The following is a 225,614-nucleotide window of genomic DNA, read 5'->3' as shown; positions in this document are numbered from 1 at the left end:
ATGTGCCGCAAGCTGCTCGCCAATACGGTGATCGAAAACTATCGGGTCGAACGGGCATGAAGACCGCCGTCATCGTCTTTCCGGGGTCGAACTGCGACCGCGACATCGCGGTGGCGCTGGAATCGGTCACCGGCACCGCGCCGACCATGGTGTGGCACCGCGACACCGACCTGCCGGACGATATCGGGCTGGTCGCGGTGCCGGGCGGCTTCTCCTATGGCGACTATCTGCGCTCGGGCGCGATCGCGGCACGCTCGCCGGTGATGCGCGCGGTGGTCGATGCGGCGGGCAAGGGTCTGCCGGTCCTCGGCATCTGCAACGGCTTCCAGATCCTGACCGAAGCGGGTTTGCTGCCGGGCGCGCTGATGCGCAATCGCGGCCTGTCCTTCGTCTGTCGCGACGTCGCGCTGCGCGTGGGCGAGACCAAATCGGCCTTCACCAGCGGCTATCGCCCCGGCGACACGATCCGCGTGCCGGTGGCGCATCATGACGGCAACTATGTCGCCGACGATGCGACGCTAGACCGGATCGAGGGCGAGGGTCAGGTGGCGTTCCGCTATGCCGAGCCGGTCAACGGATCGGCGCGCGACATTGCCGGACTGGTCAATGCCGGGGGCAATGTGCTGGGCATGATGCCGCACCCCGAACGGCGCATCGAAGCCGCGCATGGCGGCCGCGACGGTCGCGCGCTGTTCGAAGGGTTGCTGGCGCGAGTCGGCGCCTGAACTACCGCGACCGGCGCTCGCCCGCAAAGGGGGAGAAGTCGGTCGCGGCATCGAACACGTCGACGCCTTCGCGCCGCTTCAGCCAGCCGACCACGGCATAGGTGACCGGCGTCAGCACGACTTCCCAGCCGACCTTCATCGCCCAGTTGGTCACCATGACGGTCAATACCTGCTGCGTCGGCCAGACACCCGCAAACGCCAGCGGATAGAAGATCACGCTGTCGACCGCCTGCCCCACCACCGTCGATCCGACCGTACGGGTCCATAGCGCGCGGCCGCCCGTCCAGATCTTCATCCGGGCAAGGACATAGGCGTTGACGAACTCGCCGGCCCAGAAGGCGGCGATCGAGGCGAAGACGATGCGCGGCACCTGTCCGAACACGGTTTCATAGGCACCCTGCCCGACCCAGCCGGGCGCCGGCGGCATGGCGACGACCGTGGCCGCCATGAACGCCATGAACAGCAGCGCGGCGAACCCGACCCAGATGCACCGTCGCGCACGGGCATAGCCATAGACTTCGGTCAGCACGTCGCCGATCACATAGGACACCGGAAAGAACAGGATGCCCGCGCCGAACACGAACGGCGTGCCGGCGATATCGATCGCCGCGACCTTCCCCGCGCCGATGATGTTCGACAGCAACAGGATGGCGACGAACGCCGCCATGACGATATCGAAATGGCGAAACCCCTGCGCCGGAAGCGTATCGGCGTCGATTCGGGACAAGGGGGGATCGAACGGTTCGTGCATGGCGGCGTTATGATAGCGGTTCCGCTCCGTCGCAATCCACGCTAACGAAGCGCCGGGCACCCGTAGCTCAGCTGGATAGAGCAAGGAGCTTCTACCTCCTTGGTCGGGGGTTCGAATCCCTCCGGGTGCGCCATACAGCCGCAGTATCGACTTCAGGATAACGACATGGGCATTCTCGCCTCGATCGTTCTGGTCAAGCGACTGGCCGACGATGGCGGCGCCCGGGTGAACCATCTTACCGAATGGCGCACAGTGCGGATTGCGCGTCGTCAGGATCGTATGTCGAGATCGACATGCACCCGAATAGCGTCGTGGCGCCAATATTCGTGATCGTATTCGACGACCCGCCCATCGGCATCGAGGCTGGTCCGAACCACGAGCAGGCCGGGGGTTCCGGGCTTGGCGTAAAGCATATCGGCGATCGAGGTGGTCAGCGCGCAGGGGCGCATGTCGACCCGGTTGCGTACCACCGTCAGACCATATTCGGCGCCGAGAATGCGGGTGAGCGAATTGGCGAGATCATGCCGCTCCAGCCCCGGAGCAAGGGCGGGATTGACGACGATCCGTTCGATCAGCACGGCACGATCGTCGATCGAGCGTCGACGGGTGACATGATGCAGCGGCGTACCCGGAGCGACACGGAAAATGTCCGCCACCCCGGAAGAGGCCGCCATGCTGTCGATCGACAGCACCTCGGTCGACGGGACGCGTTGCTGTTCGATGACATAGGCCATGAAGCCGGTCCAGCGGGTCGGATCATAGGTAATCGCCGGTGGCGAAACATACCAGCCGCTGCGGTCGCGGCGATAGATCAGCCCCTCGGCCTCCAACTGGAACAGCGCCTCGCGGATCGTCCCGCGCGCGGTGCCGGTGTCGGTCTGCAACTGGCGTTCCGACGGCAGGCGTGCGCCGGCCGGTAGCTTTCCCATCGCGATCGCGTTTGCGATCTGGTCGCGTAGCGTCAGATAATGCGGACGACCGTCCTCCACCCCGCGCGCGCCCAGCAATGTCAGTCCCGATGGCATCGACGATGTGCGACCTCTGCGAACGATCGCTGCTGCTAGACCGCATGGCAGCGATGCTCAACCCTCCGCCCCGAACGGGCGACCGGGAACATCCGGCGGATGCTTCCGGTCGCCCCGCGGCAGGATCAAAAGACCATGCTGGTCCGCAGCAGGAAGGTGCGGCCCGGCTCCATATAGTCCTTCTGATAACTCGGATTGTCGCCCTTGGTCGTATAAAAGCGCCAGTCATTCAACAGATTCGCCACATCGAAATCGACCGCGAACCGCGACGACAGCGTGACGCGCGAGTGGAAGTCGACGCTGCGATTGTGCTGGACCCATTTGTCGACGGCGTTGTCGCGAAGATCCTCGATATACTTACCGCGATAATTGTACGACAGCTTCATCTGCAAGGCGCGGTTCTGATAGGTGATCGCCGCATTGTAGAGCAGATGCGGCGTGTTCACGAACCGCATCTTGCGGCCTTCGCGATACGCCTGCCCGCTATCGGCGGCGCTATGCTGCACCGTGACATTGCCCTCCAGCCCGAAGCCGTCGAACGGCGGGGCTAAGCCACGCAACTGCTTGATGACGTTCAGTTCGATGCCGTGAATCTCGGCCGTCTTGCCGTTCTGCGGCTGTGTGACCTCGATCGTGCCCTGTTGGGTATCGGCGTTGATCTGGTTGCCGTTGGTGAAGATGAAATAGTCGATATGTTTGTAGAAGGTCGCGACCGACACCATGCTGGCCGCGTCGGGATACCATTCCGCCGACAGGTCTAGATTGGTCGAGCGGGCGGGCTTCAGGTCCGGGTTGCCGCGGCTGATCGATAGGATCTCTCGCGTCGCCGGGTCGCGCGCGATCGATTGGCCTGACGACAAGTTGCTGTATTCAGGGGGCGAATAGCCGGTCCATATGGCGCCACGGACAACATGCCGCTCATCGGGGCGCCAATTGGCGGTCAGGCTGGGCAACAGCAGCGTATAGCCGCGCGACGTGCTGTCGAAGCCGCTGGCCGCGCTATCGTCGGACCAGAAGCGGTTGTAAGTGTCGCGATGCTCGACCCGCGCGCCGGTGACGACGCCGAGATCGCCGAGCTTCAGCTTGGCCAGCGCATAGCCAGCATAGACGGCCTCGCGCCCCTTCTTGTCGTCGCGCAGCAACGCATCGCCGGTCGCCCGGTTACCAGGTTGGGCGGCGATCGCGGCGGTGATGGCGGACAGGACCGCACCACGGCCCATCACCGGGCCATAATAATATTCGCCGTGCAGGATGCTGGGCACGACCTTCTGGATCAGGCCCGACGCGGCCAGCGACTTGCCGTCCAGCGGCGTATCGGAAAAATCGCCTTCCCATATCGGCGTCGAGTCATAGTTGCGCGCGGAGCGGATCCACTTGGCACCGACCTGAACATGGTCGATCAGCCCGCCGACGTCGTAGCGCGCATCGACCTTCGCGGCCCAGCGGTCGTCGCTTTGCTTCCAGCGGCTCAAGCTGGCGCCGTCGAGGGGGAGCAGCGAGGGATCGCGTTCGACATTGACCGCATAGGCCGGCATTCCCGGATGCGGAAAGCGGGGATCGTGCGACACCCAATCGAGGCCGGTGGCATTGAGTGGATAGGTGCAGGCGTCGCAATTATAGCCGACGCTATACGATCCGGGCTGCACCTGATCACCGAAGCTGTAGCTGAGATCATAGGTGAGCGTCAGCCGGTCGAAGGCGCTGTTGCCGCCGATCTGGACGGTTGCCAGTTGCTGACGAACGTCCTGCGTTTCGAAGGTGCGGGCGAACTGGAAGATCTTCGGGTCCCACACGCCCGACCGGCCGTTCAGCGACCAGTACTGCTTCGACTTGCGGTCGGCGTCGGTGATCCGCCCGTCGCCATCGGCATCGACGATCTGCGCCGTCGTATAGCCGTAGATGTTGCCCAATTTCGCATCGCGCCCGATGATCATGTCCTCCGGCTGGCGCAGGCTGGTGTCTTCCTGGTCCACCTGCGTCAGCCGCGGGCTGGTGCGGTTACGATAGTCCGTGTAATCGTTCGTCCCGACCTTGTCGGCGCGCGCATATTGTCCGCGCAGATACAATTGCGTCGCCGTTCCATGATAGTCGAACGACAGGTTTCCGCCCCAGCGCGTCTGCCTGAAGCGCCGGTAGTCGAGATCGATCCCCGGCAGGTGGATATTGTCCTGCGAAATCGTCTCCGTCGCATTCTTGCGCCAGATATACGGCTCCCATTCGCCGTCATTCTCCGTTTCCTGGCTGTTGCCGTGCGAGACGCCGTAATTGGCCGACAGGAATATGCCGAACCGATCGTCGGCAAACCGGCGGCCGATGTCGAACTGCCCTTGGTACAGTCCGGCCTTCTCCCCCGCGCTGCGCGCATTGCTGTTGAACCCGCCGCTCAGCCACGCACGCATCACCTTGCCGTCCGTGAAGTCGAAGGCGGTCGGCGTGCGGAAGTTGATCGTCCCGCCGATCGCATCGCCATCCTGATCGGGGGTCAGCGTCTTGGTCACGCGAATTTCCGCCAAGCCATAGGGCGGCAACAGGTTCAGCGAGACGTCGCGGCTGCCCGGATCGGTCTGCGCCACCCGCACGCCGTTGATGAAGGTAGCGTTATACGTACCCGACAGACCCCGGATCGTGACATACTGCCCCTCGCCCGTCTCCTGGTTGACGATCACGCTGACGCCGGGGACGCGTGCCAGCGCGTCGGCGACGGTAGCGTCGGGAATCTTGCCCAGATCGTCGGCGCTGATGACCTCGACCACCGACACTGCGGCCTTCTTGGCCTCCAAAGCCTTTTGTGCGCTGAGCCGCTGACCGTTGACGACGATATCGCGGTCGGTGTCCCCGGCGTCCTGGGCCCGTGCGACGACCGGCGCCAGCATCGCCAGCATCGAGCCTCCCAGCACCGCGACCCGCATACGCTTCAGACCTGTGAACTGCTGCATGAACTCCCCCTTCGCCCGATGAGCGGCGATCCCGATGGCTGTCGCTGAGACGAGCGGGCGGCGGCGCACGATCGTTCGCCGGACGATGAATCCGTGGCGAGGACGTAGGGAGCGACCATACCCGCGACAGAAACCGCAGCGACACGCTTCCGTCGCATCTGGTATAGTCCAGTAGTTGTGACGTCGCCGTTACAGCGGAAACGCGACTCCCGGTGTATTCACGTAACGACTTCGGTCGTCGCTGTTTTTTCCTTCGCGATCATCGCCGCGATCAGCGGACGATAGGATTCGAGCGCGGCGACCGGGCAGCCGGTCCGCTTGCCCCAATCGTCGAAGCGGCGAAGCTCGATCGCCGCCGCGAAGAACGGATCGGCACGGAATTGTGCAACTTCCGCATCCGTCATCGCGCCGCCCTGCACCTTCACGCTGAGCAACGATGCGTCGCTCAACGTCGCGCGATACTCGGCGTCGACCGCGCAAAGATAGCGCTTGGCGGCGACATGCAGGCGAATCGGCTCGGTCACTGCTGGAGGAAAATAGCCCGCCAGCGCTGCGGCGCCGACATCTTCGTGACGCGCATCGCGTCCGTGACGCTCACCGTCATTCCCGGCCGGTTGAAGCATCCGGCCGATATCGTGGAGCAAGGCCGCAACGACCAACGTGTCGGGACAGTCATGATCCCGTGCGAGTTGCGCGCATTGCAGCGCGTGGTCGAGCTGCGAGACGTTCTCGCCATAGCCTTCGGCGCCATGTCGCTCAAAAACGGCGAAGATTTCCGCCACCATCCCGTCCGGCCCAGTCATCCGTCGTCGTCCTTATCGCTTCTTAGGCCCGGAGCGCGCGCAATAGCCGCCCCGCGCTGGCTGTCGTCAAAGCGTAAGATAACTGGACTATACCAATATTCCTAGAGCCGAATTACGGAGCTTCGGGGTGATGGGCGGAACCGATCGACGCGATCTTCTCAAAATGGCCGGTGGCCTGGGGGTTACCGCGCTCTGGCCGGGGTTGATCGCACGGGCGTCTGCGATCCCGGCGGCGCGGCGTGTCGGCACGATCGACGACGTGCAGCACATCGTCGTGCACATGCAGGAGAACAGGGCCTTCGATCACTATCTGGGCATGCTGAACGGCGTGCGCGGGTTCGGCGATCCGCGTCCGCTGCGCCTTTCGGGTGGGTCGAGCGTCTTCGCGCAACCATCGGCCGAACATCCCGACGGCCATGTCCTGCCCTATCACGGCGATTCGCGCACCACGCGTTCGTTCGCGGTCGACGGTGCCGATCAGTCACATATCGAAAATATGCAGATCTTCGACCGCGGGCGATTCGGTCGCTGGGGACATAGTGGCGAGTTGCGCAACCGGATGCTGCATTATGGGCCAGGCGACCTCCCCTTCTATTACGCGCTCGCCGACGCCTTCACGGTCTGCGACGCCTATCACTGTTCGACGATGACGCAGACCTATCCGAACCGGCTGCACCTGTTCAGCGGGTGCAACGGCGGCGGGGCGGTGGGTGGCGACCCGCAGATGCAGAATTTTGGCGAGGACGAAACGCCCAGCGCCGACATGGCGACCGACAAGCCGCTAAGCGCCGACGCCTATCGCTGGACCAGCTATGCCGAGCGGTTGCAGGCGGCGGGGATCGATTGGAAAGTCTATCAGGAATACGACAATTTCGGCGACAACCTGCTTTCGGTCTTCCCCGCATTCCGCCCGTGCGATCGCGGCTCCGAGCTGTACCGGCGCGGCCGCGCCTGGGTCAGCGAGCATGAAAGCGGGCCCGATCGCACGCGCTCGGACGGGGATCAGTTGGTCGCGGCGTTCCGGCGCGACGTAGCGGCGGGAACGCTGCCGCAGATTTCGTGGATCGTGTCCGCCGCCGACCTGTCCGAACATCCCACCGCCGAGCCGGCGCGCGGCGAACAGCTGACCGCACGCCTGATCGAAGCGCTGGTCGATCATCCCGAGACGTTCGCGAAGACCGTCTTCATCCTCACCTATGACGAGGCCGGCGGGCTGTTCGATCACATGCCCCCGCCGGTCCCGCCGGTCGGGCGCTATCGCGGCCACTCTACCGTCTCCACGGCGGGCGAGGCGAAGGATTATCGCGGCACCGATCTGGCGGGGGGCGAGGCGCATCCGATCGGACTGGGCATCCGCGTACCGACGATCATCGTATCGCCATGGACCAGCGGCGGCCATGTCTGTTCGCAACTGTTCGATCACACGTCGATCCTGCGCTTCATGGAGCGGCGGTTCGGCGTCATCGAACCGAACATCAGCGCATGGCGCCGATCGGTGTGCGGCGACCTGACCAGTGCGTTCGACTTCGCTGCGCCGGCCGGCCCGCCGGCCCGTCCATTGCCGCCAACCGGCGACGTGCCGGCGCGGATCGCGCGTTCGTTGGCCGGCACCGCCAACGCCATACCCGCGCGACAGATCGCCGCGACGCCCTTGCCGGGCCAGCGCAGCCATTGCCCGCTGCCCTATGCCGTCGATCTGAAAGCCGCCATCACGCCGCAGGGGGAGGTGCGGCTGGAATTCGTCAACACCGGCACCGTCGGCGCGACCTTCACCGTCCACGACAACCACGATCGCGAGGAGCCATGGCATTTCACCATCGGCGCGGGCGCCCGCCACGCGACCACGGGGTTCGGCACCGCCGCGACCGGCTATGACCTGACGGTTCGGGGGCCGAACGGCTTCTGGCGGCGAATCGCGGCGGAGGCTGGCGCGCGCACCCCGCCAATGGTCGACATCGCGCCGCATCGTGATGGCCTCGCGTTGAACATCCGCAATCCCGACGCCGCACCGATCACAATGCAACTCGCGATGGACCCGCGCTATCCGGTTACTGGTGCACGAAAACGCACGATCGCCGTGCCGCCTGGCGCCGAACGGCGCGTCTTATGGCCGTTGATCGCCAGCGACCAATGGTATGATCTGACCCTGACGCGCGCCGACGATCCTGGTTACCTGTATCGTTTCGCGGGCAAGGTCGAGACGGACCGCAAAGGGCGTACCGATCCCGGCATCGGCGCGATGCAGGTGACGGCGTGATTCGGCGCGCGTCGTTTGCGGCGCTGGCGTTGCTGACCGCCAGTGCAACGTCGCCCGAGTCCAGACGCTATCTCGATGCGGGTCAATTCCCCGACGGCATGGCGATCCTGCCGCCCCCGCCTGCACCGGACAGCCCAGCCGGGCGGCTCGATCGACAGATTTTTCGCGACACCCGGCGGCTGGCTGGTTCGCCGCGCTGGCGGATCGCAGTCGAGGACGTGACCAACGAACCGCTGGATCGTTACGCATGCGCAATGGGCTTGCGGCTCGACGTACGGACCGTGCCTGTCACCGCTCACCTGCTCGACCGCGCGAGCGCCGCACCGGTCGTCGATCCGGTCAAGCGCGCCTATCGCGTGCGCCGACCGTATCTCGACGCTCCGGCCGCGCCGATCTGTGAAGCGAAGACCGCGCATCTGGCGGGCAACGGGGACTATCCATCCGGTCACACGGCGGCGGGTTGGCTCGAGGCGCTGATCCTTGCCGAACTCATGCCCGACCGTGCCGGAGCGATCCTGGCGCGGGGTCGCGGCTATGGCGAAAGCCGTGCGGTGTGCGGATCGCATTCGCTGAGCGCGGTCCAGGCAGGCTATCTCGCCGGGGCGAGCGCCTATGCAGCGCTCCATTCCAGTCCCGCGTTCCGCCGCGACATCGTTCGCGCGCGTGCCGAGCTCGCCCGCGTCCGTCGACGGGCCAACCCGCCCGACCCCGAAATATGCGCGGCGCAGGCAGCCACGCTGGCGGAGCGTCCGTGGTGAGCCGTGCCAGCGACGATCGTCAAAACTCCGGCCTCTCCCTACTGCTGGGCGGACTGGCGGCGTTCGCGGTCTATTTCGCGATGTACGCCTTTCGCAAACCCTTTGCGGCGGCAACCTATGTCGATGTCGCGGGCTGGCATGGCGCAATCGACTACAAGACCGCGCTACTAATCGCGCAGGTCGTCGGCTACGCCCTGTCCAAGCTGATCGGCGTACGCGTGATCGCGGAGGCGGGCCGCGACGCGCGGGCGCGACTGATCCTCATGCTGATCGCCGCATCGTGGATCGCGCTCGTACTGTTCGCGGTGATCCCGGCACCGTGGAACGTGGTATGCATGTTTCTCAACGGGTTGCCGTTGGGTCTGATCTGGGGGCTGGTGTTCAGCTATGTCGAGGGACGGCGCGCCTCCGAACTGCTCGGCGCGATGCTGTGCGCCAGTTTCATTCTGTCGTCGGGCGTGGTCAAATCGGTCGCGACCTTGCTGATCGAAGCGGGCGTGTCGGAATGGTGGATGCCTGCGGCGACCGGATTGGCCATCACTCCGCTGCTGATCGTCGCGCTGTGGCAGTTGGAGCGACTACCGCCGCCCGATGCGCGTGACCGCGCCGAACGGGTTGAGCGCGTACCGATGTCAGCGGCGGAGCGCGCGGCCTTCTGGCGAGCGCATGGCAGGACGCTGGCGATGCTGGTGCTCGCCTATACGCTGCTGACCGCGATGCGGGACGTGCGCGACAATTTCTCCGCCGAGATCTGGACATCGCTGGGGTATGGCGGGCAGGCGACGTTGTTTACGCTGAGCGAACTGCCGGTCGCGGTCGTGACGCTTGGGGTGCTGGCGGCGTTGATGCTGGTGCGCGACAATCGCCGCGCGCTGCTGCTGATGCATGGGCTGATCGCAGCCGGCGCGGCGATCCTCGGCGCGGCGACGCTTGCTTTCCAGGCCGGGATGTTGTCGCCTTTGGCATGGATGAGCCTGACGGGTGCGGGGCTGTATCTCGCATATACCCCGTTCAATGCGATGCTCTTCGACCGGATGATCGCGGCAATCGGGACGGCGGCCAACGCCGGTTTTCTGATCTATGTCGCCGATTCTTCCGGTTATGCGGGCAGCGTCGCGCTGCTGCTCGCACGCAGTGTCGCCGCGCCGCATGTCGAATGGCTGCGCTTCTTCGAACGCTGCAGTTACGCGACCGCCCTTGTGGTGCTGGTGCTGACCGGATTGTCGGCGCTGCGTTTCCTGTCCGCTCCGCTCAAAGGACGTCGCCATGCAACGATATGACGTGGCCATCGTCGGAGCGGGTATCGTCGGGCTGGCCCATGCGCTGGCCGCTGCACGACATGGGCAGCGGATCATCGTCATCGATCGCGATGCCGCCGCCAATGGTGCGTCGATCCGCAATTTCGGCTTCGTCACGGTCAACAGGTCAGGCGGCTGGCGACGTCTGGCAACTGGCGCGACGCAGCGCTACGGTCTGGGCGGACGTCGCCGCGGCAGCCGCAATACCGATCGAGCAACGCGGGCTGCTGCTGACCGCGCGCCGGCCGGAGGCGGAGGCGGTTCTCGATGCCTTCCTCGCCACCGACATGGGCAGCGATTGCGTTCGCCTGTCGGCCCGCGATCTCGCACGCGACTGGCCGATGGTCGCCCAAATGCGCGCCGCCTTGTGGAGCCCGCACGATCTGCGGGTCGAATCGCGCGCGGCGATCCCCCGCCTTGCCGCCTGGCTGGCGGAGGCGCATGGCGTAACCTTTGCCTATGGAACCGCCGTCCATTCGGTGTCGAACGGGCGGCTGGACACCACGGCAGGTCCGATCGCGGCCGACCGCATTGTCCTGTGTCCGGGTGACGACTGGGCGACCCTGTTCCCCGACATCTACGCCGCGGCCGGCATCACGCGCTGCACGTTGCAGATGCTGCGGCTGGCACCGCCCGGCTGGCGGATCGCCGCGCCGGTCATGGGCGATCTCAGCATGGTCCGCTATGCCGGCTATGCCGCCCTGCCCGAAGCGGTGGCGCTACGCGCCCGGCTCGAGGAGGAGGCGGCGGAGATGCTGGCCGATGGCGTGCATCTCATCGTCGTGCAAGGCGCGGACGGTTCGCTGGTTGTCGGCGACAGTCATCATTATGCCGCGACGCCACCGCCTTTTGCGCCCGCCGCCGTCGAGGCCCGCATCCTTGCCGCTTACGCCGAGTGCCTGGGGGCACCGCCGGCAGTGATCGAGCGCTGGACCGGAACCTATGCGTCGGGCGCCGACCATCACCTGATCGCCGCCCCGATGCCCGACGTGCGGCTGGTGGTCGTGACCGGCGGCACCGGCGCCTCGACGGCCTTCGCACTTGCCGAACGCGTGATCAATCAATGGACGAAATTGGCATGATGCAACTCAAAGCCGTGGTGTTCGACTGGGCGGGCACGATGATCGATTTCGGCAGCCGCGCGCCAGTGGTCGCGCTGTGCCGCGCCTTCGCCGCCGCCGGGGTGCCGATCGACGAAGCCGAGGCGCGCGCAGACATGGGCCGTGCGAAGCGCGATCATATCGCGGCGCTGCTGCGCCAGCCACGCATCGCGCATGCATGGGCAGTCCGACACCGCACCGCACCAAGCGACGCGGATGGCGACCGGGTGTTCGCCGCGATCGATCCGATGATGCGCGACGCCGCGCGCGACTGCGCCGATCTGATTCCCGGCGCGGCGGAGGTGGCGGCGCGGCTCCAGGCGGCGGGTGTCGGGGTCGGCTCCTGCACTGGCTATACGCGAACGATGATGGCCGACATCCTGCCTTTGGCCGCCGCTCAGGGCTATCGCCCCGACCGCGTCGTGTGCGCCGGCGAAACGGCGGAGGGGCGCCCTTCCCCGCTGATGCTCTGGAAGAACCTGGTCGAACTAGGTGCTTGGCCCGTCGAAGCCTGTATCAAGGTCGACGATGCCGCGGTCGGCATCGCCGAGGGGCGCGCGGCCGGTGTCTGGACGGTCGGTGTCGCCGCCAGCGGCAACGGCGTCGGACTGTCCCTGCCTGAACTGGCAGCGCTTCCGCCCACCGAACGCACCGAACGGATTGCGACCGCTGCCGAAATCTTGCGCGGCGCAGGCGCCCATGTCGTCATCGATACGGTCGCCGACCTGCCGGATGCCGTGCGCCAGCTGTCATTGCGCACCACGGCATTTGACTGAGCAGGCCGATCCGTCGCATTGACCGGCGGATAGCCGGAACCCGGTCCTCGACGTCGCCGATCGCGGCTGGATCGATGGCTCATCTACGGTGACCGGCCGGCTTAGTGGTAATTACCGTAACACTGCCACCGGGGCCGGGAATGCTATTGGAAGAACGCCGCCCGGGTCGGGAGCATGGCGGCACCGATCGCTGCCGCGTCGCTTCCAATGGTCGAAGGAACCAGGCACGGCACGGGTCGATGATGCCCCCGCCGCGCCGGGTTGGTGAAGCGGATCCGTGCGATCATACGATCGGCAAGGGCTGGCGGCAGACGACCGCCCAGCGCGATGATCTCGGGGTCGAGCACATCGGATATGGCGGACACGACGAGGTTCAAGGAAGGCACGCACCGATCGAGCCAGGCGTCCACCGCCGGCGCATGGATATCGAGTTCGCGCAGCATCGTCCGCAACCCGTCAAACGCCATGCCGTGATCGGCAAGATGCCGGCGTAAATTCTCCAGATTGGGCTGATACCATCCCTCCGGCAGGATCGACGCGAATTCGCCCGCATTGCCGTTCGTCCCGCGCAACGGCGCGCCTCTCGCCACGAGGCCGCCGCCAAACCCCGCCGCGAAATAGAGATAGGCGAAATTGGGGCAGTTTCGTCCGACCCCCAGAATCGCTTCGCCTACCGCCGCGACGTTCCCGTCATTGTCCACCCATACCGGACCGCGCAATGCTGCGGCGAGCAGCGTGTCGAGTGGACGCAGCGCCCAGCAATCGAGCGACGCGGGCGGATTGAGCCGCGCGCCGTCACCGAGGAAATAGCCCGTGACGCCGACCCCGATGCCCAGGCGGCGCGCCGGATCTAGTCCGGCCTCTGCGACCGCAGCCGCGATCATACCGTCGATCTGCTGCACGCCTGCATCGAAATCGTCATGGTCGAGTGGCGCCGAGGCACGCGCACGGACGCTTCCGGCAAAATCGACCAGTACGAGCGTGACCGCGTCCGTCATCACGGAGACGCCGACCGAAAAGGCTGCGTCGGGGTTCAGGCGCAGCGGCGCGCCAGGTTTGCCGCGGCCCATGATTTCGGGCGCACCCTCCACCACCAGTTCCCGCTCCAGCAGCGGCTCGATCAGCCGGCCCACCGAATGTGGGGCGAGGGTAGTGACCCGGGCGAGTTCCGCCCGCGAGGCCATTCCGCGTCGCGACAGCAACGACAGGACAACCCGCTCGTTGGCGGTCGCCGTCCGCTGGCCGTCCGCGCGCAGGAAGTGGGACGGGAAGGCACCCGCATAGCGATCGATCATCCGCGTGTTGCGCCGCGCGCGGACCCGCTTGTCAAGCTCGTCGGCACAAGCAGCAGCGCCGCCAGGATGCACAAGGCCGCCGCCACACCGGACAGGCCCATCAGTCCGATCGGTGTGAAGCTGGTCCCTTCGCCCAGCGCCGTCGTCACCACCAGTCCGGCTGCACCCAATGCCAACTTGCCGGCCATCGTGAAGCGGGCATAGTCGCTCGCCCCCCCGGCCAGTCGCGACAACAGCGCCCACCCGATCAGATTGGTCGCCCCCATCGCCGCCCCCAGCAGGACGGGCAGCGTCACGCCGCCGATCACCACCAGCAGCGGCCCGGCCAGCGCCGCGCCCGCATAGATTCCGGCGAGCAGGCGCAGTCCCCGTCGCGCGTCCGGCATCGCAAGCGGCAGCAGCGCCGCCACCGTCCGACCAGCAGTGAGCAGGATCAGGATCGCTCCGCTATCAAGGCTGTCCGGCGCCGCCGGCAGGTGCATCGCGCCCTTGCCCAATGCGGCCAGTGCGACCATTCCAGCGATACTGCCTATGAGGAACCGCCATGGCAGGCCGGGCGACGCGTTACCGCCCGCCTTCGTCTGCACCCTCGGCATCCGCATCAACAGCGGCAGCAACGCCGCGCCACCCGTCAGCGCGGCGAGCGCGAGCCCGTTCAGCAGCCACGGGATGTTCGCGCGATCGCCCAGCGCATGCAGCCCGATCCCCACGATCGCCGCCGCCGCGCCTGTTCCCAGCGTCCGTCCGCGGGACAGCCGGGTTGCCGCGGGCAGATCGGCGGCGAGCCGCGACATGATCGCGTTGTGGGGCACGTCATAGGCGGCATAGCCGAGCCGGAACGCCAACGTCGCCAACAGCAGCGCGCTCCACCCGAACGGCGCCGCCATGATCGTCAGCGGAAAGGCGACCGCAGCCACCAGCAGCCCCGCCGCGGCAAGGCGCGGGGTGCCGCACGGCCGCCGGTCCAGCCACAGCCCGACGATCGGGTCCGCCATGGCGCTGGCCGCCAACCCGATCAGGAACAGCCACCCTGCCCCCGCCGGATCGACACCGTAGACGGTGACGAGCGCATAGATCGTCACCAGATCGCTCGCGGTCCACAACAGGCTCTTGGCGACATGCGCAGCGTAATAGGCACCGTGCGCCATCGCAGGACTCATCGAACCCAGCGCACCTTGTAGAGATGAATATCGTTCAGCGCGATGCGGCGCCGATCCCGGCCATCGGCGGCCATCACGGTGAAGCCCCCTGCCCACCAGTTCTGCTCGGCCTGCACCCACGCGACGCGATCTTGCGTCGCGCTCACCGCCTTGACCCGCTGTGCTGGATTGAGCGGGCGATAGGGTAAGAAGCTGCCATCATCCGGATCGAACCGCCATGCGCCGTCGTCGGTGGTCACGTAATAGCGATCATCATCGCCCGGCGACAGGTCATGTCCGTCGCGCCGCCCCGGAAGCATCCAGCGCGCGGTCTCGACCAGTCGTGCGGCACGACCACTGCCGGTCAGGCGAAACGCCTGGACGAGATCGTGCGACAGAGCGAACAAGCGACGTCGTTTCGCATCCCACACGGCGCCGTGGCCCGAGGGCAACGGAATTTCCTGTACGACCGTCTCGCTATGTCTGCGGTCGTACAACTGCAAACGATCGCCATCCGGGGCGAGCGACAGCGCGATGGCGATCCGGCCGCCGGGCAGCATCGCCGCCGAATGCGCCATGGGTACGCGCGCCCTGAACAACACCCGCCCGCTCGTACGATCGATCAGGACCGCTCCACCCGTTGACGCAGTGACGAGAATCGAACGACCGTCATTCGCCGGCTTGCATTCGTCGATGTGGGACATCAGCCGCGTCCGGTATTCCGGCGGCAGGTCTCGCGCATCGCGCGCGGTCCAACGCCAGACCTCCTCGGCGTCGTCGGCCGTGATTCGCAACTCCCGCACCTGATCGTCGCCACATGCATAGGCAGTGGGGGCCGGCAGGCCTGCCAAATAGATCATCATCGGTATCAGCATCTTACCCTGCTCCGTCTGTCATGCAGTGCCGCCGTTCCGCGACCGTCACGCATATGTCACCTATAGTTATTAAATGACGCTCGAGTTTCAGAGGCAAGGGGGTTTCATGATGCGACACTTCAATAGGGCGTGGCAGGCAGCGCTGCTGGCGGGTACGGTATTGCCGGTATCGGCACTGGCGCAGCAGGCGGCACCGGATACGTCCGGCGCGGACATCGTCGTCACCGGCTATGCGCGCCAGAACACGCAGGCGATTACCGCAAAGCGCGACAGCGACAATATCGGCGAGTTCCTCGCTAGCGACGAGATCGGCCAGCAGCCCGACTACAACATCTCCGACAGCTTCCGTCGCCTTCCCGGCGTCACCACCGTGTTCGACGAGGACGAGGGCCGTTACGTCGGCATTCGGGGCATGAACCCGAACTTCACCGTCGGGACGCTCGACGGGGCGGTGCTCGCGACGGCCGAGCGACAGAACCGTCAGCTGAACATGGAGGCGATCCCGACCACCGCCGTTGCGCGGCTGGAGGTCATCAAATCGCGTACCCCCGATATCGAGGGCAATGCGATCGGCGGCATCGTCAACCTGCGCAGCCGTTCCGCGTTCGATCGCGGCATCCGCACGTTCGTCGGCAATGCGTTCATCGGCATGTCGGACAGCCGCGCGGTACCAGGCAAGGGTTTCCATCGCCCGACCGACGACGGCATCAACTATCGGGCCGATGCGACGCTCGCGACCCGGTTCGGGGTCGGCGACACATGGGGTCTGGTGCTGACTGGCGCCTATAGCCGCAAGCGGCGCGATCAGGAGCGATTGAACCCCACGGGTTATACCCAGGTGAACGGCGTCACCGTCGCCAGCGGGATCATATCGGCCGGATATCCCAACACCGTGGATCGCTATGGCGGGACGGCGAAGCTGGAATGGCGACCCCATCCGCGCATACAGGCGGAGGTGTCGGGCACCTATTTCCAGCAGTCCGACAACGAACTGCGTCACCAGCAGCAACTGACGCGCGGCGCGATCGACACGGCACGCACTTCCGATGGCACGGCGCGGGTGAACACCGCCGGCGGGTTTCTGCGCTTCAACGACTTCCCGCTCGAAAAGCCGCTCTATCTGGCACAGGGCAAGCTGAAGTGGATCGGCGAGGACGGTCACCATGCCGCCCTGCGCGGCAGTTGGTCGCGCGCGATCTTCCTCGAAGCCTCCAACCAGCTTCAGTTCAACCTGCCGACCAGTACCGCCAACGCCTATAACCAGACGATGGCCGGCGGCGTGCCGATCGCGGTTCTCGACAATCCGGCGACCTTCACCAATCCGGCCAGCTACAACTTCGCCTCCTATACCCCCTATCGCGATCGTTCGCTCGATCTGGTGCGAGAGGGCCAATTCGACTGGGGCTATCGCGATACCGCGTCGGATCGCGGCCTCGGCATCGGCGCGGGACTGAAATACCGGGCGGCTACCCGCGACTTCGACACGCGGCAGGCGGTGTGGAACGCGGCCAGCGGTACGAAGCTGACCGCCGCCGACGTCGTACTGCCGGACCGCTGGACGCCCCTCTATACCGGCGGGCAGAGCCGATCGCAGCCACTGCTCGATTTTACCGCTTTCCAGCGTTATTTCGCGCAGAACCCGGCCGGATTCACACTGAACGCCGCGCAGACCGCGCTGAACGAACGGCGCTCCGACTATATCGTCGATGAAAAGGTGATGGCCGGTTATATCCTGCTTCGCCACACCGGCGATCGCCACAGCCTGATTACCGGCGTCCGCTATGAGGATACCGAGACGACGATCGACGGCTATCGGGTCGCTGGCAGCACGCTGACCCCGCTGACGCGCGGCGCAAGCTATGGGAATTGGCTGCCATCGGCGACGTTCAACTATCGGTTGTCCGATCCGCTCAAGCTGCGTCTCGGCTATTACAAGGCGATCGGGCGTCCCAGTCCCAGCGATCTCGGCACTAACGAGACTCTCAACCAGACGACCCTGGTGCTGACGCGCGGCAATCCCGACCTGCGGCCGCGCGTCGCGCAGAATTTCGACGCGAGCCTCGAATATTACATGCCGGCCAATGGCGGCCTGGTGTCCCTGGCGACCTTCTACAAGGATATCCGCGACGACATCTATTCCCGAGCCGCCGGGACGATGGTCATCGACGGCACCACCTACCAGGTCACGCAGCCGCAGAACTTGGCCGGTTCGCGGGTCTTCGGCGTGGAGGGTGCGCTGGTCGTCAACAAGCTGCGTTTTCTGCCTGGTCCGCTGGCCGATGTCGGCGTGTCGGTCAACGGCACCTACCTGAATGGTCAGTCGCGCTTCCCCGGCGGGGGCAGCTTCGACCGGCTGACCCAGCAGCCCGAGTTCCAGTATAATATGGCGGTCTTCTATCAGCGCGACTGGCTGCAAGCGCGCGCGAGCTTCGCCCATGTTGGTCAGCAATATACCTCGATCAACGCGACCGCATCGAACAACAGCCGCTACGATCGGCCGTTCGATCAGCTCGACCTGCAGACGCGAATGACCTTCGGCCCGGTCCAGATCATCGGCGAAGTCCGGAACGCGACCAACGCGCATCGCGAGAATTTCGACGGGTTCGGCACGCGCGACCAGAATTTCTTCGGTCGCCAGTTCTGGCTTGGCGCGGCGGTGAAGCTGTGAGCCCGCCGCTCGCCCTGATCGCGCTGGCGGCGGCATGGCAGACCCCTGCCACGCCGCCGGTCGACACCCCGCTGTTCGACGGCGTCGCATATCGTCAGGAACGCCGCGTCGACGCCACCGACGAACCGATGGTCGTCCATATCGTCACCCTCGATCTGGCGCGCCCCGGCGTCAGGTTGGGGGTGACGCCACCCGATCGATCGCGCGGGATGGAGTATGTCGCCCACACCGTTCGCGACGCGCTGATTGCCAATCGGGCACAACTTGCCGTCAACGCCAGCTATTTCCTGCCTTTCTATGGTGGATCGCCCAAGAGCGACGACTATTATCCGCACGCAGGCGAGCCGGTGTCCGTATCGGGTGCGGCAATGGGCGGCGGCCGCGTCGCCTCGCCGGTCGAAATCGACCAGGACCTTCGTGTATCGGCCATCCTGTGCATTGGCCGCCACCCGCAGATCCGCGCCGGGCAGCGCTGCCCGGTCGGGACGCGGGATGCCATCGCCGCCGGTCCGCACCTGTTGCAGGGTGGTCGAACCGTGCCGCTCCACCGCGCGCTTCTTGCCGAGGGTGGCAAGGGTCCGCGAACCGCGTTCGGGCTTTCGGCCGATCGGCGGCGGGCGTGGATCATCGTCGTGGACGGGCGGCAACGGGGCTATAGCATGGGCGCGGACAATGCCGCGCTGGTCGCACTGTTCCGCGAACTGGGCGCCAGCGACGCGATGAGCTTCGACGGCGGCGGCTCGTCGACGCTCGCCGCGGCTGCGGGCAAGGGAGCGGTAGTGCTCAACCGGCCCATCCATACCGGCGTCCCGGGACGCGAGCGGCCGGTCGCGAACGAATTGCTGGTGTTCGCGGTACCGCGATCCCGACGCGATTAGCGGGAGGCGCAGCGGGGCGGTACCGCTGCCGTCATACTTCCTTTGGCACCCGAATTTCCCGAAGATACGGGTGCCTATCTCTGTCACCTCGAGTGTGCCACCGCCGTCGATCAGGCATAGGCGTAGACGCCGCCCGCTTTCAGCGCAGCCTGATAGGCGGGGCGGGCGTGGATGCGGTCCAGCCAGGCGATGATGTGGGGGCGGGTCGCGTCGAGGCCGGCGCGACTGCGCGCGGCTTCGAGGGGGAAGCTCATCATGATGTCGGCGGCGGTCAGCGCTTCGCCCGCGAACCATGGGTTCGCGGCGAGGTGCGATTCGACATAGTCGAGATGGACGTCGATCATCGGCTGGATCTTCTTCTGCGCCGCCTTGCCCAGCAACGGCACGCGACCGAGCACCAGCTTTACCAGCAGGGGCGGCATCAACGAGCCTTCGGCATAATGGAGGAAGTGGCGGTAATGGAGCGCGGCGCGGCGGTGCGGTGGCACTCCCAGCCGGCCATCGGCCTTTTCGACCAGATATTCGACGATCGCACCGGTTTCGGCGACGACCAGCGGACCGCCGGTCGCGGCGGCGGTGTCGTCCTCGATCACCGGGGATTTACCCAGGGGATGAACGCGGCGCAGTTCGGGGGGCGCCAACATCGTCGCCTTGTTCCGTTCGTAGCGCTTCACCTCATAGGGAAGCCGCAGTTCCTCGAGCAGCCAGAGGACGCGTTGCGAGCGGGAATTTTCGAGGTGGTGCACGACGATCATCGGAACATCCCTGTATGCGGTCAGCGGCTTGGCCGAACCAATGCGGCAGGCCGAACGAGGTTGCACAAGGACGTTACGCGATCGGTGGAAGTTGACGAAGGTTACACGGAACGGACATTCGGCGGGGCCGGATCGGCATCGAAAAACCGTTTTCGATCAACCGGTAAGGGGTAAGCAAACAAGGATCGGGCGGCACCATGGCCGCCCGATAGTGTCACCGATTACAGATCGTCGTCGCCATCGTCGGCGTCGGGGCCGGTCATCATCTCCTCCGCGACCTTTTCGGTGCGCTGGCGGATCGATGCTTCGAGCTTGTCGCGCAGTTCGGGATGTTCGGTCAGGAAGGTCTTGGCATTCTCCCGCCCCTGCCCGATCCGCACGCTGTCATAGCTGAACCACGCGCCCGATTTCTCGACCAGCCCGGCCTTGACACCGAGGTCGAGGATCTCGCCGATCTTCGAAATGCCCTGCCCGTACATGATGTCGAATTCGACCTGCTTGAACGGCGGGGCGACCTTGTTCTTCACCACCTTCACGCGGGTGGCGTTGCCGATAATCTCGTCGCGGTCCTTGATCTGGCCGGTGCGGCGAATGTCGAGACGGACCGAGGCGTAGAATTTCAGCGCGTTGCCCCCGGTCGTCGTTTCCGGGTTGCCGTACATCACGCCGATCTTCATGCGCAGCTGGTTGATGAAGATCACCATGCAACGCGAACGGCTGATCGAGCCGGTCAGCTTGCGCAGCGATTGCGACATCAGACGCGCCTGCAGCCCGACATGGCTGTCGCCCATCTCGCCCTCGATCTCCGCGCGCGGCACGAGGGCAGCGACCGAGTCCACCACCAGCACGTCGATCGCGTTCGAGCGGACCAGCGTGTCGGTGATCTCCAGCGCCTGTTCACCGGTGTCGGGCTGCGACACGATCAGTTCGTCGATGTTGACGCCCAGCTTCTTCGCATAGACCGGATCGAGCGCGTGTTCGGCGTCGACGAACGCGGCGGTGCCGCCATTCTTCTGCGCCTCGGCGATCACGTGCAGCGCGAGCGTGGTCTTGCCCGAGCTTTCCGGCCCGTACACTTCGATCACGCGCCCGCGCGGCAGGCCGCCGACGCCAAGCGCGATGTCGAGGCCGAGCGACCCGGTCGAGATCGCCTCGACCTGCATCGCTTCCTTCTGGCCCAGCTTCATCGCCGAACCCTTGCCGAACGCACGGTCGATCTGCGCCAGCGCAGCGTCGAGCGCCTTTTGCCGTTCGCCCGCCGCCTTGTCGTTTGCCGCCGCCATCTTGCTATCGACCGCCTTCAGATTTGCCGCCATGTCCAGCCTTTCGCGTAGAGCAACCGCGTCGAGGGTTCAACGCGCCTTGTTGGATTTGCATGTATTCGTTTTGTTCCCATTCCGCAAGTGGTGCGTGCGCCGCTCCGGCAAGATCATGCGCTCCCGGTAGCGCGTTCCACCTAACGTTAACCGGGCGCGGATAGGCGTGACGACGAAGCGAGGCAGCGAAAGGACCCAGGCGTGTTCAGTGTCACCGTCGATCTGGAACATGGGGTGTTCGAGACCGCGATGACCGGTCTGTGGACGATCGATACGATGGAGGATTTCGGCCGGGCGGTCGAGCATGCGATCCACCAAATCCGCGCGACGGGCCGCGCGCCGCTCAGCCTGTGCAACTATAGCGGCGCGATGGTCCAGACGCAGGAAGTCATGGCCGCCTTTGCCGCGATGATGGAGAACCCGGCCGTCCGGTCGAAGCGGGTGGCGGTCTATACCGACGGCGCGCTGACCAGACTGCAGGCGAAGCGCGCCACCGACGAACATGAAGAGTTCCGGTTCTTCACCGACCGGGCCGAGGCGCTGAAATGGTTGCTGACGGCCGACCGGACGACGATGCAGGACTGACCACTGCCGATCGCAGTCCGAGCGGATCTTCCGCACGGCCACCGCGATCGGCTGGCCGGCATCGGCCGGACCGCGTGAGGCGAGGCGATCGTCGGGCATACCCCGCACCAGCGCTCGAACCGAACAAATACAAACACTTCGTCAACCATTCACTTGTATCCAAAACCGATGGAACAGAAGGTCGCTCCTATTCTCCGCCCTTCCCTGCCCGTCCTCGCGACCGGCATCGCCTATTATCTTGCCGCTGCGGTCGCGTTGTTCCTGACGCGGGGCGGCATCGGCATCGCGACGCTGTGGCCCGCGAGCGGTATCCTGTTCGCGGCACTGCTGATCGCGCCGCGGCGACAGGCCGGCTGGCACGTCGCCGCCGCCGCCCTGGCCAGCATCGCCGCCAATCTGGGTGCCGGAAACGGGTGGTGGATCGCCACCGCCTTCACCGTGGCGAACATGGCCGAATCCGTCCTTGCGGTGTGGTTGCTGCACAAGCGCGCGCGGTGTCGCATTTCGTTCACCGACCTGACCGGGCTGACCTGTTTCTGCATGGCCGCGACCATCGCCACCGCAGGCAGCGCGACGATCGCCGCGATCCTGACCCCCCATCCGACGATGCAGACATGGGTCGCATGGTTCACGACCGACCTGCTGGGCATGCTGGTCGTCACGCCGCTGCTGCTGATCGTAGCGGACGCGCTGCGCCGTCCCAAGAACGGCAACCTGCCGGACAAAAGCGTCATGCTGCGGGTGTTCGCAGCGGTGCTGGCCATCACCACCATCGCATTTGCCCAGCAAAGCTATCCGTTGCTGTTCCTGCCGATGCTGGCGGTGCTGTTCGCGGCATTCCGGCTGGGTCCGATCGGCGCGGCGGGCGGCGTGCTGATCGTCGCGGTCGTCAGTTCGATCGCGCTGGGTGTCGATTCGGACCTGCCCGGGCTGAACCGGGCCGGTGTGCTCCCGCGCGGCATCTTCGTACAATTCTACCTCGTGTCGCTGTTCGCCGCGTCGCTGCCGGTCGCCGCGCTGCTGGCGGCGCGCCGGTCGCTGATGGACCGGCTGGCGGAGAAGATGCGGCTGCTGCAACTGGCGGAAAGTGCCGCGAATGTCGGTCATTGGCGGCTCGATACCGGGACCGGGACGATCAGCTGGTCGGCACAGGTATTCCGCATCCACGGCATCGACGGCGATGTCCCGCCCGCGCTGGATGCGGCGATCGACGCCTATCATCCCGAGGATCGCGCGCTGGTGTCCGAACGGATCGGCGCGGCGATCGAACGACGGCACGGCTTCGTCTTCACCGCGCGCATCGTGCGGCCCGATGGCGAAATCCGACACGTGCTGTCCCGCGGCGAGATCGACGTCCGCGACGATGACGATCCGCCGGCGCTGTTCGGGATCATCCAGGACATCACCGCGCAGGTCGCGCACGAAACCGCGCTGCAGGCGGCGCGCATCCGGGCCGAGGAAGCGGCCGCCCACGCCACGATCATGGCCGAGACCGACCAGCTGACCGGCATCGCCAACCGGCGGCGCACCTCGCTGGCGCTCGACGAAGCGGTTCGGGAATCGCTGCGCCATGGCCGACCGGTATCGGTGGCGATGTTCGACATCGACCATTTCAAGCGGATCAACGACCAGTTCGGCCATCATGGCGGCGACGAAGTGCTGAAGCGTGTCGCGGCCAATGCCGCCGGCCAGTTGCGGGCGACCGATACGCTGGGCCGGTTCGGGGGCGAGGAGTTCGTCATCGTCCTGCCCGATGCGGGTGCCGATGCGGCAGTAGGCGCGGCAGAACGGGTGCGGTGCGCGATCGAGGCCGGCGGACGGGATCCCCGGGTGACGATCAGCATCGGTGTCGCGCAACTGATGCCCGGCGAAAGTGCCGAGAGGCTGCTGCGCCGGGCGGACGCCGCGCTGTATGTCGCCAAGCGCGCAGGGCGCAACGCATTGCGGCTGGCGGCGTAGCGGCGGGTCCGGCCGGTGCCAGGAGTCTGACCCGGGAAAGCCGGATCGGGCGGCACCGGCCCAGTGGATCAGACGCTACGCCGCGTGGCCGATCTGGCCGTTGTCGGCATCGAGATCGCGCAGGTCGCGGCCGCGCGTCTCGCGTCCGAACCACGCGACCAGCGCCAGCGACAGCGCGGTGGGGACCATGACCAGCATCGACGACGATCCCATCGACAGCGCCACGCCGCCGATGGTCAGCCCCTGCGCGATCAGCCCGCCCGCCTTGGTACAGGCGGCGACCCAGCCGGTCGCGCGCCCGCGTACCCGCATCGGAAAGCTTTCGGCGGCATAGGGCAGGACGATGGCGATGATGCCGTTGGTACCGACGATCAGCAGCGCGACCGGCAGCACCGGGCTGCCGCTGCCCGCCAGTTCGAGCTGCAACACCAGCAACAGGCCGGCAAGGGTCAGCGCGATCATGACGGCGAGCGACCATTTGGTGCTCCACCGGCTGTAGAGAAAGGCGGCGAGGAACACGGTGGGAAAGGCGATCAGCGCGCTTTCGGCCAGCAGGCGGCTCGACACGCCGACCGAATAGCCCTTTGCCACCAGATCGGCGGGCAGCCACAGCAACAGGCCGAAATTGATAAGGCCCCAGGACAGCGCGCAGATGCTGAGCGCGGCGAGCTTGCCATAGAGTTTGATGCCGGTCAGTGCGGTCGCGCGTGGGCCGGTGATGCGGACGGGCGCGCGGCTGGCCTTCGCACCGAAGCGGCGCATCACCGCCTCCGCCTCCTGCACCCGACCGCGTGCCAGCAGGAATTTTGCCGATTCGGGGATCAGCGCGCCGAGCAGCACCAAGGTCAGCCCGGTCGGCAGGTTGGCGAGCCACAGAATGCGCCAGCCGAAGATCGGTTGCAGGACCGCCGAAATGCCGCTGGCCGCGAAATAGCCGCCGACCGCGCCCAGCCCGCCGACCAGCACGAGGCTCCAGCCCCGATGGCGGTTGGGCATCATCTCGGCAAGCAGCGCATAGGTGACCGGCAGCATGCCTCCGGCGGCGGCGCCCATCATGAAGCACATCGCGATGTTCCAGGCGAGGCTGGGCATCGCGCCGCAGATCGAGGTGCCGACGAACATCACCGCCGACAACAGGATCGACGCCTTTCGCCCATAGACATCGGCGATCCAGCCCCACAGCACCGATCCGGTCACGGTGCCGGCCAGCGCGAAGAACGGCACCAGCGACACGGTGCGTTTGGGCACGCCATATTCGGAAATCATGCCGGGCACGGTGAAGCCCAGCGAGGCGGGCTTCATCACGTCGATGATGAGCGCCACGACGAGTACCGCCATCAGCCCCCAATGGGCGAGGCCGAGTTCGGCATCCTCGGGTGCCGCGACGACGATGTCGGCGGCGGCGGCGCGCTGTGCGGCAAGGTCGCGCGGGAGCAGGCCATAGGCGGCGACCAGCGTGCCGAGCACGATCAGCCCCATCCCGCCCAGCATCATGCCGTCCATCGGCATGCCCGCCAGATGATAGCCCATCGAGCGCGCCATCGCGAACATCGGCAGATGCGCGACGACGCCGATCGTCACCGCGATACAGCCGAGCACGAACGCCCAGACGGCCTGCCGGTCGGATAATGTCGACTTGATCGAACCCATGCGCCTCTCCCGCGGCGGGGTTAGCGGGTGCCGGCGGCGCGGTGAAGCGGTTATGTCCACCGGGCGGTGCGAAAATCCGCGCGCATCAGCCCAGTTCGTTCAGCACCTTTTCGACCGCGTCCATCGTGAACGGCTTCGACAGGACGGGGCGATCGCGATGGTCGGGTTCGATCATGTCGCCGGATCCGCCGGTCGCGAGCACGAAGGGGATGCCCGCCGCCGCCAGCTTGTCGGCAACCGGCCAGCTTTTCTCGCCGGCGCGCAAATGGACGTCGAGAATGGCCGCATCGATGCCGCCCTGATCGACGGCAGCCATCGCCGACGCGACGCTGTCGGCGGTGCCGGTCACGGTTCGCCCCAGCAGGTCGAGGAAGTCCTCGAGCATCATGGCGATCAGGGGTTCGTCCTCAACAACGAGGATACGCGCGGGCGAAGTCATACCCGGCGGTCCTTAGCGGTCAAAGCGGGAACACCGCAACAGGATTCGGCGGCGGCTCAGGTCTTTGCCAGCGCGTCGCGCGCCGCCGTGGCCAGTTGCTGAACCGAGAACGGCTTGGGCAGGAACGAAACCTGATCCAGATCAATCGACCGGCGCAGTTGCTCTTCCGCATATCCGGACATGAACAGAATCGGCAAGGTCGGATAGACCTTGCGTACGTGGCCGACCATCGTCGGGCCGTCCATGGTCGGCATGACCACGTCCGAGATCAACAGGTCGATATGCGGCTGGTCGGCGAGAAGCTCCAATGCCGCCTCGCCATTCTCGGCGGTCATCACCGTATAGCCCTGCCGCGTGAGCGCGCGTTCGGCGATGGCGCGGACCATATCCTCGTCCTCGACCAGCAGGATCGTGCCCGATCCCCATGTCGGCGCGGTCGGTTCGGTCTTCAGCCTGGGATTGGTGCCGATGCGCGGCGGTTCGGCGGCGGCGGCATGGACCGGCAGGTGGATGACGAAGGTCGCGCCGCGCCCGGCGCGCGATTCGGCAAAGATATAGCCGCCCGACTGCTTGATGATGCCATAGACGGTCGACAGGCCGAGGCCGGTCCCCTTCCCCACTTCCTTGGTGGTGAAGAAGGGTTCGAAGATCTTGGGCAGGATTTCGGGCGGGATGCCGGTGCCGGTGTCGGAGACCTTGAGCGTCACATAATCGCCGACCGGCAGCACGTCGTCGTCCATCGCGCGCACTTCCTGCGCGCTGGTCGCCAGCGTTTCGATGGTCAGGACGTTGCGATTGCCACCCTGCGACAGCATCGCATCGCGGGCATTGACCGCGAGGTTGACGACGACCTGTTCGAGCTGCCCCGGATCGGCGCGGACCGACCCCAGCCCGCGCCCGTGGTTGACGACCAGCTGCACGGTTTCGCCGAGCAGGCGCTTCAGAAGGTTCGAGACCTCGGAAATGACGTCGGGCAGTTGCAACACCTGCGGGCGCAGCGTCTGCTGGCGCGAGAAGGCGAGGAGCTGGCGGGTCAGGCTGGCCGCGCGGTTCGAATTGGCGCGGATCTGCTGAATGTCGTCATAATCGCTGTCGCCGGGCGAATGGCGCATCAGCATCAGGTCGCAATGGCCGATGATCGCGGTCAGGATGTTGTTGAAGTCATGCGCGACGCCGCCGGCGAGCTGGCCGACCGCCTGCATCTTGGTCGCCTGCGCCACCTGCCGCTTGAGCTTGCCCTCCTCGCCCGTATCGCGCAGCGACAGGACGACGGCCGCTTCGCCCAGCCCGCGCGCACCGGCGATCGTCAGCGCGATCGGTTCGTCGGAACGATCGGCCAGCCGTACCGCCATGTCGGCATTGTGCTGCGCGCCCCCGGCGAAGCGGCGAACGGCATCGGCCAGTGCCGCCTTGTCCTCTCGCACCACCAGATCGCCCGGATAAAGCGGCGGCGCGACCGGATTGACGCCGGTCGCGCGGATGAAGGCGTCGTTCATGTGCAGGAAGCGCCCGTCGCGATCGACCAGCGCCATGCCGACCGGCAGCAGCGACACCAGCGCCCGCACCTGTCCCGCCGACCCCGGCGCGGCGATCGGCATGAGTCCGACCGGCGCCTCTTCCTCGTCGAGCAGACCGACCAGCATCGGCCCGGCGGGATCGTCGGTGATCGGAACCTGCACGATCCGCAAGGGATCGCCGCCCAGCCCCTCGCGCTCGAAACGGACCCGGCCGCGATGGTCGGTGACAAGGAAACGGGCGAAGTCGCGCCCCTCGATCGCCGCGTCCTCATTGCCGACGGCGCGGGCGCGGAACACGCGGTTGGCGGCGCGAATCCGACCATCGGGGGTCAGCAGCGCGAGCATCACCCCCGCCGCGCCCAGCCGGTCGCCCGCGGTGCCGGCGATCATGGTGCGCATCGACACCGCCTCGGCAATGACCTGCCCGCCCTCGAACTGCCAGACGAGCATATTGTCGCCGGCGCGGTAGAGGGTCACGTTGAGCGGGGCGTCGCCCTGCCGCACCGTCGCCTTCGCCTCGCCATCGCGCCACGCCGATCGCGCGGCGCCGGCGAGCGTATTGGCATCGACCCCGTCGCCGAGCACGCCGGGCGGGGTCGGATAGCCGCCGAACATCGTCGCGAACCGGTCGTTGGCGCTGACCAGCCGTCCGGCGCGGTCGGTCACCGCCAGCGCATGCGGACAGGTGGCGGCGATCGTCTGCACCAGTGACCAGTCGATGCCGGGTTCGACCGGTGCGCGGGTATCGGTCCAGTGCAGCACCGCCTGCGCCACGCCCGCCAGCACCACCGCCGCCGCCGCGAAGCCCGCCGCAACGGGGACGCTGCCGATCATCCACAGGATGATGGCACCCGCGACGACCCCAGCGGCGAGCGCGGTAATCAACGGCAGTACCGGCGACGGGCCGGCGGAAAATTTCGGCAGCATGGATAGGCTGTTGGGGTGACGGCCTGCGTCCGTCAAGCGTTGTGGGGCCCGGCCAGCGGGGAACGGGCGGGTTGGAGCCTGAGCGACGCGAGCCTTTGGCTCGCGCGCTCGCATAAGCGAGCGCCTCCCCTCACCCAGCTTCGACCAGGCCTTCGCTTACGCGAAGACCGAGTCTGCGCATCCCTCTCCCCTGACGGAGAGAGGGAGAGCGGGGTTACCAGATGCGGACGCGCTGTTCGGGCGGAAGGAACAGATATTCGCCGGTCGCGGGCGTATAGCCCTTGTACCACGGGTCGAGGTTGCGGACGACCCAGGCACGCTGTTCGGAGGGGCTGTGCGGGTCGGTCAGCAGACGCTGGCGCAGATTCGCCTCACGGTAGCTGCGCCGCCACACCTGCGCCCAGCCGAGGTAGAAACGCTGTTCGGGGGTGAAGCCGTCGATCGCCTTCTGCTCGCCCGGATAGGCATGGGTATAGGCGTCCCACGCCGCGGTCAGTCCGGCGAGGTCGGCGATATTCTCGCCCAGCGTCAATTCGCCCTTCACGTGTAGCCCGGGCAGCGGCTCATAGGCGTCATATTGCTTGACCAGCGCGGCGGTGCGTTCCTCGAAGCGCTTGACGTCCTCGGCGGTCCACCAGTCGGTGAGACTGCCGTTGACGTCGTATTTGCGGCCCTGATCGTCGAAATGGTGGCTGATCTCGTGCCCGATCACCGCGCCGATCGCGCCGTAATTGACCGCCGGATCGGCGTTGGGATCGAAGAAGGGCGGCTGCAGGATCGCGGCGGGGAACACGATCTCGTTCATGACCGGGTTCGCATAGGCGTTCACGGTCATCGGGGTCATGAACCATTCCCATTTCTGGATCGGCTTGCCGAGATGCTGGACATTGTAGCGCTGCTGCCACTGGTTCGCGCGCAGCATGTTGCCGAACGCGTCGCCCGGCTTGATCGTCAGGTCGCGCATGTCGCGCCACTGGTCGGGATAGCCGATCTTCGGCGTGAAGGCGGCAAGCTTCGCACGCGCCTTCGCCTTGGTCTCGGGTGCCATCCAGTCGAGATTGTCGATGCGGCGGCCCATCGCCTCGGTCACGTTGCGGACCAGTTCGTCCGCCGCCGCCTTTGTCGCGGGTGGGAAATATTTGGCGACATAGGCCTGGCTGACGTCATCGGCGACCGCGTCCGAGGTGAAGTCGACCGCGCGCTTCCAGCGTTCCTCCTGCTGCGGCGTGCCCGACAGGACGGTGCCGTAGAAGGCGAAGTTTTCCTGATCGAACGCCTGCGGCAGTACGCTCGAGAAATTGTCGAGCGAGCGCACCAGCATCTGGTCCTTCAGCACCGAAAGCGGTGCCGCGCCGATCACTTTCGCCATGCCGGTGAAGGCGGTCGGCTGTGCTACGATCACGTCGGTGGTGTCGGCGCCGAGACCCCGGAAATAGGTCGCGAAATCGAAGCCAGGTGCGCGGCGCCGGAGGTCGGCGACGGTCATCTTGTTATAGGTCTTGTTGGCGTCGCGGCTTTCGATCCGCGTCCAGTGCGCCTTGGCGATCCGCGTCTCGAACGCGACGATCGCGGCGGCGCGGGCGGCGGCGTTGGGTTCACCCGCCAGCGTCAGCATCTTGGCGAGATGCGCCTGATACGCCTTGCGCTGTTCGACCAGCTTGGCATCGGTCGAGAGATAATAATCGCGGTCGGGCATGCCGAGCCCGGCCTGCGCGGTCTGCAGCGCATAGACGGTCGGCTGCTTGTCGTCCGGGCCGACATAGGCGCCGAACGGCGCGCCGACGCCGGCCTGCGACGCCTTTGCGGCGAGCGCTGCGTAGCCGGCCTTCGACTTCAGCGCCTTGATCTCGTTCAGCCATGGCTGGATCGGGGCCAGCCCCTTCGCCTCGATCGCCGCCTGATCGAGATAGGTGGCATAGGCGGTGCCGATCTTCGAATTGGGATCGTTCTTCGCCGCGTCGAGCAATTCGCGGGTGCGCGTCTTCGACAGGTCGTCGAGCGCGGTGAACATGCCGTAATTCGACTTGTCGGCCGGGATCGGCGTGATCTTTTCCCAGTTGCCGTTCGCGTATTTGTAGAAATTGTCGCCGGGCTTCACCGCGCGGTCCATGCCCGCGACGTCGAAGCCGAAATCGCCGATCTCGGGCTTGGGTGCGGGTGCAGCTTCGGCGACCGCAGGCGCTTCCGGCGGCGGAAGGACGGCGACGGGCGGAGTGGTAGCGCAGGCCGACAGGGCGGAAGCCGCAAGCAGGGTGGTCAGGACGAAACTACGCCGCATCGAATAAGCCTCTTCGTATCGGGTGATACAGTCATGCTGCACCCGGCCTTATCGATCGTCAATATCTCGTGTGGCTCGTCCTGCTGGCAAAAGCAGCTTTGCCCCCTCCCCGTTCGGTTCGAGCAGCTTCGAGCCTGTCGAGAAGCGTCGGTCGAGAACGCCCCGCTTGGGGCACCCCCTTCTCGACTACGGTTCTCGACAGGCTCGAACCTGTGCTCGAAGCGAACGGGTTAGTTTTGGGAAGGAGAGGGTTTCAGGACCGCGCCCCATGCCCGCGCCGCTTCCACTTGGCGGCGATCCACCACCGCCAGCCGAGCGCCGCGATCGCATAGCCCAGCACTGCGCCGACCACCGAACATACCAGCATGCCGAGCGCGGTCGCAGGTCCTACTTCCGCCACCAGCCAGTCGAGCCAACCCGGCGGCGCGGCAACCGCCTTGCCGATCGGATCGCCCGGCACCACCCGGTCGAGATGGAGCAGCGACGCACCGACCTTGTAATACAGGATGAACAGCAACGGCGTGGTGATCGGATTGGTGAAGAAGGTGGTCAGCGCGGCGGCGGGAACGTTGGCACGCAACGGCAGCGCGAGGACCGCCGACGCCGGAATCTGCCCCAGCGGGATCAGGATGCCGGTGAACATGCCCAGCGCCACGCCGCGCGGGACCGAACGACGGGTAAAGCGCCAGAGTTCGGGAGCCAGCACGCGGTGCGCGACCGGGCGCAGGAACCGGATCGATTCGATCGATTCGCGCGTCGGCAGGTTCGCACGGACCCAGCGCAGCGCACGGCCGCCCAGCCCCCGGTCTTCGCCCGCCGGTTCAACCACGGTCGCGGAGCAACCTTCCCTGTTCACGCTTCCAGTCCCGCTCCTTGATATGTTCGCGCTTGTCGTGGTTCTTGCGCCCCTTGGCGAGCGCCAGTTCGACCTTCGCCCGCCCCTTGCCGTTGAAATACACCGATAGCGCGATCAGCGTCATGCCGTCGCGCGCCACCGCCCCGTGCATCTTGTTTATCTCACGTTCGTGAAGCAGCAGTTTACGCGGACGGCGCGGTTCGTGGTTGAAACGGTTGCCATGGCTGAATTCGGGGACGTTCGAGTTGATCAGCCACACCTGTCCGTCGCGGACATCGGCATAGCTTTCGGTGATCGACCCCTCGCCGAAGCGCAGCGACTTCACCTCGGTCCCGGTCAGCGCGATGCCGGCCTCGTAGACGGTGTCGATCTCGTAATCGAAACGCGCGCGGCGGTTTTCGGCGACGGTCTTCTTCTTGTCGAACAGCTGGGGACGCGGACGGCTCATGGCGCGGACATAGGGGGTCAGGGGGCGGAGGGGAAGCGCACGAAAAAATCCTCCCCATTCATGGGGAGGGGGACCATGCGCAGCATGGTGGAGGGGGACGGCCACATACGGAACGGTTGCGTTGCGTGGACACCCCCCTCCACCACCGCTTCGCGGCGGTCCCCCTCCCCGCGCAGCGGGGAGGATCTTCAGGCGTCCAGTGCTTCCCTCACCTTCCTTGCCAGTTCGTCGACGTCGAACGGCTTGGGCAGCAGCCGGGTGCCCGGATCGAGCACGCCGTTATGCACCACCGCGTTGCGGGTATAGCCGGTCGTGTACAGCACGCGCAGGTCGGGCCGCATCGCCAGCGCGCGGTCGGCGAGTTCGCGGCCGGTCATGCCGGGCATCACCACGTCGGTGAACAGCAACGTCACCTGCAGTCCGTCTTCGAGCAGGCCGATCGCCTCCGGCCCGTCGGAAGCGTGGAAGACGTTGTAGCCGAGATCGCGCAGCACCTCGACCGAGAAGCTGCGGACGCGCGGCTCATCCTCGACCACGAGGATCGATTCATGCAGGCCGCCCCCGCGGACCGGTGCCAGCGTGGCGCGCGCCGTGGGCGTCGGCGCCTCGCCATAGAAGCGCGGCAGATAGAGGCGGACGGTCGTGCCGACATCGGGTTCGCTATAGATGCGGACATGGCCGCGCGACTGGCGGACGAAACCGAAGACCTGGCTCAGGCCCAGTCCGGTGCCGCGCCCGACCGGCTTGGTGGTGAAGAACGGGTCGAACGCCTTGGCCAGCACGTCGGGGGCCATGCCGGTGCCGGTGTCGCTGACCGCGATCAACACATATTGCCCGGCAGCCATATCGGCCTCCTGCGCATAATCGTCGCCGACATGCGCGTTGGCGGTCTCGATCGTCAGTCGTCCGCCGTCGGGCATCGCGTCGCGGGCGTTGACCGCGAGGTTGACCAGCGCATTCTCCAGCTGGCCGCGATCCGCCTCCGCCCGCCACAGCCCGGCACCGAGCACCGTTTCGACCGCGATGCGCTCGCCCAAAGTCCGGGTCAGCAGGTCGGTCAGGTCGGTAATCAGCCGGTTGCCCTCGATCGGTTCGGGCGACAGCGGCGATTGACGCGAAAAGGCGAGCAGCCGCTGGGTCAGGGCGGCGGCGCGGGTCGCCCCTTCCTTCGCCGCCTCGACATAGCGAGCGACATCGTTGCGGCCGGAGGCAAGGCGGCGATCGATCATGTCGAGCCCGCCGATCACCACCGCCAGCATGTTGTTGAAATCATGCGCGATGCCGCCGGTCAGCTGGCCGACCGCCTCCATCTTCTGCAACTGGCGCACCTGCGTCTCGGCGGCGGCGCGGGCAGAGGCCGCATCGTGCAGTTCGGTCGCGACCCGTTCGAGCTGCGCGCCCTGTCGCCCGACCTTCGCCTCCAGCCGCAGCAGGGCATCGGCACGCTGGATGGTGACCCAGCTGATCTCGGCGATCTCCTGCACCAGCGCGACCTCGCTCGGCAGCCAGTGGCGCGGTTCGCCATGGCCGACGATCAGCAGCCCTTCGAGGCGCCCGTCGCGGCGCAGCGGCACGGCGAAGCCGGACCGGGCGCTGTAGCTGGCGACGGTCTCGGCTTCGAACCGGTCGTCCTGCGCAAAGGCATCGGACACGACCGTCCGTCCGGCGCGCAGCAGTGCGGTGTTGCTTGGCCCCATCCGGTCGATCGAATGATCGCCGGTCAGCGGCGGCAGTGCACCGTCGTTCCAGCCGGCGATGTAGCGGACCCGGTTCTCGCCCACCCGCGCGAAACAGATGCGATGGACGTCGAGCCGCTCGCCCAGCGCACGCGCGGTGAAGCGCATGATCGCATCGGGATCGGTCGCCGCCCGCTGGCGCGCGCTGAGCGACAGGACGAATTCGCGCTCGTTTTTTGCCGCCAGCGCCGCCAGTTCGGCCTGTTTGCGGTCGTCGATATCGTAGCTGACACCGGGGAAATGGGTGGGACGGCCGTCGTCGTCGAAACTACACCGGCCCTGCGCCGATACCCAGCGGCTGGTACCGTCGGCGCGCAGCAGGCGATATTCCGAAATGAAGGTGCCGTCGCCCGACGAATCCATCGCCACCGCGATCTGTCGCTGTGTGTTCGGAAGGTCGTCGGGATGGATGCCTTTGAAAAACGTGCCGATCGGCGCACCCGCAGCCGCCACCGCCGGCTCGACGCCGTAGAGAAGCGCAAAACGGGAATCGGCACGAATGATATCGGCCTGCACGTCCCAGTCCCATGCACCGATATTGCGACCGGCCGACAATGCCTGTTGCAACCGTTCGTCAGCGGCGGCGCGTTCCCGCTCGGCGACGACGCGCGCGGTGGTCTCTCCGGTGACGCAGAGCAGCCCGGCGACCCGGCCTTCGTCATCGAAGGCGGGGGAATAGGTGAAGGTCCACCAGCTTTCCTCCGGCTCGCCGGTGCGGGCAAGATCTAGTTTCATGTCGGTGGCGGTGACGCTGCCCCCGGCCATGGTCCGGTCCACCAGCGGGATCAGTTCGTCCCAGATATTGGCCCAGACGATGTCGAACCGCTCGCCCAGCGCCCCGTCGAGGCGGACGCCGAGGATCGGGCGATAGGCATCGTTGAAGAAGCACCGCATGTCCGGGCCCCAGGCAAGGAACATGGGCGTCGGACAGGACAGCATCATCGCCAGCAACGAACGCAGCGATACCGGCCAGGATTCGATCGGGCCGAGCGACGTGGCCGACCAGTCATGGCCGGCGATTTCGCGACCGGTAACCGTTTGAAGCGACAAATGTCCGTTAGGCATATGCGGCACGTGTTAAGGGTGCCGCCCCGTAATCACAATAACGTGCATCGGTCCGTCGCCTTCGTTCAACCCAATAGTCCGGCATGCGCCAGCGCGGCATCGACCGCCGCCCGCGACGCTTCGGACGCGGGCGTCATCGGCAGGCGCAGGTCGGTCGGGAAGCCGGGACGGACACGGCCAAGGGCATATTTGACCGGCCCCGGGGAAGCATCGCTGAACAGTGCGGCATGGAGCGGATAGAGACGGTCCTGGATCGTCAGCGCCCGGCCATAATCGCCCGCAGCGCACGCATCCTGAAACTCGGCACACATTGCGGGCGCGACATTGGCGGTGACCGAAATCGCCCCGACCCCGCCCATCGCCATGAAGGCGAGCGTCATGTCGTCGTTACCAGAGAGCTGCGCGAATCCAGTGCCGCAGCGCTGGCGATGTTCGGACACGCGCGGCATCTGTCCGGTCGCGTCCTTGATGCCGACGACCATGTCGGGAAACGCCTTGACGATGCGTTCGACGGTTTCGACCGCAATGTCGGTGATGGTGCGGCCGGGCACGTTGTACAGGACGATCGGCAGACCGCCGTCCCGCGCTAGGACCTCGAAATGGCGGAACACCCCCTCCTGATTGGGGCGGTTGTAATAGGGCGGGACCAGCAGCGCGGCGGCGGCACCCGCCGCCTTGGCCGCATGGATGTGGTGCAGCGCGACCGCCGTATCGTTCGAACCGCAGCCGGCAATGACCGGCACCCGGCCCTGCGCCTGATCGACGCAGACGCGCACGACATGGTCATGCTCCTCGATCGTCATCGTCGCGGCTTCGCCGGTCGTACCGCACGGCACCAGCGCGCTCGACCCGCTTTCGACCTGCCAATCGATAAGCGCGCGGAACGAGGCTTCGTCGAACCTGCCGTCGGCAAACGGCGTGACGAGGGCCGGGATCGATCCGGAAAACATGGTGGTTGCGCTCCGTGGACAGGGATTCGAGCCGAAAAGGTGGCGACAGATAGGGCGCGCTTCCATATCATGTCCAGTATGCTGACCACCGTGTTCAAGAGCGCGTTCCTGCTCACCGGCGTCGCGAGCGCCGCCATGGCCACCGGGCTGTTGCAAACCGCTCCGCAGGCCCCTGCCCCCGTCACCCCGCGACCGATCGTGCAACCGGTCGCGCCCGCCGCACAGCCGATGGTGCAGCCGGTGCCCGCGCCCGTCCCCTACGACCCGATCCAGCCGGTGCTGTCCGAATGGAAACGGTTGCAGCAATCGGACAATTATCCCTTTGCCGACTATGCCCGCTTCCTGCTGGCGCATCCCGGCTTTCCCGGTGAGACCAGCCGTCGCGCCGCCGCCGAAACCGTGGTGGCCGATGGCGGGCAGGATGCGGCGACGGTGCTGCGCTTCTTCACCCGTTTCCCGCCGCGCACCGCCGCCGGGCAGTTGCGCTATGCCGAGGCGCTGGCGGCCAGCGGACGGCTGCCCGAAGCACAGGCGGCGGCGCGGGCGGCGTGGCGGCGCGGCGTGCTGCGTCCGGCCGATGAAGCGACGTTGCTCGGCCGCTTTGCCAGCGCCTTGGCGCCGGCCGATCATGACGCACGCATGGACAAAATGCTGTGGCAGGGAGCGACGACCGCCGGGCTGCGCCAGATCGGCTATGTCTCGGCAGCGATGCGTCCGACCTTCGATGCGCGCATGGCGTTCCGCACCAATGCCGCCGATGCCAGCGTGCGCGGCGAGCAGCCGGGCGTCGATCGCGCCGATCCGGGCTATATCGCCGACCGGGCAAGCTGGTTGCGGGCATCGGGCCAGTCGGGGGCGGCGCGCGCCTATCTGGCCCAGCCGCGCCGGTTGTCGCGCAGCCCGGGCGATATCGAGGAATGGCTCGAAGTCCTGTTGACCAATGCCCGTGCGGCGCAGGCCGACAGCCAGTATGACCTCGCCTATCGCATTGCCTCGCAGATCGACGATGCGTTCCCGGCGGGCACGGTCATCGCCGATGCCGGCTATGGCGAGCGCGACGATTATACCAGCCTCGCATGGCTGGCGGGCACGGTCGCGTTGCAGCAGCTCAACCGACCGAGCGACGCGACCGGCATGTTCGCGCGCTATGCCAGCGGGTCGCGCACGCCGACGGTGCGGACCAAGGGCTATTACTGGGCCGGCCGCGCGGCGGAGGCGGCGGGGGATCGGCCGACCGCCGATCGCTGGTATGCACAGGCGGCCGATCTGGGTGACCTGTTCTATGGCCAGTTGGCCAGCGAGCGCATCGGTCGTCCGTTGCGCGCGCCGCCCGCCACCGCCGTTGCGACCGCCGTGCCGGCCGATCTGCGCACCGCCTATATGAATGGCGAAATGGCGCGGGCCACGCGCTATCTGGGCCGCACCGGCCAATATGCCGACCAGAGCCTGTTCATCCGCAAGATCGCCGAGGATGCGCGCAGCGACACCGACCATGCGCTGGCGGTCGAACTGGCCAAGGCGATCGACCGCCCGGACCTGGCGGTGATGGTCGGGCGCAGCGCGCTGCTGAACGGGCATAGCGACTATACGCTGGCAGGCTATCCGTCGGTGCCGGTCGGCGGACCGCAACAGGACCAGTTCACGCTGATCCACGCTATCGCCCGGCAGGAGAGCCAGTTCGACCGCACCGCCGTCAGCCGCGCAGGCGCGCGCGGGTTGATGCAGTTGATGCCGGGGACCGCGCGCGAGACCGCGACCAAGCTGGGCCTGACCTACAGCCCGACCGCACTCAACGATCCCGCGTTCAACATGGCGCTCGGGTCGAGCTACATCCAGCGGATGCTCGATTATTATGGTGGCAGCTATCCGCTGGCGGTCGCGGCCTATAATGCGGGGCCGGGCAATGTGAACAAGTTCATCCGCGCCAATGGCGACCCCCGCACCCCGGGCGTCGACATGGTCGAATGGATCGAGAAGATTCCGCTGTCCGAAACGCGCGGCTATGTGCAGCGCGTGCTGGAAAATGCCGTCGTCTATGACCTGATTCACGCCGACAAGGCCCGGTCGCGCGGGCCGAACAATCTGAGCTGGTATCTGGGGAAGAACCGACCGGGATGACCGAACCGCGTCCGAACTATATCACGCCGGCGGGCTATGCTGTGTTGAAGGCCGAATATGACCAGCTGCTGGGCGAGGAGCGTCCGAAGCTGGTCGACGTCATCGCCTGGGCCGCGGGCAATGGCGACCGGTCGGAAAATGGCGACTATATCTATGGCCGCAAACGCCTTCGCGAGATCGACCGGCGGCTGGGTTTCCTCGCCAAGCGGATGAAGGCGGCGCGGGTCGTCGATCCGGCGAGCCAGACCGAACGCGGCCGGGCCTGGTTCGGCGCGACCGTGACGATCGCCGACGAGGACGACAACCACCGCGTGCTGGAACTGGTCGGCGACGACGAGGCCGATGCGGGCAAGGGACGGATCGGATGGAACTCACCGATGGCACGTGCCTTGCGCGGCAGTGCGGTGGGCGACGTGCGCACGGTCGCGCTGCCGGCGGGGGCGAAGGAATATGAGGTGATGGCGATCGCCTATCCGTGATCGGCCGCCCCGCCACGGCGGTAATTCTATCTAAACCACCTCGTCATCCCCGACTTGATCGAAACCTTTGCGAACGTCCGCTTCACCATATCCCCGCGAAGGCCCGAATACGGGGCCACACTCGCAGACCTTCGTTCTGCTTGGCTCTGGCCCCGCGCCTTCGCGGGGATACGGAAGGGTCCAGGGATAGGCGGAACACTTTTGCCGAGCTCCCGACTTAAATCCGGGATGACGTCCGGTAGGGCTGGGGTTCCGCAACAAAATCGGTACGCTGGCGAACCCAAGCGCAGCCCCGCCCGTTCGCTTCGAAGGAACGTGCCACGGAGAACCGATGCCCCATTACACGCCGCTGATAGGAACCATCGTCACCGCATTGGTCGCGGCATTCGTCATGGGGGCGGCGGCGCAGAAGCTGCGCGTGTCGCCGATCGCGGGCTATCTGCTGGCGGGCGTGTTGATCGGGCCGTTCACGCCGGGCTTCGTCGCCAATTCGGGCATCGCGACCGAACTGGCGGAAATCGGCGTCATCCTGCTGATGTTCGGGGTGGGGCTGCATTTCTCGTTGAAGGACCTGTTGTCGGTATGGCGCATCGCCGTGCCGGGCGCGGTGGTGCAGATCGCGGTCGCGACGACGATGGGCTGGGGACTGAGCCAGTTTCTCGGCTGGTCGCTGATGGCCGGGATCGTGTTCGGCCTTGCCCTGTCAGTGGCAAGCACGGTGGTGCTGCTGCGGGCGCTGGAGGCGCGTGCGCTGGTGCAGACCGAACGCGGGCGGATCGCGGTCGGGTGGCTGATCGTCGAAGATCTGGCGATGGTGCTGGCGCTGGTTCTGCTGCCGGTCGTCGCCGCTGCGATCGATCCGGCCAAGGCGGCGGCGCCCGGCGCCATCGTGACCGCGATCCTGACGACGTTGCTGAAGGTAACCGGCTTCGTCACGCTGATGCTGGTCGTCGGACGGCGGGTCATTCCGTGGGCGCTGCACTGGGTGGTGCATACCGGATCGCGCGAGCTGTTCCGGCTGGCGGTGCTGGCGATCGCGCTGGGCGTGGCGTTCGGTGCGGCGCTGGCGTTCGACGTCTCCTTCGCACTGGGCGCCTTCTTCGCGGGCATGATCCTTGGCGAAACACCGCTCAGCCGGCGGGCGGCGCAGGAGACGCTACCGTTGCGCGATGCATTCGCGGTGCTGTTCTTCGTGTCGGTCGGCATGTTGTTCGATCCGAAGGTGGTGATGGAACAGCCCGGACCGCTGCTCGCCACCATCGCGATCATCGTAGTCGGCAAATCAGCTGCGGCGTGGGTGATCGTCCGCGCCTTCGGCCACCCCAACTGCACCGCCGCGACCATCGCCGCCAGCCTCGCGCAGATCGGCGAATTCTCGTTCATTCTCGCCGGGATCGGCACCAATCTGGGTATCCTGCCCGATGCGGGGCGCGACCTGATCCTTGCGGGCGCGATCCTCTCGATCATGGTCAATCCGTTCCTGTTCGGCGCTGTTGCGGGACGCGGCGACGAACCGTCGGTCAACGAGGTGCGCGAGAGCGAGCGCGAGAAGGCGCGCGAGGATCATGTCGTGCTGGTCGGCGCGGGCCGGGTCGGCCGGTTGATCGCGGAAGGGCTGCGCGACGCCGGTCGCGCCTTCGTCGTCATCGAGGACCAGGCCGACACCGCGCGCGCCGCCGAAGCCCATGGGTGGAGCGTGGTGCTGGGCAATGCGCTTGACCCCAATGTGCTGCGCGACGCCGGCGTCGCAGAGGCGACCAAGCTGCTGATCGCGATCCCCGGCGGGTTCGAAGCGGGCGCGATCGTCCAGCATGCGCGCGGAATGAACGCCGGCCTCTACATCTTGTCGCGCGCCCATTCCGCCGAGGAGGTCGGCTATCTCGAGCGGCACGGCGTCGACCAGGTCGTGCTGGGCGAGGAGGAGCTGGCCCGCACCATGCTGCGCCGGGCGGAAGCGGAACGCGAGCGCACCGCCTGACGCAACGGATCGTTTCGATCATTGCGCTTGGGTAACGGACCATTCGCTGCGACATGGCGGCAGTTCCGTCATGGAGAAGCCCGTCATGCCCTTGCCCGCCTCCCTCGCCCCGCGCCTGCTCGCCGCGATGCGGATCGTGTTCGGCCTCGTCTTTCTCAGCCACGGTGTGTCGAAGCTGTTCGGCCTGCCCCCCTTTCCGATGCCGATGAACGATATGCTGTATGCGGCGGCCGGGCTGGAGCTGGTCGGCGGCGCGCTGCTGATCGTCGGGCTGTTCGTCCGGCCGGTGGCGTTCGTGCTGTCCGGGATGATGGCGGTCGCCTATTTCATGGCGCATGCGCCGCAAGGCCCCTTCCCGATCGCCAATGGCGGCGAGGCGGCGGTGCTGTACTGTTTCGCCTTCCTGTACATGGCGGCGGCCGGTGGGGGCACGTGGAGCATCGACGCCGCCCGGGACCGCGGCTGACGGTTTCGGTCGCGCCCGTCCGTCGAGTGCGATAGACGGGCGGCATGGCCACCCATCATGCTCCCACCGGCAACGTCGCGTTGCTGATCGACGCCGACAATGCCGGCGCCGCCTATCTCGATTCGGTGCTGACGGTGCTGGCCGAGTTCGGCACCGTCAACGTCCGGCGCGCCTATGGCAATTGGGAGAAGCCGGGCCTCAAAAGCTGGAAGGCGCTGTTGATGCGCCACGGGATCGAGCCGTTCCAGCAGTTCGACATCACCAAGGGTAAGAACGCGACCGACATGCGCATGACCATCGACGCGATGGACCTGCTGCTGCGCGGGCGGATCACCGGATTCGGGATCATGTCGTCGGACAGCGACTTCATGCCGCTGGCGCAGCGCATCCGGCAGGAAGGCGTACCGGTCTATGGGTTCGGCACCGACCGCACGCCCGAGGGGTTTCGGGAAAGCTGCACGCGGTTCATAGACGTCGCCTCGCTGGATGTCGAGGATGTGGCGAACATGCCGCTGCCGCCCGCGATCGGCGGCGTCGCGGCACCGGTTGCCGCGCCCGCGGCCAAACCTGCCCCTGCCCCCGCTCGCAGGCAGCAGAAGATCGATGCGGCGCTGGTGAAGCTGCTGTCCGATGCCTATGACGCGTCGAAGGTCGACAAGCGGGGGTTTGCGAGTTTGTCGGAGGTCGGCCAGCGCGCGGCGAACCGGTCGAGCTTCGACACGCGCAACTATGGGTTCAAGCGGCTGTCGGACCTGATCGAGAAGGTGAAGGCGTTCGAGGTCGAGCGGCGCGATACCGGGGTGTTCGTAAAGCTGGTTTGAGGCCGCTCCCTCGCAATATCCGTTCGGTTCGAGCAGGTTCGAGCGAACGGAGGGGTAAGGCAAACGATCGGGGCGGGGGAAGCGCCTAAACCCCTTCCGGCAACGGCATCGAAAACACCACCCGCGTCCCCGGCGCAGCATCTTCGAACGCCAGCGTGCCTCCCAATTGCCGCGTCAGGCTGTTGACCATCCGCATCCCCAGACTCGTCGGTCGCGACACCATTGGGTCGAGGTCGGCGGGCAGTCCGACGCCCTGGTCGACCACCGTCATCGTCAGCGCGCCATCGTCGCACCGCGTTTCGATCCGCACCGGCCCGCCGCCCTCGCCATAGGCATATTTGACCGCATTGGTGACCAGTTCGGTCAGCAACAGCCCCATGGGGATCGCGGTATCGCCGCTGACCGTCAACGGAGCGATATCGCAGTCGATCGCATGGTCGGGTGCCTGTTCGCGCAACTGGTCGACGATGCCGCATAGCAGCCGGTCGAGCGCGACCACGCCGACGCGTTCACCCTGCCACAACTGGTCATGCGCCTGCCCGATCGCCACGATCCGCGCCTGCGCATCGCCCAGCATCCGCTGCACGCGCGGATCGTCGTCCTCGCGCATCTGCAGGTTGAGCATCGCCGACACCATGGCGAGGCTGTTCTTGACCCGGTGCGACGCCTCGCGCGTCAGCAATTCCTGATGCTCGATCGCGGCGCGCAGATTGGCCTCGGCCTCGAGCCGCTCGATCGCGACGCCGATCAGGTTGGCGAAGCCCTGCATGAAGGCGAGGTCGTCTTCCTCGAACCGCCCGTCCGAGCGGCTGTCGACCTCCAGCACGCCGAAGCGCTTGCCGTTCGCCTCGACCAGCACGTTGATCGCGCGCTTGACGCCGTGATCGGCCATGAAGCCGGGGGTGCGAAAGCGCTTCTCGTCGCGCAGATGGTTGGAGATCACCGCCTCACCGGTCTGGAAGGCGAAGCCGGCCGGCGATCCGAGATCGTCGCCCATCTCCGCACCACCGACGACGCCCTCGTTCCAGCCGATGCCGGCGCGGACGATCAGCCCGCCCCGCGCCGCATCGTGATGCAGGAACTTGGCCAGCCGGGTGCGCATCCCGCGCGCAGCCAGCTCGACCGCCGCCCGCACGATCTCGTCGATATCGCGGCTGCGCAGCGCGATCCCGCCGAACTCGGCCAGGATGCGCTGCTGGTCGAGGCGATAGCGGATCGCGTCGGCGGGATCGTCCGACCCCGCCCCATTTTCCTCGACCACCGGCATCGGATTAGCGGGTCAGCTTCTTGTACGCGAGGCGCGTCGGACGATCGGCCGCATCCCCCATGCGACGACGCTTGTCGGCCTCATAGGCTTCGAAGTTACCCTCGAACCACTCCACATGGCTGTCGCCTTCGAACGCGAGGATGTGGGTGCAGAGGCGATCGAGGAAGAAGCGATCGTGGCTGATGACCACGGCGCAACCCGCGAAGGATTCCAGCGCCTCTTCGAGCGCGCGCAGCGTTTCGACGTCGAGGTCGTTGGTCGGTTCGTCGAGCAGCAGGACGTTGCCGCCCTCCTTCAGCATCTTGGCGATATGGACGCGGTTGCGCTCACCACCCGAGAGCTGGCCGACCTTCTTCTGCTGGTCCTGCCCCTTAAAGTTGAACGCGCCGACATAGGCGCGCGTGCCGAGTTCCTGCTTGCCGAAGCGGAACACGTCGAGGCCGTCCGACACCTCTTCCCAGACATTCTTGTTGGGGTCGAGGTCGTCGCGCGACTGGTCGACATAGCCGAGCTTCACCGTTTGCCCGACCTCGATCTTGCCGCCATCGGGCTGTTCCTGGCCGGTGATGAGCTTGAACAGCGTCGACTTGCCCGCGCCGTTCGGGCCGATCACGCCGACGATACCGCCGGGCGGCAGGTTGAAGTCGAGATTTTCGAACAGCAGCTTGTCGCCATAGGCCTTGGTCAAACCCTCCGCCTCGATCACCTTGCCGCCGAGGCGTTCGGGAATCTGGATGAGGATCTGCGCCTTGCCGACTGCGCGGTTCTCCTGCCGTTCGACCAGTTCGTCGAACGCACGGATACGCGCCTTGGACTTGGTCTGGCGTGCCTTGGGCGTCTGCCGCATCCAGGCCAGTTCGTCCTGAATCGCCTTGGCCCGACCGGCCTCTTCGCGCTCTTCCTGTTCGAGGCGCTTGGCTTTCTTTTCGAGATAGCCCGAATAGTTGGATTCGTAGGTGTAGTAGCGGCCGCGATCGAGCTCGAGCACCCAGTTCACGACATTGTCGAGGAAATACCGGTCGTGGGTCACGAGGATGACGTTGCCGGTATATTCCTTGAGGTAGTTTTCCAGCCACGCGACGCTTTCGGCGTCGAGGTGGTTGGTCGGTTCGTCGAGCAGCAGAATTTGCGGCTTTTCGAGCAGCAGCTTGCACAGCGCCACGCGGCGCTTCTCACCGCCCGACAGGTTCTCGACCGATGCGTCGCCCGGCGGACAGCGCAGCGCTTCCATCGCGATTTCGAGCTGGTTGTCGAGGCTCCAGCCATCGACCGCGTCGATCTTCGCCTGAAGCTCGCCCATTTCCTCCATCAGCGCGTCGAAATCGGTGTCGTCCTGCGGATCGCCCATCTCGGCCGAAATGGCGTTGAAGCGATCGACGAGGTCCGCGACCGGACGCACGCCGTCCTTGACGTTCTCCATGACCGTCTTGGTCGGATCGAGCTTCGGCTCCTGCGGCAGATAGCCGACCTTGATCCCTTCGGCGGCCCAGGCTTCACCGGTGAATTCGGTGTCGATGCCGGCCATGACCTTCATCAGCGTCGATTTGCCCGCGCCGTTCGGACCGATGATCGCGATCTTCGCATCGGGCAGGAATTGCAGATGGATGTTGTTCAGCACCGGCTTGTTCGCGCCGGGGAAGGTCTTGGTCAGACCCTTCATCACATAGCTGTACTGTACGGCCATTGCCGAAGGCTCCGTTTCGAATGTCTGGATGGGGAATAATCGTCTGCCGCGATGTAGCGATGGGCCAGGGACTTGGCAACGCGCGGCCAAAAGCTCCTCCCCGGAACGGGGAGGGGGACCAGCGCAGCTGGTGGAGGGGATCGCCCCGCAACGCAGCCGTTCCGTGTGCGGCCCTCCCCCTCCACCAGCTTCGCTGGTTCCCTTCCTCGCAGGCGGCAAGGATTTGCGTTCTTTGAAGCTGTCCGTATGGAATGGTGCAGAACCAACCTAGGGGAACTTCATGCGCCGCCTGCTCCTCGCTGCCCTTGCAATGCCCCTCCCCGCTTTTGCCCAGACGATGGACGTTGCGACGCTGCGCGATGCCGCGCTGACCGATACCGTCGCGTGGGACATTACCGAGGGCCTCACCACCGAGATCGGCCCGCGCCTCGCCGGTACGCCCGACGAAGCGCGCGCCCGCGACTGGGCGGTGGCACGGCTGAAGGCACTGGGGTTCAGCAACGTCCACATCGAACCGTATCAGATGCCGGTCTGGGTCCGGGACGAGGAACGGGCCGCGATCGTCAGCCCCTTCCCGCAGCCGCTGGCGATCACCGCGCTCGGCAATTCGAGCGCGACGCCCGCCAAGGGGCTCGAAGCCGAGATCGCCTTCTTCCCGACGCTCGACGATCTGAAGGCTGCACCGGCCGGCAGCCTGAAGGGCAAGATCGCGTTCGTCAGCCATGCCATGGCCGCGACGCAGGATGGGTCGAGCTATGGCGCGTTCGGCGCGGTCCGTCGGGCGGGTCCGGCGATCGCCGCGCAAAAGGGCGCGGCGGCGATCGTCATCCGTTCGCTCGGCACCGATCATCACCGCAACCCGCACGCCGGCAGCACCGTCTTTCCGGCAGGCACTGCGGCCATTCCGGCGGGAGCGCTGTCAGTGCCCGATGCCGAACAGCTCGAACGCGTATTGAAGCGCGGACGGCCGGTCCGCCTGCGCCTGACACTGACGCCGCGCCAGATCGGGATGCGTGAGTCCGGCAATGTCGTCGCCGAAGTCCCGGGCAGCGATCCCGCCGCGGGGATCGTGCTGATCGGCGGGCATCTCGACAGCTGGGACCTCGGCACCGGCGCGTTCGACGATGCCGCCGGCCTCGGCATCACCACCGCCGCCGCCAAACGGATCATGGCAGCCGGTCGCCCGCGCCGCACGATCCGCGTCGTGTGGTTCGGTGCGGAGGAAGTCGGCGGCGTCGGCGGCGCGGCCTATGCGAAGGCGCATGCCGGAGACCGTCATGCCCTCGCCGCCGAGAGCGATTTCGGCGCGGACCGGGTGTGGCGGTTCGACGTCGCCCTGCCCCCCGAATCGGCCGCGATCGGCGACCGGCTCGCCACGGCGCTGACCCCGCTCGGCATCACGCGCGGCACCGCCGTCGCCGGGGACGGGACCGATATCGGACCGACGCTGGCGCAAAATGTCGCCGCCATCGACCTTGCCCAATCGGGCCTGCGCTATTTCGATCTGCACCACACGCCCGACGATACGCTTGACAAGATCGACCCTGTGCAATTGCAGCAAAACGTAGCGGCATGGACGACGATGCTGGCCGTCGTGGCAAACGCCCCGGAGCCGATCGGACCGTTTCGTCGCAAGTAGGAAACGGCCCACCATTGGTCGCAAAGCCGCATTCTTGCCACAATTGACGATTGACGGCGGCGCGGAAGGCGCTATTGCGGCAACTTCGCGACGGCGGTGACGCCGGCCTTTCGCGAAATGGATTTCTCTGGGAGTTACCCTTATGAAGAAGATCATGCTCGTCGCCGCCGCAGCCGGCCTCCTCTCGGTCGCCGCTTGCAAGAACACCCCGACCGACAACGCCGCTGACGCAGCGTCGGACAACCTCGAAATGCTGGCCGACAACCTCGAAGCGCAGGCTGAGAACACCTCGAACGAAGCCGTCGCTGCCGATCTGATGAACGCTTCGGAAAACGCCGAAGACGCGTCGGACGCGATCGAGAACTCGGCCGAGCACAACGGCATGTAATTCCCTTTCCCGTGTGCCCCAGGCCACGGGAAACCGGATTTCGGAAAGGGCGCCCCGGCAACGGCGGCGCCCTTTTTCGTGCAAAAAACCGATCGTTACGCCCCCGATCCCACGGTGGCGCGATTGGGGCATGATTGCGGCCGGGACATTGCGTAGCGTGAACGCGCCCACTCCGCTGCCTACTCCATATGAAGGACAGCAGGCGTCCGGCAACTGCCCTATGATATTCCGTCGTGCAGCGGGAGGCGATGGATGTTCGGGAAGGAACCTACGGACAATGCCACGTCGCCGTCGCAGCGCTGCTACTCTCCGTCCCGTCCGCCGCGCAACTCGCCCCCGGCGTGACGATGCCGCCCGAACTCGGTGCCGCCTATGGCCGACTCGGCGAGGCGATGGTGCAGGACCTGCTCGGCTATCGCGATTTTCGCAAACGCATCACGCCGATCGACCGCAACCCCGAGCTGATCTTGGTCATGGACTATGCTGGTCCCGACCAAGGACCGGGCGCGGGCGGACAGGTAACGCGGCCCTTCACGGATATCTGGCCCCGGCGCAGCGATGCGTGAAGCCGAACGCCCGGCAGGCAACGAACGCCGACGCGTAGCAGCACTGGATCGGAGGCGTCCTTCAAAGGAGGGAATCATGCCATATTGTCATGCCCATCGCTGGTTGTTGCTCCTGTTCCCGCTGATCGTCGTCGCCTTCTGGCCCGGCTATTTCGGTCGGCTGCGCGAGGCGCCGTTCGCGCTGCATGCGCATGGCATCACCGCGACCGCGTGGCTGGCGCTGTTGACGGTCCAGACCTGGTCGATCGCCACCCGCCGGACCGCGTGGCATCGGCGGTGCGGCCTTGCCACCTTCGTCCTCCTGCCACTGTTCGCGGCGGCGGGGCCGCTCGCGCTGCACAGCATGGCATCGCTGTGGCGGAGCGGCGCCGACCCGTTTCATGCCACCTATGGCGCACGGCTGGCGAGCGCCGACATGATCGCCGGAGCCTCGGTGATCGCCATGGTCGCCTATGCCCTTGCCCGACGCCGTGAGGTAGTGGCGCATGGGTCGGCCATGCTGGCAACGGCGCTGCTGGTGCTGCCGCCGATCCTTGGCCGGCTACTGCCTGCGATCCCCGGCTTTCCGATCAGCGGCTCGGCAGGATTTGGCGGCTTTCGCCTGTCGTTCCACCTTGCCAACCTGTTGACGTTGTTGATCGCCACCCTGCTCGCGACGCGCACCCCAGGGCGCGGCATCGGTTTCACCCTTGCCGCCGTCGCTACTGCCGCACAGATGATCGCGTTCGAGACGATCGGCGGCACCGCGACATGGGAACGCTGCGTGACGCTGTTCACCGACCTTGCGCCTGCGACGCTCTCGGTCGTTGCCGCCATTGCCAGTGGAGCATTGCTGTACCTGGCGTGGCGGGTCCCGGCGCGCAGGGCTCCCCCAGCCCCTGCCCCGGCGGGCGCACTGTAGCGACCAGCCCGCGAGCGTCGCGTCCGGCACCAGCCCCGTTTCCCCACATCTTGCATGACCGCATTCGGCAAAGACGGTGGCCGACCGATTGGGCCGCCTCGTTTATCTCAGCGCGGGCTGCATCGTGGCGGCGAGGGATCGCTCGATGATCTCGGCTGGACGGAGCGGCCCGAAGACAGGGCCCACGCCGATGCCGAGAGCAAGCCGCATCTGGTTGCGCTGGCGTTCGCGATCGCCGAGCGCTGGCGCTAGGTGCGGAGCAACGCCGTAGAGCCGGTCGGGCGCGGCCACGGACGCACTGCCGTCGAGCCTCGCCGCGCGTACGGGCGTGCGTCTTACATCGGCGGTTCTGCACAACTTGACCGGGGCGCGTGTGACACCGACCTACACCGCATGAGCGATCCGCGCGCCACGACACTGGACCTGCTCGCGCGCCGCGCGGCTGGCGCGACAGTCTGCCCAAGCGAAGTGGCACGCGCGCTGTCACCGCAGGATTGGCGCGCCGTGATGCCCTTTGTCCATGCAGCGGTCGACGGACTGGTGCGCGACGGATCGGCGCGCCTGACCTGGAAGGGGAAGCCTTTGGCGACGCGGTCGGGACCGTACAGGATCGGCCGTCCCGGCGACGATTAAGGCCAACCCCTCCCAGGCTCCACCACTATGCGCTATCGCGCGGCGACGGTGCGAAGGTAGGCGCCGACCTAACGTCGATAACCTGTTTCCGGCGGCCGGTTGATAGCGACTGGACCAGCCTCATGGTCAATCGCAGCCATACTCCCGACGCTCTTTGGTAATTTACATCATGCCTCGCACCCTGTGGCCACTGGCACTGCCGCTCTGAGGCCAGCTAGTTGTAGCGCTGCTTCTGCTCGTCGTATCGCAATATCGCTTCTGTTCCCCCGCCCGATCGTGATCCTGTCCAACTGGGCGTTCGGCGGGTTGGTGTCGGTTCTTCGAATCACGCTCGATTGAGGGTTGCTGTCGACAGCCGTCGTTCGGTGACAAACGTGGGGGCCGCCGGATGCATCGCGATCGCGATCGCCAACGTGGTGCGGGTTCCGCCAGTCGAGCATGTCGAGATGGAAATCGCCGCCGCAGTTCGAGGGCTATCGAATGGTTCAACTTCCTGTCCAGCTTCCAAGCCGCCATTTCGCGCGGCTTGGGCTTGCTGCATTCTGGCCGGCATCGGGTTGGCTACGGCCAAGTTCGGGAAAGATCGTGGAATGATGGTCTTTGACTGGCGCTCCGATTCCCGGCGGTCGCTTGGTCCCGTAGCTTCGCAACTGACTTCGCGGTGATCCGCAGTTCGCGACCCAGTTCCGCGCGGCCCTCCTCACGCCAAGAAAGAAGTTCGTCATCAAGTCGTGAAATGACAAACCTCAACAACAAGCTGCCCTAAGCGAATCTGTATTCGTCGGGCATTAGCGCTCCTCCAACTCAATCCCGAATCACCACTGCGCGGAATTGATCCAGCGAGAGGTTCAATCGCTTGCGAGCGACATAAAGTGCATAGCCGGCGACTTCCTCAACGGACGGCCGTTGCACCGCTCCGTTCAGATCGACCACCAGGACATCCGGCGCGTTGGTACCAATGGTCAGGTCGAGCGTACCGTCAGCTACGGGCAAGGTGGCCCGGACGGTATTGGAGGGATTATCGAGCGTGACTGGAATGCTCGAGCTATCCAACGCAGTTTGCAGCGTGACAAGATTGCCGCGGTCCGTCGCTGCGAAAGTACCTTCGAAGGCAACCTCACTGGCAGCTTTTGCCGTATAGATGCTCAGATTGTTACGGATCGGTTCGATTGCGGCATCCGAAGTGAGCAAACTGGTCCGGCCGGTATCGATGATCGTTCTACGGGACAAAGTCAGCACGTCACTACCAGCGGAGATTGTCGCAGCCCTATCCATTGCCGTCACCAATGGTGCCGAGCTTGTATTGAAATTGGCACTTACGGTTGCCTTGGCATTACCTGCATCGATAGCGTCTTTGGCAGTTTCATTGCCGGAAATCAGAGCAGCTGTAATGGGGGCCGAGGTTTCCACCGGGCTGACCGTTGCCGAAGTTATCAGACTGGCCGCAGTAAGCCGATAGTTGCCGGAATCTTCGCCTCGCAAGGTAATCCCGGTGACAAGTACCGGCTTGGCGATACCCGGAGTGGCCGTCTCGAATGCTGCATCGGCGGTAGCCCTTATCCGATCGCCAGGCACAATGCCTTGGATTACCGGATCGCGCAGGATTGCTACCGTTGTTCCGTCATAGACCTTGTCGAGAGCGGTAATGGAAACGCTCAACGTCCGGGCCAGGATCGCGGCGGTGGTGGTGCCGCTGGTGGCGGCGAGCTGGTAGTTGCCGGCATCGTTGCCGGTCAGCGTCAGTCCGGTCAAGGTGACGGTCTTGCCCGCCCCCGCATCGCGCGTGTCGAAGCTGCTGCCGCCGACGCCCACGCCCAGCGTGTCGCCGGCGATGACGCCACTGGTGAGCGTAGCGCTGCCGGTCGCGGCGATGGTGCCGTCATAGACCTTGTCGGTCGCCGACAGGCTGGCGGCAACGACCTTCCGACTGATCGCGGCGGTGGTGGTGCCGCTGGTGGCGGCAAGCTGGTAGTTGCCCGCATCGTTGCCGGTCAGCGTCAGCCCGGTGAGGGTGACCGTCTTGCCCGCCCCCGCATCGCGCGTGTCGAAGCTGCTGCTACCGACCCCTACGCCGAGCGTGTCGCCAGCGATGACGCCGCTGGTAAGCGCAGCGCTGCCGGTAGCGGCGGTGGTGCCGTCATAGACCTTGTCGATCGCCGACAGGCTGGCGGCGACGACCTTCCGGCTGATCGCAGCGGTGGTGGTGCCGCTGGTGGCGGCGAGCTGGTAGTTGCCTGCATCGTTGCCGGTCAGCGTCAGTCCGGTAAGGGTGACGGTCTTGCCCGTCCCCGCGTCGCGCGTGTCGAAGCTGCTGCCGCCGACGCCCACGCCCAGCGTGTCGCCGGCGATGACGCCGCTGGTGAGCGTAGCGCTGCCGGTCGCGGCGGTGGTGCCGTCATAGACCTTGTCGGTAGCCGACAGGCTGGCGGCAACGACCTTCCGGGCGATCGCGGCGGTGGTGGTGCCGCTGGTGGCGGCGAGCTGATAGTTGCCCGCATCGTTGCCGGTCAGCGTCAGCCCGGTGAGAGTGACGGTCTTGCCCGCCCCCGCATCGCGCGTGTCGAAGCTGCTGCCGCCGACGCCGACGCCGAGCGTGTCGCCGGCGATGACGCCGCTGGTGAGCGTAGCGCTGCCGGTCGCGGCGGTGGTGCCGTCATAGACCTTGTCGGTCGCCGACAGGCTGGCGGCGACGACCTTCCGGCTGATCGCGGCGGTGGTGGTGCCGCTGGTGGCGGCGAGCTGATAGTTGCCTGCATCGTTGCCGGTCAGCGTCAGCCCGGTGAGGGTGACGGTCTTGCCCGCCCCCGCATCGCGCGTGTCGAAGCTGCTGCCGCCGACCCCCACTCCGAGCGTGTCACCGGCGACGACGCCACTGGCGAGCGCAGCGCTGCCGGTGGCAGCGGTGGTGCCGTCATAGACCTTGTCGGTGGCCGACAAGCTGGCGGCAACGACCTTCCGGGTGATCGCGGCGGTGGTGGTGCCGGTGGTGGCGGCAAGCTGATAGTTACCCGCATCGTTGCCGGTCAGGGTCAGCCCGCTAAGGGTGACAGTCTTGCCCGCTCCCGCATCGCGCGTATCGAAGCTGCTGCCACCGACACCTACGCCGAGCGTGTCGCCGGCAATGACGCCACTGGTGAGCGTAGCGCTGCCGGTGGCAGCGGTGGTGCCGTCATAGACCTTGTCGGTCGCCGACAGGCTGGCGGCGACGACCTTCCGGCTGATCGCAGCGGTGGTGGTGCCGCTGGTGGCGGCGAGCTGGTAGTTGCCTGCATCGTTGCCGGTCAGGGTCAGCCCGGTGAGGGTGACGGTCTTGCCCGTCCCCGCGTCGCGCGTGTCGAAGCTGCTGCCGCCGACGCCCACGCCCAGCGTGTCGCCGGCGATGACGCCGGTGGTGAGCGTAGCGCTGCCGGTCGCGGCGGTGGTGCCGTCATAGACCTTGTCGGTGGCCGACAAGCTGGCGGCAACGACCTTCCGGGTGATCGCGGCGGTGGTGGTGCCGGTGGTGGCGGCGAGCTGATAGTTGCCCGCATCGTTGCCGGTCAGGGTCAGCCCGGTAAGGGTGACGGTCTTGCCCGCCCCCGCGTCGCGCGTGTCGAAGCTGCTGCCGCCGACGCCTACGCTTAGCGTGTCGCCGGCAATGACGCCGCTGGTGAGCGTAGCGCTGCCGGTCGCGGCGGTGGTGCCGTCATAGACCTTGTCGGTGGCCGACAAGCTGGCGGCAACGACCTTCCGGCTGATCGCGGCGGTGGTGGTGCCGGTGGTGGCGGCAAGCTGATAGTTACCCGCATCGTTGCCGGTCAGGGTCAGCCCGCTAAGGGTGACAGTCTTGCCCGCTCCCGCATCGCGCGTATCGAAGCTGCTGCCACCGACACCTACGCCGAGCGTGTCGCCGGCAATGACGCCACTGGTGAGCGCGGCGCTGCCGGTGGCAGCGGTGGTGCCGTCATAGACCTTGTCGGTCGCCGACAGGCTGGCGGCGACGACCTTCCGGCTGATCGCAGCGGTGGTGGTGCCGCTGGTGGCGGCGAGCTGGTAGTTGCCTGCATCGTTGCCGGTCAGGGTCAGCCCGGTGAGGGTGACGGTCTTGCCCGCCCCCGCATCGCGCGTGTCGAAGCTGCTGCTACCGACCCCTACGCCGAGCGTGTCGCCGGCGATGACGCCGGTGGTGAGCGTAACGCTGCCGGTGGCGGCGGTGGTGCCGTCATAGACCTTGTCGGTCGCCGACAGGCTGGCGGCCACGACCTTCCGGCTGATCGCGGCGGTGGTGGTGCCGCTGGTGGCGGCAAGCTGATAGTTGCCTGCATCGTTGCCGGTCAGGGTCAGCCCGGTAAGGGTGACGGTCTTGCCCGCCCCCGCGTCGCGCGTGTCGAAGCTGCTGCCGCCGACGCCTACGCTTAGCGTGTCGCCGGCAATGACGCCGCTGGTGAGCGTAGCGCTGCCGGTCGCGGCGGTGGTGCCGTCATAGACCTTGTCGGTGGCCGACAAGCTGGCGGCAACGACCTTCCGGCTGATCGCGGCGGTGGTGGTGCCGGTGGTGGCGGCAAGCTGATAGTTACCCGCATCGTTGCCGGTCAGGGTCAGCCCGCTAAGGGTGACAGTCTTGCCCGCTCCCGCATCGCGCGTATCGAAGCTGCTGCCACCGACACCTACGCCGAGCGTGTCGCCGGCAATGACGCCACTGGTGAGCGCGGCGCTGCCGGTGGCAGCGGTGGTGCCGTCATAGACCTTGTCGGTCGCCGACAGGCTGGCGGCGACGACCTTCCGGCTGATCGCAGCGGTGGTGGTGCCGCTGGTGGCGGCGAGCTGGTAGTTGCCCGCATCGTTGCCGGTCAGGGTCAGCCCGGTGAGGGTGACGGTCTTACCCGCCCCCGCATCGCGCGTATCGAAGCTGCTGCCGCCGACCCCTACGCCGAGCGTGTCGCCAGCGATGACGCCGCTGGTGAGCGTGGCGCTGCCGGTCGCGGCGGTGGTGCCATCATAGACCTTGTCGGTCGCCGACAGACTGGCAGCGACGACCTTCCGGGTGATCGTTCCGATCGCGGCAGAGGCAGTAGACGTGACACCATAGCCATAGACGGTAACGGCACCATCGATCGCGGTGCCGCCGGTCAGGCCGGTAGCGGTGACGGTCTTTGCCGTGCCGACGTTGCGGGTGTCATAGGTGGCGTTCGCAAAGCCGGTCAGGAATCCGCTGATATCGTCGCCGTCGATCGCGCCCGATACCGCGAAGTTGCTGGCGAGCGTCAGGCTGGCGGCGGTGGTACCGTCATAAACCTTGCCCGTGCTTCCGACCAGCGCGACCTGAACCACCGGTGCGGTGGAATAGAGATGGCCGTTGCCGGTCGCCTGGGCGACGGTGGTGGTGCCATAGGTCGCGTCATATTGCTTGAACGCGACCGCGAGACCGCTGCGTAGGTCGTCGGCGGGGTTGGTCGAATAGGTCAGCCAGCGCCCGGCGGCATTGGGTGCGACCAGCGCGCCGGTGCCGGAATGATTGACGAAGTTGCGTGCGGCCGTCGCGATCACCGCATCGCCGCTGCCCAACGCCCGGATCGATCCCCCGGCATTGATCGTCACGTCGGTCGATCCTGCACGCGCCAGGATCGTGCCGGTGGCGCTGGTGTTCTGCAACAGGCCGTCTATCTGCATCGCGCCGTTCAGCAGGGTCAGTCGCCCGCTTGCGCCAAAGGCAAAGCCCGCGTTGCTGACGATAGTCGTGCCGGTGCCGTCGACCCGGCCGATCGTCAGATTCTTGATCCCCGCCAGCTTGGTGAAGCTGTTGGCGGGGACGATGCCGTCCAGACCATCGAGGTTGATGTCGGTCGCAGCGACCCATGGTTCGAGCACGATGCTGGCGGTCGAGACATTGGCCAGCGTCGCATTGGCGAAGCTGATGTTGTTGGCGCGCAGCGTCAGCGCATCGGTGCCGGTGTCAAAATTGACCGTGCTGCTGAAGTTGATATCGCCATCGGTGTGGATCGTCGCCCCGCCCAACAACGTCAGCGGCGTGGTGAAGTTGACGTCGTTCGACAGTTCGAGCAGACCGCCGAGCCGCTTTACCCCGGTCGACTGGCCGAGGTTGACGCGGCTCAGCCCGGCGGCGACATTGGCCGCGTTGACCTCGTCGCCGAAGATCAGCCGGCCCGATCCCAGCTGGACATGTCCACCGATCGTCGCGACGTTCTCCGCGCTGCCGGCGTTGCCGAAATAGACGTACAGATTGCCTCCGTTGGTCGTAATGTCCTTGGAGAGGTTGATCGAGCCGCCACCGCCAATGTCTGAATCGCCGGAGATCCTGACATATCCGCCCTCCGTCGTGATGTTGCCCGACACCAGAATGCCGTCGGCCCCCAAGAGGGTGATGCTGCCCGCCCCCGGGGTGACGCTGCCGACGGTGCCGACATTGTGGTTTGGCAGCGCGGTCATCACCGGGTTGCTGCCGACATCGCCGACGTCGCCGGCGATCAGGTTGAACGTGCCGGTACCGGGGGTGATGACGGTAGAGGCCGAATCCGGGCGGTCGCCGATCGTGCCATATCCGTTCCCCGAACCGCCGCCGTTCATGTAGATGCTGCCGGTGCCCGACACCTTCAGCGTGTTGCTCGCATTGGTGAAGACGATCGAGGCACGCCGGTTGTTGGCGGTGCCGCTCAGCGTGTTCAGCGCCTCCGCCCGGAAGCTGACGTCGCGCTGCATGACGATGTCACCGTCACCGCCATTGTCGTTCAGGTCCATGAAGGTGATATAGCGCGTCGCCTGCAACAGCACGTTGGCACTCTGCGCTTCCAAGGTGGTCGCATAAATGGTGACGTCGCCGGTACCCGAGGTCCAGTTGCCCGACGTGCCGCTGCCCCCCATGATCGTGATGTTGGTCGGGTCGAGCAGCAGGTTGCCGGTCAGCCCCATCGGCGCCAGCGCGTCGGCGATGCCGGCGTAGCGCAGGTCGATCTTGCCCGACACCTCCAGTTCGCCGCCGTTGCCGCCCAAGCGGCCGCCGCGCGCCGCGATCCGCCCTGCGAAGCCGGTGGTGCCGTTGGACCAGGCGGTGACGAAGCCGCCATTGCCACGGTCGATCGCGTCCGCGCGCAGCGTGCTGGCCGCATCGACCATCAGCGTGGTCGCGTTGGCCACCGTCGCGTCCTGACCATAGCGGCCGCCACCGACGTTGATCGTGCCGCCGCCGGCCGCGCCGCTGGCATCAATCGTCGCGCCGGTCAGCACGATGTTGCCGCCGGTTATGGTGGCCAGCCCGCCCTGTCCGGTGGTCGAGCTGACGTCGATCGCGCCCGCGACGTTGGTGGTGCCAGCCGCCGTATCGCCGTCGAGCAGTACGCGCCCGCCACGGGACACCAGGCTACTGGCACGGATCGTCCCGGTGGTATTGACGCTGCTGGCGGTCAGCGCGTCGGCCCCGCGCGCGGTCAGCACGACCATGCCGCCATCGGCAGTGATCGCGCCGCTATTGGCCACCTGCGCATCCAGCGCGCCGCGATCGACGCGATAGGTGATGAGACCGTCGCCGGTGAAGTCGAGCGCGACCGCGCTGCCCGCCGCCATGACCGTGCTGCCGCCCGGCGTGTCGATGGTGCCACTATTGGCGACGGCGGGGCCGATCAGGGCGACGACCCCGCCGGCACCGGTCGTCAGCCGTCCATGATTGACGATCGCACCCGTTCCGTTGCCGGAAAAGCTGTTGCGACCGCCCATGAAATCGTCGTCGGAGAGGCCCAGCGACGATAGCACCAGTCCAGCGGTATTCACGACCGCGTCGCGACCGATGACGACCCCGTTGGGGTTCAACAACCAGACCTGCCCGTTGGCGATCAGCGACCCGTCGATCCGGCTCGCTCCACCGGTCAGCACCCGGTTCAGCGCGACACTGCTCGCGTTGGGCTGGTTGAACGTCACGCGCTCCCCCGCACCGATATCGAAGCCCTGCCAAGCCACGACCATGCGGTCGCTGGTCTGGTTCACCTCGACCGAGCGCGCGCCGGTGGTGATCGAGCCGCTGCCCGCGGTGATGGTGCCACCGTTCGGCAATGTCTGTGCGCCTACCGGTTGACCGATGCCGAACATCAGTGTCGCCAGCGTCATGCCCCCCGCCAAACGCTGGGACAGCGAGAGGGCGGCACGACTGACTCCGGCGAAGCGGCGGCGTTGGGTGAAGCTGCGGTCGCGCATGGAACTATCCGGATATGGGAGGGGCATCAGAAGCGGACGACGGTTTGGAGCCAGCCCCGCCAGTCCGGGATCGGTTCGATGCCGCTGGCGGTGACGTCGGGCCTACCGATGCGGCGGGCGATGGCGGTACGGATCGCCCAGTTGGGGCCGCGCAGGTCGAGGCCGAAACCGGTGGCATGGAAGGCGGTGGTGTTCGATCCCGTCCGCCACGGCCGCGCGTTGGTCCAGATGCGTCCCCCGTCGAGAAACGCCAACCCCTGAAGCTGGACGTTACCCCATTCGATCGCCCGACGCAGTTCGAGCGTCGTCAGGACGCCCTCGTCGCCGATTCCCTGTCCGACGCCATAGGCGCGAACGCCGCCCGGACCACCCAGCAGGAAACGCGCGGAACTGTCGAGGTTCCTGCCCGCCGCCTGGCCACTGACCCCGGCAAGGAACGTCCAGCGGCGATTGCCATCCAGCGTCTGTAGCCGGGACACCCGGCCGGACAGTTTGGCATAATTCCCGGCGGTCCGTGCGGTAAGCTGGTCGATGAGGCGCTGTTGCGCGTCGCGGTCCAGGTCGACCCTTCCGAACGTCAGCGTCAGCGCGGCCTCGTTCAGGCCGCCACCACCGATCGCGTCGATGCGGTTGCCCGACAGGGCGACGGACAGGTTGTCCAGACGCCGGTTGCTGATGATCGTGCCCAGCGCGCGATCTTCCAACGCAAGACGTTCATAGCCGAGCGCCAGTGACAGATTGCTGCCGCGAGAGCGCAGCAGCGGAGCGTTGATCCCGATGTTGTTCGAACGGGCCGATCCGTCGAGCGCCAGGACGCGCAGCGCGGGCTGACGCACGTCATATTCGAGATAGCTGGCCGCGACCTGCAGGCGGATGGGCGAGGTGCCGATCGGTACCGCATAGCCCGCGTTCAGCAGCGTGCTGCCCGAGGCTAGGCTGACGCCCATCACGACTTGATCCCCCACGCCCAGCGGATCGACCAGGCGCAACCCCGCGCCCGCACGGATCATGCCGGTGCTGGCATTGCCGTAATTGTCCGTCGTCAGATCGCTGGAAAGCAGCGCATCCTGCTTGGCATGTACGATCAGCCGCGTCGTACCCGGCCGGCTGCCTGGTGCCAGCGTCGATCGCACCGCCATGCCCGGCAAGTCGTTGACGATCAGCAGGCCGCGTTCGAGATCGGCGGCCCTGAGCGGCCGTCCCGATCGCACGGCGGAGGCGATCGGACCGGTAATCCGGTTGCGCCGCAGCCGGGTATGCCCTTCGACCGTAATGGCATCCGGCCCGTCGTCGAGCCGCCCGGCCAGGATCGCGATCTCGATATTCCCGGCGGTTACGTCCTGCCGGGGAAGATATGCACTGGCCACGGCATAGCCCCGCCCGCGCAGATAACGGGTGATGTTGTCGGCCAGCTTTTGAAACCCGGCATGGTCGAGCGTGCGCCCGATGACGGGCTCCACCAGCAGCGCAAGCTTTTCGGCCGACGCCAGATCGCGGTCGCCACCGAAGCGGATGGCGCGTACTGTGACCTGCACGCCCGTGCCCTCGGCCGCCGAGTCCGGCATCGGGAGATCCAACACCTCTTCGCCCCGTGGCGTTGTGCTGCCGGGGGCCATGTCGCCACGGCGTTGCTGGTTCAGCAGCGACCCGGCATCGGGTGCACGCTGGGCGTAGGCGTTCGTCGCCATCAACAGTGGCAACATCGCGGATACTGCGCCCGTCAGGCGACAACTACTGATCAAGACCGAGAACCCCTGCTCTTCCCGGCCATTCCCGTAGTTTTTGCTTGGTAAAAAACTTGTTACCTGTGATCGGTCTAAACTATTCTACCCAGCCGTATCAGTTTGAATCACATGTTTTAATTATATTTCTATTGCGATTGCCCAGTTGCGGGCTGCTTGGCTAATAATGTTACGCAACAGATATCATGACCGGAGCATCATATGGAACGCGCACGATTATTTGTCAGTGTGCAGTTCGTTTGAAGCCGGTCGTACCTAGCAGCACCCGACATGACGGCCGCCTGCGGCCAGCCGGTCGCTGCTGGAGCCACGGTGTCGTTGCGCATGTGGAAAGCACCAACCCGTCACTCCAGCAGTTGCTCACGCGCGATAGCCGCCTTGCCGTTCGAGCATCCAGCCGGGATATTCCGCCGGCAGCTTCGTTACCGCATCGAGCGCGGCGAGGTCGTCCGCGTCGAGCGACACCTGCGTCGCCGCGATGTTGTCGGCGAGCTGCTCCACCCGCTTGGCCCCGACGATCACGCTCGTCACCACCGGCTGGTGGAGCAGCCAGGCAAGCGCCACCTGCGCGACGGTGCAGCCTTTCGTTTCGGCAATACGCCGCATCTCGGGGATCACCACCGAACCGCGTGTCCGGTCGACCGGCGGAAAGTCGAACGTCGCGCGCCGACCGTCCGCCGCCTGCCCCTCGCCGTCATACTTGCCCGACAGATAGCCCCCGGCAAGCGGGCTCCACACCATCAGCCCGATCTTCTCGGACCGAAGCATCGGCACGATCTCGCGCTCCAGATCGCGGCCGACCAGCGTGTAATAGGCCTGCAGCGACAGGATCGGCGCCAGCCGACGCGCCTCGATGATACCGACGGCCTTCACCACCTGCCACGCTGCCCAATTGGACAGGCCTAGGTAGCGGACATGGCCGTGACGGACGAGCGTATCGAGTGCCTCCAGCGTCTCCTCGATCGGGGTCGCGGGATCGAAGCCATGGATCTGGTAGAGGTCGATATGGTCGAGCCCGAGCCGCTGGAGGCTCTGCTTGCATTGGCTGATGATGTGCGAACGCGAAGCGCCGCGCGCATTGGGTCCGTCACCCATCGGACCCAGCACCTTGGTCGCTACCACGACATCGTCGCGAGCGACGCCGAGATTCCTGAGCGACTGGCCCAGAATGCGTTCGCTTTCGCCGCCGGCATAGACGTTGGCGGTGTCGATGAAGTTGATGCCGGCGTCGAGCGCTGTCTTCACCAGCGCGTCGGCCTCCTCCTGGCGGAGCTGGCCGATCTGGCCCCACATGCCGTCGCTACCGCCGAAGGTCATGGTGCCGAGGCACAATTCGGATACGAACAGGCCGCTGTGGCCGAGCTGGCGCATACGCATGGGTCGTTCTCCTGCTGGGACTGGATGCGGGGGAGATAGGCGGCAGACGCGCGTCCCGGCGACGCCGATCCGATCAATATTTTGCCCGATCTTATCAACACGACCCGCTGGCCCGTGCATCGGCGCGGATCACCCGCTAGCTTGCAACCGATGACGACGCTGATCGACCTTGCGCCGCTGATCGAGCGCCACTGGTTCGCGCATGGCCGCGAGACGCCGATCGACGGCCTGCTGCTGACCCGCGCGGAGACGCCGAGCGGCATCATCCGCTCGGTCTACCGCCCGTCCTTCTGCCTCGTCGTGCAGGGCGCGAAGACGACGATGCTGGGCGAGACACCCTATCGCTACGCCGCTGGCCAGTGCCTGCTCGCCTCGCTCGACCTGCCGGTCACGGCGCGGATCACGCAGGCGAACGCGCAGTTGCCCTATCTCGCGCTGTCGCTGGCGATCGATCCGGTAATGGTTACCGAACTGCTCACCGACCAAGCCGGGGCGCTGGCCGATACACCTGTTTTCGCCGCACTTTCGACTGCCGAGCATGATCCGGCGCTGTGCGATCCTCTCAAGCGGCTGCTTGACCTGCTCGATTCCCCACGCGATGCGCAGGTGCTTGCGCCGCTGGTCCGGCGCGAGATCGTGTGGCGATTGCTGGGCGGCGCGCTGGGACCGGCACTGCGCCAGATCGGGCTCGCCGACACCCATGCCGCGCGCATCGGCCGCGCCACGGCGCACATCCGCGATCATTATGCGGAGAGCTTGCGCGTCGCCGACCTGGCGGCGCTGGCAGGCATGAGCGTCCCCGGTTTCCACCGCCACTTCAAGGCGGTCACGACGATGACGCCCGTTCAGTTCCAGAAGCAGGTACGCCTTCAGGAAGCCCGCCGCCGCTTGATCGCCGCCGAGGAGGTCTCCCGTGTCGGCTTCGCGATCGGCTATGAAAGCCTGTCACAGTTCAGCCGCGACTATCGACGCCTATTCGGCGCGCCGCCGGGCCGGGATGCCGCCGCGATCCGGGCGCGGCTCGTGCCAGAACCGGCATTACCCTAATACTTGACTCCGTCAAGTAATCGGGTCCAGCATGCCGGTCATGGAAGATGCAGACGTCACCGCGGTTCGCCGCTTCAACCGCTTCTATACACAGACGGTCGGCGCGCTGGATGCGCGCTTCCTCGACACCGATGCGAGCCTGCCCGAAGCGCGGTTGCTGTTCGAGATCGCCACGCGCGAGCCTGTTACCGCCAGCATGTTGCAGGACGTGCTGGGCATGGACGCGGGGTATCTCAGCCGCATGATCGCACGGTTCCAGGCGCGCGGCTGGGTCGTGCGCGTGGTGCGGGCGGATGATGCGCGCGCCCGCGACCTGCGACTGACCGGGGCGGGACGCGACGCCTTCGCGATCATCGACGGGCGCCAGCGCGCTGCGGTGCGCGATCTTCTGGACGAGGTACCGGGCACGAGCCGGCGCGACCTCGTCGAGGCGCTGACCCGCGCCCGCCTGTTGCTCGATCCGGCGTCGGGCGGGCCGTTCCATATCCGCCCGTTCCGCACGGGTGAGCCTGCGCTGATTGCCGCCCGGCAATCGGTCCTTTACGCCGAAAGCCATGGCTGGGGCCGCGAGCTCGAGGTGATCGAGAGCGAGGTGACCGCAGCCTTCCTGCGCGACTTCGATCCCGCCCGCGAGCAATGCTGGGTCGCGGAGATCGACGGGGTGATGGCCGGCGCGGTGTTCTTGACCGACGAGGGGGACGGCCTCGCGCGCCTGCGCCTGCTCCATGTCGAACCGTTCGCGCGGCGGCGCGGGATCGGCGAGGCGCTGGTCGCGCAATGCGTCGGCTTCGCACGCGAGAAGGGCTACACGGCGCTGACGTTGTGGACGCAAAGCGTGTTGGAGTCCGCCCGTCGCATCTATGCCGCGCAGGGCTTCCGCTGTGTCGAGACGGCGATGCACGACCGGTTCGGCGTACCGCTTCGGGGAGAGACGTGGCGGCTGGAGCTGGCGGCATGAACGGTGCGCTGACGATCCGCCCGGCGGTGGAGGACGATCTGGATGCGCTGCGCGCCCTGATGACCCTGGCGATCGAGCGCGGCCAGGCGGCAGTGCTGACACCCGCCCAGATCGTCGCGAGCCGGGCCGTAATGGGGCTGGATACGCAAATCGTGCGTGACGGCACCTACTTCATCGTCGAGGAAGGCGGTGTGGCGGTCGGCTGCGGCGGATGGAGCCGACGCGCGACGCTCTATGGCGGCGATCATAGCACCGGGCTGCGCGATCCCGCACTGCTCGACCCGGCCCGCGACGCCGCCCGTATCCGCGCGATGTACACCCACCCCGATCATATCCGGCGCGGCATCGGCCGCATGGTGCTCGACCAATGCGAGCGGGCGGCGGCGGACGCGGGTTTCACGGCCGGCGAACTGATGAGCACGGCCAGCGGCGAACGGCTCTACGCCGCGTGCGGCTATCGCCCGCTCGAACGCGCCGACGCGGACGTGAATGGCATCATCGTGCCGCTGATCCGAATGCGGAAGGTCCTTCATCCGGCCGGGAGCGGCGGGTGACCCGCCGGCCTGCGCTTCGCTGCGGCGTGGCCGCCCGATAGCTTTCAAACCGGGCCGGCATTGGCGCCGAGGTCGAATGTACCGATGTTCCTCGCGGAAGCGAGGTTGGCCGCGTCGGTCGCGGCATCCATCACCCGCTTCTGCAAGGGCGTCACGATCGCGAAACTGGCGCTGGCCCGGATCACGATCCCGGCGGCAGCGCGCATGTGTCGCCGATGCCGACCAGCTTTCAGGCTTAGGACGGACCGCCGACCACGGACAGGGCATGGTCGACGAACCGATCCTTCTCTCCGACCGGCGCGACATAATGCAGCGCCTCGCGCGCGAGGCCGGGCGAGCCGCCCCGCGCGATCATCCAGGCGGCGAGGTACGGTGCCGCAAGGCAGCCGCCTGCGGTGGCAACGTTGCCATGCGCGGCGAAGGGGGCGTCGATGACGATGACGCCGGCCTCAACGACCCACGGCTTGGTGGTGAGATCGGTGCAGGCCGGCAGGTCGCCGATCAGCCCCAGCTTGGCCAGCAGCAGCGTGCCCGAACATTGCGCAGCGATCAGCTGTCGCGCCGGATCGAGGCGCAGGCAGGCCAGCATCGCAGGGTCGGCGGCGATCTCGCGGGTGCGATGGCCGCTGCCAATCAGGACCGCGTCCGCCTCCTCGACGAATGCGAGCGGCCGTTGGCGGTGGACGATGACGCCGTTCAGCGACGTCACCGTCTCGGTCGGCGCGGTGATGTGCGCGGTCCAGCCATGCGAGCGCAACCGGTTGAGGATCGCGGCGGCGACGAAGGAGTCGAGCTCGTTGAAGCCGTCGAAGGTGAGGACCGCGACCTGCATCAGCTTTGCACCGAACCGCTGAACAGGGTCCGTGTCGCACCGGCGACCCATACCTGTCCGGCGTCGTCCTGCGAGACGTGGATGCGCCCGGTGCGGCCCAGCCGGATGCCCTGCGCGGCGACGTAGCTGCCGCTCGCGCGGCCGCTGGCGAACAGCCACTGGCCGACCGACGCGTTGAGGCTGCCGGTGACAGGATCCTCGATCAGTCCGCCATGCGCGTCGCTGAAGATTGCGCGAAGCTCGAACGCGACCTCGCCGCCGGGGGCGTGCGGGCCGACGATGCCGATGTCGATGTGTTCGTGATGATGCCGCGCCGGATCGACCGCCAGCACCGCTTCGGCCGATTCCAGCAGGACCGCGATCCAGCCCGGCCCATTGTCGGCCCAGGCGGCATCGACGATTGCCGTCCGATCGATGCGCAGCAGCGTCGCGACCTGCGCGATTTCCGCCTCGGTCGGCGCGCCGCCACGGAGCAACGGTGGTGCGGCGAAGGCGAGCCGGTCGTCGTCGCGCCGGATCGTCACCAGCCCGACGCCGCATTCCTGCACGATCACGCCGTCCTGCTTGGGCTGCCCGCCCGCTTCCAGCCACGCATGCGCGCTGCCCAGGGTCGGGTGGCCGGCAAAGGGCAGTTCATGGGCCATGGTGAAAATCCGGACCCGATAGTCCGCCGCCGGGTCGGTCGGCGGCAACAGGAAGGTCGTCTCCGAGAAGTTCAGCCAGCCCGCGATCGCCTGCATCTCCTGCGACGACAGACCTTCGGCGTCGGCGATGACCGCCAGCGGATTGCCGGTCAGCGGATCGGTGCCGAACACGTCGACAAGGCGGAAAGGGCGGGTCACGGTCTCGGTTCTCCTACGAGTGATGCCGCGTGCTACCCTGCGGAGGCTGGTGCGAACAGGCACGGACCGATACAATCGCGCCGAACTGTATTGGTGGAAACAGCATTACGATGGGCATGGAGGCTGACGAGACCCGCACCGGCATGGTGGTGCGCACGATCCGCGACCGCATCGAAGCGCGGGCGTTAACGCCCGGCGCGCGGCTTCCGTCGATCCGCGCGATGGCGGAAGCGAGCAACGTCGCGCGCTCGACGGTGGTCGACGCCTATGACCGGCTCGCCGCCGAGGGAGTGATCCGGTCGCGTCCCGGGTCGGGCTTTTATGTCGCCGCGCCGCTCGCGCCACTGGCGCTGGACCGGCTCGGCGCCACCCAGGAGCGCGAGGTCGATCCGTTGTGGATGCTGCGACAGTCGCTGGGCGAGCAACGGCATGACCTGATGCCGGGATGCGGCTGGCTGCCCGACGACTGGCTGGCGAGCGACGCGCTGCGCAAGGCGATGCGCGCCGCCGCGCGGGCCGGCGGCGACGGGGCGCTGGCCGGCTATGCCTCGCCACGCGGCTCGCTCCCGCTCCGCGTGCTCTTGGCGCGGCGGATGGCGGATCAGGGGATCGAGGCCGGTCCCGACCAGATCCTGCTGACCGACAGCGGCACCCACGCGCTCGATCTCGTCTGTCGCTTGCTGCTGCAACCGGGCGACACCGTCCTGGTCGACGATCCCTGCTATTTCAACTTCCTGGCGCTGCTGCGGGCGCACCGGGCCAAAGTGATCGGCCTGCCGATGACGCCGACGGGCCCCGATGTCGCCGTTTTCGCCGAGGCAGCCGCGGCGCATCGCCCGCGTTTCTATCTTACCAACTCCGGCATCCATAACCCGACCGGCACTTCGCTTGGCACACCGACTGCGCACCGCCTGCTCAAGATCGCCGAAGCGCACGACATGGCGGTCGTCGAGGACGACATCTTCGCCGACTTCGAGCATACGGCAGCGCCGCGACTGGCGGCGTTCGACGGGCTCGACCGGACGATCCGGATCGGCAGCTTCTCCAAGTCGCTGTCGGCGGCGGTCCGCTGCGGCCACATTGCCGCGCGACCCGACTGGATCGAGGCGCTCGCCGACCTGCGCATCGCCACCTCGATGGCGGGCAGCCCGCTGGCGGCGAACCTGCTCCATGCGGTGCTGACCGACGGCAGCTATCGCCGCCATGTCGAGGGCGTGCGCACCCGGCTCGCGCGGGCCACGGCGCGGGTGAGCAAGCGGCTGCGCGCGGTCGGCATCGAACCGTGGATCGAGCCGGCGGCGGGCATCTTCCTCTGGGCACGGTTGCCGGACGGTGTCGATGCCGTCGACCTCGCCCGTCGCGCCATCGGTGACGGCATCGTGCTGGCGCCCGGCCCGGTGTTCAGCACCAGCGGCGGATGGCGTGACCATATGCGGTTCAACGTCGCGATGAGCGACGACGATTGCCTGTCCGCTTTCCTGGAATGCGCGCAGCGATAGCTGCCGATACGCAGTTTCAGCTTCGGCAATCCCCGGCCTTGGCCCCCAATGGGTACAGGGAGGGGTACAACCGTTCCGATCGCCGGGTTGGCGGCTTGGGATCAATGACTTGGCGTAGGATGGTCGGGGAGACAGGATTCGAACCTGCGACATCCTGCTCCCAAAGCAGGCGCGCTACCAGACTGCGCCACTCCCCGACGGAGGGTTGCGCCTAGGCCGGTATCGGCCGCGACGCAAGCATTTGGTGGGCCCGGCAGGACTCGAACCCGCAACCTAGCCGTTATGAGCGGCCAGCTCTAACCATTGAGCTACAGGCCCCACCTGCGGCGCGAGCGATAGCGTTGCCGGCCACGCCTGCGCAAGGGCGTTGATGCCCCCTGCCCGCTTATGCCGAATCGCGTTCGACCAGCACCGGCGGCATCATGACCGACGGCGCATCCTCGCCGGCGATGCGGCGAAACAATGCGGAGACCATTTCGTCGGCACCGCGCGCGATGTCCTGCCGCACGGTCGTGATGCGCGGCACCGCACTGACCGCAAGCGGGAGATCGTCATAGCCGACCACCGGCATGTCGTCGGGCACACGGATGCCGCGATCCGCCAGCACCCGCAGCGTCGTCAGCGCGATCACGTCGGAGGCGGCGGCGATGCCGTCGATCTCGCCGCCGACACGGTCGAGATGCGCGGTCACTTCCTGCACCATGATGTCGGAGGCGAGATGCGTGTCGAGCTGGATTGGCGGATGCTCGATCCCCGCCGTCGCCATGGCAGCGGCGACCCCTTCGTAACGCTGGCGGATTTCCGGGGCGCGCAGTTCGCCGAGGAACGCGATGCGCCGCGCGCCGCGCGCGATCAGCCGCTCTCCCGCCAGACGCCCGCCGGCGATATTGTCGGTGCCGACCGCGCAATGCACCTGCCCCGGCAGGTCGCTGCTGCCCCAGGCGACGAGCGGGCGATAGCGGCGCGCCACGCGCTCGATCGTATCGACCTGATCGGATTGGCCAATCAGCAGCACGCCGTCCATCATCCCCGAATCGACGATCCGCTCCAGCCAGTCGGTCGCATCGGGAATGATGCGCGACAGCATCAGGTCATAACCGTCCTCGGTCAGCCGGTCGGCGAGGAAGCCGAGCATCGTCATGAAGAACGGATCGGACAGATGCTGCCGCCGTTCATGGCCCAACGGCACGACCACGCCGATCACCCCGGTGCGCTGCGTCCTGAGCCGGCTCGCCATCTGGTTGGGGCGGAAGCTGTGTTCGGCGGCCAAAGCCTGGATGCGGTCGCGGGTTTCGGCGTTCACCAAGGACTTGCCTGCCAGCGCGCGAGACACCGTCCCCGGCGACACCCCCGCCAGCCGCGCCAGATCGGCGATGGTCCGCACCCGGGACTTTTGTACATCCTGCTCCATGACGCTGCTTGTACGAACAAAATCTCACCGTCCGCCAGTAAAAATATCGACGCATATTGGAACGTTGCAAACGTTTGCCAAAGACGATAGCGGGTCGTGGTTGCCAGCGTGCTTGCGACGTCACGCCATGGTGCGGCACAACGCCGGCCATTCGACGAGAGAGGATCGAAATGCATTCCGACAGGATCGTTGCCGGCGTGGAACTGGGTGGCACCAAATCGATTGCGGTGCTCGGGCGCGGGCGGGAGATCATCGACCGGTTCCGCGTGCCGACGACCACGCCCGACGAAACGCTGGGTGCAGTCGCGGCAAAGTTGGCCGAATGGCGCCACGACCATCGTCCCGCCGCGATCGGCATTGCCAGTTTCGGCCCGATCTCGGTCGCCGACGGCACGATGCTGCCGACCCCCAAGCCGCATTGGGCCGGGGCCGAGATCGTCGCGCCGCTGGCGCAAGGGTTCGACAAGGTCGCATTCCACACCGACGTGACCGGCGCGGCACTGGGCGAAGGGGCATTCGGCGCGGCGGTCGGCTTGTCCGACTTCCTGTACGTCACCGTCGGCACCGGGGTGGGCATGGGGATCATCGCCGGCGGTCGGCCGGTCACGGGCATGATGCATCCCGAGGCCGGGCATATCCGCCTGCGCCGTCGCGCCGACGATGGCTTCGCCGGCGCCTGTCCCTTTCACGGCGACTGTCTGGAAGGACTGGTCAGCGGGCCGGCGATCGCGGCGCGGACCGGCGGGCCGGCGCATCTGCTGTCGGCCCAGGATCCGGCATGGCGCGATGTCGCCGATGCGCTGGGCGAAGCGTTCGCAATGCTGTTCCTTACCCTCTCCCCGGCCCGTATCATCGTCGGCGGCGGGGTCGGGCTGGGCCAGCCGCAAGTGCTGCCGATGGTGCGCGAACGGGTGGTCGCGGCGCTGGGCGGCTATCTGGGCTATGTCGATGCCGGATCGATCGCGGAGCGGATCGTGCCGGCGGCGCTGGGCGAGGAAGCCGGTCCGCTGGGTACGCTCGTCATGGCGCAAGACATGCTGGCGTAACGCGTCGCGCTGATCCAAAGTCGGCGCGATGAACGACCATAGCGAAGAACCGTCCGGCGCCTCGCGCGGCACGCAGACGCTGATGCGTGGCCTCGACCTGGTCGAGGCGTTGCGCAACGAACCATTGCGCGTCGCCGAACTGGCGCGGGTATTGGGCCTCAGCCGGACGACGACGCACCGGCTGGCCGCGGCGCTGGTCGAACGCGGCTATGTCGCGCAGGCCGAGCGTGGGTTGCTGACGCTGGGGCCGACGCTGCTGCAGCTGGGCTTTACCGCGCATCGCCGTATCGATCTGGTCCGCGTCGCACGGGCGCGGATGGAGGCGCTGTCGGCCGATACCGGGCTGTGCGTGTTCCTCGGGCGGCGCGATGGCGACCATTCGCTCCATCTCGACCGGGCGGCGGGCCGGCAGCGGCTGGAAGTATCCACCCGCCCCGGCGACCGGCGCCCGGTGGCGCAGACCGGGCTCGGCAAGGCATTGCTGTTCGACGAGCGGAACGACGGCCTGGCGCGGCTATACCGGGCGACGGGTGCCACCGACGCGAATGCCGTCGCCGATTGGGTAGACGCGATGCGCGCCAACATTGCGCGCGGGCATGTGATCCATGACAGCGTGGGCAATGACGGCATCCGGTCGATCGCCGCCCCGATCCGCGACGTGTCCGACGCGATCGTCGCCGCGATCGGCATCGCCACCGCCGCACAATATCTGACGCCGGACAAGGTCGCCGCGATCGGACCGAAGGTGGCGGAGACCGCGCGCGCGATCAGCCGCGACCTGGGTTATGCCGATCCCGACCCTTCGGTGCCGGTCGCGTCATTCTCCTTGGCGCCATCGCTGCCATGATAGTCCTTCAGACTCTGCCCGCCGTCGAAGCGTCCTTCGTCGCTGGCGTCATGCGGGTTGGGATAGGCACCGCCCCCTGACTCGCCGCCGCCGGGCGCCGTGTTGACGCCGTCCGGCTTGGCGGTGTCGGTGCTGTTGCCGACTGCCTGATTGGGTTCAGTATCGCTGGTCATGGGTTCGTTCTCCTTCACAGTGAAGGCGTTAACGCGCCGGCCGGCGATCCGGGTGCGTCCCCCCAAAGCCCTCTCCCCTTCAGGGGAGAGGGTTGGGAGAGGGGCAGTCGCGGGCGCTATTGCTTGTGAAGCCCCCTCTCCCCGGCCCTCTCCCCTGAAGGAGAGAGGGAGGTTGGTTACGCCAGGACGAAGCTGCCGTTCACGCCATCCGCCTCGGCCGACGGCGCGACCCAGATACGGAAGCTGCCCGGTTCGACCACCGGCCGGTTCTGCACCCCGATGAAGCGAAGGTCGTTGGCGCGTAGCGTAAACTCGACGACCTTCGATTCCCCCGGTGCCAGCGCAACGCGCTGAAACGCCTTCAATTCCCGCACCGGGCGGGTGATGCTGGCGGCCATGTCGTGGATATAGAGCTGCACGACCTCGGTCGCCGCCCGCGTCCCGCTGTTGGTGACCCGTGCCCGCACCTTCAGCGCGCCATCGCTGTTCAGCCGCCCGTCTCCCAGATCGAGGTCGCTATACGCGATCCGGCCATAGGTCAGCCCGTGCCCGAACGGGAAACGCGCCGCATTCGGCCCCTCGCGATAGCGCGCCTTATAGTCGGCCAGCGGCCCCGGCGGGTTGGGACGCCCGGTCGTCTTGTGGGCGTAATAATAGGGCTCCTGCCCCGTCGCATAGGGGAAGCTGACCGGAAGCCGCGCCGATGGCGACACTTCGCCGAACAGGATGTCGGCAGTCGCAGGCCCACTTTCCGACCCGAGAAACCAGGTGACGAGGATCGCCCGCGCATCGAGCACCGGCTTGTCGAGGACCATCGCCCGGCCATTGCGTAGCAGGATGACGGTCGGCTTGCCCGTCGCCAGCACCGCCTCCGCCAGATCGAGCTGCGCCTTGGGAATGCCGATATCGACGCGCGACTGCGCCTCGCCCGACATGCGTTGCGATTCACCGATCGCCAGCAGCACGATATCCGCCTGCGACGCAGCGATAACCGCCGCCTCGATCCCGCCGGGAATCGGATCGGTGATGCCCGATCCGTCGACCGCGCTGACCAGCTTCGGATCAGTGACGGCGGCACGAACACCAGTCAGCAGGTCCACCGCCTCTGCATCCGAGCCATAGACGTTCCACGTCCCAATCAACTCACGCTGCCCCTGTACGAACGGCCCGATCAGCGCGATGCGCTTGCCCGATTTGGGCAACGGCAACAGGTCGCCGTCGTTCTTCAGCATGACGATCGACCGCGCCCCGGCCTCGCGCGCCAGCTTTAGATGCTGGGGCGTCCGCACCCGCTGCTTTTCGCGACGCGGGTCGATGCGGCGGAACGGATTGTCGAACAGGCCAAGCTGCGCCTTCAGCGCCAGCACGCGCCGCACCGCCTGGTCGAGCCGTTCCATCGGCACTTCGCCCTTGGCGACCAGATCGGGGAGATGCTTGATATAGAAACCCGACTGCATCGACATGTCGACACCGGCAAGGAAGGCGAGCTTCGTCGCTTCGCGCGCATCGGCGGCAAAGCCATGCGCGATCAGTTCCTCGTCGCCGGTATAGTCCGACACGACCAGCCCGCCGAACCCCCATTCCTTGCGCAGGATCGTGTCGAGCAGCCATGGATTGGCGGTCGCCGGCACCCCCGACAATTCGTTGAACGCGGCCATCGTCGTCGGCGCGCCGGCGGCGAAGGCGGCCTGGAACGGCGGGAAATAGGTTTCGCGCAGCGTCCGTTCGGACACGTCGACGGTATTGTAGTCGAGACCCGCCTCCCCCGCGCCATAAGCCGCGAAATGCTTGGCGCAGGCCGCGACGGCATCGTCGGCGGTCAGGCCGCGCCGGCCCTGGAACCCGCGCACCCGCGCATCGGCCATCGTCTTGCCGAGCAGCAGGTCTTCGCCTGCCCCTTCGATCCCCCGCCCCCAGCGCTGGTCGCGGGCGATGTCGACCATCGGCGCGAAGGTCCAATCGATGCCCGCCGCCGACGCCTCGACCGCCGCCGCTCGCGCCGTCCGCTCGGCCAGATCTGCGTCGAACGTCCCCGCCTCCGCCAGCGGCATTGGAAATACGGTGCGGAAGCCGTGGATGATGTCGGCGGCGAACAGCAACGGTATCTTCAGACGCTGTTCGCGCATCGCCACGGTTTGCATCCGCCGCGCCATTTCGGCGCCGTTGCCGTTGAACACGCCGGTCAGCCGGCCGGCACGGACCTCCGCCAGCTGTTCATCGAATGTCGCCGTCGCGCTGATCGGATTGAGCGCATTCGCCGCCCCGCCCGCCCAAGCGGCCGCCATCAGCGTCAACTGTCCCGCCTTCTCCTCGACGGTCATCTGACCGATCAGCGACTCGACCGATGCCGGCAGCCTGTCGCCCGCCTGCGCCAGCAGCGCCCGCGCCGGCGACGCGTTCCACGCGGCGATCGCGCCGGCGCCCATCATCATCGCCCGTCGCGAAATGCGAATGTCTTCCATGCGATCCCCTCTGTCTCGTTTGCGCAACGAAATGGATGCGCTTGTGTTTCGAATCTGTGGTTGAAGCGCGTTTTAAGATCATGTAACCGGTTACATCAAGAGCGATCGGTGAGAAGCCGACGGATTCGCTGCGATGGGCGCGGCGACGCAGGGAGTGGAATGGTCAACGGCATGGCGAACGCCACCATCCGCGATGTGGCTCGCGCGGCGGACGTATCCGTCGCGTCGGTGTCGCGCGTGCTGAACGGCCACGACAATGTCCGTCCCGAACTGCGCGAACGGGTGCATGCCGCTGCCACCAAGCTCGGCTATGTGCCGCATGCCGGCGCTCGCTCGCTCAGCCTGGCGCGATCGAACGCGATCGGCGTCGTCCTGCCCGAACTGCACGGCGAATTCTTCTCCGAACTGCTGCGCGGCATGGACCGCGAGGCTTCGGCGCGCGGGCTGCAACTACTGCTGTCGAACATGCATGCCGATCCCGCTCGTGGGGTCGAGGCGCTGCGCACGATGCGCGGACGGGTCGACGGCATGGTGGTGATGGCGCCGCATATCGATCCCGATCAGTTGTTCGCGCATCTGCCGACCGGGGTGCCCGTCGTGCTGGTCAACTGCGCGCCGCATCACCAGCCGCGTCCCGAACTGCGCCTCGACAATATCGCGGGCGCACGGGCGATGGTCGATCATCTGGTTTCGACCGGTCGCCGCCGCATCCTGCATCTCGCGGGCCCGGTCGGCAATATCGATGCGGAGGAACGGATGGACGGCTATCGCGCCGGCATCGCCGCCGCCGGCCTCGAACCGCTGATCGAACGCGGAACCTTTCTCGAAGAGTCAGGCGTTTCCGTGGCGGAGAAAATGGTTCGGGAGGGGATCGACGTCGATGCGGTATTCGCCGCCAACGACATGATGGCGATCGGCGTCCTGATGGGCTTGCGCCGTGCCGGGGTGGCGGTGCCCGACCGGGTGGCGGTCGCCGGCTTCGACGACATCCCGCTCGCCCGGCTGATCTCGCCGACGCTCACCACACTACGCATCGACATCGCCGAACTCGGCGAACGCGCCATCGCGCGCCTGACCGACCAGATCGGCGGGGCCGACGACCGCAGCATCGAACTTCGCGCGCCGACCCTGATCGTGCGCGAAACCACTTCACCAAGGGAAGACCCGGAATACCGGGGAACAAGGGGAATAAACGCATGAGGAAGACCATGATCCGCGCGGCACTCGCCGCAGCGACCACGCTGGCGACGGGGGCGGTCGTCGTTCCGGTTGCCGCCTATGCCCAGGTCGGACAGGCGTCGCTGCGCGGTACGATCACGTCGCCAGCCGATAACCGCGTCACGCAGGTGACGGCGGTAGAAGTCGCAACCGGTATTCGCCGAGTCGCAACCGTAGGGGCGGATGGCACGTACAACTTCGCGTCGTTGCGTGCCGGGACCTACCGGCTTGAGATCCAGTTGACCAACGGCACGCGTAATTCCGACGAATTCACGCTTGCGGTCGGGCAGAATGCCGGGCTCGACATCGATCTGACGACTGCCGCAGCGGCTCCAGCAGGGGAGACGACCGAAACCGATCCGGGTAGTGTCGCATCGAACGACGACGAAATCGTCGTCACCGGCAGCCGTATCCGCACCTTGTCGGGCGGCCAGGTCGGAATCAACATTACGCAGCGGTTGATCGAGCAGCTTCCGCAGAACAATCGCAACTTCCTGGCCTTTGCCGATCTGGCGCCAGGGGTGCGGTTCGTTGAGGAAGGCGCCAACGGCCAGGCCCGCCTGCAGGGCGGTGCGCAGCGTTCGAACTCGGTCAACGTGTTCATCGACGGCGTCAGTCAGAAGGACTACGTCCTTAAGAACGGCGTGACCGGTCAGGATTCCTCGCCGGGTAACCCCTTCCCGCAGCTCGCCATTGGCGAATATCAGGTGCTGTCGTCGAACTATAAGGCAGAGTTCGACCAGGTCAGCTCGGTCGCGATCGTCGCCGGCACCAAGTCGGGCACGAACGAGTTCCATGGCGAAGGGTTCGTCGACTACACCAACCAGGACCTGCGCGACCGCCGTCCGACCGAGCTGTTCCCGACCCGCGTGGCGAAGGTCGACACCAAGGACATGCAGTATGGCGTCGCGCTGGGCGGTCCGATCGTCAAGGACATCGCCCATTTCTTCATCAGCTATGAAGGCAAGCGGCAGGAACGCCCGGTCGACGTGCTGCCGGGCAATGGCGTCGACATCAGCGTCATCCCGGCCGAGCTACGCTCGCGCTTCGGCAACTTTACCAACACGTTCAATGAAGACCTGATCTTCGGCAAGATCGACATCTCGCCGACCGCCGAAGACCTCTTCGAATTCTCGGGCAAGTATCGCAAGGAAAGCGGCGACGACCTGGGCAGCGGGATCAGCGCGTTTTCGACCCGCACCAACAACTCGGTCAAGGACATTCGCGGCCTTGCCCGGTGGCAGCACACCGCCGATAACTGGATCAACGATTTCCGCGTGTCATACGAAGACGTCGTGTGGTCGCCGCGCCCGGTCGAACAGGAGATCAACCAGTTCTTCCAACGCACCGAGATCACCGGCACCGGCTCGCGGCGCATCGACCTGCTGCGCATCGGCGGCGGCACCAATTTCCAGGAAAAGGGCCAGAAGGGCTGGACCGTCCAGAACGACTTCACCTACACCGGCCTCGAAGGGCATACCTTCAAGACGGGTGTGAAGGCGAAGTGGGTCAATCTCAACACGCTCGAACAGAACAACATCAACGGTTCCTATACCTATGATGTGAACCTCAATAGCCAGACCGGCTTCCAGACCGACGTCCCGTACCGCCTTGTCTTCGGCGCGCCCAGCGGCTTCGGCAGCTCAACCATTGAATCGAAGAACTTCCAGTTTGGTATTTATGCGCAGGACGATTGGGATGTTACCGACCGCCTGACGCTGAACCTGGGCGTGCGCTGGGATTACGAACGGACCCCGGCATTCCTCGACTTCGTGACGCCGCAGTCGAACCTGACCGCGATCTCCGCGGCGCAGTATCCGAACTTGCAGAACGCCGACTACAACATCAACGACTATATCTCGACCGGCAACAACCGGAAGGCGTTCATGGGCGCCATCCAGCCGCGCGTCGGCTTCACCTATCGCGTCGACCAGGATGGCCGCTTCACCGTCTTCGGTGGCTTCGGTCGCTCGTATGACCGCAACCAGTTCGACTTCTTGCAGCAGGAATTGTCGGTTGGTGCCTTCCAGCAGCGGACCTTCCTGTTCCAGGGCGCGGACCAGCTGAACCCGTGCACGCCGTCAGCGACCTGCATTCCGTGGAATCCGATCTACCTGACCGCAGAAGGCCGTGCGCAGCTAGCGCAGAGCAGCACGGGCGGCGGACGCGAACTGCGGTTCATCAAGAACGATCTGAAGATGCCCTATTCGGATCAGTTCTCACTGGGCTTCCGGTCGCGGTTCAATCCGATCGAACTTGAAGTTGGCTATCAGCACATTTCGAGCCGCGATGGCTTCGTGTATCTGCTGGGTAATCGTCGCCCCGACGGGTCGTTCTTCGCGCCGGCCCCGACCGCACAGAACCCGACACCGCAGTCGCCGTTCGGCTTCACCCCGCCGGGCTTCGGATCGATCATCATCGGCGACAACGGCCTCAAGACCGACGCGGATTCGGCCTATGTAAAACTGACCAAGCCTTATTCGCCGACGTCGCCATGGAGCCTCGACGCAACCTATACCTTCACCGAAGCGTCGGAAAACCGGCAGTTCGGCGAGACCTTCAGCCTCGATTTCCCGTCGATCGACGATTATCCGACGCTGCGATCGGCGGGCGTGCCGCGCCACCGCTTCGTCATGGCGGGTAGCGTCGACACGCCGATCGGGCTGACGCTGTCGAGCAAGTTCTCGATCGAGTCACCGATGTTCATGGTAACGTCGTTCGACAGCTCGAACCCGTACCAGCGCAACGTCGTAGGCCGGTTCCGCGATAGCCTGGGCGATCAATGGGGCCGTCGTCAGCTCGACGTCGCGGCGACGAAGTATATTCCGATCCGGTTCGTCAACGATACCGCTCGGATCCGCTTCCGCGTCGACATCATCAACCTGATGAACGATCGCAACTATATCGACTTCAACAACAGCGCACTCGACAACAGCCGGACCGACGGATCGCAATCGGTCTATGGCGAGCGTTCGTCGTTCAGCATCGGCGGCAACCAGCCGCGCACGATCAAGCTGTCGGCAGGCTTCAACTTCTAACCCTTCCCTACCCTGCCGGGACTGGCACCTGCCTGTCCCGGCATTTTTGTATCCAGAAAAAGGGGCTTGCCCGTGATCGATCGCCGCCATTTCCTTGCCGCCAGCACCGCGGCGCTCGTCGCCGGATGCACCGCACGGACCGGGGTCGTATCCGGCGCCTCGCCCGATCTGGTTTCGGATATTCAGGAGCGCACGTTTCGCTTCTTCTGGGAGACCACCGATGCCGCGACCGGACTTGCACCCGATCGCTGGCCGACGCCCAGTTTCGCCTCGATCGCCGCGATCGGCTTCGCGCTGACCGCCTACGGCGTGGGCGAGAAACATGGCTGGATCACCCGCGAACAACATCGCGAACGCACGCTGACCACGCTCGAATTCCTTGCCAGGGCGCCGCAGGGCGACGGCGAGACCGGCTTCAGCGGCTATAAGGGCTTCTTCTACCACTTCCTCGGCGTGACGAAGGGCTTGCGCTTCGCCAAATGCGAATTGTCGACGATCGACACTGCGCTGCTGCTGGGCGGCGTGTTGTTCGCGCAAAGCTGGTTCGATCGCGCCGACCCGCAGGAAGCACGGATCCGCGATCTTGCCGAGCAACTCTATCGCGCGGTCGAATGGGACTGGATCGTGCCGCGCCCACCCTTCGTATCGATGGGGTGGCATCCCGAAAGCGGCTTCATCCGGTCCGACTGGAACATCTATAACGAGGGGATGATCCTGTACGTGCTGGCGCTGGCCAGCCCGACGCATCCGCTGCCGCCCGCGACATGGGGCGCGCTCACGCAACAGTTCGAGAAGAGCTGGGGCAACGCTTATGGCGAGCCGCACCTGCAGTTCGCGCCGATGTTCGGCCACCAGTACAGCCATGTCTGGATCGATTTCCGCGGCATCCGCGATCCCTATATCGCGTCCAAGGGTATCGATTATTTCGAGAACAGCCGCCGCGCGACCTATGCCCAGCGCGCCTATGCCAATGAAAATCCGGGTGGCAAGGTCGGCTATGGCGACGATTGCTGGGGCCTGACCGCGTGCGACGGTCCCGGCGATTTCCAGGTGACGATCGACGGTCGCCAGCGCGAATTCTTCAGCTATTCCGCACGCGGCCCCGGCGAGCGCGACGACGGCACGCTGGCGCCGACCGCGGCGCTCGGATCGATCGCCTTTGCGCCCGAAATCGTCACGCCGATGGTGGCCAGGATGCACGCGCGCTACGGTGCCGGCATTTACGACAAATATGGGTTCCTCGATTCGTTCAATCCGACGCTGACCCGCACCGACGAACCGCTCAAGCACGGCAAGCTGGTTCGCGGCGTCGGCTGGGTCGATGGCGACTATCTCGGCATTGATCAGGGGCCGATCGTGTTGATGATCGAGAATCAGCGCAGCGGACTGATCTGGGAGGTGATGCGGCGCAATCCGCATATCCGTCGCGGGCTGGAACGTGCCGGCTTTACCGGCGGCTGGATCGGCTGAACGTCGCCGCCCCCCACAGCGAGGTTTGATCGGGGCGACGGCCGGCGCGCGCCGGACCGATCGACATCGTGGTGGAACGCAAGCGCGGGCATCTCGTTTCGCTACCGTGCCGTATACAACGGCGCGGGTCGAAGGGGGATTATGCGCGGCGTCAAAGCCAGTTGCGGCGTGGCCGCGCTGCTCGTGCTGGGGGGCTGTAACCGGCATCAGTCGGCGCTGACCGTTTTCGGGGAAGAGGCGGCGACCGTCCGTCATCTGACCATCGTCATGCTGGTCGGCGCGATCGTCATCGCCGCCGGCGTCGCCGCGCTGATGGTTACCGCCGTCCGCGCGCCCGAGGGGCGATTGACACTGTCCAGCGGCATGCGCCTGATCGGCTGGGTCGGCGGTGTGCTACCGGTGGTCGTCCTGCTCGGCCTGCTGCTCTACAGCCTGCCCGCGATGCGGCCGCTGCCGGTCACGCAAGGCGATTTGCGCATCGCTGTCGAGGGCGAGCAATTCTGGTGGCGCGTCCGGTATCAACCGCCCGGGGCCAGGCCCGTCGTCACCGCCAATGAAATCCGCGTCCCCGTTGGGCGCACAGTACAGTTCGACCTGACCGCCGGCGATGTGATCCACAGCTTCTGGATCCCCGGACTGGCCGGCAAGATGGACATGATCCCCGGGCGGACCAACCGCCTCATCGTTCGCGCGACCAGGCCCGGCACGTTCCGCGGTGTCTGTACCGAGTTCTGCGGACTCAGCCACGCACTGATGGCGTTCGATGTGGTCGCGATGGAGCCGGCCGCGTTCGACGCTTGGCTGGCGAACGTGCGCCGCCCCGCCGCCCCGGCCGCCGCTACGGCTGCGGGCGCGCGCGCCTTCGCCGCCAATGGCTGCGCCGGTTGCCACGCCATTGCCGGTACCGAAGCCGCCGGACAGATTGGTCCCGACCTGACCCATATCGGCAGCCGCGCTTCGCTTGGTGCGGGCACCCAGCCGATGACCCGCGCCGCGCTGGTCCGCTTCATCACGGATGCGCCGGCGGTCAAACCCGGCGCGCGCATGCCCGCCTATCCGCAAATGTCGCGCGAAGATGCGCAGGCGATCGCCGCCTATCTGGAAAGCATGAAATGAGCCTGCACGCGCAAGACGATCCCGCGCTCCGCGCCGCGCAGGAGGAACGGCTGCGCGCCGTATGGCAGGCGCCGCAGGGGATTTTCCTGCGCTGGACGGACTGCAACAACAACCGGGTCGGGGCGTGGTACACGCTGACCGCTTTCGCCTTCATGCTGTTCGCGGGTGTGCTTGCGCTCATCATGCGGACGCAGTTGGCGACGCCGGAAAACGATCTGGTATCGGCGAATACCTTCAACCAGCTGTTCACGCTGCACGGCTCGATGATGATGTTCCTGTTCGCCGTGCCGATGTTCGAGGCGGTGTCGATTATCCTGTTGCCGCAGCTGCTGGGCGCGCGCGACCTGCCCTTCCCGCGCCTCTCCGCCTTCGGTTACTGGTCGTTCCTGCTGGGTGGGGTGTTCGTCGGCGGGTCGATCTTCTTCAATGCTGCGCCCGATGGCGGCTGGTTCATGTATCCGCCGCTCACCACCCGCACCGACCTGTCAGGGCTGGGCGCCGATATCTGGATGCTCGGCCTGTCGTTTATCGAGGTGTCGTCGGTGGCGGCGGCGGTCGAGCTGATCGTCGGCGTGCTGAAATGCCGGCCGCCAGGGATGCGGCTGAACCTGATGCCGCTCTATGCGTGGTATATCCTCGTCGTCGCGGTGATGATCCTGTTCGCCTTCCCGCCGCTGATCGCGGGGGACGTGCTGTTCGAAATGGAGCGGTTGCTCAACTGGCCGTTCTTCGATGCGGCGCGCGGCGGCGATCCGCTGCTGTGGCAGCACCTCTTCTGGATCTTCGGCCACCCGGAGGTCTATATCGTCTTCCTGCCATCGATCGCGCTGTTCGCGATGATGATCCCGACCTTCGCCCAGCGGCACCTGCTCGGCTATCCATGGATCGTGCTGGCGGCGGTCGGCACTGCCTTCCTGTCGTTCGGCCTGTGGGTCCACCACATGTTCGCGACCGGCCTGCCCAAGATCAGCCTCGCCTTCTTCTCCGCCGCATCCGAAGCGGTCGCGATCCCGACCGGCATCCAGATTTTCGCCTTCATCGCGACGCTGTGGGCGGGCAAGGTCAAATGGTCGACGCCCCTGCTCTACGCGACCGGCAGCCTCGCCATCTTCGTCATCGGCGGGCTGACCGGCGTAATGGTGGCGATCGCACCATTCGACTGGCAGGCGCACGATACCTATTTCGTCGTGGCGCATCTCCATTACGTGCTGATCGGCGGCACGCTGTTGCCGCTGTTCGGCGGACTCTATTATTACTGGCCGCTGATCACCGGCAAGAAACTGTCCGACCGGCTGGGGCGCACCGCCTTCTGGACGTTGTTCGTCGGGGCGAACCTGACCTTCTTCCCAATGCATTTCAGCGGCCTGTACGGTATGCCGCGCCGGGTCTTCACCTATCCCAGCGAACTGGGCATCGATTATCTCAACCTCGCCTCGACGATCGGCGCCTATTTGTTCGCGACCGGCACCGCGATCATCTGTTTCGATCTCGCCCGCTCGCCGTGGCGGCAAAAGGCACCGCGCAATCCGTGGAACGCCGGCACCCTCGAATGGCTGGCGCATCCCGATGACGAGGATTGGGGCATACGTTCGGTCCCGCTGATCGAAAGCCGCTATCCGATCTGGGACCAGAAGGATTTCGTGAAAAAGGTCGACGAAGGCCGCTTCTTCCTGCCCGACGCCGAAGAGGGTCGGCGCGAGACGATCGTGACCACCGTGCTCGACGCGCGTCCGCTCTATGTCGTGCGGTTGGGCACGCCCAGTTGGGTGCCGATGCTGACCGCGATCGCGCTGGGCAGCGTGTTCATCCTGACCACCTATCATCTTTACTGGTGGTCGCTGGCCGGCGCGGTCGCGACCTTGGGGTTCGTCCTCTACTGGCTGTGGACCGGGACCGCCGAGATCCCGGAAAAGGATTGCAAGCCGATCGGGCATGGCATCGAACTGCCGCTCTACGTCTCCGGCTCGGCCGCGCCCGGATGGTGGGCGATGTTCATCACGATGATGGCCGACGCGACCGCCTTTTCGGGTTTGGTGTTCGGCTATTATTTCTTCTGGACGGTGCATCCCGAATTCCCGCCTTCGGGTCCGGGCATGGACGGCCCCGGCAGCTTCTGGCCGATGGTTGCATTGGCACTGGCGGCATTGAGCTGGGGTACGACCGTGGCAGCGCGCGAAACCAACCGGCGCGGCATCGTCGGCACCGCGCGACTGTTGCTGGTCGTTGGCATCTCCGCCAGCCTGGCGGGCATCTGGGCGGGGTTGCAGGGACCTCTGACCACCGGGCTCGATCCCGAACTGCACAGCTATCCCGCGATCGTATGGGTGCTGGTGATCTGGACCACCGCCCATGCCGGGGTCGGCGCGATCATGCAGGGCTATACGCTGGCGCGCAGCATCGCCGGGCGGATGACGCCCCGATATGACGCCGATCTGCGGAACATCACCGTCTATCAGCATTTCATGGCACTGACCGCCATCGTCACCTATGCGACGATCGGCCTGTTCCCGGGGGTCGCATGAAACGCGGGCTGCATGGCATGGTCACCCGGCTGAAGGTGACGCTCTGGACACTGATCGTCCCGCCGACCGTCTGGGCGGCGCACTTCCTGTTCTCCTATCTGTGGGCGGCGATCCATTGCGCGAAGGTCGGCGGCTTCCCCCGGTTGCCGATCCTCTACGCCGTCGGCACCATCGTCGCGCTGCTGCTGATCGCCGGTGCCGGGATCATCGCTCACCTCCAGTCGCGCGTCCCCGGCGACACCCCGCCGCACGAGGAAGGCACCGACAGCGACCGCATGCGCTTCCTCGCCTTCTCGACCGTGCTGCTCGCCGCGCTCAGCTTCGTCGGTGTCCTCTTCACCGCAGCGCCCGTGCTGTTCCTGACGGATTGCCGATGAAACGCGTCAGCCTGATCGCAGGGCTAATGCTGTTGCCGGTCGGTTGGGTAGCGGCGGCACAGGCGGGCATGGTCGGGCATATGGCCGGACACATGATCGCGGTCGCGGTCGCAGCACCCCTGATCGCTTTCGGCCTCGCCGGCAGTGGCTATGACCCGGCGCAGCGCTGGCCGCATATCGTCACCCCGCTCGCCATGTCGCTGGTCGAACTGGCCACCGTCTGGGGGTGGCATCTGCCCGCGCTGCGCCTGCTCGCCGACAGCAACATGGCGGCGATGATCGTCGAACAGGCGATGTTCCTCGCCGCCGGCTTGCTGCTCTGGGCGGCGGTGCTCGGTGCCGGTCCCGATCGGCGCGCGGCGGGTGTCGGTGCGTTGCTGCTGACCTCGATGCACATGACGCTGCTCGGCGCGCTGATCGGCCTTGCCCCCCGCCCGCTCTATCCGGCGATGATGCATGGGCATTATGACGCGCTTGCCGACCAGCAACTGGGCGGGGTCGTGATGCTGCTGGTCGGTGCCGCCAGCTATTTCCTCGGCGGCCTCGCGCTGCTCGCCAACTTATTGCGCCAACCGGAGCCGCAGCCATGACCATCCGCCTGACGTGGAAGCGCGTCATCGTCACGCTGCTCGGCATCTTCGCGCTCGGCATGGCCTATGCGTGGTCCGGATTGTTCAACGTCGCCGCGTCGTCGGGCCATTGGGCGATCACCGACTGGTTCCTGCACTGGGTCATGCGCAATTCGGTGCAGACCCGTGCCGCCTTTTCGACACCCAAGGAGGCGAAGGACGATAGCGGGCTGGTGAGCGCGGCCGGTTACTATGCATCGTCCTGCGCCTCGTGCCACGGCGCGCCCGGCGTGCGTCCGCTGCCGCTGATGCAGAAGGCGACGCCCCCCGCCCCCGACCTGTCCAAGAATGCGAAGCAATGGACCGACCGGCAGCTCTTCTGGATCCTCGAACATGGCGTGAAGTTCAGCGGCATGCCTGCCTGGGCCGCCAAGGACCGCCCGGACGAGGTCAAGCGCATGGTCGCCTTCGTCCGCCTGCTGCCGAACATGACGCCGCAGCAATATCGCGTCCTTGCCGGCAGCAACGCGCAAGGGTTCGGCGCCGCCAATGGCCGGTTCGACAGTTGCGCCGGATGCCACGGCAGCGACGGCCTGGGTCGCGGTCAAAAGGATATCCCGATCCTCGCCGGACAGGACCCCGCCTATCTCGCCGCCGCGCTCGAAGCCTATGCGACCGGCAAGCGCCAGAGCGCGGTCATGTCGAACGTCGCCGCGCAGTTGACGCCGGAGGAACGCGTGGCGCTCGCCCGCCGCTTCGCCGCCATGCCCGGCATTGCGCCCGGACGCGGCGGCAACAGCGACGCCGCCGCCCGCCAGATCGTCGAGCGCGGCCTGCCCGACAAGCAGCTTCCCGCCTGTCGCAGCTGCCATGACGCCGCCGGTACCAAGCGCTTCCCGGTGATCGACGGCCAGCGCGCGGTCTACATCGCCGAACGGCTGCGGCACTGGCGCGGCGAAAAGGAGGTGGTCGACGCGCGCAAGGATAAGGCGACGATGCCCGTCATCGCCCGCCGTATCCCCGAAGACATGATCGAACCGGTCGCACGCTATCTCGCCGGACAATGAGCGGCGGGGGCCATTGCCAGCATCGTGCAGGGCGATAGGGTGCGGCCAATGGCGCCCCTGTTCGAACTGGACCCGCAAACGCTGCTGCGCGCCTATGCCAGCGGCATCTTTCCGATGGCCGACGATCGCGACGCGCCCGGCATCTACTGGGTCGAACCGAAGCTGCGCGGGATATTGCCGCTCGACAGTTTCCATCTATCGCGCTCGCTGCGCAAGCTGATCGCGTCCGACCGCTACCGCGTCACCGCCGACCATGCGTTCGAGGATATCATCCGCCTGTGCGCCGAAAGCGCATCCGACCGGCCGGAAACATGGATCAACGGCACGATCGAACAGTCCTTCATCCGGCTGCACGAAATGGGGCTGGCCCATTCGGTCGAGGTCTGGGACGGTCAGCGGCTAGCCGGCGGGCTGTACGGCCTTGCGCTCGGTCAGGCATTTTTCGGCGAATCGATGGTCAGCCGCGCGCCCAGCGCATCGAAGGTCGCATTGGCATGGCTGGTCGCACGGCTGCGCGTCGGCGGCTTCAAACTGCTCGATTGCCAGTTCCTGACCGACCATCTGGCGACGATGGGCGCGGTCGAGGTGTCGCGCAAAACCTATTCGGTGCTGTTGGCCGGTGCGCTCGGGTTCGATTCGGCAGGCACCTCGGGGCTGGCCACCGCCGCGTTCGACGCGCTCGACCGGCGCGGTGCCGTGCCCGACGAAGCCGCGGCGGCACCCGCCGATACCGTGTCCGGCCCCCTGTCGGGGAAGGACATCGTGCAGCTCTTGGGCCAGACGTCGTAGATCGGGTGGAGCACGACGTTCAATGCCGGACGCTCCTTGAACAGCCAACCCGAAAAGGGCCGCCGCCATTTCGCATCCGCGCCCAGTACATCGACCTGCACGAACGCGCCGGTATATTGCTCCTGTTCCCACGGCGCGGTGCGTTCGCAGGCGCGCAGACGGACGATCACGTCACCGACGCGCGTCGCCTGTCCTGGCTTGAGGGTCAGGTCGCGGGTTTCGCCGTTACGCTTGTTGAGCAGGCCGACGACCGCGACCCGCTCGGCCATCGGCGTCGCCCCGGCCAGCAGGTTGCTGTCCAGCCCGGTATCGACGCTGACCACTTCCGGCGCACCCGGATTGGGACGGACCATATCGGGTACCGCGATCTCCGCCGAGGCGGGCCGCGTCGTCTCCGCCGGCCGATGCCAGCGTTGCCAGCCGAACCAGCCCGCGACCGTCAGGATCAGGACGATCGCCAGCCCGACCAGCCAGCGGCGTGGATTCACGCGTCGGGGCTCCACGCCTCATAATCGCCGGTTGCCCGGACGCGCGCGCCACCCTTGTCGAGAACGCCCGGCGGGCGATAGGCGAGCGCGGTGCCGGTCTGGTTCTCGACCGGCGGCTGCTGCCATTGGCGCACCGGCGGCAGCGATTCGTCGGGCGTGCCCTCGATCTGATGGTGCAGCCAGCTGAACCATTCGGGCGGCACGCGGCTCGCATCGTTCGATCCCGAATAGATCACCCAGCGGCGCGGATTGCCCGCGGTGTCTCGACCGCCCTGGTAATAGACGTTGCCGAGATGGTCGGTCCCGACCTGCGTCTTGCCGCGCAAGCCGAGCCAGGTGCCGAAGGTGGCACCATTCCACCAGGTGAAGACGTTCGCGAGGATTCCCATGCGCGCTCGCTTAGCGCCTGCCCACGCCCGCGACAATGGGGCGGATCATTTCCACGTCACCTTGTCGCCCGCGGCAATGCCCAGTTCGCCTGCCCGCCCACCGGCAATCTCCAGCACCGCCGCGATCGGTTCGCCCGATTCGACCTTCGCCTGCGAAAACGGCACGGCATTCTCGCCGATGGTCGCGATCGTGCCGTCGGCGCGGATGAAGATGATGTCGAGCGCGTTCGGCGTATTCTCCATCCAGAAGCTGGCCGACCGGGGCGGCCCACCGTCAGGGGGATAGGGCGCGAACAGCATTCCCGCATCGGGCGCCAGTCGCGCACGGTACATCAAGCCCTGCTGCTGCTGCGCCTCGCTCGCGGCGACTTCCGACTTGAAGATATGCGCCTTGCCATCGGCGGTGGTGATGGTGACCGGCTTGATCGTCATGCCATGTTCCGACACCGTTTCCTTGGCCGCGGTTTCACCCTTGCAGCCACCGATCGCCGCCAGCAGGGCAACCGCCGCCAGCCCCGAAAATCGCAAACCTGTCACGCCGTTACTCGCCCGTTTCGACCGCAATGGCCATCGGCCCCTTCTGCCCCTCGACGATGCGGGCGACAAGCCGCTGGTCGGGTTCGACTTCCTCGATGCCGCCGCGGCGCAGCGTCTCCATATGGACGAACACGTCGCCCGGCTTACCATCGCGGACCAGAAAGCCATAGCCCTTCAGTCGGTTGAACCATTTGACCGACACCGGTTCGAACGGCCCCGCCTGTTCGGCCAACGCCATCCGGTCGGGCCGTTCGACCGCGCGACGGACCGGTTCGATCGCCAGCGACAGGTCGATCTCGAGAATTTCGACCGCCTGCATTCCGCGGCTGCGTCGGGCGGCATTACACAGGACGATCGCCCCTTCGGGCAGGGTGCGGCGACCATGCGGTTCCAGCACCGAAAAATGGATCAGCACGTCGCCCAGGCTGCTGTCGTCGGCCACCGCGAACCCGAAACCGCGCGTGACGTCGAACCATTTGACGACGCCGCGAACCGACGTGACCACATCGTCGCGCATATGGGAAACCGCCGCAGCCGCCGCTGGCGGAACCGCGCAATCATCGGCAATCGTTCGCGCTTCCAGACGCATCGTTGCTTACCCCCTGACCCCCTTTGTAACACGATGTTTCATGAACGCGACGGTTTCTTTGTAATTTACCAATCGCGCGCCGACTCGTCCGTTTCCCCTGGTGCCATCGCAGCGATTCGACGCGCCAGCGTCGGGGCATGGCCGGCGCGGACCATCGCCGCGACCTGCTTTTCGCGGCGGTCGCGCTCGACCGGTTCGGCCGCGAAGGGGCCGATCCGCTTGCGCCGGGCAAAGGCCATCGCCGACGCCTCCGCCCCCTCGTCCAGCGTATCGACCACCGCATCGCTATCGTCCATCGCCACGCCCGCATGCCGTAGCGCGTCGCGCACCCGCCGCGCGCCCAGCCCCCGCCGCGTCATCGCTGCCGCCCGCGCTTCGGCAAAGGCACGGTCGTCGATATAGCGCAGTTCGGCCATGCGGTCGGCCAGCGTCGCGATATCGACCGCGCCGTCCGCCCCGCGCTCGCGCAGCTTGCGGGTCAGATAGGCGACCAGCTTCGCCCGGGTCGTGGCATAGCGTTCAACATAGCGTAAGGCGGCCCGCTCCAGAGCGGGCTGGTCGAGAGGCGGTAGGGGACGGCGCGGGTCACGGGACATGCGCCATGTTTGTGCCACACTGCGTCGCGATTTTGAAATCAACTGTGCCGGGCGGTACTTTGCCGCTATGGCGACACGCTTCGAACGCCGCGAACGCGTGCGAACGGTGCCGAGAGTTGGACAAGAATGACGACGAATCTTGAAGGAAGTGTTGCAATCGCGCTGGAAGCGACCCCGACGGTCGATGCTTTGCCGCGCCGGTTCGCGGACTTCGCGACGCTGGGCGAGGCGATGGATTACGCCGCGCAGGGCACGCGCGGACTGAATTTCCATGACGCGCGCGGCACGCTGAAGCGCGCCTACCCGTTTCGCGAAATGCGCGAGGATGCGCTGCAACAGGCGTATCGCCTGATCGCGAAGGGGGTGCGCCCCAACGACCGCATCGCGTTGATCGCCGAAACCGGTGCCGAGTTCGCCGCCTTGTTCTTCGGCGTCGTCTATGCCGGTGCATGGCCGGTGCCGCTGCCGCTGCCCACGTCGTTCGGCGGGCGCGAAGCCTATGTCGAACAGCTTCGCGTCCAGCTCGACAGCTGCGATCCAAAAACGCTGTTCTACCCGGCCGAACTCGAAGCGATGGCGGGCGAAGCCGCGCGAATCGCCGGGGTCGAAGGGATTGATTGGGAAAGCTTCTCTGCCACCGACGCGCCGGTCGTCGACCTGCCGCAGGCGTCGACTGACGATATCTGCTATCTGCAATATTCCAGCGGATCGACGCGTTTCCCGCACGGGACGGAGATCACGCACGCAGCGCTGCTGAACAATCTGGCGGCGCATAGCCATGGCATGCAATTGGTTGCCGAGGACCGCTGCATCTCGTGGCTGCCCTGGTATCACGACATGGGGCTGGTCGGCTGTTTCCTGTCGGTCGTCGCCAATCAGGTGTCGACCGACTATCTGAAGACCGAGGATTTCGCGCGGCGTCCGCTCGCATGGCTCGACCTCATCACTCGGAATCAGGGTAATTCGATCAGCTATTCGCCGACCTTCGGCTACGACATCTGCGCGCGGCGGATGTCGAGCCAGACCAAGGCGGCGGACCGGTTCGACCTGTCGCGCTGGCGGCTGGCGGGCAATGGCGCGGACATGATCCGGCCCGACGTGATGCAGTCGTTCGTCGACGCCTTTGCCGATGCCGGGTTCAAGGCGTCGGCCTTTCTGCCCTCCTACGGCCTTGCCGAAGCGACGCTGGCGGTGGCGATCATGCCGCCGGGCGAAGGGATCATCGTCGAACTGGTCGAGGAAACCGAGCTTTCCGGCCATGCCGGCCGCGCCGACCGGCCGCAGCGCTACCGCGCGATCGTCAATTGCGGCAAGCCCGTCCGCGACATGGCGATCGAGATCCGCGAAGAGGACGGCACGCCGCTTCCCGAGCGCGCGATCGGCAAGGTGTGGTGCAAGGGACCGTCGCTGATGAGCGGCTATTTCCGCGATCCCGAAGCGACCGCCGCCTGCATGGTCGATGGCTGGCTCGACACGGGCGACATGGGCTATCTGTCTGACGGATATGTCTATATCGTCGGCCGGGCGAAGGACATGATCATCGTCAACGGCAAGAATCACTGGCCGCAGGACATCGAATGGGCGGTTGAACAACTTCCCGGATTCAAGGCCGGCGACATTGCCGCCTTCGCCATCACCACGCCGGGCGGCGAGGAAACGCCCGCCGTCCTGGTCCAATGCCGTGCATCGGACGAGGGCGAGCGCCAGCGACTGCGCGAGGAAATTCGCGAGCGCGTACGGTCGGTTACCGGCATGAACTGCGTCATCGAACTGGTTCCGCCGCGCACCCTGCCCCGCACGTCGTCGGGCAAGCTCAGCCGTGCCAAGGCGCGCAAGCTGTATCTGGAAGGCGAGATCAAGCCCTACGCCATCGCCGCCTGATCGTTCGGGGCGGCATTTTTCGCTTTCCTACAAGCGGCCGCTCCCCTAACCACAAATCGGCCTTGCCCTTCCGGTTCGTCCGGGATAGAGGCCGCGTCCGCACACGAGTGTAGCTCAGCTGGTAGAGCATCGGTCTCCAAAACCGAGGGCCGGGGGTTCGAATCCCTCCACTCGTGCCAGCGCACCGCCGCCGAAAGGGCATACGGCGCGCTGTCGACAGCAAGATCATCGAGACCTTCCGGATGCTGCCTCGCCTCCGCGAGCGCGCCGCGATCGAAAGACGATCACGCAACGCATCCCCGCCCCTGCCCCTTGTCCGCTAACGCATTGACGCATAACGACGGCGGGTCCGATCGACGACGGGCCGAACAGGGACGGGTGCGGGATATGACGACGGACACGTTGGACGAGCGGATCCAGCTATGCGAAATGCTCCGCCGGGTCGCAGCCGAGGACCGGGATGCGCTGGGCGAACTGTACCGCATGACGTCGGCGCGGCTGTTCGGCATCTGCCTGCGCATCTGCGGCGACCGCAGTTCGGCCGAAGACGTGTTGCAGGAAGTGTACACGATCATCTGGAAACGGGCGGGCGCGTTTCAGGTCGGCTCGATCTATCCGATCGCGTGGCTGGCGACGATCGCGCGCAACCGGTCGATCGACTGGGTCCGGGCCAGCGGCCGACGGGCGACGCGTCCGATCGAAGAGGCGGTCGACGTCGCCGACGATCGGCCCGATCAACGCGTCGCGGCGGAACGCGCCGAAACCGTGCAGCGGCTATATGACTGTCTGGACGAGTTGAGCGCGCCGCAGCGTGACGCGATCCGTACCGCGTTCGTCCATGGCATGACCTATGCCGAAATCGCCGACGCCCGCGACGTTCCGATCGGGACGATGAAGAGTTGGGTGCGACGCGGGTTGTTGCAATTGCGTGGATGTGTCGGCGATGTCTGAACTTGATCCCGATATGATGGCGGCCGAATTCGCGCTCGGGCTGCTGGAGGGTAGCGAACTGGCGACCGCATTGCGCCGATCGCTGTCTGACCCGCAATTCGCCCGTGAGGTCGAAGGGTGGCGGCTACGTTTCGCGGCGATGTTCGCCGAATATCGCGCGGAGCCGGCACCCGCGTTCCGCATCGACCGGATCCTTCCCGTGGCTACGCCACCGCGGTCGCGGTTCCGCTGGGCGTTCATACCCCTGGCCGGGGCGATCGCGGCATCGGTGGCGCTGCTCCTCGCCCGGCCCGACGCGCCGGTCGCGCCGTTGCCGGCGCCCGCGCCGCAGCAGACGATGCTGGCCGTCCTCGTGCCGACCGAGCGGAACGGAACCCCCTTCGCCGCGTCGATCGATCTTGCCGATCGCGAGGTTCGCGTCGTCGCCGCCGGCCTGGCGCGCGAGGGCAAGGACGCGCAGCTATGGATCATCCGCGACGGCGTGCCGCATTCGATCGGCCTGCTCGACCGCACCGGCGCCACGCGGCTGGTGCTGCCGGCCGCCGAGCGCAGCTTGCCGACGGCGGACGGAGTGCTGGCGGTTTCGATCGAGCCGCTGGGCGGTTCGCCGACCTCGACGCCGACCGGCCCCGTCGTGGCGAGCGGACCGCTGTCGCGGACCTAGCGCTCGCCGACGTCGAATATCGTCAGACGGCCTTGGCCAGCGGTTCGGGCTTCTTTTCGTCGGGCAGCGTTTTCGCCAGATGTTCATGCACCATCCGCGCATTGAACGGTTTGGAGATGAAGGTCGCCCGCGACGGCATGTCGCCTTCCTCCGGCAGGACATGCCCCGACGCGATCACGATTTCGATATGCGGCCATTGGTCGTCGACATGCCGTGCCAGGCTGAAGCCATTGGTCGATCCCGGCATGTCGACGTCCGAGAACAGCAGCACGATGCTTTCCCAATGTTCGGCCAGCACGCCCTTCGCCTCGTCGCCGTCCATCGCTTCGTGGACGCGGAACCCGGCATCTTCGAGGATGATCGTCGTATCCATCAGGATGAGGGGATCATCGTCGACGACGAGCGCGAAGGGGACGGTCGATAGAGCCATGTCGCTTCAACCGTTCAGACAGCGACATGTTGCGGCAAAAGCGACGGAGCGGACGATTGCCCGGCATCGACCGACCGTAAGCCGATCGCGACGGTCGAAACGGCGGGTCGTACGGTTTATGCGGTTGCGCGGCCGTTACGTTCCATGCTTTAAGCCCGGCGCGATCAGCGGGCTGGTCCACGAGATCGCTCGCTGCGACCGACCGCACCCCGCGCCGACCCCGAATGGATGCCGACGATGTTTCGTGCGCTGTACGACTGGACGCTTCGCCTTGCCAACCATCGGCACGCGGTCCGCAGCCTTGCCGTCGTCAGCTTCTGCGAAAGCTCGTTCTTTCCGATCCCGCCCGATGTGGTGCTGGTCCCGGTCATCCTGCAGCATCGCAGCCGCGCCTATCAGATCGCGGCGATCTGTACGATCGCGTCGGTGCTGGGTGGTATGGTCGGCTATGCGATCGGCTATTTCCTGTGGGACACGGTCGGCGCGTGGGTCATCAACCTGTACGGGTTGCAGGACAAGGCCGCGAAGTTCCAGGCCGGGTTCGCGCAATATGGCGCGGCGATCATCCTGCTGAAAGGATTGACGCCGATCCCGTTCAAGCTGGTGACGATCGCGTCGGGGCTGGCCAAGTTCAACTTCGCGATGTTCGTGCTGACCGCGACAATCACCCGCGCCTTCCGCTTTTTCCTGATCGCCTTCCTGCTCAAGAAATACGGACAGCCGGTGCAGGCGTTCATCGAGAAGCGGCTGACGCTGATCGGGACGTTGCTGGTCGTCGCGCTGGTCGGCGGGTTCGCGGCGGTCAGTCTGCTCTGATCCGGTTTGCTCTGAACCGGACCAAAGTATGCAGACATCATAACCCTTATACGATAACGGCCCGCCGTCCGACGCGACAACCGCGCGGACCGAAGGGGGATTATCGATGAAGTTTCAGGCAGCGGCCGTGTTGGCCGCAACCATGGCATTCGCCCAGCCCGCCGCCGCGCAGGTCGCGCCGACTGCGCAGACGGTGCCGGTCCCACCGCAGCCCTATCCCGAAATGCGCGAGCGCCTGCCGCGCAATCCGCTGCAGGGCCTGAGGATCGAGGCGATGGTCGGCTATGACCGGCTCGAAGGCAATTACTTCGAAGACAACACCAAATATTATGACGGCTATGACGGCATCGGCTATGGCGGCGAGATCGGCTACGACTTCGCCGTCAGCCGCAAGGTGCTGCTCGGCGCCTATGCCGGGATCGGCACGTCCACCCAGAAGCAGTGCGACCCGATTCTCGGTGGCGACCAACTGTGCCAGAAGGCCGGCACCGCGCAATATGCGGGCGTCCGCGTCGGCTTCCCGATGGGCGTTCGGTCGCAGCTCTATCTGCGCGGCGGCTATTCGAACGCCAAGCTGAAGCTGGATTATGATGCGCCGGGCACCGAGTTCGATTTCGCGACCAACGAGAATTACAACGGCTATCATATCGGTGCCGGCGCCGAATTCAGCGTGGGCGGCGGCGCCTATCTGAAGGGCGATGTTGCCGCCACCCAGTATATGACCAAGGAGACGCTGTATGACGGCGTCAATTTCATGCGCGTCCAGGCGCGGGTCGGGATCGGCGTCCGCTTCTGATCGGCCACGGGGCGGCGGTGGTGCCGCCCCGTTCTCCCCTGCGCTTGCTTCCTTCGCGCTAGATCGCTAGATACCATGCCCAATCCGACAGCGTGGATGGGCAGCGCCGGTTTCCAGAAGGAACCGGACGGGGCCTTGTGTCCCGCGGTCGGTCAAACCGTTAACGAAGGTCAGGCACGTGGCGAAGGTTACCCCAGTCGAATTCATGCGGCAGGTCCGGGCCGAAACCGCGAAGGTGACGTGGCCGACGCGGCGCGAGACGGTGATGACCGCGGTGATGGTCGTCATCATGACGACGCTGCTCGCGCTGTTCTTCCTCGGCGTGGATTCGGCGTTCGACGCGATCGTCAAGGCGCTGCTGAAGCTCGCCCAGTAACCGGCCCGTCCCCTACCCCCTTCGAATAGTCCAAAGGATACGCATGTCGCGCTGGTACATCATTCACGCCTATTCGGGGTTCGAGGGCAAGGTCCGCGATTCGATCCTCTCCGAAGCGACGCGCCTCGGCCTCGACCATGCGGTCGAAGCGATCGAGGTCCCGACCGAGAATGTGACCGAAGTCCGTCGCGGCAAGAAGGTGCAGTCCGAGCGCAAGTTCATGCCGGGCTATGTGCTGGCGAAGCTGGACCTGAGCGACCAGGTCTATCACCTCGTCAAGAACACGCCGAAGGTCACCGGCTTCCTGGGATCGTCGGGCAAGCCGCAGGCGATCAGCGAGGCGGAAGCCACGCGGATGCTCAACAGCAAGGAAGAGGCTGCCGCCTCGCCCACCAAGCAGAAGATCAAGGTCGATTTCGAGATCGGCGATTCGGTCAAGGTGCTGGACGGCCCGTTCGCGAGCTTCAACGGCGTGGTCGAGGAACTGGACTTCGACAAGTCGAAGGTGAAGGTTTCGGTGTCGATCTTCGGACGCGCGACCCCGGTGGAACTGGATTTCGAGCAGGTGGAACGAAGCAAGTAAGGCAAAGCCGAAACTTGCTGTCCGCACGCAGTTAGCGCCAGCTAACTGCGAGACGGCGGACACCGGCCGGCGGGTGCAACCCGACCGACGTAAGCGGCGTAGGGCGAAGGCCCTGCGCCGTTTTTGTTTCAACGCTGCCGATGATTAGCAAGCGCGAAAAATGCACAAATGCTGGCAAATGAGAAGAAAAAGGAAATTTGCGTGCAAGCCCACTTGACCGATGGCGCGCGTTGAACGATGAAAGTGCGTCGCCCGTTCGGGGTTGACGCTGAGGTGAAGCGATGACCGATCACATCGACGAAGTGACGAAATACATCGCCACCTTGGAACGGTGGCGAAATCAATCGAGCGAAAAAGGCGAAATTCTGGCCGTCCAGAATTATACACGCCGGATCGACGCGTTGACCGCCACTGTGGCGGAGTTGCGGGAGCTGCGGCGCATTACCAGGCCACTGCCGGCCTCATACGGCGACGTAAGCGACCTACCTGACGAACTGCTACGCGAGCTATCAGGCGTAAAGGTCGACGATCTTGAACAGCAACTATTCTCAATAGTTGTTTCAGGCGACCAAGTCGACCTTGATGCAATTCTTATCGAAATGTATCGACGCTTTTCCGTCGTTCAAACGCGACGGTTCCTACAGAATAAGCTCTACCGAATGAGCCAGAAGGAAATAATTTTTCCTGTTCCGGGACGAAAGGGAGTTTATTCGTCGAAGCCAATCGACGCAGCATCCAGTGGCGATGATAATGTCATCGCCAGCCAGCTGCTACTCGGCAACGCCAAAGCTTCTAGCTCAAATTATGCCGACGACGACATACCATTTTAGAAATACGACGGTCAACATAAGTTGACCGTCGTACCTTTTCCCGACTGCTTGAAGGCGCTTTGCCGGCTCTACTTCAAGCAGTCTTTCCGCCAGAAAGGAGGAGCGCCATGTGGAAAATGGCCCGGAGATTAACGGTTAGCTAACGCCGGGGGCGTGCGAGTTTCTCGCACGCCCGCTGGCTCCGAATACACAGAACAGTGGAAAAGTCAAAGACGGAGCTTACTATGTCAAAATCGTCTCCGCCTCGTCAGACGTCTCCTAAGGTGTCGACGATTGCGTCCGGAATTTTGTCCGGTGCGATTAAGCCCACCCCCGCTCAGATGCGCAGCGTAGCGGCGTCGGCGTTGGGCCAGGATCAGACGCCCGGCCAGCGGCGCAAGTAAGGTGGATTTGCGAGGGGCTGCGTAGAAATAACCAATCTTCGCGGCCCCTCTTCTAAAGCCCCCTCACCCCTTCCGCAACGCAATCTCCAACGCCACCTCCCAACCCCCCGGCTCCCACTGGCTGCGGCGCCCACCCCGCCGCCACTCCAACTGCGCATATTCCACCATCCGCATCTCCTCCTCGGCCAGCAGCAATCCGGCGCGATAGTCCTTCGCCTTGCGCTCGAGATACGCCGCGTTGCTCTCGCCGCGCTTCGGGGCGAGGTCGGGTTCGGCGAGGCCCTTCGCCCGCTTGTCGTTCCACGCGATCATCTGCATCGCCTGATGCACGGTCATCGCCGGGATCGGCGGGAGATCGTTGTGCTGCCAATGGTCGTGGACGTTCGCTTCGGGCAGCGAGCTTTCGAGCAGCGCCAATTCGAGGCGCTCGGACCCCACCGCCAACGCGACGCGCATTTCGCGGGCGAAGCCGGGGTTGTTGCGCGCACGGGCGTAGAAGCTGGAGTGCGCGAAGCCGGCGGCCGCGGCGGAGAGGCGGACATTGGCGGTGGCGCTCAAGGCGGCGAGGAAGCGTTGTTCGGCGTCGCGGTCGATGGTGCGGGTTTTCGAGACGCGCAGTTGCAGGCGGCCTTTCGAGCGGACGACGCGCGCCGGGCCTTCCGTCTGCTCGGGCTTGGCAAGGCGGGCGGCGGCGAGGGTCAGGGCCGCCTCCCAGCGCTGGGCGAAGTCGGGGTCGGCGTTGCGCCGCTTGGTGAGCATCGAACGGTTGAGGCCGGTCACGCGCGCGGCGTCGCGGGCGTTGCCGCTGCGTTCGAGTTCGGTCAGGAACGCGGCGTTCTGCAACGCCTGTTTGCGGGTACAGGGGCGTGGGGCGGAGGCTGGCATGCCCCCATCGGATCAGGCGAAATCCTACATTGCAAGGGGGGCCGCTTTGCGCTAAGCGCGCCGCTTCCCAAACGACAGTTTTGGAAACCATGGCGGGAGGCCGGTCCGACAGGATCGCGCCGCACGTACCGCTAAACTTGAAAGAGAGTGAACCATGGCCAAGAAGATTACCGGCTATATCAAGCTGCAGGTGCCGGCGGGCGAAGCCAAGCCGTCGCCGCCGATCGGCCCGGCGCTGGGTCAGCGCGGCGTGAACATCATGGAATTCTGCAAGGCGTTCAACGCGCAGACCGGCGATGCTCCGAAGGGCACGCCGCTGCCGACGATCATCACCGTCTATGCCGACCGTTCGTTCAGCTTCGAGACCAAGACGCCGCCGGCGACCTATCTCATCAAGCAGGCGATCAACCTGAAGTCGGGTTCGAAGGAACCGGGCAAGGTGAAGGCCGGCAGCATCAAGCGGTCGCAGCTGAGCGAGATCGCGACGATGAAGATGAAGGATCTGAACGCCAACGACATCGACGCGGCGACGAAGATCATCGAAGGTTCGGCCCGCGCGATGGGCCTCGAAGTGGTGGAGGGCTAAGACTGTGGCCAAGCTGACCAAGAAGGCGAAGACCCTCGCCGCTGCCGTTGACGCGCAGAAGCTGTACGGCGTCGACGAAGCCATTGCGCTCGCCAAGACCCATGCGACCGCCAAGTTCGACGAGACGATCGAAGTCGCGCTGAACCTCGGCGTCGATCCGCGTCACGCCGACCAGATGGTCCGTGGCGTCGTCACCCTGCCCAAGGGCACCGGCAAGACCGTGCGCGTCGGCGTGTTCGCCCGCGGCGCGAAGGCCGAGGAAGCCACCGCGGCGGGTGCCGATGTCGTCGGTGCCGAAGACCTGATGGACGCGATCCAGGGCGGCAAGATCGACTTCGATCGCTGCATCGCGACCCCGGACATGATGGGTCTGGTCGGTCGTCTCGGCAAGATCCTGGGTCCGAAGGGCCTGATGCCGAACCCGAAGCTCGGCACCGTCACGATGAACGTCGCGGCTGCGGTCGAAGCGGCCAAGGGCGGCCAGGTCGAATATCGCGTCGAAAAGGCCGGCATCATTCATTCGGGCATCGGCAAGGCGTCGTTCGCCGCCGAAGACCTGCGCGCGAACTTCGACGCGCTGGTCGATGCGGTGGTGAAGGCCAAGCCGTCGGGCGCCAAGGGCAAGTATGTCCGCAAGGTTGCGGTCAGCTCGTCGATGGGCCCGGGCATCAAGGTCGACACGGCCGAGGTCGCAGGCGCCTGATCCGCACCGTTTTAGCGTTCGCTAAAACGGAGACGGATGGCGCCGGCCGGCGGGGCAAGGCCCCGACCGACGACGCGGGATTTAATCCCGCGTCGGCCGACAAGCAGAACAAGGGGTCGGAGGCTTCGTGCTTCCGGCCCTTTTTTCTTTGCCCCTCTCCCCAGCCCTCTCCCCTGAAGGGGAGAGGGAGTTAGATATTGCCCTGTTCTTCCTCCGGAACGTCATCGTCCGGCCCGTAATAAAGCGCCGCGCATTCGTCGCGCAGGCAGCCGCCCTCGATCACGATATCGTCGCGATACGCGTCTGCGATGAAGCTCAGCGTATCGATATGCCGGTCCTCGAAATACATCCGGTGCACATCCTCGCGACCAGCACCATAGACGACGCGGGCGACCTTCGACCAGATCGAGGCCATGGTGCACATCCCGCAGGGTTGCAGCGTCGAGTACAGCGTCGCACCGCGCAACTCCATGTCGCCCTCGCTCTCGCAGGCGCGGCGGATCGCCATCATCTCGGCATGGGCGGTGGCGTCGGGCAGTTGCTCGGTCTGGTTGGGTTCGGCCGACAACACCCGCCCATCACGGACGATGATCGATCCGAGCGGCGAGCAGGACGGGTCGTCGCCCTTGGTCCGGGCGATCGCGATCGCCTGCCGCATCCAGTGTTCGTCTTGGGGGGTGAGCATCGGCAATTCCCTTCGCGCGGCGTAACGCGCGGGGGACGCGAAAGATTCAGATGGCGGCGGCGAGGATGTCGTCGCTCGATGCCGATTGCACGTGCAGCTTCGCCAGCAGGTCGAGCACCGCATCCCACCAGCGCCAGAAGGCGGCGAGATCGGCCGCGTCGCGGACATAGGGCGTGTGGCCGGGCACGAGGCTGGGCGAATGATAGGCGAAGTTGAGGACGCGCACCCCCTCTCCCACCGCCACCCGCACCGCTTCCAGCGCGTCGGCGAGCGGCATGTCCTCGGGCGTCAGCGCGACACGGTGGAGCAGGCCGAGCCGGGCGAGCACGCCGCGCCCGCGCGGGACGCGGCCCGCCCCCTCGTACAATCGCTGCCGCCCACGCCGCAGCCGCCCGGTGAAGACGGTGGTCAGCGGCAGTTCGACGATCCGCCCACCGGGGCCGGTACGGAAGGCGTCGTTGCCGATCGCGCGATAGTCGGGCCCGCCCTGCGCACGATAATCGTAGCGGGCGCGCATCGAGCTATCGAGCGCATAGCCACGTGCCGCCAGCAACCCCAGCGTCGCTGGTCCAAGGCCATAGCGACCGGCACGATAGACGGTCGGGCGGGCGCCGGTGATCCGGGTCAGCGCATCGGTCAACCGGTCGAGCTTGGCCGCCTCCAGCGCAGGCGGCAGATTGCCGGCGAAGCTGCTATGGGCGGTCAGCGCTTCGTCGAACGGCGGGTTGACCCAGGGGTGCAGCTGCGCGCCGATCGTCGCATGGCCTTGGTCGACGACGCCGCGCAACGCATCGATCGCGGCCGGATCGGTCGCGACCGGATAGTCGACCAGATAGCAGCTCTGAACGCCGCGTCCGGCGAAGCGGCGATGCGCGGCGGGCAAGGCGGCGACGGCGCTCACGCCCCAGCCATCGTGGCGGAACGGTGCGCGCCAGTCGAATTCCTCCTCGGTATCGACGAAGACGGTGAAGCGCGTCCCGAACCCCTCGCGCCACGTCACCGGACGGCCTTCGGCGGGCCGGAACGGGACCATCAGCGCCGCTGCGCCCGCCCGATTTCCACGACATTGGCGGCGGGCAGCCGCAGCGTCAGCGTCGCCGTGCCGAACACCAGCGTACCGTCGAGCTCGCGGGCGAGGTTGCGCGCGAGGCGCAGCGCGAAGCCGGTGCCGAGCAGCGACATATCCTCTTCGCCATCATCGACGTCGAACACGCTGTCGCCGGGCCATGCGTCGAGCGCTTGCGGCCGGTCGAGCACGATCGCGACATAGCCGTCGCCTTCAAGGCCGACGCGGACATGGATCGATTCGTCACGGCCGCCCGCCGAGACCAGGGTCGCGAGCAGGCGGGCAAGCAGGCGCTCGACCGCACGCCGATCGCCGGCGACGGCGATGTCGGTCGGCTCGACCTCCAGCAACGTCCCGCGCAATTCGCACAGCGCGACAAGATCGGCGGCGATCACGTCGAACAACGGCCCGAGCGCCACCCGGTCGTCGCGCAGGTCGAGCGCATCGCCGTCGATCCGTGCGGCAAGGTCGAGATCGTCGATTACCGCGACCAGATCGCGCGAATGGTTGAGGATCGCCCCGGCGCGGTCGCGATAGACCGGCAGCACCGGACCCAGCAATTCCTGCTGGATCATCTCGGCAAAGCCGGCGATCGCACCGGCGGGCGTGCGCAGTTCGTGCACGAGCTGCCGCAGCTGGGCGACGCCGGCGTCGCGATTGGGTTCGGCGCGTTCGCCGTGATAAGGGCGCCGGGCGGTCCCGCGATAGCCGATGAAGCGGCCGGTGGCATGGTCGAACGCCGGCACGCCCGATACGAACCATTCGCCGGTCGCGTCGCTGTCACCGCCGATGGTGAGGCGCGCGTCGCGGAACGGCGCCCGCTTGCGCAGCGCCCCGGCGGCGATCGCATCGAAGCGGGCATGGCCCGGCGTCGCGCAGAAATCGAGCGACAGGCCGATCAACGGTGCGCGGCTGACCCCGTCGACCCAGCGGATCTGGCCGGTGGCGTCGGCCTCGAAGCGGAAACTGTCCTGCGGCGCGACCGGCGGCGGCGGCGGCGGAGCGCCATCCTGCGCACGCTCGAACGCCTCGATCCGGGCCATCACGTCGGCGATGCGGAACGGACCGGCGGGATCGGGTTCGCCAGCGGATTCGGGAAGCGTTGCTTCGGAAACGGGCTGTTCGACGACGGACGGCTCCGCGACCGGCTGCGGCGCCATGGCGACGGGCGCGACCTGCTCGACCGGGCGGTCGTCGCCCAGCACGAGGTCGACCGAGCCGAAGCTGTCGAGCGCACGATGGACGGCAGGGTCGAGGTCGCGGCGATTACGAACCACGCCGCGCGCCGGCGGCGACAGGCGCGGCAACAGCGCCTGCCACTGATCGACCGACAGGTGCGCGCCGCGCAGCACCGGCAGCGCCGCTTCGATCACATCGGTCGCGAGCAGATCGACCAGTTCCACCGGGGGGCGGGCATATTCGAGGTCGCGGGCAGTGGCGATGCGGACCGTACGCGGCACATGATCGCGCAGATCGTGCAGCAGGGCGATGGCGCGCGGATCGGGCGATACCCGGCCGCGACCGATCAGGTCGATCAGCTGCCGCCACGCCGACGCGCGCGCGCCCTCACCCGACAAATCGGCAGCGAGAACCGTTTCGAGAGTGTCGTCGAAATGCACCAGCCACCCGTGAAAGCGCCCCGCGGAGCCGCGGCGCTAAGGAACCCTTAACGCGGTGACGCGCATTCTGAAACCGCTCAATTTCGGTACGTCGCAATGTGGGACAATTACGCTTCCGCGCAATTTTGTGATGCTGTAGGCAGGGCTTTCATTCGAACAGAACCACGGACCGTAACTTATGGCTTTCGATCGTATCGACCGGCAGATCCTGTCGCTGCTGCAGGAGGACGGGCGGATGACGAACGTCGAACTGGCCGAACGCGTCGGGCTGACCGCGCCGCCGTGCCTGCGCCGCGTGCGTGCGCTGGAGGAAGCGGGCGCGATCAAGGGCTATCATGCCGCACTCGATCCGCGGCTGCTGGGGTTCACCATCACCGTGTTCGCGCTGGTCAGCCTGAAGAGCCAGGCCGGCAGCGATCTGGCGGCGTTCGAGGCACATGTCGCGACGATTCCCGAGGTCCGCGAATGCCATATGCTCAACGGTGAGATCGACTTCATCCTGAAGATCGTCGCGGCCGATCTGGAAAGTTTCCAGTCGATGCTGACGACGCAGTTGATCACCGCGCCGAACGTCGCAAGCGTGAAGACGTCGCCGACGGTGCGGACGTCGAAGGCATTGCCGGGGATACCGGTGGTTACCGAATAGGCTTCGGGTTGCCGGGGCGATTTCCCGGTGGCGCTGCGGTAGCCCTGCTTTCCCCCTACCCCGCCGCCGCTCGCCCTCCATCCGTTCGCTTCGAGCGCAGGTTCGAGCTTGTCGAGAAGGCCGTGCCACGAACGCCGCGTTCTCGACGGACGCTTCTCGACAGGCTCGAAGCTGCTCGAACCGAACGGGTTGGAGTGCGGAAAGGTCTAAGGACAAAAACGAAAACGGCCCGGACAGTCGCCTGTCCGGGCCGCTTCCGATTCACCTGATCGCGATCAGTTGTTGCCGACGACCGGGGTCGAGGCGACGATGCGCGGCTGGTCGACGAACAGCGTCCAGAAGGTCGCGATCTCGCCGCGCGGGCCGTTGGTCACCTTGGCGAACGACGCCTTGGCTTCGGCCGCATTGCCCGAACGCGCCTGGGCGATGCCGATGCGGGTGTTCACTTCGTCGGCATCGACGCCGCCCTTCTGCAGCGCGAGCTGATAGAGTTCGATCGCCTTGGCGTTGTTGCCGTTCGCCAGATAGACGTTGCCGGCAGCAGCCGCCGCGCGGCCATTCGCCCCCGCCTTCGCGCGGGTTTCGAGCGTCGCGACCGAGCCATCGGCCTTGATCTGGGTCTGCGCGGTGGTCTTGATGCCGTTGAACACCGTCGCCGATGCCGGAATCTTGCCCTGCGCGCGCCCTTCGTCGATCACCGTGACGGTTTCGTACGGCAGGCCGATATCCTGCGTGACCTGCGCATATTCGCGATAGTCGTTCTGGTCGGCCAGCGACTTGGTATCGCGCATCAGGCGAAGCACGTCGACGCGCGCCTGGTTGCCGAGCGTCGCGCCGTTATTGTCGGCACGATCGCGGAACAGGATCAGCACCTTGCGCCAGTTCGCCTGGGTCGGATATTCGGTCAGCTGGCGACGCGCCCACTGGCCGGCATCGGCCGACCGCTTCGCCTTGTACAGCTGCGATACCATATAGTCGTACCACTGCGACGGCACCGGCTGACCGGCGGCCTTCTTGGCGGCGATGACCTTGTCCATATTCTGGATGCCGGCGTCGATATTGCCGCCCTGAATCTCGATCTGGGCAAGGCGCAGGTCGAGATCGGGGTCGTTATAGCCGGCCTGCTGCGCGCGCTGGAAGAACTGCTTGGCAGCGTCGCCCTGCTTCGCGTCGAGCGCGAGGATGCCGCGATTGAAATACAGGCCGCCGCGCTCCTCAGGCTTCAGCTTCGGGCTGGCGAGCAGTTCGTCGATCGCCGCGGCGAGCGCCGGCCGATCATTCTTGCCCTGTGCCGCCTGCACCTTGATCTGGGCGAGGAAATAGGCCTCGTCCTGATTGCCGGCGGTCATCGCGGCCTGCGCGGCGGCGAGCTGCGTGTCGGCGGTGGCGAAGTCCTTCGCCTTCACCGCGGCGTCGGCGGCGAGGATGGCGGTGCGGAACGCTTCGCTGACCTGCGGGCCGGCGGGGGCGGCTGCTTCCTTCTTGCGCTTCTGGGCGTCGGCCGGCGGGGCGACGACCAGGGTTGCACCCAGGCCGAGCATGGCGGCGAGGGCAGCCTTGGAAACGAACGTCATGCCGTGATCTCTCCCGAAAACTGATGCCGGAGCGACGCCCGGCAGGCGTCGTTCCTGTAAGTCCAACGACGCATCCGCACAAGCGGGCGCGCGCGTCGTCCGATGCCGGACACCGCGTGAACGCGCGTTGAACGATTGTGCTCCCTCGCCCCCTTTGACGGCGGCTTTGCGGGTCGATAGGCGGCAGCGATGATCGCCATCCTCTCCCCCGCCAAGACGCTCGATTACGACAGTCCCCTGCCCCATTTGCCGCAGCACAGCATGCCGCGACTGCCGGACGCGACCGGACAGATCGCTCGCGGCGCGGCGCGACTGGGGGCGGCGAAGCTGGCGACGCTGATGAAGATTTCGCCCAAACTCGCGGAGTTGAACGCGCGACGCTATCGCGAATTCGACCAGGCACCCGAACGGCCGGCGCTGCTGGCGTTCGCGGGCGACGTCTATACCGGGTTCGATGCGAAATCGCTCGAGGAACCGGGATTCACGTTCGCGCAGGACCATGTGCGAATCCTGTCGGGCCTGTACGGGCTGTTGCGGCCGCTGGATGCGATTCGCCCCTATCGGCTGGAGATGGGGACGCGCTGGGCGCCGGGACGGGCGAGCGATCTCTACGCCTTTTGGGGAACGCGGATCGCGGCGCTGCTGGCGGAGGATGTCGCGGCGAGCGGCGACGGGGTGGTGCTGAACCTCGCCAGCCAGGAATATTGGCATGCGGTGGCGGGCAAGCTGCCGGACGGCGTGCGGGTGATCGATGTCGATTTCCGCGAGAACGGACCCGATGGACCTCGCTTCGTCAGCTTTCACGCGAAGCGCGCACGGGGAATGATGGCGCGGTGGATGTGCGAACACCGGGTGACCGATGGCGAGGCGATGCAGGGCTTCGACAGCGACGGCTATCGCTTTGCCGGGGCCGAGGGTGATCGCTGGACCTTCCTGCGGGGCTAACGCGATTCAGGTGAAGAGCGACAGCAACGCGATCACCACCGACGATCCGGCGAGCGGACCGACGAACATCACCAGCAGGAAGATCGCGATCGTCCCGATCATCACCCGTTCCTGCGGCCGGGTCAGCCGCGCGGGCGGACGGGGCGGTTCATAGCCGTCGGGCGGCGGCGGCCAGGCGTTGGCATCGTAGAACATCGTCCCCCTTCCCTGTCGGCCGGTCGGGGGCATAACGCGGAACGAGCGATTGCTATCCGCAGGAACGGCGCCCCCGCTATCGTGGCGGGGGCGCTCCTCTCCTGACCGTTATGCCAGTTCGCGGGTCTTCGGCGCGGCGTCGCGGACGCCGGCGTCGACCGCGTCGGCGAACTGCGCGAAATTATGGTTGAACAGGTCGACCAGCTTGGCGGCGGTGCGGTCATAGGCGTCGCCATCGGCCCAGGTCGAACGCGGGTCGAGGATCGCGGCGTCGACGCCCGGCACCGATACCGGCACTTCGAACCCGAAATTGGGATCGGTGCGGAATTCGCCCCCGGCAAGCGATCCGTCGAGCGCGGCGTTGAGCAGCGCGCGCGTCGCCTTGATCGGCATGCGGCGCCCTTCGCCATATTGGCCGCCGGTCCAGCCGGTGTTGACCAGCCAGCAATCGACATTGCCCTTGGCGATCCGCTCCTTGAGCAGATTGCCATAGACCGACGGGTGGCGCGGCATGAACGGCGCGCCGAAGCAGGTCGAGAAGACCGGTTCCGGCTCCGTCACGCCGATCTCGGTGCCGGCGACCTTCGACGTATAGCCCGACAGGAAGTGATACATCGCCTGGTCGGGGGTCAGCCGCGCGATCGGCGGCAGGATGCCGAACGCGTCGGCGGTCAGCATCACCACGTTGCGCGGCGTCGGCCCCATATTGTCGGCCGAGGCATTGGGGATGAAGTCGATCGGATAGGCCGCGCGCGAATTCTCGGCGATGCTCGGATCGTCGAGGTCGAGCAGGCGGGTGTCCGGGTCCATGACCACGTTCTCAAGAACGGTGCCGAAGCGCTTGGTCGTGGCGAAGATTTCCGGTTCGGCCTCGGCCGACAGGCGGATCATCTTGGCATAGCAGCCGCCTTCGAAATTGAAGACCGCCGTGTCGGACCAGCCATGTTCGTCGTCGCCGATCAGCGTGCGGCTGGCATCGGCCGACAGCGTCGTCTTGCCGGTGCCCGACAGGCCGAAGAACACCGCCGTGTCGCCGTTCGGACCGATATTGGCCGAACAATGCATCGGCATCGTGCCGGTTTCGGGCAGCAGGAAGTTGAGCAGGCCGAACACCGACTTCTTCATTTCACCGGCATATTGTGTGCCGCCGATCAGGATCAGCTTTTCGGTCATGCTGACCGCGATCACCGTTTCGGTGCGGCAGCCATGGCGTTCGGGATCGGCGCGGAAGGTCGGCAGGTCGATGATCGTGAAGTCGGGCATGAAGTCGGCCAGATCGGCGGCTTCAGGCCGGACCAGCATCGTGCGGATGAACAGGTTATGCCACGCCAGCGTGTTGATGACGCGGACCTTGACCCGGTGCTCGGGCTGCGATCCGCCGAACAGGTCCTGCACGAACAGCGTCGGTTCGGTGGTGAGCTGTTCGAGGAAATCGGCCTTGAGCGTCGCGAAATGTTCGGGCTGCATCGCGCGGTTGGTCTTGCCCCACCACACCGTGTCCTCGGTGATGGCATCGCGGACCATGAACTTGTCCTGCGGGCTGCGGCCGGTATGCCGGCCGGTGGTGACGACCAGCGGGCCGTCCTTGGCCAGCCGCCCTTCGCCGCGCGCGACGGCCTGTTCGACGAGCTGCGGCGTCTGCAGATTCCAATGCACATCGGCGCCGGTTTCGATTCCCATCGCTGCCAGCCCGTATTGCGGCGTCACGATCGCCATGCTGCCCTTCTCCCTGTCGAATCACGGGCAGCGCACGCCATGTCCGCCGTCCCGCGCCGAGTTCGCTGTGCTTCCTCTATGCTTGGGAAAGCACGGCGTCAAACGCGTTAAACACGAATATCGACATGATGTTTGCTGGGCGCGACCAATATGAGACGAAACGAAAATGTCGAATAATTATATGATGATTTGAACAGCGGAGGCCATTGAGCCTCGCTCCCCTTTCGCCTAACCCTGCACGCGATGCAGACGGACCCCAGGCCATGACCGCCACGATCGCGCTGGTCGACGACGACCGCAACATTCTGACCTCCGTTTCGATCGCGTTGCAGACCGAAGGATTCACGACGCGCGTCTATTCGGACGGCGAGGTGGCGTTGAAGGCATTTGCCGAGAATCCACCCGATCTGGCCGTACTCGACATCAAGATGCCGCGCATGGACGGCCTCGAGCTGCTGCGCCGGTTGCGCGAGCGCAGCCGCCTGCCGGTCATCTTCCTGACCAGCAAGGACGATGAACTGGACGAGGCGCTGGGTCTAGCGATGGGCGCCGACGATTATATCGCCAAGCCGTTTTCGCAGCGGCTGCTGATCGCGCGCATCCGCGCCATCCTGCGTCGGGCCGAACCGGCCCAGCCGGGCGAGCCGGGCAGCGCCGACAGCGCGCAACCGGTGCTCGAGCGCGGGCGCCTCGCCATGGACCCGGCGCGGCACAAGGTGACGTGGAATGGCGAGAATGTGACGCTGACCGTCACCGAATTCCTGATCCTCGAAACGCTGGCCAGCCGTCCGGGCATCGTCAAGACCCGCAACCAGTTGATGGACGCCGCCTATCAGGACGACATCTATGTCGACGACCGCACCATCGACAGCCATATCAAGCGCCTGCGCCGCAAGTTCCGGCAGGTCGACAAGGATTTCGACGCCATCGAGACGCTATATGGTGCGGGGTATCGGTTCGCCGACGATTAAGGATGCAGGTGGCACCGTACCCCCGCGCAGGCGGAGGTCCAGAGCCAAGCAGAACGTCGGCTGGTGGTTGGGGCCCCTGGACCCCCGCCTACGCGGGGGTACGGTAGTGGTCGGGGAGAAACATGCCCGACGCTGATCCCATCGACCGTCCGCCCGACGAAGGCGCATTGTCGCTGCGCTGGTCGGGCCGCGTGTCGCTGACCCCGCGTATCCTGTTCGTCAACATCTTCGCGCTCGCGCTGCTGGCGGGCGGCTTCTTCTATCTCGACAGCTACCGCGCCCGGATCGTCGATGGCCGCGTGGCGCAGGCCGAGCGGGAAGTGCGGCTGATCGCCGAGGCGCTGACGCTGCTGTCACCCGATGAGCGCACCGACGAAATGGTCAACTTCGCGCGCAAGTCGGGGCTGCGCCTGCGCATCTACGACCGGCGCGGGCGGCTGGTCGCCGATAGCCGGCAGCTGGGCGTGCGCAATTTCCAGCTGCTCGACCCCGACAAGGATGGCTGGCAGCAGGATGCGGCGCGCGCGCTGGATGCGGTGATCGATACCGTCGTGCGCAACGATCGCGACCCGCTGTACCGCGAGCGTGCGCCGGGGCGCGGCCTGCGCTGGCCCGATGTGGTGACGGTGCGCACCACCGGCGGCACGGCGGCGACGGTGTGGCGCGCGCCCGACCGGACGCCGGTCGTCACCGCCGCCGCGCCGCTGCCCGAGGATCGGGTGCTGATGGCGACGGTCAATGCCCGCGACATTACCCAGACGGTGCGGACCGAACGCGCCCGCCTGAGCATGGTCCTCGCCGTCGCGGTGCTGTTGTCGGTGCTGTTGTCGCTGTTCCTCGCGCGCACCATCGTCCGGCCGATGCGCATGCTGGCGCGCGCCGCGATCCGGGTACGCTTGGGTCGCGACCGCGAGGTAGTCGTCCCGCGCCTGCCCAGCCGCCGCGACGAGATCGGGATGCTCGCCCGCGCCCTGTCCGACATGACCGGCGCGCTGCGCAGCCGGATCGACGCGACCGAAGCCTTTGCCGCCGACGTCACGCACGAACTCAAGAACCCGCTCGCCTCGCTGCGATCGGCGGTCGATGGTCTCGCGACGGTCAGGGACCCCGATTTGCGCGACCAGTTGCTGGCGATCGTGCAGGACGATGTGCATCGGCTCGACCGGCTGATCACCGATATTTCGGATGCGTCGCGGCTCGACGCGCAGTTGGCGCGTGCGAAGTTCGAGAATGTCGATCTGGCCGCGCTGATCACGGCGCTGGTCGCCTACCGCGTCGATCGCGGGCTCGAACGCGGCGTCACGCTGCAGTTCGAGCGCGACGGCGACGATCCGCTGGTGGTGCTTGGCGAGGGCGCGCGGCTGGAACGGGTGTTCGCCAACCTGATCGACAACGCCATCTCCTTCTCGCCGCCGGGCGGCGAAGTGCGGATCAGCGGCGGCAATGACGGCGATCTGGTCGAGATCGAGATTACCGACGACGGTCCCGGCGTGCCCCCCGAACAGCGCGAGGCGGTGTTCCGCCGCTTCCATTCGGTCCGTCCGGGTGGCGAGGCGTTCGGCCAGCATTCGGGCCTCGGCCTTGCCATCGCCCGGACCATCGTCGAAGGGCATGGCGGTATGATCGCCGCCGAATCACGCCGGGATAACCGCGAAGGCGCGCGCTTCGTCGTGCAACTGCCGATCATCGGCGCATGAACGAACCGCCGATCCATGCCGGCTGCGTCGCGATGCGCGGTGTCGGCGTGCTGATCGCCGGGCCATCGGGATCGGGCAAGTCGGACCTCGCGCTGCGCCTGATCGATCGCGGCGCGGTGCTGGTCAGCGACGATTACACGCTGCTCCACGTCGAAGGTGGCGAGTTGCACGCGACCGCCCCCGCCACCATTGCCGGGCGGATCGAGGTGCGCGGAATCGGCATCGTCGATCGCCCGACCCTGGCGAGGGTGCCGGTCGCACTGTTCATCGAAGCCGGCACGCCCGACCGCATGCCCGAACCGGCGACGCGCGTCATCGCCGGGATCGCCATTCCCGCCTATAGACTGGCGTTGCTCGAAGCGTCGGCACCCGCCAAGATCGACCTCATGCTCGACAGGATACTCCGATAATGCGCCATGCCGATATCCTGCTCGTCACCGGCATGTCGGGGGCGGGCAAATCGACGGTGCTCAAGACGCTGGAGGACAGCGGCTGGGACATTGTCGACAATCTGCCGCTGCGCCTGCTCGGCAACCTTATCGCCGCCAGCCCCGCCGATGCCGAGCGGCAACTGGCGATCGGCATCGGCACGCGGACGCGCGGCTTCGATGCCGAAGCGATCGTCCGGTCGATCCGCGATCGCCCCGACCTGGGCGTCAGCGTGCTGTTCCTCGACAGCAGCCAGGCCGAGCTGGAGCGGCGCTATAACGAAACGCGGCGCCGCCACCCTCTGGCGACCGACCGCACCGCCGCCGACGGGATCGAGCGCGAGCGCGAGGTGCTCGAACCGCTACGCGGCTTCGCCAACCGCTTGCTCGACACGACCAACTTCTCCCGCAACGCGCTAGCCGAATGGGTGCGCGAGACGTTCGCGGCACCGGGCAGTGCCGATCCGGTGCTGTCGGTGCTGTCGTTCGGTTTCGCGCGGGGCGTGCCGCGCAACGCCGATATCGTCCTCGACATGCGGTTCCTGCGCAATCCGCACTGGGACCCGGTGCTGCGGCCGGGCACCGGGCTCGACGCCGATGTCGCCGCCTATGTGCAGGCCGATCCGGCCTATGACGCCGCCATCGCCTCGTTCGAAACGATGCTGTCGATCCTGCTGCCGCGCTACAAGGCGGAGGGCAAATCCTATGTCACCATCGCCTTCGGCTGTACCGGCGGGAGACACCGGTCGGTCCATGTCGCCGAACGCATGGGGGCATGGTTGCGCGAACAGGGTTTTTCGCCCACGATAGACCATCGCGATCTCGGCACGGCGCCGCAGGATTCGCTGGAAGGCGCACGGCGCGCGCCATGACGGATGTGGGAACGACGACGAACATGATCGGGTTGGTATTGGTGACGCATGGTCGTCTTGCCCAGGAGTTCGTCGTTGCGATGGAGCATGTCGTCGGCCCGCAGGAGCGGATCGAGACGGTATGTATCGGTCCCGAGGACGATATGGAGGAACGCCGCGCCGACATCGCCACCGCGATCGCCGCGGTCGATGCCGGGCAGGGCGTGATCGTGCTGACCGACCTGTTCGGCGGCACGCCCAGCAACCTCGCCATCTCGCTGATGGAAACCGGCCGGATCGAGGTGATCGCCGGCATCAACCTGCCGATGCTGATCCGTCTGGGCGGCGCGCGCAAGGCGATGAAGGTCGCCGAAGCGGTCGCCGCCGCGCGCGAGGCCGGTCGCAAATATATCTCGGTCGCCAGCGAGGTTCTGGGGGAAGCAGCGGCATGACGGTCACGCGCACGGTGCAGATCACCAACCGGCGCGGCCTGCACGCGCGGGCGTCGGCCAAGTTCGTGACGATGGCCGCCGCGCAACCGATCGAGGTCAGCGTCGAGAAGGACGGATCGCGGGTCACCGGCACGTCGATCATGGGCCTGATGATGCTGGGCGCGGCCAAGGGCGACCATATCACGATCAGCGCATCGGGCGCCGGCGCGGAACTGGTGGTCGGGCAACTCGCCCAACTGGTCGAGGATCGCTTCGGCGAGGATTAGGGGCGGCGCAACCTGCCCCGCGCACGTCATCCCAGCGAAGGCTGGGATCTCCCGGTGATTGCACAAGACAGGAGCCGCACGAGGCCCCAGCCTTCGCTGGGGCGACGCTTGTCTCAAGAAGGGGAGAAGACTGGCGAACCCGCCCTCCCAAATTTTTAGGGGTGGTCCCACCCCCGCCCCGGCCATAGGCCAACCCCCATGCCCCAGCCGACCGAAACCGCGCTTGCCACCCTGACCGACAAGGAAAAGCAGACGCTGCGCCTGATCGTACGCGGGCATGATGCGAAGTCGGTGGCGGTCACGCTCGGCCTGTCGGTCCACACCATCAACGAACGGCTCCGCGAAGCGCGGCGCAAGCTGGCGGTGTCGAGCAGTCGCGAGGCGGCGCGGATGCTGTTCGAGGCGGAGGGCGCGACCCCCGAAAATCTCGGGGACAACAGAAACGGGGACGACGTGGCCGTCAGCGCGACCGATGTCGAGACCGCGCCGGACGACGGCGCGGGGCGGTCCGTCCGGTCGCCCCGGTTTCTGATCGGAGCGTTTCTGATGACCCTTGCCCTCGGCCTGCTGGCCCTCACCCTGACACCCGCAACGGTGCAGACGCCGCCGCCGCCCCCCGCGACCGCACCGGCGACCCCCGCCCCCGAAGCGGCGCGCGCCTTTCTCGAACTGGTCGACCAGGGCCGCTGGACCGACAGCTACCGCCGGTTCGGTGTCGCCTTTCGCAAGCTGAATACCGAGCAGGTCTGGGCGAATGTCTCGGAAAAAGTACGCACGCCGCTCGGCCCAGTCGTGTCGCGGACATTGATCGGACAGGAATATGTCCCCGCCCCGCCCTATGGCTACCAATCGGTCAAGTTCCGCACCCGCTTCGCCAAGGGCGGCGAGCAGGTCGAAACGGTCATGCTCGATCAGGAAGATACCGAGTGGAAGGTCGTCGGCATCACCGTCGGCTGATCGGATCGGAATGGCGGCGAACGGCATGGGCGGACCGTTCGCCGCCGCAACCGGTCAGCCGTTGCTCTGGCCGCCATGGCTGCTCTGGCCACCCTTCGATCCGGCTTCGCTCGCGCGTTCCGGGTCGTTCCTGAAATTGCCGCCGCTTTCGTGGCCGCCCTTGCGTCCGGCTTCGGAAGCCTTTTCGCGGTCATTGGCAAAATTGCCCGGATTATTGTTGCGGCCGCCGCCGCCATTACTGTCTGCCATTATCGCTCTCCTGCATCCCGCTCGCGGACACAGACGAAGATCGACCGGCGACCGTTGCAACGCCGGGCGCAGCTTTAATTATATCCATCATTCACTTAGGTGATGGTACGAAACGGCCAGCGCTGCTCGAAGCACGCGTCGCGACACTGCCGGATCCGCAACCGAACAGGGCCGGACCCGCCGGCCATGATCGGAAATATCGCTCACCCCCGCAGCCGCCGTTCTTCCTCGACCATGTAATCGCGCGTCAGCGGCAGTGCCCAGCGGTCGCGAGTCAGTTGCACCTGATAGTTGACCATGCCGCCATGGCGGAACGCCGCCGCCGCACCGGCCAGATAGAAGGTCCACATGCGGTAGAATTTCTCGTCGTACAGCGCGACGATCTGCTCCTTCGCTGCCACCGTGCGCGCGTACCAGTGGTCGATGGTCAGCGCATAATGGACGCGCAGCACCTCGACATCGCTCGCGATCAGCTTGGTCCCCTCATAGCCGCGCACGATCTCCGACAGCGCCGGATTGTAGCCGCCGGGGAAGATATATTTGGTCGTGAAGGTATCGGTGACGCCCGGCACGCCCATCCGGCCGATGGTGTGGAGCAGCATCACGCCGTCGTCGCTCAGCAATTCGCGGCATTTGCGAAAGAACGCGCCATATTGCGGTGGGCCGACATGTTCGAACATGCCGACCGACACGATCCGGTCGAACCGGCCGGTAACGTGGCGATAGTCGATCAGTTCGAACTTCACCTTGTCGGCGACGCCCGCTTCCTCGGCGCGGCGGCGGGCGACCTTGATCTGCTCTTCGGACAGGGTAACGCCCAGCACCTCGGCCCCGGTCTTCTGATGCAAATACAGCGCCATCCCGCCCCAGCCGCAACCGATGTCGAGCACGCGCATCCCCGGCCGGATCGCCAGCTTGGCGGCGATATGCGCCTTCTTGTCCGCCTGCGCCTGTTCGAGGCCGTTGTCGGCATCGGTGAAATAGGCGCAGCTATATTGCAGGTCGCTGTCGAGGAAGAGCGCGTAGAGCCGGTCGGACAAGTCGTAATGATGCGCGACGTTGCGCTTCGACCGGCGCGCCATATTGACCCGGTCGACCCGGTGCCGAACCGCATCGAACAGGCGGATCGGCAGCGACGGCTGCAACCCGCCGCCACGGCCCCAGGGCGTGTTGCCGGTCAGCAGTTCGACCAGATCGCGAATGTCGCCGCGATCGATGACCAGATCGCCGTCCATATACGCCTCCGCCGCGCCCAGCGCCGGATGGCGGACGATCCGGCCGGCGACGCCGGGCTTGGTGAAGCGGATCGCGACGTCGGGAAAGGCCGGGTCGGGGCTGCCGAAGTTGACGGTGCGGCCATCGGCATGGGTCAGGGACAGGGTGCCGCGACGAACGGTGCGCGACAGGAACGTATCGATCAGTGCCATGAACGGTGCGTTAGGGACCGAATGTGGCAAGTCATAGGCGAGCGTTAACAATCCGTGCAGCAGGACGCGAAGCCACACGACCGCGCCAAAATCCTGCCCGGCACGGGGAGGATTTGCTTGGCTCGGCGGTTCCGCTACACGCCCCCCATGCTCTCCCGCCTGCGCGATCGCCCCTGGACCACCGCGCTGCTGATCGGCGTTGCGGCGCAATTGCTGTTCGCCTGGGGGCTGGGCCGACCGGGCAGGCTGTCGTTCGACGAAGTCCATTACGTCCCTGCCGCGCGCATCCTGCTGACGCTCGCCTATCCGGCCAATCCCGAACATCCGCTGGTCGCCAAGGAACTGATCGCGCTCGGCATCGCGCTGTTCGGCGACAATCCATGGGGCTGGCGGATCATGGGCACGCTGGCGGGGACGGCGACGGTGCTCGGCGTCTTTGCCATCCTGCAACTGCTGTTCCGGCGGACGCATGTCGCGGCGTTCGGCGCGGGGATGGCGGTCCTCAACCAGACCTTGCTGGTCGAGGCGCGAACCGCGATGCTGGAAGTCTATCTCGGCGCGTTCGTGACGCTGGCCATCGCCGCGCTGCTCTGGTCGATGCGCGGCCGTCCGGCGGTGCGACTGACGCTGGCGGCACTGCTGTTCGGGCTGGCGGTCGGGGTGAAATGGGCGGCGGTGCCCTATGTCGCGGGCGCGGCGCTGCTGCTGATCTGGGGCAAGACGGGCAAGCGCGACTACTGGCCGGGACTGCGGCTGATCCCGGCGCTGGCGATCCTCGGGACGGTCAGCATCGCCACCTATTTCGCGACCTTCGCGCCGGCCTTCTTCTACGCGTCCGAACCACTGACCTTCGCCCGCCTGCTGCCGTTCCAATGGGACATGTATCAGCGCCAGACGCAGATACTGGCGGCGCATCCCTATCAGTCGAGCTGGTGGAGCTGGCCGCTGCTCGCCCGGCCGATCTGGTATTTCTACGAACCCGATAACGGGGTGCAGCGCGGCGTGCTGCTGCTTGGCAATCCGGCGATCATGTGGGGCGGATTGCTGGCGGTCGCGGTGTGCCTGTGGAGCGGCTGGAAGCGGCGGGCACCGGCGCTGTTCGGGGTCGGGCTGCTATGGGTCGGGTCGCTGGCGGTCTGGGCAGTGATCCCCAAATCGCTCGGCTTCTATTATTATTATCATCTTTCGAGCATCTGGCTGTGCCTCGCGCTCGCCGCCGCCTTCCATGCCCATGCGAAAGGCCGCCTCGCCCGCGCCGACGAATGGTTCGCGCTGCCTGCGATCATGCTGTTCGTCTATTTCTACCCGATCATCTCGGCGGCCCCGCTATCGGGACCGCAGGCGTTCAACCGCTGGATGTGGTTCGATAGCTGGCGTTGATTTGGTTCACGCGAAGTAGATTTTCGCGCAAAGGCGCAAAGGACGCCAAGGGGTTGCGATCGGAAGATCGTCATCCCTTCCTCCTATCGGTCGAAAGCCGCTATTGCGGCCGACGCAACCTCCTTGCGCACTTTGCGCCTTTGCGCGAAAATCCTGATCTCTCAGCGCCTTCGCGCGAAACCCTTACGCCGCTCGCCGCCGCCCGTAGCGCCCCCAGGTAAAGCGCGACGACAGCGCGAAATTCCACACCGCCCCGACCGCGATCCCCGCCAGCGCCGGCAGCGCCCAAGCCCCCCCGCGCACATCGTACAGGAACGCCGCCAGCCCGACATTGGCCACCGCCCCCACCGAACACACCGCACAGAAGGACACCCAGCCGTCGAGCAACGCCTTCGTGCCCCGCAGCCGCCGGTCGCGATAGGTCAGGTGGTTGTTCAGGAAGAAGTTGAACGTCATCGCGACCATCGTCGCCACGATCGTCGCGGCCACGAACCCGCTGCCCAACTCCAGCAGCAGCCCCAGCGCCGCGAGATGCACGATCGCCCCCGCCGCGCCGATCGCCGAGAACATGACGAAGCGCACCGGCACCACCCGCCCGAACATCCGGTCGTACAGCGCGATCAGATATTCGAGCGCGACGACATGGTCGAGCTTGCTTTCCCCCACCGCCCGCGTGCGAAACACATAGGGGAGTTCGGCAAACCGCAACGGCTCCGGCGCGGCGGTCAGGATGTCGAGCAATATCTTGAACCCGATCCCCGACAGGCGCGGCGCGACGCGGCGGACCACCGCGCTGCGGATCATGAAGAAGCCGCTCATCGGGTCGGACAGGTCGGCCTTCAGCACCCGCCGCGACAGGCGGGTGGCGAGCGCCGACTTGGCGACGCGATCGGCATCCCAAGCCCCGGTCCCACCGCCCGCGACGAAACGCGAGCCGATCACCAGATCGAGCGCCGCATCGGCTTTGAGCGCCGCCGCCATGCGCGGCAACAGCGTCTCGTCATGCTGCAGATCGCCGTCGATCACCGCGACCAGTGGCGCCGCGGTGGCGCACATCCCCTCGATACAGGCGGTGGAAAGTCCGCGCCGGCCAATGCGCTGGATCACGCGGATACGCGGATCGGCACGCGCGATCTCGCGAACGACATCGGCGGTGCCATCGGGGCTGTCGTCGTCGACGAAGATCGCCTCCCACGCCAGTCCCGCCAACGCCGTGTCCAAAGCCGCGACCAGCAACGGCACGTTGCCGCGTTCGTTGAACACGGGCACGACGATGGCGAGGTCGAGCGGAATCATATCCCCCTTACCGTACCCCCGCGCAGGCGGGGGTCCAGAGCCACGGGCGACCCCGTTCGTTACCCTGGATCCCCGCCTGCACGGGGATGCGGCAGCGGGTGAAGATCACAACCCCGCCAACACCGCGTTCGTCATGTCCTGCGTCGTGGCGCTGCCGCCGAGGTCCGGCGTCCGATGCCCCGCGACCAGCGCCGCCGTCACCGCCGCCTCGATCCGGTCCGCAGCTTCCGGCAAGCCCAGCGAATGGCGCAGCATCATCGCCGCCGACAGGATCGTCGCCAGCGGGTTCGCCTTGCCCTGCCCGGCGATATCGGGTGCCGAACCATGGATCGGCTCGTACAGCCCCTTCTTGTCCTGATTGATCGCGGCGGAGGGCAGCATCCCGATCGAACCGGCGCACATGCTCGCCTGATCCGACAGGATATCGCCGAACAGATTGCCCGTCACGATTACGTCGAACTGGCCCGGATTGCGCACCAGCTGCATCGCGGCATTGTCGACATACATATGGGTCAGCGCGACGTCGGGATAGTCGGCCGACACCTCGATCACCACGTCGCGCCACAGTTGCGAGGTTTCGAGGACATTCGCCTTGTCGACCGAGCATAGCCGATGGTTGCGGGTCCGCGCCGTCTCGAACGCGACGCGGGCGATGCGCGCCACTTCGGACTCGTCATAGCGCATCAGGTCATGGCCTTCGCGCAGCCCCTCGGCGGTCGTTCCCCGCCCCTTCTCGCCGAAATAGACGTCGCCGGTCAGCTCGCGCACGATCACCATGTCGATCGCGGCGGCGACTTCGGGGCGCAGCGCGGATGCATCCTCCAGCCCGGCGAACAGCTTGGCCGGACGCAGATTGGCGAACAGCCCCAATGCCTTGCGTAAGCCCAGGATCGCCTGCTCCGGGCGATGCTCGCGCGCGACATTGTCGAATTCGGGATCGCCGACAGCGCCGAACAGCACCGCATCGGCGCGCTTCGCCAGATCGAGCGTCGCCGGCGGCAGCGGATGGCCATGTGCGCGATACGCCGCGCCGCCGACCGGCGCTTCCTCGAACGTCAGGTCGAGACCCAGCGCGTCGAGCACCCGGCGCGCCGCCGCCACCACTTCCGGTCCGATCCCGTCGCCGGGCAGTATCGCGATCAAGGCCATTGCGTCATTCCTGTTTCGCGCACGAAGATTGCGCGTTTCACTGGCAAAAGCCCCTGCCCCAAGCCGGGCGGGTCACGCAACCGTCCTTTTCAATCGCTCGATCAACCGTTCGCGCGCCGCCAGCACGTCCTGCCCCCGCCCGCCCAGCAGGTCGCGCGACAGGAAATGCCCCGACAGCGCGAGGCCGTCGAACGCCGCCTCCCAACTTGCCGGCCCGCCCTCCGCCAGAAAGGCGGGCAGCGCCAGCAACCGATGTTCCAATCCCGTCGCCGCCCCGCGCGACACCGCACCGCCGCTTCTCGGGCTGACATGGGTCAGATCGTCGCGCGCCCCCGTGGCGACGCATTCGTCGAGCGCCAGCCCGAAGCCCAGTTCGGACAGGATCAGCAATTCGGTCCGCACCAGCGCCCCGATCCACGCCCGCGCCGCCGGTGCCGCCGCGATCGCCGCGAACAGCCCGTCGAGCGCGGCATGGATGCGCGGATAGGGTTGCGCCTCGGGCAGCGCATAGGCGGTCAGCGCACACATCCAGTCGATCGCCGCCGCCGGCACCGGTTCGGCGAACAGCGGCGCCCGACTCTCGACCAGTTCGACGCCAAGCGCCGCCAACTGCGTATCGCTCCGCGCCCGCCAGTCGCCGCGCACGATATTGCCCGGCTGCAACACCGGCCGGATCGCCCGGCTCCGCCCACCACGGACGTATCCGGGTTGCACCCCGGCCTCGGCAGTGAGCGCCCGCACCACCGCACCATGCTCGCCATGGGGGCGGGCCGAAAGCAGGATGGCGGTGGTGTTGAGGTGCATGGGATTGGTTTAGCAGGGAAGGGAAACGCGTGATATCATGCTGGTACAAGGCTGACATTTCGATTGATTGGACCGAAATTTGGTTCCCATGGCCTACCGACATGACGCGAACCCGTTCGTCCTGAACAGCCATTGAGCTTGTCGAAATAGCGTATCGAAGGACGTTTGGACAGGTGCTTCGATACAGGTGTTCACCAAGCTCAGCCCCTACTCAGCACGAACGGATCTAGCTCTTGTCATCGCGCTCGAAATGCCCCGTATAGGCTCGAATTTGCCGGAATCCAGATCGACGGGTCCAGATGTATATTCGGCAGTGAATTCGGTAGGCATCACCCGTGCTACACACCGGATCATAGCGAGATCGTCCCCTTCACTACGGAAAATCACAGTCCCCGAGTGCATCCCATCTTCGATGAGTTCAAAGCTTGGCTGCCCGCATTGATGAAGTGCCTGCGCCAAACCCCCATGGTCAGGAAATGGCCCCCCTATACTTGGCTCGCCGGTTCCATGAACTAACGCATCCGCTGCTGGCGTCCCGTCGAAAACGATTTTCAGCACGACCCAACGCTCGTCGCTGCTCTTCCTGCCGCTGCAACCCAGCGTCGCGAGCGAAAGCGCCGCAACGATCGAACTTCGAATAATCATTCCGTCTTACCGCCAACATCCGTATGCTCCGCAACACATTCGGGAGCGATCGAATGACTATCGAAGCTTCGGGGGCAATACTCCCCTTCCCGACGAGACAGCCGTGCCAAAATCGCGCGCCATACCGAAAATTCCTCGTACCCCGGCGAAGGCCGGGGTCCAGTTGGGAAGGCTTTTCCGTACCTGACCAACGCCTCCGAACTGGACCCCGGCCTTTGCCGGAGTACGAAAACGCCACGCTTGCTGACGAGTTCGCTTGAGGAAAAACGTCCAATTCGTAATCCGATGCCGGCTACCCCCGCCGTACCCGAGCCACAACGCTCCCAACCACCGGCCAGTCCCGGGCACGCTTCACCCGCTCGACCACGCCGTCGAACGCCTGCAACGCCGCCACCACCGCGCGATTGGCCCGGCTGTCGCGCAACAACAGCAGATCGACGCACGCCGTCCCCCCGGTCGCAAACTGCCGCTTATGCTGCCCCTCGCCCTCGGTAAAATCGAACCGCAGCGCCGCCGGCTCGGCGAACAGCGTGCGGAAGGCTTCCATGTGCAGCACGCTGCCCGGCGACCATTCGCTCCAGCTCGGATCATGCCCGACATAGTCGTAGCGGACGTCGCCGCCGGTCATCGGGCAGTAGAGATAGGCGATCGGCGACCCGCCGACGAACAACAGCCAACCGAACGCCTCGCCGCGCGCGCCCTTGCCCTGCATCACCGCGCGGAACGGCACGTCGGCCGGCAGCCCCGCCCCCAGCAGCTTTTCCTGATAGGTCCGCTCGGCCACGCGCCGCGCAAGGCCATGAAACTCGGCCAGTTCGTGCGCGGTGCGATAGGTGCGGACGTCGAGCGACCCTTCATTCACCTCGGCCAGCTTCTTGCGCTTGCGCTTGAGTGAGGACCGCGCATTGCCCGACAACCCGGCGAACCACGCATCGAACCCGATCGTCAGGTCGGTGTGGTAACGCGTATAGCGCTGCCGGACGAACACGATCGCCGCCTCCGCCACGACCGCCGGCATCAGCGGCTCGGGCAGCGAGGTCACCGACCAGCCATCCGCGCCCTTGGGCAAGGGCGGCAGCACCGGCACCTCCCCCGCCAGCACGTCGCGCAACTCCATCGGCACGCGCACCAGCCGTCGCCGCACCGAGAACAGCGTCCGCGCGCCGATCTGGAACTTGATCGGCCAGGGCTGGACCTGCGTCACGCCGCGCGCTCCTCGATCCAGTTCGACCAGAGTTGTTCGGCCTGCCGCCACCGCGTCCGCAGCGCACTGGCGGGCAGCGGCCTGTCCTCCTGTCCCAGCCGCAGCGCCGGACGATCGCGGAAATGCGTCGTCGGCAGGCGATCGGCCTGCGCGGCGAGGGTGCGGCACAGGGCCTCGAACCGGCGGACATGAACGCGATTGGCTCGCGTACCGCTGCGGTTGGCGAGTTCGAAGCCATGGCTGACGATCGTCACCGCCGCATGGTTCTGCGCAGCGGCATGGAGCAGCGCTGCGCGCATTTCGGCTGTCGACAGCGCGCAAATCTGGAAATGCCGCCGCCCCCCGCCGGGCGTCGCGATCGTCGTCACCGGCACCTCAATCAGCCCGCGATGCACGACCGGCGCGATCACGTCCGGCGACAACGCGATCTTGCTCGGCCATGGATGGTGCGCGCCGTTGTGGCTGCTGTCATAGGCAAAGCCGAGCGCCGCCAGCGCATCGAGCGTTACGTCGTTCGCACTATAGCTGCCGGCCCGGAACGCGACCGGATCGGGGACGCCGGCCGCCCGCAACAGGTCGCGCGCTTCGCCCAGCAGGTCCTGCTGTTCCTGCCGCGACAGATCGACCAGTTCGAACACATGCGCTTGGCCGCGATCGTCCAACGCCGCGTGCGCCCAATTGGGGTGGAGATGCAGTTGCACCTCCTGCCCCGCCGCCAATATCGCCTCTACAGTCGGCGCGATCGCTGCCATGCCGTACAGCCGGGCGGGCAGCGGATCGACGAAGAAGCATGCCTTCAACCCATAGGCGCGCAGGCGTTCGATCTGCCACGTCACCCCGACCCCGGCGGGTTCGAGCGACCGCTGCACGACCTGATCGGCCGGCAGGTCGGCGGCGTGATGCCGCCACATCAACTCGGTATCGATCGTCAGGAAGACGGGGGTCGTCATGCTGCTGTCCTGCCCGTTTCACGTAAAGAACCGGTGAAGCGTTCTTGCCCGATCGGCAAGTTCGGTACGCCGTGTACATAATGCGCGTTAACCATGATTTCCCGCAGTTCGGCGCGGATATTGCCGGCGCGTACCATGCAAGCCTCGAAAATCGCGCGCTTTAGTACACTGATGTATTGGAACAGGATCGCCGGCCAAGCCGTTACGCGGCCGAATTTAAACCATATCGGAGGCATAATGAGCGACGATATCGACCGGACCGACGCGATCTTCCTGGTCGCGCAGCACGGCCGCAACGCGTTGCAGGTCGCCGCCGCCCGGACCGCCGGCGCGCTGTGCCGCGGCGACCGGGGCGAGGCACAGCGCTGGCTGGCGATCCGCAGCTTCCTGCAACGCGCCATGGCCTAGCAAGTCCCGCTAGCCGGTCGGCAGCGACCCCGCCCAGTCATTCCATTCGGCGATCGCAGCCGCGCTTTCCGCCCGCTGCGACGCCAGTGATGCTTCCTCGACCGCACGCGCCAGCGCGACATGACAGGTCGCCGTCACATCCACCCCCGCCGCCCTGGCGCGCGCCAGCAGCGCGGCGTCGATCGCGACCGGTTCAGCGGGCGTGGAAATAGTCATACACCCCCTGCGCCATCGCCTTGCTGACCCCCGGCGCCTTTTGCAGATCGGCGAGGCTGGCGTTGCGCACCGCCCGCGCCGTGCCGAAATGCATCAACAGCGCCTTCTTGCGCGCCGGCCCGATGCCCGGCACCTCGTCGAGCGGGCTGGCGCCGATTGCCTTCGACCGTTTGTCGCGATGCGCACCGATCACGAAACGGTGCACCTCGTCGCGCAGCCGCTGAAGATAGAACAGCACCGGCGAATTGACCGGCAACGTCAGCTCGCGCCCGTCCATCAGGTGGAACACCTCGCGCCCGTCGCGGCCATGATGCGGCCCCTTCGCGACGCCGACCATGCACACATCCTCGATGCCCAGATCCTCCAGCACCGCCTTCGCCGCGCTCAACTGCCCCTTGCCGCCGTCGATCAGCACGAGGTCGGGCCAGCCATTGCCGTCGCGATCGGTCTCGCGATCGGGATTCTCCTCCTGCGCGCGGGCGAAGCGGCGGGTCAGCACCTCCTTCATCATCGCGAAATCGTCGTTGGTCTGCGCCTGCTTGATGTTGAACTTGCGATACTGGCCCTTGCGGAACCCCTCCGGCCCGGCGACCACCATCGCGCCCAGCGCATTGGTGCCCTGGATATGGCTGTTGTCATAGACTTCGATCCGGTCGGGCGGCCCTTCCAGTTCGAACAGTTCGGCCACCTCGCGCAACAGCCGCGCCTGCGTCGTCGATTCCGCGTTACGCCGTTGCAGCGCCTCCTCGGCATTGCGCTTCGCCTGATCGAGCAGCCGCCGCCGCACGCCGCGCTGCGGCACCGACAGCGCGACCTTGAACCCGGCGCGCTCGGCCATCGCCTCGGCCAGCACGTCCCCTTCGGCCAGTTCGCGGTCGACGAACACGTTGCGCGGCGGCGGCACTTCTTCATAGAATTGCATCAGGAAGGCCGACAGCACCTCATCCTCGGGCACGTCATTGGTATGCGCCGGGAAGAAGCTGCGATGCCCCCAATTCTGCCCGCCGCGAATGAAGAAGGCCTGGATGCCGATCACCCCCTCCAGACACGCCATCGCGAAGACATCGGCATCGCCGACGCCATCGGCATTGATCGCCTGCGACCCCTGAATGAAGGTAAGCGCCTTCAACCGGTCGCGCAGCACCGCGGCGAGTTCGAAGTCCATCGCCTCGGCCGCTGCCTGCATCTGCACGCCCAGCTTCGCCTGTACCTTGGTCGACTTGCCTGCAAGGAAGTCCTTCGCGTCGGAAATCAGCTCGGCATAGGCCGCCTGATCGATCCGCCCGACGCACGGCGCGGAACAGCGCTTGATCTGGTACAGCAGGCACGGCCGGTCACGCGTCTTGAAGAAACCGTCGGTGCAGGACCGCAGCAGGAACAGCTTCTGCAACGCGTTCAGCGTCTGCGTCACTGAACCCGCGGACGCGAACGGCCCGTAATAATTGCCCTTGGCCCGCCGCGCGCCGCGATGCTTCTGGATGCGCGGAAAGTCGTGATCCGCCCGCAACAGGATGAACGGAAACGACTTATCGTCGCGCAGCAGGACGTTGTAGGGCGGGCGATAGCGCTTGATCAGCTGCGCCTCGAGCAGCAGCGCTTCCGCCTCGTTATTGGTCGTGACGATGGTCATCGACCGCGTCTGCGCGACCATCCGCTGCAACCGCTTGGTCAGGCGCGACACCTGCGTATAGTTCGCCACGCGGTTCTTCAGCGCGCGCGCCTTGCCGACATACAGCACCTCGCCGCGCGCATCCTGCATCCGGTACACGCCCGGCCGCACCGGCAGCGTCGCCAGCACGTTGCGGATCGCGGCGATTCCGGCATCGATATCCGGCGCGTCCGAACCGCGCACGGTGAAGCTGGCCTTGTCCTCGTTGAAGCGATTGGGCGCGTTGGGTGTTTCCGACATCCCCGCCGATTTAGGAAGTGCGGCGAGCGAACGCCAGCGTCATGCGGCGACCGGCGTTCGGCCCCGATGCTTGGCACGGTACATCAACTGGTCGGCACGCTGGATGACGTCGTCGATCGACCGGTCGCCGGCTTCGATCCGCGCCGCACCGATGCTGAGCGTCCATGCCGGCAAGCCCGCCTCTTCGCGACCCGCACGGCCGCGTATCCGGTCGATGATCGTCGCGGGATCGTCGGCGCTGGCGATGACGAGGAATTCGTCCCCGCCCAGCCGCGCGACGAAATCGCCACCGACACTATGTTGCAGGGCGGTGGCGATCGCCATCAGCACCCGGTCACCCACGCCATGGCCATGGCGGTCGTTGATCGCCTTGAACCGATCGACATCGATCAGCAGTGCCACCCGTCCGGGCACCAGCAACTCGACCTCGCTCGCCGCCAGCGCCGCGCGGTTCCACACCCCGGTCAGCGGATCGCGCAGCGCCATCTGCCGCAACCGATATTCCGAGTGCGACGCCGGTATCCACAGCAAGGCCAGATTGGCCGCGCCGAACAGCAGCTGATCGGCGAAGAACGGCACCCCCTCCAGCATCACCGCTGCCTGCGGCGCGAACAGCTGACAGCCCGCGACGATCAGGTACATTGGGACATACAGCATCAGCAGGCTGCCGGCGATGCGGCGCGGTCGGGTGGTACCGTCGTTCGCGCGCGCGAGCAGCAGCGGCACGGCAAAAGCGAAGGAACAGCAGGCCATCGTGAACGACCAGCAGGCCGACGCAGCCGGCCCCCGCCCCAACGCCGTCAACGCCACGCTCGGCACGATCGCAGTGGCCGCGACCAGACCCCACATCCATGGGACGAAACCGCGGACCCCGTCGAACCGCCGGACGCCGGCCAGCACCAACGCCATCGAGAACGCCAGCACCCCATCCGTCGCCATCTGCGTCCAGAGGGGAAATGGTTCGCCGACCAGCGCAGCGAGGATCAGGGACGCGCAATAGCTGAACGCCCCCCATCCCCAATACACATACCACGCCCGCCGCCCGGCCATGAAGAAGAACACCACGGTATAGGCCGCGCTGCACAGGATGCTGCATTGGCGCAGCGTCGCCAGGTTGGGATCGTCGAACATGCCCGGCGATACGTACCGGACAGGCGTTAACAGCCGATAACGGGCTATATTTTCATCCCGTCCGTGCGGCCGCGATGATCCGCAGCCCGCGTACCGCATCGACCGGATCGACGGGCACCGCGCCCTCGCCCCGGATCGCGTCGCGCATCGCCCGGTAATATCCGCGCCAGTCGCCCGCCTCCGACCGCACCGGCCGGGCGGCGCCTTCTCCATCGGTCAGTACGCCCCATTGCGCCTCTGGCTCGATGCCATAGCCGCTGTCGCCGGGCATGCCGCCCGCGCGCAGCACCGCCTCCTGTGGGTCGATGCCGTATTTGACGAAGCTGCCCTTGGTCCCGTGCAGCGCGAAGCGCGGGCGGGGCGCGGCGACCAGCGACGCCGACCCGATCGTCACCCGCCGCGCGCCATAGCGCAGCACGATCTCGAAATAATCGTCGACCCCGGCGGCGGGACGCTGCTGCGTCACGTCGCCCGCCACCGCATCGGGCATGCCGAACAGGCGGATCGCCTGATCGATCATGTGCGGCCCGAGATCGTTGAGCAGCCCGCTGCCCGGGCCGCCTTCCTCGCGCCAGCCGGGCTTGATCGCCGGACGGAACCGGTCCCAGCGGAACTCGGCGAGCATCACCTCGCCCAGCGCATCGTCACGCAACAAACGCTCGACCGTCAGGAAATCGCTGTCCCAGCGGCGATTGTGGAATACGCTCAGCAACCGCCCCGCCCCGCGCGCCAGCTGCACCAGCGCGACGGCATCCTCGTCGTCGATCGCCAGCGGCTTGTCGACCACCACATGCCGCCCCGCCGCCAACGCCGCCTGTGCCAACGGCGCATGGCTGTCATTGGGCGTCGCGATCACGACCAGATCGATGCTGTCGTCGGCGATCAGCGCCTGCGGATCGGCATGGCGCGTCGCCGCCGGAAACCGGTCGGTCGGCCGCGACGTCGCGATCGCGGCCAGTTCCATTCCCTCGACCGTCGCGATCAGCGGCGCATGGAACGACGCGCCGGCAAGGCCGAACCCGATCAGGCCGACACGTACCATGTCAGCCGATCTTCGCGAGTTCGGCGGCGACCTTCGCGACTTGTTCGTCGGTGATCCGGCCATTGGCATAGGGCTGGACCTGCTTCAGGCTCATCCCCTTGAACATCGCATAGGATTCGTGCGCGAGCATACCGGGAAAGGTCGCGTCGAGGATCGCCTTGCCCTTGGGGTTGGCGGCGATGCTTTCGATGCTGCTGTCGATGGTCAGCTTCGCGGCGGCGGGCGCGGCCGCAGGCGCGGTCTGTGCCGAAGCGGCGATCGGCATCGTCAGCAGCGCGGCGGTCAGGAGCAGTTTCATCGGCAGTCCCTCCATGGGCTTGGTCGCCCACGCAAGGACTTAGCGCGCGGCCCGGCTATCGCCAAGCGGGCACGGTCGGCTGCCGCCACACACGTTGCCCTGTCCCGAAACGAGCCAGAACGCTCGTTGCCGAGACGAAATCGTGGCGAACCGACACCGTCGTACCCCGGCGAAGGCCGGGGCCCAATTGGGAGACGCCGGCATCTTGCCGATACGCCTGCCCAACTGGACTCGGCCTCCACCCGGATAAGGTGTGAAGGACGAACCCTGCCCTTCCCAAACAGGTCGCGCGGTCCGTTTCGGAACGAACGAACTGGCCAACCCCCCGTACCCCCGCGCAGGCGGGGGCCCAGGGCCAAGTAGATCAAAGGCTTGCCTATGCCGCCCTGGATCCCCGCCTTCGCGGGGATACGTAGGATCGGACGACATCAACCAGACCCGTTCGTCCTGCGTAGCCAGCTTGTCGCAATGGCGTATCGAAGGACCGTTTGGAGCAGGTGCTTCGATACGGGTCTTCGACTTCGTTCAGCCCCTACGCACCACGTCCGCTCCGATCGGGGGGCGATCGCTGTTTTAAACGTAACCGCACCCCCGATCCCCGGCGCCTATCCCCGCTTCATCCAGCCATGCATCTCCATCCACTTGGCGAAGGCATCGAACCATCCGGTGCTGGTCGTCGTCTTCTGATACATGCCGAAGCCGTGCCCGCCCTGTTCGTACAGGTGGAATTCGACCGGCCGCTTCGCCGCCTTCCACGATTCGATCAGTCCGAACCCGCCATTGGCGAAGAACGGGTCGTCGGCCGCCAGCGCGACGAACAGCGGCGGTGCGTCGGCGGGCACGCTGGACGCCGCGAGCGGCCCGTAAATGTCGCCGATGAACGCCGGCTTCGCCTGATCCGACGACAGCGTCGTCGCCATGGTCAGCATCGCACCCGCCGAAAAACCGATCATGCCGATGCGATTGGGATCGATCTTCCACTCGTTTGCGCGCGAGCGGACCAGTGCGAAGGCGGCATTGGCGTCGGCGATCTGCGGTGCCAGCGCGGTAGCGGCGGCGGCCGGGGCGGGTCGCGGCGGGCGTTGCGCGGTGGCGGAGAACATCGCGGTCATCGATTTCTCGAACCCGGCCATGTCGGCGGGCGTCTGGTTCAGCCGGTATTTCAGCACGAACGCCGCCACGCCCCGCGCCGCCAGCGCCTTGGCGACGTCCCAGCCTTCATTCTGCATCGACAGCGTGCGAAACCCGCCACCCGGCGCGACGATCACCGCCGTGCCCGTCGCCTTGGCGGGATCGGGCAGGAACGGCGTCAGCGTCGCATCGGTGACGTTGCGCGCGAACACGCTGCCATATTGCTGGTGCCACGCCTCTCGCGCCTTGGCGTCGGGTAGCGTGCCGGTCTTGAGCGGGATCGCGTCCGGCTGCGCGGGCATGGCGATCGGCTCCATCTTGTCGCTTTGCGCCAATGCCGGCGACATGGTGACGCTCATCGCCGCGCCGATAATGGTCGCCAACCGGCGCAGCCGCGCGGGGTTCTTTGCTTGCATGACGGGTCCTCTCCCTTTGTTATCAGGCGAGTATTCCGGGCAGCGCCGCGCTTGTCCAACGATTCTGTTAGCGTTAACTTGGACGTGCGCCATCAGCTCTCGACGCGCTCCCGTCCCTTCGGTGTCCACTTTCCCGCGACGACAACCCGCACGGCCGTGCCACTCGGGACGTCGATCGACCAGCACCTTCCGCCCGGCTGTTCGAAACCCTATTCAAGCCGTTGTAAGTGAACGATAAATATCGACACTGTCCTACAGACGACAGCTCGGCTACGATAGGCGCGTTCGTCGAAATTGCCGAAACCCCGTCCGTCACAAGGTTGCAGATGTGCAACCTTCGTCAACTTCCGCTCGCCGCCTTCACCCTTGCGCGAACAGCTTGGTGCCGACCACACCGACGACGATCAGCACCATGAACCCCGCCTGCACCGGCGCGATCCGTTCGCCGAACAGCATGGCGCCACCGATGATGACTCCGACTGCACCCAGCCCGGTCCATACCGCATAGGCCGTTCCCGCCGGAATGCCGCGCATCGCCAGCGCCAGCAACCCCATGTTCACGAACGACAATGTGATCGGCACGGCGGAGGCGGCCAGCGTTCCCTGCCCCGCCGCCCATTTCAGGCTCAGCGCCCACACGATCTCACACACGACCGCAATCGCCAAAATGGCCCATGCCATGGCGTTCTCCCTGCGGGCTCGATGAAGGGAGGGCGCGCCGGAAACCCGAAAGAGGCGCCGCCCCAAACGCGAAACGCCGCCCCACCGGGTCGGCGGGGCGGCGTTACCACGATGGTAAAATGTGTCAGTTCAGCCGGTTGCCACCCAGCCCGGCAATCGTCCGGTCGATCAGTGCACGATCGGCCTCGCCCGACAGATGCGTCGAAATCAGCGCGGTCGCGGCCTTGGCGGCGGCATCGGCGGCGGTCGCGCGGACTTCGGCAATGGCGGCACGCTCGGCAGCGGCGATCTTGTCGGTCGCCATCTTGGCACGACGCTGGGTCAGGTCGGCGGCATCGGCTTCGGCCTTGGCCAGCAGCCCCTGTGCCTCGGCTTCGGCATGGGCGACCATCTCGGCCGCCTGCGCCTCGATCCCGGCTATCTTCGCGGTATATTCGTCGCGCAGCGCCTCGGCCTCGGCGCGCAGCTTGCGTGCCTCGTCCAGCCGCGTGCGGATCACCGCGATCTGTCCGTCGAGCAGCCGGCCGATCACCGCCGGCACGCCCTTCACGACCAGCACGATCAGGAACAGCAGCATCGCCGCGCTGACCCACGCCGTGCCGTCGAGGCCGAGCGCCTTCGGATCGGGATGGTTGGCGGCGGTGGTGCTGCCATGCTCGCTCTCGACCGCATCCGCACCGGTCTTGGGCAGACCTTCTTCGTGGATCGCTTCGTTCAGCGTCGGGCTGACATGCGCAGCCGCTTCGGAATTAGCCATGCAGCACCGCCTTTACCGCGCCCTGCGCGTCCTGTTCGCTGACCTGCACGCCCGACACGCGGGCGACGATCGCCTGGGCCGCTTCGGCAGCGACCTGTTCGACTTCGGCCATCGCCGCACTGCGCTGGGCAGCGATATCGGCTTCGGCCTGGGCAACGCGTGCCTGCACATCGGCATTGGCCGCGGCCAGCCGTTCGGCGGCGGCGGCGGCGCCCTTGGCACGCGCTTCGGCCAGCAGCTTCTGCGCAGCCTCACGGCTGGCATTTTCGCGGGCACGCCATGCCGCTTCGGTCGCGTCGGCTGCGCTGCGCGCCTGATCGGCGGCAGCCAGATCGGCGGCAATGCCCTGGTCGCGCTTGTCGACGGTGCCCTGCACCTTCGGCACCATGCCGAGGCCGACGACGAGGAACACGATGCCGAAGGTCAGCACCAGCCAGAAGACCTGCGACCCCCAGGTCGCGGCGAGCTGCTCGATTTGCGGCATGAAACGTCCCGTATTGGTCTGGTCGACCGGGCGCCATCACCCGGCCGAAACCGGCTCGTAAAGAGCCGGAGATCCGGCGCGAGCAAACCCCGCGCCGGGCGTCACGCAGTTACGCGACGAAGATCAGCAGCACTGCGACGACGAACGCCAGCAGGCCCAGAAGTTCGGCGGCGGCGAAGCCGATGAACATGTTGCCCTGCTGGCTGGCAGCGGCCGACGGGTTGCGCAGTGCGCCCTGCAGGAAAGCGGCGAAGACGTTGCCCACGCCGAGTGCCGCGAGGCCGGCACCGATGGCGGCCAGACCGGCGCCGAGGAACTTGATGGCGTCTGCTTCCATGTCGAAAACTCCCTTGGAAAAATCTTTGTTTGGGTTGGGATCAGTGATGGGCGTGCAGGTGCACGGCATCGTTGATGTAGAGCGAGGTCAGCAGCGCGAAGACATAGGCCTGCACGCCGGCGACCAGCATTTCGAGGGCCGACACGCCGACCATCAGCGCGAAGCTCGGCACGCTGACCAGCACGCCGATGCCCGCACCGGCGGCGCTCGAATTGATGATGAAGCCCGCCAGCACCTTGAGCAGGATATGGCCCGCGGTCATCGCGACGAACAGTCGCAGCGCGAGGCTGAACGGGCGAACCATGAACGACACGAACTCGATCGGCGCGACCAGCAGCAGCACCGGGACCGGCGTGCCCTTCGGCGCGAACAGGCTGAAGAAGCGCAGGCCGTGCTTGAACAGGCCGACGATCAGCACGATCGAGAAGCTGGCGATGGCGAGGACGCCGGTCACGGTGAAGTGGCTGGTAACGGTGAACGGGTGCAGCCCGACCAGTCCGAAAGGCAGCAGCCCGACGACGTTCGCGAACAGGATGAACATGAACAGCGAGAAGACATAGGGCAGATACTTGCGCCCTTCATGCCCGATATTCGCGGCGAGCAGCTTGTCGATGAAGCCGGTGAAGCCCTCGACCGCCATCTGCCAGCGACCGGGCACCTGCTGCTGCTTCATGCCGCCGATCATGAACACGAACAACGCGACCGCCGCGACGATCATCCACAATGCCGAATTGGTGAACGGCAGGACGGTATCGCCGAGCGGAATGTTGAAGATCGTCTGCACCTCGAACTGGTGCATCGGATCGATCTTGCCTGCCTGCGCCACGTCGCTTCGCCCCGATATGCCAAGGCGCCCGAAACTTTCAGTCCGGACGCCGGTTCGAAATCCTGATGATATTCCTGAACGCGCTGACGATCCCGAGGGTCAGCAACACGAGCAGAAGCCAAGGCGAGGTGCCGAGCAGATAGTCGAGGGTTCCCCCGATCACCGCCCCCCCGACCATTCCACCGATCAGTTCGGCCAGCACGCGATTGCCGAGGCGGTAGTTCTTTTCCCCCGCTTCGTCACGCGCCTGACCGGTCCGGATCGCCTCGTCCTTCTTCGCCTGGTTCAGCCGCGCATCGAGCGAGGTGATCCGGGCGTCTTCGGGCAAGGGGTCTAGTCCGGGCTCGTTCTCCGCCATGCTTCCTCCCTGGACCTGCATAGGCCGGGCCGGAATCCGCCGGATGGCGAGCCCGCCAAGGCAGGCGCGCTTTAGGAAGGTGACGGTTTCGAGTCAACCATAGCGTTCGCGCGGAAAGCTTTCCGGACGATGAACGGAGATCAAGGCTGCCCGATATCCGTCCCGCATTCGGGCAGACATGTCCTCCGTGTTCGGATATTCCAATCGTGGCCGATCCGTCGGTCAGAAAGGGGGTGATTACTCTGACCCCTGAAGTCGCAACGATCATCATCGGCGCTGGCACGCTGATGGTGGCATTCACTACCTTGGTGCTGAAAATCATCGAGGTAGCCCGTTCGAAATGACGGGAGGGGGCCGGGTTCGCCCGGTCCCCGAATGCAAAGAACCCCGGCCACTGGCATGACCGGGGTTCAAGGAAGCGATACTCTGTTGAAGTCGCATGTCTGATATAACATCCGTACACCGCGGTTTCAACAGAGTGCCCTCACACACAGCGCGGATCGCGCTCCGGCGCGCCGCTGCCGCGCGTTTCCCAGCTACCGCCCGGCGTCTTGTACTTCTCGCCCGGCTTGGTCTGCGCGATCAGGTTGCAGCCCGAGACGAACGCGAACTGCTCGACCGTCGCGCCCGACTGCGCACCACGCGTATATGCCGCCTTGCGCTGGATATTGATGTTGGCGACAAGCGCACGAAGCTCGGGCGTGCCCGCGCCCACGACGCCCAGATAGCCGTCGGGCTGCTCGCCGACCTGTCCGGCGGCGCGGGCGGCCTGATAGGCGGGATCGCGCTGCGCCCATGCGGTGCCGGCAATCCCGGCGACCGCGACGATGGCGGCTGCGGCGAGGCCGTATTTCACGAAAGCATGCATGGTCAGAATATCCCCGGATTGTCCTGGATCAGCGTCTTCGCTTCTCCGTCGAGACGGTACACCACTTCCTGCGTGATGTTGATGTTCAAGTTGATGACGATCGGCTTGTCGGGCGCGGAGACGTTCACGCACCCGGCCGCCGCGCAGGAAGCGGCGCCAATCGTCAGGGATCGCAGCATCGTCACGGTTCGCGTCATGGCACGGTCTCGCTTTCGGAAGGCTGAATGGTGGTATCGAGCGGCGCGGGCGGCAAGCCCTGTTCGCGACGGCGCTGTTCGGCCTGCAATGCCGGCAGATTGCGTTCGATCAGCCGCTTGGGATCGTAATAATTTTGCACCGAATCGATCAGCTGGCGGAAGGGTGCCTTGATCCGCACGTTGAAGACGAAGGGCAGCCGCGCCAGCCGGCGGATCAGGAAATTGCTGTACGTCCCCTCCCCCTGGCTGACCCCGGAGAAGCGGATCGCGGTCACCATCTCGCCAGCGATCGGTCCGTCCATCTCGATCGTCAGCCCGCGATAATTCATCGACTTCAGCGCCTGGAACGCCAGATTGCCCCAGAAGCCGACATCCTCCTTCGACACTTCGCCGACATAGGACAGGTTGCCGCTTCCCCGCGATTGCAGCTTGCCCCCTTCGATCCGGCCGCCATTGGCGTCGAAGATCATCGGCAACACGCCATCGAACGTGCCGGAAGCGTTGAGATTGTCGAACGCGAATTGCTGCAGGAACAGCCCGCCATCGACCCCCTTCACGCGGAAGGTCATGCGGCGTTCCTGATCCTCGGCGAAATCGAGGATGGTCGGTTCGAGGATCATCTCGCCGCCGCCCAGCGGCCAGCGCCCGCCCTCGATCTGCACCCGCTGCCCCTCGATCAACCGATAGCGGACGACGCCATCGGTGACGGCGATCCCCGGATTGACCTCCGCGATCGTCGCCACCTGCCCAGGCGCGCTGACCAATCCCAACAGGTCGGTGAAGCGGATCTCCCCCGACAGGCCGGTGACCGGACCGAAGGCGGCGGCGAGATCGGTGCCGGCGGTGCGGAAGGTGCCCGTGCTGGTGACGCCATCCGGCGTCCACGCAATATCGCCGCGACCCGACACGTTGCCCTTCACATCGGCGATCACGCCGAAGGTCAGGCGGGTCAGTTCGTTCGGCTGGAACGAATCGCCGAATGCGATGCCGGGCACGTCGAGGACGGCGTTGCCACGCCCCGTGGCAAGGTCGTGGACGATCGTCACGTCGCTGACCTTCACACCCTTCGTAGGATGTTTCAGCGTGCCGCCCGCGCGAATGTCGTTGCCGTTCAGCGTCAGACGGAAATCATCGCTGCGCAACGGTTCGAAGCGCGGCTCGGGCGCAGCGTCGCGGACACCGACATCGCCGTCGAGCGACAGCACTCCGCCTGCCAGCTTCCAACCACCCGATGCGTCGCGAATCAACAGGGGAACGTTGCCGATCTGCCCCTCGCCACGGTCGAAGCGGCCGGTGACGGTGCCGTTCGCGATTCGGCCGGTGAGCGTGCCGATATCGAGGACGCTGACCCGTTCGGGACTGCCAAGCCGGGTCTTCACCGCATCGAGCGCGAAGGCCAGGTTGCCCAGACCGAAGCGCCCGCCCGCCGCTGCCAGCGTCACCGGGGTGCCGCCGAGCCGGCCCTGCAGGCGGGTCGCGCCGATACCGACACCACCACCGATCCGACCGTTTGCCACCCGCAGCATCGCGCCTTCCTGCGGGCACAGCCGCAGGCGGGTGGCGTCGAGGTTCAGCGCCGACACGCGCAGCCGATCGAAGGCGACCGGCACGCAGTCGGCATTGACGATCATCCGCCCGCCCCCGTCCCATCGCGCATCGATCGGCAGCGCGAGCCGGTCGACGCGACCGTCGCCAAGCGGGCCGCTCAGTTCGGCACGTGTCTCGATTTGGGTCGCGCCGTTGCCGGCCGTGCGGAAACGGATCGGAGCCAAAGCGAGGCGCGCATCGCCCGCGGCATAGGGCTGGACGATGGCCGTGCCGGTAACCGGCGCGCTGGGTCCGGCATGCGACAGGCGGATGCTCGCCACCGGCAGTCCGCCGCCGCCCATCGCCAGCGTTCCATCGAGCGTCGCACCCTTGCCCGAAACCCAGCGCACCGGTCCGTCGCGCAACGTCGCGCGGGCACCGCTGGCGGCAATGAAGGCCAGCCGATCGATTCGTGCCGCAAGCGGACGGGCAGCAACCTCGGCCGACAGGTCGAAGCGGCGTGCCGCCTGCCCGGCGGCGCGCGTCGCGGCCTGCAACAAGGGCTCGACCGGCAGGCCGTCGGCCATGCGCCCTGTCGCTTCGATGCGGCGGATCAGGTCATCGTTCAGCCGCGCACCGCGCGCGCCGAGGCGCCCTTCAAAGGCCGGGACGCCGCCGACCTCGTAGCGGCCGGCGATCGACAGCCCTGCCCCGTCCAGTTGCGGCAGGTCGAACTGGCCCGAAGCGAGGTCGAGTGTCCCGCGCGTGCCCTTGGCAGTGCCGTTGAAGCCGATCGTGCCCGACAGGTCGGCGACGCGGGTCTGCGGGGCGTCGACTGCTTCTGCGCTGACGCCCGCCTGCCCCTGCCAATGGTCGAAGCCAGATCCCAGCCGCGCGTCGAGGCGGACCACCGGCGACAGCAATCGGACGTCGCCACAGGCAGCCTGCCGGGCGCGGACCGGGCCGGTCAGCAACGGCCCGGTGGTAGCGGTGCGGAGCGAGACGTTGAGCGCCAAGCGATCGATGCCGCAGCCGTTCAGCGACAGCCGTTCGGATACCGCCGCCAACTGCCCCACGAAACCGTTGGCAAGGTTGCCGCGCCCGGCGAGCTTCGCGCCGATCAGGCCATAGGGCGTAGCGAGGCGGATGCGCCCGTCATCGACCGCGACGGTAAAATTTGGGAGCGCGAAGGGCTTGCCCGAAGGCGGCGGGAGCAGACGGTCGATCTGCCCGAACGAGACGGACCCATCGGGGCGCAGCGTTGCGCGCAGGCGGGCCTGCCCTACCCGCGCACCGGTGACCTGCGCGCCGTTCAGTTCGACCCTGGTATCGATTTCCACCCAGTCGGCGATCAGGTCGGGGGCGTTGGGATCGCCGAGCACGACATCGACCAGACGCTGGCGGCCAAAGCCGATTTCGGCGACGCGATAGCGGGCGGTGACGCCACGCCGTTCGAGTTCGCGGCGGACGATATCGTCGGCGATCGAGCGGCGCTGGGTCCAGAGCAAAGCCGCCAGCGCGAGGACGATCAGGCAGACGACCAGCAGCACCCGGGCGAAGCGACGCCGCCTGCGACCGGCGCGGCGCGGCGACGCTTCGGCCTGTTCCGCCCGATCGTCGTCGTCGTCCAGACCACCCACTCCGCTGCTTCGTCCCGTTCGTCGCGGTTCGGCCCGCCCGGGTCAAGCGCGAGAGGCGCAAAACGGTTCCGGTTCCGCAACGGAAGTTGGCGAAGGTTACACGCAGCGGATGGTCCGGTTTGACCGTTGAGCATATGAACCATATATGGTTCGTATCGAGCATCAGAAGGAGTGACGACCATGGGGATCGTGAAGATCGACGACGCATTGCACGCCGAAGTTCGCAGGGCGAGCGCGGTGATGTGCCGGTCGATCAACGCACAGTCCGAATTCTGGATGAAGATCGGCATGTTGGCCGAAGCGAACCCGACGCTGCCTTTCACCGAAATCGTCCGCGCCGAGCTGGCCGCCGTCCAGACCCCGCCCGCCGACGCGATCGCCGCCTGACATGGTCAAGACGCACGACGAACTGGCGCTGATGCGGATTTCGGGCAGGCTGCTTGCGCGCGTGTTCGAGATGCTCGACGAGACCGACCTTGCCGGCATGTCGACGCTGGCGATCAATGATCTGGTCGAACGCTTCATCACCCACGACCTGGCCGCGCGCCCTGCCAGCAAGGGGCAATATGGCTTCAAGTTCGTGCTGAACTGTTCGATCAATCAGGTCGTGTGCCATGGCGTGCCCGATGCCGAGACGATCGTGCGCGACGGGGATATTATCAACCTCGACATCACGCTGGAAAAGAACGGGTTCATCGCCGATTCGAGCAAAACCTATCTGGTCGGCGAGGTCGCACCGGCCGCGCGACGGCTGGTCAAGGTCGCGCAGGAGGCGATGTGGCAGGGCATCCGGCAGGTGAAGCCCGGCGCGCATCTGGGCGATATCGGCTTCGCGATCGAACGTCATGCCAAGCGGCACGGTTATTCGGTCGTCCGCGAATATTGCGGCCACGGCATCGGCCGCGAGATGCACGAGGCGCCGGAAGTGATGAACTTCGGCAAGCCGGGCAAGGGCGTGCGGCTGCGCGAGGGCATGACCTTCACCATCGAACCGATGGTCAATCAGGGCACCCGGCGCGTCGAGACCGAGGAGGATGGCTGGACCGTCGTGACCGGCGACGGGAAGCTGTCGGCGCAGTTCGAACATACGGTCGCGGTGACGGCGACCGGGGTCGAGGTGCTGACCTTGCGGCGGGATGAGGTGGGAGTTTGAAGCTTTCCGTTCGTGCTGAGTAGGGGCTGAGCTTGTCGAAGACCCGTATCGAAGCATCTGCCCCGGGCGGTCCTTCGATACGCCATTTCGACTTCGCTCGATGGCTACTCCGGACGAACGGTAAGGTTCATACCATCCGACTCCAGAGCCGAACTCGATCGGCGCTGGCCCCCTCACCCTTCCGTGTCTGCGCCGCTCCCTCCCTCTCCCGCCGGGAGCGGGAAAGGACGCCGACGGTCAGCGCCGCTGCATCGCCGCCTTGCGCCGTTCCTGCCAAGCTTTCACCTCGCGTTCGAGCGGTGGGTGCATGCACGCCTCCAACTCCCCTGGGGTCCGCGCCGTGGGTAGGCAGGAGAGATATGTCTGGCAGATGACCGTATCGAGTTGCGGATCACCGGTAGACGGCTTCAACACACAACGCGTGGCGCCTGTCCGGCGATTACGTTTGGCCGTTACCCGTATATTGCGGAGTCGTTCGCCGATCACCACGATCTCGTCATCGGGCGAAGGCGTTGACGACGCGGTCTGCGCCAGCGTCAAGGTGGCGAGGAAGGCGATCATCAGCGTCCGAGCCGGCGGACGATGCGGATGCCGACATTGTCGATCCCCGGATTGGTGTCGGAGAATATCCGGCGGTGGCTGAAATGCTCCCATGCCAGTTCGGCCGCCCAGCGCCGGTCGACCCGCACCCCGATCGACGCATTGGGATTGAACAGGATTTTCGAGCCGAACGACGTGCGCCGGCGATAAATGTCGTAGCGGCGCCACGCCTCTTCATCCGATATGCCCGGCTGGAACGGGTCGGGCGTGAAGCGGTAGCCGTCGATCACCGTCGCGCCGATCCCGACCTGTCCATAGACCCGGCCGCGCAGGATATGCTGACGCCATTCCGCACCGGCGCTGAAGAAGCTGGTACGCCCGGCGGTATTGATCTGCGCCTTGGCCGTCAGGCGAGGTTTCAGCAGGATGCGCAGCGGCGCCGTGCGATAGGCGACCTGCACGTCGACCGTGCCGTCCTCCTCCGACCCTTCGTAGAACTCGCCCGGCGGCAGGTCAGGCAGGTCGAAGATCAGTCGGCTGCCGAGCGGGTGGAAGTTGGTGCCGTGATGCAGCACACCGATGGCGACCTCTGCCGTTCCGCGCCGCGGTGCCTCGTCCAGCCTCGCCTGCGCCATCGCCATCGTTGGGACGAGCGCCAACACTGCGCCCAAGACGCCCTTTTGCAACCGAATCATCCGAACCCCTTTCGGCAAACGGCAGTCGCTTCGCCGTTTCCAATGTCGTATCATCGACAATAATTGCTGTAAAACAGAAAGATTATACCGTTGGATAAGTATCGGCTTTCGCCGCGAAAGGCGCGGCTCTGTCGGATCGCGGGAGCAGTGTTTCTGTTTCTCGCGATCTGCAACGTGGCGGAGGCATTCGTTATCAGCCTGTGGCCCGGGCCCGTATTCGACTGCAAAACCGCATGCCGTTGGCGGAGTGAACCCGCCGGAATGTTGGAGTATGATGAAAGGCTGAAGGTTGCCGCATCGCCGGAAGCGGGAAGACGGCTTTCGGCGCACGTCTCACGCCCGATCGTACGGGCCGGACTGCTTGGTGTCGTCCTGATCGGTTCCTTGCCATTCGCCCTGTTACTGCTTGGCGTCGGCGCAGCGCTGCGTCACCTGGGTCGTCGCGGGGGCAACCCGTTGGCGCGCGCGCTACCATGGCTTCGGCGAGCGTCCCTGGCGGCGATCGTCTGGGCGATCGCGCAGCCCGTATCGGCCAGCCTGATGGCCAGCCTGTTGTCGCTGGGTACGCCGTCCGGCGGACATTGGTACATCATGGTCGATTTTATCGATGTCGGTATTGGATGGATGCTGGCGATGGCCGCCTACGCCACGATCTGGGCATTGGAGGCGGGCATCCGCGCCGAACGCGAACTGGCCGATTTCGTCTGATGCCGGTCGTCGTCAATCTCGACGTGATGCTGGCGCGGCGCAAGATACGGTCGAAGGAACTGGCCGAGGCGATCGGCATCACCGAATCGAACCTGTCGCTACTCAAATCGGGCAAGGTGAAGGGGGTGCGCTTCGCAACGCTGGCGGCAATCTGCCACTATCTGGACTGCACGCCGGGCGACATTCTCGACTATTCGCCGTCCGATGACGATCGGCGGGCCGGGAACGAGGATTGAGCCGCCCCCTCGCCCCGCCTCGGTCGATCGGCTAGGCATTGCTTATGAACACCCCGCCCGAAACCGACGGTACCGGCCACCGCGCGCGGCTGCGGGGGCGGTTGCTGGAGCATGGGGGCGAGGCGCTGCTCGATCATGAACTGGTCGAATATCTGCTGACGCTGGCCATTCCCCGACGCGATACCAAGCCGTTGGCCAAGACGCTGCTGCACGAATTCGGCGGGATCGGCGGGTTGTTGTCGGCGGATCCGGCGGCGCTGGGCAAGGTGGCCGGCATGGGCGATACCGCGGTCGCTGCGATCCGCATCGCACAGTGTGCGGCGACGCGGATGTTGCAGGCGCAGGTGCTGGCGCGACCGGTGCTGTCGAACTGGCAGGCGCTGCTCGACTATCTTCACGCCGACATGGCGCATCAGGCGGTCGAACGGATCAGGGTGCTGCATCTGAACACCCGCAACCTGCTGATCCGCGACGAACTGGTCGCGGAGGGGACGCTCGACGAAGCGCCGCTCTACACGCGCGAGGTGATCCACCGCGCGCTCGACCTGGGGTCGGCGGCGCTGATCCTGGTCCACAACCATCCGAGCGGCGATCATAGCCCCAGCCGCGCCGATATCGACCTGACGCGGCAGATCGCCGCCGCCGGCAAGCCGCTGGGCATCACCGTCCATGACCACCTCATCATCGGCGCGAAGGGGCATACCAGCCTGCGCGCACAGGGAATGCTATGACATTGTCGAACAAGCAGAAGATGATCGCCGGCGACCTGTATGACGCGAGCGATCCCGAACTGGTCGCCGATTGCGCGGCGGCGGGGCGGTGGATGGAACGCTATAACGCGACGCTGGCGATGGACCCGGCCGAGCGGCTGGCGATCCTGCGCGCCGGGCTGGGGTCGGTCGGCGACGGCGTCAACGTCCGGCCGCCATTTCACATCGACTATGGCTATAACATCACGCTGGGCGACGGGGTCTTCCTGAACTTCGGCTGCGTCATCCTCGACGTGTGCGCGGTGACGATCGGCGCGAAGACGCAGATCGGGCCGGGGGTACAGATGCTGACCGCCGATCATCCGCGCGATCCGGCGGTGCGGGCGCAGATGCTGGAATATGGACGGCCGATCGTGATCGGCACCAATGTGTGGATCGGCGGCGGGGCGCTGTTGCTGCCGGGGGTTACCGTCGGCGACGATGCGATCATCGGAGCGGGATCGGTGGTGACGCGCGATGTGCCGGCGGGGGCGACGGTGGTGGGAAATCCGGCGCGGGTTCGGTAGTTTGGCTTAGAAGAAAATGGCTCGCGCAGAGGCGCGGAGGCGCGGAGAGTTGCGCACCGGGCAAGCCGAACGCGAACGGGAGACCTTTCCCCTTCGGCAAGCGGAATGATGGCCGCTGGCGCGGGAAAGGGTGCCGCCGGCGCTTTCCATCTCTGCGCCTCTTCGCCTCTGCGCGAACCAATCTTTTTTACTTACCAGCCGCCCGAGATCCGGTCTGGTACGCCGGGCATCACACGAAAACGACCGCCGGGATCGCTCCCGGCGGTCGCATCGATATCAGCATTTGGCGACGTTTATGCGCTCTGGCTGAGGAAGCTGGTCAGCTCTGCCTTCGACACCGCCTTGGACTTGTCCTTGTCGGCCTGCGCGAACGCCTGCTTCACCCACTTCTTGACCTCGGGCTTGTCGGCGGTGACGCCGGGCTCGCTCGCCGAGCGAAGCGCGACCATCCATTCGCCGAACTGTTGCTCGGTCAACTGTCCCTTCCCGCTCTTGTCGTATTTCGGGAATTCGGCCTCGACGATCTGCGCGATCTGAGTGCCGCTGGCGGGCTGTCCGGCTTCGGCAGTGGTCTGCGCGGTCTGGGTCGACGGATCGGCCGGGGTCGTCGGTGCTGCCTGCGTCGCAGCAGCCGCCGGATCAGCCACAGTCGTCGTCGGTTGTGCGGGGACCGTCTGCGCGGTCGGGGCAGTCGTTTGCGCCGGTGCGGCATCCTGTGCAAATGCCGGGGTCGACATCAGAACGGCACTGGCGAGAAGAATACGCTTCATCATCGAATTTCTCCTTTCGGATTGGTTCGGTACTTCATCCCGTCATTCGGATGTTCATCCGAACGACTTTGCGATGACGCAACCTACTTAGGTCGTTTCGGCTTCGATTGAAGCCCCTTTCGATGCTCGTCTATCGCAGGACAGGCTCGATTCATCCCCGACTTGTTGCTAGGGCGCGGCCAACCGTTCGCCCGTTTTGAAAGGCCCGCACATGATTCCGCGCTATTCCCGCCCCGAAATGACCGCTTTGTGGGAACCCCAGTCGCGATTCCGCATCTGGTTCGAGATCGAGGCGCACGCGACCGATGCGCTGGCCGAGCTGGGCGTGGTGCCGAAGGAAGCTGCCGAGAAGATCTGGGCGATGAACGACGCCGATTTCGACGTCGCGCGGATCGACGCGATCGAGGCGGAGACGAAGCACGACGTCATCGCCTTCCTGACGCATGTTTCGGAGCGGACCGGGCCGGAGGCGCGCTTCCTGCATCAGGGCATGACGAGTTCCGACGTGCTCGACACCTGTCTGGCGGTGCAGCTGGCGCGGGCGTCGGATATCCTGCTCGCCGATCTCGACAAGCTGCTGGAAATGATCGAGCGGCGCGCGCGCGAGCACAAGCTGACCCCGACGATCGGCCGCAGCCATGGCATCCATGCCGAGCCGGTCACGTTCGGGCTGAAGCTGGCACAGGCCTATGCCGAGTTCGATCGCTGCCGCACGCGGCTGAAGAATGCCCGTGCCGAAGTGGCGACCTGCGCGATTTCGGGTGCGGTCGGTACCTTCGCGAACATCGACCCGCGGGTCGAGGAGCACGTCGCCGAGAAGATGGGGCTGACCGTCGAGCCGGTGTCGACGCAGGTCATCCCGCGCGACCGCCACGCCATGTATTTCGCGACGCTGGGCGTGATCGCCGGGTCGATCGAGCGGCTGGCGACCGAAATCCGCCATCTGCAGCGCACCGAAGTGCTGGAGGCCGAGGAATATTTCTCGCCGGGGCAGAAGGGTTCGTCGGCGATGCCGCACAAGCGCAACCCGGTGCTGACCGAGAATCTGACCGGGCTGGCGCGGATGGTGCGCGGCTATGTGACCCCGGCGCTGGAGAATGTCGCACTGTGGCATGAGCGCGACATTTCGCACTCGTCGGTCGAGCGCTATATCGGCCCCGACGCGACGATCACGCTCGACTTCGCGCTTGCCCGGCTGACCGGGGTGATCGACAAGCTGGTCGTCTATCCGGCGCGGATGGAGAAGAATCTCAACAAGATGGGTGGCCTCGTCCATTCGCAGCGCGTGCTGCTGGCGCTGACCCAGGCGGGGGTGAGCCGCGAGGATTCATACCGGTACGTCCAGCGCAACGCGATGAAGGTGTGGGAATCGGACGGCGCATTGTCGCTGCTCGAACTGCTCAAGGCCGATGCGGACGTCGCCGCCGCGCTGTCGGCGGAAGAGATCGATAGCCGGTTCGACCTCGGCTATCACTACAAGCATGTCGACACGATCTTCGCCCGGGTGTTCGGGCAGGCGTGACCGACGCGCGCCCCGCCGGGCTTCGGGTCCGGCGGGGTGACGATTGCGGGTCCAAAGTTCACTAAGTTCACACTTGCCGCATGTTTCACGCGCAACCGTCCGCCGACATCGGATGGTGGGGTTTACGGGGTCAAGGAAGCGGCAACGGGTGTCGCAGGATGGTGGCGTGTAGGAAAGCGGCCGGGCCGATCCGGCGCCGACAGCTTCTTGGGCTTGGTCGCCACACCCTTGCGCAGATGACGCCGCTTCCTCCGGCAGATACCGAAGCGTGCGGCCAACGTCTTCGATCGAAAACGACGCCTAGGTCGAGCGCTCCATATAGATCGCGTCCGCGCCAAAGCCTTCGGCACCGCCGTTCGTGGCGACGAAACCCTGTCGCGACCAATAACGATCGGCACCGCCAACTGCGATGAGCGCGAGGATGGGGATCGCTCGCGAGGCGGCGACGGCGTTCAGGACCGGAAGCAGGCGTTCGACCGCCTTCGTACCGCGCGCTGGCGGGGCGACCACCACGTCGTGAAGGTACCAGCAGTCGGGTCGCGACGGGAGCGTGCCGAGCCGCATGTGCATCGCCGGAGGCGCGCGGCGGACCCACGGATGGCTGATGCAGTGACCGAGGACCGCGTCGTCCTGCGTCAGCACCCAGCAGCCTTCGGGGGCAAGCGCGATGCGTTCGGCGTAGATCTGCGCCGCCTCGCCATAGGCGCCCAGTTCGGCGCGGGCGAGCGCTGCGATGGCGGTGGCGTCGCTCGCCACCGCCGGGCGCCAATCAACCACCGAGCGCGGTCTTCAGGCGGCTGAAGAAGCCGCTCGATTCGGGGCATTCGTCGCCGGTCTCGGTCTCGCGGAACGCTTCGAGCAGTTCCTTCTGCCGCGCCGACAGCCGGGTCGGGGTCTCGACCTCGATATGGATGACCATGTCACCATGGCCGCGCCCCTGTAGCACCGGCATGCCGGCGCCACGCTGCCGCAATTCCTTGCCCGACTGGATGCCGGCCGGGATGCGGATGCTGTGCTTTTGCCCGTCGAGGCCGGGGATCTCGATCATCCCGCCCAGCGCCGCCGTCGTGAAGCTGATCGGCGCGCGCGCGTGGAGCGCGGTCCCTTCGCGTTCGAACAGCGGATGGCGCTTGACGTGGAGGAAGATGTAGAGGTCGCCCGCCGGCGCACCGCGCGCGCCCGCCTCGCCCTCGCCCGACAGGCGGATGCGCGTGCCTTCGTCGACACCGGGGGGGACGTTGACCTCCAGCGTCTTGGTCTGTTCGACCCGGCCCTCGCCATGACAGACGGGGCAAGGATCGGCGATCACCTGTCCGGCACCGTGGCAGGTCGGGCAGGCGCGTTCGACGACGAAGAAGCCCTGTTGGGCGCGCACCTTGCCATGGCCGGCACAGGTCTGACACGTCCGCGCCTTGGTGCCCGGCGACGCGCCGCTGCCGCCGCACGGGCCGCAGCTGGTCGAGACATCGACGGTGATCTGCGTGTTCTTGCCGTGGAACGCCTCTTCGAGCGTGACTTCCATGTCGTAGCGCAGGTCGGCGCCACGCCGGGGGCCGGAACGACCACCCTGTCGCCCCCCGCCCATGAATTCGCCGAAGACGCTTTCGAAAATATCGGAGAAGCCGTTGAAATCCTGCGCGCCGCCGCCGGCGCCGCCCGCACCCTGACGGAAGGCGGCATGGCCGTAGCGGTCGTACGCCGCGCGCTTCTGCGGATCCTTCAGGCAGTCATAGGCTTCGTTGATCGCCTTGAACTTCGCCTCGGAATCCTTGCAGCCGGCATTCTTGTCCGGGTGATATTTGATCGCGAGCTTACGATAGGCGGACTTGATGGTCTGCGCGTCCGCAGTGCGCTCGCATTGGAGCAGTTCGTAGAAATCGACTTCGGTGGTCATTCGAAAACCCCAAAAGCCCTCTCCCCTTCAGAGGAGAGGGTTGGGAGAGGGGAAGTCACGATGAAGCCCCCTCTCCCCGGCCCTCTCCCCTGAAGGGGAGAGGGAGTAGTGGTTACGCCTTGCGGCTGTCGTCGACTTCCGAGAATTCGGCATCGACGACGTCGTCGTCGGCCTTCTTCTCCTGCGCGGTGTCGGCAGCGGGCGAGGCTTCGGCCTGCTGCTGCTGTTCGTAGATCGCCTGACCCAGCTTCATCGCGACCTGCGCCAGCGCCTGGCTCTTTTCGGTCATGCGATCGCTGTCGCCGCTTTCGACCGCAGCCTTGGTCTCGGCGACGGCGGCTTCGATCTCGGCCTTGAGCGAGGCGTCGACCTTGTCGCCATTGTCGGCAAGCTGGCGTTCGGTCGTGTGGATCAGCGATTCCGCATTGTTCTTGGCTTCGGCCGAAGCGCGACGCTTCTTGTCCTCTTCCGCGAACTGTTCGGCGTCACGGACCATCTGGTCGATGTCGCTGTCCGACAGACCGCCCGATGCCTGGATGCGGATCTGCTGTTCCTTGCCGGTGCCCTTGTCCTTGGCCGACACGTTGACGATGCCGTTGGCGTCGATGTCGAACGTGACCTCGATCTGCGGCACGCCGCGCGGCGCGGGCGGGATGCCGACCAGGTCGAACTGACCCAGCATCTTGTTGTCGGCGGCCATTTCGCGCTCGCCCTGGAACACGCGGATCGTCACCGCACCCTGATTGTCGTCGGCGGTCGAATAGACCTGCGACTTCTTGGTCGGGATGGTGGTGTTGCGATCGATCATGCGGGTCATGATGCCGCCCAGCGTCTCGATGCCCAGCGACAGCGGGGTCACGTCGAGCAGCAGCACGTCCTTCACGTCGCCCTGCAACACGCCGGCCTGGATCGCGGCACCGATCGCCACGACCTCGTCGGGGTTCACGCCGGTGTGCGGCTCCTTGCCGAAGAACTGCTTCACGACTTCGCGGACGCGCGGCATGCGGGTCATGCCGCCGACCAGCACCACTTCGTCGATCGCGCTCGCCTGCACGCCGGCGTCGGCCAGCGCCTTCTTGCACGGCTCGAGCGTGCGCTTGACCAGATCCTCGACCAGACGTTCGAGATCGGCACGGCTGATCGACTTGACGAGGTGCTTCGGACCGGTCGCGTCCGCCGTGATGAACGGCAGGTTGACTTCGGTCGTCTGCGCCGAGGACAGCTCGATCTTGGCCTTTTCGGCGGCTTCCTTCAGCCGCTGGAGCGCCAGCTTGTCCTTGGTCAGGTCGATGCCCTCGACCTTCTTGAACTCGTCCGCCAGGAACTGCACGATCTTCGCGTCGAAGTCTTCGCCGCCGAGGAAGGTGTCGCCGTTGGTCGCCTTCACCTCGAACACGCCGTCGCCGATCTCGAGGACCGAGATGTCGAAGGTGCCGCCGCCAAGGTCATAGACCGCGATGGTCTTGTTATTGTCCTTGTCGAGACCGTAGGCGAGCGCCGCCGCCGTCGGTTCGTTGATGATGCGCAGGACTTCGAGACCGGCGATCTTGCCGGCGTCCTTGGTCGCCTGACGCTGGGCATCGTTGAAGTAGGCCGGCACGGTGATGACCGCCTGGGTCACGGTCTCGCCCAGATAGGATTCCGCGGTTTCCTTCATCTTCTGCAGGATGAACGCGCTGATCTGCGACGGCGAATATTCCTCGCCGCCCGCCTTCACCCACGCGTCGCCGTTGGGCCCGCGCGCGATGGTGTAGGGAACCAGTTCGGTATCCTTCTTGGTGACCGGATCGTCGAAACGACGGCCGATCAGGCGCTTCACCGCGAAGATCGTGTTGTCGCCGTTGGTCACCGCCTGACGCTTCGCCGGCTGGCCGATCAGACGCTCGCCATCCTTGGCGAAGGCGACGATCGACGGCGTGGTCCGCGCGCCTTCGGCGTTCTCGATGACCTTGGGGCTGCCGCCCTCCATCACCGCGACGCAGCTGTTCGTCGTGCCCAGATCGATACCGATAACTTTAGCCATGGTCCCTCATTGGCCCCCGGGTTGAAATAAAGCGTTGATACGACCGGCACGGGGAGGTGCCGACCGATCGTTCCGAGGGCGGATATAGGCAGGGTTCGGCTTGCCGCAAGATTATGCGCGGCATAGGGAACCGTATCGGCACAGGAGCGTGGGCGTGAAGACACGGTGGGCGGCGTTGATGGCGGCGGTGGCGCTGGCCGGATGCCAGCGAGGGCCAAGCGTCGAGGATGCATGGGTGCGACTGCCGGCGGTGCCGGGACGGCCGGCGGCGGGCTATGCCACGGTGCGGGGCGACGCGTCTTCGGATCGGGTGCTGGTCGGGGTAAGCAGTCCGGCGGCAAAGCGGGCCGAACTGCATGAAAGCATGGCCGGCCATGGTGGCATGATGGCGATGCAGCCGCTGCGCCACGTCGCGATCGCCAAGGGAGAGGCGGCGAGCTTTGCGCCCGGCGGCAAACATATCATGTTGTTCGGCCTGTCGCCCGACCTGCGCGCGGGCGGCAGCGTCCCGATGACCTTCGCATTCGAGGACGGGGCGAAGGTTACGGTCGACGCGAAGCTGGTGGCGGCGGGCGATCCGGCACCGTGATCGCTCCCCGAACGTCAGTCGACGGCATGTAGCCGGGTGACGAGCGCGCTCTGGCTGTTGGTATCGGTTTTTTCGAAGATCGTCCGCAACTGGGTCCGAACGGTCAGCACGCTGCAACCGCGTAGCGCGGCAATGGCGGCGAGTTTATGCCCCTGCGCCAGCAGAACCGCGATATGCGCCTCCGCGCGGGTAAGGTCGAACAGTTCGGAATAGACATCCGCCGAGGGCTCCGCGACCCGCTTGCCCGAGATCATTACCTGCGCCCGCCCGAGCGGCCCGGACGGACGTTGCGGCACCGCGCTGACCGTGACGATCAGCCTTTCGACCCCGCCGGCAAGATGCGGCGCCGCCATCCCCAACACGACCTTTCGACCCGGGCGAAGCGATCGGGCAGGATCGCGGGCGCTGGCGATCGCCGTTGCCAGTGCGGCTTCGCTGGCGGGGTCGCGCGCAAGCACCTCCCCGCCCCGCACGGTCAGCGGACCGCCCTGTTCGAACCAATGCTCGATCGATTGCGACATCAGCACGATGCGTCGCGTCCTGTCGAGCAGCAGCACCGACCGCTCCAGCGCCTCGGCCGTCGACCGGATCATCTGGTCCTGTTGCCCGCCCAGTTGCATCGCCTGCATCACAATTTCGGAAATGGCAGGCGTGATCGCTTCGAGCAGTCGCCTCTCCATGCATCCCCCATCCGCATAGGAACGGGGACGCATGACCGCCAGCGATCCATGGATTTGCGGAATGTCGAGCCGGTTCATCGCGGCACGGCCGGCCCCCGCAGGTACGAACAGGTCGCCATAGATCGGCAGCACGTCCCGGTCGCGTTCGGTCACGATATCCTCGTCGACAACCGCCCGCAGCATCGGCCAGTTTGCCCCGACGCCGGCCCGCGGATTCCTTCGCGGATCGAAACCGCCATGCCGGACGAACAGGTCGAGCATGTCGAGCGTCACCCCGTGAATCAGGTTCACCATCGGCGCGCCGGTCGGGTCGAGACCGGAGAGATGCACGACCTGCGCGCCGGTCGCGGTGGCGACGGCGCGCAACCCATCCTGCCAGTCGTCCATCCCGAACGCCGCCCGCCGAAACTGGTCGACGATACCGGTCACATCCATCGCACGCCCCCTGCCACTATGCCGACCTGTCGCCCCTCCTAGCCCGGCAGTGGTACAATTCAGCGACCGCGGCAGGTATACCTTATTTGGGGGATGCTGCCGCTGCGTGTTTCATAGGATGAGGCGGCGCGGCGACGGTCGGGGAGGCCGACGCCGCACCGGACCATAGCTTTGGGGGAATCATGCGTAAGCTTCTGACCGGCGCGATTGCCGGAACCTGCCTGTTCGTCCTGCCCGCCGCGGCACAGACCGCGCCCGCCGGCCCCGTCGAACCGACCATGTCGTCGACGGACGAAGATCCGGGTTCGACCTTTTCGGTGGCGGTCGCCGCAGGGTCGCTCGGCATCGGGCCGGAGATCGGCTGGCGCCTGTCGGACCATGTCGGCATTCGCGGCGGGGCGAGTTTCCTGAACGTCAGCGCATCGTTCGAGCCGGAGGACGTCAGCTTCGACGGCAACATCAAGCTGAATTCGTTCGGTGCGATGGTCGACGTCTATCCCTTTGGCGGGAATTTCCGCCTGTCGGGCGGCGCGCGGATCAACAATAACGAGATCGGCATGTCGGCCACGCCCAATGTCGATGTCGAGATTAACGGCAACGAATATTCGCCGCAGGAAATCGGCACGCTGAGCACCAGCGCCGCGCCGAAGAAATTCTCGCCGGCGCTGACCTTCGGCTGGTCGGGCAAGAACCGTCGCGGCTTCATGTTCGGCATGGAAAGCGGCTTGCTGTTCCAGGGATCGTTCAAGATCGATCCGCTGACGTCGACCGGCACCGCGCGCAACGATGCGACCTTCCGCGCCGATCTGGAGGCCGAGCGCCTGTCGCTGCAAAAGGATGTCGACAAGGTGAAGGTCTATCCGATCTTCCAGTTCGCGATCGGTTATCGCTTCTGACGATTGCCGGCCCCCGCGTCCTTTACCGGCGCGGGGGCCGGTCCCATCTGTCGGCGATGAAACGCCCCCTCACCCCCGCCGAGGTCGAGCTTGCCCGGACGATGTTCGGCGACGAAATCGATTATGGCCGGGCGCGGGTGGCGAATGCCAAATGGGCGTTCTTCCAGCCGAAACAGGTGGCGATGGCCCCGACCGGCTGCATCCATTTCCACCCGGGCGGCACGCTGTACCGTGACGATTTCGCAAGCGCCGGCCGCGATCTGGCCGCGCTGTTCCTGCACGAGATGATGCATATCCATCAGACCCAGCATCGCGGGCGATACTGGCTGCCGCTGATGCGGCATCCGCTGTGCACGTATCGTTATGCGATCGTGCCGGGGAAGCCGTTCCAAGCGTATGGCATCGAGCAGCAAGCGGAAATCGTCCGCCATGCCTTTCTGTTGCGACAGGGGGTGGCGGTGAAGGACAAGCCGTCGCTGGCAGTGTACGAGGCGTTGCTGCCGTTCGGGCGGTGACGGCTATCCGCGCGGCAATTGCCACATTACGCGGCGGGTCGAATAGGATTCCACCGGTTTGCCCGCAGCATCAAGTGCCGGGCGAAGGTAGCGGCCACGGCGGAGAATGGCATCGCAGGCGGCCTTGTCGAGATCGTTCGATCCAGAGGATTGGATCACCTTGCAATCGGTCACGCGAGCATTGGCAGCGATGGTCCATGCGATCACCACCACCCCCTGCTCACCCTTCGAGAGCGACGACGCCGGATAATCGTCCTGATTGATCCATTCGCCCGGACGCTCGCCTTCCGCGCGGGTCACGACCGCGGCGACCTTTTCGGGATCGTAGCCGAACCGCTGCATCAGATCGACTTCGCATTTCTCCAATGCCGGAAGCAGCGCCTTGGTCATCGCTAGCGCGACGGGGATGACCGGTCCGTTCTTCGGACGCACGGTGAAGGTCGGCGCATCGACCAGTCCTTCGAATTCGGCGCGGCTGATGTAGAAGGTCAGTACTGCCCTGTCGCCTTCCGGAAAATAGAGCCGGGTTCCGGTCTGCTTCTTGTCGAAGGTGCGTCCGGGCGCCTCCAACGTCAGATCGAACCACCCTTCCTTGCCGAGTTGCGCACGATTACCGAGAACCACCGCCTGCATGAATTCGCCGAAGGGCGTGGGTTTGAAGGCGACGAAGATCGGATGCGCCGGATCGCCATAGCCACGAGCGACGACGCACATTTTCTCGGCATATTCGACCGTCCAGCGGCTGGCTGGCGCCAAAGGCGGTGGCGGGGTCGCCACGCCCCCCTGCCCGATCAACAACGCAGCCGACAGCAACAGTCGCATCGCATCCTCCCCCATTCCCCGCGGCGAAGCTGCCAGCGTCCCCATCGAACCGCAAGCGTCGGTGCGTTCGGAACCCCAGCCGGGCGCAAATGGTTGGCCGCGCGAAACGATTCGAAAGGCTTGCGTGCGATGACCACTCGCTCCGGCGCTACCCTCCTCGCCCGGCTCGGCTTTGCGGCACGCGGCATCGTCTATTGCCTCGTCGGCTGGTTCGCGATCGATGCGGCGCTGCGCGGCGGCAAGGTCGGCGACAATCAGGGTGCGATCGCCAGTCTGGCCGACGAACCGTTCGGCGAATGGATATTGGCGGTGATGGCGGCGGGCCTTGCCGGCTATGCGCTGTGGCGGCTGGCCGAAGCGATCACCGACCCGGAGGCGCAGGGCACCACCGCCAAGGGCGCGTTCAAGCGCGCCGGCCACGCGATCAGCGGCATCGCCCATGTCGTCCTGGCATGGACCGCCGCGAAACTGGCGGTCCATGCCCGCACGGCCGGCGGCCGGGTCGGCGGTGAGGAGAGCACGCGCGACTGGACCGCGTGGCTGCTCGACCAGCCGATGGGCCGGGCGCTGGTGGCGCTGGTCGCCGCCGGGCTAATCGGTGCAGCGTTGCAGCAGGCAAAGAAGGCATGGGATTGCAGTTTCGCGCGCGAATTGTCGCGCGGTACGCCAGTGCCCGACCATGTCTGTACCATCGGCCGCATCGGCTATGGCGCGCGCGGCCTGGTCTTCGCGCTGATCGCCCTGTTCTTCGTCAGCGCGGCATGGGCGGCCGATGCCGATGAAGCCGGCGGCATGGCGCATGCGTTGGCGACGCTGCAGAGCCAGACCGGCGGACAGTTTCTGCTGACCGCCGTCGGGCTCGGCTTCGTCGCGTTCGGCATCTACAGCTTCGTCGAGGCGCGGTGGCGGCGGATTTCGGTCGACCTGCCGGCATGACGCGCGATGCAATGCAGGCGCGGTGGCTGGACCTGACGCAGCGCGAACTGCCGGGGCTGGCAGGGACGCGGGGCTGGCCGGTGCGAGCCGATCATTGTTTCCAGCGCATCCTGCTCGACAATGCGTTTGGCGGGGTGTGGTACGATCATGTCAGCGCCCGCCCCGCCTATATCCACGCCGATCCGGCGGCGCTGGCCCGCGCGGTGGCGCTCGGCGAGGCGGCGATCGCCGGCACGGTCGATCTGGCCGAGTTGAACCGCCGCTCGCTCGACTGGCGCGGCAAGACCCCCCCTCGAAACGGCCTGCGGGCACCCCCATCTCACCCGCTGGTAAATCCACAAGAACGAAGATAGAACGGACCGCATGAGCCTGACCCATATCTCCGTCCGCGGTGCGCGGGAGCATAACCTCAAGGGCGTCGATATCGACATCCCGCGCGATACGCTGACGGTCATCACCGGCCTGTCGGGTTCGGGCAAGTCCTCCCTCGCCTTCGACACCATCTATGCCGAGGGGCAGCGCCGCTATGTCGAGTCGCTGTCGGCCTATGCGCGGCAGTTCCTCGAACTGATGCAGAAGCCGAACGTCGAGCATATCGAGGGGCTGTCGCCGGCGATCTCGATCGAGCAGAAGACGACCAGCCGCAACCCGCGATCGACCGTCGCGACCGTCACCGAAATCTACGACTATATGCGCCTGCTCTGGGCGCGGGTCGGCGTGCCCTATTCCCCCGCCACCGGCCTGCCGATCAGCGCGCAGACGGTCAGCCAGATGGTCGATAGGGTGCTGGCGTTGCCCGAAGGCACGCGGCTGTTGCTGCTCGCGCCGGTGGTGCGCGGGCGCAAGGGCGAGTTTCGCAAGGAATTGGCCGAATGGCAGAAGGCCGGGTTCCAGCGGGTGCGGATCAACGGCGAAGTCCATCTGATCGAGGATGCGCCCGCGCTCGACAAGAAGTTCAAGCATGATGTCGAGATCGTCGTCGACCGGCTGGTCGTGAATGCCGATGCCGCGACGCGGCTGGCCGAGAGTTTCGAGACCGCGCTGAAGCTGGCCGATGGTCTCGCCTATGTCGATCTGGTCGACACGACGGTGGCGCAGGCACAGTCAGGCAATCCGCCGCTGGACAGTGAACAGGGCGACCGCGCGACCGAGGCCGCGCCCCAGACCGGCAAGCTGAAGGGTGCCGGCATTCCCGACAACCGCATCGTCTTTTCGGAGAAATTCGCCTGTCCGGTCAGCGGCTTCACGATCAGCGAGATCGAGCCGCGCCTGTTCAGCTTCAACGCGCCGCAAGGGGCCTGCCCGGCATGCGACGGGCTTGGCGAGCGGCTGGAGTTCGACGAGGACCTGATCGTCCCGAACCACGAATTGTCGATCAAGAAGGGCGCGGTGGTGCCGTGGGCGAAATCCAACCCGCCCTCGCCCTATTATATGCAGGTGCTGGGATCGCTGTCGAAGGCCTACGGCTTCTCGCTCGACGCGGCGTGGAAGGATCTGCCGGAAGAGGCGCAGCGGGTGATCCTGCACGGGACGGCCGGCAAGCCGGTGACGCTGACCTTCATCGACGGCAAGAAGTCGTACGACGTCAAGAAGCCGTTCGAGGGCGTGCTCGGCAATCTCAACCGGCGGATGCTGTCGACCGAAAGCGCGTGGATGCGCGAGGAACTGTCGAAATATCAGGCATCGCAGCCCTGCGAGACCTGCCATGGCGCACGGTTGAAGCCGGAGGCCTTGGCGGTGAAGGTCGCGATGCAGGACATCGCCTATGCGACGCACCTGTCGGTGGTCGATGCGCTGCGCTTCTTCGAGGGGCTGCCCGGGCATTTCAACGACCAGCAACGCGCGATCGCCCAGTCGATCCTGAAGGAGATCGTCGAACGGTTGGGCTTTCTCAACAATGTCGGGCTCGACTATCTCAACCTCGACCGGACCAGCGGCACGCTGTCGGGCGGCGAGAGCCAGCGCATCCGGCTGGCATCGCAGATCGGCAGCGGGCTGTCGGGCGTGCTGTACGTGCTCGACGAACCGTCGATCGGGTTGCACCAGCGCGACAACGACATGCTGCTGGCGACGCTGCGGCGGCTACGCGACCTCGGCAATACGGTGCTGGTCGTCGAGCATGACGAGGATGCGATCCGCACCGCCGATTATGTCATCGACATGGGACCGGGCGCGGGCGTCCATGGCGGCGAGGTCGTCGCCAAGGGGACGCTGAAGCAGATCTTGAAGTCGAAGGGGTCGATCACCGCCGACTATCTGAACGGCACGCGGTCGGTGCCGCTGCCGGAGAAGCGGCGTAAGGGCAATGGCAAGAAGCTGACGGTGCACAACGCCACCGCCAACAACCTGACCGGCGTCACCGCGTCGCTGCCGCTCGGCACTTTCACCTGCATCACCGGCGTGTCGGGATCGGGCAAGTCAAGCTTCACCATCGACACCCTCTATGCCGCCGCCGCCCGCACGCTGAACGGGGCGCGGATCGTGCAGGGCAAGCATGACAAGATCACCGGGCTGCAACATCTCGACAAGGTGATCGACATCGACCAGTCGCCGATCGGCCGCACGCCGCGGTCGAACCCGGCGACCTATACCGGTGCCTTCACCCAGATCCGCGACTGGTTCGCCGGGCTGCCCGAGGCGCAGGCGCGCGGCTACAAGCCAGGCCGGTTCAGCTTCAACGTCAAGGGCGGCCGGTGTGAAGCCTGCCAGGGCGACGGCGTGCTCAAGATCGAGATGCACTTCCTGCCCGACGTCTATGTGACGTGCGACGTGTGCCATGGCGCGCGCTATAATCGCGAGACGCTGGAGGTGAAGTTCAAGGGGATGAGCATCGCCGACGTGCTCGACATGACGGTCGAGGACGCGGTCGAGTTCTTCAAGGCGGTGCCGCCGATCCGCGACAAGATGGCGATGCTGGCCGAGGTCGGCCTGGGGTACGTCAAGGTCGGGCAGCAGGCGACGACCCTGTCGGGCGGCGAGGCGCAGCGGGTGAAGCTCGCCAAGGAACTGGCACGGCGGGCGACCGGCAACACGCTGTACATCCTCGACGAACCGACGACGGGCCTGCATTTCGAGGATGTGCGCAAACTGCTGGAGGTGCTCCACCAACTGGTCGAACAGGGCAATACGGTGGTGGTGATCGAGCATAATCTCGACGTCATCAAGACCGCCGACTGGATATTGGACATGGGCCCCGAAGGCGGCGTCAAGGGCGGGCGCGTGGTCGCCGAAGGCACGCCGGAGAAGGTGGCGGCGGTCGAGGGGAGCTTTACGGGGAAATATCTCAGGCCGCTGCTCGATCCGGCACGGGCGCAGGCGGCGGAGTGAGCCTAACGGGGGGAATATGGATCCATGGCGGGATGAATTCGTCGCGGGGTTGGAGTTGTTCGGGCGGGTAAGTGCCGAGATGCTGCGGCGGGGTTTTACTCGGCCGGTGCTGGTCGGTGGTGCGGCGGTCGAGGTTTATTCGGGGGGCATCATCGCCACCGGAGATTTCGACATCGTCGTCGGCCGCGACGACGTTTTGGAAGACGTGTTCGTCACGCTGGGGTTCGAACGACCGCACGGTGCGGGGGTCGCCACACGCGGCTGGGTGTATCGTGAGTTGCGGATGGGGTTCGAGATCGTCGATTCAGTCCTGCTCGACGGTGCCGCCGACCGCAGCAGGGTGCGCATGTTCTCCTCCCGCGCCGCTGACGATTTCGAAATCATTTCGGTCGAAGACTTGATTGCGGATCGCATGGGTCAATATGCGTCGGGCAGCGCACCGGATATGCTGGGTCAGGCGCAGACGCTGTTCGACCTTTATTCCGATGCGGACATGGATTATTTGGAACGTCGGATACGCGAAGAAACGTTGAACGAACATGGCATCGCAACCCTCCGCTCCCGCCGCCGAGGCGATGACGCTCGAAGCGTTCGGGCGTGAGTTGATGCGTCGCCGCGCCGCGCTCGGCAATCCCGAACTGCCACGCAATGCCGGCAACAACCGGACCGAGAGCAAGCGCACCCTGCTGGCAGCGATCGAGGCGGCGGGCGGGCGCTGGTAAAGCACGGCCACGGGATAAGTTTTACGGAACAACCCCCCGCGCGCGGCATTCGGGTTCGATCGATATCAAGCGAAGGACTCGTCGACATGCGTGCGCTCACCCTCGGCCTCGTCGCCGCTGCTACCCTGGTTTCCGGCTGTTCCGACTATGGTCTGGGCGGCGGCGGTCCGCGCTATGCCGATGCCGGCTATAGCCGCTACGACTATGATCGGCCCGACCCCGCCTATAACGGCTACGACGCCGCACGCTATTATCGCGACGACCGGCGCTATCGCGAACGTCGCCTGTCGCAGAACGACCGCGTCTATGTCGGACAGGACGGTCGCTATTATTGCCGCCGCAACGACGGCACCACCGGGCTGATCATCGGCGGGATCGCCGGCGGCGTGCTGGGCACCGCGTTGCGCCCCGGCGGGTCGGGACTGCTCGGCGCACTGCTCGGCGGTGCGGCCGGTGCGGCCGGCGGTCAGGCGATCGATCGCAACAACGTGCGCTGCCGCTGATCCGGTCCTGTTCGAACCGGTCGATCGGCCCGTTCCCTTGCAAGGGGGCGGGTCGATCCCCATTTAGTTCCTGCTACAGTCGCAAATCGACGGTTTCCTGCTTTGCGGCAAGTTCCTTCTTTCCCTGCTGCCTACGGCGCGGGTGACGGGCGTTCCGCCGCCCGCAAATAGAAAGGAACCTGCATGGCCACGCTTGGCACCGTAAAATTCTTCAACATCGACAAGGGCTATGGCTTCATCGCGCCGGACAATGGCGGCGGCGATGCCTTTGTCCATATCTCGGCGGTCGAACGCGCCGGGATGGTGACGCTGAACCAGAACCAGCGCGTCGGATATGAACTGGAAGAGGATCGCCGCGGTCGCGTGAGCGCGGTGAACCTGACCGCCGCCGATTGATCTGCCCTGGCGCGGGCGGATGGTCCGTCCGCGCCTTCCTCCAGCACGTAAAGGTCCTGCCCCCTTGGCCGATACCGCCGAAGCCTACCGCGCCCGTGCCGCCGTCGAACGCGCCAATGCCGATGCCGCGACGCTCGACAATGTCCGCGACCGTTGCCGCCGCGCCGAACTCGCGTGGACCGAAATGGCCGAGCGCGCCGAACGCACTACCGAACAGCGCCTGATCCGCGAAGCCGCCACCGTGCGCCGGGCCGAAACGCTGGCCCACGATTGAACCTGCGCGGCGTCCGGTCGTTGGAACGGGCGACAAGCGAAAGGTAAGATCGATGGCCAAGCACAAGAAACAAAAGCCGAAATCGCGTAAGGCCGGGGTGTCGACGCTGCGGACCGTGGCGCTGGGCGCCGCAGGAATCGCCGTCGGGCTGTTCGGCGTATTGCTCGCGCGGCGCAAGACGCCGGGCGAGGGTCATGCCGCGCCCGACCTCGCGCTCGACAAGCCGCATCCGACGGCGACCGACCGCGCTCCCGACGCCTTCCGCCCCGATCCGACCGCCGCCGTTCCGGCATCCGAGCGCGAGGCGCTGCGTCCCGCAACCGGACCGGTCCCGTCGATGGTCGAGCCGCGCGGCAGCATGGCGTCGCAGACCGGGGCCTGAACCCGGGCGGGTCGGTCAGCCGCCGAACCGCACCCCAACCCATAAGGTCCGCGGCGATGCGCGTTCGATTACGCCATCGCCGCCGACCGCCGCCTCGATCCGTGCGTCGGTCAGATTCTCTGCCCTGCCCTCCAGCGACAGCCGCCGCAGCAGCGGTACCGTCACCACCGCATCGAGCGTAGTCGCGTCGGCCAGGCGACGCAGGTTCGCATCATCCTCATACTGATCGGACAGATAGCGCAGCGTCGCCGCCGCCTGCCAAGCGCCCTGCCGCCAACCGAGCGTCGCCGAGCCGCTATGCGCGGGCGTCTGCGCCGGACGCAGACCATCGAGCACACCACCGTCGACGACCCGCGCATCGGTATAGGCATAGGATAGCCGCGCTTCCCATGCGCCCCAGCCGGTCGACGCGTCGAGTTCCGCGCCGCGTACCCGCACATGGTCGAGATTGGCACGACGGCGAAACACCCCGGCGGCCGACACGAAGCCGACACCCGGAAAGGTACCGGGACCGTTGGCGACGGTGACATTGGCGATCGCGTCGCGCAGGTCGTTGGCGAAGCCGGTTGCGGCGATCCGCGTGCGGGCGGCGGGGCGGATCTCGACGCCGACCTCCCCGCCCCATAGCGTTTCGGGCGATAGTGCGGCGTTGGCGGCGGTGGCGTCGGCGCCGACCCGGAACGGACGATAGAGTTCGTTGAGCGTCGGCAACCGCCAGCCGCGATAGCCCGCCGCGCGGAGCGTCACCGCAGGATCGAGCGTCCACGCCACGCCCGCGCGACCGGTCGGCTGCCAGCCGCCGCGGGTCGCAAACCGCTGGTCGGTCAGGGCGGCACCCGTCAGCAATGCTTCCTGCAGCCGGCCTGCGGCAATCGACCACCGGTCGATCCGGCCACTGGCGCTGACGACGACATCGCCGGCCAGCAGACTGGCATCGGCGAACAGGCCGCCGGTCGTGTTGCGGCCGCCCGCGACCCGCCGCCGGGTCGGGTTGCCGGCGACATAGGTGTAGAGCTCCTGCGTCTCGCCGCTGACGACACGCACATCGCCGCCCAGACGAAGCGACACATTGCCAAGGGTCGGGGCGATTTCCGCCCGGCCGCCGACGCCGGTCGCGGGGACGTTAAACTGATCAAGCGTCAACGCCGTCGCCGCCCGCCCTGCCCCGACGCTGGCGAAGCGGCTGGCGAAGGCGCGGGTCTGAAGATAGCCGAGCAGCGACCAGCCGGCGGTGCCGCGCCCGACGAGCCGGATGCTGGCATCGGCGCCTTCGCTGCGGTTGTCGGTGAAGTCGAGGCCGCGATCGCGGCGATCGGTGAAGGCGGAGACATTCGTCTGCAACTCGGTCGCCGCACCGACCTGAACGACCGCGCGCGCGGCGGCGCTGGCCTGTTCGAACGGGGCCGCGCGATCGGCGGGACCGCGACTGCCCGCGACGATAGGAATGAAACCACCGCCCCGGGCATAGGCGCCCGAGAGGGTCGCGAAACCGCCGCTTCGCGTCAGGCCGGCGGTGCCGCGCGCATCGATCGATTCGCGGCTGCCATAGGCCAGCGATCCGGAAAGTGGCGAAAGCTCGTCGGGCGTGGCGCTGTCGAGTTCGATCGTGCCGGCCAGCGCGCCCGGCCCGGCTACGCCGCTACCGCCGCCGCGCGTGACGCGGACCCGGCCCAGCCGGTCGGTGGCATAGGCGGGAAAGGCGACCCAGCCGCCGAACGGATCGGCCTGCGGCACGCCGTCGAGCAACAGCAGCGCCCGGCTCGACGCATTGCCGCCAAGGCCGCGCAGGGTGATGCCCTGACTGGTCGGGTTGGCGGTGCGCGAGTCCGATCGGCGGAATTGCTGCAGCCCCGCTACATCGCGCAGCACATCCTCGACCCGGCCGCTCGCCGAAGACAGGATGCGGTCGCGATCGATGGTAACGATGTCATAGACCCGGTCGCCCGGTGCATCGGCCAGGCCGCGTCCGGTGACGACGATCTCCGGCACGTCCTGCGCCATGGCCGCACCCGGCCATGCGGCCAACACCCACAGAAAACGCTTCACACCTGTCCCCCTATGGGACGATCATACCGTGAAGCTTTCCCCGCACCCGCACGCGCCCTTGGCGTTCGGATTGGCGAAGACGAAGCCCGCGGTGAAATCGTCCTCGACCCAGTCCATCGTCGAACCGATCAGGTAAAGGATCGATCCGCCATCGACGAAGAAGGTGCCGCCCGGCGTTTCGATCCGTTCGTCCATCGCATTGGCGGCGGTGACGTAATCGACCGAATAGGCAAGACCCGAACAGCCGCGACGCGGCGTCGACAGCTTGACGCCGATCGCATCCGCCGGCGCCTTCGCCATCAGATCGGCGACGCGCCGTTCGGCGTTGGGCGTCAGGATGATCGCGGCGGGGCGGACGCGCGTGGCCATTACAGCATTCCCAGTTCGAGTTTGGCGTCGTCGGACATCTTCTGCGGATCCCATGGCGGATCCCAGACAAGGTTGACGTCGGCGGTCGATACGCCGGGCACCGCCGACACGCGCAGTTCGACCTCGGCCGGCATCGATTCCGCGACCGGACAATGCGGCGTGGTCAGCGTCATCGTCACCGCGACATGGCCGTTGTCCGCGACATCGACACCATAGATCAGCCCCAGATCATAGATATTGACCGGAATCTCGGGGTCGAAAATCTCTTTCAACGAATCGATGACCGCTTCGTACAGGTCGCCGCCCGGCTCGCCCGCCGGTTGCGGTTCGGGTTTCTGGGCCAGAAATCCTTCGAGATAGTCCCGGCGGCGCGGCGGCGCTTCCTCCGCATCGGTCACGCGCGCGCGCGGTGGCGAGGGCACTGCGCTCACCTCCTCGACCTCGAAATGGCGTTCGTCGTTCATCCGAAAATCCTGCTTACCCGTTCCAGTCCGCGCACCAGCGCATCGACATCGCCCCGTCCGTTATACACGCCAAAGCTGGCCCGCGCGGTGGCGGGGACGCCCAGCACGTCCATCAGCGGCTGTGCGCAATGATGGCCCGCACGGATCGCGACGCGTTCCTCGTCCAAGATGGTGCCGACATCGTGCGGATGCACCCCCTCCACGACGAAACTGACGATTCCGGCGGCGTCGTCCGGCCCGAGCAGCCGGACAGAGTTGATCCGGCCCAGCGCTTCCCGGGTCGCAGTGACCAACGCGGTTTCATGGGCATGGATCGCGTCCAGCCCGATGCTCTCGACATAGTCGATCGCGGCATGGAGGCCCAGCGCGCCGACGATATGCGGCGTCCCCGCCTCGAACCGTGCGGGCGGCGGGGCATAGGTGGTGCGTTCGAAGGTCACCCGGTCGATCATCGCGCCGCCGCCCTGCACCGGATGCATCGCTTCGAGCAGGTCGGGGCGGCCCCACAATATGCCGATGCCGGTCGGGCCGTAGAGCTTGTGGCCGGAAAAGACGTAGAAGTCGCAGTCGAGCGCGGCGACATCGACCGCGATCCGCGGCACCGCCTGACACCCGTCGAGCAGCAGCTTTGCACCGGCCGAATGGGCGATGTCGGCGGCGCGGCGCGCGTCGAGCACCGATCCGAGCACGTTCGACACATGCGCCAGCGATACCAGCTTATGCTCCGGCCGGATCATCGTCGCCATCGCATCGAGATCGATCCGCCCGTCCTGCGTCAACGGAACGACGTCGATCGCCGCGCCGATCCGCTCGGCGACCAGCTGCCACGGTACTATATTCGAATGATGTTCGAGCATCGACAACAGGATACGGTCGCCGGCCTTCAGGTGCCGCTCGGCCCAACCTTGCGCGACAAGATTAATCCCCTCGGTCGCGCCGCGCACGAACACGCATTCCTCCGGCGCGCCCGCACCGATGAACGTCGCGACGCGACGGCGTGCCGCTTCATACGCCAGCGTCATGTCGGCCGAACGCTGGTACACGCCGCGATGCACGGTGGCATAGGTCGTGTCATAGGCGCGGGTGATCGCGTCGATCACGGCTTGCGGCTTTTGCGACGTCGCAGCGGTGTCTAGATACGACCAGCCGGCGGGGATCGCCGGAAAGTCGCTGACGCGGTCGAGGGGGGTGGTGCCGGTCAAAGCGCCGCTTCCAGCCACGCGTCGGCATCGGCGGCGAAGGCTTCGCGCACGACATCGTCGCCGATCCGGTCGAGCGCGTCCGCGACGAACGCATGGGTCAGCAACGCCTTTGCCCGCGCCTCGCCGACGCCGCGGCTGCGCAGATAGAACAGCGCCTTGGCATCGAGTTCGCCGACCGTCGCGCCATGCGCGCACTTCACGTCGTCGGCGAAGATTTCGAGTTCGGGCTTCAGATTGACCGTCGCCGTCCGCTGCAGCAGCAGGCCGCGCAGCGATTGCTCGCCATCGGTCTTCTGGGCGCCGCGCGCGACTTCGACGCGGGCGGCGAGGCTCGCCTGGCTGCGATCGGCGGCGACGGCGCGCCATGTCTGGCGGCTCGATCCGTTGAGCGCGGCGTGGCGGACGGCGACGGCGCATTCCTGCCGCTGCTGTTCGCGGGTCAGCAGTGCGCCGCCATAGTCGACGAACGCGGCGTCGCCGTCGAGCGTCAGTTGCGCGTCGATCCGGCTGCCCATGCCGCCGGCGCCGAGGAACTGGCTGGCGAGGCTCGCTGCCTCCCCCACCACCGCTTCGTCGCGGATCGACACGAAGCCGTCCGTCTGGAGCAGGCGGACGTTGCGCATCAGCCGTGCACCGCGTTCAAGGTCGATCTGCGTCAGGCGATTGGTCCAGCCGCTGCCGACATAGGTCTCGACGACCGAAGCGACGGCATCCTCATCGAGCGTCAGCCGCGCCGGCAGATGATTCTCGGCACCGGTCGCGATATGGACGATCTGCACCGGATCGACGATCTCGGCCGCTGACAGGTCGATCGACCAGCCTGCCGCACCCGATGCCTGCACGCCCAGCGGGTGCGCGGTGTCGAGCGTCAGTGGCGACAATGCGACATGGCCGGGGGTGCTGCGGTCGGGCACGTAGATGCCGTCGACGAACACGATCCGCGGGCCGGCGAGGTCGAGCCAATAGCCGTCCGCACTCGCCGCTTCACCACGGGCCGATCCGGCCGCGGCGGTCAGCGCGGTCAGGTCGGTCCAGCGGAACGCCTCTTGCGCGTTGGTAGGAAGCGTCGCCATTACGCCGCCACCGCTCCATAGCCTTCGCGTTCCAGTTCGTGCGCCAGTTCCGGCCCGCCCGAGCGGACGATGCGGCCATCGGCCAGCACATGCACGAAATCGGGCTGCACATAGTCGAGCAGCCGCTGATAATGGGTGATCAGGATCACCGCCTTGTCCGGCCGGCGCATGATGCGGTTGATGCCGTCGCCGACGATGCGCAGCGCGTCGATATCGAGGCCGCTGTCGGTTTCGTCGAGGATGGCGAGCTTCGGGTCGAGGATACCCATCTGCACCATCTCGTTGCGCTTCTTCTCGCCGCCCGAAAAGCCGACATTCACCGGCCGCTTCATCATGTCCATGTCCATGCCCAGCGCATCGGCCTGCGCACGGGCGAGCTTCAGGAACTCGGCGCCCGACAGCGCCTTTTCATCGCGAGCGCGACGCTGGCTGTTCAGGCTTTCGCGCAGGAACTGGACGTTCGACACGCCGGGAATTTCGACCGGATATTGGAAGCCGAGGAACAGGCCGGCGGCGGCACGGGCATCGGCCTCCATTTCCAACAGGTCGTCGCCGGCAAAGGTCACGCTGCCATCGGTCACCTCATAGCCCGGACGCCCGCCCAGCACATAGCCGAGCGTCGACTTGCCGGCACCGTTCGGCCCCATGATCGCATGGACCTCGCCCGCATTGACGCGCAGCGACAGGCCCTTGAGGATTTCCTTGCCGTCGATTTCGGCGTGGAGATTGTCGATGTTCAGCATGTTCCGTCCTGTTCGTGCGGGGCCGCGCCCGCGTATCTCAAAAACTTAGGGCGTCTCGCCCGCGACCGGTTCGGTGCCGAACTCGGCCTCGGCCGCGTCGGGGTTGGTCAGCACCGCCTTCATCGACGCGTCGATCTTGTCGAGCATCGGTCCGTGTGCCTTCGCAACCTTCGCCCGCACCGGTGCGCAAGCCTTCGCCGCATCGTCGAAGATCGCGACCCGCGCCGTGGCCTCGGTCGGCGGCTTGGCCATGCGCGCGTCCGCATTGATCCGCTCCGACAGGCATTCGGCATAGGGCGCGGTCGGCGCGACCGCCTGTAGCGCCAGCAGGAGGGCGATCACCCCACCGACCCTTCGAGGCTGATGCCGAGCAGCTTCTGCGCCTCGACCGCGAATTCCATCGGCAGCTGTTGTAGCACTTCGCGGGCGAAGCCGTTGACGATCAGCGCGACCGCCGCCTCCGAATCCAGCCCACGCTGCATCGCGTAGAACATCTGGTCCTCGGAAATCTTCGAGGTGGTCGCCTCATGCTCGATCTGCGCCGAGGGGTTCTTGACCTCGATATAGGGCACGGTGTGCGCGCCGCACTGATCGCCGAGCAACAGGCTGTCGCACTGGGTGAAGTTGCGTACGCCCTCCGCCGAGGGGCCGACCCGCACCAGCCCGCGATAGGTATTGTCGCTACGGCCCGCGCTGATCCCCTTCGACACGATGGTCGAACGCGACCCCTTGCCCAGATGGATCATCTTGGTGCCGGTATCGGCCTGCTGGCGGTTGTTGGTAACCGCGACCGAATAGAATTCGCCGACGCTATTCTCGCCGGCCAGCACGCAGGACGGGTATTTCCAGGTGATAGCGGAGCCGGTCTCGACCTGCGTCCACGACACCTTGCTGTTCTTTCCCTGACACAGCGCGCGCTTGGTCACGAAGTTGTAGATGCCGCCCTTCCCGTTCTCATCACCGGGATACCAGTTCTGGACGGTCGAATATTTGATCTCGGCATCGTCCAGCGCGACCAGCTCGACGACCGCTGCGTGCAGCTGGTTCTCGTCGCGCATCGGCGCGGTGCAGCCTTCGAGATAGCTGACATAGCTGCCCTTGTCGGCGACGATCAGCGTGCGTTCGAACTGGCCGGTATTCTCGGCGTTGATCCGAAAATAGGTCGACAGCTCCATCGGGCAGCGCACACCCTCGGGAATGTAGACGAAGGTGCCGTCCGAAAAGACGGCGCTGTTCAGCGTCGCGAAGAAATTGTCACGCTGCGGCACGACCTTGCCCAGCCATTTGCGGACCAGATCGGGATATTCGCGGATCGCTTCGCTGATCGAGCGGAAGATGACGCCCGCAGCTTCGAGTTCCTTGCGGAAGGTCGTCGCGACCGACACGCTGTCGAACACCGCGTCGACCGCGACCTTGCGCGATCCCTCGACGCCGGCCAGCACCTTCTGCTCCTCGATCGGGATGCCGAGCTTTTCATAGACGCGCAGGATTTCGGGATCGACCTCGTCGAGCGACGACAGGGTCGGCTTCTTCTTCGGCTCTGCGTAATAATAAGCGTCCTGATAATCGATCGGATCGATGTTCAGCTTCGACCAGTCGGGCGCTTCCATCGTCTGCCACAGGCGGAACGCCTTCAGCCGCCAGTCGAGCATCCATTCCGGCTCGTTCTTCTTGGCGCTGATATAGCGGACGGTGTCCTCGCTCAGCCCCTTGGGCGCGAAGTCCTGTTCGATGTCCGAGGAGAAACCCCATTCATACTTCTTGTTCGCGGCGGCGAGCGCCTCGGCATTCTTGGTGGCCATCACACTACCTCTTGGGGCACTGCCCCGGTGTTCGCGAGTTGGGCGAGCGTCACGCCCGCCAGAGCGCCCCGGACCACGGCGTTGACCGTGCCGGCATGGGGTCGGATCATGCAGTTCGTCTCCACCGCGCAATCATGCCGCGCAGCATCGACGCAGGTGGTGAGCGCGATCGGCCCCTCGATCGCCTCAATGATCTGCGCCAGATCGATCGCGTGGGGCGCGCGGGCAAGGCGGAAACCCCCGCCGGTGCCGCGTCCCGTCTCGATCAGCCCGGCGGCGGACAGGCGGCTGACCAGCTTCTGCACGGTCGGCAGCGGCAGGCCGGTTTCCTCCGCCAGCGCGGTCGCCGTCACGCGCACGTCCCCGTCCCGCCGCGCGGTGGCGGCAAGCAGGACGACGGCATAGTCGGCAAGGCTGGAAAGGCGCATGTTTTCCTTAATCGGATCATTCCGGTCGGATTGGCATGTGGTCGCGCGGCGGCGTGAGGTCAACCGGGTTTGTTTCGATTGATGTGATCGATTGCTTGGGGGCTTCAAGGATTTGGTTTCACGCTAAGGTGCGAAGCGAAGAACGAAGATTGGTTCGCGCGGAGGCGCAGAGGCGCGGAGGGGTTGCGCCTCGTGTACCGAACCGCCTGACCACCAAATGGGTATGACGTCGCCCCAGCGGAGGCTGGGGCATTCTGCGGCGAGGCGAGCGGGCCGATACGCAGAGATCCCAGCCTTCGCTGGGATGACGTATGCGGCGAAGGAACTGCATCGGCGGGTCCAGATGAAACCCCTCCGCGCCTCTGCGCCTCTGCGCCTCTGCGCGAACTACCCTCTTCTTCGCGCCTTCGCGTGAAACCGAATCTTCCTTCCGCCGCCCGCCGGCGATACAGCGCCAACCCATGGCCTGGTATCACCCGCTCCTCTTCGCCCTCGACGCCGAACGCGCGCATTCGCTGACGATCGCCATGCTGGAGGCATGGGGCAAGGCGAGCACGCCGATGGCACCCCGCACCGACGAGCGCCACGCCGTGACGGTCGCCGGCATCCGCTTCCCCAATCCGGTCGGGCTGGCGGCGGGCGTCGACAAGGACGCGCGCGCGGTCGCCGGCTTTCTCGGCCTCGGCTTCGGCTTTGTCGAGGTCGGCACGCTGACCCCGAAGCCGCAGCCGGGCAATCCCAAGCCGCGCATCTTCCGCCTGCCCGAGGACCGGGGCGTGGTGAACCGGCTGGGGTTCAACAATGGCGGCATCGACGCGGCGCTGGCGCGGGTCGCGGCGCTTGCCCCCCGCCCCGGCATCATCGGCATCAATGTCGGCGCGAACAAGGATTCGACCGACCGCATCGCCGATTACGGGACGGCAGTCGCCAAGGCCGCGCCGCTGGCCGATTACGTCACGATCAACATTTCCAGCCCGAACACGCCGGGGCTGCGCGACCTGCAATCGCAGCCCGAACTGGGGCAGTTGATCGCCGCCAGCGACGCGGCGCGCCATGTCGGGGGCAAACGCGTGCCGCTGTTCCTGAAGGTCGCGCCCGACCTGTCGCGCGACGGGCTGGAGGTTGCGATCCGGGCCGCGGTCGATGGCGGGGTCGATGCGCTGATCGTGTCGAACACGACCATCTCCCGGCCGACCACGCTTCGGTCAGGGAATGCCAAGGAGACCGGCGGGTTGTCGGGCGCCCCGCTCGCTCCGCTGGCGCTCGCCAAGCTGGTCGAGGCGCGCGAGATTGCCGGCGGCGCGATCCCGCTGATCTCGGCGGGCGGGATCGGGTCGGCGGACGAAGCGCGGCGGCGGCTCGATGCCGGGGCCAGCCTCGTCCAGCTATACAGTGCGCTGGTCTATGAAGGGCCAGGCCTCGCCCGGCGGATCGTCGACGGATTGTGATCCCGCTGTTCCGGCCATTACTGGCCAATGCCGGCTTCGGGCGGCGGCTGGTCGCCTGTATCGGTGCGGCGATCGGTATCGCGCTGACCATGATCGTGTGTTCGCAGGTGCCGTGGATCGAAGGCGACCTGCCGATCATCGTCGCGCCGCTGGGCGCCTCGGCGGTGCTGGTGTTCGCGGTGCCGGCCAGCCCGCTCGCGCAACCATGGCCGGTAGTCGGCGGCAATATCCTTTCGACGCTGGTCGGCGTGGCGGTGTTTCAGGCGATCCCGAACGTCACCATCGCGGCCGGGGTTGCGGTCGGCTGCGCGATCCTCGCCATGTCGCTGTGCCGCTGCCTGCATCCGCCCGGCGGCGCGGCGGCACTGACTGCGGTGATCGGCAGTGCCGGTATTCACGACGCTGGCTATGCCTTCGCCTTCGCGCCGGTCGGGATCAATTCGATCGCTTTGGTGTCGATCGGCATCTTCTATCACCGCATGACCGCGCTCAGCTATCCGCACGAGCCGGCCTCCCCGCTCGCAGTTGCAGCGGGGGTGGAACCGGGCGGCATTCGACCGGAAGACGTGGACGCGGCGTTGGCCGAAACGCCGGATGCGTTCGACATCGCGCCGGAGGATCTGACGCTGCTGCTCGAACGGGCGGAGCATTTCGCTCGGGTCCGGCGGAAGAAGTAGCGGTTCGCGCTGAGGCGCGAAGGCGCGGAGGAGGTTGCATTTCAGGCCACCCTATCCGCGTCAGCGGCTTCATACCTCGTGGCAGCGTAACACAAGGTCTGCCGATTGCGAGGGGTTGGCCCGATACGCAACCCACTCCGCGCCTCCGCGCCTCCGCGCGACCCCAACTTCCTTCTTCGCGCCTTCGCGTGAACCAATCTACTCCACGATCACCTTGCCCTCACGCCGCGGATCGAAGCCGCCATCGATCTTTCCGTCGCGCACGATCACGCCGTGCAGCCCCGAATCCTCGCCCTGCCCCGGCTGCAGGCGGATGCCCTTTGCCGCGAGCGCGCTGAGGATTTCCGGCGAGAATTTCGTCACCTCGCCCTGAAAACTGTCGCCGCGCGCGACGAGGTTGGGGAGCGCCAGCGCCTGCTGCATCGGCAGCTTCCATTCGACCGCGCCGATCAGCGACTTGCCGACATAGGCGAGGATCGCATTGCCGCCCGCCGACCCCAGCGCGCCCGCGAACTTGCCCTGCCGGTCGATCATCACCAGCGGCGTCATCGACGAACGCGGCCGCTTGCCCGGTGCGACCGCGTTCGCGGCGGCGCGGCCCTGCGCATCGACGGGGGAGAAGGCGAAGTCGGTCATCTGGTTGTTCAGGAAGAAGCCGTCGACCATCCGCCCGCTGCCGAAGATGCTTTCGACCGTCGTCGTCATCGACACGACATTGCCCGCCGCATCACCGACGATGAAATGCGAGGTTCCTGCCGGTTCGCGGGTCGTGTCCGCCGCCGCCGTCACCGTGCCAGCCGGGACGCCCGCCGCGGGCGCCGGACCGGCGGTCGCGCCGATCAGCTTCGCCCGCTCGGACAGATAGGCCGGGGCCAGCAGCCCGGCGACCGGCACGTTCACGAACTTTGGATCGCCGACATAGAGGTCGCGATCGGCGTACATCAGCCGGCTCGCCTCGGCGAAGAGGTACCAGCTTTGCGGATCGTTCGGCCCGCGCCGGTCGATATCGGTGCGGCCGAGGATGCCGAGCAGCTCGATCAGCCCGACTCCGCTGGAGGGCGGCGGCGGGGTGCAGACGATATAGACCCGCCAATTGGCGCACAGCGGATCGCGCTTGACCGCACGATAGGCGGCAAGGTCGGCCAGCGTCATCGTGCCGGGCAGCGTGCCCGTCGTCGTGCGTGCGACGATGCGCTTCGCCGTCTCGCCCGTGTAAAGCGCGTCCGGTCCCTGCTTCGCCAGCCGCTTGAGGAAATCGGCATAGGCACCGTTCCTGATCCGGTCGCCGGTGGTCGCCAGCGCCCCGTTCTTCCCCTTGAAGTAACGGCGGACATCCTCCGCCTGCAACTCGGGGAAGCGCCCGGTCAGGAAGCGGCCGAGGCGCGGCGAGATGACGAAGCCCTTGCGCGCGGTCCGCTCGGCATCGTCGAACAGGTCGGCCCATGCCAGCGTGCCATGCTCGTCATGCGCCTGTCCCAGCATCCGCACCGCGCCGGGCACCCCGGTCGCCCGCCCGCCCAGCACCGCCTCGGCAAAGGGCAGCGGCTTGCCGTCCGCACCCAGCAGCATCGTCGGCGTGGCGCCCGCCGGCGCAACCTCGCGTCCGTCATAGATTTCAACCTTGCCAGTCTTCGCGTTGAAATAGGTCATGAACGCACCGCCGCCCATGCCGGAGCTCTGCGGCTCGACCAGCGACAGCATCGCCTGTACCGCGATCGCCGCGTCGACGGCGCTGCCCCCGCGCCGGAGCACCGCCATGCCGGCTTCGCTGGCCAGCGGATTGGCGGACACCACGAACTTCTGATGCTGTTCCGCGACCGCGGCGGCGGGGGAAGCCGGGGCCGCGACCTCGGGCCTGGCGAACGGCAACAGATTGCAGCCCCCCAGCGACACGGTGGCGAGCAGGGCGGCGGCGATCGTCAATTTCCTCATGGCCGCCGTGTCTAACCAAGACGATCCGCCCCGTCACCCGCGTTCGGACCATGTTCGGACATTGCCGAGACCGTAGCGTCTGCCTACACCCTGGCATCTGGAGAAGGATGACGAATGGTCCGGCAGCTCGAACGATTCCCCAATCTAATCACGATGTTCTTCACGCGGGCCAGCGAGCGCGGCGATGCGCCGTTCCTCTGGCGCAAGACCGGCGGCGGATGGGTGTCGATCAGCTGGGCCGACGCAGCGCGCCAGGTCGCGTCGCTGGCCACGGCGCTGAAGGCGATCGGGCTGAAGCGCGGCGACCGGGTGATGCTGGTCAGCGAGAACCGGCCCGAATGGTGCATCTCCGACCTCGCCATCATGGCGGCGGGGTGCGTGACGGTGCCGACCTATGTCACCAATACCGTGCGCGACCATGGGCATATCATCGAGAATTCGGGCGCGTGCGCGATCATCGTGTCGACCGAGAAGCTGGCGCGCACGGTCCTGCCCGCCGCGCTGCGCGCGACCAATTCGTCGGAAAAGATCATCACGATCGAACCGATGAAGACCGCGCAGCAGGGCAGTCTGGAGTTCCACGACTGGCACGAGCTGATCGCGCGGCATCCGGCCGATCCGGCACAGGTCGCGGCCGCGGCCGACATGCGGCGCGAGGACCTTGCCTGCATCATCTACACCTCCGGGACCGGCGGATCCCCGCGCGGCGTGATGCAGCATCACGGCGCGATCCTGCACAACGTCAATGGCTGCTGCGTCGTCATCGCCGAGGATTTCGGTTGGCGCGACGAGGTGTTCCTGTCGTTCCTGCCGCTCAGCCACGCCTATGAACATACCGGCGGGCAATATTTCCCGATCGCGCTGGGCGGGCAGATCTATTACAGCGAAGGGCTAGACAAGCTGGCGAGCAATATCGAGGAAGTGCGCCCGACGCTGATGGTCGTGGTCCCGCGCCTGTTCGAGGTGCTGCGGGCGCGCATTACCAAGGGCATCCAGAAGCAGGGACGTTTGTCGACGTGGCTGCTCGATCGCGCGATCGAGATCGGCGCACGCGAAGGCGGGCCACGGCTGACCGATCGTCCGGCCAAGCTGCTGGTCGACACGCTGCTCAAGCCCAAAGTCGCCAAACGCTTCGGCGGGCGGTTGAAGGCGATGGTGTCGGGCGGCGCGCCGCTCAATCCCGATATCGGCAATTTCTTCGACTCGATGGGACTGTGCCTGCTGCAAGGCTATGGCCAGACCGAGGCTGCGCCGGTCATTTCGTGCAACCGCCCGGCGGCGGGGGTCAAGATGGACACGGTCGGCCCGCCGCTCGCCGAAACCGAAGTCCGCATCGCCGAGGACGGGGAAATACTGGTGCGCGGCGAACTGGTCATGCACGGCTATTGGCGCAACGAGGCCGAGACGGCGCGCGTGCTGAAGGACGGATGGCTTCACACCGGCGATATCGGCGAGATCGACGATCGGGGGCGCATCCGCATCACCGATCGCAAAAAGGACATCATCGTCAACGACAAAGGCGACAATGTCGCGCCGCAGAAGGTCGAGGGGATGCTGACCCTGCAGGACGAAATCGCGCAGGCGATGATCGTCGGCGACCGCCGGCCATATATGGTGGCGGTGATCGTGCCCGATGCCGAATGGACCCAGCAATTCTGCGCCCGGGGCGGTGCGCGCTGCGACTTCGCCCGGCTGCGCGAGGACAGCGATTATCGCGCGGCGCTGGGCGCGGCGGTCGAGCGGGTCAACAAGGACCTGTCGGTCACCGAACGCATCCGCCGCTTCATCATCGCCGACGAACCCTTTGCGATCGAAAATCAGCAACTTACGCCCAGCCTGAAGATCCGGCGGCATGTGTTGAAGGACGTGTATGGCGAGCGGCTGGACGCGCTGTACCGGGGGTGACGCGGCGCCAAAGTTCACGAAGTTCACACTCGTGCGCGTGTTGCGCGCCATCGCCGATGATCATGCGGCACGCGGTAGGAAGATCGACGGTGAGACAGAGCGCGCCCCCGGCATCGCATAAGGTCCGGCTTGTAGGAAAACCGTTTTCGGAACGTTAACCATGTCGCGCGACCATTGTGCCGAACGATCGATGAGGATGGCGCGCATGATCAGGATCATCGGACAGGAACGGGTGACGACCGCCACCGCGCGACCGGCGGCAGTGGCAGGCGGGGCGGCCGACTTCGCCGCGACATTCGCCGCCACGGCGACCGCCGCCGCACCCCCGTCCTTCACCCTGTCCCGCCCCGCGCCACCGCGCGAGTCCGATCGGACAACGTCCGAACGTGTCGAGGCCGACCGGCTGGACCAGGCGCTCGCGTCGTTCAGGAAGGAATTGTCGCTGACCCCGGCGGAGCGCGTCCGCCGCGACGTGCTGAAAACCATGAAGCTGACCGAGGAGGCGATCGAAGCCTTGCCGCCCAAGGAACGGGTAGAGATCGAGCAAAAGGTTGCGAGGGAGGTCGCGCGGCGGATGGCGATCATAAATCGCCGAAGTACAGGCGCCGCCCCCGCCGGAGACGGCGAGGTCCGGCTCTGAGCAACGGGTCCGCCGGTGACGCGGGGGGACAGGCCAACCCGGCACGGTTGACGCTGCGTCCGGCAATACCATATGCCCGCTTCTGATGCTGCAATGCAGCAAGGAGCCTGTCCGTGACCACGACCCGTAGCCCTGCCCTTGTCCATCTCGCCCTTGCGCTTGGCGGTTTCGCGATCGGGACGACCGAGTTCGCGACGATGAGCCTTGTGCCCTTCTTCGCACCCGGCCTCGGCATCGACGAACCGACGGCGGGGCATGTCATCAGCGCCTATGCATTGGGCGTGGTGGTCGGTGCGCCGCTGCTGGCGGTGCTGTCTGCGCGGATGGCGCGGCGGACAGTGCTGATCGCGCTGATGGCCTGTTTCGGGATCGCCAATGCGGCAAGCGCGCTGGCGCCGACCTATGAGGCGATGCTGGTGGCGCGGTTCTTCAGCGGCTTGCCGCATGGTGCCTATTTCGGGATCGCCGCACTGGTCGCGGCGTCGCTGGTTCCGGCCGAACAGCGGACGCAGGCGGTCGGGCGGGTCATGCTGGGGCTGACGACCGCGACGATTGTCGGCGTGCCGCTCGCCAATGCATTGGGGCAGGCGATCGGGTGGCGCTGGGGCTTCGGCGTCGTGGCGGTGCTGGCAGCGGCGACGATGGCGATGGTCGCATGGCTGGCGCCGCACGACCGGCCGGACCGGTCGGCCAGCCCGCTTGCCGAACTGAACGTGCTGCGATCGGGGCAGTTGTGGCTGACGCTCGGCATCGGCGCAATCGGCTTTGGCGGGATGTTCGCGGTCTATACCTATCTCGCCTCGACGCTGATCGAGGTGACGGGGGCCGGTGCGGCAATGGTGCCGGTGGTGCTGGCGGTGTTCGGCATCGGCATGACCGTCGGCAATCTGGTCGTGCCGCGGTTCGCCGACCGCGCGCTGATGCCGACCGCGGGCGGCCTGCTGCTGTGGAGCGCGGCGACGCTGGCGCTCTATCCGCTGGCGGCGGGGCAATTGTGGTCGATGCTGGTGATCGTGTTCCTGATCGGCATCGGCGGCGCGCTCGGCACCGTGCTGCAGACGCGACTGATGGATATTGCCGAGCACGGCCAGAGCCTTGCCGCGTCGCTCAACCATTCGGCGTTCAACACCGCCAATGCGATCGGACCATGGGCCGGCGGGCTGGCGATCGCTGCCGGCTATGGCTGGACCTCGACCGGGATCGTCGGGGCCGGGCTGGCGCTGGGCGGCTTTGCGATCTGGGGGCTGGCGGTGATGGCCGGCGCGCCGGTGCGGCGGCGGGCGGCGGCCTGATTCCTTGAAGTAGAGGAAGGGGTTCGCGCAGAGGCGCGGAGGCGCGGAGGGGTTGCGTTCCGGACAGGCGCTTTACGAACGGGAGACCGTCCGCGACGGGACAGCGGAGTGCTGAGGCCGCTTACGCGGGCGATCCAGCAACGCACGCAACCCCTCTGCGCCTCTGCGCCTCTGCGCGAACCAACTCTACTTTGCGCCTTCGCGCCTTCGCGTGAACCGATCTTCTTGTAAGGAAGGGGGACGCCTGTGGACGCCCCCCTCCACCATCCTGCGGATGGTCCCCCTCCCCGCGGCGCGGGGAGGATTTGCTACTTCTTCTCCGGGACCACGGCCATCGACCAGTCCTTCGATGGCACCAGATATTTCGCGGCGAGTGCCTGCAATTCCTCGGGCGTCGTGCCGCGAATGTCGTTGATGATGCCGGGAATCGCCGCCAGCCGGGCCGGATCGCGGGTGCCGCCCTGTGTCTGGTTCATCCAGAACATGTTGCCGCTCGACATGCGGGCGATCAACTGGATGACCGGCAGCTTGGCGCGGTCGAGTTCGTCGGCCGGCACGGGCGTCTTGACCAGATCGGCAGCGAGCTCGCGGGCGAGGTCGAAGAAGAAGCCGGTCCGATCGGGCGGCACCATGCCGATCGCCATGATCCGTCCGCCACCGGGCAGGCCGACCGGCCAGTTGTTGTCGACATTGGGCGAATAGCTGACCCCGGCCTGGCTGCGCAGCCGGTCGAGCAGCCGGTCGCGGAACACCGCCGCCAGCACCTCCAGCTTGCGACTTTCGGTCAGGCCGGCGCTGCCGCCGCCGGTCGGCCATGCGATCGCCGCTGCCGCCTGGTTGGGCTGGCCGCTATGGGTGCGCGTCACCGGTTGCGCGACATGCGCGGGGAAGCGGACCGGCGGTGGCGGGCTGGTATCCGCCGTGCGCTTCGCCATCGCCCCGATCGTCGCGGCGACCGCATCGATCGCCGCCTGTTGCGGGACGTCGCCGAACACCTGCACCTCGACCGGGCCGGTGGCGAGCAGCGGCGCCCAGAACGCCTTGAAGCTGGCCGGGGTCAGCGCCTCGATATCCTTGCGGTCGGGGCTGACCCAGCGTGCGTCGCCGGCGTGCAGCAGTCCTTCGAGATCGCGGCCCATGACGCCATCGGGCGAAGCGCCGAGCGCGTCGTAGCTGGCGAGCATCACCGCCCGCGCCCGCGCCACCGGTTTCGGATCCCAGGCGGGCGATTGCAGCTTGGCCGCAATCAGCTTCAGCTGATCGGTCAGGTCGGCGGCCGTCGTAGTACCCGTCATGACGAAGGCGTCATCGTCGATGCCGAACGACAATCCGATCTGCCGCCCGCCGGTCAGCCGGTCGAGTTCCTCCTGCCCCAGCACGCCCTTCGGCGTCTGGATGCCCGAAGCGACCAGCGCGAGATCGGCGGCGAAGGCCGGGGTCCGACGGTCGGTCGGCAGCGCGTTCAGCCCCCGGCCGAAGCGGACCCGGACATAGACCTTGCCCGTCTCCGATTCATTGGGGAACAGCAGCAGCGACGATCCATTGGCGAAATCGACGCGCTCGACCGGGGGATCGGGCAGCGCCATGCTGCGGGTGACGATCGTGCCGGGCTTGCCGAGCGAAGCGAGCCGATCGAAGCCGATCGCCGCCTGCCCGCTACGCTTCGTCGCGGTGCCGGCGACCTTTTCGTTGAGCGCGGCGGTCAGCTTCGCCAGCGTCGTCGGATCGGGGGTGCGGGTGTTGACCAGCGCGCGGGTGGCGGTCCCTTCGAACACCTTCTTCGTCGCGGCCTGAACGCGTGCCGGGGTGAAGAACTTCTTCGTCACCGCGCCTTCGAAGATGCGCAACGACGTCTCCGGCCCGGCTACGGTCTCGCGGATATCGGTCGCGGCGATCAGATTGTCGGCGAGCAGCGCGCCCGCCGTCACCGGCGCGGTGCGGACCTCATTCTCCATGCCGGCGCGGATTTCGGCGACCTCGCGGTCGATCTCGGCCTGGGTCGGCGGGGTGCGGATCGCATCGGCGATCGCCTGCCGCACGTCGCGCAGTGCTGCGGCCCAATCGTCGCCCAGCGGCAGGATCGACACCTGCGTGATGTTCGCCGATCGCGACACGTCGTCGAGATTGGCGCCCGCGGAGATGAAACTGCCGCCACCGCGCGCCCGGCTTTCCAGCCGCCGGTTGAGTATCCGCAACCCGATCTGGTCAATCATCCGCTCCTGATTGAACAGGATCGTGTCGTCGCCGACCGTCCACGGCCGTAGCACCGCCATCTGCAACAGCGTCGGGATGGTCGGTTCGCTGACTGTCGCCGCGACTGGTTCATCGGCCTTGGGCGATCCGAATTTCGGCTCGGCAGGCGCAGGACCGGTGCCGTCCCAGGCGGAGAAATGCTTCTTCACCATCGCTTCGAGGATCGCCGGATCGGCGTCGCCGGCGATCACGATGATCGCGCGGTCGGGACGATACCAGCGGTCGTGGAAAGCTTTGACGCTGGCGGCGGTGGCGGCTTGCAGCGTGTCGACATTGCCGATCGGCGATCGGTCGGCAAGTGGCTGCCCGGCGAAGAACAGCGCGCGGGTCGCGTCGCCCAGCCGCACCTGCGGTCCGGGCTGCTCGCGCTGTTCGGACAGGACGACCGGCCGCTCGGCGTCGAGTGCCGCCTGGCTGAGCGTCGGTTCGGTCATCATGCCCGACAGGATCTTCATGCTCTCATCGAGGCCGGCGGGCGTCGCGGAGGGCAGGTCGAGCTTGTAGACCGTCTGCGTGAAGCTGGTCGAGGCGTTGCTGTCGGAGCCGAAGGTGACGCCGAGCCGCTGCCACACCCGTTTCGATTCACCATCGGGGACATGGACCGATCCGCGAAACGAGAGATGTTCGATCAGGTGGGCGAAGCCGCGTTCGCTGTCGGTTTCCATCAGCGAGCCCGCACCGATCGCGACGCGGATCGCGATCTGCCCCGGCGGCACGCCGTTCTTGCGCACCGCATATTTCAGACCGTTGGACAGCACGCCATAGGTCCAGGAGCGGTCGGGCGGAATGTCACTGCCCTTGAACAGCCATGGCGTGTCCGGCCCCTGCGCCACCGGTTCGAGCGGCGGAAGCTGGCGGACGGGAGCCGGCGAAGCGGGCGGGGTCTGCGCAGCAAGCGGCGCGGCGATCAGGGCCAGGGTCGAAAACGCGCCCGTGGCCAAACGGAACGTAAATGCCATGCGCCAAGGTGTAGCGTCGTTGCAACGCCCCGACCAGTATCGACAAACGACATGAAATATAAAGCTGTCCGGGCCGTGCCGTTCAGCGTCCGCTCATGTCGGTATCAGCGGTCCTCGCGACGCAGATACAGATAGGAATCGTCGAATTCGGCGATCGCTTTCAATCCCGGCAGGTCGGTGATCGTCACGCGCCGCCCACGGAAATCCATCAGGCCACGCTCCCGCAGGTCGCGCAGCGTCCGGTTGACGTGAACCGGGGTCAGGCCTGTGCAATCGGACAGATCGGCCTGCGTCAGCGGCAGTCCGAAGCCGTCATCATCGGCCTGCCCGATCAGCCCCAGCCGGACGCGCAATTCGCAGATCAGGTGGGCGATACGTTGGATCGCGTTGCGCCGGCCGAGCGACAATTCCCATTCGCGGTGGATCGCGGCATCGAGCGCAGTCAGGAACCAGTAGACGCGCGCCAGATGCGGATGCTGTTCGGTAATGTCCTTCAGCTTCGCATGCGGGACCAGCACGACCCGGCACGGGGTCAATGTCATGACATTATGGTCGAGCTGTTTCAGCGAAAAGCTGTGCAGGTCGAGGAAGTCGCCCGCGACATGCAGCTCGGTGATCTGCCGTTCCCCGCCCGGCAAATCCTTGTACCGACACATAAGTCCTTCCAACAACAGCGTGCTGGAATGCAGTCGTTCGCCGGCGCGGATGCAGGTATGGTGCGTCGGCAGCGACCGCACCTCCCCCAGCGAGTCACGGATCACCCGTTCCTCCTCGATCGAGATCGTGTCGCGCGCGCGCAATTTCGCCAGATGCGTCTCGATCACGGGCGCCTTCCCCTCTTGCAGTTGCCGGCTCGTACAGGAGCGTAACGATCGAGGCAACGCGCCGCCATTCCCGATCAACCAAGCGTTTCCATGTCCTGCCCTTGATCCCTTGTCCGCCGGACGCCAAATGGGCGCCATGTTGATCGAGACCGAATCCACGCCCAATCCGGCGACGTTGAAGTTCCTGCCGGGGCAGGTCGTGATGGACGCGGGCACCCGCGATTTCGCCAGCCCCGAAGAGGCGGAGGCATCGCCGCTCGCCACCCAGCTGTTCGCGCTGGGCGATGTGGTCGGCGTATTCTTCGGCCGCGACTTCGTGTCGGTGACCAAGGCGCCGGGCAGCGAATGGGCCGATCTGAAGCCGGATGTGCTGGCGTTGATGCTCGATCATTTCGGCGGACGCATGCCGTTGTTCAAGCCGACCGGAAGCGCGGGCTTTTCGGTACCGGCCGAGGAGACGGGCTTCACCGACGACCCCGCCGATGCCGATATCGTCGAACAGATCAAGGAACTGATCGAGACCCGTGTCCGCCCGGCGGTCGCCAATGACGGTGGCGACATCGTCTATCGCGGCTTCGACCAGGGCAAGGTCTATCTGCAGCTGCAAGGGGCCTGTTCGGGCTGCCCGTCGTCGAGCGCGACGCTCAAGAACGGGATCGAGCAACTGCTCAAATATTATGTTCCCGAAGTCACGGAGGTTCGTGCAGTCTAATGGCCAAGCTCGACGACCAGGCGCTCGATACCCTGTTCCGCGGCGCGCGGACCTTCAATCATTATACCGACCGGCCGGTGACCGACGCCGATCTTCAGGCGATCTGGGACCTGATGAAATGGGGTCCGACCAGCGCCAATCAGCTGCCCGCACGCATACTGTGGTGCAGCTCGGCTGAGGCGAAGGAAAAGCTGGCGGCATGCGCCACCGGCACGAACCCGGACAAGATCCGCGCCGCGCCGGTCACGGCGATCATCGGCATGGATACTGAGTTTCACCAGTATCTGCCCGAACTGTTCCCGCATGCCGACGCCAAATCGTGGTTCGACGGCAATGCCGAGTTGCGACAGGCATCGGCATTCCGCAATTCGTCGTTGCAAGGGGCCTATCTGATCCTCGCGGCGCGTGCGCTTGGGCTGGACACCGGACCGATGTCGGGCTTCGATGCCGGCGCGGTCGACAAGGCGTTCTTCGCCGATACGCCGTCGGTACATGCCAATTTCATCACGACGCTCGGCTATGGCGATACGGGCACGCTGCATCCGCGTTCGCCCCGGCCCGATTTCGCGAAGTTCAACCGGGTCGTCTGACGCGTACGTGCGGACGCTCGTCATCGAAACCGCCACGGCCGCCTGTTCGGTGGCCTTGATCGAGGATGGCGTGGTGATCGCGCGCGACCATGTCGTGGTCGGGCGCGGCCATGCCGAACGGCTGGTGCCGATGATCGCCGCGCTGCCCGACCGGGGACGCGCCGATGCGATCCTCGTCGATTGCGGGCCGGGCAGTTTCACCGGCGTCCGCGTCGGGCTGGCGGCGGCGCGCGGACTGGGGATCGGCTGGGGGGTGCCGGTGCACGGCTATTCCTCTTTGACGTCGATCGCCGCGGCCGCGCTGGCCGAACAACCGGGCGACGCGATCGTCGCGGTGCTCGACGGCGGCCATGGCGAGGTGTTCCAGCAGGGGTTCGACGGCGCGCTCGTCGCCGATGGCCCCGCCCTTTCCCGGAAGCCGGCCGATGCGGTTGCGGCGTTGCGGGGACGCCGCGTGGTCGGCCAGGGCCTTGCCCGGCTGCGGACGATCGATCCGGCCCTGCCCGCGTGCGATCGCCTGCCCGACGCCGCCGATGCGATCTTGCTGGGCGTCGAACAGCGCAGCCTGCCCCCCGCCCCGCTCTATGGCCGGGCGCCCGATGCCGTGCCGAGCGTGCGCGCATGAGCGACGTGCGTAGCGAGATCGCATTGGCGACGGGCAGCGCCGCCGATGTCGACGCGGTCGACCATGTCATGCAGGCGGCGTTCGACCCGCGCTTCGGCGAGGCGTGGACGGCGTCGCAATGCCTTGGCATGCTGTCGCTGCCGGGCGTGTGGCTGACACTGGCGCGGGATGCGCACGGCCTGGCCGGGTTCGCGCTGACCCGTACCGTCGCCGATGAAGCCGAGCTGCTGCTGCTGGCGGTTCTGCCCGACCGGCGCGGTTGCGGGATCGGGCGGGCGCTGTTGCGACGCGCAGTCGCCGAAGCCCGGTCGCGAGGTGCGGTGCGCGTCTGTCTGGAAATGCGCGCCGGAAACGATGCAACGCGGTTATATGTCGGCGAAGGCTTCGTTAAATGCGGCGAGCGCCGCAATTATTATGGCGGCCGCAGCGGCGAGCGGTTCGATGCCCATACCTATGTCCGGTCGCTGTCCGATCCCGTTCCGGCGGAAACGTAACCGAGGCTGAATGACGTCGGCAATATTCTAAAAAAGTCGGGAATATTGTTGCACCGCCTCCATTCTGGTCCGATATCAGGTGAGAACCGCTCGGGCGGTTGAGTAACGAGGGAATAGAATGGATATCCATGCGGAGCGCGACGACACGCTCATCGCCCTGACTGCAGACATCGTGGCGGCCCATGTCGGGAATAATCATGTCGAGGTCGGCGATATCGCTGTCCTGATCCGCAGCGTACATGACGCCCTGAACGACCTGGGCACGCCGGCCGAACCCGCCGCGCCGCCCGCCGAACCGGCGGTACCGGTGCGCGCGTCGGTCAAGCCCGACTATATCGTCTGTCTGGAGGATGGGCGGAAGCTCAAGATGCTCAAGCGTCACCTGATGACGCATTACAATCTGACGCCCGAGCAATATCGCGCCAAGTGGAACCTGCCCGCCGACTATCCGATGGTCGCGCCCAACTATGCCGAACAGCGTCGCACGCTGGCGAAGAAAATCGGTCTGGGCACCCAACGCCGCACGCGTTGACGTACACGGGGCCGCGTCGGTTCGAACCGATGACGGCTCCGATGCCACTTAGCGGCTTTCGCTCGGCAGCGGGGCGCGTTAGTGTCGGCGCACCTCCTCTGGACGTACAGGACCGCATGCCCCGCAAGATCGACCTCGAAGCATTGTGCCAACAAAAAGGGCTGCGCATTACCGAACAGCGCCGCGTGATCGCGCGCGTGCTGTCCGAAGCCGACGACCATCCCGATGTCGAGAAGGTGTATGAGCGCGCATCGGCGATCGATCCGGGCATTTCGATCGCGACGGTGTATCGCACCGTCCGCCTGTTCGAAGAGGCCGGCATCCTCGACCGTCACGATTTCGGCGACGGCCGTGCGCGCTACGAGCCCGCCCCCGAAGCGCATCACGACCATCTGATCGATGTCGAGAGCGGGCGGGTGATCGAGTTCGTCGATCCCGAGCTGGAATTGCTGCAGAAGCAGATCGCCGAGCGGCTTGGCTTCCGCCTCGTCGATCACCGCATGGAACTCTACGGCGTCAGCCTCGAACGCAAGGGCTGATCGCATGTCGCCCGGCGCGCGCCTGCGATTGACGGCGCGTGCGGCGGCGATGCTGGCGACGCTGCTGCTCTACCTGATGTTGCATGGCCTTTGGCGACTGGTGCGGTTGCGCTCGCCATGGCCACCGCGATTCCTTGGCGCGATCGCCCGGGTAGTGGGGGTGCGGACGACGGTGGTGGGAACGCCGGTCACGCGCGACGTGCTGTACCTCGCCAATCACCAGAGTTGGATCGACATTCTCGCCATTGCCGGGGCCAGCGGCAGCGCGTTCGTCGCCAAGGGCGAGTTGCGCGATGCGCCGCTGGTCGGGTGGCTGTGCACGCTCAACCGCACGCTGTTCGTCGATCGCGGCGACCGGCTGGGGGTGGCGCGGCAGATCGACACGCTGCGACAGGCGCTGCTCGCCGATCACCCGGTGACGGTGTTCCCGGAAGGCACGACGGCGCGGCCGGGGGAATTGCTGCCGTTCAAGGCCGCACTGCTCGGCGCGATCGACCCGCCGCCGGCGGGACTGCGCGTCCAGCCGGTCTATCTAAATTACGGCGACGCGCACGAGGTCGCGTGGATCGGCGACGAACCGGGCACGACCAATGCCGCGCGCATCCTCGCCCGACCGGGACGGATCAAATTGACAATCCACTTCCTGCCGCCGTTCGATCCGGCGGGGCTGGGACGCAAGGCGGTCGCCAGCCGTGCCCGCGACGCCATCGCCGACGCGATGGCGCGCGGACCGGTGATTACTCGCTGAATTCGCCGACCGTCACTCGGCGGCCCAGCAGGAACGCGTCGTTGACATGGACGAAGGGCGACAGGTCGACATCGCTGACCCGGTCGCGCAGGCATTCGGCGAAACGGCGATAGAGGCGCGCATATTCGGGTTCGTCGCCGACATCGACCGCCACGCCATCGACCGCCATCTTCGACGCACCCATCGACAGTTTCAGATGGCCATTATCGGTCTCGACATCGATATCCCAGGTCTGCGGCCCGGTCTGGTCGAAATCGAACTCGACGCGCACCGGCACCCCGGCGGTATCGGTGAAGTCGAGATCGGCGGCGATCGGCGCGTCGCGGTTCGACGGAAAGCGCAGTTCGGCCGTGTCGAGCAGCAGCGAACGCGGCAGGATGCGGGTGATGACCGACAGCGCGTTGATGCCCGGATCGAACACGCCGATGCCCGGTTCCCAGATCCAGGCCTGTCCCGGATGCCAGACGCGGACGTCTTCCTTCCAATTGACCTCGACCCGGCGGATGGTGCGTCCGGCGAGCCATGCGCGCGCCGGCTCGACCGCGGCGGCTTCGCGCGAATGCCAGGTGGCGAAGAGCAGCTTGCCGGCCGCTTCGGCGGCCTTCGCAAAGGCCTGCGCTTCGGACAGCGTTGCGGCGGGCGGCTTTTCGATCATGACGTCGAGGCCGTGGTCGAGCGCCTGCTGGATCAGGTGCAGCCGACCCCGCGGCGGCGTGCAGATCGAGATCGCCTGCACATCGGGGATCGCCGCCATCATCTCGGCAATCGTCTTGAACCCCGGCACGCCATCGGGCGGGCTATGGCCGGTGACGGCGGCGACCAGTTCGAAATCGGGGCTGGCGGCAATGTGCGGGATATGCTGGTCGCGCGCGATCTTGCCGATACCGGCCAACGCGATGCGGGTCGGGGCGTTAGCCAACGTCGCTCTCTCCTGGATAGGTTATTAGTCCGACATATCGGGAGGACAGCGGCGTTGCAACTGGCCTTCGTTCAGATTCCGCCGGTCACCGGCTCGCGCCCGGCGCTGCGCAACCGCTCGGCCAGATCGGCGATACAGGCGTCGACCACGGCCGTATCGGTGGCGCGCACGACGAAGTTCGCGCCGGTGCGACCTTCGCGAAAGAACGGGTAGCTGCCGATCGCGACCCCGTCATGCGCGCGTTCGACGTCGCGCAGAATGTCGGCGACCTCGCTTTCGCCCACCCAGCAGCCGAGCGTCGCCGAGACGACCGGCCGCCCGCCCTCCAACGTGCCCGTGAGGCTGTCGAGCATCGCGGCGGCGATATGCGGCACGCCGGCCATGATGAAGATGTTGCCGATGCGGATGCCCGGCGCGCCCGACATGCGGTTTTCGATCAGGTCGCCACCCTCGGGCACCCGTGCCATGCGCAACCGGGCGTCGGTGAGGCCGCCGCGCGTCTCGTAATAGGCTTCGAGGATCGCGCGCGCCTTCGGATGGACGATGACCGGCACGCCCAGCGCCGCCGCGATCGAATCGACGGTGATATCGTCATGGGTCGGGCCGATGCCGCCGGTGGTGAAGACATAATCGTTGCGCGCGCGCAGGGTGTTGACCGCCTCGACGATCGCATCCTCGACATCGGCGACGACGCGGACCTCGCGCAGGCGAATGCCCTGCACGTTCAGCCAGGTGGCAAGCTGCGCGATATTCTTGTCCTGCGTCCGGCCGGACAGGATTTCGTCACCGATGACGATCAATGCGGCGGTCCAGATGCGGTCGGTCATGCCCGCGGACATAGCGTGGCGACCTGCCCTCGCCTAGCACCCCTTCCTCGCTTATATGGGCGACATGACCGAATATCAGACCGTCACCACCGACATGCCGCTGGCCCGGACCGGCGCGATCAAGTTGCACGATGCCGCCGGGTTCGAAGGAATGCGCCGCGCCGGGCGGCTGGCCGCGCATATCCTCGATGAGATCACGCCGCATGTCGTGCCGGGCGTCACCACCGCCGAGCTGGACGCGATCATCTTTCGCCTGATGCGCGAGGGCGGCGCGGTGCCCGCGACGCTCGGCTATCGCGGCTATGCGCATTCGACCTGCATCTCAATCAACCATGTCGTGTGCCATGGCATTCCGTCGGACCGGACGCTGAAGGACGGCGATATCGCCAATATCGACGTCACCCCGCTGCTCGACGGCTGGCACGGCGATAGCAGCCGCACCTATCTGGTCGGCAATGTGCCGATAAAGGCGCGCAAGCTGGTCGACGTGACCTATGAATGCCTGATGATCGGCATCGAACAGGCGAAGCCCGGCAACCGGATGGGCGATGTCGCGCATGCGATCCAGCGCCATGCCGAGGCGCATCGCTATGGCGTCGTCCGCGATTTCTGCGGTCACGGCCTCGGCCGGCTGTTCCACGACGCGCCGGAGGTGATCCATGCCGGTCGCCCGGGCACCGGACCGGAGCTGCGGCCGGGCATGTTCTTCACCATCGAGCCGATGATCAATATCGGTCGCCCCGACGTGAAGATGCTCGACGATGGCTGGACGGCGGTGACGCGCGACCGATCGCTGTCGGCACAGTTCGAGCATTCGATCGGCATTACCGAGGATGACTGCGAGATCTTTACGCTTAGCCCGAAGGGCTACACGAAGCCGCCGTATCTCTAAAATCCTCCCCGCTCCGCGGGGAGGGGGACCGCTCGCGCAGCGAGTGGTGGAGGGGCGTTGCGGCATACGGAACGATCGAGTCCGAGGCGATTCCCCTCCACCATGCTGCACATGGTCCCCCTCCCCACGCTGTGGGGAGGACTTCCCCACACCCTTGCCTGAAAAACCGGCACCCTGCCCCTTCTACAGGCAATATCGACACCCCCGGCCAAATCCCCGATGATCGTATCCGAGGCGAATCGCCGGTTGGCACAATCTTTGTTTAACGGGACGTAAACGGCCAGACCGGCCGTGTCCGAGGGGATCGGCAGGGCGCATGAAGAAGATCGAGGCCATCATCAAGCCGTTCAAGCTGGATGAGGTGAAGGAGGCGCTGCACGAAGTCGGCGTGAGCGGCATCACCGTGACCGAAGCGAAGGGGTTCGGCCGGCAAAAGGGCCATACCGAACTGTATCGCGGTGCCGAATATGTCGTCGACTTCCTGCCCAAGGTGAAGCTGGAAGTCGTGGTCGAGGACGGCCTGGCCGAGCGCGTCGTCGAAGCGATCGCACAGGCCGCGCAGACCGGCCGCATCGGAGACGGAAAGATTTTTGTCATTCCGGTCGAGACCGCCTTGCGCATCCGTACGGGTGAGCGCAACGACGACGCGATCTGACGCAACGCAGCAAAGTTTCGAATCGAGGGGCGTTCCGGCACGTTAGATTGCGTCGGAGCGCGGGGTTTAATCAGAAAGGGCAGTTTTCGATGGCTACTTCCGCCAGCACCATCCTGAAGCGCGTGAAGGACGAGGAGATCGAATGGATCGACCTCCGCTTCACCGATCCCAAGGGCAAGTGGCAGCATTTGACCATGGTCGCGTCGATCCTGGGCGAGGACGAGCTGACCGACGGCCTGATGTTCGACGGTTCGTCGATCGAGGGTTGGAAGGCGATCAACGAGTCCGACATGGTGCTCAAGCCCGATCTGGACGCGGTCTATACCGATCCGTTCTCGGCGACGCCGATGCTCGTTATCTTCTGCGACGTGGTCGAGCCGTCGACCGGTGAACTCTATGCCCGCGACCCGCGCTCGACCGCGAAGCGCGCCGAGGCGTATCTGAAGACCACCGGCATCGGCGACACCGTCTATGTCGGGCCGGAAGCCGAATTCTTCATGTTCGACGACGTCCGGTTCGAAAACAGCTATTCGACAAGCTATTACAAGATCGACGATATCGAACTGCCGGGCAATTCGGGTCGCGAGTACGAAGCCGGCAATATGGGCCACCGTCCGCGCGCCAAGGGCGGCTATTTCCCGGTCGCACCGGTCGACTCGGCCGTCGACATCCGTGGCGAGATGGTCAGCACCATGCTCGAAATGGGCCTGCCTTGCGACAAGCATCACCACGAAGTCGCCGCCGCGCAGCACGAACTGGGCCTGACCTTCGGCACGCTGACCACGACCGCCGATCGCATGCAGATCTACAAGTATGTCGTGCATCAGGTCGCCCATGCCTATGGCAAGACCGCGACCTTCATGCCGAAGCCGATCAAGGAAGATAACGGCTCGGGCATGCACACCCACTTCTCGATCTGGAACGGCGGGTCGCCGCTGTTCGCCGGCGACGGCTATGCCGGCCTGTCGGACATGTGCCTGTATTTCATCGGCGGCATCATCAAGCATGCCAAGTCGGTGAACGCCTTCACCAACCCGACCACCAACAGCTACAAGCGCCTGGTCCCGGGTTACGAAGCGCCGGTGCTGCTCGCCTATTCGGCGCGCAACCGTTCGGCATCGTGCCGCATCCCGTACGGCACGGGTCCCAAGTCGAAGCGCGTCGAAGTCCGCTTCCCCGACGCGATGGCCAACCCGTATCTCGCCTATGCGGCGCTGATGATGGCCGGCCTCGACGGCATCCAGAACAAGATCCATCCGGGCGAGGCGATGGACAAGAACCTGTACGACCTGCCGCCGGCAGAACTCGCGCAGGTCCCGACCGTGTGCGGTAGCTTGCGCGAAGCGCTCGACAGCCTCGAAGCCGATTACGACTATCTGCTGAAGGGCGACGTGTTCTCGAAGGACCAGATCGAAGCCTATATCGAGATCAAGCGCGGCGAAGTGGCTCGCTGGGAAATGACCCCGAGCCCGGTCGAATATGACATGTACTACAGCGCGTAAGGCGCGGCGACGACCGCGCCGGTGCGCCCAGCGGGCGCATCCGCGCTGTCGGCCGGCCTCGCCTCAGGGCGAGGACCGACGACGTGGCTTCGCCACGTCGCGCAGACATGAGAAAGGCGTCGGGAGCGATCCCGGCGCCTTTTTCCTTGCCCGGTAAGGCTTGACCGGGACCGACGCCTCGCGCGGTCGGGTTCGGCGGCAACCGCTGACGGATCATCCTCACCTTTCGCGGCTGCGCCGTTCCCTTCCTCTCCCGCCGCGAGAAGGAAAAGTCACCGAAGGCAGCGAAGGGTGCGGGCGACCACGTTCGCTCAAAAGCGATCGCAGCGACGCGGCAGAGATTAAGCGGTTACGTCCAGACGACCCCGCCACCGACCGCAACCGCAGCGCCTGCCACACAAACGTCACATCCGCGTGTCTTACCCCAGCGCGTCAACCCGCCAACAGGACCAGCCCGCATGACCATCCTTCTCGACCGCCGGACATTGTTGAGCGGGTTTGCCGTGGGGGCCGCCGGGTTGACCGTACCGCCGGCCGCCGCGGCACGCGAGAAGCAGTCGAAGAGCTGCACCTTCGCGGTGCTGGGCGACTGGGGGCGCGATACGCCCGAACAACATCATGTCGCGGCGGCCATGGGCCGGGCGGCAGCGGCGGCGCGCAGCGACTTCGTGCTGGCGATCGGCGACAATTTCTACAACGACGGGGTGGCGTCGGTCGACGACCCGCTATGGCAGTCGGTGTTCGAGGGGGTCTATACCCATCCGGCGTTGCAGGTGCCGTGGTATGCCCTGCTGGGCAATCACGATTATCGCGGCAATCCGCAGGCACAGATCGACTATGCGACGCGCAGCAAGCGCTGGCGGATGCCGGCGCGCTATTACCAGGTCGCCGATGCGGCGCTGGTGCGCGCCGATGCCGATCTGTTCGCGATCGATACCTCGCCCTTCGTCGAGCGCTATCGCAACGATGACGGGATGATCGGGAGCAATACCCGGTCGCAGGATACGAAGGCACAGCTGGCGTGGCTCGATCACGCGCTGTCGCAGTCGCGCGCGAAATGGAAGCTGGTCACTGGCCACCATCCGATCCGGTCGGGCGGCAGCGGCCATGGCGATCAGCCGGAGATCATCGCGCAGGTGCTGCCGATCCTGAACCGGCACGGGGTGCAGGCCTATATCGCCGGGCACGACCATGATCTGCAGCATATCCGCCGCGACGGGATCGACATGATCCAGTGCGGTGGGGGCATGGAGGCACGGCCGGTATCGCCGGTCGAAGGCACCCGCTTCTGCCGGGCGGCGGCCGGCTTCGGCATGGTGCAGGTGGCGGGCGATCTGTTGTCGTTCGACCTGCGCGATGAAGCGGGCCAGAGCCTGTACAGCGCGGCCGTGCCGGTGCGCGCGGCCGTCTGAACCGGTCAAAGTTCACGAAGTTCACACTCGTGCGCGGTTTGTGCGGTGTGTGGCCCTCCTGCGTAAGCAACTACCCCCCGTTTGATTCAAGAGAGGTCGAGAAGCGTCCGTCGAGAAGGCATTGATGGGCTGGACGTGTCAAAGAGCGCGGGCATTCTGACCGTCTCCCGGTTTGTAGGAAAGGGCGGTGGCGCGTTCTCGACGGACGCTTCTCGACAGGCTCGAAGCTGCTCGAACCGAACGGGGTGAGTCGAGGAGGTCAGTAGTCCCGGGAGATGCGGACGTTGGTGCTCTGGCGGCCCAGCGTCGAGATCGACGCCAGCAGCGACAGCCAGCGTGTCACCTGGAACTCGATGCGGGTGGCGGAATAGCCCTGCCCGTCGGTGACGATTTCGGCATAGAAGCGCCGCGTCAGATATTTGCCGGCGGCGACCGATGTCCCCTGGCCGGTCTGCGGATCGGCGGGGAGGATGCGCAGCCGGTCGAGGCCGGCGGCACGACGGACGGCGTTGATCGGGTTGAGGCCACCTTCGCCATTCTGGAGCGCGGCGACGGCGGCGGCGAGCTGCAACGCTTCGGGCGCCGACAGGTTGGTGATCGAGGTACCGAACAACAGCCGCGACAACAGTTCGTCCTCGGGCAGGGCCGGTACGCTCTGGAAGCTGATTTCGGGGCGGGTGGCGGTACCGGCGACGCGGATCGTCGCATTCAACCCCTGCGTATCGGCGGCGGCGACGATGTCGAGCGCAGGGTCGGCGGGGCTTTCGCCGTTGAAGCGCAATGCACCGCGATCGACGCGGAATTCGCGGCCGGCAAATTCGTAATCGCCGCGGACCAGATCGGCGCGACCGTTGATGATCGGGTTGGTCGGCTCCCCGGTGATGGCGAGATCGGCGGACCATTCGCTGGTCAGGCCGAGGCCGGTGACGATCAGCCCGCCGGGGGCGCGGGCCTTCAGGTCGAGCTTCCACGGCACGACGGCGGCGGCGGCTTCGTCGTCGCCATCGGGGCGGTTGATCTCGCGGATATTGAGGCGCGGCAGCGGCGCGGTGGCGGTCGCGCGGCCAAGGCGGTAGCGGCTGCCGTCCATCCGCACCTGTCCAGAGATCGTGCCGCCCGCGCCGTCGCTGCGGATCGCGATCGGACCGGTGACGGTCGCGCCGATCGAGTCGGTGTTGATGAGCCGCGCGCGATCGGCGTTGAGCGACAGGTCGATGCCGAAGCCGCGCACCGCCGCGAATTCGAACGCGCCGGTGCCGGTCACCCGCCCCTGTCGCCCGTCGCTGGCGGCGAAGCGATCGATGACCAGCCGCGATCCGTCGAAGCGGCCCTGCGCCTCGACGCCGGTCAGCACGGTGCCGGTGATCGCGCTTTCGATACGCGCGCCGCTGGAGCGGACGACGCCGCGGATGCGCGGGTCGGCGAGGCGCCCGGACACGTCGGCGCCGACGGCGACCGGGCCGGACAGGTCGAACAATTCGATGCCGGTCAGCCGCCACAGCGTATCGGCTGGGCCGCCATAGCGAAGCTGCGCGATCAGCGGCGCGTTGGCGATGCGGGTGGCGAGGTCGCCCTGCCCCAGCGGCGCAAGCCGGGCCTGGGCGCGGCCGATCGTCTTGCCGCCGCTGGCCATGACCGCGCGCACGCCGGCGCGATTGGCGTCGAGCACGGCGGCGATGCCGACATCGATCGGGGTCGACGACAGGACCAGTCCCGACCGGCTGAGGCCGCGCACGGTCATGTCGACCCGGCCGCTGGGCGTATCGCCGGTCAGCGCATAGGCGATCTTGCCCGATGCGGTGCCACCCAGGCCCAGCCCCGGATAGCCGATATCGAGCACTGCCAACGGCATGCGCGCGACGTCGAGGGTCAGTTCGCTGGCAGTCGCACCGAACGCACCGCCGACCGTGGCGGTGCCGCCAGCGAAGCTGAAGCGCGTCGGGGCGAGGCGCCAGCCTTCCCCTTCGCGGCGCAGGACCGCCGGGGTTTCGAGCTTGAGCGGGCGGCGGTCGAGCGTGCCTTCGGCGGTGATCGTATAGCTGTCGGCGGCGACCTGCGTCACGCTTTGGATCGAGAAGGCGCGGCCGCGCGATCCGGCGATGGCGGCGCCGACCTCGCCAACGCCGTCGACCAGCTTCGCGCTGCCCGCGAGGCGCGCGATCGATAGTTTGCCGCGCCGAAAGCCTTGCGCGGTGACGGTCGCGTCGAGGGTCGTGCCGCCCTCCGCCAGCACGATGCCCGCCTCCAGCCGGCCGCGCCGGACCATGCCGGCGGCGCCCAGCCGGGCGCGGGTCGCGTCGAGCGCGATATCGATGCGCTGGTCGCTGCCCTGCGGGCGGAAGGCGATGGTGCCGGTGATTCCGCCACCATCGACGTTCAACTGCCCGAGAAAGCCGTCCTCGACGATATCGATCGCGCCGTTGGCGCGGGTGCCGCTGACCTCCAGTTCGTCGACGGCGATGCGCGCGGTGCCGCCGCTTGGCAACAGGGTGCGGCCATTGGCGGTGAAGGGCCCCAGCCGCGATCCACCGGCGGCGCGATAGGCGAAGCCTTCCGGCGTCGGGTCGAGATGGGCGATGACGTCGGCCAGACCCAGCGTGGCGTTGGGCGATGCGAAGCGCAAGTCGAGCGTCGGTTTGGAGATGTTGCCGTCGAGGATGAGCTGGACGGGGCCATAGGTCGCCTGCCGCCCGCTGCCTTCGAAATGGAAGGTCCCGTCGCGGCGGCGATAACCGTTGCCGCTGAGGGCCAGGCCCGGCGAGGTCAGACGCAGGCCGCGCAGGTACAGGATGCCGTCCCTGTCGCGCTCCAGCCCGGTTTCGATGCGCGGCAACCCCTGCGTCAGCGAGCGGAAGAAGCCGTTGTCGAGCCGGCGGACCTGCGCCAGTCCGCGCCCGACGATGCGGGTACCGCCACCGGGGATCGGCACGGCGGTCAGCCGGGTCTGCACATCGACCAGCCCGAGGCCGGGGATCAGATAGCGTTGCAGCGCGCCGCTGATCCCGACCTCATAGCGGCCGGTGGTCAGGTCGAGCGTCAGCATGATGCGCCCGTTGAGCTTGTCCGACCGGACGATCAGGTCGTTGCCGACCAGCGTGCGCGTGCCGACCGCGAGCTTGCCCGTGACCGACAGGTTGCGCAGGATGCCGCCCGCGACATCGCCGACCCCCGTCACCCGCGCCGCCGCCAGCCGGATCGGGACGATCACCGGTGCCTTGGAAAAGCGCCCCTGCCCTGCGGCCACGACGCTCTCGAAACCGGTCTGGTCGAAGGCGAGCCGGGCGGCGCGCAGGCGATAGTCGAAGCGCGCGGTCGCAAACTCGCCGTCGAGGATGGCGCGCAGTTCGATATCGCGGCCGGTCATGTTGGGAAACAAGGCAGCCGGGCGCAGCAGGCGCGCACGCAAACGCAGGTCGCGAAAGGCGCTGGTGCCGAGATCGACGATGCCATCGGCCTCCAGCGCCAGCGCCGGGCTGCGCAGCGCGAGGACGCCGTCGATCTGCCGGTTGGCGAAGGTCGCGCTGCCGGTGACGCGAACCTGGGGGGCGGTCAGCCGTTGCAGCTTGCCCTGCAACAGCGTCGAGGGTGCAAGCGTGCCGCCGAGCGTATAGCGGCCGGCGCGGACGCCCAGGGTCAGGTCGAGGAGGCGGGCGCGACCGGCATCGGCGACCGCGCGCCCGTCCCATGCCGACCAGCGGCCGTCGCCTGATACCTCTACCGACAGGGGCCGGCGGATGCCGCTGGCGGTGGCGAGCAGGCCGTCGGCGACGCCCCGCGCGCGTAGGTCGACGTCGAACCGGTCGCGATCGGGTTCGGCATCGAGGCGCAGGCGCAGTCGGTCGCTATTGGCGATATCGAGCGCGAGGTCGACCAGCGCGCGACCCGAGCGGATATCGGCCTGTCCGGCGAGGCGGCCGACGCGGGGCGTGCCGGTCACCGCCTTGGCCAGTTCGAGCCGCTCGACGCTCAGCCGGCCGATGCGGATGTCGAAGCCGGGCAGGATCGGGCCCTTGCGTCCGGTCGGGGCGGGCTGCGGCAGCTTGGCGAGGATAGCGCGGGGGATGGTCAGGCTGGTGATCGCCAGCCGGTTCGACCAGAATTCCCATGGCCGCCAGTCGAGATCGGCGACGGGCGCGCGCAGCACCAGCCCCTTGGGATCGTAGATGCGGACGTCCATCAGCCGCGCCTTGCGATAGATCGAACCGTCGATCCGGCCGATGCGATAGCGCATGCCGTTGGCGGGTTTGAGCGTCGCGATCTTGTTGGCGATCAGCCGGTGGCCGGGGCCGGTGTCGATGACGACCAGCAGCCCGGCGATGGCGATGACGATCGCCGCCACCAGCTGCGCGAGGCGGCGGCCCCAGCCGATCCGACGCCGGGGCGCGGGCGCAGGCGCAGTGTCGGCGGGCGCCTCGGTCAAAAGGCCTGCCCCAGCGAGACATAGACCGCGACGCGCGGGTCGCCGCGCTGCGGGTTGATCGGGGTGCCGACATCGACGCGGATCGGGCCGAAATTGCTGTAATAGCGGACCCCGATGCCGGTGCCGAAGCGCATGCCGGTGAAGCGCGGCAGGGTCGAGGTATAGATATTGCCCGCGTCGAGGAACGGCACGACCCCGAAATTGCCGAAGGCGCGGACGCGCGCCTCCAGCGAGAATTCGGCGAGGCTGCGGCCGCCGATCGGATCGTTGTTCGGGTCGCGCGGACCGATATCCTGAAAACCATAACCACGCACCGACGCGCCGCCGCCGGCATAGAAACGCCGCGAGGGTGCGACCGCATCGCGCGGGGCGCCGAGGATCGAGCCGATGCGGGTGCGCCCGGCCAGCACGACGCGGCCGGTGACCGGGCGATAGACGCTGGCGTCGATCTGCGCCCGGGTATAGCCGAACACCTGCCCCTGCAGCGACAATTCGGGGCTGATCCGGCCGCCCAGCCGGAACCCCTTTGTCGGGTTGAGCAGGTCGTCGGAGCCATCGTAATTTAGGCTGCTGGGCAGCGCGCCGATGAAATAGGTGCGGCGGCGCGGTTCGCCGGTGGCGGCGATCACGTCGCGTTCGTCGGTCGCGACCAGTTCGCCGCCCAGCGACCAGGTCCAGGTCTTTTGAAAGAAAATATTGGTCTGCCGCTCCAGCCCGGCCGAGAGCGAGACGGTGTTCGCTTCGAAGGCGTTGCGGACGAGGTGGGTCGCGGCGACCTGCGCCGTCAGCACGCGGTCGCGCCCATGGAAATTGTTGCGGCGGAACGTCACCGCCGCGACCTGTTCGAGCGTGCCGAGCACCCCGCGCAGCGTCAGCGCGCCTTCGGGCGGGAACAGGTTGCGGTGGGTCCAGCTCGCCTCGACCCGCGCGCCTTCGCCGGTGCCATAGCCGATTTCGCCGGCGATGGTGCGCGGCGGGGCGGGTTCCATGGCGAGGTTCAGGTCGACCGTGCCGGGCGTCGCCCCCTCGACCGGGGTCAGGCGGACCTGCGACACGAGGCTGGTCTGGACGATGGCGCGGCGCAGATCGTCGACCAGCGTCGAATCATAGGTCTCGCCGGGTTTGAAGCGGGCGATGTCCTGCGCATGGTCGCCGTCGAAGATACGGTTGGGCGTGGTGACGATCCGGCCGAAGCGACGTTCGCCGCCGGGCGCGACCGCAATGTCGAGCGTCGCGGTGCGGGTGGCGTGGTCGACGGTGATCTCCGGCTCGCCGACATTGGCGAAGGGAAAGCCTTCGCGGCCGATCGTCTGGGTCAGCCGGTCCTGCGCGGCGACGACGCTGTCGCCCTGTACCGGGGTTTCGGGCTTGATCGGGAAGGCGTCGCGCAGTTCCGGTGCCTTGTCGCCCGCGGCGGCGATGCCGGGGGTGCGGACCTGTGCGAAGCGGTAGAGCTGGCCGGGTTCGACCTCGAGATAGACGATCAGCCTGTCGCCTTCGGGGCGAACGCTGGTCGAGATGCGCGCGTCGAAATAGCCTTCGTTGCGGAGCAGTTCGTCAAGGAGGCGGGCGTCCTCGCGCGCGCGACGATCGATCTGCGCAGCGTTGGCGGGTTCGCCTTCATTGGCGCGCAGCGTCGAGAGTTCGTTGAAGCGCTGCCGAAACAGGTCGGTGTTGATGCCGTCGATGCCGGTGATGCGGTAGTTATAGCGGAATTCGCCGCCGGCACGCTGTGGCCCGGTCGTCGCGTCGGGATCGGCGGGCGCGGTCGACAGGTCGGGCCAGGCGACGCCGATATCGGGCAGGTCGGCCATCGGCGCATCGGGATCGAGCGGCGTTTCCTGTGCGAACGCCGCCGGGCCCGCGAAAGCGAGCCATCCGGCGCTCAACAGCACGGCAAGCCGGCAGCTCGACATGAGAAGCTCCTAGCGGAGCGACACCGCCCCCGCCAAGGGCCAAGCTTAGTGAATCGTGCCCCAAACGCCCGGACGTGCGAGCATATTGACGAGGCGTGCCACCTGTCGCCAGCGACAGAACTGGATGACATTGTCGTTGTCGCGGGCATCGGCGGCCCGCGAGACGGCTTCGTCGGCGGCGCGCGTGCCGAAATCGGTGATCAGCTCATGCGCCGTCGCCAGATCGGAAGCATCGGAAATATAGGGCGGAAGGGCGATCGAATCGAGCATGGCGGCGCTTGTATCATGGTTCGTGCCGGAACCGTACCGACCGCATCTACTGCGGGAGACGATGGTTACCGCCTGCACCGCCATCCCGTTTCGGGACGGCGGGGCGTGCCGGAGCGGCACGGACGGCACGCAGTGGCGCGGGCGCGGCGCGTGTGGCAAAGGTCGGCGATGAACAGACCTTCGCAAAGCCCCAAGGCCGGCGGGATGCCGATCGCGCTCGGCACGCTGGGCGGTGCCATCATCGGCGCGGTGTTCGGCGAGGCGACGATCGGGTTTCTGGTCGGGCTGGCGCTGGGTATCGGAATCGCCGTGATAATCTGGCAGCGGGACCGCCGCTGAAAGTTGGCGAAGTTGACACTGCGTCGACGTCGTTTGGAAGATTTATCGATTATCCTACAATGATTTAGACGCGCCTTTCAGCTTGGAAGTTGACACTTGGCGCCTTTCGCCTGCGGACGGCTGGAGGAACCACGGCGACCCTCGCAAATGCCGGGCCTGTAGGAAACGCTATAGCGAACGCGACAGCCAGACGACGCGGCCGATGATGTCGGGCCGGCCGGTCACGGCGATCGGCGGATAGGCCGGATTGTCGCTGAGCAGTTCGACGCCGTCACGCGTGCGGGCCAGACGCTTGACCAGCAGCACATCGTCATGACGCACGACATGGATCGCGCCGGACACGCCGCGCCGGTCGCCGCGATCGACGAGGATCACGTCGCCATCGGAGAGCGTCGGCTGCATCGAATTCCCCGCGACGCTAATCATCGACGCGTTTTCGGCGCGGACCCGCAATTGGCGGAGCAGCGCGGCATCGATGCGCAGCGCGCCGTCGCCCAGATCATCCTCGACCAGCCCCCCCGGCCCCGCAGAAGCGGCCGCGTCGATGCGCGGAATCGCGATCAGCGGATGTTCCGGCGGGCCGCCCAGCACCGATTCGGGGACGCCCAGATAACGCGCGAGCGTCGCCCGATCGGCCTCCGCCAGCTTCCGCGGTGAACCGCGTTCGATAAATTGCTGAAGATACGCGGGGTTACGGCCCAGCACCCGGGACAGCTCCGCAAGGCTGACGCCGCGTTCCCCGGCAAGGCGCGCGATCGCGGCACGGATGTCGTTCGATTCCATAGCCAAATCATAGTCGTAGGATTTTTCCTAGACAAGTTGGATTTCAAGGAACAGATCATGAACACAGATGGAGTCGAACGGGCAGACGGGAGCGATGGATGCATAGTATTTTGCAACGGATCAGCCAGCATTTGCAGGCTACGGGCACGCCGGAAACGCTGTTCGGGCGGCGGGCGGCGGGCGATCCGCGACTGGTCGGCGACCTGCGCAACGGGCGGCAGCCACGCCCCCCGCTGATCGCCAAGATCGAAGCCTATATCGACGCGCAGGAGCGTCGGCATTGAGCCGGGGTCCCGATGCGGCGACGCTGCTCGAACGGCGGTTGCGGATCGCGGCCGAGGCGGCGGGGGTCACGGTCACGGTCGGCGAAGCGGACTGGACCCGCTGGGCCAGCGCGACCTTTGTTGGGGCGCGGCATCGGCTGACGCTGAGCGGATCGGGCGTGGCGTTCGATGCGTGGATCGCCGGGCTGGCCGAGGCGAACCTGCCGCTACGCGGGCATCTGGTCGCGGATGTCGCGCTGGTGGCGCGGACGGGGGATGCGGTGATGGTGGAGGTGCTGACGGTCGAGGAGCGGTGAAGGTCGGGTACAGAGCGGCCCCCTCGTCCCGATAAGGGGAGCGGGTTGCGCGTGACGTGACCCCCGTTTCTTCATCCAGATGGAACTAGAGACCGGCCCTTCGAAGGGACGGACGGAATGAAGCGGAAGCAGTTTTCTGAAGAGCAGATCATCGGCATTCTGAAGGAGGCCGAGGCGGGTGCGGTGGTGACGGAGCTGTGCCGCAAGCACGGCATGTCGAGCGCGACCTACTATGCGTGGAAGGCGAAGTTCGGCGGCCTGGAGGTGTCCGATGCAAAGCGCCTGCGGTCGCTCGAAGAGGAGAACGCCCGGCTCAAACGGCTACTGGCGGACACGATGCTCGACAACGCGGGGTTGAAAGACCTGCTGTCAAAAAAGTGGTGATGCCCGCCGCGAAGCGACAAGCGGTCGCGCATCTCCAGGCGACGTTGGGGATGAGCGAGCGGCGGGCATGCGCGGTTGTCGGAGCGGATCGCACGAGCATGCGGTATCGCTCGTGCCGGGCAGATGATGGCGATCTGCGGTCAAGGCTGCGTGAGCTGGCGCAGCAGCGTCGGCGGTTCGGCTATCGACGGCTGCACATCCTGCTGTGCCGGGACGGTATCACGATCAACCGCAAGAAGACCCAGCGGCTCTACCGCGAGGAGGGCCTGACGGTGCGTCGTCGTAAAGGACGAAGGCGTGCTACAGGCAGCCGGGCACCCGCGCCGGTGCTGGCGCTGCCGAACCAGCGCTGGAGCCTGGACTTCGTGCACGACCAGCTCGTCACCGGCCGGCGGTTCCGTGTGCTCAACATCGTCGACGACGTGACGCGCGAATGCCTCCGGGCGGTGGTGGACACGTCGATCTCGGGCCGGCGCGTCGTGCGCGAGCTGGCCGATCTGATCGCCGAACGTGGCAGGCCGAAGATGATCGTCAGCGACAACGTCCTATGTCGGGAAGCAGCGGCGGGTTTTGGCCAGCAGATATCCATGCGCCGACAACCGTCGGCGCGGCATGCAATCTGAGCCAGATGGCTCCCACCGTCAACGGGATCGCTCCCTGCCATAGCAAACACAGGATCCAGCAGCGCCGAGGCGGCCGTGGTCCTCACCATCCTTAAAACGAGATACGCACCCAGGTGGAAGGCCCGAACATTATCTACAGGGTCGCTCGACGAGCGCCCTCACGGCACTTGCAGAGAGGGGTCCTTCCACCTGGCATCCGACCGTTCGAGGAACGGCCGGTACTCTGTCCCCGTCTTGATGACGGCGTGAGCCACGCGCGCCATCTTGGCGGTGAGCGCCGTCATCGCCTTGCGGCGACGGTCGGCATCGTCCGCGTGCCCGGCGACATATCGTCCGAGCTTGTCGCGGAAGCTGTTGTCGCGCTGACGCGCGGCGACCTGGGCAGCCATCCAGAAGGTCCGGCGCAGGCGCGCATTGCCGTACTTGGACAGCTTCGTGCGGCCACGGAACGTGCCTGACTGACACGTTGCGAGATCGAGACCGCAGAACTTCAGGAACTGACGATGATGGTTGAAGCGCCGCAGATCACCGGCCTCGGCCAGGATGGTCAGCGCGTTGATCGGACCGATGCCCGGAATGTTGCGCAGCAGCTGGTAGTCGACGTCATCGGCGAGCCGCGCATGGGCCAGCCGCTCGATCTCGTCTCGCTGGTGGATGAGGCTGCGGCCCTGCGCGATGACCATGCGGAACATGGTGATGGCGGCTGAGTTCTCCGGCACCGGCAGTGCCGTCGAGGCGGACGCCGTCTCGTAGATGTCGTTGATGAGGCGTGCCTTGGAGACCTTGCGGCCGATGAGCGGCCATGCCGCGGCCGAGAACGCCTCGCGGTCCAGCGCCGTGATGGTGGCCGGCGTCGGAAACCGCTCGATGAGCGCCAGGAACCAGTCGGACCGGCTGTTGCCTGCGAAGCGGGCGATCTCGGGGAAGTACAGCGGCAGGTAGTGGGTCAGGATCCGATGCCAGGTCTGCGTCTTCATCCTTGAGATCGTCTCGTGAGTCTTCGAGAGCTCCTGCAGGTCGTTGATTCCGGCCACCAGCGGGTCGACGTAGCGCTGCGTCGCACCGATCCGCAGCATGTGCAGGATGACCTGCGCGTCCTTGGAGTCGTTCTTGTCCCAGCCGTTGTGCAGCGCCTCGCGCGTTCTGGCGAGCGCGACCGACGAGATGAGGCGCAGCTCGAACCCTGCCGTCAGCAGCCGGTGCGCCAGCGTACGATGGTAATTACCCGTCGCCTCGAACCCGACGATGATAGGGCGCCCGATAGCAGCGAGTTGCTCGGCAAAGCCGTCATAGTCCTGCCTGGTCGCCATGACGGTCATCCGCCGGCGCCGGCCGCCTTCCGGTCGCTCGATGAGAACCTCCTGTCGGCTCTTGGACATGTCGATGGCTACCAGCACGGCGCCGGCAGGCGTAGAGGTGAGCTTGGTCATGGTCGGTCGGCCTCCAAAGTGTTGTCTCGACAACCTCACTTTAGATACCTGCTGACCGGCCATGGCTTGCCCTGATGAAGTCTGCGGCCGCTACGCGGCCTTGTCTTCATCAGGGCCATAGCGGCTCCCGAACCAGCGCTTCCCAATGTGCTATGGGACCGAGCTGACGTCGAACGCGGTGCTCGCCTGGTCCGGCGACGTGGGCATCGAGTGGCATTACATCGCGCCGGGCAAGCCGACGCAGAACGGGTTTGTCGAGAGCTTCAACGGTCGCATGCGCGACGAACTGCTCAACGAGACGCTGTTCTTCACCATCGGCCAGGCCCGCTCGATCCTGGCGCGCTGGGTCGACGACTACAATACCGAGCGGCCGCACTCGTCGCTCGGCTACGCCACTCCGGTAGCCTTCGCTGCCGGGCTCGAACAGCAACGGGCGGGCTTAACCCCGCTCGTTGCTTCACCTGCGCTCGTGCGCGACAACACCGGTCGGTCTCTGGTTGCAGCTGGATGAAAGACCGGGGTCACGTCACGCGGACTTGGTGTTTGCGTAGCAAACGCCTCGAGTTGGATGACATGGTTTTGACCCGTTCGTCCTGAGAGGCTGACCGGGAAAAGGTTGGATGACCTCGCCATGTATGATTCGATCGTGGTTGCGAAGCTACGAAAGGATCGACGATGGTTTGGAATGAGGCCACCCGGGAGCGGTATCGCCGGGCCGAGGGTGGGTATGCAAGCGACTTGAGTGCGGCGGAGTGGCGGGTATTGGGTCCGCTTCTGCCGCCGCCGTCGGTTCGTGGCCGACGGCGGCGGACGCCGCTGAGACGGATCGTGAACGCGTTGCTGTATCTGCTATGGTCGGGATGTCCGTGGCGTGGTCTGCCGCGTGATTTTCCGCCGTTCACGACCGTACAGTATCATTTCTACCGCTGGCGCGATCAGGGCTGGTGGCCCCGGATCAATGCGTTGCTGGTGGCACGTTCGCGGATGCTCGAGGGGCGCGATCCCGAACCATCGGCCGTGGTGATCGACAGCCAGAGCGCGCGTACCACCGAGAGCGGCGGTCCGCGCGGGTTCGATGCTGCCAAGAAGGTCAACGGTCGCAAGCGCCACATCGCGACCGATACGTCAGGCCGATTGATCGAGGCGCGGATCACTCCGGCAAACGTGCAGGACAGCCATGGCGCCGTGCCGTTGCTCAAGGCGCTGGCCGCCCGGTTTCCCGGCCTGCGCCATGCCTATGCCGACCGCGCCTATCGCGGCAACAAGCTGCTCGACGCGGTCGCCGATCCGCGGCCATGGACCATCGAGATCATCACCCGCTCGCAACGCGTCGGACACTTCGTCCAGGAACCGCGACGATGGGTCGTCGAGAGGACGTTCGCATGGCTCGGTCGAAACCGGCGTCTCGCCAGGGACTATGAAGCCTCCGAACAGTCGCAGGAAGCCTGGTGCAACCTCGCTTCCGTCAAAACCCTCACCAGACAAATCGCCAGATCTCAATAACGAGTCAGACTCTGAGTAGCCGCCGAGCCTGTCGAAATGGCGTATCGAAGGACCGTCTGTGGCGCGTGCTTCGATACGGGTCTTCGACAAGCTCAGCCCCTACTCAGCACGAACGGTTCTGCCTGTTGTCATCACGCTATAGTCGGAGCCGGGTGAGGGGTGGAGCGCTCGCGCAAGCGAGCGCACGAGCCTTTGGCTCGCTTGCCCCTCTCCCAACCTGCGCTAGCCAGCAAGCTGGCAAGCTTCGGTATCCCTCTCCCCTGTCCGGGGAGAGGGTCTTGGGTTATTCGCCGCCGGCCATGCGGCGGAGGGCGCCCAGCGCGGAAGCGAGGCCAGTGGACTGCGCCTTGGCGGCTTCCTGCCGTTCGATTTCGGCAGAGCGGCGGCGTTGCAGCCCTTCGTCGAGGCGGTCGAGCAGCGCGTCGAGGCTGGGCAAGGGTGCCGGTTCGATCGTCGGTTCGGCGGGCGCGATATCGGGTTGGGCCGCTAGTACTTCCGCGACCGGCGGTTCGGCGGCGGGCGGCGGAGTGACATCGACCCATTCGGGTGCGGCGGGCATGTCGGCCATGAACGACGCAACCTCGTCCGGCTCGGACGTAGCGGCAGGTTCCAGCACCACCGGCGGTTCCGGCGCGAACAGCGGCGCGGCGTCTTCCTGCGTCTGCTTTTCGGCGGGCGGCGCTTCGGCACGCGGCGCTTCGGCACGCGGCGCTTCGGCACGCGGCGGTTCGACGGGCGTCGGCGGCACGGGCGCCTCCTGTTCGGGGGGCGCAAAAAAGGCGTCGGGTGCGACGGTCGATTCGTCGACAGGCGCGGGCGTCGGGCGGAAGAGCGGCCGCACCGCCTGCGCCGGGGCGGCGGGGACCGGGGGCACGGCGGCAGGGTCGAAGATCGCCATCGGCACGTTCAGGTCGCGCGGCAGGTCCATTTCGGTCTCGACCGGATCGAGCGGGTCGAGGAACGGCTTGCCGAGATCGCGCGCGGCACGGACCGGCGGGCGTGGCGGCGCGTCGGGATGGGCATCGGCCCGGCGGACGCTGGGTTCGGCACTGGCGGCGCGGCGGCGGCGCTTGGCAGGCAGCAACAGCCATAGCCCGATCCACAGCGGCCCGGCGATCAGCGTCGCGGCGGCGAGCATCAGCGTGACGCGCGCGGTCATGCCCAGTGGCGGCGCGGCGGCGGGGAGCAGCGCCGGCAGGCCGCTGGCCTCGACCGCAGCCTCGATCCGCCATACCGGCAGCAGCGCGATGACCAGCGCCACCGTCAGCGCGGTGAAGATCGCGACGATGGGGACCTGAGAGCGCTTCATGCGTCGACCAACGGCCGGGCGGGCGCAGTGGTTGCAGGAGCGTTACGACCGATCAGCCGCTGGTAAAGCGGTTGATAGCGCGCGACGTTCGATGCCCAGTTCCGTTCCGATTCGACGAAAGCGCGCGCGCGGTCGCGCATCGGTTCCCAGCCCGAACGATCGGCGAGCAACGACGCGACGCGGCTGGCGAGCGCCGCGGGATCGTCGGGGGCGAACAGCGTGCCGGTGTCGCCGTCGCGGATCAGCTCGCGATGGCCGCCAACATCGGACGCGACGACCAGCCGGCGCTGCGCCATCGCCTCGAGCGGTTTGAGCGGGGTGACGAGATCGGTCAGGCGCATCGCCTTACGGGGATATACGAGTAGATCGACGAGTCCATAGTAGCGTTCGACTTCGTGATGCGGCACGCGGCCGATGAAGCGGATCGCATGGGCCGCACTGGACGCCTCGGCCTGGGCGCGCAGGGTCGATTCCATCGGCCCGCCGCCGACCAGCAGCAGGCGAACGTTCGGGCGCGCGGCGACCAGCGCGGGCATCGCCGCGATCAGCGTATCCAGCCCCTCATAGTCATAGAAGCTGCCGAGATAGCCGAGCACTTCCCGGCCCGTCAGATCGAGTTCGGCGGCGAGCGCGGCATCGGGCGCGGGCGGATCGCCGAACAGGGTCAGGTCGACGCCGTTGGGCGAGACCATGATCTTGGCGGGATCGATGCCGCGCGCGATCAGGTCGCGGCGCAACCCTTCGCAGATGACGGCGACGCCATCGGCGCGACGTACCGCCCAGCTTTCGAGCGCGCGAGTCGCGCGGTAGCGGGGCGAGCCTTCGGTACCGGTGCCATTGCCGACGGCGGCGTCTTCCCAAAAGGCGCGAATCTCATAGACCAGCGGCAAGGCGCGCTTGCGGGCGACCTTCAGTGCGGCAAGCGCATCGAGCACCGGCGAATGGGCGTGGAGGATGTCGGGGCGGAATTGCGCGACCACGTCGTCGATGCGCGCGGCGAAGGCGCGGATTTCGGCAAGTTCGCCCAAGGGTGCCGGCCGGCTGCGCGGCGGCACGGTGCGGTGGAAGTCGATGCCGTCGATCGTCTCGCGGGCGCGCTCGCTCACCCCCTGCCGCGCGCCGGTGACGGCCGCCACGCTCCAGCCGCGCGCCATCTGTGCAGTCAGGATCGCGCGGGTGCGGAACGTGTATCCACTGTGCAGCGGCAGACCATGATCGAGGATATGGAGGACTCGCATGGCCTGTTCCTGCCAGAACTTGGTTAACGGAGATGTAAAGCGACGATACTCCTAATCCCCGGCAAAGGCGAAGGGGGTCAGGCCGCCGTCGCGATCGTCGAGGCGCATGGCGCGGCCGGCGGGCGGGGCGGAGCGTTGCGGACAGTCGCCCCGCGTGCAGGCGCGGCACCCTGCCCCCACCGGCACCCCGCGCGCGGTGAGGTCGAGGCCGCGCGCGGCGGCAAGGCCGGCGGCCTGTTCGGCGGCGATGCCGAGCATGACGACGAAGCGCGCGCGGACTTCGCCGGCCAGCGCACCGGGCGGGGTGACGGTGCGGGCGATGGTCAGCCAGCGGCCGCCGGCTTCGGGTTCGACCAGTTGTACGATCGCCTCTCCGCTGCGCGCGAAGGCGTCGAACGCGCCGAGCAGCGGACAGGGCGCGCCCTCGACCAGTGGCGACTGGCTGGCGCCGGCGAAGCGTTTCGAAATCTGGCCGGCGCGGTCGATGCGCAGCAGGCAGAAGGACAGGCCCCGCGCGCCGACGCGGTGGAGCGTGGTGAGCCGATGGGCGACATGTTCGAACCCCGCGCCGAAGCGGCGGCCGAGTAGCGCGATGTCATAGCCGGTCGCCTCGCACGCGCGAAGGAAGCGGGCATAGGGCATCATGACGGCGGCGGCGAAATAGCCGTGCAGGTGGCGCCGCAACCAGAGCTCGGCGGTGCGATCGGTCAGGCCGGCACCGCGTACCACCGCGTCGACCTCGGCGCGTGCCTCCGCATGGCCCAGCGCGCGGGCGAGCGCGAAGCTGCGCGAGGCGGGGTCGAGGCGTTCGGAGAGTTGGAGTTGCCGGGCGTGCAGGTCGGTGCGGTGAAGTCGGTCGGGCATCGCCTCCACCGGCAGCAGCCGGACCGACAAATGGTGGCGGACGCGCAGGCGATCGGCCATCGCCGCCGCCGCATCGCCGCCGCTCTGGCGGAGGTCGTCGGCGAGTGCTTCGGCCTGCGCGTCGAGATCGGGGAAATGGTTGCGCCAGCGCTCGATCGCGGCGCGGGCCTCGACTGCAGGGTCGGCGGCGAGCGTCTCCCCTGCCCCGCTGCCCAGACGGTCGAAGGCGCGGGCAAAGGCTTCGGCACCGCCCGGGGCGCTGGCCAGCCACTCGGCAATGTCCGCGCGGTCGAGCGCGAGGTCGGCGAACATCGGGTCGGCAAGGCGGCGGCGCAGCGCATCGGCGCCCCCTGCCGGTTCGCTGGCGGCCAGCGTGCGCGCGTCGAAGCCGAAGCGTTCGGCGAGCGCCACCAGCAAGGTCGCGGTCAACGGACGCTGATTGCGCTCGATCAGGTTAAGATAGCTGGGCGAGACGCCGAGCAGCTCGGCCATCGCCGCTTGGGTGAGCGCCTGCCCACGGCGCAGGCGGCGGACGGCGTGACCGGCGAAGAGCTTGGTTTCCATTGGCCGCCCCTTTGTCATGAATTGACAACTTTACGACGAAAACACCGCGTGGCGCGACATTGCAACTGTAATTCTCGCACATGCAGCCTGCGCCGGTCGCGTTCCCAACGGCATAAAGGTGTCAACGACAACCGATACTGTGAAGGACATGACAATGGATATCGCCGAAATGGTCCCAGCCCCGCCCGGCCGCTTCGACGGGATCACCCGCCCCTACACCGCCGCCGACGTCGCGAAGCTGCGCGGGTCGGTCGCGGTCGAGCATACGCTGGCACGGCGCGGAGCGAACCGGCTGTGGGAGCTGCTGCACAGCGAGGACTATGTCCATGCACTGGGCGCGCTGTCGGGCAATCAGGCGATGCAGATGGTGCGCGCCGGGCTGAAGGCGATCTATCTGTCGGGCTGGCAGGTGGCGGCCGATGCCAACACCGCCGGGCAGATGTATCCCGACCAGTCGCTCTATCCGTCGAACGCCGGGCCGGAACTCGCCAAGCGGATCAACGCGACGCTGGGCCGCGCCGACCAGATCGAGCATATGGAGGGCGGCGCCACCCGCGACTGGTATGCCCCGATCGTCGCCGATGCCGAGGCCGGGTTCGGCGGGCCGCTCAACTGTTTCGAGATCATGAAGGCCTATATCGCCGCCGGCGTCGCAGGCGTGCATTATGAGGACCAGCTGGCATCGGAAAAGAAGTGCGGGCACCTTGGCGGCAAGGTTCTCATTCCGACCCAGGCGCATATCCGCAACCTCGACGCGGCGCGGCTGGCGGCGGATGTGGCGGGGGTGCCGACGATCATCTGCGCCCGGACCGATGCCGAGAGCGCCCGGTTGATCACGTCCGATATCGACGAGCGCGACCATCCGTTCCTGACGGGTGAGCGGACGCCGGAGGGCTTTTTCCGCCTGAAGGACGGGACCGGGGTCGATCACTGCATCGCGCGCGGCCTTGCCTTTGCCGAACATGCCGACCTGTTGTGGTGGGAGACGAGCAAGCCGAACCTCGACGATGCGCGGCGTTTCGCCGAGGCGATCAAGGCGAAGTATCCGAACAAGCTGCTCGCCTATAACTGCTCGCCATCGTTCAATTGGGAGAAGAATCTCGACCGCGACGATATCGCCCGCTTCCAGCGCGAAATCGGGGCGATGGGATACAAGTTCCAGTTCGTGACGCTGGCCGGGTTCCACCAGCTCAACTACGGCATGTTCGAACTGGCGCGCGGATATCGCGATCGGGGCATGGCGGCCTATAGCGAGTTGCAACAGGCGGAGTTCGCCGCGGAGGCCAATGGCTATACCGCGACCCGCCATCAGCGCGAAGTGGGTACCGGCTATTTCGACCGCGTCGCGACGACGCTGGCCGGGGGCAGCAGCTCGACCACCGCGCTCAAGGAATCCACCGAAACGGCCCAGTTCGACAAGGCCGCCTGAACCAGAACGAGAGGAGAAGTAGGATGCCCGAACCGACCCGCAGCCGCGCCGTTTTTTCGACCGAGGATTTCCGGTTGCTCAAGGAAGCGCTGGCGACGCATATCCAGACGATCGCCGACCAACCGCAATCGAGCAAATTCGCCCATCTCTACCACCGGCTGGGCCGGATCTGATCCACGCTCCCTAAGCGCGGACGGGCGCGTCGCCGGTTGGCGGCGCGCCCGATTGCGTGATCGGGTATCGGCTGTCATCCTGACGAACCGGACGATTCGAAGATCCGGTTTGTTGCAGGAGAGTTTATGGACACCGCCAGCCTGTTCCGCCTCGACGGACGCGTCGCGCTCATCACCGGCGGATCGCGGGGCATCGGACGGATGATCGCGGCGGGGTTCGTGGCGCAGGGCGCGAAGGTGTTCGTGTCGGCGCGCAAGGCAGACCAGTGCATCGCGACGGCGGAAGAGATCGGTGCAACGGCGCTGCCGCAGGACGTGTCGAGCATCGCGGGGTGCCGCGCGCTGGCCGACCGATTGGCGGCGCAGACCGACCGGCTCGACATCCTCGTCAACAATGCCGGTGCGGCATGGGGCGAGGCGTTCGAGACCTTTCCCGAGGCGGGCTGGGACAAGGTCATGGACCTGAACGTGAAATCGCCCTTCTTTTTGACGCAGGCGCTGCATCCGATGCTCAAGGCGGCGGCATCGCGCGCGCGGCCGGCCAAGGTCATCAACATCACCTCGATCGACGGACAGCGGGTCAATCCGTGGGAGACGTACAGCTATCAGGCGTCGAAGGCCGCGCTGATCCACCTGACCCGGCGGATGGCGGCGCGGCTGGTTGCGGACGCGATCCACGTCACCTCGATCGCGCCCGGCGCCTTCGCCAGCGACATGAACAAGGCGGCGCGCGACCATAGCGACGGGGTGGCGAAACGCATTCCGGCCGGGCGGATCGGCGTCGACGAAGACATGGCGGCGGCGGCGATCTACCTGGCGTCGCGCGGCGGGGACTATGTGGTGGGCGAGACGATCACCGTCGATGGCGGGCTGGTGAATGCGTCGCTGGGCGGGTCGATCGACGGATAGGGAGCGCTTTCGCGTTCGCGGTCGTCAAGGTGCTATCTCGGTGCCGTCCCATGCAAATATCCTTCCGGTCTGCGCGGGCGTCAGGCCATCGAGCACAGCGAGGAGGCGCCCGGCGCTGTACTCGGGCGTGAACAGCTTTTCCGCCGGCACGCCGCGCTGGAACGGCTTGCTCAGGCCCGTGTCGACAGTGCCGGGGTGCAGCGCGACACACACCGCCTGGCGGTGGCTGCGCGCCAGTTCGATCGCGGCGGTGCGGACGATCTGGTTGAGCGCGGCCTTCGATGCGCGATAGCCGTACCAGCCGCCGAGCCGGTTGTCGGAAATGCTCCCCACGCGGGCGGAGATGCAGGCGATGGCGGAGGGCTGGTCCTTGGCGAGCAGCGGAGCGAAATGTTTAAGCGCCAGCGCCGGGCCGATGGTGTTGATGGCGAACAGATGCGCGAGCCGGTCGGCATCGAGGTCTCGCAACGACCGCTCCGGCCCGCCGCCTTCGTCGTGCAGGATGCCGGTGGCGACGATGACGCGCGTCAGGGGCGCGTCGATGGCCGTGGCGGCTGCTTCGATCGACGCCGGATCGGCGATGTCGACCGGGTGATATGCGACATTAGCGGGGAGTAGATCCGGCTTGCTACGGGCGGCGGCAATGATGCGATCATAGCGATGGGAGGCAGCGAGTTCAGCGACCAACGCCGCGCCGATGCCGCCATTTGCGCCGATGATGAGGGCCTGCGCCGAGCTGCCCGCTATTTCCATGATCGATCGGCAACAGAAAGGTTAGGCGATAGTTCCGGGCGTCCAGCAAATAACACAGCGATCGTCGCCGGTGACCGCAAGCTATCCGATCTCGGGGTCGCTAAATCGTTGGTTCGAGACCGCGGCCACGTGCTTCGACTGAAGCCTTAGCCAAGAAATTCTCGATGCCGGCAACGGATGGCTGACGGCATAGCTGGAGTGCTTCGACCTCGGTGAGGCAGTCGATTCCATGCCCGAACTGGGCGCGCCAGAAATGGTCGAGTTCTTCGCCATGACGCTGCCATAGCAGATTGCGGGTTTCTGGTCGCAATGAAATGTGCCGTGCATCGCGGCTTTCGGTCAGCGTTGTGATGGCCACGACCTGCCCGCCGCCCGCTTCGACATGGCCGCGAAGATTGGCCAGCGTTCCCCCCAGCCCGACATGATCATCGACAAGTACATAGGTTGCGCCGCGCCGCACATCACCGTCGAACGTCGCGGGGGTCACCAACCTTTGAAAGGCCGGTGCGCGGGTATGGCCGACCTTGTTGGTCTGGACGATTTCACCGGCAACGACCGACAGGTCTAGCCGGCGGGCCAGTATCTGCGCCATCGCATCGGGGATCGCATTGAACCCCAGCGCTTCGTCCGCGATGACCGGAAGGAGTAGCGCCGCGCGACCGGCGAGAACAGCTTGCAGCACCGCGACGGCCTCTGGTGCCAACAAGTCCCCGGCCAGTGTCAGTGCCGCGTCGGCGTCGCCGGACTTAGCGGCGAAATAGCCCGGATGGCTATCGCGCCGCGCTACACTGGTGTGGACGACGACATCGGGAAAGTCCGCCGGCCAAGAGAAACGGGACGCGAGGACAGTCATGTCAATCGCCTGCGCAACCCGCCTCTCCCGCGTTCGCTCACCCCACCATGCCGCCCGCCGCCAGCACCGCCAGCGTCACCAGTTCGTTGGCGGTCGAGGTCATCGGGGCAATCTGCACCGGCTTTTCCATGCCGATCAGCATCGGGCCGATCACGTCGTCGCCGCCCAGTTCGCGCAGCAGCTTGGCCGAGATATTGGCCGATTGCAGCCCCGGCATCACCAGCACATTGGCCGGACCCGACAGGCGGGCGAAGGGGAAATTCGCCATCTGACGCGGATTGAGCGCGACGTCGGGGGCCATTTCGCCCTCATATTCGAAGCCGACCTGCCGCTTGTCGAGCGCGGCCACACCGTCGCGGACATTGTCGATCCACTGGCCTTCGGGATTGCCGAAGGTCGAATAGCTCAGGAAGGCGACGCGCGGTTCGTGGCCCATGCGGCGGGCGACGGCGGCGGTGCGTTCGGCGATGTCGGCCAGTTCCTCGGCACTTGGCCGTTCGTTGATCGTGGTGTCGGCCATGAACACGGTATGGCTCTGCCCGACCAGCAGGTGGATGCCGAACGGCACCTTGCCGCCGACCGGATCGATCACCCGCCGCACGCCGCGATAGGCCTGTGCATAGGTGCGGGTGATGCCGGTGATCATCGCATCGGCAATGCCCAACTGCAGCAGCACCGCGCCGAAAGTATTGCGATCCTGATTGATCATCCGTTCGCAGTCGCGCTTCAGGAAGCCGCGACGCTGCAGGCGCTGGTACAGGAAGTCGACCATCTGCGGCACCATTTCGCTGGTGCGGCTGTTATGGACTTCATATTCCTCGGGGTTCGCGACACCCATTGCGCGCAGCCGGTCATAGACGTCGTCGCGACCGACCAGCACGGGGATGCCATAGCCGCCTTCCTTGAACGCGATCGCGGCGCGCAGCACGACTTCCTCTTCGCCTTCGGCGAACAGCACGCGCTTGGGATGCGCACGGGCACCCTCATAGGCCATGGTCAGGACCGAGGTGGTCGGGTTCAGACGCGCGCGCAGCTGCTGGCGATAGGCGTCCATGTCGAGGATCGGGCGCGTCGCGACGCCCGAATCCATCGCCGCCTTCGCCACCGCCGAGGGGACCAGTTCCATCAGGCGCGGGTCGAACGGCGCGGGGATGATATAGTCGGGGCCGAAGCTGTGCTGCGTGCCATAGGCCAGCGCGACTTCTTCCGGCACACGCTGGCGCGCCAGTTCGGCGATGGCGGTGGCGGCGGCGATCTTCATCTCGTCATTGATGCCGGTCGCGCGCACGTCGAGCGCGCCGCGGAAGATGAAGGGGAAGCCGATGACGTTGTTGACCTGGTTCGGATAGTCCGAACGCCCGGTCGCGACGATCGCGTCGGGGCGCGCGGCCTTGGCCAGTTCGGGGCGGATTTCAGGTTCGGGATTGGCCATCGCGAAGATGATCGGCGACGGAGCCATGTCCTTGACCATTTCGGGCTTCAGCGCGCCGGCGGCGGAAAGGCCGAGGAACACGTCGGCGCCGTGCAGCGCTTCGGTAAGCGTCCGGCGATCGGTGGCGGCGGCATGGGCCGACTGCCACTGGTTCACATCGTCGCGCCCCTGATAGATCACGCCGGTGCGGTCGCACATGATGACATTGTCATGGGCGACGCCCATCGCCTTCATCAATTCGGTGCAGGCAATGGCGGCGGCACCCGCGCCGTTGACCACGACCTTGACCTCGGACAGCTTGCGCTTGGTGAGCAGACAGGCGTTGATGAGGCCGGCGGCGCAGATGATCGCGGTGCCGTGCTGGTCGTCATGGAACACCGGAATGTTCATCCGTTCGCGCAGCGTCTGCTCGATGATGAAGCATTCGGGCGACTTGATGTCTTCGAGGTTGATGCCGCCGAAGCTCGGCTCCATCAGTTCGACCGCATCGATGAAACGGTCGACATCCTCGGTCTTCAGCTCGATATCGATCGAATCGACGTCGGCGAAGCGCTTGAACAGGACCGCCTTGCCCTCCATCACCGGCTTGGACGCCAGCGCGCCGAGATTGCCGAGGCCGAGAATGGCGGTGCCGTTGGAGATGACCGCGACCAGATTGCCCTTGGCAGTATAGTCATAGGCGGTGGCGGGATCTTCGTGGATGGCGCGGACCGGCACCGCGACGCCCGGCGAATAGGCGAGCGCGAGGTCGCGCTGCGTCGCCATCGGCTTGGATGCGATGATTTCGATCTTGCCCGGGCGCCCTTCCGAATGGAACAGCAGCGCCTCGCGCTCGGAAAACTGGTCGGTGGCTTCGGACACTGGCGCTTCTCCCGTTTGGATGGGCTTTACGCAGGGGAAGGCGGATCGGGCAAGTATGTTATCCCGGAAGTTGGGAAGCAGCATGGCGTTGCCCTCCCCTGCCCATGCCGGTATCGCACGGCCCATGGCGACCAAGGCTCGGGCGGAGGATTCCCCCGCCCCCACCCCGATGATGCAGCAATATCTGGCGTTGAAGGCGGAGGCCGACGATTGCCTGCTCTTTTACCGGATGGGCGATTTCTTCGAGCTGTTCCATGACGATGCGAAGATCGCCGCCGCCTGCCTCGATATCGCGCTGACCGCGCGGGGCGAGCATGAGGGCGCGAAGATCCCGATGTGCGGCGTGCCCGTGCATTCGGCAGAGGGGTATCTGGCGCGGCTGATCAAGGCCGGGCACCGCGTCGCCATCGCCGAACAGGTCGAAAGCCCCGAAGAGGCGAAACGCGCACGCGGATCCAAGGCCTTGGTGGCGCGCGCGATCGTCCGGGTGGTGACGGCGGGGACGCTGACCGAGGAAGCGCTGCTCGACGCGCGCGCCGCCAACTGGTGCGTCGCCATCGGCGAGGCGACCGGGGGCGTGGCGATCGCCGCGGCCGACGTGTCGACCGGCCGGTTCGAGGTGATCGAGACCGATGCCGCCGGGCTGACCGCCGCGCTCGCCCGGTTGCAGCCGGTCGAGGTGGTCGCGGCGGAGACGTCGGCATTCGCGGAGGCCGCGACCTGCCTGCGCGGGCGGGCCGATTTCGACAGTGCGGCGGGCGAGGCACGGCTGAAGACGCTGCACGGGGTCGCGACGCTCGACGGGTTCGGGCAGTTTTCGCGCGCGGCGCTGGCGGCGGCGGGCGGGCTGATCGCCTATCTCGACCATACCGCACGGGGACAGTTGCCGTTCCTGCGCCCACCCGTCTGCGCCGCCGATGGCCAGTGCATGGCGATCGATGCCGCGACGCGCGAGAGCCTGGAGTTGACGCGTACCGCCGCCGGGGCGCGCGCGGGCAGCTTGCTGGCGGAGGTCGACCGGACGGTGACCGGCGCGGGCGCGCGGCTGCTGGCGGGCGATATCGCCGCGCCGTTGATGGACCGTGCCGCGATCGAGGGTCGGCTGGCGGCGGTCGGCTGGGCGCATGACGATCCGGGCATGCGCGACGAATTGCGCACCACGTTGCGCGCGCTGCCCGATATCGGCCGGGCGCTGGGGCGGATCGCGGCGGGTCGGGGCAGCCCACGCGATCTTGGCCAGTTGCGCGACGGGTTGAGCGCGGCATGGGCATTGGGGCAGCGGCTCGACAAGCTGGCGGCGGTGCCGCCGCTGATCGCCGACCTCGCGCCGCGCCTGCGCGGGCATGGCGAGCTGATCGACCTGCTGACGCGCGGCCTCGTACCGATGCCGCCGATCGATGCGAGTGCGGGCGGCTATGTCGCCAGCGGTTTCGACGCGGCGCTCGACGCGCTGCGCGATACCGGCGCGGGCGGGCGGCGGGCGATCGCCGCGCTGGAAGCGGAATATCGCGAACGCACCGGCATCGCCGCGCTGAAGATCCGCCATAACGGCGTGCTCGGCTATCATGTCGAGGTGCCGGCGCGCGCCGCCGACAAGCTGATGGCGGCGGACAGCGGCTTCACCCATCGCCAGACGCTGGCGGGCGTCGTGCGCTTCAACGCCCCCGATCTGCACGAAGCGGCATTGAAGGTCACGCAGGCCGGTGCGCATGCGCTCGCCGCCGAGGCCGCGCATCTGGAGGCGTTCACCGACGCCGCGCTGGCCAACCGCGAGGGCATCGCCGCGACCGCCGACGCACTCGCCCGGATCGACGTGACGGCGGCGCTCGCCGAACGCGCGGCGGAGGGCGGCTGGGCGCGGCCGACCCTGGTCGACCATGCCTGTCTGGACATCGTCGGCGGGCGGCATCCGGTGGTCGAGAGCGCGGTCGCAAAGAGCGGCGGGCGGTTCGTCGCGAACGACTGCCGCCTGTCGGAAACGTCGCGGCTCTGGCTGGTCACCGGGCCGAACATGGGCGGCAAGTCGACCTTTCTGCGGCAGAACGCACTGATCGTCGTGCTGGCGCAGGCGGGCAGTTTCGTGCCCGCGACCTCGGCAACGCTGGGGCTGGTCGACCGGTTGTTCAGCCGGGTCGGCGCGTCGGACAATCTCGCGCGGGGCCGGTCGACCTTCATGGTCGAGATGGTCGAGACCGCCGCGATCCTCGCGCAGGCGACGCCCAAGTCGTTCGTGATCCTCGACGAGGTCGGGCGCGGCACCTCGACCTATGACGGCCTCGCGATCGCATGGGCGGTGGTCGAGGCGATCCATGAGGATAATCGCTGCCGCTGCCTGTTCGCGACGCATTATCACGAGCTTACCCGGCTGGCGGAACGCTGCGACGCGCTGTCGCTCCACCATGTCCGCGCGCGCGAATGGAAGGGCGATCTGGTCCTGCTCCACGAACTGGCCGAGGGGCCGGCGGATCGCAGCTACGGCATCGCCGTCGCGCGCTTGGCGGGCCTGCCCCCCGCTACGCTACAGCGCGCCAAGGCGGTGCTGGCGAAGCTGGAGGCCGGCAAGGCCAAGACCGGCGGGATTGCGGCAGGCCTGGACGACCTGCCGCTGTTCGCCGCCGTCGCAGCGGTGGAAGCGGCGCCGGTGGATACGCTCCGCGAGGCGCTGGGGGGGATGGACGTCGATGCGATGTCACCGCGGGAGGCTATGGAGGCGCTGTATCGGTTGAAGGGGTTGGTTTGAGGATTCGACGGGAGCAGCAGCTTAGTTTTGCGTCAGGACTCGATACACCGTGGCCGCCAATAGCATCTGCGCCATCATTCGCCATGTTACGACGTCGACATTGACCTGCTCGCCCATGATCCGATGACATCCTGCCACATCCCGGACCAAACCAGATAATCTATCAGAACAATTTGGTAATTATTAATCTTCCATGCATCAAATAACTTGATAAATTTGTTTAAATTGTTCCAATACATGCGATAAATCGGCACGAGAATCTGTCGACGATACGTAATCGCGAAGCTCTCTACGATTTATATTATTGACCCACACTTTCTATAACCACGCCCCGATCGTATACTGAGTTGCGGGCTCATTCCCTAACCCATGTTACCCTACCAAGGGCCGCAATAGGACCACCGTAAGCAACATTCCCACCATTCCGTCCAAGCGTGCCCCTTCACAGAGCTTTTGGCACAACTTAGCAGAGAAGCAGGCATGGTTCGTCTTTTGTTACCGCCCGCTAAAACGCCTAAGGCGCTCGCCTGATATAGTCGTAAACCTGTTCATACCGGCGACGAACGCCGGGGCTTCCAAGCCACTTTTCCATCACCGCCTGCGCATATTCCTTGCGCTTGCCAGCCAAAGCCGCAGCAACCACCCTCATCCTTTGCGCACGATCACCCGCCAGCCTACCGTCTTCTCGCTGGTCGGCTGCGACAATGTCATCAGCGGTTGAGTAAGTATCAAGGAAGGGCATAGTCCATCGTTCAATGAACGCCTTAATGTCATCGACCATTTGGGGGACGGACTCCGGCTGATAAACGAACCAGCGCCCATCATGAGCTTTCTCCGACGTGAAGGCTATAGGTTGCTTTGACGTACCGCACGTTACTCCTTCCAAGAGGCCCAAACTGTCTCCAATCATTTCTTCTAGAATAGCATCAGCAGCAGGAATCAACACCTCCATCCAAGGATATACAACTGCGGCTGCGTTGGGATTATCTTTAGGGTGAATCTGCAGCGACAGGTCGATCTTCTGCGTCGAGCCGCGAAGCGAACGCTTGTATATCAAGCTCGATTTCGATCGAAAGAAGCCGTGCTCCAGCATGTAAGGATCAAGCCGACTAGATAGAGCATCTAAGATACAGGCCTTAATTTCGTCCTTCATAAACATACTCAAGGCATCCTGATCAGAGTTGATCGCTGCACAGTAATTCCCTTGCTTTGTCCGACGCCCCTCGCAACGTTCGATGGGCTAGAGTTCAACGTTGAATCGAACTCTCTCTGCTTTGGGGTGCGGATAGCCGTTCCTGATTTAGTCTCAAGACCGATCACCCGTCCTCGGGGCGAGATTGCCACACCATCATAATAGCGCAACTGGCCCGATGCGTCACGAACCGCAACGTGCCCTCGAATCACGTTCCATCCGGGCTTCGCCTCGATAGCATCCCAGACGGCAGCCTCAGCACTTCCGCCAGCGCGGCCAGTCCCCGCAGGGCTCGCGAACTTCCCATCAGCAGTCCGCCATCCATTGTTCCAGACGACCGGGGCTTCTTTCTCTACGAGTCCTGAGAGACGTCCTGATAAGGGCTCTAACCCCGGACGAGACGCGCCAACGATTGGCGACCTGGCGATAGGGCGCATGGCCGCGCTCGACAGAACCTCACCAAAAGCAAGATCGATGGAGGTAAAACCATGAATCGTTTCAGGACTTGCTCCGGAATTGAAAGCAATCAGCCCTGCCAACGTCGGGGTATATGGCGCCAGCCCCAGAGCATCCCATCCTGCTAACTTTCTACGTCGATCATACAAGTACGCTTGGGTTTCCGGACTAAGCTCGCCTGGCATCCCTGCGAAAATTGCAGCATCACGCGAACGATAATCCCTTCCAGCGTAATTATATCCAGGATTGTATTGCCATATCGGATTTGCAAACGCGCTGACGTACGATCCCAACCTGCTGCTCAACGAAAAGGTCGGTTGGTAATTGGCAGGTTGCCCTATCCAACTAGGCAGGATGAAGTCTGAGTATCCAGAATCCGCCACCCGTCTCGGATCGCCGGTAACGACAGTTTCATCCCCGATATCCACCGCCGGAACTGCGCCCGCTGGAAGTTCAATGGGCAACATAACAGCCGGTGTCACGATGTAGCGTTCACCATCCAGCGCCTTCGTGCTGGCACTGGCGGCTGCTCCACTGTCGTCCGCCCCGCCACCGCCGCTGCTCGAGCCTGTGACAGTGTCTCGGGACTGCGATTGTTTGGTAGCGCTGATTATTGCCGGTTCTGCTTGCCTGTTCGCTGGCGACTCCAACCGATCTACAAGCCCGCTAACTCCCCTTATTGCCAGTTCGCCGATCGTTGCCCCGATCATATCGGGCAGTACCGCCAGAATGTTGTCGCCGAAGCTGGTCTGAGTAAGGATACTGCGGGTGACAGTCCCCGCGATGCCGGCTGCGTATCGTCCGATTTCGCGTTGCAACATTGATCCGCCGTTACCCGCTGCAGACCAGCCGACCCCGGACGATACGCCTGCTGCCGCAAGACCTGCCCAATCGAAGCGGCTCTGTTGGCCCTTCGCAATGGCGAGGCCTTGCTGGATAGTGTTGTTGACCAGTCCGTTCGCCACTGCGCCGCCGACACCGCCGCCGAAGAAGTTGCCGGACGGACCTACCCCAGCAGTCAGCCCCGCCATCGCCATGCCACTCCAACTGAAGCGGTCCTGCATTCCCATGGCGATGCCAAGCCCTTGGCTTGCCGCATTGCCAATCATCGCTCCGCCGATCGTGGCGGCACCTGCGATCACCCCCCCGGTCAATGTCGACCCAACGGCTGCCGTGCTGAACGCTGCGAGATTGCCTCCCATAACAGCGCCTAGCGTGCTGGCAAACGACGCCCCCGTCGCGAGCGCTCCGATACCGGCCGTCGCAATTGCGGTCACGGCGATCGCAACGGCGGCCAGCAATATCCTTCCAAACCCGCCGCACTTGTTGCCGCGCTTCGCCTTGGGGTTCGGGTTGACGTCGCCCAGGACATCGGTCGGGTCATAGGGCTTGTACGTGTCGGCATTGTAGGTCGAGCGGACAACGCCCGCCGGGACCGTCAGCACCTGCCCGGCGACCAACACGCTGTCGGCACCCAAGCCGTTGGCGGTCGCGAGCTTGTACCAGAGCGACGCGTCGCCCCAGACCTGGTCGGCGATGCCGCTCAGCGTGTCACCCACCTGCACCGTATAGCTGCGGCCGGCGCTGCCGGTTTCGAAGCTGTTGATGCGATCGATCGTCTCGGCGAAATGCGACCCGCGCGGCTGGCCGCCCAATGGTGCGAAGGTCGATTTGTCGTCGGGCTTCAAACCACGCCGATTGATCGATTCCTGATAGCTGGCCGATGCGCTGCCGTTATTGCCGACATAACCGATCTCGCGACCGCCATGCCGGTACCAGATTTCAAGGGGGTCGCCAGTGTTGGGCTTGTCGTCCGCCTCGGCGCGGCGGATGACCTGACCGGCGAGGTCGTTGATGAAGGTTACCGTGCGCGAGCGATCGCCGCCAATCGACACGGTCTCCAACTGCCCGACGCCGCTGTAAGTATAACTGGTGTAGGCGGTATTCGCGTTCGTCTTGGTGGTGACCGTACCGGTCAACTGCGCGCCGTCGCGCCAATCGTAGCTGTTGCTACTCGTCGTCGTGGTACTGTTACCACCGTTGACGGTAGTGGTCGACGTTACCTTCAGAACCGCGCCCAGCGCATAGTCGGTGCCGGTGCCGTATTCGGAACTGGTCGTCGTATTGACCGTGTCCGTGCCCTGTTTGGTCACGGTCGTCTCGGCGACGATCTGGCCACGGCCGTCGCCGTCATAGGTGAGGGTCCGGTCGTAAATCGCTTCGTTGCTTCCCCCCCGGTCGGTCTGACGCGTGAGCCGGCCAAGTACGTCATATTCGTAGCCGGCCGACCCGGTCAGACGGTAAACGCCGTCTTCCGAAGCCGTGCCGTCGCCATTGTCGATGTAGCCAGTATCCTCAGACGTTACGGCGAGGAGTTGCCCGTCATCGCGCCATTCATAGGAATCCCGGCGAGAAGCACGATACTCCACCGTCTTCTCACCACGACCGCCCTGTTCATAGTCAGGATCGAACACCGAGGCATAGGTAAGGAAGCTGGTCAGTGCCGTCGCCCGGCTGCCATCGACGCGGTAGGTGATTTCGGTACCGTCGCCGCGTTCGATGCCGTTGGCGCCCATCCTGCCGCCGTCCAGCGTCATCCGGTTCATCGAATCGAAGCGAAACCAGCGTTCAAAAGGGGGGGGTTCGCGGACGGAACCATCCCGGTTCAGCGTGGCAAAGGTCGCGTAGGTGCGTATGATGTTGCCGTTCTTGTCGTACAGCCAGCTCATCAACGCGGTCGGTACCGAGTCGCCGGTATCGGCCCAGGACCGCATCCGGTTCTGCATGTCGAAGATCGCTTCGCTCCGGCGATAGACGACGCCGTCGCGGGTGAAGGTTTCGGTCGCGCGGTTGCCGACCTGGTCATAGCCGAAGGTCGCGACCGACCGGACGCTGCCGGAACCCAGATCGCTGGTCTGGGTGGCGAGCAGCCCCGTATTCAGCCAGGTGAAGCTCTGGTTCTCAAGGCCCGAGATCGTCGCGATCCGCCCCGCCTGGTCATAGCTGGTCGTCGCGACGTTGCCGCCCATGTCGGTGCGGCTGGTCAGGCGGCCGAACGTGTCCTTGACCTCGATCGTCTGCTTGCCATTGGCGTAGGTCGTGGTCTGCCGCCAGCCGCCCGCGACGCCGAGGCCGCTGTCGACGGTGGCGTCCCACGCATAGCTGTTGGTCGTGACATCGCCGCCAAAGGCACGGTTGGTGGTGATCCGCCCGGCGACGTCGTAATCGGTCGTCTCGCGGTCCGACGCCTCGCGCCCGGTCTGGCTGTGCGTCAGTCGCCGGCCGAGCGAGTCGTAGGTGTAGCTGTGGGCGACGTCGCGGCTGTTGACGCTGCTGGTGGTGAGCAGCCGGCCGAGCTTGTCATAGGTCGAATAGGTCGCGCGGCCCAGTTCGTCGGTGCGCCTCACCAGATTGCCGGCGTCGTCGTAACGCTGGAACACCCGACCACCATCGGCATGATATTCGGCCGTCACCAGTTCGGCCGCCCCGCCATAGCCGGTGCCGCCGGCCAGCCGCCGCGTCGTCAGATTGCCGTTGCCGTCCCTGGTCCCGGCCAGCCGCCCCGAAATGTCGTAATAGCGGGTTTCGGCGATACCGGTTTCGTCGATATCGGCGCCCAGCACCACCGGCCGCCGGATCGACGTTACCCGGCCCATCCGGTTATAGGCGTAATAGGTGGTGGCGTCGCGCGCGTCGGTATCGCTCGCGACCTCGCCAAAGGCGGTGTAGCTGCGCGACGTGCGCAGGTCGGTCCCGCCGGTCACGCCGCTGGCCAGTTCGCGCTGCAGGCTGTGCACGCGCGTCACCTGTCCGCGAGCGTCATATTGGGTGGCCGTCGCGACGATGCCGTTGGCGGGATCGCCCATCACCCGTCCTTCCAGCGTCGCCATGCGCAGGACGTTGCCCAGCGACGCGTTCTGGACCTTGGTCGCGCCGTCGCTTTCGAGCGTCAGCGTCTGCCGGCCCGCGCCGTCGTACATGAAATAGCGCCACGTCCCGTCGCCACCGGTGCTGCGCCACATGCGGCCGGCATCGTCATATTCATGCTGTTCCTGCACCAGTCCGCCGACCGAGCGCGAGACGAGTTCGCCGAAGACGTTGTAGGTGAAGAGGACTTCGGGCGGGGCACCGGCGCTGGTGAGGCTGGTGAATTTGCCGCCCGCGCGCGTCCAGTTGGTCGCAGAGGACTGGGCGCGCAGCCGCCCGACCCCGTCATAGCGATAAATGACCCCTTCGCGCAGGACCGCGTCGGCGCTGTTGCGGCGCGAATAGGCCTCCGCCGCCAAATTGCCGACGCGGTCGTAGAAATAATAGCGGGTCGACCCCATCGCGTCGGTCATCGCGACCTTTCGGCCCAGTTCGTCGTAGCGATGGGTCGTGACGCGGTCGGTGCCCTCGACGGTGCGAACCAGATTGTCGATGCCGTCGTAATAGTAAGCGAGCTGCGGGATCGCTTCGTCGGTGGTGCTGTTGATCAGGTTCGGGCGCTGTTCGCCGATCAGCCGCCCGGCCCGGTCATAGGCGTAGAGGGTGGTATCGCCGGTCGCCTCGCGCTTCGAGGTGATGAGGCCGAGGCCGTTATAGGTGTAGGTGATTTGGGCATCGCCGGTGACGTCGGTCAGCACGCCGCTGGTCGGATCGACGCTCCACGCCACCACATCCTTGCGCGTTTCGGTCAGGCGGCGGCCGTTGCGGTCGTAGGTGAAGTCAGTCACCCGGTCGTCGGTGTGGGCGGTCCCGACCGGACGCTCGCTCGCCGATGCATTGGCGACCGCCACCGCATAGCGGCGCTCGGAGACGGTATTGCCCTCCGCATCGAGGGCCCATTCGGTGAGATAGCCTGCCTGGTCGACCTGCGCGACCTTGCGGCCCAGCCTGTCGTAATAGGACAGGATTGACGCGCCGGTGGCGTCGGTGGTGCGCACGACATTGCCCACCGCGTCATAGGCGACGCTTTCGGTCAGCGTGCCGGTGCCATAGACATAGCTGCCGCTGGCGACGTCCCATGCCCCGGTACGGATGCCGGCGATGCTGGTCGACACGCGGCGGCCGAGCGCGTCATTGGCATAGGTCGTTTCGCGATAGTCGCCGGTCTCGGCCGGGCGGCTGTCGGTCGTCAGTTGCGACGTGCTGACGGCGGTCGCATAGGCGCGACGGCGGATCAGGCCACCGTTCTGGTCATAGGCATAGGTGACATAGGCACCGATCGCGTCGACCTCGCCATTCTTGCGGTCGAGCGCGTCGTAATAGAACCAGGTGTGGCGGCCATTGGCGTCGGTGCGCCGCGTCAGGTTGCCGTGACGGTCGTAAAGATATTTCTCGGTCGGCTGGGCGGTCCCGGCATTCACGCTGGATCCGGGAAGGCCGTAATCGACCGTCTCGCCGCGTTTCTCGATGAGGCGGTTCAGCGAGTCATAGCTGTATTCGGTGACGCGCTGTTCGGCGAGGCCGGCCGCCTCGATCAGGCGGGTACGGTTGCCGCGCGCGTCATATTCGTAACGGGTCGTGACGCCGCCGGTCTCGGTCGCGCCGGGCACCATCTGCGCATTGGCGCTACGCCATTCAGTCCAGCCCCACACAGCGTAATGGTTCAGCGGGTCTACGTCGGCGGCGACGATGTCGGAATAGGCCGACAGGTAGAAATTGGTGTCGAACACGGCGTTGGGATTGCGGCGTTCGCGCCAGCCATGATTCTCCCAATGCCAGGTAAGCCACGCGGTATCGCCCGCCTTGCTGGCGAGGTCGGGATAGGTCGCCGCATAATAGACCGGATCGAGGCTGGCGATTGCGACCGGTGAGACGATGCGGTCACCGGCGGCGTTGAAGGCCGACTTGGCGACGGTTTCGGCAACCACCTGCCCCCGGCGGTCGTAGCTGCGGCTGGTAACCCCGCCCAGCTTGTTGGTCGCCTGCACCACTTCGCCGAAGCTGTTGTAGCGGCTGTTTTCGTTATACCCTTCGGCATCGACGGTGCGCACGACGCGGCCGAGCCTGTCGTAGAAAAATTGGGTGACCGCGTCCTGCGGATCCGCCGCGACGACGGGCAGCGTTCCGATCGCGGCGGGGTTCGTCGCGCGCTGTTTGCGGCGGGTGACCGACGCGATCTGATCGAACGCGTTGTAGCTGGTCTCGGTAACATAGTCTTCGGCGTCGCGGACGGCGATGACGCGACCGGCGGCGTCGTAATGGCTGTAGGTCGCGCGACCGGCTTCGTCAACGATCCGCACCCGTTGCCCGAACGAGTCATAGTCATAGGACCGGACCTGCCCGAGCGCGTCGGTGCGGCTCAGCATCCGTCCTTCGCGGTCATAGGAGAAGCGCGTCGTGCTGGTGCCGTCGGGCGCGACCTGGGCAAGCAGGTTGCCAAGGCCGTCATAGCTGTAGCGGGTGGTCGACTGGAGACCATCGGCATCCTCGATCCGGGTGACGACGCGTCCGGCGGCATCATAGTCGAGCTGCGTGCGGACCTGATCGACGGTGCCATAGGCTTTCGTCGTCGACTGGACGGTGCCGTCGACATTGTAGGTGTAGCGGGTGATGGTGCCGGCGGCGTCGGTCGTTTCGAACACCCGCCCGGCAGCGTCGTAGCTGGTCGAAGTGACGGTGTAGCTGCCGGTCTGCCACGCCGCGACACCGTCGATGGTCGTGCCGTCGTCGGCACCGGCCATGGCCGTATCGTAGCGGACCACGGCGACGACCCGCCCCGCGGCATCGTAATCGTAACGGCTGACATAGCCCATCGGATCGATGGTGAAGCGCAGTTCGCCGCGTGCCGCATAATAGCTGCGGGTGACGCGGTCGTCGCCATGGCCGCCATTCGCGCTGCCCCATGCCGCCATCGTTTCGTGCGACGGCAAGGTGGTGGTGGCGTAGGCGGTGGCGAAGCGCGTCGTCTTCACGACATTGCCGGCCGTGTCGTATCCATAGCCGGTGACCGATCCGGCGGCGTCGATCGCGAAAGTCAGATTGCCCTTGTCGTCATAGACCGCGAAGCTGCGGCGGTTGGCCGGTTCGTCGTTCGCGCCGGCATCGGCCAGCGCCTGCGTGACCGTGGCGACGCTGTAGCTGCCAAGCGCGGCGATCGGGCGGCCATAGGCGATGGTCTGGCGCACCGTGCCGATCGCATCGCCCGGCCGCGGACCGGTGTAGACATATTCGGTGACACGGTTGACGGTATCGATGGTGAAGCGCAGCAGCCCCTGTCCGTCATAGACCGAGCGGACGATGCGGTCGTTTGCGCTGCTGCCGACATCGGACAGGAGCGCGGTGAAGCTGGCCGAGGCGCGCAGCGTATCGGTCGTGCGCTTGGCGAAGCTGGTCGTGGATACGCGGTTGCCCGCCGCGTCGTAGGTCGAGCGGCTGAGATACCCTTCCCCGTCGAGCGTGCCGACGACATTGCCGTCGCGGTCGTAGAAGGTGCGGGTGATGCTGTCGCCGGTGCTGTCGGACGCCGGACGAATGACGGCGGTCGGCAGCGTCGTCTTCAGTTCGTCGACCGACAGCCGGTTGGCATAGCCCGTTTCCCGGAGCAGCCGGCCGGACGCGTCATAGTCATAGACGACGCTGGCGCCGGTCGCGTCGATCCGCTGGACCACGCGGCCCTCGCGGTCATAGACGATCCAGTTCCAGCTGTCGGCCGCTGCCGCCGCCGGACGAAGCGTGGCGATATCGATATCGACCGCAGGATCGCCGAGGCGCGCCATCTGTTCGGCCGACAGCGCGGTGCTCCAGCCGATCGTCGCAACCAGCCGGTCGTTGCGGTCGTAGCGATATTCGGTCAGCCTGCCGAACGGATCGATGTCGCCCGTCTTGCGCCCGGTCAGGTCGTAGACCGCGTAGCGGTTGTTGCCGAAGCTGTCGGTGGCGATGCGGACACGCCCCACCCGATCGTAGCGATAGCTGGAACTGCCCGTCCCGCTATAGCTGCCCGCCTCGATGCTCGAAACCAAGTCGCCGGCGCGGTTGTAGGTAGAGGTCTGCACCGTGCCGCTGGCCAGCGTGACGACCGTCTGCCCGGCGGCATCGTCGAAGGCGATCATGGTCTGGCCGCCGCGCACGTCGGTCGATCCGATCATGCGACCCATGCCGTCATAGACGAACAGCTCGCGCTGTCCGCCGGTGACGCGTTCGAGCAGCCGACCCGCCGCGTCGCGGACGAACACGGTTTCGGCATAGCCCTGTGCCGTCGACGGCGCGCCACTGGCATTCGCCGCACCGTCGCGCAGGATGCGCGAAACCTCGCCGCGCGCGTCATATTCGTACCGGACGATCATCCGCGCCGATTTGTCGGCGAGCCGCCCGACCCATTTATCCAGGGCGGTTTCGGTCAGCGATGTCGAGCTGCCCAGCGTATCGGCGGTAAAGCTGTCGGTACGGACCAGCAGCCCGTTGGCGTTGTAGCTGTAGCGCGTCACCCGCCGGTCGGCTGACACCGTGTACCGCAGGCGGCTGGCGCTATCGTAGATATTGTTGCTGGCGACCGTTTCGGCCGCCCCCGCCGATACCGCACTGGCGGAGGTGCGCAGCAGCTGGTTCCTCGCGTCATAGGCGCGCGTGACGACATTGCCGAGCCGATCGGTCGTGGTCAGCAGATTGCCGGCCGCGTCGTAGGTCATCTTCGTGACGCCACCGCTCGGGTCGATGACCGATGCAACGTTGCCGGTGCTGGTATAGCTGAACTGCGTCACCTGTTGCGCGCCGCCCGCTTCGGTCGCGGGTGCGGTGATCCGGGTCAGCGACCGCGCCGTTTCGGGTTCGTCGACCGGTCCGATCAGGTTCAGGCCGGCGACGATCACGCCCGCCCCCGCCGGTTCGTCGTTCGCCAGCGCGACGAACAGGCGGGCATAGCCGGTTTCGTCGCGGGTAAAGGTGCGGGTGATCAGGATCGTCGTCGCTTCGGTCGAGGACAATCTGCCGACCGCATAGAATCCGCCGGTCTGCCGACCGATCGAGCCCGGCCCTGACAGGATCCGCGCATCGGACAAATCGTCCGCGCCCCACGCACTGACCGACCCGCCCAGCCCCAGATGGTGGCCCTGCACCGATCCGGTCGCCTTCAGCGTGATGAGGAAGCTGTAGGTCTCGCCCGCCCTGGCGGTGAAGCTGCGTTGCAGGTTCGCAGCGTTATTCTCGGTCTTGACGGTGAATTTATAGGCCGGCGTGCCGTCGATCGCGTCATCGGCCGCGCGGCTGAGGTTGCTCGTGCTCCATTTGGTCGCGTTCATCCGGTCGAGCGACGATGCGGCGGTGCTGCGCACCAGCGTCTGCCCACCGGCGATTAACGAAGTACCGGCACGGAAATTGCTGCCCTGATCGACGTAGAAATACGCGCCGCCCGATCCGGTCTTGTCATAGGTGCGGGTGACTTCGACACGCGTACCCTCGGTCGTCGACAGACCGACGACGCGCCAAAATCCCCCGCCCAGATGTTCGATGGTTCCCGGACCGGACACGATCCGCGCCGTCGAGACACCGGGGCCACCCCATCCGGTCTGTTCCGAATACAGGCCGAGGTCCTGGGTCGTAAGGTCACCGACCGCCTGCAGCACGATACCGAAGCTGATCGTTTCGCCGGCAGTAACGTCGAAGGTTTGCGAGGCACCCGCCCAGCTTCCGCCGGTCTGCACGGTGTAACGGACCGCCGCGGCCCCGTTGATCGTTGCGGCTTGCCGGGCAAGGTTGGCGCTGCCCCAAGCCTTCTCGTCGATCGCGAAATCGCCGGCCGCAAAGTCGAGCCGCGTCACCTGCCCCGCCGGATCGGTGACCGTCGTGAAGTCTTCGCCATAGCGCAGCCGCGTCACGCGCGTGGTCGAACCGTCGACCGTCTGCGTGACCGCCGTGACCCGATTCTGCTGGTCATATTCGAAATCGACCCGCGTGCCGTCGGTCTGCGCGACCGAGGCGATCAGCCGGGTATCGCCGATATAGGTGTAGGCGCTGCCATAGCTCTTGCCATCGGCGACGCTGTTGTCGGCCGGGGTCAGGTCGACGGTCGCGCTGCTCAGCCGGCCGAGACTGTCATAGGCATAGCGGGTGCGCGTCTGCATCCGCTCGACGCCGTCCTGCGTCGTGAAGGTGCGGATGTCGGTGATCGCATTGCCACTCCATCCATATTGGATGCGTTCGCCGTTCGCGGTGCGCAGCTCGGTCAGCTTGCCATCGGCATAGGCGAAGGTCAGCGCATTGCCGCTCGGGTCGCGCTGTTCGGTGATGTAGACTTGGCTTCCGAAATAATGGCCATAGCGTTCGACGACCTGGCTATCGCCGTCGATCCATTTCCAGCCTTCCTCTGCGGAATAGGTGATGGTGTCGTGCGCACCGGCGCCCTCGGTGGTGCGGTAAATGGTGCCGTCATGGGTATAGGTGATGACCGATCCATCGGCCGATACGCGCTTCATGACCGAACCGATGGTGTTGACGGTGCCGCTTACCCAAAACAGCCGCCGATCGGTGCTTTGGCGCCAATTGTCTCCATTTTCGTCGGAAAGGTCGCCTTGGCTGTTATAGGTCCGGCTGATCGCTGCATCGGGGCCGCGACCGAGCAGCAATTCGTCCTGCTGCATCAGCATCAGATTGCCGTTGGCGGCGTTGAGCAACAGCTGTTCGCCCGAGCGGCCGAGCCCCGCCTGCCCCAGCAATCCCGCCCCGCCCAGCACATTGCCCGACCCGCGCTCGAACCCCGTTCCCGCGCCCGTGAAGATGGCCACCATGGTCCAAAATCCCCCAAGAAATCCCGCGGCCGGCGCTCCGCCATCCCGCTGTCCTGATCCTTGTCGGGGAGGTTTTTCGTTCGTTTAGGACTAAGTTCGACGGGCGCGATCGATCGCGTCGCGGTAGATGGACGGCGGGGGCGGAGCCGGGGGCTTCGCGGACTTGCGGGATGATCGATGGAAGCCGACCGGGCGCTCAATTTGCTCGACGACATGCTGTGGCAGTCGCTGATGGTGGCCGCGCCGATCCTGATCGCGACGCTGGCGATCGGCGTCGTCATCAGCGTGTTGCAGGTCGCGACGCAGATTCAGGAAGCGACGCTGAGCTACGTCCCCAAGCTGCTGGTCGCGGCCGGACTGCTGATCCTGCTCGGCCCCTGGATGATGACGCGAATGACCGATTTCGCCCGCGGGCTGTACCTTGCCATCCCGGCGCTGGTACACTGATGCAGCCGTTGGTTCCGCAGGCGGTGGCGACCTTGCTGCTGTCGCTGCGCATCGTCCCGACCCTCGCCTTCGCACAGCCGTTCACGCTGATCCGCATTCCCGCGATCGTCCGCGTCGGCCTCGCCATCGCGCTGGCCGCATGGCTGGTCGCGGGCAATCCGGCGGCGACGTGGCAGGCCCCGCCCCCGACCGGCGGGCTCGCGGCACTGGCGGCAGGCGAGTTGCTGTTCGGCACCGCGCTGGCGCTCGCGCTGCAACTGGCGTTCGCGGCGTTGCTGGTGGCGGGGCGGACGATCGATATCCAGGCGGGCTATGGCCTTGCCGTGCTGGTCGATCCGGCGACGCGCGCGCAGTTGCCGCTGGTCGGCACGATCCTCGCTTATGCGGCCGGGGCGATCTTCTTCGCGACCGAAGGCCCGGCACGGTTGCTCGCGATCTGGGCGGCGTCGCTCGAACGCGCGCCGATGGGCAGCGCACTGGCCGCCACCGATCCGCAGGTGCTGATCGGCTATGTGTCGGGCGTGTTCCTGATCGCGCTGGGGCTGGCGGGACTGTTGCTAGTCGTGCTGCTGGTGCTCGACCTCGCCATCGCGTTCATGTCGCGCACCCTGCCGCAGATGAACGTGCTGCTGCTCGGCTTTCAGGTAAAGACGCTGGCGACGATGATCGTGCTGCCGATCGCGCTGGCGCTGTCGGGATCGCTGTTCGTCACCCTCCTGTCGGCGGCGTTCGACACCATGGCGCGGATCGGCTGATGGCCGAACAGGACCAGAATCGCGGCGAGGCTCCGACGCCGTTCAAGCTGCAAAAGGCACGCGAGAAGGGCAATGTCGCGCGCAGCATCGAACTGGGCTTCCTCGCCAGCCTGCTGACATTCGCCGCCTATGTGCTGATCGCCGGACCCGCGCTGATCGCGACGCTGGCGCAGGCGATGCGCGTGGCACTGGTTGGCGGCTTTGCGGGGGCGAGCGAGCCGGGCGGCGCGACGGAGCTGCTGGGCATGCTCGGTCGCCGCGCGATCGCGCCGGTCGCGTTGCTGGGGGGCACGATGGCGGGGATCGTCATCCTGCTCGAACTGATCCAGTTGCGCGGGTTCCTGCTGACCTTCCATCCACTCAAGCCCGACTGGAGCCGGCTGAACCCGGCCAAGGGCATCAAGCGTCTATTCTCCCTGCTGATGCTGAAGCAGACGCTGAAAAGCATCCTGAAATTCGCGCTCTATGCGGGTGCGACATGGATGGTCGCGCGCTGGGCGGTGACGCATCTTGCGGAGAATGCGACCGATGGCGAACGACTGGTCGCGACGATGGAGGCGGCCGGACTGCGGCTGCTATTCGCGTTCCTCCTCGTCGCGGTCGCTATCGCCATCCTCGACCAGATCCTCGCGCGCGGCGAATTCACGCGACAGATGCGGATGAGCCGCCGCGAAGTGACGCGCGAGGCGCGCGAACGCGAAGGCGAACCGCGCCAGAAACGACGTCGCAAGGAACTGCACCGCGAAATGGCGGCACAGGGGAAAGGCAATCTCGACGGGGCGGACCTGCTGGTGGTCAACCCCGAACATTTCGCGGTGGCGCTGCGCTATGACGAAGCCGCGATGATCGCGCCGGAGGTCGCTGCGAAAGGCCGCAACCTGCACGCACTGCGACTGCGCGAGGAAGCGGTCCGGCGCGGCGTGCCGATCATTGCCGACCCGCCGCTCGCCCGCGCGCTGTTCCGCGCCTGCAGCATCGGTGCGACCATTCCGCCCGACCGCTATGCGGCGGTCGCCGACCTCTACATCGACCTTCGCCGCGCCCGCGCGGGACTTCAGGACGGACATTCATGACGACCGGCATCTTGCCGCGCCTTTCCGCGCTTCCCGCCGCCAATCGCGACCTGGCGCTCGTCGCCGCGACGATCGGTATCCTCGTCAT

Annotated in this window: 203 protein-coding genes, 4 tRNA genes and 5 pseudogenes (2 of these 212 running past the window's edge); 111 read left to right on the top strand and 101 right to left on the bottom strand. The window is 66.3% G+C overall.

Features of this window, described 5'->3' with window-relative positions:
• Together purS and purQ are read left to right on the top strand one after the other, a co-directional pair.
• Positions 1-60, top strand: partial view of a phosphoribosylformylglycinamidine synthase subunit PurS gene (gene purS / locus ACZ1JS_RS03490; protein WP_242116258.1) — the final stretch only. 171 nt of this gene lie to the left of the window's left edge; only the last 60 of its 231 coding nucleotides appear in the window; its start codon lies beyond the left edge, outside the window; it ends in the stop codon at positions 58-60.
• Positions 57-725, top strand: a complete 669-nt coding sequence (purQ, locus tag ACZ1JS_RS03485) for a phosphoribosylformylglycinamidine synthase subunit PurQ (protein ID WP_465167729.1) — start codon at positions 57-59, stop codon at positions 723-725. Before purS ends, purQ begins: the two co-directional genes overlap by 4 nt.
• 1 nt (position 726) lies before the next feature.
• Here the strand turns inward: purQ and ACZ1JS_RS03480 are convergent, their stop codons facing one another.
• The gene (locus ACZ1JS_RS03480; protein ID WP_465167728.1) at positions 727-1,476 is read right to left on the bottom strand and encodes a queuosine precursor transporter; all 750 of its coding nucleotides are present in this window, start codon (positions 1,474-1,476) and stop codon (positions 727-729) included.
• Between the two features lie 56 nt (positions 1,477-1,532).
• Here ACZ1JS_RS03480 and ACZ1JS_RS03475 point away from each other — a divergent pair.
• Positions 1,533-1,609, top strand: a tRNA-Arg gene (locus tag ACZ1JS_RS03475).
• A 136-nt stretch (positions 1,610-1,745) separates the two neighbouring features.
• Here the strand turns inward: ACZ1JS_RS03475 and ACZ1JS_RS03470 are convergent.
• From ACZ1JS_RS03470 to ACZ1JS_RS03460, 3 genes are all read right to left on the bottom strand, one after another.
• Complete coding sequence (locus ACZ1JS_RS03470; protein WP_465167727.1) at positions 1,746-2,501, bottom strand: UTRA domain-containing protein; 756 nt, start codon at positions 2,499-2,501, stop codon at positions 1,746-1,748.
• A gap of 125 nt (positions 2,502-2,626) precedes the next feature.
• The gene (locus tag ACZ1JS_RS03465; protein ID WP_465167726.1) at positions 2,627-5,437 is read right to left on the bottom strand and encodes a TonB-dependent receptor; all 2,811 of its coding nucleotides are present in this window, start codon (positions 5,435-5,437) and stop codon (positions 2,627-2,629) included.
• A 218-nt stretch (positions 5,438-5,655) separates the two neighbouring features.
• On the bottom strand, positions 5,656-6,240 hold the full coding sequence (locus ACZ1JS_RS03460) for an HD domain-containing protein (protein ID WP_465167725.1): 585 nt from the start codon (positions 6,238-6,240) through the stop codon (positions 5,656-5,658).
• A 130-nt stretch (positions 6,241-6,370) separates the two neighbouring features.
• Between ACZ1JS_RS03460 and ACZ1JS_RS03455 the strand changes: the two genes are divergently transcribed.
• The 6 genes and pseudogenes from ACZ1JS_RS03455 to phnX all read left to right on the top strand — a co-directional run bounded on the left by ACZ1JS_RS03455 (position 6,371) and on the right by phnX (position 12,429).
• Positions 6,371-8,497, top strand: a complete 2,127-nt coding sequence (locus tag ACZ1JS_RS03455) for a phosphocholine-specific phospholipase C (protein ID WP_465168622.1) — start codon at positions 6,371-6,373, stop codon at positions 8,495-8,497.
• Positions 8,494-9,255 carry an acid phosphatase gene (locus tag ACZ1JS_RS03450; protein ID WP_465167724.1) on the top strand — a complete coding sequence of 254 codons (762 nt, stop codon included), beginning with the start codon at positions 8,494-8,496 and terminating at the stop codon, positions 9,253-9,255. The genes ACZ1JS_RS03455 and ACZ1JS_RS03450 overlap by 4 nt, the downstream gene beginning before the upstream one ends.
• Positions 9,252-10,535, top strand: a complete 1,284-nt coding sequence (locus ACZ1JS_RS03445) for a DUF5690 family protein (RefSeq protein ID WP_465167723.1) — start codon at positions 9,252-9,254, stop codon at positions 10,533-10,535. Before ACZ1JS_RS03450 ends, ACZ1JS_RS03445 begins: the two co-directional genes overlap by 4 nt.
• Positions 10,522-10,641 (top strand): annotated as a pseudogene (locus ACZ1JS_RS03440) (FAD-dependent oxidoreductase); the annotation flags it as partial. The gene ACZ1JS_RS03445 and the pseudogene ACZ1JS_RS03440, both read left to right, overlap by 14 nt.
• Positions 10,595-11,635 carry a TIGR03364 family FAD-dependent oxidoreductase gene (locus ACZ1JS_RS03435; RefSeq protein ID WP_465168621.1) on the top strand — a complete coding sequence of 347 codons (1,041 nt, stop codon included), beginning with the start codon at positions 10,595-10,597 and terminating at the stop codon, positions 11,633-11,635. The pseudogene ACZ1JS_RS03440 and the gene ACZ1JS_RS03435, both read left to right, overlap by 47 nt.
• Positions 11,632-12,429, top strand: a complete 798-nt coding sequence (phnX, locus tag ACZ1JS_RS03430; RefSeq protein ID WP_465167722.1) for a phosphonoacetaldehyde hydrolase — start codon at positions 11,632-11,634, stop codon at positions 12,427-12,429. The genes ACZ1JS_RS03435 and phnX overlap by 4 nt, the downstream gene beginning before the upstream one ends.
• A 143-nt stretch (positions 12,430-12,572) precedes the next feature.
• Here phnX and ACZ1JS_RS03425 read toward each other — a convergent pair whose 3' ends face one another.
• The 3 genes from ACZ1JS_RS03425 to ACZ1JS_RS03415 are packed head-to-tail and all read right to left on the bottom strand — an operon-like array spanning position 12,573 to position 15,738.
• Positions 12,573-13,724 carry an ROK family protein gene (locus tag ACZ1JS_RS03425; RefSeq protein ID WP_465167721.1) on the bottom strand — a complete coding sequence of 384 codons (1,152 nt, stop codon included), beginning with the start codon at positions 13,722-13,724 and terminating at the stop codon, positions 12,573-12,575.
• Positions 13,721-14,884 carry an MFS transporter gene (locus ACZ1JS_RS03420; RefSeq protein WP_465167720.1) on the bottom strand — a complete coding sequence of 388 codons (1,164 nt, stop codon included), beginning with the start codon at positions 14,882-14,884 and terminating at the stop codon, positions 13,721-13,723. The genes ACZ1JS_RS03425 and ACZ1JS_RS03420 overlap by 4 nt, the downstream gene beginning before the upstream one ends.
• Positions 14,881-15,738, bottom strand: coding sequence for a DUF6528 family protein (locus ACZ1JS_RS03415; protein ID WP_465167719.1), 858 nt, complete (start codon positions 15,736-15,738; stop codon positions 14,881-14,883). The genes ACZ1JS_RS03420 and ACZ1JS_RS03415 overlap by 4 nt, the downstream gene beginning before the upstream one ends.
• 106 nt (positions 15,739-15,844) lie before the next feature.
• Here ACZ1JS_RS03415 and ACZ1JS_RS03410 point away from each other — a divergent pair, with 106 nt between their 5' ends.
• Together ACZ1JS_RS03410 and ACZ1JS_RS03405 are read left to right on the top strand one after the other, a co-directional pair.
• A complete protein-coding gene (locus ACZ1JS_RS03410) occupies positions 15,845-18,406 on the top strand; it encodes a TonB-dependent receptor (protein ID WP_465167718.1) in 2,562 nt (853 codons plus the stop codon).
• Positions 18,403-19,284: a phosphodiester glycosidase family protein gene (locus ACZ1JS_RS03405; protein WP_465167717.1), complete on the top strand. Its 882-nt coding sequence runs from the start codon at positions 18,403-18,405 to the stop codon at positions 19,282-19,284. The genes ACZ1JS_RS03410 and ACZ1JS_RS03405 overlap by 4 nt, the downstream gene beginning before the upstream one ends.
• A gap of 110 nt (positions 19,285-19,394) precedes the next feature.
• Here the strand turns inward: ACZ1JS_RS03405 and ACZ1JS_RS03400 are convergent, their stop codons facing one another.
• Positions 19,395-20,039: a glutathione S-transferase family protein gene (locus ACZ1JS_RS03400; protein ID WP_465167716.1), complete on the bottom strand. Its 645-nt coding sequence runs from the start codon at positions 20,037-20,039 to the stop codon at positions 19,395-19,397.
• 221 nt (positions 20,040-20,260) lie between these two features.
• On the bottom strand, positions 20,261-21,322 hold the full coding sequence (gene recA / locus ACZ1JS_RS03395; protein WP_440489941.1) for a recombinase RecA: 1,062 nt from the start codon (positions 21,320-21,322) through the stop codon (positions 20,261-20,263).
• 234 nt (positions 21,323-21,556) lie between these two features.
• Between recA and ACZ1JS_RS03390 the strand changes: the two genes are divergently transcribed.
• Positions 21,557-21,940, top strand: coding sequence for an STAS/SEC14 domain-containing protein (locus ACZ1JS_RS03390; RefSeq protein WP_465167715.1), 384 nt, complete (start codon positions 21,557-21,559; stop codon positions 21,938-21,940).
• Between the two features lie 168 nt (positions 21,941-22,108).
• A complete protein-coding gene (locus ACZ1JS_RS03385) occupies positions 22,109-23,899 on the top strand; it encodes a sensor domain-containing diguanylate cyclase (protein WP_465167714.1) in 1,791 nt (596 codons plus the stop codon).
• Positions 23,900-23,974: 75 nt separating this feature from the next.
• Here the strand turns inward: ACZ1JS_RS03385 and ACZ1JS_RS03380 are convergent, their stop codons facing one another.
• From ACZ1JS_RS03380 to ACZ1JS_RS03350, 7 genes are all read right to left on the bottom strand, one after another.
• Positions 23,975-25,549: an MFS transporter gene (locus ACZ1JS_RS03380; RefSeq protein WP_465167713.1), complete on the bottom strand. Its 1,575-nt coding sequence runs from the start codon at positions 25,547-25,549 to the stop codon at positions 23,975-23,977.
• An 85-nt stretch (positions 25,550-25,634) separates the two neighbouring features.
• Positions 25,635-25,988 (bottom strand): response regulator, encoded by a 354-nt coding sequence (locus ACZ1JS_RS03375; RefSeq protein WP_465167712.1) that lies wholly within the window; start codon positions 25,986-25,988, stop codon positions 25,635-25,637.
• 56 nt (positions 25,989-26,044) lie between these two features.
• Positions 26,045-28,432 (bottom strand): ATP-binding protein, encoded by a 2,388-nt coding sequence (locus ACZ1JS_RS03370; protein WP_465167711.1) that lies wholly within the window; start codon positions 28,430-28,432, stop codon positions 26,045-26,047.
• 214 nt (positions 28,433-28,646) lie between these two features.
• Positions 28,647-30,710 carry a M13 family metallopeptidase gene (locus ACZ1JS_RS03365; protein WP_465167710.1) on the bottom strand — a complete coding sequence of 688 codons (2,064 nt, stop codon included), beginning with the start codon at positions 30,708-30,710 and terminating at the stop codon, positions 28,647-28,649.
• A 253-nt stretch (positions 30,711-30,963) separates the two neighbouring features.
• On the bottom strand, positions 30,964-31,539 hold the full coding sequence (locus ACZ1JS_RS03360) for a DUF2062 domain-containing protein (protein WP_465167709.1): 576 nt from the start codon (positions 31,537-31,539) through the stop codon (positions 30,964-30,966).
• Entirely contained in the window at positions 31,532-32,014 is a 483-nt protein-coding gene (gene smpB / locus ACZ1JS_RS03355; protein WP_056456703.1) for an SsrA-binding protein SmpB, read from the bottom strand. The genes ACZ1JS_RS03360 and smpB overlap by 8 nt, the downstream gene beginning before the upstream one ends.
• Positions 32,015-32,202: 188 nt before the next feature.
• Entirely contained in the window at positions 32,203-34,644 is a 2,442-nt protein-coding gene (locus ACZ1JS_RS03350; protein WP_465167708.1) for an ATP-binding protein, read from the bottom strand.
• On the opposite strand from ACZ1JS_RS03350, the gene ACZ1JS_RS03345 reads away from it, so the two are divergent.
• The gene (locus ACZ1JS_RS03345; protein ID WP_465167706.1) at positions 34,643-34,792 is read left to right on the top strand and encodes a hypothetical protein; all 150 of its coding nucleotides are present in this window, start codon (positions 34,643-34,645) and stop codon (positions 34,790-34,792) included. The genes ACZ1JS_RS03350 and ACZ1JS_RS03345 overlap by 2 nt on opposite strands.
• Before the next feature lie 88 nt (positions 34,793-34,880).
• Here ACZ1JS_RS03345 and dapA read toward each other — a convergent pair whose 3' ends face one another.
• On the bottom strand, positions 34,881-35,765 hold the full coding sequence (gene dapA / locus ACZ1JS_RS03340; protein ID WP_465167705.1) for a 4-hydroxy-tetrahydrodipicolinate synthase: 885 nt from the start codon (positions 35,763-35,765) through the stop codon (positions 34,881-34,883).
• Between the two features lie 78 nt (positions 35,766-35,843).
• On the opposite strand from dapA, the gene ACZ1JS_RS03335 reads away from it, so the two are divergent.
• From ACZ1JS_RS03335 to ACZ1JS_RS03315, 5 genes are all read left to right on the top strand, one after another.
• The gene (locus tag ACZ1JS_RS03335; protein ID WP_465168620.1) at positions 35,844-37,883 is read left to right on the top strand and encodes a lytic transglycosylase domain-containing protein; all 2,040 of its coding nucleotides are present in this window, start codon (positions 35,844-35,846) and stop codon (positions 37,881-37,883) included.
• Positions 37,880-38,362 (top strand): transcription elongation factor GreB, encoded by a 483-nt coding sequence (gene greB / locus ACZ1JS_RS03330; protein WP_465167704.1) that lies wholly within the window; start codon positions 37,880-37,882, stop codon positions 38,360-38,362. The genes ACZ1JS_RS03335 and greB overlap by 4 nt, the downstream gene beginning before the upstream one ends.
• Positions 38,363-38,693: 331 nt before the next feature.
• The gene (locus ACZ1JS_RS03325; RefSeq protein ID WP_465167703.1) at positions 38,694-40,340 is read left to right on the top strand and encodes a cation:proton antiporter domain-containing protein; all 1,647 of its coding nucleotides are present in this window, start codon (positions 38,694-38,696) and stop codon (positions 40,338-40,340) included.
• Positions 40,341-40,425: 85 nt separating this feature from the next.
• Positions 40,426-40,806: a DoxX family protein gene (locus tag ACZ1JS_RS03320; protein ID WP_465167702.1), complete on the top strand. Its 381-nt coding sequence runs from the start codon at positions 40,426-40,428 to the stop codon at positions 40,804-40,806.
• A gap of 44 nt (positions 40,807-40,850) precedes the next feature.
• Positions 40,851-41,627, top strand: a complete 777-nt coding sequence (locus ACZ1JS_RS03315) for an NYN domain-containing protein (protein ID WP_465167701.1) — start codon at positions 40,851-40,853, stop codon at positions 41,625-41,627.
• Positions 41,628-41,712: 85 nt separating this feature from the next.
• Here the strand turns inward: ACZ1JS_RS03315 and ACZ1JS_RS03310 are convergent, their stop codons facing one another.
• Both ACZ1JS_RS03310 and ettA read right to left on the bottom strand, forming a co-directional pair.
• Entirely contained in the window at positions 41,713-42,888 is a 1,176-nt protein-coding gene (locus tag ACZ1JS_RS03310; protein WP_465167700.1) for a sensor histidine kinase, read from the bottom strand.
• Positions 42,889-42,898: 10 nt separating this feature from the next.
• On the bottom strand, positions 42,899-44,578 hold the full coding sequence (ettA, locus tag ACZ1JS_RS03305; RefSeq protein ID WP_242116198.1) for an energy-dependent translational throttle protein EttA: 1,680 nt from the start codon (positions 44,576-44,578) through the stop codon (positions 42,899-42,901).
• Between the two features lie 280 nt (positions 44,579-44,858).
• On the opposite strand from ettA, the gene ACZ1JS_RS03300 reads away from it, so the two are divergent.
• From ACZ1JS_RS03300 to ACZ1JS_RS03275, 6 genes are all read left to right on the top strand, one after another.
• Complete coding sequence (locus ACZ1JS_RS03300) at positions 44,859-46,217, top strand: M20/M25/M40 family metallo-hydrolase (RefSeq protein WP_465167699.1); 1,359 nt, start codon at positions 44,859-44,861, stop codon at positions 46,215-46,217.
• Positions 46,218-46,359: 142 nt separating this feature from the next.
• Positions 46,360-46,605, top strand: a complete 246-nt coding sequence (locus ACZ1JS_RS03295) for a putative periplasmic lipoprotein (RefSeq protein ID WP_242116191.1) — start codon at positions 46,360-46,362, stop codon at positions 46,603-46,605.
• Between the two features lie 248 nt (positions 46,606-46,853).
• Positions 46,854-47,171: a hypothetical protein gene (locus ACZ1JS_RS03290; RefSeq protein ID WP_465167697.1), complete on the top strand. Its 318-nt coding sequence runs from the start codon at positions 46,854-46,856 to the stop codon at positions 47,169-47,171.
• Positions 47,172-47,247: 76 nt separating this feature from the next.
• Complete coding sequence (locus tag ACZ1JS_RS03285; RefSeq protein ID WP_465167696.1) at positions 47,248-48,072, top strand: hypothetical protein; 825 nt, start codon at positions 47,248-47,250, stop codon at positions 48,070-48,072.
• 54 nt (positions 48,073-48,126) lie between these two features.
• A complete protein-coding gene (locus ACZ1JS_RS03280) occupies positions 48,127-48,324 on the top strand; it encodes a hypothetical protein (protein WP_465167695.1) in 198 nt (65 codons plus the stop codon).
• Between the two features lie 141 nt (positions 48,325-48,465).
• Entirely contained in the window at positions 48,466-48,705 is a 240-nt protein-coding gene (locus tag ACZ1JS_RS03275) for a DUF3253 domain-containing protein (RefSeq protein ID WP_465167694.1), read from the top strand.
• A gap of 804 nt (positions 48,706-49,509) precedes the next feature.
• Here the strand turns inward: ACZ1JS_RS03275 and ACZ1JS_RS03270 are convergent.
• From ACZ1JS_RS03270 to ACZ1JS_RS03260, 3 genes are all read right to left on the bottom strand, one after another.
• Positions 49,510-56,886 carry a YDG domain-containing protein gene (locus ACZ1JS_RS03270; RefSeq protein WP_465167693.1) on the bottom strand — a complete coding sequence of 2,459 codons (7,377 nt, stop codon included), beginning with the start codon at positions 56,884-56,886 and terminating at the stop codon, positions 49,510-49,512.
• Between the two features lie 26 nt (positions 56,887-56,912).
• Entirely contained in the window at positions 56,913-58,574 is a 1,662-nt protein-coding gene (locus tag ACZ1JS_RS03265) for a ShlB/FhaC/HecB family hemolysin secretion/activation protein (RefSeq protein ID WP_465167692.1), read from the bottom strand.
• Positions 58,575-58,988: 414 nt separating this feature from the next.
• Entirely contained in the window at positions 58,989-60,005 is a 1,017-nt protein-coding gene (locus tag ACZ1JS_RS03260) for an aldo/keto reductase (RefSeq protein WP_465167691.1), read from the bottom strand.
• A 150-nt stretch (positions 60,006-60,155) separates the two neighbouring features.
• On the opposite strand from ACZ1JS_RS03260, the gene ACZ1JS_RS03255 reads away from it, so the two are divergent.
• Genes ACZ1JS_RS03255 through ACZ1JS_RS03245 form a run of 3 tightly spaced genes read left to right on the top strand, consistent with a single transcriptional unit; the run spans position 60,156 to position 62,564 of the window.
• Entirely contained in the window at positions 60,156-61,052 is an 897-nt protein-coding gene (locus ACZ1JS_RS03255) for an AraC family transcriptional regulator (RefSeq protein ID WP_465167690.1), read from the top strand.
• A gap of 40 nt (positions 61,053-61,092) precedes the next feature.
• Entirely contained in the window at positions 61,093-62,010 is a 918-nt protein-coding gene (locus ACZ1JS_RS03250) for a bifunctional helix-turn-helix transcriptional regulator/GNAT family N-acetyltransferase (protein ID WP_465168619.1), read from the top strand.
• Complete coding sequence (locus ACZ1JS_RS03245) at positions 62,007-62,564, top strand: GNAT family N-acetyltransferase (RefSeq protein WP_465167689.1); 558 nt, start codon at positions 62,007-62,009, stop codon at positions 62,562-62,564. The genes ACZ1JS_RS03250 and ACZ1JS_RS03245 overlap by 4 nt, the downstream gene beginning before the upstream one ends.
• A gap of 44 nt (positions 62,565-62,608) precedes the next feature.
• Here the strand turns inward: ACZ1JS_RS03245 and ACZ1JS_RS03240 are convergent, their stop codons facing one another.
• From ACZ1JS_RS03240 to ACZ1JS_RS03230, 3 genes are read right to left on the bottom strand one after another with little or no spacing between them, the layout of a single operon-like run.
• Complete coding sequence (locus ACZ1JS_RS03240) at positions 62,609-62,770, bottom strand: hypothetical protein (RefSeq protein WP_465167688.1); 162 nt, start codon at positions 62,768-62,770, stop codon at positions 62,609-62,611.
• 29 nt (positions 62,771-62,799) lie between these two features.
• A complete protein-coding gene (locus tag ACZ1JS_RS03235) occupies positions 62,800-63,396 on the bottom strand; it encodes a DJ-1/PfpI family protein (RefSeq protein WP_465167687.1) in 597 nt (198 codons plus the stop codon).
• A complete protein-coding gene (locus tag ACZ1JS_RS03230) occupies positions 63,396-64,238 on the bottom strand; it encodes a PhzF family phenazine biosynthesis protein (protein WP_465167686.1) in 843 nt (280 codons plus the stop codon). Before ACZ1JS_RS03230 ends, ACZ1JS_RS03235 begins: the two co-directional genes overlap by 1 nt.
• 116 nt (positions 64,239-64,354) lie before the next feature.
• Between ACZ1JS_RS03230 and ACZ1JS_RS03225 the strand changes: the two genes are divergently transcribed.
• Positions 64,355-65,737, top strand: coding sequence for an aminotransferase-like domain-containing protein (locus ACZ1JS_RS03225; RefSeq protein WP_465167685.1), 1,383 nt, complete (start codon positions 64,355-64,357; stop codon positions 65,735-65,737).
• Between the two features lie 120 nt (positions 65,738-65,857).
• On the opposite strand, the gene ACZ1JS_RS03220 is transcribed toward ACZ1JS_RS03225, so the two are convergent.
• The 3 genes from ACZ1JS_RS03220 to ACZ1JS_RS03210 all read right to left on the bottom strand — a co-directional run bounded on the left by ACZ1JS_RS03220 (position 65,858) and on the right by ACZ1JS_RS03210 (position 67,148).
• A tRNA-Pro gene (locus ACZ1JS_RS03220) sits at positions 65,858-65,934 on the bottom strand.
• Between the two features lie 45 nt (positions 65,935-65,979).
• A tRNA-Ile gene (locus tag ACZ1JS_RS03215) sits at positions 65,980-66,055 on the bottom strand.
• Positions 66,056-66,122: 67 nt separating this feature from the next.
• The gene (locus tag ACZ1JS_RS03210) at positions 66,123-67,148 is read right to left on the bottom strand and encodes a LacI family DNA-binding transcriptional regulator (RefSeq protein WP_465167684.1); all 1,026 of its coding nucleotides are present in this window, start codon (positions 67,146-67,148) and stop codon (positions 66,123-66,125) included.
• 170 nt (positions 67,149-67,318) lie between these two features.
• Between ACZ1JS_RS03210 and ACZ1JS_RS03205 the strand changes: the two genes are divergently transcribed.
• Complete coding sequence (locus ACZ1JS_RS03205) at positions 67,319-68,194, top strand: ROK family protein (protein WP_465167683.1); 876 nt, start codon at positions 67,319-67,321, stop codon at positions 68,192-68,194.
• A 28-nt stretch (positions 68,195-68,222) separates the two neighbouring features.
• Complete coding sequence (locus tag ACZ1JS_RS03200) at positions 68,223-69,041, top strand: IclR family transcriptional regulator (RefSeq protein ID WP_465167682.1); 819 nt, start codon at positions 68,223-68,225, stop codon at positions 69,039-69,041.
• On the opposite strand, the gene ACZ1JS_RS03195 is transcribed toward ACZ1JS_RS03200, so the two are convergent.
• Both ACZ1JS_RS03195 and ACZ1JS_RS03190 read right to left on the bottom strand, forming a co-directional pair.
• Positions 68,978-69,214 carry a hypothetical protein gene (locus tag ACZ1JS_RS03195; protein ID WP_465167681.1) on the bottom strand — a complete coding sequence of 79 codons (237 nt, stop codon included), beginning with the start codon at positions 69,212-69,214 and terminating at the stop codon, positions 68,978-68,980. The genes ACZ1JS_RS03200 and ACZ1JS_RS03195 overlap by 64 nt on opposite strands.
• A 176-nt stretch (positions 69,215-69,390) precedes the next feature.
• On the bottom strand, positions 69,391-71,676 hold the full coding sequence (locus tag ACZ1JS_RS03190) for a glycoside hydrolase family 3 N-terminal domain-containing protein (protein ID WP_465167680.1): 2,286 nt from the start codon (positions 71,674-71,676) through the stop codon (positions 69,391-69,393).
• Positions 71,677-71,847: 171 nt separating this feature from the next.
• Here ACZ1JS_RS03190 and ACZ1JS_RS03185 point away from each other — a divergent pair, with 171 nt between their 5' ends.
• From ACZ1JS_RS03185 to aat, 9 genes are all read left to right on the top strand, one after another.
• Positions 71,848-72,876 carry a LacI family DNA-binding transcriptional regulator gene (locus tag ACZ1JS_RS03185; RefSeq protein ID WP_465167679.1) on the top strand — a complete coding sequence of 343 codons (1,029 nt, stop codon included), beginning with the start codon at positions 71,848-71,850 and terminating at the stop codon, positions 72,874-72,876.
• The gene (locus tag ACZ1JS_RS03180; protein ID WP_465167678.1) at positions 72,873-75,932 is read left to right on the top strand and encodes a TonB-dependent receptor; all 3,060 of its coding nucleotides are present in this window, start codon (positions 72,873-72,875) and stop codon (positions 75,930-75,932) included. The genes ACZ1JS_RS03185 and ACZ1JS_RS03180 overlap by 4 nt, the downstream gene beginning before the upstream one ends.
• 72 nt (positions 75,933-76,004) lie before the next feature.
• Complete coding sequence (locus tag ACZ1JS_RS03175) at positions 76,005-77,402, top strand: glucoamylase family protein (protein WP_465167677.1); 1,398 nt, start codon at positions 76,005-76,007, stop codon at positions 77,400-77,402.
• A 141-nt stretch (positions 77,403-77,543) separates the two neighbouring features.
• Positions 77,544-78,518, top strand: a complete 975-nt coding sequence (coxB, locus tag ACZ1JS_RS03170; RefSeq protein WP_465167676.1) for a cytochrome c oxidase subunit II — start codon at positions 77,544-77,546, stop codon at positions 78,516-78,518.
• On the top strand, positions 78,515-81,040 hold the full coding sequence (gene ctaD, locus ACZ1JS_RS03165) for a cytochrome c oxidase subunit I (RefSeq protein WP_465167675.1): 2,526 nt from the start codon (positions 78,515-78,517) through the stop codon (positions 81,038-81,040). The genes coxB and ctaD overlap by 4 nt, the downstream gene beginning before the upstream one ends.
• Complete coding sequence (locus ACZ1JS_RS03160; RefSeq protein WP_242116170.1) at positions 81,037-81,417, top strand: hypothetical protein; 381 nt, start codon at positions 81,037-81,039, stop codon at positions 81,415-81,417. Before ctaD ends, ACZ1JS_RS03160 begins: the two co-directional genes overlap by 4 nt.
• Positions 81,414-82,007 carry a cytochrome c oxidase assembly protein gene (locus ACZ1JS_RS03155; protein WP_465167674.1) on the top strand — a complete coding sequence of 198 codons (594 nt, stop codon included), beginning with the start codon at positions 81,414-81,416 and terminating at the stop codon, positions 82,005-82,007. Before ACZ1JS_RS03160 ends, ACZ1JS_RS03155 begins: the two co-directional genes overlap by 4 nt.
• Positions 82,004-83,053 (top strand): c-type cytochrome, encoded by a 1,050-nt coding sequence (locus tag ACZ1JS_RS03150; RefSeq protein WP_465167673.1) that lies wholly within the window; start codon positions 82,004-82,006, stop codon positions 83,051-83,053. The genes ACZ1JS_RS03155 and ACZ1JS_RS03150 overlap by 4 nt, the downstream gene beginning before the upstream one ends.
• 48 nt (positions 83,054-83,101) lie before the next feature.
• Positions 83,102-83,842 carry a leucyl/phenylalanyl-tRNA--protein transferase gene (aat, locus tag ACZ1JS_RS03145; RefSeq protein WP_465167672.1) on the top strand — a complete coding sequence of 247 codons (741 nt, stop codon included), beginning with the start codon at positions 83,102-83,104 and terminating at the stop codon, positions 83,840-83,842.
• Positions 83,843-83,877: 35 nt separating this feature from the next.
• On the opposite strand, the pseudogene ACZ1JS_RS03140 reads toward aat, so the two are convergent.
• The 5 genes and pseudogenes from ACZ1JS_RS03140 to ACZ1JS_RS03120 all read right to left on the bottom strand — a co-directional run.
• A pseudogene (locus ACZ1JS_RS03140) lies at positions 83,878-84,111 on the bottom strand (DUF2155 domain-containing protein); the annotation flags it as partial.
• A gap of 215 nt (positions 84,112-84,326) precedes the next feature.
• The gene (locus tag ACZ1JS_RS03135) at positions 84,327-84,719 is read right to left on the bottom strand and encodes an NADH:ubiquinone oxidoreductase subunit NDUFA12 (protein WP_242116166.1); all 393 of its coding nucleotides are present in this window, start codon (positions 84,717-84,719) and stop codon (positions 84,327-84,329) included.
• 45 nt (positions 84,720-84,764) lie between these two features.
• On the bottom strand, positions 84,765-85,256 hold the full coding sequence (locus ACZ1JS_RS03130) for a DUF192 domain-containing protein (protein WP_465167671.1): 492 nt from the start codon (positions 85,254-85,256) through the stop codon (positions 84,765-84,767).
• Positions 85,257-85,260: 4 nt separating this feature from the next.
• Entirely contained in the window at positions 85,261-85,773 is a 513-nt protein-coding gene (locus ACZ1JS_RS03125; RefSeq protein ID WP_465167670.1) for a cold-shock protein, read from the bottom strand.
• 137 nt (positions 85,774-85,910) lie between these two features.
• Positions 85,911-86,441, bottom strand: coding sequence for a regulatory protein RecX (locus ACZ1JS_RS03120; RefSeq protein WP_465167669.1), 531 nt, complete (start codon positions 86,439-86,441; stop codon positions 85,911-85,913).
• A 126-nt stretch (positions 86,442-86,567) separates the two neighbouring features.
• Here ACZ1JS_RS03120 and ACZ1JS_RS03115 point away from each other — a divergent pair, with 126 nt between their 5' ends.
• From ACZ1JS_RS03115 to ACZ1JS_RS03100, 4 genes are all read left to right on the top strand, one after another.
• Complete coding sequence (locus ACZ1JS_RS03115; RefSeq protein WP_465167668.1) at positions 86,568-88,322, top strand: fatty acyl-AMP ligase; 1,755 nt, start codon at positions 86,568-86,570, stop codon at positions 88,320-88,322.
• A 103-nt stretch (positions 88,323-88,425) separates the two neighbouring features.
• Positions 88,426-88,501 (top strand) — tRNA-Trp (locus ACZ1JS_RS03110).
• A 208-nt stretch (positions 88,502-88,709) separates the two neighbouring features.
• Positions 88,710-89,273, top strand: a complete 564-nt coding sequence (locus tag ACZ1JS_RS03105) for a sigma-70 family RNA polymerase sigma factor (protein ID WP_465167667.1) — start codon at positions 88,710-88,712, stop codon at positions 89,271-89,273.
• Positions 89,266-89,937, top strand: a complete 672-nt coding sequence (locus ACZ1JS_RS03100) for an anti-sigma factor (RefSeq protein WP_465167666.1) — start codon at positions 89,266-89,268, stop codon at positions 89,935-89,937. Before ACZ1JS_RS03105 ends, ACZ1JS_RS03100 begins: the two co-directional genes overlap by 8 nt.
• 22 nt (positions 89,938-89,959) lie before the next feature.
• Here ACZ1JS_RS03100 and ACZ1JS_RS03095 read toward each other — a convergent pair whose 3' ends face one another.
• Positions 89,960-90,367, bottom strand: coding sequence for a response regulator (locus ACZ1JS_RS03095; protein WP_465167665.1), 408 nt, complete (start codon positions 90,365-90,367; stop codon positions 89,960-89,962).
• 237 nt (positions 90,368-90,604) lie between these two features.
• Between ACZ1JS_RS03095 and ACZ1JS_RS03090 the strand changes: the two genes are divergently transcribed.
• The 5 genes from ACZ1JS_RS03090 to ACZ1JS_RS03070 all read left to right on the top strand — a co-directional run bounded on the left by ACZ1JS_RS03090 (position 90,605) and on the right by ACZ1JS_RS03070 (position 93,768).
• A complete protein-coding gene (locus ACZ1JS_RS03090; protein ID WP_465167664.1) occupies positions 90,605-91,183 on the top strand; it encodes a YqaA family protein in 579 nt (192 codons plus the stop codon).
• Positions 91,184-91,289: 106 nt separating this feature from the next.
• Complete coding sequence (locus ACZ1JS_RS03085) at positions 91,290-91,979, top strand: outer membrane beta-barrel protein (protein ID WP_465167663.1); 690 nt, start codon at positions 91,290-91,292, stop codon at positions 91,977-91,979.
• Between the two features lie 178 nt (positions 91,980-92,157).
• A complete protein-coding gene (gene secE / locus ACZ1JS_RS03080; protein ID WP_056454132.1) occupies positions 92,158-92,355 on the top strand; it encodes a preprotein translocase subunit SecE in 198 nt (65 codons plus the stop codon).
• 43 nt (positions 92,356-92,398) lie between these two features.
• Positions 92,399-92,938 (top strand): transcription termination/antitermination protein NusG, encoded by a 540-nt coding sequence (gene nusG / locus ACZ1JS_RS03075; RefSeq protein ID WP_055759843.1) that lies wholly within the window; start codon positions 92,399-92,401, stop codon positions 92,936-92,938.
• A 281-nt stretch (positions 92,939-93,219) separates the two neighbouring features.
• Positions 93,220-93,768 carry a hypothetical protein gene (locus ACZ1JS_RS03070; RefSeq protein ID WP_465167662.1) on the top strand — a complete coding sequence of 183 codons (549 nt, stop codon included), beginning with the start codon at positions 93,220-93,222 and terminating at the stop codon, positions 93,766-93,768.
• A gap of 446 nt (positions 93,769-94,214) precedes the next feature.
• On the opposite strand, the gene ACZ1JS_RS03065 is transcribed toward ACZ1JS_RS03070, so the two are convergent.
• Entirely contained in the window at positions 94,215-95,036 is an 822-nt protein-coding gene (locus tag ACZ1JS_RS03065) for a hypothetical protein (RefSeq protein ID WP_465167661.1), read from the bottom strand.
• Between the two features lie 154 nt (positions 95,037-95,190).
• Between ACZ1JS_RS03065 and rplK the strand changes: the two genes are divergently transcribed.
• Both rplK and rplA read left to right on the top strand, forming a co-directional pair.
• Positions 95,191-95,622 carry a 50S ribosomal protein L11 gene (gene rplK, locus ACZ1JS_RS03060; RefSeq protein ID WP_242116154.1) on the top strand — a complete coding sequence of 144 codons (432 nt, stop codon included), beginning with the start codon at positions 95,191-95,193 and terminating at the stop codon, positions 95,620-95,622.
• A 4-nt stretch (positions 95,623-95,626) separates the two neighbouring features.
• Positions 95,627-96,325, top strand: a complete 699-nt coding sequence (gene rplA, locus ACZ1JS_RS03055) for a 50S ribosomal protein L1 (protein ID WP_242116153.1) — start codon at positions 95,627-95,629, stop codon at positions 96,323-96,325.
• Positions 96,326-96,515: 190 nt separating this feature from the next.
• Here the strand turns inward: rplA and ACZ1JS_RS03050 are convergent, their stop codons facing one another.
• The 3 genes from ACZ1JS_RS03050 to ACZ1JS_RS03040 are packed head-to-tail and all read right to left on the bottom strand — an operon-like array spanning position 96,516 to position 99,695.
• Positions 96,516-97,010, bottom strand: a complete 495-nt coding sequence (locus ACZ1JS_RS03050; RefSeq protein WP_465167660.1) for a nucleoside deaminase — start codon at positions 97,008-97,010, stop codon at positions 96,516-96,518.
• Positions 97,011-97,056: 46 nt separating this feature from the next.
• A complete protein-coding gene (locus ACZ1JS_RS03045; RefSeq protein WP_465167659.1) occupies positions 97,057-98,043 on the bottom strand; it encodes a polysaccharide deacetylase family protein in 987 nt (328 codons plus the stop codon).
• Positions 98,043-99,695, bottom strand: a complete 1,653-nt coding sequence (locus ACZ1JS_RS03040; protein WP_465167658.1) for a histidine kinase dimerization/phospho-acceptor domain-containing protein — start codon at positions 99,693-99,695, stop codon at positions 98,043-98,045. The genes ACZ1JS_RS03045 and ACZ1JS_RS03040 overlap by 1 nt, the downstream gene beginning before the upstream one ends.
• A 178-nt stretch (positions 99,696-99,873) precedes the next feature.
• Here ACZ1JS_RS03040 and ACZ1JS_RS03035 point away from each other — a divergent pair, with 178 nt between their 5' ends.
• Positions 99,874-100,341: an Lrp/AsnC family transcriptional regulator gene (locus ACZ1JS_RS03035; protein ID WP_056454156.1), complete on the top strand. Its 468-nt coding sequence runs from the start codon at positions 99,874-99,876 to the stop codon at positions 100,339-100,341.
• Positions 100,342-100,616: 275 nt separating this feature from the next.
• On the opposite strand, the gene ACZ1JS_RS03030 is transcribed toward ACZ1JS_RS03035, so the two are convergent.
• The gene (locus tag ACZ1JS_RS03030) at positions 100,617-101,915 is read right to left on the bottom strand and encodes a tetratricopeptide repeat protein (protein WP_465167657.1); all 1,299 of its coding nucleotides are present in this window, start codon (positions 101,913-101,915) and stop codon (positions 100,617-100,619) included.
• Positions 101,916-102,104: 189 nt separating this feature from the next.
• Between ACZ1JS_RS03030 and yaaA the strand changes: the two genes are divergently transcribed.
• Entirely contained in the window at positions 102,105-102,860 is a 756-nt protein-coding gene (gene yaaA / locus ACZ1JS_RS03025; protein ID WP_465167656.1) for a peroxide stress protein YaaA, read from the top strand.
• Positions 102,861-102,866: 6 nt separating this feature from the next.
• On the opposite strand, the gene ACZ1JS_RS03020 is transcribed toward yaaA, so the two are convergent.
• A complete protein-coding gene (locus ACZ1JS_RS03020; RefSeq protein ID WP_242116147.1) occupies positions 102,867-103,055 on the bottom strand; it encodes a hypothetical protein in 189 nt (62 codons plus the stop codon).
• 108 nt (positions 103,056-103,163) lie between these two features.
• Positions 103,164-104,771: a phosphoenolpyruvate carboxykinase gene (locus tag ACZ1JS_RS03015; protein ID WP_465167655.1), complete on the bottom strand. Its 1,608-nt coding sequence runs from the start codon at positions 104,769-104,771 to the stop codon at positions 103,164-103,166.
• A 263-nt stretch (positions 104,772-105,034) separates the two neighbouring features.
• Between ACZ1JS_RS03015 and ACZ1JS_RS03010 the strand changes: the two genes are divergently transcribed.
• From ACZ1JS_RS03010 to ACZ1JS_RS02980, 7 genes are all read left to right on the top strand, one after another.
• A complete protein-coding gene (locus ACZ1JS_RS03010) occupies positions 105,035-105,742 on the top strand; it encodes a response regulator transcription factor (protein ID WP_242116145.1) in 708 nt (235 codons plus the stop codon).
• Between the two features lie 122 nt (positions 105,743-105,864).
• On the top strand, positions 105,865-107,439 hold the full coding sequence (locus ACZ1JS_RS03005) for a sensor histidine kinase (RefSeq protein ID WP_465167654.1): 1,575 nt from the start codon (positions 105,865-105,867) through the stop codon (positions 107,437-107,439).
• Positions 107,436-107,849, top strand: coding sequence for an HPr kinase/phosphorylase (locus ACZ1JS_RS03000; protein WP_465167653.1), 414 nt, complete (start codon positions 107,436-107,438; stop codon positions 107,847-107,849). Before ACZ1JS_RS03005 ends, ACZ1JS_RS03000 begins: the two co-directional genes overlap by 4 nt.
• Positions 107,849-108,739: an RNase adapter RapZ gene (gene rapZ, locus ACZ1JS_RS02995; RefSeq protein ID WP_465167652.1), complete on the top strand. Its 891-nt coding sequence runs from the start codon at positions 107,849-107,851 to the stop codon at positions 108,737-108,739. The genes ACZ1JS_RS03000 and rapZ overlap by 1 nt, the downstream gene beginning before the upstream one ends.
• Before the next feature lie 23 nt (positions 108,740-108,762).
• Positions 108,763-109,170 (top strand): PTS sugar transporter subunit IIA, encoded by a 408-nt coding sequence (locus ACZ1JS_RS02990; protein WP_056454184.1) that lies wholly within the window; start codon positions 108,763-108,765, stop codon positions 109,168-109,170.
• A complete protein-coding gene (locus tag ACZ1JS_RS02985; RefSeq protein ID WP_465167651.1) occupies positions 109,167-109,436 on the top strand; it encodes an HPr family phosphocarrier protein in 270 nt (89 codons plus the stop codon). Before ACZ1JS_RS02990 ends, ACZ1JS_RS02985 begins: the two co-directional genes overlap by 4 nt.
• Positions 109,437-109,634: 198 nt before the next feature.
• Positions 109,635-110,393 carry a helix-turn-helix domain-containing protein gene (locus ACZ1JS_RS02980; RefSeq protein ID WP_465167650.1) on the top strand — a complete coding sequence of 253 codons (759 nt, stop codon included), beginning with the start codon at positions 109,635-109,637 and terminating at the stop codon, positions 110,391-110,393.
• A gap of 54 nt (positions 110,394-110,447) precedes the next feature.
• Here the strand turns inward: ACZ1JS_RS02980 and ACZ1JS_RS02975 are convergent, their stop codons facing one another.
• Complete coding sequence (locus tag ACZ1JS_RS02975; protein WP_465167649.1) at positions 110,448-110,642, bottom strand: con-10 family general stress protein; 195 nt, start codon at positions 110,640-110,642, stop codon at positions 110,448-110,450.
• A gap of 203 nt (positions 110,643-110,845) precedes the next feature.
• Positions 110,846-112,069 carry a class I SAM-dependent methyltransferase gene (locus ACZ1JS_RS02970; protein ID WP_465167648.1) on the bottom strand — a complete coding sequence of 408 codons (1,224 nt, stop codon included), beginning with the start codon at positions 112,067-112,069 and terminating at the stop codon, positions 110,846-110,848.
• Positions 112,070-112,216: 147 nt separating this feature from the next.
• Here ACZ1JS_RS02970 and ACZ1JS_RS02965 point away from each other — a divergent pair, with 147 nt between their 5' ends.
• Positions 112,217-113,449 (top strand): glycosyltransferase family 39 protein, encoded by a 1,233-nt coding sequence (locus tag ACZ1JS_RS02965; RefSeq protein WP_465167647.1) that lies wholly within the window; start codon positions 112,217-112,219, stop codon positions 113,447-113,449.
• A 183-nt stretch (positions 113,450-113,632) separates the two neighbouring features.
• Here the strand turns inward: ACZ1JS_RS02965 and ACZ1JS_RS02960 are convergent, their stop codons facing one another.
• The 6 genes from ACZ1JS_RS02960 to ACZ1JS_RS02935 all read right to left on the bottom strand — a co-directional run bounded on the left by ACZ1JS_RS02960 (position 113,633) and on the right by ACZ1JS_RS02935 (position 119,733).
• Positions 113,633-114,745, bottom strand: coding sequence for a glycosyltransferase family 2 protein (locus ACZ1JS_RS02960; RefSeq protein WP_465167646.1), 1,113 nt, complete (start codon positions 114,743-114,745; stop codon positions 113,633-113,635).
• Between the two features lie 105 nt (positions 114,746-114,850).
• Entirely contained in the window at positions 114,851-115,894 is a 1,044-nt protein-coding gene (gene leuB, locus ACZ1JS_RS02955; protein WP_465167645.1) for a 3-isopropylmalate dehydrogenase, read from the bottom strand.
• 72 nt (positions 115,895-115,966) lie between these two features.
• Entirely contained in the window at positions 115,967-116,698 is a 732-nt protein-coding gene (recO, locus tag ACZ1JS_RS02950) for a DNA repair protein RecO (protein WP_465167644.1), read from the bottom strand.
• Positions 116,699-117,635: 937 nt separating this feature from the next.
• Positions 117,636-118,547, bottom strand: a complete 912-nt coding sequence (locus ACZ1JS_RS02945) for a GNAT family N-acetyltransferase (RefSeq protein WP_465167643.1) — start codon at positions 118,545-118,547, stop codon at positions 117,636-117,638.
• Positions 118,544-119,497, bottom strand: a complete 954-nt coding sequence (locus tag ACZ1JS_RS02940) for a polysaccharide deacetylase family protein (RefSeq protein ID WP_465167642.1) — start codon at positions 119,495-119,497, stop codon at positions 118,544-118,546. Before ACZ1JS_RS02940 ends, ACZ1JS_RS02945 begins: the two co-directional genes overlap by 4 nt.
• The gene (locus ACZ1JS_RS02935) at positions 119,494-119,733 is read right to left on the bottom strand and encodes a hypothetical protein (RefSeq protein ID WP_465167641.1); all 240 of its coding nucleotides are present in this window, start codon (positions 119,731-119,733) and stop codon (positions 119,494-119,496) included. Before ACZ1JS_RS02935 ends, ACZ1JS_RS02940 begins: the two co-directional genes overlap by 4 nt.
• Position 119,734: 1 nt before the next feature.
• Here ACZ1JS_RS02935 and ACZ1JS_RS02930 point away from each other — a divergent pair, with 1 nt between their 5' ends.
• On the top strand, positions 119,735-119,905 hold the full coding sequence (locus tag ACZ1JS_RS02930; protein WP_345876634.1) for a hypothetical protein: 171 nt from the start codon (positions 119,735-119,737) through the stop codon (positions 119,903-119,905).
• Positions 119,906-119,914: 9 nt separating this feature from the next.
• Here the strand turns inward: ACZ1JS_RS02930 and ACZ1JS_RS02925 are convergent, their stop codons facing one another.
• From ACZ1JS_RS02925 to ACZ1JS_RS02870, 12 genes are all read right to left on the bottom strand, one after another.
• Positions 119,915-120,121, bottom strand: a complete 207-nt coding sequence (locus ACZ1JS_RS02925) for a type II toxin-antitoxin system CcdA family antitoxin (RefSeq protein WP_465167640.1) — start codon at positions 120,119-120,121, stop codon at positions 119,915-119,917.
• The gene (gene uvrC / locus ACZ1JS_RS02920) at positions 120,099-122,030 is read right to left on the bottom strand and encodes an excinuclease ABC subunit UvrC (RefSeq protein ID WP_465167639.1); all 1,932 of its coding nucleotides are present in this window, start codon (positions 122,028-122,030) and stop codon (positions 120,099-120,101) included. The genes ACZ1JS_RS02925 and uvrC overlap by 23 nt, the downstream gene beginning before the upstream one ends.
• A gap of 39 nt (positions 122,031-122,069) precedes the next feature.
• Positions 122,070-123,161 (bottom strand): GGDEF domain-containing protein, encoded by a 1,092-nt coding sequence (locus ACZ1JS_RS02915; RefSeq protein ID WP_465167638.1) that lies wholly within the window; start codon positions 123,159-123,161, stop codon positions 122,070-122,072.
• Positions 123,162-123,213: 52 nt separating this feature from the next.
• Positions 123,214-124,203: an oxidoreductase gene (locus ACZ1JS_RS02910; protein ID WP_465167637.1), complete on the bottom strand. Its 990-nt coding sequence runs from the start codon at positions 124,201-124,203 to the stop codon at positions 123,214-123,216.
• Between the two features lies 1 nt (position 124,204).
• Positions 124,205-124,501, bottom strand: a complete 297-nt coding sequence (locus tag ACZ1JS_RS02905) for a hypothetical protein (protein WP_465167636.1) — start codon at positions 124,499-124,501, stop codon at positions 124,205-124,207.
• Positions 124,502-125,106: 605 nt separating this feature from the next.
• Positions 125,107-125,991 carry an alpha/beta hydrolase gene (locus ACZ1JS_RS02900; protein ID WP_465168618.1) on the bottom strand — a complete coding sequence of 295 codons (885 nt, stop codon included), beginning with the start codon at positions 125,989-125,991 and terminating at the stop codon, positions 125,107-125,109.
• A gap of 417 nt (positions 125,992-126,408) precedes the next feature.
• On the bottom strand, positions 126,409-126,729 hold the full coding sequence (locus tag ACZ1JS_RS02895; RefSeq protein WP_465167635.1) for a DMT family transporter: 321 nt from the start codon (positions 126,727-126,729) through the stop codon (positions 126,409-126,411).
• A 124-nt stretch (positions 126,730-126,853) separates the two neighbouring features.
• Complete coding sequence (locus ACZ1JS_RS02890; RefSeq protein WP_465167634.1) at positions 126,854-127,486, bottom strand: F0F1 ATP synthase subunit B family protein; 633 nt, start codon at positions 127,484-127,486, stop codon at positions 126,854-126,856.
• Positions 127,479-127,970 carry a F0F1 ATP synthase subunit B family protein gene (locus tag ACZ1JS_RS02885; RefSeq protein WP_465167633.1) on the bottom strand — a complete coding sequence of 164 codons (492 nt, stop codon included), beginning with the start codon at positions 127,968-127,970 and terminating at the stop codon, positions 127,479-127,481. The genes ACZ1JS_RS02890 and ACZ1JS_RS02885 overlap by 8 nt, the downstream gene beginning before the upstream one ends.
• 109 nt (positions 127,971-128,079) lie before the next feature.
• Positions 128,080-128,307: a F0F1 ATP synthase subunit C gene (locus ACZ1JS_RS02880; RefSeq protein ID WP_055998526.1), complete on the bottom strand. Its 228-nt coding sequence runs from the start codon at positions 128,305-128,307 to the stop codon at positions 128,080-128,082.
• A gap of 40 nt (positions 128,308-128,347) precedes the next feature.
• A complete protein-coding gene (locus ACZ1JS_RS02875; protein WP_465167632.1) occupies positions 128,348-129,133 on the bottom strand; it encodes a F0F1 ATP synthase subunit A in 786 nt (261 codons plus the stop codon).
• Between the two features lie 37 nt (positions 129,134-129,170).
• Positions 129,171-129,491, bottom strand: coding sequence for an AtpZ/AtpI family protein (locus tag ACZ1JS_RS02870; protein ID WP_242116122.1), 321 nt, complete (start codon positions 129,489-129,491; stop codon positions 129,171-129,173).
• A gap of 206 nt (positions 129,492-129,697) precedes the next feature.
• On the opposite strand from ACZ1JS_RS02870, the gene ACZ1JS_RS02865 reads away from it, so the two are divergent.
• Positions 129,698-129,835, top strand: a complete 138-nt coding sequence (locus tag ACZ1JS_RS02865) for a hypothetical protein (RefSeq protein ID WP_465167631.1) — start codon at positions 129,698-129,700, stop codon at positions 129,833-129,835.
• Positions 129,836-129,975: 140 nt separating this feature from the next.
• Here the strand turns inward: ACZ1JS_RS02865 and ACZ1JS_RS02860 are convergent, their stop codons facing one another.
• From ACZ1JS_RS02860 to ACZ1JS_RS02850, 3 genes are read right to left on the bottom strand one after another with little or no spacing between them, the layout of a single operon-like run.
• Positions 129,976-130,359, bottom strand: a complete 384-nt coding sequence (locus ACZ1JS_RS02860) for a YdbL family probable chaperone protein (protein WP_465167630.1) — start codon at positions 130,357-130,359, stop codon at positions 129,976-129,978.
• Between the two features lie 2 nt (positions 130,360-130,361).
• Positions 130,362-130,556 carry a YnbE family lipoprotein gene (locus ACZ1JS_RS02855; protein WP_345876623.1) on the bottom strand — a complete coding sequence of 65 codons (195 nt, stop codon included), beginning with the start codon at positions 130,554-130,556 and terminating at the stop codon, positions 130,362-130,364.
• On the bottom strand, positions 130,553-133,723 hold the full coding sequence (locus ACZ1JS_RS02850) for an intermembrane phospholipid transport YdbH family protein (protein WP_465167629.1): 3,171 nt from the start codon (positions 133,721-133,723) through the stop codon (positions 130,553-130,555). The genes ACZ1JS_RS02855 and ACZ1JS_RS02850 overlap by 4 nt, the downstream gene beginning before the upstream one ends.
• A 180-nt stretch (positions 133,724-133,903) precedes the next feature.
• On the opposite strand from ACZ1JS_RS02850, the gene ACZ1JS_RS02845 reads away from it, so the two are divergent.
• Together ACZ1JS_RS02845 and map (ACZ1JS_RS02840) are read left to right on the top strand one after the other, a co-directional pair.
• Positions 133,904-134,110 (top strand): ParD-like family protein, encoded by a 207-nt coding sequence (locus ACZ1JS_RS02845; RefSeq protein WP_465167628.1) that lies wholly within the window; start codon positions 133,904-133,906, stop codon positions 134,108-134,110.
• A 1-nt stretch (position 134,111) separates the two neighbouring features.
• Entirely contained in the window at positions 134,112-134,876 is a 765-nt protein-coding gene (gene map / locus ACZ1JS_RS02840; protein WP_465167627.1) for a type I methionyl aminopeptidase, read from the top strand.
• A 237-nt stretch (positions 134,877-135,113) separates the two neighbouring features.
• Here the strand turns inward: map (ACZ1JS_RS02840) and ACZ1JS_RS02835 are convergent, their stop codons facing one another.
• The gene (locus ACZ1JS_RS02835) at positions 135,114-135,437 is read right to left on the bottom strand and encodes a hypothetical protein (RefSeq protein WP_465167626.1); all 324 of its coding nucleotides are present in this window, start codon (positions 135,435-135,437) and stop codon (positions 135,114-135,116) included.
• Entirely contained in the window at positions 135,437-136,111 is a 675-nt protein-coding gene (locus ACZ1JS_RS02830; protein ID WP_465167625.1) for an acyloxyacyl hydrolase, read from the bottom strand. The genes ACZ1JS_RS02835 and ACZ1JS_RS02830 overlap by 1 nt, the downstream gene beginning before the upstream one ends.
• 147 nt (positions 136,112-136,258) lie before the next feature.
• On the opposite strand from ACZ1JS_RS02830, the gene ACZ1JS_RS02825 reads away from it, so the two are divergent.
• From ACZ1JS_RS02825 to ACZ1JS_RS02810, 4 genes are read left to right on the top strand one after another with little or no spacing between them, the layout of a single operon-like run.
• A complete protein-coding gene (locus ACZ1JS_RS02825) occupies positions 136,259-136,819 on the top strand; it encodes a hypothetical protein (protein ID WP_465167624.1) in 561 nt (186 codons plus the stop codon).
• Entirely contained in the window at positions 136,819-137,055 is a 237-nt protein-coding gene (locus tag ACZ1JS_RS02820) for a helix-turn-helix domain-containing protein (RefSeq protein WP_345876616.1), read from the top strand. Before ACZ1JS_RS02825 ends, ACZ1JS_RS02820 begins: the two co-directional genes overlap by 1 nt.
• Positions 137,056-137,099: 44 nt before the next feature.
• Entirely contained in the window at positions 137,100-137,786 is a 687-nt protein-coding gene (gene radC / locus ACZ1JS_RS02815) for a RadC family protein (protein ID WP_465167623.1), read from the top strand.
• Positions 137,783-138,331, top strand: a complete 549-nt coding sequence (locus ACZ1JS_RS02810) for a sugar O-acetyltransferase (RefSeq protein ID WP_465167622.1) — start codon at positions 137,783-137,785, stop codon at positions 138,329-138,331. The genes radC and ACZ1JS_RS02810 overlap by 4 nt, the downstream gene beginning before the upstream one ends.
• 293 nt (positions 138,332-138,624) lie before the next feature.
• On the opposite strand, the gene ACZ1JS_RS02805 is transcribed toward ACZ1JS_RS02810, so the two are convergent.
• On the bottom strand, positions 138,625-139,104 hold the full coding sequence (locus ACZ1JS_RS02805) for an EF-hand domain-containing protein (protein ID WP_465167621.1): 480 nt from the start codon (positions 139,102-139,104) through the stop codon (positions 138,625-138,627).
• A gap of 208 nt (positions 139,105-139,312) precedes the next feature.
• Here ACZ1JS_RS02805 and purB point away from each other — a divergent pair, with 208 nt between their 5' ends.
• Positions 139,313-140,623, top strand: coding sequence for an adenylosuccinate lyase (purB, locus tag ACZ1JS_RS02800; protein ID WP_465167620.1), 1,311 nt, complete (start codon positions 139,313-139,315; stop codon positions 140,621-140,623).
• A 300-nt stretch (positions 140,624-140,923) separates the two neighbouring features.
• On the opposite strand, the gene ACZ1JS_RS02795 is transcribed toward purB, so the two are convergent.
• The 3 genes from ACZ1JS_RS02795 to dnaK form a co-directional block, all read right to left on the bottom strand.
• Positions 140,924-141,400, bottom strand: a complete 477-nt coding sequence (locus ACZ1JS_RS02795; protein WP_465167619.1) for a GNAT family N-acetyltransferase — start codon at positions 141,398-141,400, stop codon at positions 140,924-140,926.
• Entirely contained in the window at positions 141,393-142,517 is a 1,125-nt protein-coding gene (gene dnaJ, locus ACZ1JS_RS02790) for a molecular chaperone DnaJ (RefSeq protein WP_465167618.1), read from the bottom strand. Before dnaJ ends, ACZ1JS_RS02795 begins: the two co-directional genes overlap by 8 nt.
• 112 nt (positions 142,518-142,629) lie before the next feature.
• Positions 142,630-144,540 carry a molecular chaperone DnaK gene (gene dnaK / locus ACZ1JS_RS02785; protein ID WP_465167617.1) on the bottom strand — a complete coding sequence of 637 codons (1,911 nt, stop codon included), beginning with the start codon at positions 144,538-144,540 and terminating at the stop codon, positions 142,630-142,632.
• Positions 144,541-144,694: 154 nt separating this feature from the next.
• On the opposite strand from dnaK, the gene ACZ1JS_RS02780 reads away from it, so the two are divergent.
• On the top strand, positions 144,695-145,129 hold the full coding sequence (locus ACZ1JS_RS02780; RefSeq protein WP_465167616.1) for a copper chaperone PCu(A)C: 435 nt from the start codon (positions 144,695-144,697) through the stop codon (positions 145,127-145,129).
• Between the two features lie 14 nt (positions 145,130-145,143).
• On the opposite strand, the gene ACZ1JS_RS02775 is transcribed toward ACZ1JS_RS02780, so the two are convergent.
• Complete coding sequence (locus ACZ1JS_RS02775; protein ID WP_465167615.1) at positions 145,144-146,244, bottom strand: helix-turn-helix transcriptional regulator; 1,101 nt, start codon at positions 146,242-146,244, stop codon at positions 145,144-145,146.
• 182 nt (positions 146,245-146,426) lie between these two features.
• Between ACZ1JS_RS02775 and ACZ1JS_RS02770 the strand changes: the two genes are divergently transcribed.
• Both ACZ1JS_RS02770 and ACZ1JS_RS02765 read left to right on the top strand, forming a co-directional pair.
• Complete coding sequence (locus ACZ1JS_RS02770) at positions 146,427-147,140, top strand: hypothetical protein (protein ID WP_465167614.1); 714 nt, start codon at positions 146,427-146,429, stop codon at positions 147,138-147,140.
• A 56-nt stretch (positions 147,141-147,196) separates the two neighbouring features.
• Complete coding sequence (locus tag ACZ1JS_RS02765; protein ID WP_465167613.1) at positions 147,197-147,655, top strand: vgr related protein; 459 nt, start codon at positions 147,197-147,199, stop codon at positions 147,653-147,655.
• 3 nt (positions 147,656-147,658) lie between these two features.
• On the opposite strand, the gene ACZ1JS_RS02760 is transcribed toward ACZ1JS_RS02765, so the two are convergent.
• Positions 147,659-148,477, bottom strand: coding sequence for an energy transducer TonB (locus ACZ1JS_RS02760; RefSeq protein ID WP_465167612.1), 819 nt, complete (start codon positions 148,475-148,477; stop codon positions 147,659-147,661).
• 129 nt (positions 148,478-148,606) lie between these two features.
• On the opposite strand from ACZ1JS_RS02760, the gene ACZ1JS_RS02755 reads away from it, so the two are divergent.
• The 8 genes from ACZ1JS_RS02755 to ACZ1JS_RS02720 all read left to right on the top strand — a co-directional run bounded on the left by ACZ1JS_RS02755 (position 148,607) and on the right by ACZ1JS_RS02720 (position 155,017).
• Positions 148,607-149,413: a DUF1206 domain-containing protein gene (locus ACZ1JS_RS02755; protein WP_465167611.1), complete on the top strand. Its 807-nt coding sequence runs from the start codon at positions 148,607-148,609 to the stop codon at positions 149,411-149,413.
• Positions 149,410-149,766, top strand: coding sequence for a GCN5-related N-acetyltransferase (locus tag ACZ1JS_RS02750; RefSeq protein WP_465167610.1), 357 nt, complete (start codon positions 149,410-149,412; stop codon positions 149,764-149,766). The genes ACZ1JS_RS02755 and ACZ1JS_RS02750 overlap by 4 nt, the downstream gene beginning before the upstream one ends.
• A 10-nt stretch (positions 149,767-149,776) precedes the next feature.
• Entirely contained in the window at positions 149,777-152,740 is a 2,964-nt protein-coding gene (uvrA, locus tag ACZ1JS_RS02745) for an excinuclease ABC subunit UvrA (RefSeq protein ID WP_465167609.1), read from the top strand.
• 79 nt (positions 152,741-152,819) lie between these two features.
• Positions 152,820-153,341 (top strand): hypothetical protein, encoded by a 522-nt coding sequence (locus tag ACZ1JS_RS02740; RefSeq protein WP_465167608.1) that lies wholly within the window; start codon positions 152,820-152,822, stop codon positions 153,339-153,341.
• Positions 153,342-153,548: 207 nt separating this feature from the next.
• Positions 153,549-153,965 (top strand): hypothetical protein, encoded by a 417-nt coding sequence (locus ACZ1JS_RS02735; protein WP_465167607.1) that lies wholly within the window; start codon positions 153,549-153,551, stop codon positions 153,963-153,965.
• A gap of 183 nt (positions 153,966-154,148) precedes the next feature.
• Positions 154,149-154,361 carry a cold-shock protein gene (locus ACZ1JS_RS02730; RefSeq protein WP_242194904.1) on the top strand — a complete coding sequence of 71 codons (213 nt, stop codon included), beginning with the start codon at positions 154,149-154,151 and terminating at the stop codon, positions 154,359-154,361.
• Positions 154,362-154,425: 64 nt separating this feature from the next.
• A complete protein-coding gene (locus ACZ1JS_RS02725) occupies positions 154,426-154,635 on the top strand; it encodes a hypothetical protein (RefSeq protein WP_242116094.1) in 210 nt (69 codons plus the stop codon).
• A 52-nt stretch (positions 154,636-154,687) separates the two neighbouring features.
• The gene (locus tag ACZ1JS_RS02720; RefSeq protein ID WP_345876598.1) at positions 154,688-155,017 is read left to right on the top strand and encodes a hypothetical protein; all 330 of its coding nucleotides are present in this window, start codon (positions 154,688-154,690) and stop codon (positions 155,015-155,017) included.
• 15 nt (positions 155,018-155,032) lie between these two features.
• Here ACZ1JS_RS02720 and ACZ1JS_RS02715 read toward each other — a convergent pair whose 3' ends face one another.
• The 9 genes from ACZ1JS_RS02715 to ACZ1JS_RS02675 all read right to left on the bottom strand — a co-directional run bounded on the left by ACZ1JS_RS02715 (position 155,033) and on the right by ACZ1JS_RS02675 (position 163,144).
• Entirely contained in the window at positions 155,033-157,018 is a 1,986-nt protein-coding gene (locus ACZ1JS_RS02715; RefSeq protein WP_465168617.1) for a TonB-dependent receptor plug domain-containing protein, read from the bottom strand.
• A 66-nt stretch (positions 157,019-157,084) separates the two neighbouring features.
• Entirely contained in the window at positions 157,085-157,432 is a 348-nt protein-coding gene (locus tag ACZ1JS_RS02710) for a HesB/IscA family protein (protein ID WP_465167606.1), read from the bottom strand.
• Positions 157,432-157,896, bottom strand: a complete 465-nt coding sequence (locus ACZ1JS_RS02705) for an SUF system Fe-S cluster assembly protein (RefSeq protein WP_465167605.1) — start codon at positions 157,894-157,896, stop codon at positions 157,432-157,434. Before ACZ1JS_RS02705 ends, ACZ1JS_RS02710 begins: the two co-directional genes overlap by 1 nt.
• The gene (locus ACZ1JS_RS02700) at positions 157,893-159,098 is read right to left on the bottom strand and encodes a cysteine desulfurase (RefSeq protein ID WP_465167604.1); all 1,206 of its coding nucleotides are present in this window, start codon (positions 159,096-159,098) and stop codon (positions 157,893-157,895) included. Before ACZ1JS_RS02700 ends, ACZ1JS_RS02705 begins: the two co-directional genes overlap by 4 nt.
• The gene (locus ACZ1JS_RS02695; RefSeq protein WP_465167603.1) at positions 159,095-160,171 is read right to left on the bottom strand and encodes a SufB/SufD family protein; all 1,077 of its coding nucleotides are present in this window, start codon (positions 160,169-160,171) and stop codon (positions 159,095-159,097) included. Before ACZ1JS_RS02695 ends, ACZ1JS_RS02700 begins: the two co-directional genes overlap by 4 nt.
• The gene (gene sufC / locus ACZ1JS_RS02690) at positions 160,171-160,914 is read right to left on the bottom strand and encodes a Fe-S cluster assembly ATPase SufC (RefSeq protein ID WP_465167602.1); all 744 of its coding nucleotides are present in this window, start codon (positions 160,912-160,914) and stop codon (positions 160,171-160,173) included. The genes ACZ1JS_RS02695 and sufC overlap by 1 nt, the downstream gene beginning before the upstream one ends.
• A gap of 45 nt (positions 160,915-160,959) precedes the next feature.
• Positions 160,960-161,256, bottom strand: coding sequence for a hypothetical protein (locus ACZ1JS_RS02685; protein WP_465167601.1), 297 nt, complete (start codon positions 161,254-161,256; stop codon positions 160,960-160,962).
• Positions 161,253-162,716 (bottom strand): Fe-S cluster assembly protein SufB, encoded by a 1,464-nt coding sequence (gene sufB, locus ACZ1JS_RS02680; RefSeq protein WP_242116085.1) that lies wholly within the window; start codon positions 162,714-162,716, stop codon positions 161,253-161,255. Before sufB ends, ACZ1JS_RS02685 begins: the two co-directional genes overlap by 4 nt.
• Positions 162,716-163,144: an SUF system Fe-S cluster assembly regulator gene (locus tag ACZ1JS_RS02675; RefSeq protein ID WP_465167600.1), complete on the bottom strand. Its 429-nt coding sequence runs from the start codon at positions 163,142-163,144 to the stop codon at positions 162,716-162,718. The genes sufB and ACZ1JS_RS02675 overlap by 1 nt, the downstream gene beginning before the upstream one ends.
• Positions 163,145-163,605: 461 nt before the next feature.
• Here ACZ1JS_RS02675 and ACZ1JS_RS02670 point away from each other — a divergent pair, with 461 nt between their 5' ends.
• Together ACZ1JS_RS02670 and ACZ1JS_RS02665 are read left to right on the top strand one after the other, a co-directional pair.
• Positions 163,606-164,592, top strand: a complete 987-nt coding sequence (locus ACZ1JS_RS02670; protein ID WP_465167599.1) for a quinone-dependent dihydroorotate dehydrogenase — start codon at positions 163,606-163,608, stop codon at positions 164,590-164,592.
• Positions 164,592-165,269, top strand: a complete 678-nt coding sequence (locus tag ACZ1JS_RS02665; protein ID WP_465168616.1) for an HPP family protein — start codon at positions 164,592-164,594, stop codon at positions 165,267-165,269. The genes ACZ1JS_RS02670 and ACZ1JS_RS02665 overlap by 1 nt, the downstream gene beginning before the upstream one ends.
• Before the next feature lie 198 nt (positions 165,270-165,467).
• On the opposite strand, the gene ggt is transcribed toward ACZ1JS_RS02665, so the two are convergent.
• Positions 165,468-167,201: a gamma-glutamyltransferase gene (gene ggt / locus ACZ1JS_RS02660; protein WP_465167598.1), complete on the bottom strand. Its 1,734-nt coding sequence runs from the start codon at positions 167,199-167,201 to the stop codon at positions 165,468-165,470.
• Between the two features lie 114 nt (positions 167,202-167,315).
• Between ggt and ACZ1JS_RS02655 the strand changes: the two genes are divergently transcribed.
• From ACZ1JS_RS02655 to ACZ1JS_RS02645, 3 genes are all read left to right on the top strand, one after another.
• Positions 167,316-169,106: an AMP-dependent synthetase/ligase gene (locus ACZ1JS_RS02655; protein WP_465167597.1), complete on the top strand. Its 1,791-nt coding sequence runs from the start codon at positions 167,316-167,318 to the stop codon at positions 169,104-169,106.
• Positions 169,107-169,311: 205 nt separating this feature from the next.
• Positions 169,312-169,746 carry a hypothetical protein gene (locus tag ACZ1JS_RS02650; RefSeq protein WP_465167596.1) on the top strand — a complete coding sequence of 145 codons (435 nt, stop codon included), beginning with the start codon at positions 169,312-169,314 and terminating at the stop codon, positions 169,744-169,746.
• A gap of 113 nt (positions 169,747-169,859) precedes the next feature.
• Entirely contained in the window at positions 169,860-171,038 is a 1,179-nt protein-coding gene (locus ACZ1JS_RS02645) for an MFS transporter (RefSeq protein ID WP_465167595.1), read from the top strand.
• A 308-nt stretch (positions 171,039-171,346) separates the two neighbouring features.
• Here ACZ1JS_RS02645 and ACZ1JS_RS02640 read toward each other — a convergent pair whose 3' ends face one another.
• Both ACZ1JS_RS02640 and ACZ1JS_RS02635 read right to left on the bottom strand, forming a co-directional pair.
• A complete protein-coding gene (locus tag ACZ1JS_RS02640; RefSeq protein ID WP_465167594.1) occupies positions 171,347-174,250 on the bottom strand; it encodes a M16 family metallopeptidase in 2,904 nt (967 codons plus the stop codon).
• Positions 174,251-174,354: 104 nt separating this feature from the next.
• A complete protein-coding gene (locus ACZ1JS_RS02635; protein ID WP_465167593.1) occupies positions 174,355-175,074 on the bottom strand; it encodes a Crp/Fnr family transcriptional regulator in 720 nt (239 codons plus the stop codon).
• Between the two features lie 136 nt (positions 175,075-175,210).
• Here ACZ1JS_RS02635 and ACZ1JS_RS02630 point away from each other — a divergent pair, with 136 nt between their 5' ends.
• The 7 genes from ACZ1JS_RS02630 to ACZ1JS_RS02600 all read left to right on the top strand — a co-directional run bounded on the left by ACZ1JS_RS02630 (position 175,211) and on the right by ACZ1JS_RS02600 (position 179,314).
• Positions 175,211-175,786 carry a NifU family protein gene (locus ACZ1JS_RS02630; protein ID WP_465167592.1) on the top strand — a complete coding sequence of 192 codons (576 nt, stop codon included), beginning with the start codon at positions 175,211-175,213 and terminating at the stop codon, positions 175,784-175,786.
• Positions 175,786-176,376 (top strand): malonic semialdehyde reductase, encoded by a 591-nt coding sequence (locus ACZ1JS_RS02625; protein WP_465167591.1) that lies wholly within the window; start codon positions 175,786-175,788, stop codon positions 176,374-176,376. The genes ACZ1JS_RS02630 and ACZ1JS_RS02625 overlap by 1 nt, the downstream gene beginning before the upstream one ends.
• 7 nt (positions 176,377-176,383) lie before the next feature.
• Positions 176,384-177,001 (top strand): tRNA (adenosine(37)-N6)-threonylcarbamoyltransferase complex dimerization subunit type 1 TsaB, encoded by a 618-nt coding sequence (gene tsaB, locus ACZ1JS_RS02620; RefSeq protein ID WP_465167589.1) that lies wholly within the window; start codon positions 176,384-176,386, stop codon positions 176,999-177,001.
• Complete coding sequence (locus tag ACZ1JS_RS02615; protein WP_465167588.1) at positions 176,998-177,495, top strand: GNAT family N-acetyltransferase; 498 nt, start codon at positions 176,998-177,000, stop codon at positions 177,493-177,495. Before tsaB ends, ACZ1JS_RS02615 begins: the two co-directional genes overlap by 4 nt.
• A 118-nt stretch (positions 177,496-177,613) precedes the next feature.
• Entirely contained in the window at positions 177,614-178,027 is a 414-nt protein-coding gene (locus ACZ1JS_RS02610; RefSeq protein ID WP_465167587.1) for a Ros/MucR family transcriptional regulator, read from the top strand.
• A gap of 116 nt (positions 178,028-178,143) precedes the next feature.
• A complete protein-coding gene (locus ACZ1JS_RS02605) occupies positions 178,144-178,566 on the top strand; it encodes a Fur family transcriptional regulator (RefSeq protein ID WP_056004519.1) in 423 nt (140 codons plus the stop codon).
• Positions 178,567-178,570: 4 nt separating this feature from the next.
• On the top strand, positions 178,571-179,314 hold the full coding sequence (locus ACZ1JS_RS02600) for a lysophospholipid acyltransferase family protein (protein ID WP_465167586.1): 744 nt from the start codon (positions 178,571-178,573) through the stop codon (positions 179,312-179,314).
• On the opposite strand, the gene ACZ1JS_RS02595 is transcribed toward ACZ1JS_RS02600, so the two are convergent.
• Entirely contained in the window at positions 179,304-180,233 is a 930-nt protein-coding gene (locus tag ACZ1JS_RS02595) for a Gfo/Idh/MocA family protein (RefSeq protein ID WP_465167585.1), read from the bottom strand. The two genes, ACZ1JS_RS02600 and ACZ1JS_RS02595, sit on opposite strands and share 11 nt — an antisense overlap.
• Before the next feature lie 71 nt (positions 180,234-180,304).
• The gene (locus ACZ1JS_RS02590; protein ID WP_465167584.1) at positions 180,305-181,060 is read right to left on the bottom strand and encodes a competence/damage-inducible protein A; all 756 of its coding nucleotides are present in this window, start codon (positions 181,058-181,060) and stop codon (positions 180,305-180,307) included.
• 64 nt (positions 181,061-181,124) lie between these two features.
• Here ACZ1JS_RS02590 and map (ACZ1JS_RS02585) point away from each other — a divergent pair, with 64 nt between their 5' ends.
• The 4 genes from map (ACZ1JS_RS02585) (at position 181,125) to ACZ1JS_RS02570 (ending at position 185,521) form a co-directional block, all read left to right on the top strand.
• A complete protein-coding gene (gene map, locus ACZ1JS_RS02585; protein ID WP_465167583.1) occupies positions 181,125-181,952 on the top strand; it encodes a type I methionyl aminopeptidase in 828 nt (275 codons plus the stop codon).
• 316 nt (positions 181,953-182,268) lie between these two features.
• A complete protein-coding gene (locus ACZ1JS_RS02580; RefSeq protein ID WP_242416993.1) occupies positions 182,269-182,607 on the top strand; it encodes a P-II family nitrogen regulator in 339 nt (112 codons plus the stop codon).
• Between the two features lie 89 nt (positions 182,608-182,696).
• Positions 182,697-184,109, top strand: a complete 1,413-nt coding sequence (glnA, locus tag ACZ1JS_RS02575) for a type I glutamate--ammonia ligase (RefSeq protein ID WP_242116070.1) — start codon at positions 182,697-182,699, stop codon at positions 184,107-184,109.
• A gap of 458 nt (positions 184,110-184,567) precedes the next feature.
• The gene (locus tag ACZ1JS_RS02570) at positions 184,568-185,521 is read left to right on the top strand and encodes a metallophosphoesterase (protein WP_465167582.1); all 954 of its coding nucleotides are present in this window, start codon (positions 184,568-184,570) and stop codon (positions 185,519-185,521) included.
• A 259-nt stretch (positions 185,522-185,780) separates the two neighbouring features.
• Here ACZ1JS_RS02570 and ACZ1JS_RS02565 read toward each other — a convergent pair whose 3' ends face one another.
• From ACZ1JS_RS02565 to ACZ1JS_RS02555, 3 genes are read right to left on the bottom strand one after another with little or no spacing between them, the layout of a single operon-like run.
• A complete protein-coding gene (locus tag ACZ1JS_RS02565) occupies positions 185,781-189,941 on the bottom strand; it encodes a translocation/assembly module TamB domain-containing protein (protein ID WP_465167581.1) in 4,161 nt (1,386 codons plus the stop codon).
• Positions 189,938-191,857, bottom strand: a complete 1,920-nt coding sequence (locus ACZ1JS_RS02560; protein ID WP_465167580.1) for an autotransporter assembly complex protein TamA — start codon at positions 191,855-191,857, stop codon at positions 189,938-189,940. The genes ACZ1JS_RS02565 and ACZ1JS_RS02560 overlap by 4 nt, the downstream gene beginning before the upstream one ends.
• Before the next feature lie 45 nt (positions 191,858-191,902).
• Positions 191,903-192,211 (bottom strand): hypothetical protein, encoded by a 309-nt coding sequence (locus ACZ1JS_RS02555; protein WP_465167579.1) that lies wholly within the window; start codon positions 192,209-192,211, stop codon positions 191,903-191,905.
• An 84-nt stretch (positions 192,212-192,295) separates the two neighbouring features.
• On the opposite strand from ACZ1JS_RS02555, the gene ACZ1JS_RS02550 reads away from it, so the two are divergent.
• Entirely contained in the window at positions 192,296-192,466 is a 171-nt protein-coding gene (locus tag ACZ1JS_RS02550; RefSeq protein ID WP_242116065.1) for a hypothetical protein, read from the top strand.
• A gap of 168 nt (positions 192,467-192,634) precedes the next feature.
• Here ACZ1JS_RS02550 and ACZ1JS_RS02545 read toward each other — a convergent pair whose 3' ends face one another.
• On the bottom strand, positions 192,635-193,249 hold the full coding sequence (locus ACZ1JS_RS02545) for a S24 family peptidase (protein ID WP_465167578.1): 615 nt from the start codon (positions 193,247-193,249) through the stop codon (positions 192,635-192,637).
• 98 nt (positions 193,250-193,347) lie between these two features.
• On the opposite strand from ACZ1JS_RS02545, the gene ACZ1JS_RS02540 reads away from it, so the two are divergent.
• The 3 genes and pseudogenes from ACZ1JS_RS02540 to ACZ1JS_RS02530 form a co-directional block, all read left to right on the top strand.
• On the top strand, positions 193,348-193,533 hold the full coding sequence (locus tag ACZ1JS_RS02540; RefSeq protein ID WP_465167577.1) for a hypothetical protein: 186 nt from the start codon (positions 193,348-193,350) through the stop codon (positions 193,531-193,533).
• Entirely contained in the window at positions 193,530-193,829 is a 300-nt protein-coding gene (locus ACZ1JS_RS02535; protein ID WP_465167576.1) for a hypothetical protein, read from the top strand. The genes ACZ1JS_RS02540 and ACZ1JS_RS02535 overlap by 4 nt, the downstream gene beginning before the upstream one ends.
• 117 nt (positions 193,830-193,946) lie before the next feature.
• A pseudogene (locus ACZ1JS_RS02530) lies at positions 193,947-194,755 on the top strand (IS3 family transposase); the annotation flags it as partial.
• Between the two features lie 214 nt (positions 194,756-194,969).
• Here ACZ1JS_RS02530 and ACZ1JS_RS02525 read toward each other — a convergent pair.
• A pseudogene (locus ACZ1JS_RS02525) lies at positions 194,970-196,266 on the bottom strand (IS110 family RNA-guided transposase).
• 154 nt (positions 196,267-196,420) lie between these two features.
• On the opposite strand from ACZ1JS_RS02525, the pseudogene ACZ1JS_RS02520 reads away from it, so the two are divergent.
• A pseudogene (locus tag ACZ1JS_RS02520) lies at positions 196,421-196,777 on the top strand (integrase core domain-containing protein); the annotation flags it as partial.
• A 164-nt stretch (positions 196,778-196,941) separates the two neighbouring features.
• A complete protein-coding gene (locus ACZ1JS_RS02515) occupies positions 196,942-197,769 on the top strand; it encodes an IS5 family transposase (protein WP_465167575.1) in 828 nt (275 codons plus the stop codon).
• Positions 197,770-198,052: 283 nt separating this feature from the next.
• Here the strand turns inward: ACZ1JS_RS02515 and ACZ1JS_RS02510 are convergent, their stop codons facing one another.
• Genes ACZ1JS_RS02510 through ACZ1JS_RS02500 form a run of 3 tightly spaced genes read right to left on the bottom strand, consistent with a single transcriptional unit; the run spans position 198,053 to position 201,744 of the window.
• Complete coding sequence (locus ACZ1JS_RS02510; RefSeq protein WP_465167574.1) at positions 198,053-199,078, bottom strand: hypothetical protein; 1,026 nt, start codon at positions 199,076-199,078, stop codon at positions 198,053-198,055.
• Positions 199,075-200,316, bottom strand: a complete 1,242-nt coding sequence (locus ACZ1JS_RS02505) for a TIGR04063 family PEP-CTERM/XrtA system glycosyltransferase (protein WP_465167573.1) — start codon at positions 200,314-200,316, stop codon at positions 199,075-199,077. Before ACZ1JS_RS02505 ends, ACZ1JS_RS02510 begins: the two co-directional genes overlap by 4 nt.
• A 51-nt stretch (positions 200,317-200,367) precedes the next feature.
• Positions 200,368-201,744: a helix-turn-helix domain-containing protein gene (locus ACZ1JS_RS02500; RefSeq protein WP_465167572.1), complete on the bottom strand. Its 1,377-nt coding sequence runs from the start codon at positions 201,742-201,744 to the stop codon at positions 200,368-200,370.
• A gap of 148 nt (positions 201,745-201,892) precedes the next feature.
• Between ACZ1JS_RS02500 and aceA the strand changes: the two genes are divergently transcribed.
• The 3 genes from aceA (at position 201,893) to ACZ1JS_RS02485 (ending at position 204,255) form a co-directional block, all read left to right on the top strand.
• Complete coding sequence (aceA, locus tag ACZ1JS_RS02495) at positions 201,893-203,173, top strand: isocitrate lyase (protein ID WP_465167571.1); 1,281 nt, start codon at positions 201,893-201,895, stop codon at positions 203,171-203,173.
• A gap of 23 nt (positions 203,174-203,196) precedes the next feature.
• A complete protein-coding gene (locus ACZ1JS_RS02490; protein WP_200909444.1) occupies positions 203,197-203,346 on the top strand; it encodes a hypothetical protein in 150 nt (49 codons plus the stop codon).
• Positions 203,347-203,472: 126 nt separating this feature from the next.
• On the top strand, positions 203,473-204,255 hold the full coding sequence (locus ACZ1JS_RS02485) for an SDR family oxidoreductase (protein ID WP_465167570.1): 783 nt from the start codon (positions 203,473-203,475) through the stop codon (positions 204,253-204,255).
• Positions 204,256-204,279: 24 nt separating this feature from the next.
• Here the strand turns inward: ACZ1JS_RS02485 and ACZ1JS_RS02480 are convergent, their stop codons facing one another.
• The 3 genes from ACZ1JS_RS02480 to ACZ1JS_RS02470 all read right to left on the bottom strand — a co-directional run bounded on the left by ACZ1JS_RS02480 (position 204,280) and on the right by ACZ1JS_RS02470 (position 208,154).
• A complete protein-coding gene (locus tag ACZ1JS_RS02480; RefSeq protein WP_465167569.1) occupies positions 204,280-205,008 on the bottom strand; it encodes an SDR family NAD(P)-dependent oxidoreductase in 729 nt (242 codons plus the stop codon).
• Between the two features lie 100 nt (positions 205,009-205,108).
• Positions 205,109-205,861, bottom strand: coding sequence for a hypothetical protein (locus ACZ1JS_RS02475; RefSeq protein WP_465167568.1), 753 nt, complete (start codon positions 205,859-205,861; stop codon positions 205,109-205,111).
• 37 nt (positions 205,862-205,898) lie between these two features.
• On the bottom strand, positions 205,899-208,154 hold the full coding sequence (locus ACZ1JS_RS02470) for an NADP-dependent malic enzyme (RefSeq protein WP_465167567.1): 2,256 nt from the start codon (positions 208,152-208,154) through the stop codon (positions 205,899-205,901).
• A 169-nt stretch (positions 208,155-208,323) separates the two neighbouring features.
• Between ACZ1JS_RS02470 and mutS the strand changes: the two genes are divergently transcribed.
• Positions 208,324-210,894, top strand: a complete 2,571-nt coding sequence (mutS, locus tag ACZ1JS_RS02465; RefSeq protein WP_465168615.1) for a DNA mismatch repair protein MutS — start codon at positions 208,324-208,326, stop codon at positions 210,892-210,894.
• A gap of 514 nt (positions 210,895-211,408) precedes the next feature.
• Here the strand turns inward: mutS and ACZ1JS_RS02460 are convergent.
• A complete protein-coding gene (locus ACZ1JS_RS02460; protein WP_465167566.1) occupies positions 211,409-212,047 on the bottom strand; it encodes a hypothetical protein in 639 nt (212 codons plus the stop codon).
• 8 nt (positions 212,048-212,055) lie between these two features.
• The gene (locus ACZ1JS_RS02455; protein ID WP_465167565.1) at positions 212,056-223,251 is read right to left on the bottom strand and encodes a LysM peptidoglycan-binding domain-containing protein; all 11,196 of its coding nucleotides are present in this window, start codon (positions 223,249-223,251) and stop codon (positions 212,056-212,058) included.
• Positions 223,252-223,428: 177 nt separating this feature from the next.
• Here ACZ1JS_RS02455 and fliQ point away from each other — a divergent pair, with 177 nt between their 5' ends.
• The 4 genes in view from fliQ to ACZ1JS_RS02435 are tightly spaced (each overlapping or abutting the next) and all read left to right on the top strand, a layout consistent with a single transcriptional unit that may run on beyond the window.
• Positions 223,429-223,698 carry a flagellar biosynthesis protein FliQ gene (gene fliQ, locus ACZ1JS_RS02450; protein WP_465167564.1) on the top strand — a complete coding sequence of 90 codons (270 nt, stop codon included), beginning with the start codon at positions 223,429-223,431 and terminating at the stop codon, positions 223,696-223,698.
• Positions 223,698-224,453: a flagellar biosynthetic protein FliR gene (locus ACZ1JS_RS02445; protein WP_465167563.1), complete on the top strand. Its 756-nt coding sequence runs from the start codon at positions 223,698-223,700 to the stop codon at positions 224,451-224,453. Before fliQ ends, ACZ1JS_RS02445 begins: the two co-directional genes overlap by 1 nt.
• Positions 224,453-225,526 (top strand): EscU/YscU/HrcU family type III secretion system export apparatus switch protein, encoded by a 1,074-nt coding sequence (locus tag ACZ1JS_RS02440; RefSeq protein ID WP_465167562.1) that lies wholly within the window; start codon positions 224,453-224,455, stop codon positions 225,524-225,526. Before ACZ1JS_RS02445 ends, ACZ1JS_RS02440 begins: the two co-directional genes overlap by 1 nt.
• Positions 225,523-225,614, top strand: the 5' end (the start) of a protein-coding gene (locus tag ACZ1JS_RS02435; RefSeq protein ID WP_465167561.1) for a flagellar biosynthesis protein FlhA. Its footprint extends 1,954 nt past the window's final position; only the first 92 of its 2,046 coding nucleotides appear in the window; the start codon lies at positions 225,523-225,525; the stop codon falls past the right edge of the window. Before ACZ1JS_RS02440 ends, ACZ1JS_RS02435 begins: the two co-directional genes overlap by 4 nt.

This window comes from Sphingomonas sp. BL-S-05, from assembly GCF_055521695.1.
The sequence above is the reverse complement of the archived record's forward strand: the minus strand, read 5'-3'. Positions and strand labels throughout refer to the sequence as shown.

Excerpts from the sequence above, each read along its gene's own strand:
- yaaA (WP_465167656.1), top strand. The coding sequence starts at position 102,105 with ATGATCGCCATCCTCTCCCCCGCCAAGACGCTCGATTACGACAGTCCC.
- ACZ1JS_RS02580 (WP_242416993.1), top strand. The coding sequence starts at position 182,269 with ATGAAGAAGATCGAGGCCATCATCAAGCCGTTCAAGCTGGATGAGGTG.
- ACZ1JS_RS03000 (WP_465167653.1), top strand. The coding sequence starts at position 107,436 with ATGAACGAACCGCCGATCCATGCCGGCTGCGTCGCGATGCGCGGTGTC.
- ACZ1JS_RS03325 (WP_465167703.1), top strand. The coding sequence starts at position 38,694 with ATGCCCCATTACACGCCGCTGATAGGAACCATCGTCACCGCATTGGTC.
- ACZ1JS_RS02570 (WP_465167582.1), top strand. The coding sequence starts at position 184,568 with ATGACCATCCTTCTCGACCGCCGGACATTGTTGAGCGGGTTTGCCGTG.
- recA (WP_440489941.1), bottom strand. The coding sequence starts at position 21,322 with ATGGCGGCGGCAAACGACAAGGCGGCGGGCGAACGGCAAAAGGCGCTC.
- ACZ1JS_RS03380 (WP_465167713.1), bottom strand. The coding sequence starts at position 25,549 with ATGGGTTCGATCAAGTCGACATTATCCGACCGGCAGGCCGTCTGGGCG.
- ACZ1JS_RS03090 (WP_465167664.1), top strand. The coding sequence starts at position 90,605 with ATGTTTCGTGCGCTGTACGACTGGACGCTTCGCCTTGCCAACCATCGG.
- ACZ1JS_RS03065 (WP_465167661.1), bottom strand. The coding sequence starts at position 95,036 with ATGCCAGCCTCCGCCCCACGCCCCTGTACCCGCAAACAGGCGTTGCAG.
- ACZ1JS_RS02765 (WP_465167613.1), top strand. The coding sequence starts at position 147,197 with ATGAAACGCCCCCTCACCCCCGCCGAGGTCGAGCTTGCCCGGACGATG.
- ACZ1JS_RS02755 (WP_465167611.1), top strand. The coding sequence starts at position 148,607 with ATGACCACTCGCTCCGGCGCTACCCTCCTCGCCCGGCTCGGCTTTGCG.
- ACZ1JS_RS03370 (WP_465167711.1), bottom strand. The coding sequence starts at position 28,432 with ATGCTGCCGAAATTTTCCGCCGGCCCGTCGCCGGTACTGCCGTTGATT.
- purB (WP_465167620.1), top strand. The coding sequence starts at position 139,313 with ATGATTCCGCGCTATTCCCGCCCCGAAATGACCGCTTTGTGGGAACCC.
- sufB (WP_242116085.1), bottom strand. The coding sequence starts at position 162,716 with ATGGCCACCAAGAATGCCGAGGCGCTCGCCGCCGCGAACAAGAAGTAT.
- ACZ1JS_RS03255 (WP_465167690.1), top strand. The coding sequence starts at position 60,156 with ATGACGACGCTGATCGACCTTGCGCCGCTGATCGAGCGCCACTGGTTC.
- ACZ1JS_RS02695 (WP_465167603.1), bottom strand. The coding sequence starts at position 160,171 with ATGGCGACGCTTCCTACCAACGCGCAAGAGGCGTTCCGCTGGACCGAC.
- ACZ1JS_RS03155 (WP_465167674.1), top strand. The coding sequence starts at position 81,414 with ATGAAACGCGTCAGCCTGATCGCAGGGCTAATGCTGTTGCCGGTCGGT.
- ACZ1JS_RS02915 (WP_465167638.1), bottom strand. The coding sequence starts at position 123,161 with ATGTTCGACGATCCCAACCTGGCGACGCTGCGCCAATGCAGCATCCTG.
- ACZ1JS_RS03410 (WP_465167718.1), top strand. The coding sequence starts at position 15,845 with ATGATGCGACACTTCAATAGGGCGTGGCAGGCAGCGCTGCTGGCGGGT.
- ACZ1JS_RS02445 (WP_465167563.1), top strand. The coding sequence starts at position 223,698 with ATGCAGCCGTTGGTTCCGCAGGCGGTGGCGACCTTGCTGCTGTCGCTG.
- ACZ1JS_RS03050 (WP_465167660.1), bottom strand. The coding sequence starts at position 97,010 with ATGCTCACCCCCCAAGACGAACACTGGATGCGGCAGGCGATCGCGATC.
- ACZ1JS_RS02925 (WP_465167640.1), bottom strand. The coding sequence starts at position 120,121 with ATGACTATTTCCACGCCCGCTGAACCGGTCGCGATCGACGCCGCGCTG.
- ACZ1JS_RS02910 (WP_465167637.1), bottom strand. The coding sequence starts at position 124,203 with ATGGTACGTGTCGGCCTGATCGGGTTCGGCCTTGCCGGCGCGTCGTTC.
- ACZ1JS_RS03320 (WP_465167702.1), top strand. The coding sequence starts at position 40,426 with ATGCCCTTGCCCGCCTCCCTCGCCCCGCGCCTGCTCGCCGCGATGCGG.
- ACZ1JS_RS03180 (WP_465167678.1), top strand. The coding sequence starts at position 72,873 with ATGAGGAAGACCATGATCCGCGCGGCACTCGCCGCAGCGACCACGCTG.
- ACZ1JS_RS03035 (WP_056454156.1), top strand. The coding sequence starts at position 99,874 with ATGGCTTTCGATCGTATCGACCGGCAGATCCTGTCGCTGCTGCAGGAG.
- ACZ1JS_RS03260 (WP_465167691.1), bottom strand. The coding sequence starts at position 60,005 with ATGCGTATGCGCCAGCTCGGCCACAGCGGCCTGTTCGTATCCGAATTG.
- ACZ1JS_RS03235 (WP_465167687.1), bottom strand. The coding sequence starts at position 63,396 with ATGCAGGTCGCGGTCCTCACCTTCGACGGCTTCAACGAGCTCGACTCC.
- ACZ1JS_RS03085 (WP_465167663.1), top strand. The coding sequence starts at position 91,290 with ATGAAGTTTCAGGCAGCGGCCGTGTTGGCCGCAACCATGGCATTCGCC.
- glnA (WP_242116070.1), top strand. The coding sequence starts at position 182,697 with ATGGCTACTTCCGCCAGCACCATCCTGAAGCGCGTGAAGGACGAGGAG.
- ACZ1JS_RS03135 (WP_242116166.1), bottom strand. The coding sequence starts at position 84,719 with ATGGGAATCCTCGCGAACGTCTTCACCTGGTGGAATGGTGCCACCTTC.
- ACZ1JS_RS02805 (WP_465167621.1), bottom strand. The coding sequence starts at position 139,104 with ATGATGAAGCGTATTCTTCTCGCCAGTGCCGTTCTGATGTCGACCCCG.
- ACZ1JS_RS02715 (WP_465168617.1), bottom strand. The coding sequence starts at position 157,018 with ATGGCGCAGGACGTGCCGGAGATCGTCGTCACCGGACGCGGCCTGGCC.
- ACZ1JS_RS03420 (WP_465167720.1), bottom strand. The coding sequence starts at position 14,884 with ATGAGTCCTGCGATGGCGCACGGTGCCTATTACGCTGCGCATGTCGCC.
- ACZ1JS_RS02775 (WP_465167615.1), bottom strand. The coding sequence starts at position 146,244 with ATGGATGTGACCGGTATCGTCGACCAGTTTCGGCGGGCGGCGTTCGGG.
- ACZ1JS_RS03030 (WP_465167657.1), bottom strand. The coding sequence starts at position 101,915 with ATGACGTTCGTTTCCAAGGCTGCCCTCGCCGCCATGCTCGGCCTGGGT.
- ACZ1JS_RS02965 (WP_465167647.1), top strand. The coding sequence starts at position 112,217 with ATGCTCTCCCGCCTGCGCGATCGCCCCTGGACCACCGCGCTGCTGATC.
- ACZ1JS_RS02930 (WP_345876634.1), top strand. The coding sequence starts at position 119,735 with ATGAGCGACGATATCGACCGGACCGACGCGATCTTCCTGGTCGCGCAG.
- ACZ1JS_RS02740 (WP_465167608.1), top strand. The coding sequence starts at position 152,820 with ATGCTGCGGCGGGGTTTTACTCGGCCGGTGCTGGTCGGTGGTGCGGCG.
- ACZ1JS_RS02550 (WP_242116065.1), top strand. The coding sequence starts at position 192,296 with ATGAACAGACCTTCGCAAAGCCCCAAGGCCGGCGGGATGCCGATCGCG.
- ACZ1JS_RS03480 (WP_465167728.1), bottom strand. The coding sequence starts at position 1,476 with ATGCACGAACCGTTCGATCCCCCCTTGTCCCGAATCGACGCCGATACG.
- ACZ1JS_RS03385 (WP_465167714.1), top strand. The coding sequence starts at position 22,109 with ATGGAACAGAAGGTCGCTCCTATTCTCCGCCCTTCCCTGCCCGTCCTC.
- ACZ1JS_RS02905 (WP_465167636.1), bottom strand. The coding sequence starts at position 124,501 with ATGAAACTGCTCCTGACCGCCGCGCTGCTGACGATGCCGATCGCCGCT.
- leuB (WP_465167645.1), bottom strand. The coding sequence starts at position 115,894 with ATGGCCTTGATCGCGATACTGCCCGGCGACGGGATCGGACCGGAAGTG.
- ACZ1JS_RS02900 (WP_465168618.1), bottom strand. The coding sequence starts at position 125,991 with ATGAGCGTCACCATGTCGCCGGCATTGGCGCAAAGCGACAAGATGGAG.
- ACZ1JS_RS02890 (WP_465167634.1), bottom strand. The coding sequence starts at position 127,486 with ATGGCTAATTCCGAAGCGGCTGCGCATGTCAGCCCGACGCTGAACGAA.
- phnX (WP_465167722.1), top strand. The coding sequence starts at position 11,632 with ATGATGCAACTCAAAGCCGTGGTGTTCGACTGGGCGGGCACGATGATC.
- ACZ1JS_RS03375 (WP_465167712.1), bottom strand. The coding sequence starts at position 25,988 with ATGACTTCGCCCGCGCGTATCCTCGTTGTTGAGGACGAACCCCTGATC.
- ACZ1JS_RS02730 (WP_242194904.1), top strand. The coding sequence starts at position 154,149 with ATGGCCACGCTTGGCACCGTAAAATTCTTCAACATCGACAAGGGCTAT.
- ACZ1JS_RS02770 (WP_465167614.1), top strand. The coding sequence starts at position 146,427 with ATGCGTAAGCTTCTGACCGGCGCGATTGCCGGAACCTGCCTGTTCGTC.
- ACZ1JS_RS02655 (WP_465167597.1), top strand. The coding sequence starts at position 167,316 with ATGGTCCGGCAGCTCGAACGATTCCCCAATCTAATCACGATGTTCTTC.
- ACZ1JS_RS03200 (WP_465167682.1), top strand. The coding sequence starts at position 68,223 with ATGAACGACCATAGCGAAGAACCGTCCGGCGCCTCGCGCGGCACGCAG.
- ACZ1JS_RS02720 (WP_345876598.1), top strand. The coding sequence starts at position 154,688 with ATGGCCAAGCACAAGAAACAAAAGCCGAAATCGCGTAAGGCCGGGGTG.
- dapA (WP_465167705.1), bottom strand. The coding sequence starts at position 35,765 with ATGTTTTCCGGATCGATCCCGGCCCTCGTCACGCCGTTTGCCGACGGC.
- ACZ1JS_RS02630 (WP_465167592.1), top strand. The coding sequence starts at position 175,211 with ATGTTGATCGAGACCGAATCCACGCCCAATCCGGCGACGTTGAAGTTC.
- rapZ (WP_465167652.1), top strand. The coding sequence starts at position 107,849 with ATGCGCCATGCCGATATCCTGCTCGTCACCGGCATGTCGGGGGCGGGC.
- ACZ1JS_RS02970 (WP_465167648.1), bottom strand. The coding sequence starts at position 112,069 with ATGGCACTGATCGATACGTTCCTGTCGCGCACCGTTCGTCGCGGCACC.
- ettA (WP_242116198.1), bottom strand. The coding sequence starts at position 44,578 with ATGGCCGTACAGTACAGCTATGTGATGAAGGGTCTGACCAAGACCTTC.
- ACZ1JS_RS03270 (WP_465167693.1), bottom strand. The coding sequence starts at position 56,886 with ATGCGCGACCGCAGCTTCACCCAACGCCGCCGCTTCGCCGGAGTCAGT.
- ACZ1JS_RS03265 (WP_465167692.1), bottom strand. The coding sequence starts at position 58,574 with ATGGCGACGAACGCCTACGCCCAGCGTGCACCCGATGCCGGGTCGCTG.
- ACZ1JS_RS02935 (WP_465167641.1), bottom strand. The coding sequence starts at position 119,733 with ATGCCTCCGATATGGTTTAAATTCGGCCGCGTAACGGCTTGGCCGGCG.
- ACZ1JS_RS02940 (WP_465167642.1), bottom strand. The coding sequence starts at position 119,497 with ATGACGACCCCCGTCTTCCTGACGATCGATACCGAGTTGATGTGGCGG.
- ACZ1JS_RS02515 (WP_465167575.1), top strand. The coding sequence starts at position 196,942 with ATGGTTTGGAATGAGGCCACCCGGGAGCGGTATCGCCGGGCCGAGGGT.
- ACZ1JS_RS03455 (WP_465168622.1), top strand. The coding sequence starts at position 6,371 with ATGGGCGGAACCGATCGACGCGATCTTCTCAAAATGGCCGGTGGCCTG.
- ctaD (WP_465167675.1), top strand. The coding sequence starts at position 78,515 with ATGAGCCTGCACGCGCAAGACGATCCCGCGCTCCGCGCCGCGCAGGAG.
- ACZ1JS_RS02855 (WP_345876623.1), bottom strand. The coding sequence starts at position 130,556 with ATGACGCGAACCGTGACGATGCTGCGATCCCTGACGATTGGCGCCGCT.
- ACZ1JS_RS03105 (WP_465167667.1), top strand. The coding sequence starts at position 88,710 with ATGACGACGGACACGTTGGACGAGCGGATCCAGCTATGCGAAATGCTC.
- ACZ1JS_RS03465 (WP_465167726.1), bottom strand. The coding sequence starts at position 5,437 with ATGCAGCAGTTCACAGGTCTGAAGCGTATGCGGGTCGCGGTGCTGGGA.
- ACZ1JS_RS03185 (WP_465167679.1), top strand. The coding sequence starts at position 71,848 with ATGGCGAACGCCACCATCCGCGATGTGGCTCGCGCGGCGGACGTATCC.
- ACZ1JS_RS03115 (WP_465167668.1), top strand. The coding sequence starts at position 86,568 with ATGACGACGAATCTTGAAGGAAGTGTTGCAATCGCGCTGGAAGCGACC.
- ACZ1JS_RS02625 (WP_465167591.1), top strand. The coding sequence starts at position 175,786 with ATGGCCAAGCTCGACGACCAGGCGCTCGATACCCTGTTCCGCGGCGCG.
- ACZ1JS_RS03225 (WP_465167685.1), top strand. The coding sequence starts at position 64,355 with ATGGAGGCTGACGAGACCCGCACCGGCATGGTGGTGCGCACGATCCGC.
- sufC (WP_465167602.1), bottom strand. The coding sequence starts at position 160,914 with ATGCTGAACATCGACAATCTCCACGCCGAAATCGACGGCAAGGAAATC.
- ACZ1JS_RS02560 (WP_465167580.1), bottom strand. The coding sequence starts at position 191,857 with ATGTCGAGCTGCCGGCTTGCCGTGCTGTTGAGCGCCGGATGGCTCGCT.
- radC (WP_465167623.1), top strand. The coding sequence starts at position 137,100 with ATGAACACCCCGCCCGAAACCGACGGTACCGGCCACCGCGCGCGGCTG.
- ACZ1JS_RS02555 (WP_465167579.1), bottom strand. The coding sequence starts at position 192,211 with ATGGCGGTGCAGGCGGTAACCATCGTCTCCCGCAGTAGATGCGGTCGG.
- ACZ1JS_RS02810 (WP_465167622.1), top strand. The coding sequence starts at position 137,783 with ATGACATTGTCGAACAAGCAGAAGATGATCGCCGGCGACCTGTATGAC.
- ACZ1JS_RS03015 (WP_465167655.1), bottom strand. The coding sequence starts at position 104,771 with ATGGCGATCGTGACGCCGCAATACGGGCTGGCAGCGATGGGAATCGAA.
- ACZ1JS_RS03005 (WP_465167654.1), top strand. The coding sequence starts at position 105,865 with ATGCCCGACGCTGATCCCATCGACCGTCCGCCCGACGAAGGCGCATTG.
- smpB (WP_056456703.1), bottom strand. The coding sequence starts at position 32,014 with ATGAGCCGTCCGCGTCCCCAGCTGTTCGACAAGAAGAAGACCGTCGCC.
- coxB (WP_465167676.1), top strand. The coding sequence starts at position 77,544 with ATGCGCGGCGTCAAAGCCAGTTGCGGCGTGGCCGCGCTGCTCGTGCTG.
- ACZ1JS_RS02480 (WP_465167569.1), bottom strand. The coding sequence starts at position 205,008 with ATGGAAATAGCGGGCAGCTCGGCGCAGGCCCTCATCATCGGCGCAAAT.
- ACZ1JS_RS03345 (WP_465167706.1), top strand. The coding sequence starts at position 34,643 with ATGTCCGGGCCCCAGGCAAGGAACATGGGCGTCGGACAGGACAGCATC.
- ACZ1JS_RS03365 (WP_465167710.1), bottom strand. The coding sequence starts at position 30,710 with ATGCGGCGTAGTTTCGTCCTGACCACCCTGCTTGCGGCTTCCGCCCTG.
- ACZ1JS_RS02440 (WP_465167562.1), top strand. The coding sequence starts at position 224,453 with ATGGCCGAACAGGACCAGAATCGCGGCGAGGCTCCGACGCCGTTCAAG.
- ACZ1JS_RS03210 (WP_465167684.1), bottom strand. The coding sequence starts at position 67,148 with ATGGAGCAGGATGTACAAAAGTCCCGGGTGCGGACCATCGCCGATCTG.
- ACZ1JS_RS03425 (WP_465167721.1), bottom strand. The coding sequence starts at position 13,724 with ATGATCGATCGCTATGCGGGTGCCTTCCCGTCCCACTTCCTGCGCGCG.
- ACZ1JS_RS02505 (WP_465167573.1), bottom strand. The coding sequence starts at position 200,316 with ATGCGAGTCCTCCATATCCTCGATCATGGTCTGCCGCTGCACAGTGGA.
- ACZ1JS_RS03415 (WP_465167719.1), bottom strand. The coding sequence starts at position 15,738 with ATGCTGATACCGATGATGATCTATTTGGCAGGCCTGCCGGCCCCCACT.
- ACZ1JS_RS03470 (WP_465167727.1), bottom strand. The coding sequence starts at position 2,501 with ATGCCATCGGGACTGACATTGCTGGGCGCGCGCGGGGTGGAGGACGGT.
- ACZ1JS_RS02600 (WP_465167586.1), top strand. The coding sequence starts at position 178,571 with ATGTCGCCCGGCGCGCGCCTGCGATTGACGGCGCGTGCGGCGGCGATG.
- ACZ1JS_RS02605 (WP_056004519.1), top strand. The coding sequence starts at position 178,144 with ATGCCCCGCAAGATCGACCTCGAAGCATTGTGCCAACAAAAAGGGCTG.
- ACZ1JS_RS02455 (WP_465167565.1), bottom strand. The coding sequence starts at position 223,251 with ATGGTGGCCATCTTCACGGGCGCGGGAACGGGGTTCGAGCGCGGGTCG.
- ACZ1JS_RS03290 (WP_465167697.1), top strand. The coding sequence starts at position 46,854 with ATGGATGTTCGGGAAGGAACCTACGGACAATGCCACGTCGCCGTCGCA.
- ACZ1JS_RS03010 (WP_242116145.1), top strand. The coding sequence starts at position 105,035 with ATGACCGCCACGATCGCGCTGGTCGACGACGACCGCAACATTCTGACC.
- ACZ1JS_RS02500 (WP_465167572.1), bottom strand. The coding sequence starts at position 201,744 with ATGGAAACCAAGCTCTTCGCCGGTCACGCCGTCCGCCGCCTGCGCCGT.
- dnaJ (WP_465167618.1), bottom strand. The coding sequence starts at position 142,517 with ATGACCACCGAAGTCGATTTCTACGAACTGCTCCAATGCGAGCGCACT.
- aat (WP_465167672.1), top strand. The coding sequence starts at position 83,102 with ATGGCGCCCCTGTTCGAACTGGACCCGCAAACGCTGCTGCGCGCCTAT.
- ACZ1JS_RS02545 (WP_465167578.1), bottom strand. The coding sequence starts at position 193,249 with ATGGAATCGAACGACATCCGTGCCGCGATCGCGCGCCTTGCCGGGGAA.
- ACZ1JS_RS02870 (WP_242116122.1), bottom strand. The coding sequence starts at position 129,491 with ATGGCGGAGAACGAGCCCGGACTAGACCCCTTGCCCGAAGACGCCCGG.
- map (WP_465167583.1), top strand. The coding sequence starts at position 181,125 with ATGACCGAATATCAGACCGTCACCACCGACATGCCGCTGGCCCGGACC.
- ACZ1JS_RS03205 (WP_465167683.1), top strand. The coding sequence starts at position 67,319 with ATGCATTCCGACAGGATCGTTGCCGGCGTGGAACTGGGTGGCACCAAA.
- ACZ1JS_RS02990 (WP_056454184.1), top strand. The coding sequence starts at position 108,763 with ATGATCGGGTTGGTATTGGTGACGCATGGTCGTCTTGCCCAGGAGTTC.
- ACZ1JS_RS02590 (WP_465167584.1), bottom strand. The coding sequence starts at position 181,060 with ATGACCGACCGCATCTGGACCGCCGCATTGATCGTCATCGGTGACGAA.
- dnaK (WP_465167617.1), bottom strand. The coding sequence starts at position 144,540 with ATGGCTAAAGTTATCGGTATCGATCTGGGCACGACGAACAGCTGCGTC.
- ACZ1JS_RS03280 (WP_465167695.1), top strand. The coding sequence starts at position 48,127 with ATGACCGCATTCGGCAAAGACGGTGGCCGACCGATTGGGCCGCCTCGT.
- ACZ1JS_RS03315 (WP_465167701.1), top strand. The coding sequence starts at position 40,851 with ATGGCCACCCATCATGCTCCCACCGGCAACGTCGCGTTGCTGATCGAC.
- ACZ1JS_RS02640 (WP_465167594.1), bottom strand. The coding sequence starts at position 174,250 with ATGGCATTTACGTTCCGTTTGGCCACGGGCGCGTTTTCGACCCTGGCC.
- map (WP_465167627.1), top strand. The coding sequence starts at position 134,112 with ATGGTCAAGACGCACGACGAACTGGCGCTGATGCGGATTTCGGGCAGG.
- ACZ1JS_RS03335 (WP_465168620.1), top strand. The coding sequence starts at position 35,844 with ATGCTGACCACCGTGTTCAAGAGCGCGTTCCTGCTCACCGGCGTCGCG.
- nusG (WP_055759843.1), top strand. The coding sequence starts at position 92,399 with ATGTCGCGCTGGTACATCATTCACGCCTATTCGGGGTTCGAGGGCAAG.
- ACZ1JS_RS02540 (WP_465167577.1), top strand. The coding sequence starts at position 193,348 with ATGCATAGTATTTTGCAACGGATCAGCCAGCATTTGCAGGCTACGGGC.
- ACZ1JS_RS03275 (WP_465167694.1), top strand. The coding sequence starts at position 48,466 with ATGAGCGATCCGCGCGCCACGACACTGGACCTGCTCGCGCGCCGCGCG.
- rplK (WP_242116154.1), top strand. The coding sequence starts at position 95,191 with ATGGCCAAGAAGATTACCGGCTATATCAAGCTGCAGGTGCCGGCGGGC.
- ACZ1JS_RS02975 (WP_465167649.1), bottom strand. The coding sequence starts at position 110,642 with ATGGCAGACAGTAATGGCGGCGGCGGCCGCAACAATAATCCGGGCAAT.
- ACZ1JS_RS02895 (WP_465167635.1), bottom strand. The coding sequence starts at position 126,729 with ATGGCATGGGCCATTTTGGCGATTGCGGTCGTGTGTGAGATCGTGTGG.
- uvrC (WP_465167639.1), bottom strand. The coding sequence starts at position 122,030 with ATGTCGGAAACACCCAACGCGCCCAATCGCTTCAACGAGGACAAGGCC.
- mutS (WP_465168615.1), top strand. The coding sequence starts at position 208,324 with ATGATGCAGCAATATCTGGCGTTGAAGGCGGAGGCCGACGATTGCCTG.
- ACZ1JS_RS03285 (WP_465167696.1), top strand. The coding sequence starts at position 47,248 with ATGCCATATTGTCATGCCCATCGCTGGTTGTTGCTCCTGTTCCCGCTG.
- ACZ1JS_RS02885 (WP_465167633.1), bottom strand. The coding sequence starts at position 127,970 with ATGCCGCAAATCGAGCAGCTCGCCGCGACCTGGGGGTCGCAGGTCTTC.
- ACZ1JS_RS03435 (WP_465168621.1), top strand. The coding sequence starts at position 10,595 with ATGGGCAGCGGATCATCGTCATCGATCGCGATGCCGCCGCCAATGGTG.
- ACZ1JS_RS03250 (WP_465168619.1), top strand. The coding sequence starts at position 61,093 with ATGGAAGATGCAGACGTCACCGCGGTTCGCCGCTTCAACCGCTTCTAT.
- ACZ1JS_RS03095 (WP_465167665.1), bottom strand. The coding sequence starts at position 90,367 with ATGGCTCTATCGACCGTCCCCTTCGCGCTCGTCGTCGACGATGATCCC.
- ACZ1JS_RS02960 (WP_465167646.1), bottom strand. The coding sequence starts at position 114,745 with ATGATTCCGCTCGACCTCGCCATCGTCGTGCCCGTGTTCAACGAACGC.
- ACZ1JS_RS02830 (WP_465167625.1), bottom strand. The coding sequence starts at position 136,111 with ATGATTCGGTTGCAAAAGGGCGTCTTGGGCGCAGTGTTGGCGCTCGTC.
- ACZ1JS_RS02675 (WP_465167600.1), bottom strand. The coding sequence starts at position 163,144 with ATGCGCCTTTCCAGCCTTGCCGACTATGCCGTCGTCCTGCTTGCCGCC.
- purQ (WP_465167729.1), top strand. The coding sequence starts at position 57 with ATGAAGACCGCCGTCATCGTCTTTCCGGGGTCGAACTGCGACCGCGAC.
- ACZ1JS_RS02610 (WP_465167587.1), top strand. The coding sequence starts at position 177,614 with ATGGATATCCATGCGGAGCGCGACGACACGCTCATCGCCCTGACTGCA.
- ACZ1JS_RS03160 (WP_242116170.1), top strand. The coding sequence starts at position 81,037 with ATGAAACGCGGGCTGCATGGCATGGTCACCCGGCTGAAGGTGACGCTC.
- ACZ1JS_RS02705 (WP_465167605.1), bottom strand. The coding sequence starts at position 157,896 with ATGAACGACGAACGCCATTTCGAGGTCGAGGAGGTGAGCGCAGTGCCC.
- ACZ1JS_RS02650 (WP_465167596.1), top strand. The coding sequence starts at position 169,312 with ATGATCAGGATCATCGGACAGGAACGGGTGACGACCGCCACCGCGCGA.
- ACZ1JS_RS03400 (WP_465167716.1), bottom strand. The coding sequence starts at position 20,039 with ATGATCGTCGTGCACCACCTCGAAAATTCCCGCTCGCAACGCGTCCTC.
- ACZ1JS_RS03045 (WP_465167659.1), bottom strand. The coding sequence starts at position 98,043 with ATGGTCCCGTTCCGGCCCGCCGAAGGCCGTCCGGTGACGTGGCGCGAG.
- ACZ1JS_RS03350 (WP_465167708.1), bottom strand. The coding sequence starts at position 34,644 with ATGCGGTGCTTCTTCAACGATGCCTATCGCCCGATCCTCGGCGTCCGC.
- ACZ1JS_RS03295 (WP_242116191.1), top strand. The coding sequence starts at position 46,360 with ATGAAGAAGATCATGCTCGTCGCCGCCGCAGCCGGCCTCCTCTCGGTC.
- ACZ1JS_RS02670 (WP_465167599.1), top strand. The coding sequence starts at position 163,606 with ATGGCCTGGTATCACCCGCTCCTCTTCGCCCTCGACGCCGAACGCGCG.
- ACZ1JS_RS03240 (WP_465167688.1), bottom strand. The coding sequence starts at position 62,770 with ATGCGCGCTGCCGCCGGGATCGTGATCCGGGCCAGCGCCAGTTTCGCG.
- ACZ1JS_RS03150 (WP_465167673.1), top strand. The coding sequence starts at position 82,004 with ATGACCATCCGCCTGACGTGGAAGCGCGTCATCGTCACGCTGCTCGGC.
- ACZ1JS_RS02615 (WP_465167588.1), top strand. The coding sequence starts at position 176,998 with ATGAGCGACGTGCGTAGCGAGATCGCATTGGCGACGGGCAGCGCCGCC.
- ACZ1JS_RS03300 (WP_465167699.1), top strand. The coding sequence starts at position 44,859 with ATGCGCCGCCTGCTCCTCGCTGCCCTTGCAATGCCCCTCCCCGCTTTT.
- uvrA (WP_465167609.1), top strand. The coding sequence starts at position 149,777 with ATGAGCCTGACCCATATCTCCGTCCGCGGTGCGCGGGAGCATAACCTC.
- ACZ1JS_RS02750 (WP_465167610.1), top strand. The coding sequence starts at position 149,410 with ATGACGCGCGATGCAATGCAGGCGCGGTGGCTGGACCTGACGCAGCGC.
- ACZ1JS_RS02980 (WP_465167650.1), top strand. The coding sequence starts at position 109,635 with ATGCCCCAGCCGACCGAAACCGCGCTTGCCACCCTGACCGACAAGGAA.
- ACZ1JS_RS03245 (WP_465167689.1), top strand. The coding sequence starts at position 62,007 with ATGAACGGTGCGCTGACGATCCGCCCGGCGGTGGAGGACGATCTGGAT.
- ACZ1JS_RS03190 (WP_465167680.1), bottom strand. The coding sequence starts at position 71,676 with ATGGAAGACATTCGCATTTCGCGACGGGCGATGATGATGGGCGCCGGC.
- ACZ1JS_RS02710 (WP_465167606.1), bottom strand. The coding sequence starts at position 157,432 with ATGGCCACGCGCGTCCGCCCCGCCGCGATCATCCTGACGCCCAACGCC.
- greB (WP_465167704.1), top strand. The coding sequence starts at position 37,880 with ATGACCGAACCGCGTCCGAACTATATCACGCCGGCGGGCTATGCTGTG.
- ACZ1JS_RS02880 (WP_055998526.1), bottom strand. The coding sequence starts at position 128,307 with ATGGAAGCAGACGCCATCAAGTTCCTCGGCGCCGGTCTGGCCGCCATC.
- ACZ1JS_RS02760 (WP_465167612.1), bottom strand. The coding sequence starts at position 148,477 with ATGCGACTGTTGCTGTCGGCTGCGTTGTTGATCGGGCAGGGGGGCGTG.
- ACZ1JS_RS03020 (WP_242116147.1), bottom strand. The coding sequence starts at position 103,055 with ATGTTCTACGATGCCAACGCCTGGCCGCCGCCGCCCGACGGCTATGAA.
- ACZ1JS_RS03100 (WP_465167666.1), top strand. The coding sequence starts at position 89,266 with ATGTCTGAACTTGATCCCGATATGATGGCGGCCGAATTCGCGCTCGGG.
- ACZ1JS_RS02460 (WP_465167566.1), bottom strand. The coding sequence starts at position 212,047 with ATGAAGGACGAAATTAAGGCCTGTATCTTAGATGCTCTATCTAGTCGG.
- ACZ1JS_RS03195 (WP_465167681.1), bottom strand. The coding sequence starts at position 69,214 with ATGACCAGCGATACTGAACCCAATCAGGCAGTCGGCAACAGCACCGAC.
- ACZ1JS_RS02735 (WP_465167607.1), top strand. The coding sequence starts at position 153,549 with ATGCGTGCGCTCACCCTCGGCCTCGTCGCCGCTGCTACCCTGGTTTCC.
- ACZ1JS_RS03460 (WP_465167725.1), bottom strand. The coding sequence starts at position 6,240 with ATGACTGGGCCGGACGGGATGGTGGCGGAAATCTTCGCCGTTTTTGAG.
- ACZ1JS_RS02820 (WP_345876616.1), top strand. The coding sequence starts at position 136,819 with ATGCCGGTCGTCGTCAATCTCGACGTGATGCTGGCGCGGCGCAAGATA.
- ACZ1JS_RS02490 (WP_200909444.1), top strand. The coding sequence starts at position 203,197 with ATGCCCGAACCGACCCGCAGCCGCGCCGTTTTTTCGACCGAGGATTTC.
- ACZ1JS_RS02835 (WP_465167626.1), bottom strand. The coding sequence starts at position 135,437 with ATGATCGCCTTCCTCGCCACCTTGACGCTGGCGCAGACCGCGTCGTCA.
- ACZ1JS_RS02845 (WP_465167628.1), top strand. The coding sequence starts at position 133,904 with ATGGGGATCGTGAAGATCGACGACGCATTGCACGCCGAAGTTCGCAGG.
- ACZ1JS_RS03125 (WP_465167670.1), bottom strand. The coding sequence starts at position 85,773 with ATGCGCGACGATGTGGTCACGTCGGTTCGCGGCGTCGTCAAATGGTTC.
- fliQ (WP_465167564.1), top strand. The coding sequence starts at position 223,429 with ATGGAAGCCGACCGGGCGCTCAATTTGCTCGACGACATGCTGTGGCAG.
- ACZ1JS_RS03070 (WP_465167662.1), top strand. The coding sequence starts at position 93,220 with ATGACCGATCACATCGACGAAGTGACGAAATACATCGCCACCTTGGAA.
- aceA (WP_465167571.1), top strand. The coding sequence starts at position 201,893 with ATGACAATGGATATCGCCGAAATGGTCCCAGCCCCGCCCGGCCGCTTC.
- ACZ1JS_RS02485 (WP_465167570.1), top strand. The coding sequence starts at position 203,473 with ATGGACACCGCCAGCCTGTTCCGCCTCGACGGACGCGTCGCGCTCATC.
- recO (WP_465167644.1), bottom strand. The coding sequence starts at position 116,698 with ATGCACCTCAACACCACCGCCATCCTGCTTTCGGCCCGCCCCCATGGC.
- ACZ1JS_RS03120 (WP_465167669.1), bottom strand. The coding sequence starts at position 86,441 with ATGTCCCGTGACCCGCGCCGTCCCCTACCGCCTCTCGACCAGCCCGCT.
- ggt (WP_465167598.1), bottom strand. The coding sequence starts at position 167,201 with ATGAGGAAATTGACGATCGCCGCCGCCCTGCTCGCCACCGTGTCGCTG.
- ACZ1JS_RS02510 (WP_465167574.1), bottom strand. The coding sequence starts at position 199,078 with ATGAAGCGCTCTCAGGTCCCCATCGTCGCGATCTTCACCGCGCTGACG.
- ACZ1JS_RS02860 (WP_465167630.1), bottom strand. The coding sequence starts at position 130,359 with ATGCATGCTTTCGTGAAATACGGCCTCGCCGCAGCCGCCATCGTCGCG.
- ACZ1JS_RS02985 (WP_465167651.1), top strand. The coding sequence starts at position 109,167 with ATGACGGTCACGCGCACGGTGCAGATCACCAACCGGCGCGGCCTGCAC.
- ACZ1JS_RS02475 (WP_465167568.1), bottom strand. The coding sequence starts at position 205,861 with ATGACTGTCCTCGCGTCCCGTTTCTCTTGGCCGGCGGACTTTCCCGAT.